Source organism: Nocardioides xinjiangensis (assembly GCF_017916385.1).
Classification (GTDB): domain Bacteria; phylum Actinomycetota; class Actinomycetes; order Propionibacteriales; family Nocardioidaceae; genus Nocardioides; species Nocardioides xinjiangensis.
The window spans coordinates 171143-401828 of record NZ_JAFMSW010000002.1; the positions used below are offsets into that span (position 1 = coordinate 171143).

Below are 230686 nucleotides of genomic sequence, written 5' to 3' on the forward strand. Positions count from 1 at the left end.
GCGCACGGTCAGGCCCGGTCGGCCGACGAGGCGGCGGCCAGCGCCGCCCAGTCCTGCAGCGACCGCACCCCGATCTCCCCGCGACGCATCGCCTCGAGCCCCTGCACCGCGGCGCCGAGGCCCTGGATGGTGGTGATGCACGGGATGTCGGTGATCACCGCCGCCGTGCGGATGTCGTAGCCGTCGGCACGCGGCGAGCCGCCGCTGGTGGCGCCGTGGGGCGTGTTGATCACCAGGTCGACCTCGCGGTTGCGGATGCGCCCCACGATCGTCGGCTCGCCGTCGGGGCCCTCCCCCTCCGACTGCTTGCGCACCACCGTGGCCTCCACGCCGTTGCGGCGCAGCACCTCGGCCGTGCCGGCGGTGGCGAGGATCTCGAAGCCCATGTCGGCGATCTGCTTGACCGGGAAGATCATGTGGCGCTTGTCGCGGTTGGCGACCGAGACGAACACCTTCCCCGCCAGCGGCAGCGAGCCGTAGGCGGCGGCCTGCGCCTTGGCGAACGCGGTGCCGAAGAAGGCGTCGAATCCCATGACCTCGCCCGTCGAGCGCATCTCGGGGCCGAGCAGCGCGTCGACGGTGCGGCCGTCGGCGGTCTTGAAGCGGTCGAACGGCATGACCGCCTCCTTGACCGCGATCGGCGAGCCGTCGCGCAGGTGCCCGCCGTCGCCCTCGGCGGGGAGCACCCCGGCGGCCCGGAGGTCCGCGATGGACTCGCCGAGCATCACCCGGGCGGCGGCCTTGGCGAGCGGCGTGGCGGTGGCCTTGGACACGAACGGCACGGTCCGCGACGCGCGCGGGTTGGCCTCGAGCACGTAGAGCACGTCGGAGGCGAGGGCGTACTGGATGTTGAGCAGCCCGCGCACGCCGAGCCCCCGGGCGATGGCCTCCGTCGAGCGGCGGATCCGGTCGATCTCCTCGCGGCCGAGGGTGATCGGCGGCAGCGCGCAGGACGAGTCGCCGGAGTGGATGCCGGCCTCCTCGATGTGCTCCATCACGCCGCCGAGGAACAGCTCCTCGCCGTCGAAGAGCCCGTCGACGTCGATCTCCACCGCGTCGTCGAGGAACCGGTCGACCAGCACCGGCTGCCTCTCGCTGATCAGGCCGTTGGCGACGTACTTCTCGAGGTAGGCCTCCAGGGCGGTGTCGTCGTAGACGATCTCCATGCCGCGCCCGCCGAGCACGTAGGACGGCCGCACCAGCACCGGGTAGCCGATCTCGTGGGCGATGCGCTGCGCCTGGGGGTACGACGTCGCGGTGCCGTGCTTGGGCGCCGGGAGTCCGGCGTCGGCCAGCACGCGGCCGAAGGCGCCGCGCTCCTCGGCGAGGTGGATCGCCTCGGGGGTGGTGCCGACGATCGGCACGCCCGCGTCGGCGAGGCCCTGGGCGAGGCCGAGCGGCGTCTGGCCGCCGAGCTGGCACACGACCCCGGCGACCGGACCCGCCTGCTGCTCGGCGTGGACGATCTCGAGGACGTCCTCGAGGGTCAGCGGCTCGAAGTAGAGCCGGTCGGAGGTGTCGTAGTCGGTGCTGACCGTCTCCGGGTTGCAGTTGACCATGATGGTCTCGTAGCCGGCCTCGGCCAGCGCGAGCGAGGCGTGCACGCAGCTGTAGTCGAACTCGATGCCCTGACCGATGCGGTTGGGCCCGGAGCCCAGGATGATCACGGCCTCCTTGCCGTCGGCCCGCGGCTGCACCTCGGTCTCCTCGTCGTAGGAGGAGTAGTGGTACGGCGTGCGCGCGGCGAACTCGGCGGCGCAGGTGTCGACGGTCTTGAAGACCGGCCGGATGCCCAGGGCGTGCCGGACCCCGCGGACGACGTCGGCGCTCAGGCCGCGGATCTTGCCGATCTGCTCGTCGGAGAACCCGTGGCGCTTGGCCAGCCGCAGCAGCTCGGGGGTGAGCTCGGTGGCCGCGATGAGCCGGCCGGCGACCTCGTTGATGAGCGCGAGCTGGTCGACGAACCACGGGTCGATGCTCGTGGCCTCGAAGACCTCTTCCGGCGTGGCGCCGGCGCGGATGGCGTCCATGACCTTGCGCAGCCGCCCGTCGTGCGGCACCCGCACCTCGTCGAGCAGCGCGGCCTTGTCGAGCTCGACGTGCTCCTTGTGCCAGTCGAAGGGCGCGTGCTTGCTCTCCAGCGAGCGCAGCGCCTTCTGCAGCGCCTCGGTGAAGTTGCGGCCGATCGCCATCGCCTCGCCCACGGACTTCATGTGGGTGGTCAGCGTGGGGTCGGCCTCGGGGAACTTCTCGAAGGCGAACCGCGGCACCTTGACCACGACGTAGTCGAGCGTCGGCTCGAAGGACGCCGGCGTCTCCTGGGTGATGTCGTTGCGGATCTCGTCGAGGGTGTAGCCGATCGCGACCTTGGCGGCGATCTTCGCGATCGGGAAGCCCGTGGCCTTCGAGGCCAGGGCCGAGGACCGGGAGACGCGCGGGTTCATCTCGATGACGATCAGGCGCCCGTCGGCCGGGTTCACGGCGTACTGGATGTTGCAGCCGCCCGTGTCGACGCCGACGGCGCGGATGATGCCGATCGCGAGGTCGCGCATCTTCTGGTACTCGCGGTCGGTGAGCGTCATCGCCGGCGCGACCGTGATCGAGTCGCCGGTGTGCACCCCCATCGGGTCGAGGTTCTCGATCGAGCAGACGATCACGCTGTTGTCGGCGCGGTCGCGCATGACCTCGAGCTCGTACTCCTTCCAGCCGAGGATCGACTCCTCGAGGAGCACCTCGGTGGTCGGGCTGGCGGCGAGGCCGGCGCCGCCGATGCGGCGCAGGTCGGCCTCGTCGTAGGCCATGCCGGAGCCGGTGCCGCCCATGGTGAACGACGGGCGGACCACCATGGGGTAGCCGAGCTCGTCGGCGGCGGCGAGCAGGTCGTCCACCGAGTGGCAGATGACGCTGCGGGCGGACTCGCCACCGAGCTGCTCGACGATCTTCTTGAACTGCTGGCGGTTCTCGCCGCGCTCGATCGCTTCGATGGAGGCGCCGATGAGCTCCACGCCGTACTTCTCGAGCACCCCGGCGCGGTCGAGCGCCATCGCGCAGTTCAGCGCGGTCTGCCCGCCGAGCGTGGCGAGCAGGGCGTCGGGGCGCTCCTTGGCGATGACCTTCTCGACGTAGTCGGGAGTGATGGGCTCGACGTAGGTGGCGTCGGCGAACTCCGGGTCGGTCATGATCGTGGCCGGGTTGGAGTTGACGAGGACGACGCGCAGGCCCTCCTGGCGCAGCACCCGGCACGCCTGGGTGCCGGAGTAGTCGAACTCCGCGGCCTGGCCGATGATGATCGGCCCCGAGCCGATGACGAGCACGCTCTGGATGTCGGTGCGCTTGGGCATCTCAGGCCTCCGTCCCTGCGCCGGTGCGGGCCCGGTCGGACATCAGGTCCCCGAACCGGTCGAAGAGGTACGCCGCGTCGTGCGGGCCGGCGGCGGCCTCCGGGTGGTACTGCACGGAGAACGACCGCAGCCGCCCGTCGCCGTCGCGCAGCTCGAGCCCCTCGACGACGTCGTCGTTGAGGCAGACGTGGCTGACCGACGCGTCACCGAACTCGGTGGCAGTGGCGCCCTCGAGGGGCGCGTCGACGGCGAAGCCGTGGTTGTGCGCGGTGACCTCGACCTTGCCGGTCGTGCGGTCCATCACCGGCTGGTTGATGCCGCGGTGGCCGTACTTGAGCTTGTAGGTGCCGAACCCCAGGGCGCGCCCGAACAGCTGGTTGCCGAAGCAGATGCCGAAGTACGGGATGCCGGCGCGCAGCGCGTCCTGCAGCAGCTCGACCTGGCGGGTGGTGGCGGCGGGGTCGCCCGGGCCGTTGGAGAAGAACAGCCCGTCGGCGCCCGTGGCCCGGACCTCGTCGAGCGTGGCGGTGGCGGGCAGCACGTGCACCTCCATCCCCCGCTCGCTCATCATCCGCGGGGTGTTGGCCTTGATGCCGAGGTCGACGGCGGCCACGGTGAAGCGCTTCTCGCCCTGCGCCGGGACGACGTACGCCTCGGCGGTGGTGACGGCCTCGCTGAGGTTCGCGCCGCTCATCGCGGCGGCGTCCCGGACGCGCTCGAGCAGGCGCTCGGGGTCAGTCTCGACCGTCGAGATGCCGACGCGCATCGCGCCGCGCTCGCGCAGGTGGCGGGTCAGCGCGCGGGTGTCGACGCCGCTGATGCCCACGACGCCCTGCTCGCGCAGGTCGTCGGCCAGCGTGCGGGCGCTGCGCCAGTTCGACGGCACGCGCGCGGGGTCGCGGACGACGTAGCCGGCGACCCAGATGCGCGAGGACTCGCGGTCCTCGTCGTTCATGCCGGTGTTGCCGACGTGCGGGGCGGTCATCACGACGACCTGGCGGTGGTAGCTGGGGTCGGTCAGGGTCTCCTGGTAGCCGGACATGCCGGTGGAGAAGACCGCTTCGCCGAAGGTCTCGCCCTCAGCGCCGAAGGACTCACCGCGGAAGGTGCGACCGTCCTCCAGGACGAGCAGCGCGGGAGCGGGCAGATCGTGGGCAGGCGGTGCCACGCCGTACCTCCTTCTCCGCCTCACGGGACGGATCGTTAAAGGATGTTCGAGCGGCCCCGACCCTACCAGCGGGCGGCCCCCACGACGCCATCGCGTCCACCGGGTGTCCCGGCCGGACCGGCCGCGCGTCACCACGGCCGCAGCGCGAGCTCCGGCCCGTCCCACCGGCGGCGCAGCCACCGGTCGTGGGAGGCCAGCACGACACCGCCCGGCGACGTGGCCAGCGCCTCCTCGAGCTCGCCGGCGAGGGCGAGCGAGACGTGGTTCGTGGGCTCGTCGAGGAGCAGCAGGTCCGGCCCGGCGGCGATGGCCACGGCGAGCCCGAGGCGGCGCCGCTGGCCGACGGAGAGGCCGCCGACGGGCGTGCGGTGGTCACGGGGGTGCAGCAGGCCCAGCTCGCGGAGCGCCGGGGCGTCGGGCAGTCCTCGGACCGCGTCGTCGTACGTCGCCGCCGCCGAGCGCGCCGGGTCCACGACGTCCGGGTCCTGGGTGAGCTCGCGGACGGTGCGCGCCGAGACCTCGACCGCGCCGGCGGTGGCCGTCAGCCGCCCCGACAGGACGCCGAGCAGCGTGGACTTCCCGGCGCCGTTGGGGCCGGTCACCAGGAGGTGCTCCCCCGCTGCCACGTCGAGCCGGTCCAGGCGGAGCCGGCCGGCCACCTCGAGGTCGCGCGCCCGGACCAGCGGCCCGACGGACGCGGACGCGGGGCCGGCCGTCAGGCGGGCGCGGAAGGTCAGTAGCGCCGGCGGCTTGGGCACCTGCTCGCGCTCGGCCGCCTCCAGCCGGCGCTGGGCGTCGCGCTTGCGCCGCGCCAAGGTCTGCTCGACCCGCGCGCCCTTGAACGCGTGGACGAACTTGTCCCCGTCGGTCGGGCCGCGGCCGTGCGCGACCGCGCCCGTCCCGATCCGGGTGGCCGCGCGGAGCCGGGCGATCTCGTCCTGCTGCTCGGCGTACGTCTCCTCCCACCGGCGGCGGGCGTCCGCCCTGGCGGCCTCGTACGCGCTCCACCCTCCGCCGAAGCGCCGGCCGCCGCTGCCGTCGGTCCCCAGCGCCCCGGCGTCGAGGTCCACGAGGTCGGTGCAGACGTCGTCCAGCAGGACGCGGTCGTGGCTGGCCAGGACGACCACCCCGGGCAGGTCCTGCAGGAAGCCGGTGAGGACCTCGATCGCGTCGTCGTCGAGGTGGTTGGTCGGCTCGTCGAGGAGCAGGCAGGTCGGCCGGGTCGTCATGATGGTGGCCAGGGCGAGCCGCGTGCGCTGGCCGCCGGAGAGGGTGCCGACGACGCGGTCGGCGTCGAGACCGTCGAGCCCCAGGCGCGCGGCGGCCAGGGCGGCGCGACGGTCCGCGTCCCAGGCGTCGTGCGCGAGCGCCAGCTCCAGCGCCCGCCCGTACGCCGCGTCCCCGTCCTCCCTGCCGACGTGGCCGGCGAGCCGCTCGACGTCGGCGACGGCGGCGCGCAGGGGCGCCAGCGCCATCGAGAGCACGTCGGCGACGCTGGCGGTGTCGGCGAAGGGGGGCTCCTGCCCGAGCAGCACCAGGTCGTCGGGGGCGCTGACGGTGCCCGAGGTGCGGGCCCGTGCCGGCAGCCGGCCGGCCACGGCGCGCAGCAGGGTCGACTTGCCGGCACCGTTCTCGCCGACGAGGCCGATGCGGCGCCCGGGCCGGGCGAGCAGGTCGACGCCGGTCAGGACGGTCCGGTCGGGATAGCCGACCGACAGCCCGCTGACGACGAGCGGGGCGAGCGTCCCGGACGAGCGGGTGCCGGACGAGCGGGTGCCGGACGAGCGGGTGCCGGACGGGCGGGAACCGGAGGGTGTGGTGCGTGCAGCCATGGGAGGTCCTCGAAGGAGCTCGGAGGAGCTGGAGGCTCGCCGGGCATGTCGGGCGCGATGATGCGCCGCCGCGGACGCGAGTCGGGTCAGTCCTGGATCCACATGGTGCGACGAGCCTAGGACGTGCGGGCGGCGTCGCCAACCGGTTTTCCGACCGGGCGGCCCCAGCCGCGGCGTCCCGGCAGGGAGCTCAGGCCACGAAGACGCAGAACACGTGCCCCTCCGGGCTGGCGTAGGCGCGCAGCGGCTCGTCGGGGTCGTCGGTGCGGTCGAGCCGCTCCTCGCCGCCCAGTGACAGGACGCGCTCGTGCACCGCGTCGAGCGCCGACCGGGAGGGCACGGTCGTGTCGAGGTGCGACACCGACGGATGGCCCGGCTCGGGCCACCGGCTCTCCGGCAGCCGCTCCACGCGCTGGAGCGCCAGGCAGTGGCGTCCGTCGGGGTGGGTCAGCACCAGCCAGTCCGCGTCGTCCGCGCCGTCCGGGACCTCGTCGCCCGACCGGTAGGCCAGCCCCAGCAGCTCGCGCCAGAACTCGGCCTCGCGGCGTACGTCGACCGCGTCGAGCACGGTGTGCAGCAGCTGCGGGACGGCCGGCGGGAAGTCGAGGTGCTCCGCGGAGGGGTCGGCGGGCGGAGGGGAGCTCGGGTCGGCGGCCATGGCCCGACCCTACGGCCACGACCACAGCCGGCACCTCGGCGCGTGTGACGTGGGACACGGCGCGGCCCACGGATCCTGCGTACTGTCGGTATGTGACTCTTCGCCGCTCCCTCTCCAGCGCCCTGATCGCCCTCTGTGCCGCCGTCGGCACGAGCGCCGTGCCGGCGCAGGCCGCCGGCTTCGCCGTCCCCGTGCAGTGCGAGGTCGGCACCGAGACGGTCCTGTCCTGGGACGACGTGGCCTACGACCTGCGCGGCACGTGCGGGGTCGTGCGCGTCACGGCCGACCGGGCGCGCGTGACGCTGCCGGCTGCCACGCGGCTGGTCGTCGAGGGGGCCGACAACACCGTCACCGCGAAGCCGGTCTACGACGTCGAAGTGACGGGGGCCGGGAACACGCTCACCGTCCCCAGCGTGCGCTCGCTGGTCCTGACCGGGCCGGGGTCGAGCGTCACGGTGGCCGGGCTCGTCGAGCGCGCCGAGCTGGCCGGCGGCTCCGCCATGCTGGGCGCCGACACGATCAACGCGCTGCGGATGCGCGGCACGGACACGGTGACGGCACGCGAGGCCGTCCGCACCCGCGTCACCGGGTCGGGCAACACCCTCCGCCTGCGACGCGCCGACCGGCTGGTGCTCACCGGCGACCGCAACGCGGTGGTCGTGGAGCGCGGCCGCACCACGCTTCGCGACCGCGGCGAGGACAACCTGCTCGACCTCCGCCCCCGCAGGCGCTGACGGCCGGCAGCGCCGGTCAGGCCAGGGCGCCGTCGCGGACGGTGACCCGGCCGCCGTAGACGGTGTGGACGACCCGCGAGGCGAGGCTGCGGCCGTGCCAGGGGTTGTTGCGCGAGAGCGACGCCGACGCGTCGCGGTCAACGGTCACCGACGCGTCCGGGTCGACCAAGACGACGTGCGCGGGCGAGCCGACCGCGAGCGGCCGGCCCTGGTCCGCCAGGCCGGCGATGCGGGCCGGCGCGACGGACATGATCCGCGCGACGTCGGCCCACGACAGCTCGGGCAGCGCGGTCCGCACGACACCCAGCGCCGTCTCGATGCCGAGCATCCCGAACGCCGCGTCGACGAACGCGTGCTCCTTGTCGTGGCGCGCGTGCGGCGCGTGGTCGGTGGCGACCGCGTCGATCGTGCCGTCGACCAGCGCCTCGCGGAGGGCGTCGACGTCCTCCTGGGGCCGCAGGGGCGGGTTGACCTTGTACGTCGGGTCGTAGCCGGTGAGCAGGTCGGTGGTCAGCAGGAGGTGGTGCGGGGTCACCTCGGCGGTGACGTCCCAGTGCCCGTCCCGCCGCGCCTGCGCCTTCGCCCAGCGCAGCACCTCGACCGACCCGGCGGTCGACACGTGGGCGACGTGGACGCGCGAGCCGGTGTGCCGCGCCAGCATCACGTCGCGTGCCACCACGACCTCCTCGGCGATGCCGGGCCAGCCCGGCAGCCCCAGCCGGCCGGACAGCTCGCCCTCGTGGCAGCAGGCAGCGGGGCCCGCGAGCGTCGGGTCCTGGGAGTGCTGGGAGACGACGCCGCCGAACGCCTTGACGTACTCCAGCGCACGTCGCATCACGCGGGCGTCGTGCACGCACCGCCCGTCGTCGGAGAAGACCGTCACCCGGGCCCGCGAGCGGTGCATCAACCCGAGCTCGGCGAGCTCCTCGCCGGCGAGGCCGCGGGTCACGGCCCCGACGGGCTGGACGTGCACCAGCCCGGCCTCGCGCCCGAGCTCCCAGACGCGGGTCGCGGCCTCGGCGGTGTCGGTGACCGGTGAGGTGTTGGCCATGGCCAGCACCGCCGTGTAGCCGCCCAGCGCCGCCGCCTGCGACCCCGTGAGGATGGTCTCGGCGTCCTCGCGGCCCGGCTCGCGCAGGTGGGTGTGCAGGTCGACGAGCCCCGGCAGGGCGACCAGGCCGTCGGCGTCGAGGGTCTCCGCACCGGCGGGCGCGGCGTCGACGAACGTGCCCGTGTCGTCGACGTGGAGGTCGGCGGTCCCCTCACCGAGCAGCGAGGCTCCCTTGATCACCAGCGACATCAGGCGACTCCTCCTTGGAGCTCTCCGGCGAGCAGGTGGTAGAGCACGGCCATGCGGACGGCCAGGCCGCTGGAGACCTGCTCGAGCACCACCGACTGCGCGGCGTCCGCCGCGTCGGCGGCGATCTCCAGGCCGCGGTTCATCGGCCCGGGGTGGCAGATCGGCACGTCGGGCTTGAGCAGCGCGAGGCGGCCGCGCGTCAGCCCGTAGCCGACGGTGTACTCGCGAGCGCTCGGGAAGTAGGCGCCGGACATGCGCTCGCGCTGGACGCGCAGCATCATCACGGCGTCCGCGTCGGGCAGCACCGCGTCCACGTCGTACGACGTCTCGAAGCCCGCTGCAGCCGACCACGCCGCGATGCCGCTCGGCATCAGCGTCGGCGGCGCGACGACGGTGACGCGGGCGCCGAGGCGGGTCAGGCACTGCACGTTGGAGCGGAACACCCTGCTGTGGGTGAGGTCGCCGATGATCGCGACGTGGCGGCCCTCGAGCGAGCCGAGGTGCCGCTGGAGGGTGTACGCGTCGAGCAGCGCCTGCGTCGGGTGCTCGTGGGTGCCGTCGCCGGCGTTGACCACCGAGGCGTCGACCCACTGGCTGACCTGGACCGCGGCGCCGCTCGCGGGGTGCCGGATGACGAGGCCGTCCACGGCCATCGCGCAGACCGTCAGCACGGTGTCGCGCAGGCTCTCGCCCTTGGAGGTGCTCGATCCCTTCGCGCTGACGTTGATGACGTCGGCGGAGAGCCACTTGCCGGCGATCTCGAACGACGAGCGCGTGCGGGTGGAGTCCTCGAAGAACATGTTGACGATCGTCCGGCCGCGCAGCGCCGGGAGCTTCTTGACCTCCCGGCTCTGCACGTCGTGCATGTCCGCCGCGGTCTCGAACAGCTGGAGGATCTCGTCGGTCGACAGGTCGTCGACGGAGAGCAGGTGCTTCACGAGATCGTCACCTCGTCGGTGCCGTCGACCTCGCTGAGCCGGACGCTCACGCGCTCGGCGAGGGCGCTGGGCAGGTTCTTGCCGACGTGGTCGGCACGGATCGGCAGCTCCCGGTGGCCGCGGTCGACGAGCACCGCGAGGCGGACCGCCGACGGGCGGCCGAGGTCGGCGAGCGCGTCGAGGGCGGCCCGGATGGTGCGGCCGGAGAAGAGCACGTCGTCGACGAGGACCACGACCTTGCGGTCGATCCCGCCCGGGGGCAGCGCGGTCTTGTGGGCGCGCCGGGTGGGCTGCGACCGCAGGTCGTCGCGGTACAGCGTCACGTCGAGCTCGCCCACGGCCACGGGAGCGCCCTCGACCGTCGCGATCTTGTCCGCGATGCGCCGCGCGAGCGGCACGCCCCGGGTGTGGAGGCCGAGGAGCACCAGGTCGGTGGCGCCCTTGTTGCGCTCGAGCAGCTCGTGCGAGATCCGGGTCAGCGCCCGGGAGATGTCGCGACCGTCGAGGACGGTGCGGTCGGCCCGGTCCGGCTGCTGGCCGGTGGGGACGGTGACGGCTTCTTCGGGGGCAGGCATCTGCGCGCCGGACCTCCTTCTCCGCCTCACGGGACGGCTCGTTAAAGGATGTCGATCGGCCCCGACCCTACCGGACCGGCGGACCGCTCGGCTCGCGCGGCTCAGCGCTCGAGGATGGCGACCACGCCCTGCCCGCCCGCGGCGCAGATCGAGATCAGCGCGCGTCCACTGCCCTTCTGCGCCAGCAGCTTCGCGGCGACGGGCAGGATCCGCCCGCCGGTCGCGGCGAAGGGGTGGGCGGCGGCGAGCGAGGAGCCGGTGACGTTGAGCTTGTCCCGGTCGATCGCGCCCAGCGGTGCGTCGAGGCCCAGCCGCTCCTTGCTGAACACCGGGTCCTCCCACGCCGCGAGCGTCGCGAGCACCTGCGAGGCGAAGGCCTCGTGGATCTCGTAGAAGTCGAAGTCCTGCAGGGTCAGGCCGTTGCGCTCGAGCATCCGCGGGACGGCGTACGCCGGGGCCATCAGCAGCCCCTCGTGGCCGTTGACGTAGTCGACCGCCGCGGTCTCGGCGTCGACGAGGTGCGCCAGGACCGGCAGGCCGCGCGCCTCGGCCCACTCGTCGCTGGCGAGCAGCACCGCCGACGCACCGTCGGACAGCGGGGTGCTGTTGCCGGCGGTCATCGTGGCGGCGGCTCCCTTGCCGAAGACCGGCTTGAGCGTGGCGAGCTTCTCGACCGTGGAGTCCGGGCGCATGTGGTTGTCGCGCTCGACGCCGCGGAACGGCGTGACCAGGTCGTCCTGGAAGCCCTCGTCGTAGGACCGGGCGAGGTTGTGGTGCGAGCGCGCCGCGAGCTCGTCCTGCGCCTCGCGGGTGATCCGCCACTCGACGGCGGTCAGGGCGGCGTGCTCGCCCATCGACAGCCGGGTGCGGGGCTCGCCGTTCTGCGGGACGTCGAGGCCGATGTCGCCGGGGCGGATCGAGCCGAGCGCCTTGAGGCGGCTCGCGGTGTCCTTGGCGGCGTTGACCTTCATCAGCTTGCGACGCAGCTTGTCGCTGATCGCGACCGGGGCGTCGGAGGTGGTGTCGGTGCCGCCGGCGACGCCGACGTCGATCACGCCGAGCGCGATCTTGTTGGCCACCTGGATCGCGGCCTGGAGGCCCGTCCCACAGGCCTGCTGGATGTCGGTCGCCGGAGTCTCGGGCGCGAGCCGGGAGCCGAGCACCGACTCGCGGGTCAGGTTGAAGTCGCGCGCGTGCTTGAGCACCGCTCCGGCGACGACCTCGCCGAGGCGCTCGCCGCGGAGGTCGAACCTGTCCACGAGCCCGTCGATCGCCGCGGTCAGCATCTCCTGGTTGGAGACCCCGGCGTAGACGGTGTTGGACCGTGCGAACGGGATGCGGTTGCCGCCGACGACAGCGACGGGACGAGTGGTGGGCTGCATGTTCCTATCCTTGCCGGTGGCGCGCCCCGCGCCAACGGGGTGAGGTCCACGTCACGAAAAGTGGACGGTGAGTTGCACTCCGAGTTACATGTCCCGCACCCGGCGCCCGCACGTCCCCCTCTCCGCACGACCCGACCTCGACCCGACCTCGACCTCGACCCACGACAAGGACACCGCCACCATGAGTGACCGCTACCAGGGCTTCGCGTCCTCCCCGATCGGCCGGCTGGTCGTGAAGAACCTCGGCCTGCCGAACCCCGTCGCGCTCGAGCGCTGGGCCGGGGGCGACGCGCTCGTCGACGGCCTCGTCGTGCTCGGCGGCACCGGCCGGCTGACGGCCACCCTGCCCGCCACGCTCGACGGACTCGGCATCGCGTCTGCCACGACGCTCGAGGAGGGCGCCCGCGCGAAGGCCCTGGTCTTCGACGCGACCGGGATCACCGACACCTCCGGCCTCGTCGCGCTGCAGGAGTTCTTCACCCCGCTCCTGCGGCGGCTGGAGTCCTGCCCCCGGATCGTCGTGCTCGGCACGCCGCCGGAGCAGCGGAGCGGTTCCGAGCGCATCGCCCAGCGCGCGCTGGAGGGCTTCACGCGCAGCCTCGGCAAGGAGGTCGGCCGCGGCGGCACGGTCCAGCTCGTGTACGTCGCGCCCGCCGCCGACGGCGCCGTCGCCTCGACGCTGGGCTTCCTCCTGTCGCCGAAGTCGGCGTACGTGTCGGGCCAGGTGGTCCGCATCGGCGCCCACGGGGCGACCACGACCGACGAGGTGGCCGACTGGACCCGCCCGCTGGCCGGCAAGGTTGCGCTCGTCACCGGCGCCAGCCGCGGCATCGGCGAGGAGATCGCCCGCGTCCTGCACCGCGACGGCGCGAGCGTCGTGGGCCTCGACGTGCCCCAGGCCGCGAGCGAGCTGCAGACCCTGATGGCCGAGCTCGACGGCGACCACCTCGTGCTCGACATCACCGCCAAGGACGCGCCCCAGCGCATCGCCCACCACCTGCGCGAGCACCACGGCGGCGTGGACGTGGTCGTGCACAACGCCGGCATCACCCGCGACCGGAGGCTCGCGAACATGGCGGCGGACCGCTGGAGCAGCGTCATCGCGGTCAACCTCACCGCCCCCGAGCTCATCACCCGCGAGCTCCTCGACGCGGGCGTGGTCAACCCGGGCGGCCGGATCGTCGGCGTGGCCTCGATCGCCGGCATCGCGGGCAACGTCGGCCAGACCAACTACGCCACGTCCAAGGCGGGCGTCATCGGACTGGTGGACAGCCTGCGCGACGAGCTCGCCGACGGCATCACGGTCAACGCGGTGGCACCCGGCTTCATCATCACCCAGATGACGGCGGCGGTGCCCTTCGCCACCCGCGAGGTCGGCCAGCGCCTCAACGCCCTCGCCCAGGGCGGGCTCCCGGTCGACGTGGCCGAGACCATCGCGTGGTTCGCCAGCCCCGGCTCCGGTGCCGTCAACGGCAACGTGGTGCGGGTGTGCGGCCAGATGATGCTGGGCGCCTGATGGCGACCGCGCCGGAGGTCAGGCAGCTCACGGGCGAGCCCGGCGGCCTCACCACGCTGCTCCGCGCGGCGCTGCCCGTCGTGCCGGGCGTCAACCGGCTCCCCGGCGTGCGCAAGGGGTCCGCTCGCGACTTCTCCGGACTGGCGTACGCGCGTGAGGCCGTCGTCGCCGAGCGCGGCCGGGTCGACGCGTACGCCGCGGTGTGCGGGTTCCCGCGCCGCGACGTCGTGCCGCTGACCTACCCGCACATGCTCGCCTTCCCGCTGCACATGGCGATCATGGGCGACCCCGCGTTCCCCTACCCCGCCATCGGCATGGTGCACGTCGAGAACGCGATCACCGCGCACCGCGCCATCGGCGTCGGCGAGTCCCTCGACGTCACGACCTCGGTGGGGGCACCGCGTCCCCACGCGAAGGGCGTGCTTCTCGACTTCGTCACCGCAGTGGTGGCCGGCGGCGAGACGGTGTGGGAGTCGACGTCGACGTACCTGCGCCGCGGGCGTTCCGTCGACGGCGACCCGGCGCCGGGCATCGAGGTCCTCGACCCGCCCGTCGGGGGCGTCGAGTGGCGGCTGCCCGCCGGCCTCGGGCGCACGTACGCCGCGGTGTCGGGCGACGCCAACCCGATCCACCTCTACCCCGTCACCGCCAGGGCGCTCGGGTTCCGGCGCCAGATCGCGCACGGCATGTGGACCAAGGCCCGGTCGATCGCCGCGATCGAGAACCGGCTGCCGGCGGCCGTGACCGCGGAGGTGGCCTTCCGCAAGCCGGTGTTCCTGCCCGGCACGGTGGCCTACGCGGCCCGGCGCGACGACGCGGGGTGGACGTTCGCGGTGACGAGCCCCCGGGACGGCGCGCCGCACCTGCTCGGTCGCACGCGCCCCGCCTGAGGCTCCGCCCGAGGCGGGGCCGGACGCTCCGCCCGGGCCGCCGGGGCGTCGAGCGGCTCAGCCGCGGGGCGTGCCGAACCGCACGGTCCTGAGCGGGCGCCTGGCCGACGTCGGCGCCCGTCCCACTCCCTGGGTGAAGGTCGCCGTCGCGGGCGACCACACACCGAGGTCGGTGACGCCGTCGCCGTTCCAGTCGCCCGTCACGGGGAGGTCGCCTGCCGCGCCGAACTGCACGACCTCCAGCACGGACAGCCCGGCGGCGTCCACGCTGCGCAGCGTGAAGGTGGCCGTGGCCTGGTCGTACACGCCGAGGTCGGTCGTGCCGTTGCCGTCCCAGTCGCCGGTGACCGGCAGGTCGTCGGCGTCGCCGAGCCACACCTGGACGGCCGAGCCGTCGGGCATCCGCTGGTGGAACGTCCCCTCGGCCGCGCGCCGGACGCCGATCTCGGTGCTGCCGTCGCCGTTCCAGTCACCGCTGACCGGGATGTCGGAGGGCACGCCCCACCTCACCTTGACGATGCCGCTCGGCGTCTTGAGCTTGAACTTGCTCTTGCGCGGCGTCCGCACGCCCACGTCGAGCCGCCCGTCGCCGTTCCAGTCGCCGAGCAGCGGCTCGTCGTACGCCTTGCCGAACCTGACGGTGAGGGGTGCGGCACCGGCGACGTGGACGATGAACGAGGACTTGCGGGCCCGACGGAACACCGCGATCTCCGAGGCACGGTCGCCGGCGAAGTTGCCCGCCAGGGGGACGTCCACGCAGTTGCGGGAGGTCTGGGCGCCGCTGCGGAACTCGCTGCCGTTGAACCACGCGGGCACCACGCTGCGGCCGCTCTTCTCCTCGAAGTGCAGGTGCGATCCGGAGGAGTTGCCGCTGTCACCGAGCGTGCCGATCATCGCGCCCTGGTCGACACGCTGGCCGACGGCGACGACCACGCTGGCCAGGTGGGCGTAGAGCGTGCTCTCGCCGTTGCCGTGGTCGATGACGACCCAGCGCCCGTAGCCGCCGCGCGGCGTGGCGTACGCCGCCGTCACCACGCCCGCAGCGGCGGACACGACCGGTGCGCCGAGGTCGGGGTTGCGGTTCCAGTCGACCGCGTTGACGCTCGGGCTGTGCCCCGGCCGGGTCGAGCCCGTCCAGGTCTCCCCGCACGGGAAGGGCATCTGGAACGCCGTCACGGGCGCCGCCCGGCGCGCACCGGTCGCCGGGGCGGCGGGAGCGAGCAGCGCGAGGGCGGCCGCGGCGGCCACCAGCGTCGTCGCGCGCGGGGTCGTACGAGCAGTCGTACGGGCAGTCGTACGCGGGGCAGGACCCATCGGTGAGCGTCCTCGTCACGGGTGTCGAGCGGAGGGCGCTCGGGGCCGGCTGGATGCCATGCACCACATGAGTGCACGGCAGTCACGGCAGCCCCAATCGCCACATGAGCGATCACAGGTTACGGGCCGCGCGACACGCCCGTCACCCAAATGCGACGAATTACAACGATGTAATGCTATGTGCGGGGCTCGCGGACCCGGATCAGGCCCTCCTGCGCGACGGTCGCGACCAGGTCGCCGGACCGCGAGAAGACGCGGGCGAGCGCGAGTCCGCGGGCGCCACCGGCGAACGGGGAGAACTGGTCGTAGAGCCACCAGTCGTCGGCACGGAACGGACGGTGGAACCAGATCGTGTGGTCCAGCGACGCCGGCTGCAGGCGCGGCGATGCGATGGTCATGCCGTGCGGGACCAGCGCGGCGCCGAGCAGCGTGAGGTCGCTGGCGTAGGTGAACGCCGCCTGCTGGACGGTCGGGTCGTCGGCGAGCGTCCCGTCGACCCTGATCCAGAGCCGGGCGCGGGCCGTGTGCTCGGTGTCGTCGTCGATGCCCTGGCCGGTGATGCCGACGTGGCGCACGTCGAGAGCGGCCCACTCCCGCTCCCAGTCCTGGGCGGTCTCGGGGCCCTGAGCGCGGGCGAGCTCGATCAGCGGCAGTCCGTGCTCGGGCGCGGGCACCTCGGGCATCCGGTCCTGGTGCTCGAGCCCCGGCTCGGGGACCTGGAAGTTCGCGGTCATGTAGTAGATCGGTCGGCCGTGCTGGCGCGCCGAGACGCGGCGGGTGATGAAGGACCGGCCGTCGCGGATGCGCTCCACGTCGTAGACGATCGGCACGGTGGTGTCGCCGGGCCGCAGGAAGTACGAGTGCAGCGAGTGCAGGACGAAGTCGCCGTCGACGCTGCGGGTGGCTGCGACCACGGCCTGCGCGGCCACCTGTCCGCCGAAGACCCGCTGACGCGTCGTGCGCGCCTGCGAGCCGCGGAAGAGGTCGACCTCGAGCGGCTCGAGGTCGAGCAGGCCGGCCAGCTCGGCAGCACTCCCCGCCATCAGCGCTCCTCCCAGCCCGGGTCGGTGTCGTTGTCCTTCAAGGGGTCCCTCGACTGGTCGTCGAGGTCGGCGAGGAAGGCCTCGAAGGCGCTGCCGATCTCGTCGCCGGTCGGCAGCGGACCGTCGCCGGCCAGGAGCGAGGAGCCGCTGGCCTCGGCCTCGCGGAAGGAGTCGTACTGCTGCTCCAGCCCGCGGACGACCTCGCCGACCTCGTCGTGCGTGGAGAGGTAGCGGTCCACCTCGGTCTCGGTGATCTCGGCCGCCTCGCGCAGCTCACCGAGGTCGACGGTGAGCCGCCCCCCGATCTCGAGGTGCTCCAGCAGCACCAGGGCCGCCTGCGGGTACTCCATCTGCGCCAGGTAGTGCGGGATGTGCGCGACGAAGCCGAGCGCGTCGAGGCCCCACTCCCCCAGCCGGACCTCCAGGAGCGCCTGGGCGCTGGCGGGGACCCGCAGCTCGCCCTGCCAGGGGCTCTTGCCCGGCACCAGGTCGGGGCGGTTGGCGTGGGGGGTGATCGCGATCGGACGCGTGTGCGGCACGGCCATCGGCACCGCCCCCAGGCTCACCGTCCGGGAGACCCCGAAGTGGTCGACGACCTCGCGCACCGCACGCGCGAAGGCCTCCCAGCGGATGTCCGGCTCCGGGCCGGCGAGCAGCAGGAAGGGCGTACCACCCGTGTCGCGCAGGGCGCGGACCACCAGTCTCGGCGCCTCGTAGTCGGCGTAGTGGTCGCGCACGAAGGAGAGCGGGGGCCGGCGCGCGCGGTAGTCGTGCAGCGAGTCCACGTCGAAGGTCGCCACGACCTTGCCCCCGTCGGAGAGCCCCGCGAGGTGGGTCGCTGCGAGCTCCGCGGACTTGCCGGCGTCGAGGAACCCGGTAAGCACGACGACCAGGGTCAGGTCGCCGGCGTCGGCGAGCACCTCGGCGTCGTCGACGATGTGCACGAGTCGGTCGGCCATGCGCCCCACCCTAGTGACCCGCGCGGAGTGACCTGACACACACCCGTCTTCGTGGGCAGCCGTTGTTACCCGAAGGTAACGTGAGCGCACCCGTCCCCTCCGACCCTGGGAGCAGCCCGTGTCCCGTCCTCAGCGTGAGGTCGTCTTCGTCGACGGCGTGCGCACCCCGTTCGGCAAGGCCAAGGGCCAGTACGCCGAGACGCGCGCCGACGACCTCGTCATCAAGTGCATCCGCGAGCTGATGCGCCGCAACCCCTCCCTGCCGCCCGAGCGCGTCGACGAGGTCGCGGTCGCCGCCACCACCCAGATCGGCGACCAGGGCCTGACCATCGGGCGCACCGCCGCGCTGCTCTCCGGCCTGCCGCAGAGCGTCCCGGGCTACTCGATCGACCGCATGTGCGCCGGCGCGATGACCGCCGTCACCACCACCGCCTCCGGCATCGCCTTCGGTGCCTACGACGTGGCGATCGCCGGCGGCGTCGAGCACATGGGCCGCCACCCGATGGGCGAGGGCGTCGACCCCAACCCGCGCATCCTGTCCGAGCGGATCGTCGACCCCGACGCCCTCGTGATGGGCAAGACCGCGGAGAACCTGCACGACCGCTACCCCACCATCACGCGCGAGCGCGTGGACGCGTACGCCGTGCGCAGCCAGCAGAAGACGAAGGCCGCCTACGACGCGGGCCGGATCCAGCCCGACCTCGTCCCGGTCGCCACCCGCTCGGCCGACGCCGGCTGGGGCCTGGCCACCGTCGACGAGCCGATGCGTCCGGAGACCACGCTGGAGTCGCTCGCGGGTCTCAAGACCCCCTTCCGCTCCTCCGGCAACGTCACGGCGGGCAACGCCGCCGGCCTCAACGACGGTGCCACCGCCGCGCTGCTGGCCGACGAGGCGACCGCACGCGAGCTGGGCCTGCCCGTGAAGATGCGCCTGGTGACCTACGCCTTCGTCGGCGTCGCGCCCGAGGTGATGGGCGCCGGCCCCATCCCCGCGACCCAGAAGGCGCTCGACCTCGCCGGCCTGACCATCGACGACATCGACGCGTTCGAGGTCAACGAGGCGTTCGCCGTCCAGGTGCTGGCCTTCCTCGAGCACTTCGGCATCGCCGACGACGACGCCCGCGTGAACGCCTACGGCGGCGCGATCGCCGTAGGCCACCCGCTCGCCTCGTCCGGCGTCCGCCTGATGACCCAGCTGGCGCGCCAGTTCGAGGAGCGCCCCGAGGCCCGCTACGGGCTCACCACCATGTGCATCGGCATCGGGATGGGCGGCACCGTGATCTGGGAGAACCCGCACTGGACCGGCGCCGGCTCGGACGAGGGAGAGATCAAGTGAGCACCGACATCTTCGAGCGCGCCCGCGCGATCGTCTCCGACGCCGAGCGCGTGACGCAGGCGCACCTGCGCACGGTCGCGCTGCCCGGCGCGACCTTCGGGCTGATCACCCTCGACAACGGCGAGGACCACACCAAGCCCAACACGTTCGGCCCCGCCTCGCTGCTCGCGCTCGACACGGCGATCGACGCGGCTCTCGCCGACGACGCGATCGACGCGATCGCGGTGACCGGCAAGCCGTTCATCCTGGCGGCCGGTGCGGACCTGACCGCCATCCAGGGCGGCGGCCCCGACGCCGTACGGACCGTCGCCGAGCTCGGTCACGCGGTCTTCCGCAAGCTGCAGGACGGCGGCAAGCCGTCGTTCGGCCTGATCAACGGGCTCGCGCTCGGCGGCGGTCTGGAAGTGGCCCTGCACTGCACCTACCGCACGGTCATGGACTCCGCTCCCGCGCTGGGCCTGCCGGAGGTCATGCTCGGGCTCGTCCCGGGCTGGGGCGGCGCGTGGCTGGTGCCCAACCTCGTCGGCGCCGACACGGCGGTCACGCTGATCCTGGAGAACCCGCTCAACCAGGGCCGGACGCTCACCGGCACGGCGGCACACGAGCTCGGCCTCGCCGACGCGGTGTTCAGCGGGGCCGACTTCCTCGAGCAGTCGCTGCTGTGGGCTGCGTCGGTGGTCCGTGGCGAGGTCGTCGTCGAACGTCCCGAGGTGGACCGCGGCGAGGCGTGGGACGCCGCGATCGAGCGGGCACGAGCGATCGTCGCCGCGAAGACCGGCGGCGGCTCCCCGGCGGCGGCGAAGGCCGTCGAGCTCATCGCGGCCGCCCGCGACACCGATCGCGACGCCGGCTTCGCGGCCGAGGACGACGCGCTCGAGGCGCTCTCGCAGACCCCCGAGCTGCTCGCCTCGCTCTACGCGTTCGACCTCGTGCAGAAGCGGGCGAAGCGCCCCGCCGGCGCGCCCGACCGGTCCCTCGCCCGGCCGGTCACCAAGGTCGGCATCGTGGGTGCCGGCCTCATGGCCAGCCAGCTGGCGCTGCTCCTCGTACGTCGCCTCGAGGTGCCGGTCGTGCTCACCGACCTCGACCAGCAGCGCGCCGACAACGGCGTCGCCTACGTGCACGCCGAGATCGACAAGCTCCTCGCGAAGGGCCGGATCAACCAGGACAAGGCCAATCGCCACAAGGCGCTGGTGTCGGGCGAGACCGACAAGCAGGTCGCCTTCGGCGACGCGGACTTCGTGATCGAGGCCGTGTTCGAGGAGATGGCGGTCAAGAAGAGCGTCTACGCCGACGTCGAGAAGGTCGTCTCCGCCGAGTGCGTGCTGGCCACGAACACCTCGTCGCTGTCGATCACCGAGATGGCCGCCGACCTCGAGCACCCCGAACGGGTCGTGGGCTTCCACTTCTTCAACCCCGTCGCGGTCATGCCGCTGCTGGAGATCGTCAAGGGCGAGGCCACCGACGACGCGACGCTCGCCACGGCGTTCGCCACCGGCAAGGCGCTGAAGAAGACGACCATCCTCGTCAAGGACAGCCCGTCGTTCATCGTCAACCGGCTCCTCGGCCGGTTCATGAGCGAGGTCGCCCGGATCGTCGACGAGGGCACGCCGGTCGAGGTCGCCGACGGCGCCTTCGCCGGCATCGCCCCCATGCCGCCGTTCGTGCTGCTGTCGCTCGTCGGCCCGGCCATCGCGCTGCACAACAACGAGACGCTGGCCGCCGCCTTTCCCGACCGCTTCCACGTCTCCCCCGCGCTCGAGCGGATCGTGGCGGCGCGCAAGACCGCGTACTACGGCCCCGACGGCCGGCTCGACCCCGAGGTCGAGGCGCTGCTCGAGAAGCCGGGCTCGCCGGTGGTCCTCACCGCCGACGAGGTCCGCGAGAGGACGCTCGCCGGCCTGGCCGAGGAGGCCCGGCTGATGCTCGACGAGGGCGTCGTCGCGGCCCCGCAGGACATCGACCTGGCGATGATCACCGGCGCGGGCTTCTCGTTCTGGAACGGCGGGCTGACGTTCATGCTCGACGTCACCGGCATCGCGGAGAAGGCGACCGGGCGCCGCTTCCACTGAGGCTTGCCCGCGGGGCGGTGCGTGAGGCAGGTTCCCGAGCCGCAGAACCTGCACCACGCACCGCCCCACACCCGCACGCCCCGGCAGCGGTGCGTGAGGCAGGTTTCCGAGCCGCAGAACCTGCACCACGCACCGCCCGACGTCCGCACGCCCGCGCAGCGGTGCGTGAGACACGGTTCCCGAGCCGCAGAACCTGCACCACGCACCGCCCCACACCCGCACGCCGCAGCGGTGCGTGAGGCAGGTTTCCCAGCCGCAGAACCTGCACCACGCACCGCCCCACACCCGCACGCCCCGGCAGCGGTGCGTGAGACAGGTTCCCGAGCGGCAGAACCTGCACCACGCACCGCCCCAGCGGGGGCAGCAGCCGGGGGCCGCGGCGCGGCCAGCGTCGGCCGTACGACGATCAGGCGCCGGGGTCCGCGGGCACGTCGACGGGCCGGGTGCCGGCGAGCTCGCCGCGACCGAGGCGGCTGTGCGAGCGGCCGTAGAGGACGTACACGGCCAGGCCGATCGCCATCCAGACCAGGAACCGCACCCAGGTCTCGCCGGTCAGGTTGAGCATCAGGTAGAAGCACAGGAGCACCGAGAGCGTCGCGACGACGGACACCGCCGGGGTGCGGAACGCGCGCGGCAGCTCGGGACGGGTGCGTCGCAGCACGACGACGCCGATCGAGACGAGGACGAAGGCGAACAGCGTCCCGATCGAGACGAGGTGGCCGAGCGTCTCGAAGTCGACGAAGCCGGACAGCAGGGCGACGCCGATGCCGGTGATGGCGGTGATGCGGTAGGGCGTGCCGAAGGTGGGGTGGACCTTGGCCAGCGACGTGGGCAGCAGCCCGTCGCGGGCCATCGCGAAGGCGACCCGGGTCTGGCCCATCATCAGGATGAGGACGACCACGGTGAGACCGATGGTGGCGCCGACCGCGATGACGTTGCCGATCCACTCGACGCCGACCGCGTCGAAGGCGGTCGCCAGGGGCGCGGCGTCGGCGGGGTCGATGTCGGTGTAGTTCTGCATGCCGGTCACCACGAAGCAGACGGCGATGTAGAGCACGGTCACGATCGCGAGCGACCCGAGGACGCCGATCGGGACGTCGCGCTGCGGGTTGCGGGTCTCCTCGGCGGTGGTCGCGACGACGTCGAAGCCGATGAAGGCGAAGAACACGATGGCGGCACCGGCGATCACGCCGGCGATCCCGAAGACGGCGGGCTCGAGGCCGAAGATCGAGGTCACGAGGGGCAAGGACCAGAAGCTGCCCTCGGCGTCGCCGGTGGGCTGGCTCGGCGGGACGAACGGCGTGTAGTTGGCCGCCTTGACGTAGCCGATGCCCATCACGATGACCAGCGCCACGACGCCCAGCTTGATGGCGACGACGACCTGGTTGACCCGGCTCGAGAGCTTGATGCCGCCGATCAGGACGGCCGCGACGAGCAGCGAGATGAGCACGGCCGGCAGGTTCACGATGCCGTCGCTGGCCGAGGCGAGCGACGCCGGCACCTCGAGCGGCGTGCCCTCCAGCACGTTCTGGAGGTAGCCGGAGAACCCGGCCGCGAGCGCCGAGGCGCCGACGGTGAACTCCAGCACCAGGTCCCAGCCGATGATCCACGCGATCAGCTCGCCGAAGGTGGCGTAGGAGAACGTGTACGCGCTGCCGGCGACCGGCACGGTGGAGGCGAACTCGGCGTAGCAGAGGGCGGCGAGGGCGCACGCGAGGCCGGCGATGAGGAACGACACCGCGATCGCGGGACCGGCGTTGGTCGCCGCCACCTGGCCGGTGTAGACGAAGATGCCGGCGCCGATGATCACGCCGACGCCGAAGATGGTCAGGTCCAGCGCACCGAGGTTCTTCCTCAGGCGGTGCTCGGGGGCCTCGGTCTCGGCGATCGACTGCTCGACGGACTTGGTGCGGAAGACGCTCATCCCTGCAACCTAGGGCGCGGGCGTCCCCACCGTCGAGTCGGGTGGGGTCCGGGCGCGGTCAGGCGGTGTGGTCGACCTGGACCAGCGTCGGGCCGCCGTCGAGGGCGGTGACGTCCTCCACGACGGCGCGGGCGATCGTCTGGGCGTCGAGGCCGATGCGGGCCAGGATGGCGTCGCGCTTGGCGTGGTCGAGGAACTCCTGCGGGATGCCGTGCAGGCGGAAGGGCGTACCCACGTCGGCGTCGTTGAGCGCCTGCAGGAGCGCCGCCCCGCAGCCGCCGACGCGGCCGTTGTCCTCGACGCTCACCACGAGGCGGTGCTCGCGCGCGAGGTCGATCACGGCGGGGTCGACGGGCTTGACCCAGCGCGGGTCGACCACCGTGACGCCGATGCCCTGGTCGACCAGGCGGGACGCCACCTCGACGGCGGTGGTCGCCATCGAGCCGACCGCGACGATGAGCACGTCGCGCTCGCCCTCGCGGACCAGCACGTCGGCGCCGCCGACGCGGTCGACGGCCGGGACGTCGGCGGGCGGTGGGCCCTTCGGGAACCGCACGACCGTCGGGGCGTCGTCGACCTGCACGGCCTCCTCGAGCAGCTCGTGGAGGCGGGTCACGTCGCGTGGGGCCGCGAGCCGGAGGCCGGGCACGACCTGCAGGATCGACATGTCCCACATGCCGTTGTGGCTCGCGCCGTCGTCACCGGTGACACCCGAGCGGTCGAGGACGAAGGTGACGCCGCACCTGTGCAGGGCCACGTCCATCAGCACCTGGTCGAAGGCGCGGTTGAGGAAGGTGGCGTAGACCGCGAAGACGGGGTGCAGGCCGCCCATCGCGAGGCCCGCGGCGGAGGTGACGGCGTGCTGCTCGGCGATGCCAACGTCGAAGGTGCGCTCGGGGAACCTCTGGGCGAACACGTCGAGCCCGACCGGGTGCATCATCGCGGCGGTGATCGCGACGACGTCCTCGCGGCGACTGCCGAGGTCGACGATCGCCTCGGAGAAGTGGTCGGTCCAGATCTTGCCCTTCGGCTTCTCCGCACCGGTCTGGACGTCGAAGGGGCCGGGTGCGTGGAACTGGTCGGCCTCGTGCCGCAGCGCCGGGTCGTAGCCCTGGCCCTTGCGGGTGATGGCGTGGACGATCACGGGACCGTTGAAGCGCTTGGCGTTGGCGAGCGCCTGCTCCATGGCGGCGCGGTCGTGGCCGTCAACGGGCCCGACGTACTTCAGGCCGAGGTCCTCGAAGAGCCCCTGCGGTGCGAGCGCGTCCTTCATGCCCTTCTTGACCGCGTGCAGCGCATCGTAGGCCGCGTGCCCGACGCCCGGGACGGCGTTGAGGCGCTTCTTGACCAGGTCGAGGACCTGCTCGTAGCGCGGGTTCGTGCGCAGCGAGGTGAGCGCCGTGGCCAGCCCGCCGATCGTCGGGGTGTAGGACCGCTCGTTGTCGTTGACCACGATGACCAGGCGGCTGCTCCTGGCGATGGCGATGTTGTTGAGCGCCTCCCACGCCATGCCGCCGGTCAGGGCGCCGTCGCCGATGACCGCGACGACGTGGCGGTCCTCGCCGCGGATGGCGTACGCCTTGGCGAGCCCGTCGGCGTAGGACAGCGAGGTGGACGCGTGGGAGTTCTCGACGATGTCGTGCTCGGACTCGGCCCGGCTCGGGTAGCCGCTGACGCCGCCCTCCTTGCGCAGGGTCGCGAAGTCGGCGTGGCGCCCGGTGACGAGCTTGTGGACGTAGGACTGGTGCCCGGTGTCGAAGACCACGCGGTCGCGGGGGGAGTCGAAGACGCGGTGGATGGCCAGGGTCAGCTCCACGACGCCCAGGTTGGGGCCGAGGTGCCCGGAGTTGGTCGCGACCGTGCGGATCATGACGTCGCGGATCTCGGCGGCCAGCTCGTCCAGCTGCTCCGACGAGAGCGCCCGGAGGTCGCCCGGGGTCGCGATCGAGTCGAGGAGTGACATGTCGGCCGAGTCTATTTCATGCCTGGTCGTGGACGGCCACCGCCGGCTCGTGGAGGCTGCCCATCCAGATCCTCCCGTCGTGCTCGCGGACCCCCGTGACCATGTGGTAGCCCGGCCCCTGCTCCGGCGGGGCGAGGTCGAGGTCGTGGACCAGCCGGCCGTCGTCGGCGTACGCCTGCACGCGGATCGTCCGCGCCGGCCCGGGCTGCCACGACTCGGGGATCCGGGTGATCGCCCGGCGCAGGGCCATCGGGGCCCGCCCGAGCCGCTCCACCAGGCCGTTGACGGGACTCGCGACGCTCACCCAGATGAGGCCGTCGCTGCCGCGGCTGATGTTGTCGGGGTAGCCCGGGAGGTCGGTGACGAGGTGGTCGCGCTCCCCCGCCCGCGGACCGGTGAGCCAGAGGCGCACGACGGTGCGGCCGCGGCACTCGGCCACGCACACGTAGGACTCGTCCGCGGACAGCGCGACGCCGTTCGCGAAGGCGAGCCCGTCGAGCGCCACCGTGACGGTGCCGACGGGGTCGCGGCGCAGGAGCCGGCCGGTGCGGGTGTTCCGGACGAAGTCGGCCCTCCACTCCTCGACGCCGTGGTGGAGGGAGGAGTCGCTGAACCAGATCGTGTCGTCGGCAGCGACCGCGGCGTTGTTGCAGAAGCGCATCGCGCGCCCCTCGACCCGGTCGACCAGCACCTCCACCGAGCCCGAGGTGGGCGAGACCCGCAGCAGCCCGCGGTGCGCGTCGCACACCAGGAGGTGTCCGCTCCCGAGGAGCTCTAGGCCGAGCGGCCGACCGCCGGTGTCGGCCACACGACGGGTGCTGCCGGTGGCCGGGTCGAGGGCCCAGATCGCCCCGTCCTCGGTGCCGGTGTGGACGAGGCCGTCGGGAGTGACGAGGACGTCCTCGGCCCCCATGGCCGGGACGGGGTGGACGGTGAGCGTCGGCGCGGAGGTCATGGCGCCATGCTGGCGTAGAAGTGGTCGTCGAGGCGCACGACGACGCAGCGGTGCACCGCCCGACCGTGGCCGGCCCTCACATCCGCACCCGGTAGCGACGTCCCCGCAGCGCCTCCTCGACGAGGCCGACCTCGCGGCGTACGCCGAGCAGGCGGGCGTCCTCGAGCTGGAAGGTCTGCACCGCGGCCCGGACGACGGCCTCGTCGGCGACGTCCTTCAGGTCGCCGCGGATCTCGCTGAGCCCCCGACGCGTGGCGAGCTGCTGGGCCTCGACGTGCAGGACGGCGAACCGCGCCAGCACGACGACGTGCCGGCGCAGGCCCGTGAACCGGCGGTAGTCGGGCGGGCACAGGTCGAGCAACCAGCTGGCCGCCGTGGCCTCCCAGTCCGGTGCGTCGGGCGGACGGACCTGCCTCGGCCAGCCCGGCGGCGCCACCCCCCGGTGCCCCTCGGGCGGGGTCGGCCGCTGGCGCGGCTGCGGCGGTGGGAACACCGGCTCAGGATATCGAACACGTGTGCGATATCTCCATCAGCCACGGAGGAAGGACCAGCGCACCTCTCGCTCGGCGTTGTCGATGTTGAGGTCGACCAGGCAGATGCTCTGCCAGGTGCCGAGCGCGAGCCGACCGTCGAGCACGGGCACCGTGGCGTGCGGAGGCACGATCGCCGGCATCACGTGCGACCGCCCGTGGCCCCGGGACCCGTGCCGGTGCCGCCACCGGTCGTCGGCCGGCAGCAGGTCTGCGAGCGCCGACAGCAGGTCGTCGTCGGAGCCGGACCCCGTCTCGATGATCGCGATGCCGGCCGTCGCGTGGGGGACGAAGACGTGGAGCAGGCCGTCACCCCGGCCGGCGGCCACCTCGGCGGCGTCGTCGGTCAGGTCGAGCACGACCTCCTCGCCGCCGGTGCGGTAGGAGCGGGTCTCGCTGTGCACCTCAGCCCTCCCGCAGCGCCTGCTCGATGCGCTCCACCTTCGCGGTGAGCTGGCCCACGTATCCCGGGCGGATGTCGGCCTTGAGCACCAGGCCCACGCGGGGCGACACCGCCGCGACGACGTCGACGGCCTGCTTCACGACCGCCATCACCTCGTCCCACTCCCCCTCGATGTTGGTGAACATCGCGTTGGTCTCGTGCGGCAGGCCCGACTCGCGCACGACCCGGACGGCCGCCGCGACGGCCTCGGTGACGGACCCGCTCGGGTCGCTGGACATGGGCGAGAGGGAGAAGGCGACGATCATGCCGACCACGCTAGCGCTGCGGCGCTCCCCCGCGCGCCGGCCCTCCCCGCTCGCGCTCCACGCGCAGCCGGTCAGGCGTTGGTGCCCTGCCCGGGCAGCTCCCCCTGGGGGTCCGGCGTGCCGCCGCGGCAGCTCACGCCGAGCTCGGGGGCGGTGTGCCCGTCGCCGTACTCCTCGAGGAACAACCCGAGGCGAGCGTCGTCCGCCCCGTCGAGCCGCAGCTGGGCGCCCCAGACCGTGACGACCACCGGCGAGGGCAGTCCGTCTCGGGGCGACATGATGCCGTTGTCGGGCAGCTGCTCGGCGAGCCGCTGCAGGTCGTCGGCCGGGAGGTCCGGGTCGTGGGTGATCCAGACCGAGCCGTGCTCGAGGTCGTGGACGGCGTTCTCGTCGCGGACGGGCTCGTCGTAGACGCCGCAGGCCAGCCACACCGGGTGGTGCGCGCCGCCCGCCGGTGGGTCCTGCGGGTAGGTGACGTCCCCGGTCGTGTGTGCGCGGTCGGTCACCTCCCACGTCTGGACCAGGCGCAGGTCGAGGGCACGCCGGGCCTGCTCGTCACCGCGCAGGGCCCGGTCGACGAGCGGGGCCACGAGCGCCGCGCCCATCACGAGGGCGGCGGCCACGCCGGCGAGGAGGAGCGGCAGCCGACGGGGGCGCGCCTCGTCCACGGCGGCGGTCGCTCCCGCCGGCGGCGACTCGTCCTCGGGCAGCACCGGGTGCGCCATGTCAGGCCAGCGCCGCGCGCACGACGTCGGCGCGCGCCTCGAGCTCGTCCTGCGGGATGTCGGGGAGCATGTCCGCCCAGACCGGCAGGTTGGACCCCCGCAGCTCGAGGACGCCGAGGGGCCGCGCGAGGACGTTGACCGAGAGGTGGCCACCGCCGTTCTCCCACTTGCTCACCTGGACGTTGCCCACGCCCGGCAGGGCGCGCAGCGCGCGGTAGGTGCGGGCCACCAGCCGTCCGAGCTCGGCGTCGGCGTCGTCGTCGAGGTCGTCGAGCCGCTCGTGCGCGCGGGCGACGACGTTGGCCACGAACATCAGGCTGGTGCCGCCGGGGCGGATCACGGCGAGCCGTGAGCCGGTGTGCAGGACGAGGTCGTCACGAGCCAGCGCCCGGCAGGTGCCGCACTGGTCGGCCGGGCGCGAGCGGTCCGGCTCGGGGACGACCCGCTCGCCCAGCGGCTTCGGCGTCAGCCCGTCGCGCTCGAAGGGGAAGACCTCCCAGCCGGCCATGTCGCCGAGCGGCGGGCGGCCGGCCGCGTCCAGCTGCTGCTGGACGCGGCCGCGCCACACCTCTGCGGGGTCGCTCACCCGCGCAGGAGGCTGCGCAGGACGTACTGCATGATCCCGCCGTTGCGGTAGTAGTTCGCCTCACCGGGGGTGTCGATGCGGACGGTGGCCTCGAACTCGCTGGCCTCGCCGTGGGCCTGGTCGGTGCCCGGGGCGGGCTCGACCTTGACCGTCACCGTCTTCGGCGTGGTGCCGTCGTTGAGCTCGGTGATGCCGCTGATCGAGATGACCTCGGCGCCGGTGAGGCCGAGGTCGTCGGCCGTCTTGCCCTCGGGGAACTGCAGCGGGATGACGCCCATGCCGATGAGGTTGGAGCGGTGGATGCGCTCGTACGACTCGGCGATGACGGCCTTCACCCCGAGCAGGGCCGTGCCCTTGGCCGCCCAGTCGCGCGAGGAGCCGGAGCCGTACTCCTTGCCGGCCAGCACGACCAGCGGGGTGCCGGCCTCCTGGTAGTTCTGGCTCGCCTCGAAGACGCTGGTGACCTCGCCGTCGCGGGTGAAGTCCTTGGTCACGCCGCCCTCGGTGCCCGGCGCGATCTGGTTGCGCAGGCGGATGTTGGCGAACGTGCCGCGGATCATGACCTCGTGGTTGCCGCGGCGCGAGCCGTAGGAGTTGAAGTCCCGCTGCTCGACGCCGTGCTCGGCGAGGTACCGGCCGGCCGGGCTGTCCTTCTTGATGGCACCGGCCGGGCTGATGTGGTCGGTGGTGACCGAGTCGCCGAGCTTGAGCAGGACCCGCGCACCGACGATGTCGGTGACCGGCTCGGGCTCGTCGGGCATCCCGTCGAAGTAGGGGGGCTTGCGGACGTAGGTCGACTCCGCGTCCCACTCGAACGTGTCGCCGGTCGGGGTGGGCAGCGACTGCCAGCGCTCGTCGCCCTTGAAGACGTCGTCGTAGGAGGAGCCGAACATGTCGGCGGTGATCGCCTCGGCGATGGTCGCCTCGACCTCCTGCGGGCTGGGCCAGATGTCGCGCAGGAAGACGTCGTTGCCCTCGGAGTCCTGGCCGAGCGGGTCCTCGAACAGGTCGACGTCCATCGAGCCGGCCAGCGCGTAGGCCACCACCAGCGGCGGCGACGCGAGGTAGTTCATCTTCACGTCGGGGTTGATCCGGCCCTCGAAGTTGCGGTTGCCCGAGAGCACCGACACCACGGCGAGGTCGGCCTCGTTGACCGCCGCCGAGACCTCGGGGATGAGCGGGCCCGAGTTGCCGATGCAGGTCGTGCAGCCGTAGCCGACGAGGTTGAACCCGAGCTTGTCGAGGTACGGCGTGAGGCCGGCGCGGTCGTAGTAGTCGGAGACCACCTTGGAGCCCGGGGCGAGCGACGTCTTGACCCACGGCTTGCGCGACAGGCCCCTCTCGACGGCGTTCTTGGCCAGCAGGGCCGCACCGATCATCACCGAGGGGTTGGAGGTGTTGGTGCAGGAAGTGATCGCGGCGATCACGACCGCGCCGTGGTCGATGTCGACCTCCTGGCCGTCGAGCGAGACCGTCGTCGGCTTGCGGGGCCGGTCGTCGCCGGCAGCGACGGCGTGGTCCTGCCAGTGGTCGGGCGAGCCGTTGCCGTTGCCGCCTCCGCCGCTGCCGTTGGAGGCGGGCGAGTCGCTGGAGGGGAAGGACTCCGCCGAGGCCTCGTCGACCTTCGACGCGACGCCCGCGGGCTGCTCCTGCTGGGGCACACCGGGCTTGCGGTCCTCCCCGCCGGTCAGGTCGTCGCTGACGTAGTCGGCCAGCGCGGTGCGGAAGGCCGCCTTGGCGGTCGAGACCTCGACGCGGTCCTGCGGGCGCTTCGGGCCGGCGAGCGACGGGACGACGGTCGAGACGTCGAGCTCGAGCTGCTCGCTGTAGCGCGGCTCGGCGCTCGGGTCGTGCCAGAGGCCCTGCTCCTTGGCGTACGCCTCGACGAGCGCGAGCTGCTCGTCGGTGCGGCCGGTCATGCGCAGGTAGTCGATCGTCTGGTCGTCGATGGGGAACACGGCGATGGTGGAGCCGAACTCCGGGCTCATGTTGCCGATGGTGGCGCGGTTGGCCAGCGGCAGGGCCGAGACGCCCTCGCCGTAGAACTCGACGAACTTGCCGACCACGCCGTGCTCGCGGAGCATCTCGGTGATGGTGAGCACGAGGTCGGTGGCCGTCGAGCCCTCGGGCAGCTCGCCGGAGAGCTTGAAGCCGACCACGCGCGGGATGAGCATCGAGACCGGCTGGCCGAGCATCGCGGCCTCGGCTTCGATGCCGCCGACGCCCCAGCCGACCACGCCGATGCCGTTGACCATCGTGGTGTGGGAGTCGGTGCCGACGCAGGTGTCGGGGTAGGCGACCCCGTCGCGGACCATGACCACGCGGGCGAGGTGCTCGATGTTGACCTGGTGGACGATGCCGGTGCCCGGCGGGACCACCTTGAAGTCGTCGAAGGCGCCCTGGCCCCAGCGCAGGAACTGGTAGCGCTCGCGGTTGCGCTCGTACTCGATCTCGACGTTGCGCTCGAAGGCGTCCGCGGAGCCGAACACGTCGGCGATCACGGAGTGGTCGATGACCATCTCGGCGGGCGCGAGCGGGTTGATCTTCGTCGGGTCGCCCCCCAGGTCGGCCATGGCCTCGCGCATCGTCGCGAGGTCGACCACGCACGGCACGCCGGTGAAGTCCTGCATGATCACGCGTGCGGGCGTGAACTGGATCTCCTGGTCGGGCTGCGCGCTGGCGTCCCAGCCGGCGATGGCCTTGATGTGGTCGGCGGTGATGTCGGCGCCGTCCTCGGTGCGGAGCAGGTTCTCCAGGAGCACCTTCAGCGAGAAGGGCAGGCTGTCGACGTCGAGGCCCTCGCCCTTGACCGCGTCGAGCCGGTAGATCTCGTAGGACTGTCCGTCCACGTCCAGGGTGCCCTTGGCACCGAAGCTGTCCTGACTGGCCATCAGCCACATCTCCTCGGGAGTTCGCGGGTTCACGTCCATCTTGCCGCCGGAGGCAGAACGACGGGAAGGCAGGTGACCCTTAGTTCGAAGCGTCGCAGTATCTTGACGTCAAGATATCACACCGAGCAGCGGCGGCGGGCGGTAGCCTCGCGGCCGTGCCGAGCCTCCTCCACCTCAACGGGCCGTCGGGCGTCGGCAAGTCCACCCTGGCCCGCGGGCACGCCGCGGCGCACCCCGGCACGCTCCTGTGCGACATCGACGAGCTGCGCTCGTGGGTGTCGGGCTGGGAGGACGACTTCGTGGGCACCGGCGAGGCCGTGCGCAGCTCGGCCCTCGCGCTGCTCACCGCCTACCTGCGGACGGGGCGCGACGTGGTGCTCCCCCAGCTCATCGTGACGCCCGCGCAGGTCGAGCGGTTCGAGGCGGCCGCCGCCGAGGCCGGAGCGGCGTACGTCGGCGTGGTGCTGGACGTCGCCCCGGACGTGCTGCTCGACCGGCTCCGCTCACGCGCCGTCACGCCGGTCACCGAGGTCGTCTCGCGCATCATCGAGCAGCGCGGCGGCGACGAGCTGGTGCTGGCCGGCAGGCGGCAGCTCCTCGGCCTCGCCGACGAGCGAGGCTGGCCGGTCGTCGACGCCGCCGACCGCGCCCGGGCGCTCGCGGAGCTCGCAGGCCTCGTGCGTGCCGCGGCCCGATCGCCCCGGCAGGTCACGTGATCCCGGCCGTCCGGTCCAGGTGCTGGAGCAGGTCGTGGGCCGCGAGCTCGACGTCCTTGTGCCGCCACTCCGAGGCTCGGTAGACGCAGGCGATCAGGCCGCTGCGGTGCACTCGACGGAGGTCGCCGTAGACGAAGGCGTGGCGCGCCTTCGTCTGCTCCTTCGCGTCCTCCGTGAGCCCGAGGAACCAGCGGCCGTAGCCCTGCCACCCGTGCCGTTCGAGGTAGGCGTTCTCGGACTCTGCGCGCGGCTGCACCGCGCCCCAGTCGCTGTCCAGGACGTACTGCCGGGCGTCGATGAGCCGGCGGGCGTGCGCGACGGCCTCCGGGTTGACGGCGTAGCGAGCCATGCCGTCACCCTCGCGGACTACCTGGTGCGTGACAACAGCGCCACGCACTCGACGTGGTGCGTCATGGGGAAGAGGTCGAAGGCCCGCACGGCGGTCAGCTCGTAGCCGTGCTCGGCGAAGATGGCCACGTCGCGGCCGAGCGCGGCGGGGTCGCAGGCGACGTACGCGACGGCCCGGGGGCGGCGGTCGACGACCTGCTCCACCACGACCCGCTTGGCGCCCTCACGGGGCGGGTCGAGCACCACGAGGTCGAACGGCTCGTCGAGGGTCGAGCGCAGCACCCGGTCCGTGGGGCCGCACTCCACCGCCGCCGGCCGCAGCGGCGACAGGTTCGCGCGGGCGTGCCGGCAGGCGGTGCGATCGGCCTCGACCGCCACCACCCGGGCCCCGGTGGCCTCCCCGACGAAGCGGGCGAACAGTCCCACGCCGGCGTAGAGGTCGAGCGACCGCTCGCCGGGCTGTGGGTCGAGGAGGTCGAGCACCGCCTCCACCAGCACGCGCGGCGCCTCGGGGTGGATCTGCCAGAAGCCGTCCGCCGCGACGGAAAAGGGGTGCGTGCTGCCGGCCGCGGTGACCTCGCGCACCACCGTGTCCTCCGAGGCGCGCGGCACGCCCGCCTCGACCACCGGGTCCGGCAGCCGGGAGGGCGGGCGGGCACCCTCCGCCGCGATGGGGCAGTCGGCCAGCGGCACGAGGTCGTGGGAGCGGTGGGCGCGCATCGCCGGACGACCGTCGGGCATGGCGGCGTACCGCTGGCGGGTGCGCCAGCGCAGGCCGTCATCGTCCCGGCCGGGGACCGGGACGGCCTCGACGCGCAGGCCCGACACGAGCGGGGAGTCGGCGTCGAGCCCGCCCAGGCGCACCAGCTGCTCGCGGACGACCGCGGTCTTGAGCTCCCGCTGCGCCGGCACGGCCACGTGCTGGAGGTCGCAGCCGCCGCAGAGGCCCGGCCCCGCGACGGGGCACGGCGCGACCACGCGGTCCGGGGACGGGGTCAGGACCTCCACGGCGTCCCCGCGCCAGAAGCGGTCGCCGTCGGTGCCCTCGGTGACCTCGACGACCACCCGCTCGCCCGGCAGCGTGTGACGCACGAACACCACCCGTCGCTCCGGCTCGGGCAGTCGGGCGACGCAGTGCCCGCCGTGGGCCACCGGACCGACCTCGACCTCGAAGCGCTCCCCCACCCGCGAGCGACCGCGGGCGCGACGGGGCCGGTTGGCACGGCTCACGCGCCGTCGCCCCTTTCGGAGCCGCCCCGGGAGTCGACCCGCCCGCGCCGCAGGTCGCCGGCGTGCACGCGGACGTCGTCGCGCAGCTCGCGCTCCTGCGCCGCCTGCGAGGACCGCAGCTGGTAGGGCACGGAGATGACCATCACGCCCGGGGTGAACAGCAGCCGGCCCTTGAGCCGCAGCGCCGTCTGGTTGTGGAGCAGCTGCTCCCACCAGTGGCCGACCACGTACTCGGGGATGTAGACCGCGACGACGCCGCGCGGGCTGGCCCGTCGGATCTCCTGGGTGTACTCCACGATCGGGCGGACGACCTCCCGGTAGGGCGAGTGCAGCACCTTGAGCGGGATGTCGAGGTGCCGCTCGTCCCACTCCTCGAGCAGGCGGCTGGTGGCCTTGGGGTCGATGCTGACGTAGATCGCCTCCAGCACGTTGGGCCGGGTGGCGCGGGCGAAGGCGAGCGCGCGCAGGGTCGGCTTGTGCAGCCTGGCGGCCAGCACGATCGCGTGCACGCGGGTCGGCATCACCTTGTCCTGCTCGTCGGCGGCCAGCTCGAGCTCGACGCGCGCGTAGTGGCGGCCGATCGCCTGCATGACGAGGAAGAAGAAGCCCATCGCCAGGATCGTGATCCAGGCGCCGGCGAGGAACTTGGTGATGAGCACGATGACCAGCACGACCGCGGTCATGCCCAGTCCGAAGGTGTTGATGGCCCGCGACCGCATCATCCGGCGGCGCGCCGCCGGGTCGCGCTCGGTCCGCAGGTGCCGCGTCCAGTGGCGGATCATGCCGAGCTGGCTGAGGTTGAACGAGACGAACACCCCGACGATGTAGAGCTGGATCAGCTTGGTCGTCTCGGCGTCGAAGACCCAGATCAGCAGGATCGACATCGCGGCCAGGAACACGATGCCGTTGCTGTAGGCCAGCCGGTCGCCGCGCGACCCGAGCGAGCGCGGCGCGAGACCGTCCTGCGCGAGGATCGAGCCCAGCACGGGGAAGCCGTTGAAGGCGGTGTTGGCGGCGAGCACCAGGATCACGCCGGTCACCGTCACGACGAAGTAGAAGCCCGGCGAGAAGTGGTCGAAGACGCCCGCCGCGATCTGCGCGATCACCGGGTGCTGCTCGTAGCCGTCGGGCAGCGCGCCGCCCGCGGCGGTGCGGAGCCGATCGAGCTCGTGGGGGTCGACGTAGCGGATCGCCATCTGCTTGGCGAGCACGATGACGCTCATCATCATCGTGATGGCGATCAGGCCCAGGAGGAGCAGCGTGGTGGCCGCGTTGCGGCTCTTCGGCCTGCGGAAGGCCGGCACCCCGTTGCTGATCGCCTCGACGCCGGTCAGCGCCGCGCATCCGGACGAGAAGGCGCGGGCGAGCAGGAACATGAGGCCGACCTGCGTCAGCGGCTCCTCCCAGCCCGGCTGGGGCATGATCTCGAGGTGCGCGCTCTCCGCCTCGGGCAGGTCCCCGGCGAGCAGGCGCAGCAGGCCGTAGGCGCACATGCCGAGGATCGCGACCATGAAGAGGTAGGTCGGCACCGCGAAGAAGGCGCCGGACTCACGCACGCCGCGGAGGTTCATCGCGGTCAGCAGCGCGACGGCCACGACGCCGACGGTGGCCTCGTGCCCGATCAGCGGCGGGATCGCGCCGGCGGCGTACTGCGCGGCCGAGGAGATCGACACCGCGACGGTGAGGACGTAGTCGACGAGCAGCGCGCTGGCCACCGTGACGCCGGCGTTGCGGCCCAGGTTCACCGTGGCCACCTCGTAGTCACCGCCGCCCGACGGGTACGCGTGCACGGTCTGCCGGTAGCTGGCCACGACGGTGAGCATCACGACGGCGACGGCGAGGCCGATCTTCCACGACCAGACGTACGTCGACGCGCCGGCGACCGCCAGCATGATGAAGACCTCGTCGGGTGCGTAGGCCACCGAGGAGAGGGCGTCGCTGGCGAACACCGGCAGGGCGATGCGCTTGGGCAGCAGGGTCTCCCCGAGCTGGCTGCTCCGGAGCTTGCGGCCCAGCAGGATGCGCTTGGACACGTCGCCGACACTCACGGGCGGCAAGCCTAGACCCGGAGCGGTCGCCGTCCCCGCTGGGATACGGTTCCGGAGTGCACGTCGTGATCATGGGTTGTGGCCGCGTCGGATCGACGCTCGCCCGCAGCCTCGAGGACCGCAACCACACCGTGTCGATCATCGACAGCGAGCCCGACTCGTTCCGGCGGCTCGGTCCGGAGTTCAACGGCGACAAGATCACCGGGTACGGCTTCGACCAGCAGGTGCTGGAGAAGGCGGGCATCCGCCGCGCCGACGCCTTCGCGGCCGTGTCCAGCGGCGACAACTCCAACATCATCGCCGCGCGCGTGGCCCGCGAGACCTTCGGTCTCCAGCAGGTCGTCGCCCGCATCTACGACCCCGGCCGGGCCGAGGTCTACCAGCGCCTCGGCATCACCACCGTCGCGACCGTGAAGTGGACCGCCGACCAGGTGCTGCGGCGGATCCTGCCGGCCGGCGCCGAGCCGGACTTCCGCGACCCGTCCGGCACGATCCGCGTCGACCACGTGCCGATCCCGGAGGCCTGGATCGGCAACCGGACCGTCGAGTTCCAGATGCAGTCCCGCAGCCGGATCGCGTGGATCGACCGCCTCGGCGAGGGCATGCTCCCCACCCGGGAGACCGTGCTGCAGGAGGGCGACATGCTGCACCTCGTGATCCGCGAGGAGAACGCCGCCCACGCCTACGCCGTGCTCGAGTCCGGCCCCGACGACGACTGAACGCCCCGACGCCCCGACACCCGACAGCCCAGACCTCAGCCCAGACCTCAGCCCAGACCTCAGCCAGGAGCACTGCACACATGCGCGTCGCCATCGCCGGAGCCGGAGCCGTGGGTCGATCGATCGCCCGGGAGCTGATCGAGAACGGCCACCGGGTGCTGCTCATCGACAAGAGCCCGTCCGCGATCCGGCCCGAGCGCGTCCCCGACGCCGAGTGGCTGCTCGCCGACTCCTGCGAGCTGTCCTCGCTGGCGGAGGCGCAGCTCGGCACGTGCGACGTGGTCATCGCGGCCACCGGTGACGACAAGGTCAACCTGGTGACCTCGCTGCTGGCGAAGACCGAGTTCGGCGTGCCCCGCACGGTCGGCCGGGTGAACCACCCCAACAACGAGTGGCTCTTCACCGAGGCGTGGGGCGTCGACGTGAACGTCTCCACCCCGCGCATCATGTCCGCGCTCGTGGAGGAGGCCGTGTCCATCGGCGACCTCGTCCGGCTCTTCACGTTCCGCCAGGGCAACGCCAACCTCGTGGAGCTCACGCTCTCGGCCGACTCGCCCTACGTCGGTACGCCGGCCGGGCTGGTGCCGTTCCCGGAGAACTGCGCCCTGGTCACGATCCTGCGCGACGGGCAGGTCTACACCCCCGAGGCCGAGCAGCCCCTCGAGTCCGGTGACGAGCTGCTCTTCGTGGTCCCGGCCGAGGTCGAGGCCGAGCTCGAGCACCTGCTCTCCCCCGGCCACCACCCGGGCTGACCCCGCGGACGCCGGCGGGCGGGGCCGCGGCCTGCGTCAGGCGGGCTTCGCGTCGGGACCGACCGGCGTGCGGCGGGTCAGCAGCCAGACCATCGCGCCCAGCGCCGCCAGCTGCAGCGGCCAGCCCAGCACGATCTTCAGCACGCCAAGGACGGCGACCGCCGCGTCCGGGTCCATCGAGCCCGAGCTGCCCGCCAGCCACACCGGCGCCTGGGCTGCGACCCTGAGGACGCACGGCGCGACCAGCAGCCAGGTCAGCCGGCTGCACAGCCGGACGACCTGCCTGTCCCGGTGCCAGGCGGTGGCGTCGCCGGTGATGCTGCCCACCATGAAGCCGACCAGCGGCCAGCCGACGAGGCAGGAGAACGCGAGCACGACGGCGTACCCGCCGTTGTAGAGGATCCCCGGGAGGAAGTAGGCCAGCGCCTGCTCCTGCTCCGAGCCGCCGGACGCCGCCGAGCGGTGCACGAAGAACCACCCGATGCCGATGCCGAAGAGGGCGTTGACGACGAACTGCACCGTCGACCGCTGCACCAGCCGCACCACGAGCAGCACCAGCGCGGCGCCGATGCTGACTCGCAGGGCGAGGTCGAGCTCGCGCATCGTCAGCCAGGTGAGGGTGAACAGGATCGTCGGCACCGCGGCCTCCGCCATGCCGCGGCGGCCCCCCAGCGCCTTGGAGAGCTGCTGGCGCACCGCCGCCTCGACGGTCTCGTGGGCGGTCTGGGCGGTCACGGGCGCAGCTCGTAGCGCGGGTTGAACATGATCGGCACGCCGCCCTGCCGGCCGATGCAGCCGGACACCGTGACGGAGCGGCCCGGGTCGACCCCCGAGATGCGTCGACGTCCGAGCCACACGACGGTGATGACCCCCGACCCGTCGTCGAGCTCGGCCTCCAGCGCCGGCACGCCGCCGCGGGGACGGAGGGTCACGGTGCGCAGGACGCCGTTGACGGTCACCGGCTCGCGCTCGGGGGCGTCGGCGATGGCCACCGCCTCGTCGGAGGCGTGCGTCTGCCTCAGGTCGCGCTGGTGCGCCTCGGAGGTGTCGGCCCACCGCGCGAGCGCCTGCCGCAGCCGGCTCTTCTCGGCCACGGGGGTCACCGGACCCGGCGGGCGTCGTCCGGGAGCCGGACGGGCAGCGGCTCGCCGACGGGCATGGCCTCGGCGCCCCGGCGCACGACCACCTGGGCGAGGGCGTCCTCCCAGTCCGCGGTCGCGTCGGGCTCGATCGCGGGCCGGCCGAGGAAGGACGCGCGCAGCATCCAGCGCTCGCCGTTGATGCCGATGATCCGCGAGGGCTGCGTGGCGGTGGTGCCGTCGGGACGGCGGACCGGCATCTGGCACACGAGCTCGGTGCCCCAGCGGCCCTCGCGCTCGGTGGCGTTCCCCCCGCGGCGCACCATGTCCTGCGCGATCTGGGGTCGGACCTCGGACCAGAGGTCGCCGTTGCGCGGGGCGGCGAACGCCTGGAACTCGCACGCGCCGTCGCTGCCGGCCAGCATGACCGCGCGGACCTGTCCGCTCTTCTCGTCGACCTGGAGCCGGAGCTCACGCCCAGCGAGGGCGGGGACGAGCAGGGAGCCCAGGTCGGCCCGGTCGACCCCGTCGCCCTCGACCTGCGAGGCGTCGAACGGACCCGAGCCCCGCGCTCCCCCGCCAGCCGTCCCTGAGGACGCGTCGGCGGCGCCGGCGGTCGTCTCGGCGGTCGCCCCGGACGTCGTCTCGGGGGTCGTCTCCGAGGTCGTCTCCGCGGCGGGCTCGGTCGCCTCCTTGCGGCGGAACTTCACGTCAGGACTCCTTCGATCAGGGCTCGTTCGGCTGCAGTGACCGGCTCACGGACGCGAACCGGTACCCGTAGAACCGTAGCCCCCGGCGCCCCGGACGGACTCCGGCAGCACCCCCACCTCGACGAAGCGGGCCCGCTCGAAGCGCTGGACCACGAGCTGGGCGATCCGGTCCCCGCGGGAGAGCGCCACCGCCTCGACCGGGTCGTGGTTGATCAGCAGCACCTTGATCTCGCCCCGGTAGCCGGCGTCGACCGTGCCCGGCGTGTTCACGATGGACAGGCCGTGGCGGGCGGCGAGGCCCGAGCGCGGGTGCACCAGCGCGACGTACCCGTCGGGCAGCGCGACCGACAGCCCGGTCGGCACGAGCGCCCTCTCGCCCGGGGCGAGGACCACGTCGACCGTCGTGTGGAGGTCCGCGCCGGCGTCGCCGGGGTGCGCGTAGGACGGCAGCGGCAGGCCGGGGTCGAGCCGCACCACGGCGATCTCGAGGTCGGCCGCGGGAGGGGTCGGGTCGTGGTCGGGCACGAGGAGGGAATCTATAGGCTCTGCGCCGTGGACTACGCCGAACGCCTCACCGTCCCGTTGCGCTGGTGGGCGCAGGGCACGATGCTCGTGGCATCCCTGTGGCTGGCGGTCCTCGTCGCGGTCCCGGAGTCCCAGGTCGTCGTCTGGGCGGTGACGGCGGCCGCGTTCGCGGCCCTGGTCACGTTCCTCGTCGGCTACGGCAACGTGCGGGTCGCCGTCGAGGGCGACACGTTCCACGCCGGCCGGGCCCACGTCCCGCTGCGGCACGTCGGCGAGGTGACCGCCCTCGACGCCGAGGCGGTACGCCGCCTCGCGGGCGTCGACGCGGACGCCCGGGCCCACCTCGTGCTGCGCCCCTACCTCAAGCGGGGCGTCCGCGTGGACATCGTCGACCCCACCGACCCGACGCCGTACTGGCTCGTCAGCTGCCGGCGCCCGGACGCCCTCGTCTCAGCCCTAGAGGCGACCCGGGCGCGCTGACGCGCTGGGTAGGGTTGCGGCCATGGCAGAGGACAGCTCGAAGGTCTGGACCATCTTCTCGCTGGCGAGCGCCCTCGGCGCCGCCTCGATCGCCCGCAAGGGGATCGACAAGGCCTGGAAGATGAGCACCGGCAAGAATCCCCCGGAGAACCCGGCCGACCCCGACGTCTCCGTCGGGGAGGCGGTGGCGTGGGCCGCCGTGACCGGCGCCCTGGTGGCGCTGGCGCGGATGTTCGCCCAGCGCCGGGCGGCGGGCTACTACACCCGCTCGACCGGTCACCGCCCGCCCGGCCTCCGCGCCGGCGACAAGGCCTAGCAGCCACACGCACGAGGCCCCGGCCCGTCCCGCGAGGGGACGGCCGGGGCCTCGTTGCTCGTGGTGGTGCGTCGTGCTCCGTCGTCTGCTGCCGGCGGCTCAGATGCAGTCGCGGCAGATGAGCTTCTTCTCGTCGGCGAGCTGCGAGCGGTGGTGCACCAGGAAGCAGCTCATGCAGGTGAACTCGTCGTCCTGGCGCGGCATCACCTCGACGGCGAGCTCCTCGTGCGAGAGGTCGGCGCCCGGCAGCTCGAAGGACTCGGCAGCCTCCGTCTCGTCCTCGTCGACCTTGCCGGAGTTCTTGTCGTGGCGCCGCGCCTTCAGCTCCTCGATGCTCTCCTCGCTCTGGTCCTCCTCGGACTTGCGCGGTGCGTCGTAGTCGGTGGCCATCAGTTCCCTCTCCCCATGCAGTGGCTCGTGCCCGCCGGGTCGCGGCTCGGGCTGAGACCAGTTGTGCGCGTCGTCGGCGCCAAAGTGTGCACCATGGACCGGTTCCGTGGTGAGCCGGTCCGCGACGTGTCGCCTGAACAGTGGGCGACAGCGCGCTATTCCCGCCCGTTCAGGCGAGGAACCCGGCCGCTGCGAGCGCCTCCACGAAGTCGTCCCAGCCGTCGGCCGGGGCTCCGACCACCACGTTGCGGACGGGGTGGGACCCGAGCGTGAAGGTGCCGTCGAGCAGCTCGAACCGGCCGCCGGCCTCCTCGAGGACCAGTGCGCCGGCGGACCAGTCCCACGGCTGCGGACCGGCCTCGACGTAGCCGTCGCCGCCGCCCTCCGCCACGTGGCACAGGTCGAGCGAGCAGGAGCCCATCCGGCGGATGTCACGTACCTCGGGCAGCAGCCTGGCGACGCAGCCGGCCTGGTGCTCGCGCACCTCCCGCCGGTAGCCGAAGCCGGTGAGGACCAAGCGCTCGGCCAGCGGCGGCGAGGGGCGCACGCGGATGGGCCGACCGTCCCGGGTCGCGCCGTGCCCGCGAGCGGCGGCGTACTCGACCCCGGCCGGGATCGTGACCACCGCACCCGCCACGACGCGGCCGTCGACCTCGGCGGCGACGGAGACGGCGCAGTCGGGGAGGCCGTAGAGGTAGTTCACCGTGCCGTCGATGGGGTCCACGACCCACCGCACGCCGGACGTGCCGGGTCGGTCGTCGCCCTCCTCGCCGAGGATGGCGTCGTCGGGCCGGGCGGCGGTGATGCGCTGGCGGATGAGGGACTCGACCGCGCGGTCGGCCTCGGTGACCACGTCGACGGCGCTGGTCTTGGTGTCGGCGACCCCGATGCCCCCGACCCGCATCTCGCGCGCGAGCGCGGCACCGTCGTGCGCCAGCGTGCGCGCCAGGTCGCGCAGGTCCGCCGCGGCGGCGCTCACGAGTCGACCCCGCACAGGGCCGGACGCGGCCCACGGGGGTTGGGGCAGCAGCCGGCGCCGCACAGGTCCGGGCCCGCAGGCATCGACCCGACGGCCGCCCGCTCGGGCTCCTCGCCCCGCTCGGCCGCGGACCGCTCGAGGAGGAGGTCGCGCACCATCGCCACGAAGCGCGGGTCGACGCCGGGGGTCGCCGCACGCACCGCCTGCACGCCCAGGCGCTGGGCGGTGGCCAGCGCCTCGGTGTCGAGGTCGTAGATGACCTCCATGTGGTCGGAGACGAAGCCGATGGGCACCAGCACGACCTGGGCGACCCCGTCGCGGGCCAGCTCCTCGAGGTGGTCGTTGACGTCGGGCTCGAGCCACGGCGTCGACGGCGCGCCCGAGCGGGAGCAGTAGACGAGGTCGTGCCGGCGGTCCTGCCCGGTCGCCGCCCGGACGCGGGCGGCGACCTCGTCGGCGGCGCTCTGGTGCTGCGGGACGTACGCCGGGCGCGGCTGCCCGCGGCCGTCCTCCGAGCCGCTGGTCTCGGCCATCGCGGTCGGGATCGAGTGCGTGACGAACACGAGGCGGGCCGCGTCGCCGCCGGCGGGCAGCTGCGCCAGCGCCGCCAGGCAGGCGTCGACCACGGGCTCGATGAAGCCGGGGTGGTTGTAGTACTGCCGGAGCTTGTCGAGCCGGGGCGCGCCCGGCACCTCCTGGACCGCGTCCCAGAGGTTCTCGCGGTACTGACGGCACGAGGACCACGAGGAGTACGCCGACGTGGCGAGCACCGCGGCGCGGCCGATGCCGTCTGCGGTCATCCGGCGCAGCGTGTCGGCGAGGTAGGGGTCCCAGTTGCGGTTGCCGAAGTAGACGGGCAGGTCGATGCCCTGCTCGGCGAAGTCCTGCTCGAGAGCGGCGATGAGGGCGCGGTTCTGGTCGTTGATGGGGCTCTTGCCCCCGAAGAGGAAGTAGTGCTGGCCCACCTCCTCGAGCCGCTCGCGCGGGATGCCGCGGCCTCGGGTCACGTTCTCCAGGAACGGCACCACGTCCTCCGGCTTCTCCGGTCCCCCGAAGGAGAGCACGAGGAGCGCGTCGTACGGCTTCACGTCGGGGTGACCCGCAGGATTCATGCTGCCAGCGTAGAGCGGCCTACCATCGCGCTGATGCTCGACTCCTACCGCCGGGTGCTGGCCCGTCCGGGCGCCCTCGCCTTCAGCAGTGCCGCACTCGTCGCCCGGCTGCCGATCTCCATGGTCGGGCTCGGGATCGTGCTCCTCGTCGAGGCGCGCACCGGCTCCTACGGGCTGGCCGGCACCGTGTCGGCGGTGTTCGTCCTCGCGGAGGCGGCGTTCGCCGTGCTGCACGGACGATGGGTCGACCACTACGGCCAGGCGCGCGTGCTGCCGCTCGCGATCTCCGTCTTCGGCGCCGGCCTGGCCCTGATGATGATGGCGGTCGAGCAGGACTTGTCGGGGCCGTGGACCTACGTCTTCGCGGCCGTCGCGGGCGCCGCCCTCCCCCAGGTCGGCGCGAGCGTGCGCACCCGCTGGTCGCACCTGCTCGACGACGGGAGCGAGAAGCAGACCGCGTTCGCGCTCGAGGCGGTGCTCGACGAGGTCGTGTTCGTGGTCGGGCCGGTGCTCGTCACGCTGCTGGCCACGAGCTGGCACCCGGTCGCCGGACTCACCGCGGCCCTCGTCACGGGGGTCGTGGGCACGTTCGCCTTCGCAGCACAGCGCCGCACCGAGCCGCCGGCCGGCCGGACCGCGCCGTCGGGGGCGCGGGCCCCGATGCCGTGGCGGCTGGTCCTGCCGCTCGCGCTGGTCTGCCTCACCCTGGGCGCCCTGTTCGGCGCGGCCGAGGTCACGACCGTGGCCTTCGCCGAGGAGCGGGGCGAGCGCTGGGTCGCCGGATGGCTGCTCGCCGCGTGGTCCCTCGGCAGCCTCGTGGCGGGACTCGTCACCGGCGCCGTCGCCTGGCGCAGCGGTCCGGACGCGCGCCTGCGGTGGGGCTCCGCGGCGATGGCGCTGGCCATGGCGCCGCTGATGTTCGTCTCCTCCATCCCGCTCATGGCCGTCGTGCTGCTCGTCGGGGGCCTGGCGATCGCGCCGACGATGATCGGCGCGATGACGATGGTCGAGCAGGGCGTCCACCCGAGCCGGCTCACCGAGGGGATGGCGATCCTGCACACCGGGATCGTCGCCGGGGTCGCGCCCGGTGCGAGCATCGCCGGCTTCGTGGTCGACCACAGCGGCGCGTCCGCCGCCTACGCCGTCGCGCTCGGCGGCGGGATCCTCGGCGCCCTCGGCGCCCAGGTCGCCCGCCAGCCCGCGCCTCGCGCCGACCGCGACCCCGCGCCGGTGCGCTGACCCCCACCGGGCGATGCCCTAGCGTGCGGGCATGACCGCACGCGCGCACGACCACGTCTGGCGCAACTGGTCCGGACTGGAGCAGGCGGTGCCTCGTCAGGTGGAGACCCCCGCGTCGGTCGCCGCCGTCGTCGACGCCGTACGCCGGGCCCGCGAGGACGGCACGACGGTGAAGATGGCCGGCACCGGGCACAGCTTCACCGCCATCGCGGCCCCCGAGCACACGCTCCTGCGCCCGGACGCGCTCAGCGGCGTCCTCGCCGTCGACCGGGAGGCGATGACGGTGACGGCGCGCGCCGGCACGCCGCTGAAGGACCTCAACCTCGCCCTCGAGCGGCTGGGCCTGTCGTTGCACAACATGGGCGACATCGCCGAGCAGACCCTCGCCGGCGCCACGTCGACCGGCACGCACGGCACCGGCGGGACCGCCGCCGGGCTGGCGGCCCAGCTCGCCGGCCTCGAGCTGGTCACGGGCACCGGCGAGGTGCTGCGCGCCTCCGCGACCGAGCACCCCGACGTCTTCGACGTCGCCCGGGTGGGGCTCGGGGCGCTCGGGATCCTCACCAGCCTGACCTTCCACGTCGAGCCGCTCTTCGTCGTCGAGGCCCACGAGCAGCCGATGACCTGGGAGCGCGCCCTCGGCTCCTACGACGAGATGGTGGCCGCGGCCCACCACGTCGACATGTACTGGTTCCCCCACACCGACCGCCTCCTGGTCAAGCAGAACGTCCGCACCGACCTCGAGCCCGGCGAGCAGCGGCCGCCGTCCCGGCTGGCGTCGTGGTGGGAGGACGAGCTGGTGTCGAACAGCGTCTTCGGCGGACTGTGCCGCGTCGGCTCGCGCGTGCCTGCTCTGGTCCCCCGCCTCAACCGGCTCGCCGGCCGTGCCCTCTCCGAGCGCCGCTACAGCGATCTCGCCCACCGCGTCTTCGTGACGCCCCGACGGGTGCGATTCCGGGAGATGGAGTACGCCGTCCCGCGGGAGGTCGGCCTCGACGTGCTCCGCGAGTGCCGCCGCGTCATCGATGCCAGCGACTGGCGGATCGCGTTCCCCGTCGAGGTCCGCACGGCTCGCGCCGACGACGTGCCGCTGTCGACCGCGCACGGGCGCGACAGCCTGTACCTCGCCTTCCACGTCCCGGCCGACACCGACCACCGGCCCTTCTTCGGGGGCCTCGAGCCGCTGCTGCGCGAGGCGGGCGGACGACCGCACTGGGGCAAGGTCCACACGCGCACGGCAGCGGACCTGGCGCCGGCGTACGAGCGCTTCGACGACGTCCTCGCCATGCGCGAGCGGCTCGACCCGGACCGGGTGTTCGCCAACGCCCATCTCCGGCGCGTGCTCGGCGACTGAACGGCGCACCCGGGACGCCGGCTCAGACGTTGGCCGGGCCCCTCGGCAGCGGCGCGCGCCAGCCGCGCACGAGCGCCAGCAGGCGCCACCCGAGACAGGTCGCGAAGCCCGCGGCCGCGACGACCAGCAGGGGCAGGCCGAGGCGGTCCAGCACCACCACCACCCCCGCCCCGGCCAGCGCCGGCGTGGCGTAGAGGACGCCCTCGAAGATCACCGGGACGCTGCCCGCCAGGACGTCGCGGATCATCCCGCCGCCGATCCCGGTGACCATGCCGAGCAGCGCTGCCGGCAGCGGCTCCAGGCCGAAGTCCAGCGCCTTGAGGGCGCCCGTCACGCAGAACAGGGCCAGGCCGAACGCGTCGAGGACCGTGATCGTGCGCTCCATCCGGCCGACCGTCGGGTGGAAGACGAACGTGAGCAGGCCGGCCGCGACCGGGACCAGCAGGTAGCGCCAGTCGGCGAGCGCGGCGGGCGGCGTGGCACCGATGAGGACGTCGCGGATGAAGCCGCCGCCGAGCCCGGTGACCCCGCCGAGCACCAGGGCGGCGAAGAGGTCGAGGTTGCGGCGGACGGCCACCAGGGCGCCGGCGACCGCGAAGACGAAGATGCCGGTCAGGTCGAGCACGACCAGCGTCGCGGCGAAGTGCGTGTCGGGCACCCGGGAAGCCTAGGGCGCGCCGCGGGCGCAACGGCGCCGGGGCACCGCGCTGGCGTAGGCTCGACGCAACGGATGCAGCCGTGCACCGACCGCCCCTCATCGCCACCAACCGCTACCCGACCGCCACCCGCCACCCGTCACCGCCGCAGGCAGGAGTCCGCCGTCCATGGCCAAGCTGACGTTCACCGGACGCAGCGGGGACGGCAAGCGCCTGCTGCTGGTGGACGAGTCGGGCCAGCAGCACTCCCTGGCGATCGACGCACGGCTCCGCCGCGCCCTGGCGGGCGCACCCGACAGCAACGGCCAGTTGGAGATCCCGATGCAATCAAGCCTCCGCCCCCGCGACATCCAGACGCGCATCCGCGCCGGGGAGAGTCCCGAGGCGGTGGCACACGCCGCGGGCACGTCGGTCGAGAAGATCATGCCCTTCGCCGCCCCCGTGATGGCCGAGCGCGCCCACGTCGCCGAGCGGGCCCAGCTCGCGTCCGTGCGCCGCCGTGCCACCGAGTCGGGTGCACGCACGCTCGGCGAGGCCGTGAGCGCCCACCTGCGCTCGCACAACGTCGACCCGAGCAGCGTGGAGTGGGACGCCTGGCGCCGCGAGGACGGGCGCTGGACGCTCACCGGGGTCTTCGACGTGGCCGGGCGCTCCGGCATCGCGACCTTCTCCCACGACCCCCGCGGCAACTTCGTGACCGTCGACGACGAGGACGCCCACTGGCTGGTCGGTGACGCGGCGCCGTCCGCCGCCGAGCACGCCCCCGAGCACGACGCCCGACCCGGCCCCGAGGCCGCCGACGACGAGCTCGCGGCCCGCCGGCGCCGGCTCAGCGCGGTCGGCGACGTGCCGCTGGGCGACGACGCCATCGAGATGGTCGCCGGCGAGCAGTCCGCCACCGAGACGACCATGGAGCTCTTCGACGAGGGGCTCGATGCGCAGCCGGCCGCTGCCGACGCCGAGGAGGACGGCCGGGGCCGATCCGCCGACGACGCCGCCGGCAGGTCCGAGCCCGACGCGGCCGGACCCGCCGCCCAGGCCCCCGCGGAGCCGCGCCGGCCCGCGAGGAAGCGCGGCCGCGCGTCGGTCCCGAGCTGGGACGAGATCATGTTCGGCGGCGGCAAGAGCGAGTGAGCCGGCCGGGGGCGGCGCGGGTCCGCGGCGGGTGAGTGGCCGGTGCGCCTGCTGCAGCTCAACGTCCACCCGCTGAAGTCCGGGGCCGTCCGGCCGGTCCCCGCCGCCGACGTGCTGCCTCGCGGCCTGGCCGACGACCGCTCCTGGATGGTCGTCGACGGCGAGGGTCGTCTCGTCTCGGCCCGGGAGGCGCACGCGACGTTCACCATCGTGGCCGACACGCCCGCCACCGACCCCACGGTGACGTCCGCCCTCCGGCTCCGTGCGCCCGGGCGGGCCGACCTGCAGCTCGACGTCCCGGACGCCGACCCGGTGGCCGTGCGCCTGTTCTCCCAGGACCTGTGGGCGACGCCTGCGGGGGACGACGCGGACGAGTGGGTCCGAGCCGTCGTCGACCGCCCCGACGTACGCCTGGTGTGGTGCCACGATCCGCGGAGCCGCACCCTCCAGCCGGGGTTCTCCGTGCCCGGCGACCACACCGCGTTCGCCGACTCCTTCCCCGTGACCATCGCCTCCCGCGCCTCGCTGCGGCAGCTGCACGACTGGATCACCGAGCGCGCCCTCGAGACGGGCGAGGATCCGCCGGAGCCGCTGCCCGTCGAGCGGTTCCGCGCCAACCTCGTCGTCGACGGCGACGAGCCGTTCGCCGAGGACCGGTGGACGCACGTGGTCGTCGGGGACGTCCGGTTCCGGCTGGGCAAGCCGGTCAGCCGGTGCGTGATGACGGCGATCGACCTGCACACGCTGGCGACCGGCCGGGAGCCGATCCGGACGCTCGCGCGCCACCGCCTCGTCGGGGGCAAGACGCTGTTCGCCGTGCACCTGGTGCCCGAGACCGTCGGGCGGATCGCCGTCGGCGACGAGGTCACGGCCGACTGATCACCCGGTGGCGACCGGGCGCGACGGATCGGTGACCCAGCCGCTCCAGCTGCCCGGGTAGAGCGCCGCGCGGATGCCGGCCACCTCCATCGCGAGCAGGTCGTGCGCCGCCGTGACCCCCGACCCGCAGTAGGCCGCGACCGAGCCGGCGGTGTCGGCGCCGACGCGGGCGTACCTCGCCCGGAGCTCGGCCGGCGACCGGAAGCGCCCATGCTCGTCGAGGTTGTCGGTGGTCGGGACGTTGACCGCGCCCGGGATGTGCCCGGCCACCGGGTCGACGGGCTCGGTCTCCCCGCGGTAGCGCTCGGGCGCGCGCGCGTCGACGAGCACCTCGACGTCGAGCACGTCGTCGGCCCCGACCACGGCGGCCCCCTTGGACGCCGCCACCGTGAAGTCGCCCGGCGCGGGGTGCGTCTCCCCCACCTCGACGGGGTGCCCCTCCTCGAGCCAGGCCGTCCACCCGCCGTCCAGGACACGCACGTCACGGTGTCCGTGGTGCCGCAGCAGCCACCAGGCGCGCGCGGCGGCCCGACCCTGCCAGTCGTCGTAGACCACGACGGGCCGGTCGTCCCGCACGCCCGCGCGCCGCATGGCGGCGGCGAACCGCGCCTCGTCGGGCAGCGGGTGACGCCCGCCCTCGCCGGGCGGGTCGGCGAGGTCCTCGTCGAGGTCGACGTACGCCGCCCCCGGCACGTGCCCGGAGGCGTGCGCCTCGCGGCCGGGCGGGCCACCCAGCGCGTAGCGGACGTCGAGCACGGTGACGCGCGCCCGCTCGTCGGCGCGGTCGTCGGCGAGGTCGGCGGCGAGGTCGGCGGGGCTGATGAGCGGGCCGCTGGCGTCCATGACCGGCACGGTAGCCGCCCGGCGGCGCCGTCGCTGTGACAAGATCGCCCGGACATGGCTGAGCTGCACTTCTTCACGGGCACGATGGACTCCGGCAAGTCGACGCTGGCGCTCCAGACCAATCACAACCACGCCGCCCGCGGACGCGTCGGCCGCATCTTCACCACGCACGACCGGGCGGGCCAGGCGGTGGTCTCGAGCCGGCTCGGCCTCACCCACGACGCGCTCGAGGTCGACGGCGGCTTCGACTTCTGGGCCTACGTCGTCGCCACGCTCACCCGCGGCGGCCGCATCGACTACCTCATCTGCGACGAGGCCCAGTTCTACACCGCGGAGCAGATCGACCAGCTCGCCAAGGTCGTCGACGAGCTGCAGATCGACGTGTTCGCCTTCGGCATCCTCACCGACTTCCGCTCGGTGCTCTTCCCGGGCAGCGCCCGTCTCGTCGAGCTCGCCGACCGGATGAACGTGCTCCAGGTCGAGGCGCTGTGCTGGTGCGGCAAGCGCGCCACGCACAACGCGCGCACGGAGAACGGCGTGATGGTGGTGGAGGGCGAGGTGATCGTCGTCGGCGACGTCGACCAGGTCGACGAGCCCGCCGCCGACGTGGCCTACGAGGTGCTCTGCCGCCAGCACCACCGGCGCCGGCTCACGGCCGCTCGCGCCAAGGCCGTCTCCCTGGCCCCCGAGCCCCTGCCCTTCGGCTGAGGCCCGCGCGAGCGCGACGCGCGCCGCGGCGCGTCGAACGACCAGAAGTTTGTCAGGACGTCCCCGAACCCGCGGGGCCGGGCCGCCGGAGGCGGTTCCGGTCGTCCGACACGCCGACCTGCCTGTGCGTCTCCTGGCGACTCACGGGCGGGGATCAGCCGACGAGCACCGGGATCAGCATCTCGGCCGGGGTGAGCGAGCCGTGCAGCCCCACGAGGGTGTTCTCGTAGGGGAAGTCGCGCGTGGAGATGATCGCGGCGTCGCCGTGGCAGGCGACCATCACGTCGCCCAGCCGCGGCAGGACGCCGGGCGCGACGTCGCCGAACCAGCCGCGGCCGACCGCGTCCTCGCGGGTCAGCACGGTCGCTGCGTCACCCAGCACCTCGTGCCAGGTGTCGACGACGTCGGCGACGGCGCCCGCCGAGCAGTAGAGGTGGCGGAAGCGCGCCTCGCCGCCGAGCAGGGCCACGCCGTCGCGCATCCCCTCGACCTCGTCCACGTCGACGCGGGACGTCCGAGGGCTGTCGACCATGCCGTGGTCGGCGACGACGAGCAGCCGCGTCGACGCCGGGAGCGCCTCGCGCAGCTGCTCGGCCTCCGCGTCGACCATCGCGAGCTGCTGGAGCCACTGCGTCGACGCGACGCCGAACTTGTGCCCGGTCCAGTCGAGGTCGGAGTCGTAGACGTAGGTCAGCGAGGGCTCGTCGGCCGAGGCGGCGACGGTCGCCGCGATCCGCTCGCCCACCCGGTCCGCGCCGACGTACGTCGCTCCGCGCTGCGAGGCGACGGTCAGGCCGGTGCCGTCGAAGTCGCGCTTGTTGACCGAGGTGACGTGGACGCCGGCGCGGGCCAGCCGTCCGAGCGCCGTGGGGTGCGGCTGCCACTCGACGGGGTCGACGGTCTTGTCCCACCAGAGGTGGTTGAGCAGCCGGTCGGTGCCGGGGATGCGGGCGGTGAAGCCGACCAGCCCGTGGGCGCCCGGGGCGAGCCCGGTGCCGAGGGAGGTGAGCGACGTGGCGGTGGTGGACGGCACGCCGGCGGTACCGGTCGCGGCGCCCTCGGCGAGCGAGGACAGGTACGGCGCGGCGTGGCCGTGGCGGGCGATCAGCTCCGCCCCCATCCCGTCGACGAGGAAGACGACGTACGACGGCGCCTCGGGCAGCTCGAGCCCCACGGGGTGGCCGTCGAGCGGGACGCCGAGGGCCCGGGCGACCGACGGGACGACGTCGGCCAGCGAGCGGTCGCCGTAGGCCGGCGGCAGGAAGCCGGACGGGCCCGCACCGGGGGCGGCGGTCACGCGATGCTCATCCGCGGGTCCGCGCGGAGAGCGCGTCAGAGAAGGCCAGCAGCCCGGCGACCGCGTCGGCGCCCTCGGCCGCGGCGGACACGCGCAGGGTGTAGTCGTCGCCGGCCAGGGTGCCGGTGTAGCCGTGGTCGGCGTCGCAGTCGGGGTCGGAGCAGCCGGCAGGCTCGAGGTCGATGCGGCCCACGCCGCCCCAGCCGATCGTCAGCACCGCCTCCGCGGGCGGGGCGACGCCAGCCGTGGGGTTGGCGACCATCCGGGTGACGACCACCGTCCTGATCGAGGTCAGCGTGACCGCCTCGGTGGTCGTCGAGGTGTACGGCTCGGGCAGCAGGTCGTCGCCCGGGTGCTCGTCGGTGTGCGCGATCACCAGCCGCGTCGGCGTGAGCAGCAGCGCCGTGAGGTGGCGGCGCACCTCCTCGTGGTCGAACGTCGTCTCGTGGTGGACGAAGTAGGAGAGGACCTCCTCGCCGCCGGCGGCCGAGAAGACGCCGTCGGTGACGACCTCGGGGTAGTAGCCGGTGCGGTGGATCGCCTGGCGGAGGTCGTGGGAGACGTCCGCGTCACGGGTGGAGCGGGGCATGGTCGCAGTCTGTCACGCGGGGCTCAGTCGGGCAGCGTGTCCCCGGGCATCGTGCTGAGCCGGCGCACGAACCAGTCCGAGCGCGGGTCCTTCACCGGCTCCACGCGCACCGACGCGCCCAGCACGGTCGCGCCGTGGGCGCCGGCCAGGACGAGCGGCAGCTGCAGGGCGCGCACCTGGGGCAGGTCGTGCTGGAGCTGCGCCACCTGGCGCACCAGCCGCTCGATCTCCCCCACGTCGACGATCTCGCTGCCGCGGTAGCCGAACAGCAGCGGCGAGGCCTTGATCTCGCGGACCATGTCCTGGGCGTCGTGGTCGGCCAGCGGCGGGATGCGGAAGGACCGGTCGCCGAGGAGCTCGGTGAGCGGACCGCTGATGCCGAACGACAGCACGGGCCCGAAGAGCGGGTCCTCCATGGTCGCGATCGTGACGGGCACGCCCGGCGGTGCGTTGCGCTGCACCACGAAACCGGCCCGGTCGGGGTCGGTGATGACCTGGTTGAGCGCGCGCCACGCGCTGGCCATGGCGTCCGCGTCGTCGATGTTGCGCCACACGTGGGCGAGGTCGGGGCGGTCGCGCAGGTGGTCGGCCGTCGCCTTGAGCACGACGTCCCAGCCGAGGGCCTCCCCCGCGGTGAGCGCCTCGTCGAGCGTCGCCACGGCGTAGGTCTCCCACAGGTCGATGCCGTAGGCGCCCAGCAGGCGGCTCTGCTCCTCGAAGTCGAGGTCCCGTCCTTCGGGATGGCGCATCAGCACCTCGTTGACGAGGTGGCGGGCGGCGTCGAGGTCGTTGACGGCCGGCTCGGTGATCGTCGTCTGCGGGACCCGCAACCACACGGCGTACTCCACCACCCGCGCGAGCGCGCGGACCGCGGCCTCCACGGCGGGGTACGACGGCACGGACCCCCGGCCGGCGCTGGAGCCGGCGACGTCGGGCACGCGCAGCAGCTCGGGGACGCCCTCGGTGCCGAGGAACGTCGACACGATCGGCTTGTCGGACTGCTCGCCGACGGCGGCGAGCACGTTGGCGACGTCCTCGCGCGCCCCGGCGACGTTGAGCGGCGGGATGAAGATGGCGACCACCGCGTCGACCTCCGGGTCGTCGATCGCGGCGTCGAGGGCGTCCTCGAAGTCCTCGGCGGTCGCGTCGGCGCCGAGCGCCTCCTGCCGGTTGACCACGAGGCCGACGGAGTTGGCGGCGTCGACGGCGAGCAGGCCCAGGGCGTCGGAGTTGCCGACGATCGCGACCCGGCGCCCCCGCGGCAGCGGCTGGTGGGCGAGCAGCTGCGCGACGTCGAACATCTCCTCCAGCGACTCGACCTGGATGATCCCGGCCTGCCGGAACATCGCGTCGACGGCCTCGGCGGGCGCGCCGATCTTGCGGACCGCGTGGCCCATGGGCACGCCCTGCGAGCTGCGGCCGGACCGCACGGCCACGATCGGCTTGCGGCGGCTGACCCGCCGGGCGATGCGCGAGAACTTGCGCGGGTTGCCGATCGACTCGAGGTAGAGCAGCACCACCTCGGTGGCGTCGTCCTCCTCCCAGTACTGGAGGAGGTCGTTGCCGGACACGTCGGCGCGGTTGCCGGCGCTGACGAACGTGGTGAGGCCCAGTCCGCGGTTCTGCACCTTCTCCAGGATCGCCGAGCCGAGGGCGCCGGACTGGGAGAAGAAGCCGGCGCGGCCCCGCGGCGGCATCACCGAGGACAGGGACGCGTTGAGCTGGACGTCGGGATCGGTGTTGATGATGCCGAGCGCGTTGGGACCGATGAGGCGCAGGCCGTAGGAGCGCGAGAGCCCCACCAGGCGGCGCTGGCGCATCCGGCCCTCCTCGCCCGTCTCCGCGAAGCCGGACGAGATCACGACCAGGCCGTGGACGCCCTTGGCGGCGCAGTCGAGCACGACGTCCTGCACCGACTCCGCCGGGACCGCGACGATCGCGACGTCGACCTCGCCGGGGATCTCCCCCACCGTCTTCCACGCCGGCATGCCCGACACCGAGTCGGCGCTGGGGTTGACGACGTGGATGCGCCCGGTGAAGTTGCCGAGCACGAGGTGGCGCACGAGCGCCTGCCCGATCGTGTCCTGGCGGCGGCTGGCCCCGATGATGGCGACCGACCTGGGCGCGAAGAACCGCTCGATCGAGGCGTACTCCGCGCGGTGCTCGCGCTGCTCCATGACCCCGATCGCGGTCTCGGTCGGGTCGATGCGGAACACCAGCTCCATCACGCCGTCCTCGAAGGCGCTCCTGACCTGGTAGCCGGCGTCCTTGAAGGTGCGGATCATCGGCTGGTTGTCGGGGAGCACCTCGGCGACGAACTCCTCGATGCCGCGCTCGCGGCCGGCCTGCGCGAGGTGCTCGAGCAGCAGCTGGCCGATGCCGCGGCCCTGGTGGCGGTCCTCGACGAGGAAGGCCACCTCGGCGTAGCCGGGGCGGATCGTGTCGTAGCGACCGACGGCGATCATCTGGCCGGCGACGAGCAGGATCATCGCCACGCGGTCGCGGTGGTCGACCCGGGTAAAGCGGTCGAGGTCGCGCTCGGACAGCTCGGGCATCGGGGAGAAGAAGCGGTAGTACTTCGACTGGTCGGAGACGCGGCTGTAGAACTCGACGAGCAGCTCGCGGTCCTCCGGCTGGATGGGCCGGATGTGTGCCGTGCGCCCGTCGCGCAGCAGGACGTCCGCCTCCCAGTGCCGCGGGGGCGGCGGAACGGTCGACAGCTCGTGCGCTTCGGTCACGGCTGCAATCTATCGGCTGGGCGGCGCCAGGCGCCCGTCCCCTGACGGAACGACGCGACCCGCACCGGCGTGCCCCCGTGGGGTCGCGGAGGCGGAGCGGGGAGAATGCACGCCATGGCACGACGCGCGGCGAAGCAGCCCCTCCCGGACGACTTCGAGGAGCACATCCTCGACACCGACATCCGCGACGAGATGCAGACGTCGTTCCTGGAGTACGCCTACTCCGTCATCTACTCCCGCGCGCTGCCCGACGCCCGCGACGGCCTCAAGCCGGTGCAGCGCCGCATCCTCTACACGATGGACGACATGTCGCTGCGGCCCGACCGCGGGCACGTGAAGAGCGCGCGCGTCGTCGGCGAGGTGATGGGCCGGCTGCACCCCCACGGCGACGGCGCGATCTACGACGCGCTCGTCCGGATGGCGCAGCCGTGGTCGATGCGGCTGCGGACCGTCGACGGCCACGGCAACTTCGGCTCCCCCGACGACGCCCCCGCGGCGATGCGCTACACCGAGTGCCGGATGGCGCCGGCGGCGGTGGCGATGACCGCCTCGATCGACGAGGACACCGTCGACTTCAAGCCCAACTACGACTCCCGCGAGATGGAGCCGGTGGTCCTGCCGGCGGCGATCCCGCACCTGCTCGTCAACGGCTCCGCCGGCATCGCGGTCGGCATGGCCACCAACATCGCCCCGCACAACCTCGTCGAGGTGGTCCAGGCGCTCAAGCACCTCATCACCCACCCGGGCGCGAGCCTCGACGACCTCATGCGGTTCGTCCCCGGGCCCGACCTGCCGACCGGCGGCAAGATCGTCGGGCTCGACGGCATCCGCGACGCCTACGAGTCGGGCCGCGGCACCTTCCGCATGCGCGCCACCGCCCGCATCGAGTCGGTCACCCCGCGCCGCAAGGGGATCGTGGTCACCGAGCTCCCCTACGGCGTCGGCACCGAGCGGGTCATGGAGCAGATCAAGAAGCTCGTCCTGGGCAAGAAGCTGCAGGGCATCGCCGACATCAAGGACCTCAGCGACCGCGACAACGGCCTGCGCCTGGTCATCGAGGTCAAGAACGGCTTCGTTCCCGAGGCGATCCTCGAGCAGCTCTACCGCCAGACCGCGATGGAGGACTCCTTCGGCATCAACGCCGTCGCCCTCGTCGACGGCCAGCCGCGCACCCTGGGCCTCAAGCAGCTGCTCGAGGTCTTCCTCGGGCACCGCTTCGAGGTCGTACGCCGTCGCTCCGTGTTCCGCCGCACGAAGGCCGCCGACCGGCTGCACCTCGTCGACGGCCTGCTCGTCGCGATCCTCGACATCGACGAGGTCATCCAGGTCATCCGGTCCTCCGACAACGCCGCGGCCGCCAAGGAGCGCCTGATCTCGGTCTTCGACCTGTCCGAGGCGCAGGCCGACTACATCCTCGACATGCCGCTGCGCCGCCTCACCAGGTTCTCCAAGCTCGAGCTCGAGAAGGAGAAGAGCGAGCTCGAGCGCACCATCGAGTACCTCGACGCGATCCTCGCCGACGAGAAGCTGCTGCGGAAGGTCGTCTCCGACGAGCTGGGCGACGTCGCCAAGGAGCACGGCACGCCGCGCCGCACGGTCCTGCTCGCCTCGGCCGGCACCGCCGTCACGGCCGCCTCGACCACGCCGCTGGAGGTCGCTGACGACCCCTGCTTCGCGCTCCTGTCCTCCAGCGGCCTGCTCGCCCGTACGACGTCAGCGGCCCCGCCCGGCCACGGCGAGGGCCGCGCCAACCACGACGTCGTCACGAGCGCCGTGCGCACGACCGCGCGCAGCGAGGTCGGCGTGGTCACCAGCCGCGGCCGGCTGGTGAGGGTCGGGGTGCTCGACATGCCGGAGCTGCCCGACTCGGCCAACGACCCCAACCTGCAGGGCGGCCTGCCGCTCAGCGAGGTCCTGCCGCTCGAGGCAGGTGAGCGTCCCCTGGCGCTGACGTCGCTGGCGACCGACGGTCCCGGCCTCGCCCTCGGCACCCGCGACGGCGTGGTGAAGCGCGTCAACCCCGAGGTGCTCGGCCGCGACGAGTGGGAGGTCATCGGGCTGCGGGACGGCGACGAGGTCGTCGGCGCCGTCGAGCTGGTCACGGGCGAGGAGCAGCTCTGCTTCATCTCCACCGACGCCCAGCTGCTGCACTTCCCTGCGTCCGCGGTGCGCCCCCAGGGGCGCGCCGGCGGCGGCATGGCCGGCATCAAGCTCGGCGCCGGCCAGCAGGTCGCCTTCTTCGGCGCGTTCGACCCGGCGGGGGCCGTCGTGGTGACCGCCTCCGGCTCCTCGACCGCCCTGCCGGGCACGGAGGCCGGCGCGGTGAAGGTCACGCCGTTCAGCGAGTACCCGGCCAAGGGCCGGGCCACCGGAGGGGTCCGCAGCCATCGCTTCCTCAAGGGCGAGGACACCCTCGTGGCCGCCTGGGCCGGGCCTGGCCCGGCGCGCGCGGCGGCGTCGAGCGGGGCTCCGGTGGACCTGCCCGACCCCACCGGCAAGCGCGACGGGTCGGGCGTGCCGGCGGCCCAGCCGATCGCGGCGGTGGCGTCCCCCGTCGCCGCGCAGGTCGCCTCCCAGGTCGCCGTCCATGACTCCGGGGCCCCCGGGGCCGCCGGTCCGGCGGCGGGCGCCGCCGCCACCCCTGTGGAAGGCTGACGCCATGCCCGCTCGAGGACCTGCACGGACCCGCTCCCGGCCCGCCCGCGCCGCAGCACGACTCACGACCTGCGCGGCCGCGGTCGCGCTGGCCCTGCCCGTGCTCGCCGCCTGCTCGGGCGGCGGGAGCGGGAGCGGGCCGGGCGGGGACGACGGCCCCACGCCGGAGGAAGTGCTCACCGAGGCGTCGGCGACCCTGACCGAGACCAGCGGCGTCGAGCTCACCCTCTCCACCGAGGCGCTGCCCGACGGCGTGTCCGGCATCACCCGCGCGGTGGGCACCCTGACGAACGCGCCCGCGTTCGAGGGCTCGATCACCGTCGTCTTCGCCGGGCAGAACGTCGACGTGCCGGTCGTCGCGGTCGACGACACGGTCTACGCCCAGCTGCCGTTCACCCCGGGGTGGAACGAGGTCGACCCCCGGGAGTACGGCGCCCCCGACCCGTCCGGCCTCATCGGCGACGACGGGTTCGCGGGGCTGCTCACGCTCACCGACTCACCCGAGGCGGGCGAGAGCGTGCGCGGCGGCGCCGACAACAGCGAGATCCTCACGACGTACACCGGCACGGTGCCCGGCAACGCCATGAAGTCGGTGATCCCGTCCTCCACCGGTGAGTCCTTCGACGTGGAGTGGCAGGTCAGCGACGAGGGCGAGCTGCGCAGGGCGACGCTCACCGGCGCCTTCTACCCGCGCGCCGACGAGATGACCTACACCGTCGACTTCGCCGACTACGGCACCGACAAGGACATCACCGCGCCGTGAGCGGGGCCACGGCCGCCGAGGTCACCGGCACCTCGCGGCTGCTCCTCGCGCTGGCGGCGGTCGCCGTCGCGTTCGCCGCCGCCGACACGTACGTCGTCGTGCTGGCGCTGCCCGACATGATGACCGGCGTCGGCGTGCCCATCGACCAGCTCCAGCGCGCCGCCCCCATCGTGAGCGGCTTCCTGCTCGGCTACGTCGCGATGCTGCCGCTCATCGGTCGGATCGCCGACCTCCGCGGGCGGGTCCCGGTGCTCGTCATGGCGCTCGTGCTGTTCGCCCTCGGGTCGCTCGTGACGACCGTCGCCTACGACATGCCCAGCATCGTGGCGGGGCGGTTCCTCCAGGGCGTCGGCGGAGGCGGCCTCGTGCCCGCCACCCTCGCGCTGGTCGCCGACCTCTACCCGGCGCACCGGCGCGGCGTCCCGCTCGGGGTCGTCTCGGCGGTCCAGGAGATCGGCTCGGTGCTCGGCCCGCTCTTCGGCGCGGCGGTCCTCGCGGTCGCCGACTGGCGGGCGATCTTCGCGGTCAACCTGGCGGCGGGACTGGTCCTCGCCGCCGCGATCCGTGCCCTCGCGCCCCGGTCGGACGAGTCCCGGCGGCGCGTCGACGTGGTGGGCACCGCGCTGCTGCTCGCCGCCCTGGCCAGCGCCGCCATCGTGTTCCTGCGGCCCGCGCCGCTCATGCGCGACGTCACGTGGGGCCGGCTCTTCATCCCGTTCGCCGGTGACGGGCGCTGGCTGACCCCGATCGGCGCGACCACCGTCGTCGCCCTGGCGCTCCTGCTCGCCTGGTGCTGGTACGCCCCGCGGCCCCTGCTGGACCTGCGCGGCTGGACCCGCGTCCTCGTCGAGGCCGACCTGGCCGGCGCGCTGCTCCTCGCGGGCGCGCTCGGCGGCGTGATCCTCGCCTTCGCCACCGCCGACCCCAAGGTCGAGGTGTTCTCGCCCCGCGGACGCTGGTACCTCCTGGGCGCGGTCGTCGCCGCCGCCGCCTTCGCCTGGCACGTGCGCCGCGCCGCCGACCCGCTCGTGCCGCGCGGTGCGCTGCGTCGTACGCCCGCCTGGGGCGCACTGCTGGTCAGCTTCTTCGTGGGCGCCGCCCTGATCGCCGCGCTCATCGACATCCCGCTGTTCGCCCGCACCACGGTCTACCCCGACGACCAGCTGCCGGCGGCCCTCGTGCTGGTGCGCTTCCTGCTCGCGCTGCCGGTCGGCGCGGTCGCCGGCGGCTACCTCATCCGCTTCCTCTCCCCGGGTCTCGTCACCGCCGTCGGCATGGTGATGGCGGCGGTGGCGTTCGTGCTCATGACCCGCTGGGGCCTCACGACGATCGAGGAGCCGGTCGCGAACCTCGCACTCGTCACCGGCGGGCTCGGGTTCGGCCTGGCGCTCGCGCCGGTCAACGCGGCGCTGCTCGCGTCCACCGACGACGACGTGCACGGCGTCGCCAGCGCGTTCGTCGTCGTCGCCCGGATGGTCGGGATGCTCGTGGGCATCTCCGCTCTCACGACCATCGGGCTGCGGCGCTACTACGCCGAGCAACGGGCCGTCCCCCCGGTGCAGGAGGTCTGCGACGGCGACAGCCGGTGCAAGGAGTTCTCCGACCTGCTCCGTGTCGCCGGCATCGCGCAGGAGCACGCCGTCTTCTGGGGCGCCGCCGGGTGCGCGGCGGTCGCCGCCGTCCTGGCACTCGTGCTGTTCCGCGACGTGCGGCCGACCCGGCTCACCGTCCGGGACGCCATCGGGTCGGGCGGCTGAGGTGCCCGGATCGCGGGGCCGGGCGCCCACCGGCGCCCACGGGGACTAGCCTGCGGGGCGTGAGCGACTTCGACGACCTCCTCGACGCCAACCGCCAGTTCGCGGCGTCCTTCGACCTCGGCGGCTTCGACGGCAAGGCGCACGCCGGCATCGCGCTGGTCACCTGCATGGACTCGCGCATCGACCCGCTGCGCATGCTCGGCCTCCGGCACGGCGACGCCAAGATCTTCCGGAACCCGGGCGGGCGCGTCACGCCCCAGGCGCTCGAGGCGCTGGTGCTCGGCGTGCACCTGCTCAACGTGCAGCGCATCCTCGTCGTGCCACACACGCGGTGCGCGATGGCCTCGGCGTCCGAGCAGGAGCTGCGGGCGCGGGTCGGGGAGTCCGCCGGCGTCGACGCCAGCTGGCAGTCGTTCGGCGTCGTCACCGACCAGGTCGACCAGCTCCGCCAGGACGTCGCCAAGGTCCGGACCCACCCGCTGATCGGCGACCGCGCCAAGGTCGGGGGCTTCCTCTACGACGTCGACACGGGCCTGCTCACCCAGCACGTGTGAGCGCGCGCGTGCGCTCGGCGGTCCGGATCCCGGCAGGTCCCCGACCGAGGCAGGGCCTGTTCGAGCGCCAGCCTGCCGGACGGCCTGTCCAACAGGACGAAGGCACCGGTCAGCCCGGCACGGACGCTCCGCGCGCCGGTGGAGTCGCACTTCCTCCTGTCCGACCGGCCGTCCGTCGACTGTCGACCGACGCGTGCCGCCGTACGTTCAGCGCCGGTCGTCGTGGATCCCGTGACGGCCGTGGGACGGATGACTCAGTGCAGTGCGACCGCGCGCCGTCCGCGGCCGAGGAGCACGACGGCAAGCGCCCTCTTGTCGTCCCAGGGGCGCGGACCTTCACGCGTCCAGTGCCTCGACGTCGACCTCGTAGGCGCCCTGGACGATGAACTCCTTGCGCGGTGCGACGTCGGAGCCCATGAGGAGGTCGAACACCTTGCTCGCCTCGTCGACGTCGTCGATCGTCAGCTTGCGCAGCGTGCGGTGGCGCGGGTCCATGGTGGTCTCGGCCAGCTGGTCGGCGTCCATCTCGCCGAGGCCCTTGTAGCGCTGCACCGGGTCCTTCCAGCGCAGGTTCCTCTTCTTGAGCTCCGCCAGCTTCCGCTGCAGCTCGTCGTCGGAGTAGGTGTAGATGTACTTGTCCATCCCCTTCCGCGGGTTGGACAGCTCGATGCGGTGCAGCGGCGGCACCGCGGAGTAGAGGCGGCCGTCGCGCACGAGCTCGGGCATGTACTTGAAGAACAGCGTCGCCAGCAGGCACCGGATGTGGGCGCCGTCGGAGTCGGCGTCGGCCATCAGGATGATCCGGCCGTAGCGGGCCTGCTCGAGGTCGAACGTCCGCCCGGACCCGGCGCCGACCACCTGGATGATCGAGGCGCACTCGGCGTTCTTCAGCATGTCGCCGACGGTCGCCTTCTGCACGTTGAGGATCTTGCCGCGGATCGGCAGCAGCGCCTGGAACTCGCTACTGCGGGCGGCCTTCGCGGTGCCCATCGCGGAGTCGCCCTCGACGATGAACAGCTCGGTGCGCTCGGTGTCGGTGCTGCGGCAGTCGAACAGCTTCGCCGGCAGCGCCGACGACTCCAGCGCGTTCTTGCGGCGCTGGTTCTCCTTGTGCTGCCGGGCCGCGAGCCGCGTCTTGGACGCCCCCGCCACCTTCTCCATCAGCAGCTTCGCCTGCGCCTTCTCGGCGCGCTTCGTCGAGGTGAGGAAGGCCTTGAGCTCGTTCGCGACCACCTTGCGCACCACGCTGCGCGCGGCGGGCGTGCCGAGGATCTCCTTGGTCTGTCCCTCGAACTGCGGCTCCGCCAGCCGCACGGTGACCACGGCGGTGAGGCCCTCGAGCACGTCGTCCTTGATGACGTCGGCGTCGGCGGCCTTGAGCACCTTGGCGGCGCGCATGGCGTCGTTGAAGGTCTTGGTCAGCGCGGCCTCGAACCCGCTGACGTGGGTGCCGCCCTTCGGGGTGGCGATGACGTTGACGAAGGAGCGGACCTCGGTGTCGTACGCGGTGTCCCACCGCACCGCGACGTCGACGCTCAGCTCGCGCTCGACCTCCTGCGGCGTCATGTGCCCCCGGTCGTCGAGCAGCGGCACGGTCTCGGTGAAGGTGTCGCTGCCCTGGAGCCGGAGGATGTCGGTGACGGGCTCGCCGTGGGAGAGGAACTCGACGAACTCGGCGATGCCGCCGTCGTGGCGGAACTTCTCCTCGACCATCTCGCCCGAGCGCCGGTCGCGGATGACCAGCTCGAGCCCCGGGACGATGTACGACGTCTGGCGGGCGCGGCCGAGCAGGCCCTCCATCTCGAACCGCGCGTCCTTGGTGAAGATCTGCCGGTCCGGCCAGAAGCGGATGCGGGTGCCCGACCTGCCCTTGGCGACGCGCTTGCCCTTGCGGGTCAGCCCGGACCGCGGCGTGAACGCGGCCGAGGGCCCGTCGCCGTCGAAGACGCCCGGCACGCCGCGCTGGAACGACAGGCCCTGCTGGGTGGGCGCGCGGTCGACGTCGATGTCCATCCGGGAGGACAGCGCGTTGACGACCGAGAGGCCGACGCCGTGCAGGCCGCCGGTGGCGACGTAGGAGCCGCCGCCGAACTTGCCGCCGGCGTGCAGCTTGGTCGCCACGACCTCGACGCCCGGCAGCCCGGTCTTGGGCTCCTTGTCGGTGGGGATGCCGCGCCCGTCGTCGTAGACCTCGACGGACCCGTCGTCGTGGAGCGTCACCTCGACCAGGTGCGCGACGCCGGCCAGGGCCTCGTCCACGCCGTTGTCGATGATCTCCCACAGGCAGTGCATGAGGCCGCGGGTGTCGGTCGAGCCGATGTACATGCCCGGCCGCTTGCGCACCGCGTCGAGGCCCTCGAGGACGAGCAGGTGTGCGGCGTTGTAGGTGTTGTCTGACGGTGCTGCCACGAGGGACAAACCTACCCGCGACACGCCGGGTCCCGACGCAGGCACGCCTGCCCGACGGCGTGCATGCTCCGGTCTAGCGTGGGGCACCTGACAGGCAGGCACCGCTCCACGACGACACGTCCACGGTTGAGGACAACGCCAGCCGGGAGCGATGTGACGTGATTGACTGCAGGACCTCTCGAACCAGGTGGCCGGCGGGAATCTTTGTCCCACGGGCTACGTTGGGCCAGACACCGATGAACAGAAATGAGGCTGACGTGACCACTGCCACCGCACCCACCCAAGCCGTCCTCACGGCGGGTGACCGCTGCGACCGCTGCGGCGCCCAGGCCTACCTCCGTGTGGAGCTCCAGACCGGCGGCGAGCTGCTGTTCTGCGCCCACCACGCCCGCGAGCACGGCGAGAAGCTGCGCGAGATCGCGGCGACGGTCCACGACGAGACCCACAAGCTGGGCGCCCCGGCCACGCCGGCGGCGGACCGCGAGGCCTGAGCAGCACCCTTCCCCCGACCCCTACTTCCAGCACGGCCCCGGACACGCTCTCCGGGGCCGTGCTGCGTCTGCACCCCGTCTGGGAGGCTGTGCGGCGTGACTGCCACCGAGGTCCTCGTCGCGCTCGCGATCGCCGTCGGCATCGCGGGCATCATCGTCCCCGTGCTGCCGGGGACCGTGCTGGTCCTCGGCGCCATCCTGGTGTGGGCGGTGCAGGTCGGCACCCCGGCGGCGTGGACCGTCCTGGCCGTTGCGAGCGTGCTGCTCGCCGGGGGCACGGTGGTGAAGTACCTCGTCCCCGGCCGCCGCCTCAAGGCGTCGGGCGTCCCCACCCGCACGTTGGTGGCCGGGGCCCTGCTGGCCTTCGTCGGCTTCTTCGCGGTCCCCGTGGTGGGCATGTTCGCCGGGTTCGTCCTCGGTGTGTACGTCGCCGAGCGGGCCCGCATCGGCGGCGCGGGCGCCTGGCCCTCGACGGTGGCCGCGCTCAAGGCCGTCGGCGTCTCGATCCTCATCGAGCTGGTCGCCGCGTTCCTGGCCACGGTGACCTGGATCGTGGGGGTCGCGGTCACGTAGGCGCCCGCGAGCGCCCGGCTCAGGCCCCGAGGCCGGAGGCGATCGGCAGGCTCCAGCGGTGCCGCCTGGGCGCCCAGTCGAGCACCGGGTGCGAGCCGTCGGCCTGGTCGACCATCTTGACCGAGACCCGCACGGACGGCACCCGGTCGAAGCAGCGGCGGCTGATGACCGCGCGGAAGACCTCCTGGCCCCACTTGGGCCGCGCCGAGTAGTCGCAGCCGACGCGGTCGTCGCTGCCCCGCCACCCGTCCGCCTCGGTCAGGACGTAGTCGGTGCCGTCGCCGAGGCCGCTGCTGAGGACGTACTCGGGGCCCCTGTCGCCGCGGTCGGTGTCGAAGAAGATCGACACCCCGGCCGCGCTCGAGCGCATCAATTCGGCGAAGCGCACCTTGACGAGCACGTTCTCCTTGCCGTGGTTGGCCTCGACGGCGTGGATGTCGGTCAGCGACGCGCGCGCGTCCGCCGGGTCGTCGATGCTGTAGAACTCGGCGTGCGCCGGGGCGGCGGCCAGCACGCACAGCGCGGTCAGCGAGGCGAGCGCGGGGACGGTCACGAGCGGGTTCCGAGTCATGACCCGAGTCTGTCACCGCGGACCCCGGTCGCGTCCACCTTCTTCCGGGGGACGGACACGACCGGGTGGCACCATGGCGCCATGTCCCTCGGAGGTCGGTGGCGGTGACACCCGTCGTACGCCGGACTCCCGCGGTGGCCGCGCTGCTCCTGCCCCTGCTCGCCGCGGGGTGCACCGCCCCCGCCGACCCGCCGGCGCCCGCGGCGCCACCGGCGCAGGAGTCCTCGACCGCGTCACCGAGCGGCTCGTCGTCCGTGGAGCCGGCCCGGCCCGGGCCGCGTCCGCGGCCGGTGTCCATCGCGGTCGCCGGCGACGTCCACTTCGAGGGGCAGCTGGCTGCCCGTCTGCGCGACCCTGCGACGGCGCTCGCACCGGCGGCGCCCGCGCTGGCCGCCGCCGACGTGGCGATCGTCAACCTCGAGACCTCGGTCGGCACGGGCGGCCGGCCCCAGCCGGGCAAGCGGTTCGTGTTCTCCGCCGGGCCCGAGGCGTTCACCGCCCTGGCCGAGGCCGGCGTCGACGTGGCCGGCATGGCCAACAACCACGCGCTGGACCACGGGCGCGCCCGCCTGCCGTCCACCCTGCGCGCCGCGCGCCGGGCGGCCGCGGCTGATTCCGCCCTGGCCGTGGTCGGCATCGGCGCCGACGTGCAGGAGGCGTTCCGGCCGGCGCTCACCGACGTCGACGGCACGATCGTCGCCACGCTCGCTGCGTCGGTCGCCGACCAGGACCCGACCGCCGACCCGACCGGCGCCTGGGCGGCTGGGCCCGACCGCGGCGGGATCGCCGACGCGCTGGAGCCGTGGCGGCTGCTGCGGGCGGTGCGTCGGGCGGACGCGGCGGCCGACGTGGTGGTGGTCAACGCCCACTGGGGCATCCAGGGGCAGCGGTGCCCGACCGGTGACCAGCGCGATCTGGCCGGGCGGCTCGTGGCCGCCGGCGCGGACGTCGTCGTCGGCAGCCACGCCCACGAGCTGCAGGGCGACGGCAGGCTCGGCCCGGGCTACGTGGCCTACGGGCTGGGGAACTTCGCGTGGTACTCCCCCGGTCCCACCGGCGTCCTGACCCTCCTGGTGCGCCCGCCGCGCGAGCGCGACGGCCGGGCGAGGGTCACCGGGACCCACTGGTGGCCGGCAGTGATCGGCGCCGACGGGCTCGCCCAGCGGGTGACGGGCGACGCCGCGGCAGCTGCCCGGGTCGAGCGCGCGGCGCTGCGCGCCTGCGCCGGCCTGCGGTGACGACCCGGCGGGATCAGCGCGGCGCCAGCCAGGCGAGCACGATCCGGCCGGTCCGCTCGAGCTGCGCGGGCGACACCACCGCCGGGACGTCGCCCGGCGAGTGGTAGCCCGCGTACGGCGTCGACCCCAGGCGCGCCCCCGGCAGCCCCGCGCGGACGAAGGACCAGTGATCGCTGCTGCGCTGGCCGCCCTCGGCCACCACCGGGACGGCGGCGCGCCGGGCGGCGGCGAGCAGGGCCTGCTGGACGGGGTCGGTGTCGTCCGCAGACCCCACCGGCACGCGGTCGCCGACGCCGACCCGGTCGAGGGAGACCATGCCGCGGACCGCGGCGCGCTGCTGCGGGCCGAGGAGGGCGACGTAGCGCCGGGAGCCGTAGTGGTGGTCCTCCGGGGCGCCGCGCGGCTCCTCGGCGCCGAAGGCCACGAAGACCACCGGGAGCCGGGTCCGGCGCTCGGCCGCGGCTGTCGCGACCGCCAGCAGGGTGCCGACCCCGGATGCGTTGTCCTCCGCGCCGGGCGCCTGGGGAACGGTGTCGAGGTGCGCCCCGACCACGAGGTGCGACTCGGTGGGGTCGAAGCCCGGAGCCGTCGCCACGACGTTGACCGAGCGCCCCGCCGGCACCGGCACCCCCCACGACTCCCCCGCCGGCACGTCGACCCGCTGGCGTGCGACGTCGTAGCCGAGCCCTGCCAGCTCGTCGCCGACCCACGCGGCCGCGCGGGCGTACGCCCTGCCGGTGGCCTCGCGCGGCCCGATCCGGCCAGCGAGGTGTCGCACCGCCCGGACCGCGACGCCCGGGTCCAGGTCGTCGGGCCCGACGGGACGGTCCGCGCCGGGTGCGGAGCCGGTGGGCGACTCCGGTCCCGGGGACGGCGAGGACGGGGTGGACGACTGGTCGGGCGACGGGCTTGGCTCCGCCGCGCTCGACGTCGGGTCGGCCGGGGATCGGTCCGGGCCCGGCGCGTCGGCGTCGCGCGTGCCGCTGCAGCCCGCCAGCACGAGCAGCGCCGCACCGGCCAGCGCGGCACGACGAGGAGCGGGCATGCCGTCACCGTAGCCGTCGCGGGTCGCCGACGCGCGAGGTGAGATCGTCGACGCCGGGTGGGGCGCAGGCGCGCGACGCCGGCCCGCGCCCGGCTCAGCCGGTGCCTCAGCCGATGCCGAGCACGCTGGCCATGGTGGTCACCCCGGCCACGATGATCACGATGCCGATGACGTCGAAGACGATGCCCGAGCGCATCATCCGCGTGATCGGGACCAGTCCGGTGCCGTAGACGATCGCGTTGGGCGGCGTCGAGACCGGCAGCATGAAGCCGTAGGACGCGCCGAAGACCGCGGCGAGCGCGGGGATCGCCGGGTTGACGTCGGCCGCGAGCGCGAGCTGGATGGCGATCGGTGCCACCACCCCGACGCTGGCCGTGTTGCTCGTCGTCTCGCTGATGACCACCGCGATGACCGTGGCCAGGATGGTGATCGAGACGAGCGAGCTGACGCCCAGCAGGTCGCTCAGCCCGCTGCCCATGGTCGCGGCGAGCCCGGTCGAGCCGAGCAGGCCGCCGAGGGCGATGCCCGAGCCGAACAGCACGATCGTGCCCCAGTCGATGCGGGCGGCGTCGTTCCAGGTGATCGTGAACTGACGCCGCGGCCAGTCGATGGGCAGCAGGAACAGCAGGGCGGCGCCCAGGATCGCCACCGCCCCCTCCTGCAGGTGCGCCGCGACGGTGTCGTAGAACTCGCCCTCGCCCCCGGTGACCAGCGCGACGGCGCCGGGGAAGATCCACAGCGTCACCGTGACCGCGAAGGCGATGAGCGTGTTGCGACCGCCCGCGCCCATGGGGCCGAGCTCGCTGCGCTGCCCGCGGATGAACTCCTCGGCGCCCTCGATGCGCTTCGTCTCCGGCCTGTTGAGCCGCAGCAGCACCAGGCACAGGGCCACGAACATGAGCGCGACGACCGGGAAGGCCAGCAGCATCCAGGTGAAGAACGGGATCTCCTCGCCCGTCTCCTGTGTGATGAGCTCACGACCGATGAGGTTGGGCGGGCTGCCGACCGGCGTGAGCAGCCCGCCCACGCTGGCGCCGTACGCGACCATCAGCAGCAGCGCGGTGGAGAAGCGCAGCCGGCGGACGTCGTCGGGGTCGGCGTCCTCGTCGGACTGGGCCGACACCCGGCCGGCCAGGAAGCCGATGATGCCCATGGCGATCGGCATGAGCATCGCGGCGCTGGCGGTGTTGGACACGAAGGCGCTGATCGAGGCGCTGATCAGGCCGAACGCCACGACCACGCGCACGGTCGACGAGGCCACGCCGGGGATGCTGAGCACGCGGTAGGCGAAGCGCCGGTCGAGGCCGTGCTTGCGCATCGCCTCGGCCAGGACGAACCCGCCGATGAAGACGAAGATCGTCGAGTTGCCGAAGAGGGCGAAGACCTCCTCGGCCGGTGCCACGCCGAGCGCGACGCACAGCGCCATCGCCAGCATCGCGGTGACCGGGATCGGGATCGCCTCGGTCATCCACCAGACGATGACCAGGCTGAGGATGCCGGCCAGCTTCTGGGCCGGCTCGTCGAGCCCCGAGCACAGCAGGTAGACCACGACCGCGGCCACCGGCCCGGCGACCAGGCCTGAGGTGCGGCGCAAGCGCTCGAAGCGCTGCTCCGCCGGGCTCAGGGTCTCCTCGACCTCGTCGAAGGTGCGGTACGTGGCGGGGCGGGCCTGCTCGGACACCGTGCGTCTCCTCCGGTCGGCGAGGTGCCGACCCTAGCGAGACCGCTGTCGCCCCGGCCAGCCCCTCGAGCGATCCGCCAGGTGACGCGACAGCGGCGTGACCCCCGGAGGGACCACGCCGCTGTCGTCGGTCGGACGCTCAGTCCAGGTAGTCGCGCAGCACCTGCGAGCGGCTCGGGTGGCGCAGCTTGGACATCGTCTTGGACTCGATCTGGCGGATCCGCTCGCGGGTCACGCCGTAGACCTTGCCGATCTCGTCGAGGGTCTTGGGCTGGCCGTCGGTGAGGCCGAACCGCATCGACACCACGCCGGCCTCTCGCTCGGACAGGGTGTCGAGCACCGCGTGGAGCTGCTCCTGCAGCAGCGTGAACGACACCGCGTCCGCCGGGACGATCGCCTCGGAGTCCTCGATCAGGTCACCGAACTCGGAGTCGCCGTCCTCGCCGAGCGGGGTGTGCAGCGAGATCGGCTCGCGGCCGTACTTCTGGACCTCGATGACCTTCTCGGGGGTCATGTCGAGCTCCTTGGCGAGCTCCTCGGGCGTGGGCTCGCGGCCCAGGTCCTGCAGCATCTGGCGCTGCACGCGGGCCAGCTTGTTGATGACCTCGACCATGTGCACCGGGATGCGGATGGTGCGCGCCTGGTCGGCCATCGCACGCGTGATGGCCTGACGGATCCACCAGGTCGCGTAGGTCGAGAACTTGTAGCCCTTGGTGTAGTCGAACTTCTCGACCGCGCGGATCAGGCCGAGGTTGCCCTCCTGGATCAGGTCGAGGAACAGCATGCCGCGACCGGTGTAGCGCTTGGCCAGCGAGACGACGAGTCGCAGGTTCGCCTCGAGGAGGTGGTTCTTGGCCCGGCGGCCGTCCTCGGCGATCCACTCGTACTCCTCGAGCATCTTCGGGCTGAGCCGTCCGCCCTTGCCGAGCTTCTCCTCGGAGAAGAGCCCCGCCTCGATCCGCTTGGCGAGCTCGACCTCCATCTCGGCGTTGAGGAGCGGCACCTTGCCGATCTGCTTCAGGTAGTCCTTGACCGGGTCGGCCGTGGCGCCGGCCACCATGACCTGCTGCTCCGGCTCGTCGGTCTCGTCGGCCGCGGAGACCGTGAAGGCCTGCTTCTCGTCCTCCTTGATGGTGGGGTCGGCGGCGACGTCCTTCTCGAACTGGTCGTCGGGGATGTCCGGCAGAATCTTCTTGCCGTCCGGGCCGATCACCGGGGCCTCGACGTCGCCGAGGTCCACCACCGGCGCGTCCTCGGCCGGGCCGGCCGGCGCGTCCGCGGTCGGCGCGGCCGCGGTCTTCTTCGCGGCGGCCTTCTTCGCCGGCGCCTTCTTGGCCGGCGCCTCGGCACCGGCCGCCGCCTTCTTCGCCGGGGCCTTCTTCGCAGCCGACGACGTGGCGGCGCGCTTGCTCGTCGCCGCGACCGCACGCATGGTCGCGGCGTCGACCTGCACCGTGATGCCGAGGCCGCTGAGGTGCACCAGCAGGGCCTTCAGGTGCTTGGGCTCCACTCCGGCCTCGTCACTGGCCCGACGTACGTCCTCGGGGGACACGGTGCCGGCCGGGGTGGCCCCGGCGACCAAGGCGGCGATGGAGGGGTGCGACAGCACCTCCGCGGGGAGCAACTTGCGTGCGTGTGAGGACACGAACACCTCTCGTCAAACAGCTTCGGGGCGCGGCGAGGCCCGGTGACGTCAAGAGCCGCGCCGACATTCTGCCACGCCGATCCCCATGCCCCGACACCTGGCCCCGGAGCGGGTGCTCCGTGGGCGGTCGCGTCGACCCGGATCGCGGAGGCGTCAGCCGTCCGTCCGGGCCGCGGCCTTCTTCGCCTTCTTGAAGTCGCGCACCTTCTGCAGCGAGTCGGGGTCGACGACGTCGGCCACGGAGCGGTGGCCCTCGAGGGCGTAGTCGCCGACCACGGCCTCCCAGCCCTCGGGGCGTACGTCGAGCTGCTTGGCCAGCAGCGCCACGAAGATCTGCGCCTTCTGCTTGCCGAACCCCGGCAGCGCCATCACCCGCTTCAGCAGGTCCTTGCCGTCGGCGGCCTCGGTCCACAACCGCGCGGCGTCCCCGCCGTAGGTGTCCTCCACGATGCGGGCGAGCTCCTGCAGGCGCGCGGCCATCGACCCCGGGAACCGGTGGATCGCCGGTGGCGTCGAGGCCATCGCCGCGAACTCCGCGGGATCGGCCGCAGCGATGGCGTCGGGAGCGCACGTGCCGAAGCGGTCGAGCACCTTCGCCGGGCCCCGGAAGGCGTGCTCCATCGGGTACTGCTGGTCGAGCATCATCCCCACGAGCAGCGCGAAGGGTGAGTCGTCGAGGACCTTGTCAGCGGCGGGGTCGCCCGTGATGTGGAAGCCCATGGGCACATCCTGCCCGACCGCGGCGGCACCGGGGCGCGCGTGCGGGCGGTGCGGCCCGACTGCTGGGCCCGACTCAGGAGCCGACTGCCGAGCCCGCCTCGGGGGGGCCCGCCGCCCCCTGACCGGCTACTGGGCCTTGACCGCCAGGACCGGGCAGGGCGCGTCGAGCAGGACGCGCTGGGCGTTGCTGCCGAGGATCAGCTTGCCGACGGGCGAGCGGCGGCGCAGCCCGATGACGAGGAGCTCGGCGCCATTGGCCTCGGCGATGCTGATGAGGTCCTCGGCCGGCTCGAACCCGCGCACCAGCTGGCGGATCTCGTGCTCGACACCGGCCTCGTCGAGCCGCGCCTGGATGCCCGCGATGTCGTCCTCGGCGGCACGTGCGGCCGGCCCGTCGAACTCCTGGCCTCCCCGGTGCGAGTTCACCACCACGAGCCTGCTGCCGCGCAGCTTCGCCTCGTTGATGCCGGCGGCGAGGGCGGCTTCGCCCTCCGGCTTGGGGACGTATCCGACGACGACGGTGCCCATGGTGTCTCCTCTCGGGGCCGCGGGCGCTTCGCCGCTGGCCTGCTGGCACCGTAACGGAAAGCGACCGCCTTGGGCAGCCTGTGGAGACACGCGCGGGACCCCATGGGGTGAGGCACTCTGGGGCGGTGGCCGTCCCGCCCCCGCCGCTGCCCACGCTGCAGGCGCCCGTCGACCGGCACACCCACGTGGTGCTGCGCGCGGCCGTCGTGGAGCTGGTGGCCGCCGAGCAGCGGCGCCGGTTCCCCACCGCCGTGCACGCGGGTGCGCCCGGCCGCTGCCTGCGCCACGTCGACGACCCGCCTTCGGACGCAGGGCTGCGGGCCGACCTGGCTCTCGCCCTGCTGCGCGGCGCCGCCACGCTCACGCCTCGTCCGCTGCTGTGGCTGACCCGTCCCGGGGAGCTGAGCCCGCACGACGAGGACCTGCGCTGGGTGGGGCCGGCGGCGTGGGCCGGCCGGGCGCTCGGACTCGACGTGGGACTCGTCGTCGTCACGCGGCGGGGCTGGTTCGACCCGGTCAGCGACGTGCGCCGGGAGTGGCGGCGGCTGCGACCACCCCCGACCACGCGGTGAACGGGCGAGGCGGCCCGTCGGGGTCAGTCCCAGGCGTGCACCGGCTCGTTGCTGTGCATCCGCTCGCGGTAGTCGAGCAGGGTGGCGCGCAGCGCGGCGTAGCGGTCGGCTCCCCCGCGCTCGTGCACCTTGCGCACGAACCACGCGGCGCCGCTCGTCTCCTGCAGGCAGCGCTGCTCGATGATGCCGAGGTAGCGCGCGCTCTCCTCGGCGGGCACGCCCCACGCGTCGAGCCCCGCCTGTGCCATCGGCAGCAGCCGCCGCAGGACCAGCTCGGTGGCGCGCACCTGGCCCAGCCCCGGCCAGTAGACCTGGGCGTCGACGCCCATCTGTGCGGCCACGTGGAAGTTCTCCTCCGCGGCCGAGAACGACATCTGCGACCACAGCGGCCGCTCGCTCTCGGCGAGGTAGCGGACCAGACCGAACCACAGCGCGGCGTTGGCGATGGTGTCGGCGACCGTCGGGCCGGCGGCCAGCAGCCGGTTCTCCACGCGCAGGTGCGGCATGCCGTCGGCGATGTCGTAGACCGGACGGTTCCACCGGTAGATCGTCCCGTTGTGCAGCTTGAGCTCGTGGAGGGCAGGCGTGCCGCCGGACTCGAGCACCTCGAGCGGGTCCTCCTCCTCCGTCACCGGGAGCAGGGCCGGGAAGTAGCGGACGTTCTCCTCGAACAGGTCGAACACCGAGGTGATCCACCGCTCGCCGAACCACACCCGCGGCCGCACGCCCTGCGCCTTCAGCTCCTCGCTGCGGGTGTCGGTGGCCTGCTCGAACAGCGGGATCCGGGTCTCGCGCCACAGCTCCTTGCCCAGCAGGTAGGGCGAGTTGGCCGAGACGGCCAGCTGGACTCCGGCGATCGCCTGTGCGGCGTTCCAGTAGGCGGCGAACTGGTCGGGCGAGGTCTGCACGTGGAACTGCGTGCTGGTGCAGGCCGCCTCGGGGACGATCGAGTCCGCGGTCGTCGTGAGCCGCTCACGCCCCGAGATGCTGATGGTGATGTCCTCGCCCCGGGCGGCGAGGATCTGCTCGGAGAGCAGCTTGTAGCGGGGGTTGGCGCTCAGCGACTCGAGGGTCATGTGCCCCTCGGCGAGGGTCGGCAGGATGCCGATCATCACCTGGTGGGCGCCGACCGCGGCGGCCTTCTCCTCCGCGTCGTTGAGCGAGCGGCGCAGGCTCTCCTCGAAGATGGTCAGGCCGCCCTCGCGGAGCCTGGCCGGAGCGACGTTGATCTCGATGTTGAACTGGCCGAGCTCGGTCTGGAAGTCGGGGTCGGCGATGGCCTCGAGGACCTCGGCGTTCTTCAGGGCCGGGTCGCCCGCCTCGTCGATGAGGTTGAGCTCCATCTCGAGCCCGGTCATCGGGTCGTCGGTGTCGAACCGGGAGTCGCGGAGCATCCGGGCGAAGACGTCGAGGTTGCGCCGCACCTTCTCCCGGTGCCGCGTCCGGTCGGCCCGGTTGAACTCCTGCTGCTCGACCTCTTCTCCCATGCCCGCACCCTAGTCACGGTGCGGCGCCGCGAAAACCGTCCGGAGGGCTGGTCGCGCCCCTCACGCGGCCGGGTCGCCGCTGGCGAGCTGCGGCCGCAGCTCCTCCCACGTGTCGGGCGACGTCGCGGACTCGAGCAGCCGTGCCACGAGCTCGGCGAGCGAGTGGCGCGGCTCGGCCTCGTGGCAGCGGTCCACCGCGCACCAGGCCAGCGCGCCGTCGCCGACGAGCCAGGCGGCGAACGCGAGGACCGACGCCGGACCCGCGACGTGCGAGGTGGGGAGCCGGCGCACGGCGTCGGACCAGAGGTCGACCGCCCGTCGCGCCTGCCCGCGGTCGAGCCACACCCACGCCTCGTCGCGCCGGGCGCCGGAGGGGACGGTGGCGGCGACCGCGGCCAGCTCGGCGGCGGAGAACGTGGTGCCGAGGTCGACGTGGCGCCGCACCAGCGAGGTCAGCGCGCCGGGCGGCAGCGCCGGGGCCCGGTCGAGGTCGCGCTGCGTGCGGCGCACCGCCTCCGGATCGGGTGCGATCGTGGCGCGAAGCGCGTCGCGACTGGCGTGGGTGACCCGGCCGTCGTAGATCCCCTGCGCGGTGAAGGGGTGCTCGGCCAGGGTGAACGGCACACCCCGGTAGGCGGCGAGCGGAGCGCCCGGGAGCACGGCGTACCAGTGGTCGTCGTGGACCCGCAGCACCTCGCGCACGGCGATGCCGGCGCCGCCGAGCTCCGCGTGGACCGCCCAGGCCGCCTCCTCGGCGACCGTGGTGTCGTCGTCGTAGACCACGACCACGACGTCGCGGACGCCGTTGTGCCGCGCGGCACGCACCAGCGCCTCGACCGCGTCGTCGACGTCGTCGGGGTCGTCGGGCAGGTCGACGCGGGCGTGCATGCCGCCGGGCGAGCCGACGCTGAGCATGACGAGGGAGCGCGACGGGACGAAGCCCAGGGCCAGCGGCACGAAGGCCGCGATGTCGTCGGGGGTGCGCGCACGCAGCCTCGTGGTGGCCGGGCCGGCGGGACGCGGGGCGCGGGCGGGATCGGGGACGGAGGAGTGCTCGGTGGGTTCCATGCCGCCGACGGTCCCCGCGACCACCCACGCGCGACGCCCCGGCCGCGGCGGGGCTGTGGAGAACCCCCGTCGCTGGTCGTCTGTGGACGGTTGGTGGCGAGCCGCTGCGGCCGGTCGGCGGAGGCGGTGGGCGAGAATGGCCCCGTGACGCTGCACGCCGCCGCCGGAGTTTCCGGCTGATGCGCAGCACCGCCTCGATCCTGCACCTCGACCTGGACGCCTTCTTCGCCGCCGTCGAGCAGCGCGACAAGCCGTCGCTGCGCGGCAAGCCGGTCATCGTCGGCGGCACGGGCGGGCGCGGCGTGGTGTCCACGGCGTCGTACGAGGCACGCCGGTACGGCGTCGGGTCGGCGATGTCGACCCGCGAGGCACGGGCGCGGTGCCCGCACGCGGCGTTCCTGAGCGGCCGGTTCCACGCCTACCGCGACACCAGCAAGCGGGTCATGGAGGTGCTGCGCGACCTGTCCCCCCTCGTCGAGCCGCTGTCGCTCGACGAGGCCTTCGTCGACCTCGCCGCCGCCGGGCTGCCCGACCTCGAGGTGGCGACGGTCACCGCGGTGGGCGAGCGGCTGCGCGAGCGGGTGCACGAGGTGACGGGCGGCCTGACCGCGACGGTCGGCATCGCGTCGTCGAAGTTCCTCGCCAAGGTGGCCAGCGAGCTCGACAAGCCCGACGGGATGACGGTCGTCGCGCCCGGCACCGAGCTCGAGCTGCTCCGGCCCATGACCGTCCACGTCATCCCCGGCGTCGGCCCGGCGACGGCCGAGCGCCTACGCCGGGCCGGCATCCACACCATCGCCGACCTCGAGCGCACCAGCGAGGAAGAGCTCGTGCGGCTGCTGGGGCAGGCGCACGGCCAGGGGCTGTGGCAGCTGGCGCGCGCTCAGGACGCCCGCCCCGTCGTGGCCGAGCGGGAGGCCAAGTCGATCAGCGTGGAGGGGACCTACGACTCCGACCTCACCGACCGCCGGCTGATGGAGGGCCTGCTCACCCGGCAGGCGCGGGAGGTCGGCACCCGCATGCGCAAGAACGGCATCTCGGGACGCACGGTGACGATCAAGGTGCGGCTGCACGACTTCACGACGCTGAGCCGGTCCAGCACGCTCTCCAGCCCCACCGACGACGGCGGCACGATCGGGCGGGTCGCGCGGTCGCTGCTGGCCGACCTCGACACGACGGGCGGCGTCCGCCTGCTCGGCGTCGGCGTCTCGGGGCTGGCCGACTGGGTGCAGGAGGACCTCTTCGGCGAGGCCGAGGAGGACGAGGAGCACGAGGTCGTGCTGCCGGAGCCGCCGCGGCGCACCTGGCCCCCGGGCGCCGACGTGGTCCACGACGAGATGGGCCCGGGGTGGGTGTGGGGCTCGGGTGCCGGCGTGGTGACCGTGCGCTTCGAGACCGCGGAGACCCCGCCCGGCCCGGTGCGCAGCTTCCGGACCGACGACCCCGCACTGCACCGCTTCGAGCCGCCCGCGGACGACTGACCGCCGCGCCGACGGGACGGGTCAGCGCGTCCGCAGGGTGACCCGGTTCCCCGGCCGCAGCTGCGCGCACAGGTCGAGGTCGTCGTCCTCGACGAGTGCGACGACGGGATAGCCGCCCGTGGTGGGGTGGTCGGCGAGGAACACCACCGGCTGGCCCGACGGCGGCAGCTGCACGGCGCCCAGCACGATCCCCTCGCTGGGCAGCTCGCCGCCCCGGCGCTCCACCCGCGGGCCGCTGAGGCGCAGGCCCACCCGGTCGCTGTCGGGAGCGACGACGTACGCCGCCCCGTCGAGGGCGGCCCACGCGCCGCGGCCGAGCCAGTCCACACGGGGGCCGGGCACCAGGCGGAGCACAGGCGCGCGGGGCCGCACGACCGGCGCCGGCGGCGGCTCGGGCAGCGCACCGGGCGCACCCAGGGCCAGCAGGTCGCCCACGGACAGCCGCGGCGGGCCGACCCCCGCGAGCGTGTCCGTGGAGCGGGAGCCCAGCACGGGGTCCACGTCGAGGCCGCCCGCGAAGGCGACGTAGGACCGGACCCCCGTCGTGGCCCGACCGACGGTGAGCAGCGCTCCGGCGGGCACCGTGACGGGCATGCCGTGCGCGACGTGGCGGCGGTCGACCACCACGTCGCACGCCGCGCCGGTCACGGCGACGGTCACCGCCCGGCGTGGCCGCAGCACGATCCCGCCCAGGGTCGTCTCGACCACGGCGTCGTCAGGGGCCCCGCCGACGAGCCGGCGGGCCAGCGCGGCGGCACCGCGGTCCAGGGCGCCGGCCCGGGGCACCCCGAGGTGGGCCCACCCGTGGCGGCCGAGGTCCTGCAGGGTGGACAGGGGTCCGGGGTCGACGACCTCGACGCCGGGCCGCCCGCCACCGCTCACCCGGCGTCCTCGAACCGCACCCGGGTCCCCGGCGCCAGGAGGGCGGGCTGCTCCCGCGCGGCGTCCCACAGGACGGCGTCGGTGGTGCCGAGCAGGAGCCAGCCGCCGGGCGAGACCGTCGGGTAGACGCCGCACCACGTGTCGGCGAGGCCGACCGCTCCGGCCGGCACGCGCGAGCGCGGCGACTCCAGGCGCGGGACGGCCCGGTCCGCGGGCAGGCCGCCGAGGTAGGAGAAGCCCGGCGCGAACCCGCAGAAGAGCGCGACGAACTCCACGGACGTGTGGACGGCGACGACCTCCTCCACCGAGCAGCTCCAGTGGCCGGCGACCGCCTCGAGGTCCGGCCCGGAGTACGTCACCGGCACCCGCACGAGGGGGCCGGACCTGCCGGCGGCGGCGATGGGCCGGTCCGGCAGCGCCGCCCGGACCAGCGCGGGGTCCACGCCGTCGAAGAGGACGGTGGTCGCCGCGGGGACGATGTCGTCGGCGCGCAACCCGGAGTCCCGGGCCCACGCGGCCAGCGACGCCGCGGCGGCCGCGTCCTCGACCTCCACGAGGCACGCGCGAGGGCCGACGGGGACGACCCTCACGGGACCCACCGTCCCTCCGCTCGGGCGTCCGGGGCAGGGGCCGACCAGCAGCTCCGCACGAGCAGGCCGGCGGCCTCCAGCGCACGCCGTACGGCCCCGGCGGTGGTGACCGCGCCGGGAGAGTCGCCGTGCACGCACACCGAGTGCACCTGCGCCGCGAGCCGCACCGCGCGCCGGGCCACCTCGTCGGGGTCGGTGACCAGCGCGCCCGGCCGGTCCCGCGGCAGCAGCCCGCCCCCCGGGGTGTAGCCGCGGTCGGGAAAGCCCTCGAGCCGGACCCCGCGGCCGCGCTCGCCGGCCAGCGAGAGCAGCAGCGAGCCCGGCATGCCCAGCACCGGCAGGTCGCCCGACCCGTCGAGCACGGCGCTCGCCTGGAGCCCGTCGACCGCGACCCGGTGGTAGAGCGCGCCGTGCGGCTTAAGGTAGGCCACTCCCCCGCCCTCCGAGGCGGCGACGGCGGACAGGACGCCGACCTGCTCCGCGACCTGCTCGCGCAGCACCGCGGGCGGCACGTCGCGGGCCACGCGGCCGAAGTTCTCCCGGTCGTCGTAGGACACCTGCGCGCCGACCGTCACCCCGCTCGCCACGGCGCCCGCGCACACCGTGCGCATCGTCTCCGGGGTGCCGGCGTGGAAGCCGCACGCCACGTTGGCGCTCGTGACGACGGCGAGCAGGCCGGCGTCGTCGGTGACCTCCTCACCGAGGTCGGCGTTGAGGTCCACCGATCGGTCGCGCCCGCTCCGCATGGACCCAGTCTCCCGGGGAACCCCTGAGAAGTCCCTGAGAGTTCGGCGTTCCTGCAACTCGGCGGGGTACTGGCTCGTCATGGCAGGTGAAGGCACCAATCCGATGGGGAATCCCGCAGCGGACACAGGCGTTGGAACAGACGTGCGACAAGGGCTGGTCGCACAGGAGCAGGAGGACGACATGAGCACCGCACAGGCCAAGCGCACCACCACGACGCGTGAGATCGAGGGACGCGACAGCGTCGGTCTCTACCTGGACGAGATCGCCCGGACGCCGCTGCTCGACGCCGAGACCGAGGTGGAGCTCTCGAAGACCATCGAGGCGGGCCTGCTGGCCCAGCACCTGCTCGACACCGGACGTGTCGGGCGCCGCCAGGGCGGCGCCCCGATGAGCGCGACCGAGGCGGAGCTCGAGTGGCTCGCCGAGCAGGGACGCCTCGCCGTCGACCGCTTCATCGAGGCCAACCTGCGCCTCGTGGTCTCCATCGCCCGCAAGTACGGCCGCTCGCAGATGCCGATGCTCGACCTGATCCAGGAGGGCAACACCGGCCTGATCCGCGCGGTCGAGAAGTTCGACTACACCAAGGGCTACAAGTTCTCGACCTACGCGACCTGGTGGGTCCGGCAGGCGATCACCCGCGGCATCGCCCAGCAGGCGCGCGTCGTGCGCCTCCCGGTGCACGTCGTCGAGGAGCTCAACCAGGTGGGCAGCGCCCGGCGCACGCTCGAGCGCCAGCTCGGCCGCGACCCGGAGCCCGAGGAGATCGCCGCCGAGCTCGGCATGGAGCTCGACCGCGTGCTCGACCTCATGAGCTGGGGTCGCGACCACGTGTCGCTGGACACCCCCGTCGACGAGGACGGCGACACCTCGCTCGGTGACCTGATGGCGCAGGAGACCGCGCCGGGTCCCGACCTCAACGTCCTCGACGCCGAGGCCAGGCAGCGTCTCGACGACCTGGTCGGCATCCTCGACGAGCGCTCCGCCGACATCGTCCGGGCCCGGTACGGCCTCGCCGACGGCCGGCAGCACAAGCTCGCCGACATCGGCGCCCGGCACGGCATCTCCGCCGAGCGGGTCCGCCAGCTCGAGCGCGAGGCGCTGCAGAAGCTGCGCCGGGCCGGCGACCCGGACCTGGCTGCCTGACCCCTCAGTACGCCGCGGACTCCAGGTTCGCGCTCGCGGCCTGTGCCCGCTCGACGACGTCGGCGGGCACAGGCCGTCGTGCTGCCACCCGGGCCTGCCACTCCTGGACGGCCACGACCCGTGCGGCGGCCTCCTCGACGCGCTCGCGCGAGATGTCGCCGGACTCCAGCGCCTCGACGACGATCCGGTGGGTGGTCGCGGTGTCGACGGGCATGAGCAGCAGGTCGGCTCCCGCCTCGAGCGCCTGCAGCGCCGGCGTGGGGCGCCCGCCGACGGCGCCCATGCCGAGGGAGTCGGTGATGGTGACGCCCTCGAAGCCGAGGTCGTCGCGCAGGAGGTCGTAGACCTCGGGCGCCATGCTGGCCGGGACGCCCGGAGCGATGGCGGTGAGGTCGAGGTGGCTCAGCATCACCGCGGGAGCGGCGTGCCGGACGGCGGCCGCGAAGGGCGGCAGGTCGTGCGCCTCGATCTCCGCGAGCGAGGAGTCGACGACGGGGAGCGTGTCGTGGCTGTCGGCCGTCGCGGTGCCGTGGCCGGGGAAGTGCTTGACGGTGGAGACGATGCCGGCGTCGTCGTACCCCTTGACGGCCGCACCGACGGCCTGGGCCGCGACCGACGGGTCGGTGGAGGGCGACCGCGCGCCGATGGTGGGGTCGGCGGCGCCGATGGTGACGTCGGCGACGGGCGCGAACACCCACGTGAAGCCGAGGCTGCGCAGCTCGAGGCCCGTGGTCTCCGCGGCGGCCCGGGTGACCCGTCGGCCGAGCCGCGCGTCGGCCTGGACCGCGAGGCCGGCGGACTGGAAGTGGGGGAACTCCGTGGCGATGCCTCGCAGGTGCGAGACGTAGCCGCCCTCCTGGTCGACGCCCACGACGGGCGGGAAGTCGCGACCGTCGGCGGCGGCAGCGCGCGCCACCGCGCCGGTCATCGCGAGCACCTGGGCCCGGTCCACCACGTTGTCGCCGGTGACCGAGACGCCGGCGAGGTGCAGCTCGCGCACCATCCGCGCCGGCTCCTGCGGGTCCGTGCCGTGGAACCGGCCCACGATCACGCCCCCGGCCAGCTGCTCGGGGGTCCACGTGCTCACCAGCTCGCGGGCGTCCTCCAGCTCGCCCACGGTCGGCCCCCAGGAGGTCGGCGTGTCCGGGTCGACCTCCTCGGTCGGGTCGGACGCCCCGGGGTCGGCCGGTGACGACGAGGTCGCCGGCGACGAGGACCCCGACCCGGCGGACGGGTCGGTGGACGACGGCCGGTCGTCGGAGGCGCCGAGGCCGGCGCAGCCGCTCACGAGCAGGACTCCTGCGGCGACCGCGGCGAGACGGGGTCGGATCTGGAGCACGCCCGGAGGCTACCGGCCAGACCCCCGGGACCGGGAAACGTCAGGCGGCCCCGGCGCGCGCGGAGAGCTCGGCGTAGACCTCCTCGACGCGCCGACGCAGGTCGTCGAGCGTCCCGGTGTTGACGACGACGTGCGTCGCGATCGACAGCCGGTCCTCCCGGGAGGCCTGGGCGGCGATCCGCGCCTCGGCCTCCTCGCGCGTCCAGCCGCGGTCCTCGACCATCCGCGACACCTGCACCTCCGTCGGCGCGTCCACCACGACGACGGCGTCGAACTGCCCCGCCCGGCCCACCTCGGCCAGCAGCGGGATGTCGTGCACCACCACCGCTCCCGGGTCGGCCGCCGCCTCCAGCTCGGCGCTGCGCCGCTGGACGAGCGGATGGACGATGGCCTCCAGGCGCCTGCGCGCCGCCGGGTCGGCGAAGACCAGGGCGCCCATGGCGGGCCGGTCGAGCTCGCCGTCGGGCGTCAGGAGGTCGGGACCGAACTCCTCGACCACGGCTGCGAGGCCCGGCGTGCCGCGCGCGACGACCTCCCGGGCGATCACGTCGGCGTCGACGACGACGGCACCCAGGCCCGCGAGGATCGCGGACACCGTGCTCTTGCCCGAGGCGATGCCTCCGGTGAGTCCGACCCGGACGGTCACTGGTCCTCCTGCGCGACGACGGTCACGACGGTCGAGCGTACGACGCCGCGGGCGTTCAGGCCTGCCGGCCGGGCGCCTGTGCGACGGCCTTCTCGGCGGCGGCCAGCAGCACGCAGGTCGCCACGGCCTCCATGGCGGCGGTGACCTCGGCGACCGGCGGCATCGTGGGGGCCAGTCGGATGTTGGTGTCCTCGGGGTCGCGCTTGTAGGGGAACGACGACCCGGCCGGGGTCAGCGCGACACCGGCCGCCTTCGCGAGCTCCACGACCCGGCTCGCGGTGCCGGGGACGACGTCGAGGTTGACGAAGTAGCCGCCCGTCGGCGTGTTCCACGTCGCGACGCCCCGCCCGCCGAGCCGCTCGGTCAGCACCCGGTCGACCTCGGTGAACTTCGGCGCGATGATCTCGCGGTGCTTGACCATGTGGTCGCGCACGCCCTGGGGTGAGCCGAAGAACTCGACGTGGCGCAGGTGGTTGACCTTGTCGGGGCCGATCGACCCGTTGCCGAGGTGCCCGAGGTACCAGCCGACGTTCGCCGTCGAGGCGGCCAGGAACGCGACGCCGGCGCCGGCGTAGGTGATCTTCGACGTCGAGGCGAACATCACGGGGCGGTCCGGGTGACCCGCGGCCGAGGCCAGCGTGAGGATGTCGGCGCTCTTGGCCTCGTCCTCGGTGAGGTGGTGCAGCGCGTAGGCGTTGTCCCAGAAGATCTTGAAGTCCGGTGCGGCCGTCGGCATCGCGGCGAGCCGCGCGGCGACGTCCTGGCTGCAGACCGCCCCCGTCGGGTTGGCGTACGTCGGCACGACCCACATCCCCTTGACCGACGGGTCGTCGGCGACGAGCGCGGCCACGGCGTCGGCGTCGGGGCCGTCGTCGTTCATCGGCACGGTCACCATCTCGATGCCGAGGCTCTCCAGCAGCGTGAAGTGCCGGTCGTAGCCCGGGACCGGGCACACGAACCGGACCTTCTCCTCCTGGCCCCACGGCCGCTCGGAGTCGACGGCGCCGAACAGCACCATCCAGACCAGGCACTCGCGCATGATCGACAGGCTGGAGTTGCCGCCGGCCACCAGCTGGTCGGGCTCCACCCACAGCAGCTCTGCGAACATCTCGCGGAGGTCGGCCAGCCCCTCCAGTCCGCCGTAGTTGCGGACGTCCACGCCGCGGGAGTCCTTCGTGGTCGTCGGCAGGCGCAGCAGCGCGTCGGCGAGGTCCAGCTGCTGCGCGGACGGCTTGCCGCGCGTGAGGTCGAGCTTCAGCCTGGCCGACGTGAGGTCCTCGTAGGCCGCGCGCTGCTCCTGCAGCAGGGCGGCGAGGTCGTCGGCGGACAGGTCGGCCAGCGCAGTCGCGTTCACGCCCTGAAGGCTACCGAGGACCGGCGCCCCGGCCGCCGCCCGTCCGGTCCTCAGGCAGGGGTGCGGAAGGTGCGGCGGTACTCCTGCGGGCTGACCCCGCGCGAGCGGCCGAAGTGGTGGCGCAGCGTGGCCGCGTTGCCGAAGCCGACCTCGGCGGCCACCCAGTCGATGGAGTGGTCGGTCTGCTCCAGCAGCTCCTGGGCCGCGCGCACCCGCTCACCGAGGATCCAGCTGTAGGGCGTGGTGCCGGTCTCCTCCTTGAAGCGGCGGGCGAAGGTGCGCGCCGACATGTGCACCTGCTTCGCGAGCGTCCCGACGTCGAGCTCCTCGCCGAGGTTCGCGCTGATCCAGGCCAGCAGCGGCGCCAGCGCCTCCGACTCGCACACCGGGACGGCCCGGGCGATGAACTGCGCCTGGCCGCCGTCGCGATGCGGCGGCACGACCATCCTGCGGGCGGTGGTCGCGGCGACCTTGGCGCCGAACTGCTGGCGCATCACGTGGAGGGCCGCGTCGAGGGCGGCCGCCGATCCGGCGCCCGTGACGATCGAGCCGTCCTGGACGTAGAGCACGTCGGGGTCCACGACCGCCTCCGGGTAGCGCGCGGCGAGCTCGGCGGCGTACCTCCAGTGGGTGGTGCAACGGCGTCCGTCCAGCAGCCCGGCCTCCCCGAGCATGAACGTCGCGGAGCAGTGCGCGAAGAGCATCGCGCCGCGCGCGTGGGCGGTGCGCAGCAGCTCCGAGACCTCCGGGGAGGTGCCGCGGTGGTCGCTCTTCGGCGCCAGGCAGATGAGGTCGGCGTCGACCGCCGCGTCGAGCCCGTGCTCGACGTGGAGGTCGAAGCCCGCGCGCGTGCGCAGCCGGCCCGGTCGCGGCGTCACGACGGTGAAGTCGAAGACGGGATTGTCGTCCTCGGGGTGGTAGGGCTCGGCCCACACCTCGCAGAGGGCGCCGAGGCCGAAGGGCTCGGGACGTTCCTGGACGACGACCGCGACCTTCTTCTTCATGGACGACAGCGTGCACGACGCGTGGCAGTAGATCAACTCACTGTGTCATTCCTGCCACTGGTGGCAGGAAGTCCGTGAGCGAATGATTGCTGCCATGACCACCATCCTGCTCCTCCTCGTCCTCGCCGCGGGCATCGCGGTGCTGGTCGGGTACGCCCGTCACGACCGGTTCGCCGGCCCCTCCTCCGTCATCCACCTCCGTGACGACCTCGGTCCCGTCGAGGACCGGCTGCACCTGGTCCCGCGCACGTGACCCGACGGCAGGGCGGCGCGGCCCACTGCTCGCGGGCGCCGTTCTGGCGTGCACCCGACGACTTTTGCTTGACCTGAGGCAAAAGTCGGGCCTAGCGTGATCGCCGTCACAGGACCGCACGCCTGTGGTGCCCCACTCGAACTCGGCTTGTGGAAGGCCCTCTCCATGCACCAGCGGTCACGCCTGCTCCCCGTCTCCCTGCTCTCCGCGCTCACCGGCCTCGCGCTGGCGCTCGGCCTCACCGTGCCGGTCGCGGCCGCGGTGCCCGACCCGGTGCCACGACCCGCCTCCGGCTCCGCCGCCGGTGCTGCCAACGACCCCGCCGGCACGACCACCGGCACGACCACGACCACGGGCACGAGCACGACCACGGGCGAGTCCACGGGCAGGACCACGGGCACGACTGCTGGCACGTCCGCCAGGGACTCGGCCGGCAGCGCCGCCGCGGACGCGCCCGACCTCTCGAAGTTCCAGAAGGTCGTCCTGGGGCAGGGCACCGGGCTCGGCGAGGTGATGGAGCTGACCGTCGCCCCGGACGGCCGGGTCTTCTTCATCACCCGCGCCGGCGACATCTCGATGTACGACCCCACCGACGGGAGCATCGAGATCATCATGAACAACCCGAGCCTCGGCGTGTGGAGCGGCCTCGAGGACGGCGGGCTGGGCATCACGCTGGACCCGGAGTTCGCGACCAACAACTGGATCTACGTCTACTACGCACCGCTTCCCGCCTCGCACAACGCCAACCGGCTCTCCCGCCTGACCGTCGAGACCAGCGCCAACGGCGAGACGTCCATCGACAAGTCCTCGGAGAAGGTCGTCCTCGAGGTCGGCACCCAGCGCAACGTCTGCTGCCACTCCGCCGGGTCGCTGCAGTTCGGCGACGGCGGAGTCCTGCACCTCGCCACGGGCGACAACACCTCCTCCTCCGACAACGACGGCTACTCCCCCCACGACGAGCGCCCCGGGCGCTCCGACTACGACGCCCAGAAGTCCTCGGCCAACACCAACGACCTGCGCGGCAAGATCCTGCGCGTCATCCCGCGCAACGACGACGCCGGCGACGTCGACCCCACCCCCGGCGACGGCATCTCCTACGACATCCCCGAGGGCAACCTGTTCGGCGAGGGCGGCGCCTACCCGACCGCCCTCCACCCCGACGCCGACCCCGCCAGGACCCGGCCCGAGATCTTCGCGATGGGACTGCGCAACCCCTACCGCCTCGGCGTCGACGCCGACACCGACGTCGTCTACTGGGGTGAGGTCGGCCCGGACTCGCGCGTCAACAGCCCCAACCGCGGCCCCCGCCACTTCGAGGAGTTCAACCGCACCGACGTCGCCATGAACGGCGGCTGGCCCTACTGCGGCGGCGAGGTCGGCGACGACCTGACCAACATGGACTTCGGCGGTGCCTACGTCGACTGGGACTTCGTCGCCAACCGCTACCGCACCAACCCCGACGGCTCGCCGAAGCGCTTCCCGTGCAACGACCCCGACGAGATGGCCGACGTCAACGACTCGCCCAACAGCACCGGCCTGCGGACGCTGCCGCCGATGACCGACGCGTGGATCCCGTACTCCGACGTGGGCCCGTACAAGTACCCCGCCGTCCAGGGCTCGACCCCGACCGGCGGCCAGGTCTACCGGCAGTCGCAGAACACCGCCGCCAAGGAGACCGCGTTCCCGGCGCACTACGAGGGCTCCTACTTCATGTCGGAGATGAGCCGCGGCTGGATCAAGGAAGTCCGCATGGACGCCGCCGGCAACATCGTGGCGGTCAACGACTTCATGAGCGGCTTCGTCGCGCCCGGCGACCTCGAGTTCGGTCCCGACGGCTCGATGTACGTCCTCGAGTACGGCACCGGGTTCTTCTCCGGCTCGCCGCAGACCAAGCTCGTCCGCATCGACTACGCCATCAACGGCTCCGCCCCGGTCGCCCGGGCCGGCGCCGACGTGACGGAGGGCGACGCCCCGCTGTCGGTGGAGTTCACCAGCGCCGGCACGAGCGACCCCGACGGCGACGCCGTGACCTACGCCTGGGACCTCGACGGTGACGGCGACACCGACTCCACCGCGGCCAACCCGTCGTACACCTACGAGACCGCCGGCGACTACACCGTGCTGCTCACGGTGACCGACTCGACCGGCAAGACCGCGACCGCGCAGGTCGTGGTCAACGTCGGCAACACCGCGCCCCGGGTGCGGATCGAGCTGCCCGCCGACGGCGGCTTCTACGCCTCGGGCGACGACATCCCGTTCGTCGTCGACGTCCAGGACGCCGAGGAGACCGTCGACTGCTCCGAGGTCGTCGTCCAGGAGGGTCTGGGCCACGACATCCACGTGCACCCCAACCTGTCGGTCAACGGCTGCACGGGCACGATCCGCACCGCCGCCTCCGCCGACCACGGACCGGACGCCAACACCTACGGCGTGCTGATCGCCACCTACCGCGACGGCGGCGCGAACGACGGCGCCAACGCGCCCCTCTCGGGCAGCGACACCGTCATCCTCCAGCCCAAGCTCCGCCAGGCCGAGCACGCGACCAACCGCCAGGGCGTGGGCTACACCGGCTACGACGACAAGTCCGGCACCCGCCCCGGCGGCGGCGGCCTGATCACGGGCATGGGCAACGGCGACTGGGTCATGTTCGACCCGATGAGCCTGGTCAACATGACCGACGTCTCCGTCCGCTACTCGGGCGGACCCCAGGCCGGCGCAGCCGTGCAGCTGCGGGCAGGCGCCGCCGACGGACCGGTCGTGGCGACCGTGCCGCTCGACGGCGGCACGCAGGGCCAGTACTTCTACAAGACGGTCAGCGCCCCCATCACCGCACGGGACGCCGACGCCGGCGGCCGCCCGCTCTTCTTCGTCTACTCGGGCGGCGGGGAGATCAACTTCGACGAGCTCAGCGTCGAGGGACAGGGCGTGGCGGGCAACACCTCCCCCGTCATCACGTCCGCCACCGCGACCCCGGGCGACGGCCTGGCGCCGCTCGACGTCGACTTCGCCGTGGAGGCGAGCGACCCCGACGGCGACGACATCACCTATGCGTGGGACTTCGGGGTCGAAGGCACCGAGGACGACACGGCCACGACTGCCACGGCGTCGTGGACCTACCCCGAGCCCGGGACGTACACCGCGACCGTCACGGTCGAGGACGAGACGGGCAAGACCACGAGCAAGGCGGTCGAGGTGATCGTCCGCCAGCCCTGCGCCGCCCCGCCGACGCCCGACGAGGGCTACGAGCTGCTCTTCGACGGCACCGACCTGTCCGCCTGGAAGCAGGCGGGCCCCGGCGGCTTCACCGTCGAGAACTGTGCCCTGACCAGCTCCGGCGGTCTCGGCCTGCTCTGGTACTCCGAGCGCACCTTCGACGACTACGTGGTCAAGCTGCAGTTCAAGCTGTCGGACGACGGCGACAACTCCGGCGTGTTCACGCGGTTCCCCGACCCGGGTGACGACCCCTGGGTGGCGGTCGACCACGGCCACGAGATCCAGATCAAGGAGGGTCAGCCGGGCGACGAGCCGCAGAAGACGGGCTCGGTCTACAACTTCGACCGGGAGGACAGGCGCAACGCCCGGCCGCTCGGGGAGTGGAACGACTACGAGATCCGGGTGAGCGGTCAGACCTACACGATGACCCTCAACGGGCAGGTCGTGAACCAGTACACCTCCGACGGCTCGCGCGGCACCGGCGGCTACATCGGCCTGCAGAACCACGGCGACGCCGACGAGGTGAGCTTCCGCAACATCCAGGTCAAGGAGCTCGAGGTCCAGGAGCCGTTCGTCAACACCCTCACGGCCGACCCCCTGCGCGGCGGGGCGCCGCTCACCGTGGACTTCACCGCAACGGGCATCGACCGGCAGGACGACGCCATCACCTACGAGTGGGACTTCGGCGACGGGTCCGACCCGGTGACGGGCGGCGCGGAGGTCTCGCACACCTACAGCGACGGCGGCACCTTCACCGCCCGCGTGACCCCCGTGGACGCCGAGGGCAACCGAGGTGCGACCCGGGAGACCGAGGAGATCACCGTCCTGGTCGATCCGGTGGCCACCGCGACGGCGACCCCGCGCTGCGGCGTGCTGCCGCTCGAGGTCGAGTTCGACGCCTCCGCGACCGACCCGCAGGACCAGGCCGTCACCTGGAGGTGGGACTTCGGCGTCGAGGGCACGGACGACGACACCTCGACCGAGAAGTCGCCGACGTGGACCTACACCGAGGCCGGCGAGTACACCGCGACCGTCACCGCGACCGACCCCGACGGCAACACGGGCACCAGCCCGGTGCGCATCGAGGTGCTCGCCGACGGCGAGTGCCGGCCGGTGGCCGACCTGTCGGAGCTGTTCAACAACGATGGCATCTCGACCGACGCCAACCCCGGTGACGGCAACTTCGACGGCGGTGGCTGGTCCTTCGCCGCCGAGCTCCTCCCGCCGGCGGTGCACCCGGACGGTGGGCCGGTGCGCCTCAACGGCGTGGACTACGACTTCGGCAGCCCGGCCGACGGCCAGCTGAACAACGTCGAGGCCGACGGCCAGGTCATCTCGCTGCCCACCGGCACCTACGACGAGCTCAGCATCCTCGCCACCGCCCACAACGGCGACGTGCAGGAGCAGGGCACGCTGACCTACAACGACGGGACGACCGCGCAGGTGCCCCTGCGCTTCACCGACTGGGCCGTCACGCCGAAGTTCGGCGAGGAGATCGCGATCGACATGCCGTACCGCCACAACGGCGGCGGCGACACCTCGCCACGGGTCATGATCTTCACCCAGCGGGTCGCCCTGGAGGCGGGCAAGCAGCCCGACACCCTGACCCTCCCGGTCAACCCGAAGCTGCACGTCTTCGCGGTCTCCGGTGTCCGCGCCGAGGGCCCGCCCCCGCCGTGCGAGCAGCCGCAGCGCTCCGACGAGTTCGACGACACCGAGCTCCTCGACAACTGCCACTGGACGGTGCGCCGTCCCGACGAGACGGCGTACGACGTCTCCGGCGGCGCGCTGCACCTGACGGCCCGCCCGGGTGAGTACAACGACACCAGCAACGTCATCACCCAGGACGCCCCGGACGGCGCGTGGACGGCGACGGCGAAGCTCACGTGGGACCCGACGGAGGCGGGCCAGCAGGCCGGTCTCGTGGTCGCCGGCAGCGGCGGCTCCGGGTTCGCCAAGCTCACGTTCGTCGACAAGGGCGACGACAACGAGTGGATCGAGTTCCTCAAGTCCTCCAGCCCGAGCAACAACGACTTCCAGTTCTCCGGCAACTGGAACACCGGCGGCGGCAGCTTCGACGGGCCCTTCCTGCCCGACGACTTCCCCACCACGTTCTGGCTGCGGTTCACCTCGGACGGCACCGAGCTGCGTGGCTCGTACTCCACCGACGGCCAGCAGTTCGTGCAGGTGGGCGACCCCCGCACGCTCGCCGGCATCACCAACCCCCGCGTGGGCGTGATGGCGCTGAAGGGCGGGGCCCCGGGCAACCCGGTCGCGCACTTCGACTTCTTCCGCTGGTCCGGCCAGCAGCAGGGCGAGGCCCCGACCGTCTCCGCGTCCGCGGAGCCGACCTCGGGCACCGCCCCGCTCACGGTCGCCTTCAGCAGCGAGGGCACCGACCCCGAGGGCGGCGAGCTGGAGCACGCCTGGGACTTCGGGGTGGACGGCACGCAGGACGACACCGCCGCCACCGCGGACGCGTCCTGGACCTACACCGAGCCGGGCACCTACACCGCGACCGTGACGGTCACCGACCCCGACGGCCAGACCGCCGAGGACACCGTCGAGATCGTGGTCGAGGAGCCGGCCGAGACCCGCACCTGGGTCGTCGACGCGGTGGACGAGGCGCGAGGCAACTACTGGCGCTCCGCCGACACGGGCACGTCGACCGTCACCGTCGAGGTCGGCGACACCGTGGAGTGGCAGTTCGACCAGGCCACGATGGGCCACGACCTGACCTCGCTCAACTCCGGCACCGCGTGGCAGCCCGAGCTGCAGGAGTACCGCAACCCGGGCGGCGAGCCGGTGCGCTACACCTTCACCAAGCCGGGGACCTACGAGTACTGGTGCAGCATCCACGGCGCCACCATGCGCGGCACCGTCATCGTCGAGGAGCCGGCGGCGGACAACCAGCCGCCCACGGCCGACCCGTTCGTCGACCCGCGCCAGGGCTCCGCGCCGCTGTACGTCCACTTCGAGGCGAACGCCACCGACCCGGACGGCGACGACCTGACCTACCTGTGGGACTTCGGGCAGGGTGACGGTCCGTCCGACCAGTCGACGGCCGCCCACGCGCACGTCACGTACGCCGACCCCGGCTCGTACACCGCGACCGTGACCGTCAGCGACGGCGAGGGCGGGACGTACGAGGAGGAGTTCGAGATCACCGTCACCGGTGAGGCGCCACGTGTCAGGGCCACGGCGACCCCGACCAGCGGCCGGGCCCCGCTCGTGGTGGGCTTCAGCGGGACGGCGGAGGACGACCAGGGCGGAGCCATCACCTACCAGTGGGACTTCGGTGACGGCACGTCCTCGCAGGCCGGGCCGAAGCCGCTCGCGTCGCACACCTACACCGAGCCGGGCACCTACCAGGCGAAGCTGACCGCGACGGACGAGGACGGCAACACCGGCTCGGCCACGGTGCAGATCGACGTGGAGTCCCTGCCGGAGATCGAGGCCACGGCCACGCCGGCCACCGGCGAGGCCCCGCTCGAGGTGCAGCTCGACACCACGGTCGTGACCGAGGGCACGTTCTCGGCGTTCGCCCACGGCCTCCACGCCTACCCCGACGCCGCCGGCACGGCCTCCATGGTCCGGTCCCGAGGGACCACGGTGACCACGATCGACGTCACGGGCGTCAAGCCGAACGCCGCGCACATGGTGCACGTGCACGAGCGGGCCTGCGGCGACGCGAACGGCGGGCCGCACTTCCGCTTCGACGAGACCCTGCCCTACTCGGAGGAGAACGAGATCTGGCCGATGTTCACCGCGGACGCCGACGGTGCCAGCGGAGAGGTCGTGGTGACCAGCACGCAGCGTGCCGGCGCCAAGGCGAGGTCGATCGTGGTCCACGACCCCGACGACGGCTCGCAGCGGATCGCGTGCGTCGACCTGGCGCCCAGCACCGCCGGGCTGACGTACGCCTGGGACCTCGGCGACGGCACGACCGCCGAGGGCCCCAGCCCGACCCACACCTACACCGAGCCCGGGACCTACCGGGCAACGGTGACCGTGGGCAGCCAGGACGGCACCGACGAGGTCACCTCCTCGGTCGAGATCGTCGTCACCGGCGACGACCCGACCGACCCGACCACCCCGCCGACGCCGGGAACGGGTGACACCACTCCCCCGGACACGACCGTCACCGGCGGTCCGACGGGCGCGGCGCGCGGACCGGCGGCGACGTTCACCTTCGCCTCGTCCGAGCCGGGCAGCACGTTCGAGTGCAGCCTGGACGGGAAGGCCTGGACGGCCTGCGCCTCGCCGGCGACCTTCACCAAGCTGGCGCAGGGCGAGCACGAGCTGAGGGTCCGCGCGACGGACAGGGCCGGCAACACCGACGCCAGCCCGGCCGTGCGCACGTGGACCGTCGACCGCGGCAAGCCGAAGGCACGCCTGGTGTCGGGCACGGAGCCGACGCGGGACCGTACGCCCACGGTGCGCGTGCGCATCAGCGACCGCTACGACAGCCTGCGGTCCGGCGACGTGAAGGTGCGCTTCGACGGCCGGGCCGCCGCCAGAGTGCGGGTGAGCCGGAGGGGCATGCTGGTCGCGACGTCGAAGGCGCTCGCCCCCGGCAGGCACCGCGTCCTGGTGACGGTGCGTGACGAGGCGGGCAACTCCCGCACCGTCCGCTGGTGGGTCCGCGTCCTGCGCTGATCCGAGCGCGGCCCCGCACCCGCCGGAGGTCCGGCGGGTGCGGGGCGTCGCGGCCCTACGCCTCCCAGACGCCTCGCACCTGGTCGACCAGGTCGGCCGACTGGCGCAGGCCCGCCTCGGCTGCGACCGCGCGCTTGGACGGGTCCAGGAGGTTGCGCCCGAACGCCGCCAGCGCCTCGGCGTCCGGGGTCACCACCGACCAGGCGCGCGGGGCCACCCGTTCGAGCTGCGCGCGGATCGAGGCCTTCTTGCTGATCGCGCGCGGCAGCGGGGCCAGCACCACCACTCGCTCTGCCCCGCGCGCGACGTCGACGTTGGCCGTCGAGCGCATCCCGCCGTCCATGTAGGTCCGGCCGGCGATCTCGACGGGCGGCCACACGGTCGGCACCGCGCAGCTCGCGGCCACTGCCGCGACGAGGTCGACGCCGGACGCGGGGGTGAACACGGTGAACTCGCCGCTGGCGGTGTCCACCGCGGTCACCCGGAGGTCGCGATCGGGCCAGTCGCGCACCGGCAGGCGCGAGCGGATGACGCCCTCGCGGTCGGCGCTGCCGGGGGCGTGCGACGCCACGGCCACGCGCCCCACCCGGGCGAGCTTCGCCCGCCCGCTCCCGGGCAGGGCGTAAGGCGGCACCAGCTTGAGCGCCGCGATCCGGGACATCCGGCCACCGAGCTCGGCGTCCGCGGGCTCGAGCTGGGTGGCGTACAGCTCCTCGAGCGGTTGGCCGTTGGTGACCTGGGCGCCGACGACCGATCCGGCCGAGGTGCCGACCACGATGTCGGCCCCGGTCAGGTCGACGCCTGCCTGTGCGAGGCCGTGGAGGATGCCCAGCTCCCACGCGATGCCGGTGATCCCACCGCCGCCGAGGACGAGGGCCGAGGTGCCGCTTGCTGTCATGCGCCAGTTCTAGCGGACGCACCCTGACACGACGAAGGCCCGCCGGGGATCCCGGCGGGCCTTCGTGCGAGGTGGTTCAGCGGATCAGTTGGAGCCGCCGGTCAGCTTCTCGCGGAGCGCCTGCAGCGCCTCGTCGGACGCCAGCGAGCCGCCGGTGTCGCCACCGGTCTCGGCCGCGGTGTCGCCGCCGGAGGAGTAGGACGTGGCCTCGCCGGCCTCGACCTCGGCCTGCTTGGCCTCCTCCTGCTGCTTGACGTGCGCCTCCCAGCGGGCGTGCGCCTTGGCGTACTGCTCCTCCCAGGTGGCGCGCTGCTCGTCGTAGCCCTCGAGCCACTCGCCCGTCTCGGGGTCGAAGCCCTCGGGGTAGACGTAGTTGCCCTGCTCGTCGTAGGTCGCGGTCATGCCGTAGAGGGTCGGGTCGAACTCCTCCACGTCGGCGGCCGTGGCGGTCTCGTTGGCCTGCTTGAGCGACAGCGAGATCCGGCGACGCTCGAGGTCGATGTCGATGATCTTGACCATGACGTCGTCGTTGACCTGGACGACCTGCTCGGGGATCTCGACGTGGCGCTCGGCGAGCTCGGAGATGTGCACCAGGCCCTCGATGCCCTCCTCGACGCGGACGAACGAACCGAAGGGCACCAGCTTGGTGACCTTGCCCGGGACGATCTGACCGATCTGGTGGGTGCGGGCGAAGTGCTGCCACGGGTCCTCCTGGGTCGCCTTCAGCGACAGGGAGACACGCTCGCGGTCCATGTCGACGTCGAGGACCTCGACGGTGACCTCGTCGCCCACGGCGACGACCTCGGACGGGTGGTCGATGTGCTTCCAGGAGAGCTCCGAGACGTGAACGAGGCCGTCGACGCCACCGAGGTCCACGAACGCACCGAAGTTGACGATCGAGGACACGACACCCTTGCGGATCTGGCCCTTCTGCAGCTGGGTGAGGAAGCCGTGGCGGACCTCGGACTGCGTCTGCTCGAGCCAGGCGCGGCGCGACAGGACCACGTTGTTGCGGTTCTTGTCGAGCTCGATGATCTTGGCCTCGAGGGTCTGGCCGACGTAGGGCTGCAGGTCGCGGACGCGACGCATCTCCACCAGCGATGCCGGGAGGAAGCCGCGCAGGCCGATGTCGAGGATCAGGCCGCCCTTGACGACCTCGATGACGGTGCCCTCGACGACGCCGTCCTCCTCCTTGACCTGCTCGATGGTGCCCCAGGCACGCTCGTACTGAGCACGCTTCTTGGACAGGATCAGACGGCCTTCCTTGTCCTCCTTCTGGAGGACCAGGGCCTCGACCTTGTCGCCCACGGTGACGACCTCGTTGGGGTCGACGTCGTGCTTGATCGACAGCTCGCGCGAGGGGATGACGCCCTCGGTCTTGTAGCCGATGTCGAGGAGGACCTCGTCGCGGTCCACCTTGACGATGGTGCCGTCGACGATGTCGCCGTCGTTGAAGTACTTGATGGTCTCGTCGATAGCGGCGAGGAAGTCCTCTTCGGACCCGATGTCGTTGACGGCCACCTGCGGGGCGTCGCCAGCCACGTCGTAGTGGGCCGGAAGAGAGGAGAGCGTGCTCGTCATGTGGAAGTGAATTCCTTGGATGGGTGGAGTCGTGCGGACGCACGCAGCCGTCCGTTTCACTGGCCCTCCCCGTGACCGGTCGTGGACTGGTCACTGACGGGGGCCCGGCGAGCCCGGGTCCGCTCGGTATGGGAGCCGGGCAGACGACTGGCGCAGCTCGCTAGCCTACGCGTCCCCGGACGCCCGCGTCCAACCGGCGGCGCACGCTCGGGGCACGCTCGCCGCGCCGTCGTCCCACGCTCAGCCGCCGACCGGCCAGGCGTGGAGGTCGCCGGTCCGGGCGACGGCCCGGAGGAGTCGCGCGGCGCGGTCGGCGACCGGGTTCTCGCCGGCGCGAGCCGCGAGGTCCACCAGGGCCCACAGGTCGGCGGCGCGTGCGCCGTCCAGCAGCGCGGCGGGCTCACCACCGCGGAGGCCGCTCCAGGCGCCCAGCACCGCCTCGACGTACGCCTCGTGGCGCTCGAAGCGCAGCAGGTTGCCGACATCGGTCCACGGGTGCCCGGCGTGGGCGAACTCCCAGTCGAGGACCGCCGTCACCGCGAGCGACGCCGGGTCGACGAGCAGGTTCTTGGGGTTGAGGTCGCTGTGCACGAGGCAGGCTCGGTCGACCGCATCCAGGCGCTCCTGGGCCACACGCGCCACCTCGACGAGCCCGCGACGCTCCGCCTCGGGCCAGGTCGGCAGCCGCTCCCGCACCCAGTCCACGAGACCGCCGTCGGGGAACCGGCCCACGGAGAGCTCGGCGTCCGCGAACGGGCCGCGCCGGAGCATCGGCATCCCCGCCAGGGTGGCGGCGAGCGTGCCGGTCGCCCGGCCGAGTCGGCGGAGTCCGTCCGCGTCGCCGGCGGCGGTGAGCCGGGCGACGGCGAGGTCGCCGCGCTCCCCCGGCAGCCACGACGTGACGAGGAGCCCCGGCTGCCCGGTGCCGGGGTGCGCGCGGCGCACCTCGACCACCTCCGGCACCGGCACCAGCCCCCGGACCAGGCGCAGCACCGCGGCGTCCACCTCGGGCGCCTCCGGACCGCGCCGGTCGTCGGGCGGGTAGAGCCGTACGACGACCCGGTCGCCGGCCGCCTCGCCGAGGAACGTGCGACCGGAGTGGCCGCCGGGCAGCACGGTCAGGGAGGCGTCCGGGGAGGTCACGAGTCGATCGTGGCATGTCCGCCGGCGCAACCTTCGACGAACGTTTTCACCCCAACGGGTAGCGATTTGTGTCACTTGTGCGTGGCCGTGTCGTTGTTCGGGTTAGATCAGCCGTAACGGTTGCGTGGGATTCTCGTGGGTCACGCAGCATCCACATCACCAGGGGGTAGAGATGCATCCACGAACACACCGGTCAGCTGGCCGGCCGAGGAAGGCAGCGGCGGTGGCGATGGCCGTCGCGCTGCCGGCGTCGGTCCTGGCCCTGACCCAGGCGCCCGCCTCGGCGGCGCCACTTCCGGCGCCGTACTCGGCGACCGCCCACGGCGACATCGTCGACCTCGACGTCGACCTGCTCGGACTCGACCTGGCGGGGGTCCAGGTCGGGCACAGCCTGAGCACCGTCGCCAGCACCGCCACCGGCGGCAGCAGCACCGCCACCTCGGCCAACGTCGGCGGGTCGCTCGCCGACACCGGCCTCACCCTGGACGAGCAGACCGCCACGGCCCCGCCGAGCCAGGACCCGGCCGCAGAGACGCTGCTGGCGGTCCCCCTGGCACCGGCGGTCACCGTCGGCGCGGTCCAGGGCGACACGCAGGCGGCCTGGGAGGGTCCGAACGCCTGTGTCCCGGCGAACGCCGACGGGCACCGCGTGCTGTCCGACGCGCGCACCCAGCTCGCCGGCCTCACGCTCGCGTCCCTGCCGGGGATCGGAACGCTCGCCGACGTGGAGGCGTCGGAGACGCGCACCCGGACCTTCCTCGACGACGCGGGCGCGGGTGGGTCCGACGTGGTCTCCCGCGCGACCACCACCGTCGGCGACATCAGCCTGCTCGGCGACGCGGTGACCGTCGACGTCACCAGCCCGGTCGTCCTCCAGGCGGAGTCCGACGGCACGAACGGCAGCGCCGGCTACCTGAACCCGCCGACGGTCGTCGCGACGGTCGGCGACCAGCGGATCCCGATCCCGACCAACGGCCAGCCGCAGCCGATCGACCTGCCCGTGCTGCTCGACCCGCTGGTCAACCTCTCCATCACGGCGTACCCGGCCGAGGACCTGTCCGCGGGCGCGACAGGCGCGGCGCGGGCGAGCGCCCTGCTGTCCATCGACCTGCAGGTGCTCGACGTCGGGCTCCTCGACGCCGCCGACGTCAGCCTCGACATCGCGCCGATGGCCGTCGAGGCCGTCGCTCCCGAGGGCGGTGTCGAGTGCGGCGCCGTCGACGACCAGGCACCGGCCGCCCCGGTGATCGTGACGCCGGCCGACGGCTCCACCACGAACGACTCGACGCCGGAGTTCTCCGGCACCGCTGAGCCCGGGTCCACGGTGGTCGTCACCGGCCCCGGCGGCGCCGAGGTCTGCTCCGACGTCGCCGACGCCACCGGCGCCTGGAGCTGCACGCCCGGCCAGCCGCTCCCCGACGGCACCAACCCGTACACCGCGACCGCCGAGGACGAAGCCGGGAACGAGTCCCCGGCGACCACCACGACGTTCACGGTGGACACCTCGACCTCCGTCGACGTGCTGCTGCCGGCCGACGGATCCACGACGACGGACCCGACTCCCACCATCAGCGGGAGCGGCGAGCCCGGCGCCTCGATCGAGGTCACGCAGGGCGGTGCCACGGTCTGCACCACCACGGTCGCGCAGGACGGCACCTGGTCGTGCACGCCGGCACTGCCGCTGCTGCCGGGGGCGAACACCCTGACGGCCACCGCCGAGGACGCGGCCGGCAACACCGCGACCGACACCACGACCGTCACGATCGTGCCGAGCACCGGCGACACCTCGCCGCCGGCGGCCCCCGACATCACCTCGCCGACCCAGGGCGCGACGGTCCAGGACCCGACGCCGCTGATCACCGGCACCGGTGAGTCCGGCGCCACGGTCACGGTCAGCGAGGGCACGACCGTGCTGTGCACCGCCGTGGTGCGCGCCGACGGCACCTGGTCGTGCTCCTCGACGGTCACGCTCCCGCTCGGTCCGCACACCGTCACGGCCACGCAGACCGACCCCAGCGGCAACACCGGTCCGGCCGACTCGGTGACGTTCACCGTCGTGGCCGGCCCCGGTGACACCGACGGCGACGGGCTGCCGGACCAGCAGGAGGTCACGATCGGCACCGACCCGAACGACCCCGACACCGACAACGACGGGCTCAGTGACGGCCAGGAGGTCAACACGACCCACACCGACCCGCTCGACGCCGACTCCGACGACGACGGGCTCACCGACGGGGCGGAGGTCAACGTCCACGGCACCGACCCGAACGACCGGGACACCGACGGTGACGGGATCACCGACGGTCGCGAGGTCGCCGGGGTCCGGATCCGCGAGCGCTTCGAGGTGTGCGGGACGAAGGCCCGCAACTCGATCGTCGTGCGGACGAACCCGCTGCGCAAGGACACCGACAAGGACGGCCTGTCCGACGGCAAGGAGGTGCGGGGCTACAAGATCAAGCAGAAGGTGAAGACCAGGAAGAAGACCTTCGTGATCGGCATGACCCGTTCCAACCCCGCCAGGAAGGACACCGACCGCGACGGCCTGCAGGACAAGATCGAGATGACCGGCAAGGCCAACAAGCGGTGGGGCAAGGACAAGACCGACCCCACCAAGTGCGACACCGACCGTGGCGGCGTCCGCGACGGCGCGGAGGTTCGGGCGAGGTCCAACCCGGCCGACTGGCGCTCGGGACCGCGTGACCCGCGGATCCGCAGCGGCCGGCTGGCCAACGGCGCCGAGACCTACGGCATCGGCTGAGCGACACGACCGGGACCGGGGTCCCGGGCAGGTGACTGCCCGGGACCCCGGTCCTTCGCCGTCCGGGCACTACGCTCCGGGACGTGGACGATCACCAGCCGCAGTCGGTCCGCGTCGAGCGCAGGGCCGTCTCGGAGCAGGAGTCACGACGGGCCAACGGCCCGGACTGGGACCGGTACGCCGACGAGTACCAGGCCACGCACGGCGCCTTCCTCGGCGACGCGGGGTTCGTCTGGGGGCCGGAGGGGCACACCGAGGACGAGCTGGGCGTGCTCGGCGACGTCGCCGGTCGTGACGTCCTCGAGGTCGGCAGCGGCGCCGGCCAGTGTTCGCGCTGGGTGCGCACCCGCGGCGGACGAGGGTTCGGCCTCGACCTCTCCCACCGCCAGCTCCAGCACTCCCGGCGGCTCGACCAGGAGACGGGCGTGCGTGTCCCGTCGGTGCGGGGCACCGCCACGGACCTCCCGTTCTCCGACGCCAGCTTCGACATCGTCTTCTGCTCCTTCGGCGCACTGCAGTTCGTCAGCGACATCGATGCCGCCCTCACCGAGGTGGCCAGGGTCCTGCGCCCGGGCGGGCGCTTCGCGTTCTCGGTCACCCACCCGACGCGGTGGATGTTCCCCGACGACCCCGGCGAGGCCGGCCTGACCGCGACCCAGTCCTACTGGGACCGCACCCCCTACGTGGAGGTCGACGACGCGACCGGAGTGGTCTCCTACGTCGAGCACCACCGCACGCTGGGTGACTGGGTGCGGCTGTTGGCCGGGCACCGGTTCACCCTCGTCGACCTCGTGGAGCCGGAGTGGCCCGAGGACAACCAGCGGGTGTGGGGCGGCTGGTCACGGGCGCGTGGGCTGCTGACACCGGGCACCGCGATCTTCGTGGCGCACTTGGCGGGCTGACTGCGCACGAGCGGACGCAGAGGACGGCGCCGCCCCGTAGGGCGACGCCGTCCTCCGGTGGCTCGTCGGTCAAGCGAGCCGTCGACGCAGCCCCAACGCTCCGAGCGCAGCGCCGAGCAGCCCGAGCGCGGCGACGCCGCGCATGAGGTTGCGCCCGCTCTCGCCGTCGTCCCCGACGAGCTCGTAGGAGTACGCGGTCAGGCCCTGTGCACCCTCGGGGGCGCCATACGCCATGTTCTGGACGTCCGCGCGGGTCGCGCCTGCCTCCATGATCGCGTAGAGCTTGCCGTAGTCCTGAGCCGTGTCCCTGCCCGCTCCCACCAGCATCGACATGCCCTCGTCCGAGAGCCGCTGGGCGCCGTCGACGAGCTGAGGTGCGCCCTCGGCAGCCTCGTCCAAGCCTTCGGCGAGCCTGCCTGAGCCGTCGGCGGCGTCCCCCAGGCCTTCGGCGAGGTCCGAGGCGCCATCTGCGATCTGCGAGGAGCCCTCGCTCGCGCGCACAGCGCCGTCCTCGAGCTCCACCGTTCCGGCCGCGAGCTTCTTGGCGCCGGCACCCAGCTCGCCGGTACCCGCCGAGAGCTTCCCGGCGCCGCCTGCCAGCTCGTCCGTGCCCGCGGCCAGCGTGTCCGCCCCTGCCGACAGCTTCCCGGTGCCGCTGGCCAGGTCGCCTGCGCCGTCGGACAGGGCGTCGGCGCCCGTGTCGATCCGCAGCAAGCCGTCGGCGAGGTCGCTCGATCCCTCGTAGGCGGTGCCAGCACCCGAGTAGAGCTGGGTCACGCCGGCGACGGCCGAGGTCAGGCCGACCTGCAGCGTCGCCAGGCCGCCCTGCACCTGCAGGAGCCCCGCACGAAGCCGCCCGGCACCGTCCTTCAAGGTGGTGGCGCCCGTCTTGGCGTCCGTGATGCCCTGGTTGAGCTGCTGCATGCCTGGGATCAGCTGCGAGTCCAGCCCTCCGATGGCCGCGCCGAGCCCGCCCGAGACCAGCTTCAGACCCTCGTTCGCCTCGGTCAGCTTCGTCTTGCTGCTCTGGACGCCGGGAAGGATCTGGCCGTCGATGATGCTCCTGCAGATGGGACCGCAATCGGTCGCCTTCACCGCGTTCAGCCCTGCGATGAGGGTGTCCAGGCTGCCGCCGGGCTTGACCGCGTCCTCGAGCCCGGACTGCACCTGATCCACGCCTCCCTTGGCGCCGACGAGACCGGGATTGGCCTGGGACCCGTCACCACGGAGCTGCCGCAGGCCCCCGACGAGCTGCACGGACCCTTCCTGCGCGCGCCCGAGTCCGGCCTCGAGCTGCTGGAGGCCACCGAGGAGGGTGGCGGGTTGATCGGTCGTGCCGACGTTCACCAGGATCTCGTCGACACCGGCCTTGAGGGCCTTGGCGCCTTCGAGCGCCTTCGGCAAGCCCTCCACCCCGGCCAGCTGTCCCAGCCCTCCGCTGATGAGCTTGAGTCCCTGCTCGAGGGACTCGCTGCCGGTGAGTGCGGTGCCGGTCCCCTCGGCGAGGGTCGCGGCTCCCTCGGACAGCTTGCCCGCACCCTTGTCGAGCTTGCCGGCACCGGCGGCCAGCTTGTCCGCGCCCCCGTCGACCTTCTTCGCGCCTCTGGACAGCTCACCGGCGCCCGCGTCGAGCTTCGACGCCCCCGCCGCGAGGTCACCAGCACCGGCGCGCAGGCGCCCAGCCCCGTCCCCGAGGCTGCCGAGCCCGCTCCTGAGTTCAGCACTTCCGTCCGCCAGGAGCTGCGCACCCGGCGCGGCCTCCCCAGCGAGCCCAGCGTTCAGCTCGTCGGCGCCGGCGCTGAGCTGCATGAGTCCTCCGAGCAGCCGCGACGCACCGTCCCGGAGCTTCAACAGGTTCTCGTCGATCGTGCCGGCGCCCATGGCGAGCTGCAAACCCGTCGCCGACCCCGACTTGTAGCTCTCGCCCGCGGTCTTGAAGGACGGGCTCTGCAGGGGGTTCACCGGCAGGGCAGAGACCGATGCGCCGGGCACGACCCCGTCGCTGATGGTCGCGGTGTAGCCGAACTCCACCGTGTCCGAGCCGATGGGCGGGAACAGGGTCATGGTGAAGCTGAGCTTGGTCCCGCCCTTGCCGTCGCCGGCGATATTGGCCTGCTGGGACTGGACGTTGGTGAAGCTCGGGGGGGCCACGGTGCTCAGCGAGCCCACGATCGGGATGGGGACGTCCACGGTCTCCGTCACGAAACCGCCGGCCCCATCGGGGAACGACACCGTCTGCTCGGCTCCGGTCACGTTCTGGACGGTGTAAAGGACCTCGAGCTCGCCGCTGGCGCCGACGATGTCGCCGGGCTCCACTGGCTCCCCGTCGAGGAGGTAGTCGACCGTGACCTCCAACGGCAGCTGGCCGGTGTAGTCACTGACGGTCCGCAACCGCTCGACGCCGTCAACCTCTGCGGACACGCTCTGGGAGCCGTTCGTGACGTCGAAGCCGGTGAAGCCGTCGAGATTGCGCAGGCCGGACTCCTCGATCGGGTTGTCCAGCTCCACGGAGCCGTCGCCGGTGAGGGTGAGCTGCTCGTACACCCTGCTCGAGTCTACGTTGCCCTGGGCGTCCATGTAGACCTGCACAGTCTCGGTGTTGACGACGTCGACACCCTCGGAGCCGGCCGCATGCACCGGGGAGGGGAGGGCAAGCGCGACCAGCCCGAGGCCGGTGAGGGCTGTGCCCGCGATGCGTACGGGACGAACGAGCGCCGAGCGCTGGTGGGTTCTGTTCACTTGCTGGTCTCCATCATGTCGTCGAGCGTCGCGGCACGCTTGCCATCGGTACTGGGCGGCGCCTCGTCCCCCGGCCCGGCGCCGTGTGCCACCCGGTGTCGAGGTTCCGGCGCGGCCGTCGTTGCCACGAGGAAGCCGACAGCGACGCACAGCAGGAGCGCCGTGGCGCTCGAGACGGACGTGTCCAGGACCCTCGTCGCCGCTTGGGTGTAGGTGAACTCGTAGGCGCCGGCAAGGCTCGCGCTGCCCAGCAGTGCCGCCCAGAAAGGCAGTCGTCCGGCGCTGATGGCGAAGACACCCACACACAGGAGGACGATGAGCGCGGCGGCAACGGCTCGACCCACCGAGGTGTCCGGCGTGACTGCCGCCCGGACCAGGTACCCGGCGTACGCGGCGATGAATCCGAGGGCGAACGCGGCGAGGCGTCGGCTCGCGCTCTGGTCCGGCACCAGGCTGACGATGGCGCCGGTGGTCACGCCGAGCAATGCCACCGCCTCGACTTCGAGGTCGAGGGCTTCACCGATGACAACTGTCAACGCCGTGGCGATGACCAGCACCAGTCCGGCGAGAAGGGTTCTACGCATGACGAGCATTCCTCCCATGAGCTTGGTCCTGCGAACCGCCCGACCGAGCGATCGCCGGATACTACCCCTCGGTAGCCTGTGGGCGGCGGGTTTTGCGTACTCCCATGTGAGCGACGGCGCGATCCGAACGCCACTCCCCCGCGCTGGGGATGCGCCAGCATGAAGGCGTTGCCCGCTGGCGGATGGCAGCGCAGGACCGCGACCGCGTCGCCCGCTTCCCGGCCTTGGCGCCAGCGAGTGACATGCCTGAGCGTCTGGTGACTGGCCTACCGTTGCCGCCGCGATCACTGAAGGAATGAGGGCGGCGTACGCCTTGACACGCTCCCGCGGCGCGCGTCAGTTGAGGGCACATACGGTGCAATGGCGGCCCGCTCCGACCATGTCGTAAATCAGCACGTAGCCTCGACCGAGCGCCGGACCCAGCATCAGCACGGCCAGCGCCATGGACCACACCGCGGGTGCCGCACGAACCACAGCGTCGCTCCGTCGCCCCACGCTGAGACACCATAGGGTGTGCCGCATGGCCACCCGAGCGCGCGACCGATCGCGCCACGTCGCCGACCGGGGGGACGGCGGAGACCGCACGAGCCCGCGCGAGGGCCGGGGACCACGAGCCGCTGTCGCGGCGCTGCTGGGCAGCAGCGGCCAGATCGCGGTCGCGATGATGCTGATGAACCTGGCGACCTACGGGTTCACCATGTCGGCGGCCCGCATCATCGGCCCCGTCCCCTACGGGGCGTTCTTCGCGCTGATGAACCTTGTCATGATCGTCAGCGTCGTCCAGCTGGGCCTCCAGGCCACGGCGGCCCGCCGGATCAGCGCCGACCCGACGCACGTGGGACAGATCGAGCGGGAGGTCCTGCGCGTCTCGATGCGCGCCTCGCTGCTGCTCGGCGGGCTGCTGCTGGTCGGCGCCCCCCTCGTCAACCACCTCCTCGGCCTCGACAGCCTGCCGACCGCGCTGCTCGCCGCGGTCGCGGCCGTGCCGATGACGATGACGGGCGCACAGGCCGGGATCCTCCAGGGCGAGCGGCGCTGGCGCCAGCTGGCCATCCTCTACGTGCTCTCCGGGGTGCCGCGCCTGGTCGTCGGCCTGGCGCTGATCCTGTGGCAGCCGACCGAGTTCATGGCGTTCCTCGGCGTCACGCTCGGCTACTACGCACCCTTCCTCTACGGCCTCGCGGTGCTCCGCCACGGCCGGGAGTCCGGCGACACGCACGACCGGCACGGCTTCCTGCCCGTCATCAAGGAGGCGGTCGTCAACTCGCAGGCGCTCTTCGCGTACTTCGCCCTCACCAACATCGACATGCTCGTCGGACGCTCCGTGCTCGACTCCCACGACTCCGGCCTCTACGCCGCCGGCCTCATCGTGTCGAGGGCGGTGATGTTCCTGCCCCAGTTCGTCGTCGTCGCCTTCCCGTCGATGTCCACGAGCCTCAACCCCGCCCGTGCGCTGGTCAGCAGCATGGCGCTGGTCGGGGGCCTCGGTGGTGCGTGCGTGCTCGCCACCGCCGTGCTGCCGGACCTCGTGCTGGTCTTCGCCGGCGGCCGGGAGTACGACGAGGTCAGCGGACTGCTGTGGGTCTTCGCGCTCCTCGGCACGTGCATGGCGCTGCTGCAGCTGCTGGTCTACTTCGTGCTGGCCCGCCAGGGGACGCTGTCGATCGTCCTGGTGTGGGTGGCGCTGGTCGTGCTCGTCGGCGTCGCCTCGACGATGGTCTCGAGCGTCTCCGGACTGCTCGGTGTGGTGCTCGCCGTCGAGCTGGTGCTCCTGCTCGTGCTGTCCGCGATCAGCTTCGTCAAGCTGCGGGAGCGTCCGACCGCTCAGTGAGCCGCGTCGTGCCAGCTGCGGCCCACGCCGATGGAGACGTCGAGCGGGACCGCGAGCTCGGCGGCGCCCCCCATCTCCGCGCGCACCAGCTCGGTCAGGGCGTCGGCCTCCCCGGGCGCGACCTCGAACATGAGCTCGTCGTGCACCTGCAGCAGCATCCGCGAGCGCAGGCCCCGCTCGGCCAGGGCACGCTCCACCCCGAGCATCGCCACCTTGACGAGGTCGGCCGCCGAGCCCTGGATCGGGGCGTTCAGCGCCATCCGCTCGGCGGTCTCGCGGCGCTGGCGGTTGTCGCTCGTGAGGTCGGGGAGGTAGCGGCGTCGCCCCAGGATCGTCTCGGTGAAGCCGGAGCGCCGCGCCTCGTCGACGATGCCGCCGAGGTAGTCGCGCACGCCACCGAAGGTCTCGAAGTACTCGTCCATCAGCGCCCGCGCCTCGGACGTGTCGATGCGCAGCTGCTGCGACAGCCCGAACGCGGACAGGCCGTAGGCGAGGCCGTAGTTCATCGCCTTGATCTTGGCGCGCTGCTCGGGGTTCACGGCGGACGCCTCGACGTCGAACACCCGGGCGGCGGTGGTCGAGTGGAAGTCCTGGCCGGAGCGGAACGCCTCGATCAGCAGGGCGTCCTCGGAGAGGTGCGCCATGATCCGCATCTCCACCTGGCTGTAGTCGGCGGTCATCAGGGACTCACCGCCCTCCCCGACGACGAAGGCCTCACGGATCCGGCGTCCGGCCTCGGTGCGGATCGGGATGTTCTGGAGGTTGGGGTCGGTGCTGGAGAGCCGCCCCGTCGCGGCGATGATCTGGTTGTAGGTCGTGTGGATGCGACCGTCGGAGGCGACGGTCTTGAGCAGCCCCTCGACCGTCTGCCGCAGCCGGATCACGTCGCGGTGGCGCAGCAGGTGCTGCAGGAAGGGGTGCTCGGTCTTCTCGTAGAGCGCCTGCAGCGCGTCGGCGTCGGTGGTGTAGCCGGTCTTCGTGCGCTTGGTCTTCGGCATGTCGAGCTCGTCGAAGAGCACCGTCTGGAGCTGCTTGGGCGAGCCGAGGTTGATCTCCTTGCCGATGACGTCGTAGGCGTCGTTGGCCGCGGCCCGCACCTGGTCGCCGAACTCGGACTCGAGGCCCTCGAGGTAGTCGACGTCGACGGCGATGCCCACCTGCTCCATGCGCACGAGGGTGCCGATGAGCGGCAGCTCCACCTCGCGCAGCAGACGCGTGCCGCCGTGCTCCTCGACGGCGTCGTCCAGGGCGTCGGCGAGGTCGAGGACGGCCCGGGCGGTGAGCATCGCGGTGTCGCTCGCGGCCGTGTCGTCCATCGCGTCGAAGCTGAGCTGCTCGGTGTCGGGGGTGTCCTGCCGCAGCTCGCGCTTGAGGTAGCGCAGGGTCAGGTCGGCCAGGTCGTAGGAGCGCTGGTCGGGCTGGACGAGGTACGCCGCGAGTGCGGTGTCGACCTCGAGCCCGCCCAGCTCCCACCCGCGGGCCGCCAGGGCGAGGCTGGGGCCGTTGGCGTCGTGGACCGCCTTGGGACGGGTGGGGTCGGCCAGCCACGCCGCGACGGCCGCGTCGTCCTCCGGCCGGATCCCCGCGACGTCGATCCAGGCGGCCTGCCCGTCGCGGGTCGCCACCGCGACGGAGTGCACGTCTCCGGTGCCGGCACGCCACGTGCCCTGCACGGCGACGCCGACGCGCCGGCCGGCCGGCGCGTGCTCCGCGAGCCACGCCTCGGCCTCGCCCGCCGCCAGCCGACGGCCGTCGAGCTCGAAGCCGGACTCGGCCTCCGCGGCGTCGGCCGGGTCGGGGTCGATGGTGTCGAGCAGACGGGTGCGCAGCTCCCCGCGGAACTCCAGCTCGTCGAGCAGCTCCAGGCCGGCGGTGCGGTCCCACGGCTGCCGGACCAGCCCGGCGGGCCGCACCGGGAGGGTCAGGTCGCGCACGAGCGCGTTGAGCCGCCGGTTGCGGATGACGTCGCCGAGGTGCGCACGCAGCGCCTCGCCCTTCTTGCCGGTGATCTCGTCGGCGCGGGCGATGACGTTGTCGAGTCCGTCGAACTGGTTGATCCACTTCGCGGCGTAGCCCTGGCCGACGCCCGGCACGCCGGGCAGGTTGTCGGAGGTCTCCCCCACGATCGCCGCGAGCTCGGGGTAGCGGTGCGGGGGGACGCCGTACTTCTCCTGCACCGCGGCCGGCGTCAGCCGGGCGAGCTCGCTGACGCCGCGCATCGTATAGAGCACGGTGGAGTCGTCGGTGACCAGCTGGATGGAGTCGCGGTCGCCGGTCATGATGAGGACCTCCATGCCCTCGGCGAGCGCCTGCGTGGCCAGCGTGGCGATGATGTCGTCGGCCTCGTAGCCCTCCATCGACAGGTGCTGGATGCGCAGCGCGTCGAGCACGCGCCGGATGAGGGGCAGCTGGCTGCCGAACTCGTCGGGCGTCTTGTTGCGCTTGGCCTTGTAGTCGCCGTACTCCTCGAGGCGGAAGGTCTGGCGCGACTTGTCGAACGCGACCGCCACGTGGGTGGGCGTCTCGTCGCGCAGCACGTTGACCAGCATGGAGGTGAAGCCGTAGACGGCATTGGTGTGCTGCCCGGAGGCCGTCGCGAAGTTCTCCACCGGGAGGGCGAAGAACGCCCGGTAGGCCAGGGAGTGGCCGTCCAGCAGCAGGAGGCGGGGGCGCGTCGTCTCGCTCGTCTCGGGCACCCGCCGACTCTAGCCGCCGACGCCGACAGCGAGGACCGCCAGGCCCGGCCCTGCCGACCGGCGCGGCTGGGAGAGGATGGGGCCCATGAGCCAGACACCTGCGACCACCCCCGACCCGGCCCCGGACCGTGCCCCGCAGCCGGCGTCGCTCGCCGACCTGACCGTGGAGGAGCTCCTCGCCTTCCTCCCCGAGGGAAACGGACGCCTCAACGACAAGATGGGCGTCGAGCTGGTCGAGGTGTCCGCCGAGCGGGTGGTGGCGACCATGCCGGTCGAGGGCAACACCCAGCCGTTCGGCCTCCTGCACGGCGGCGCCTCGGTCGTGCTGGCCGAGACCCTCGGCTCGATCGGATCGGCCGTCCACGCCTACCCCGCGAGGATCGCCGTGGGCGTGGACATCAACGCCACCCACCACCGCTCGGCCACGTCCGGCCTGGTCACCGGCGTGGCCACGGCCATCCACCTGGGACGCTCGTCGACGTCCTACGACATCGCCATCAGCGACGAGCGCGGCCGGCGCGTGTGCACCGCCCGCATCACCTGCGCGCTGCTCGAGGCTCCCACCGGCTGACCCGCGTCGGACGGTGCCGGACGCCGGGGGCGTCAGCCCGGGACGCGCTCGCGCCGGATCCGCCTGGCGGCCAGCACCCGGTCGATGCGCTGGCGGCTCGAGGCGGCCGGGGTGGCCTGGCGCGACTGCGGCAGGCGGGCGCGGACGGCGCTCGTCGTGGCGGCCCGCAGCGTCGCCTGCGGCGCGAACGACAGGCGTGCCATGAAGCGGTTGGCGTCGCGGGCCTCAGCGGCCGCGGCGGTCTGGACGTGGGTGATCCCGTGCTGCTCGGCGAAGCGGCAGGCCGCCTCCATCAGCGCGCTGCCGACGCCCTTGCGGCGGAAGCGCGAGAAGACGTGGGGGGAGACGGCGAGCACCGCGGGCTCGAGGTTGAGCGGGGTGAACGTCGTCGCCTCGAGGTAGACCGCGCCGGCGACCTCGCCGTCGACCTCGGCCACCGCCACGCACTGGTCCGGGCGCTCGGCCGCCGTCTCGACGATGCGGGCCACGTCGGCCAGCTGCTCGTCGTGCGGTCCGCGCCGCAGGATGTCGCCCCACAGCTCGCGCAGCGACGCGACGTCAGCAGGCTCTGCCTTGCGCACGGTCACCGGCGTCCGGCTCATCGCCACCCATCTCCTCAAGCGAATCCCCGTGGCCCCCCTGCCGTGCCTTCCCGGCACCACGTGCGAGCGAGGGTACGCCCACCAGCCGCTGCGGGCCACGCCGAGGTGCCCCCGGGCGGTCGGACACCGAATCGAGACCAAACTTTGCCCGACCGCACCCGCCTCGCACCCGCGCGGGTGCACTACCCTCGCGGCCATGGCATCTCGCACTCTTCCGCGCCCGGCACGCGGCATCGTCCGGAGCTCCGTCGCTCTCGTCTCCACCCTGGCCCTTGCCACGGTCCTCACCGCGTGCGGCTCCGACGACGGCGGCGGCTCGGGCGCTGACGACGGCGGATCGAGCGGCGACTCCGGCGTCACGACCATCGCCAGCGGCACCCTGACGGTGTGCTCCGACGTCCCCTACCCGCCCTTCGAGGACTTCGACGAGAGCTCGGAGTCCGGCTTCAAGGGCTTCGACATCGACATCGTGCAGGCCATCGCCGACGGGCTCGAGCTCGAGCTCGCCGTGAAGGACTCCTCCTTCGACGCCCTCCAGAGCGGGCAGGCCCTCAACGCCAACCAGTGCGACCTGGCTGCCAGCGCGATGACGATCACCGACGAGCGCAAGGCCGCCCTCGACTTCTCCGACGGCTACTACGACTCCGAGCAGTCGCTGCTCGTGCCCGAGGGGTCCGACATCACCTCGATCGAGGACCTCGACGGCGTCAAGGTCGGTGTCCAGCAGGGGACGACCGGGAAGGCCTACGCGGAGGAGAACGCCTCCGGCGCCGACATCGTCTCGTTCCCGAGCGACGCGGAGATGTTCCAGGCGATCAAGGCCGGACAGGTCGACGCGCTGCTCCAGGACCTCCCGGTCAACCTGGACCACCAGAAGGCCGGCGGCTTCACCGTGGTGGAGACCTACTCCACCGACGAGCAGTACGGACTGGCCATGAAGAAGGGCAACACCGCCCTGGTCGAGGCCGTCAACGAGCAGCTCGCCGAGATGCGCGAGGACGGCACCTACGACGAGATCTACAACACCTACTTCTCGACCGAGTGAGCGCAGCACACACTTCATGGCTATGAAGCGCACCACGAAGCGCCGCCTCGTCCAGGGGGTCCTGTACGCAGTCCTCCTGGGCGTCGCGGTCGCTCTGGCCCTCGTCGCCGACTGGCCGGCGATCAAGGCGAACTTCTTCAAGTCCGAGGGCTTCGTCCCGCCGGGCGCCTGGGGCGAGCTGATCACGGTCGGCGTCAAGAACACCCTGATCTACACGGTGATCGCGTTCGCCGGCGGCCTGCTCCTCGCGCTGCTGCTGGCGCTGATGAAGCTCTCCCCCGTCGGGCCGTACCGGTGGCTCGCCACGGCGTACATCGAGTTCTTCCGTGGGCTCCCCGCCCTGCTGGTCATGCTGTTCATGGCGTTCGGCATCACCATCGCCTTCCAGTGGACGCCGCCCGGCGGCTCGGTCGGCGCCGGCATCGTGGCCCTCATCCTGGTCGGGTCCGCCTACATGGCCGAGACGCTGCGCGCCGGCATCCAGGCGGTCCCGAAGGGCCAGACCGAGGCCGCGCGCTCGCTCGGCATGAGCGGTGGCCGCACGACGGTGACCGTGGTCCTCCCGCAGGCGTTCCGCATCGTCATCCCGCCGCTGACCAACGAGTTCGTGCTGCTCATCAAGGACACGTCGCTGCTCTTCGTGATCGGTTTCGCCGCCGACCAGCGTGAGCTCACGACGCTCGCCAGGGACTTCCTCGCCAGCGGTCCCACGGCCGGCACGTCGACGAGCCTGGTGCAGGCTGCGATCCTCTACCTCGTCATCACGCTCCCGCTCACCCAGCTGGTCGGCTGGCTGGAGAAGCGGCAAAGGAGGTCACGATGACCGCCACCACCCGTCCCGACGCCGCGACCGCCGCGATCGAGGTCCGGGGGCTGCACAAGTCCTTCGGCTCCAACGAGGTGCTCAAGGGCATCGACTTCCACGTCGACAACGGCGAGGTCGTCTGCGTGATCGGCCCCTCGGGCTCGGGCAAGTCCACGCTGCTGCGCTGCGTGAACCGCCTCGAGGAGCCCGACAGCGGACAGATCCTGGTCGAGGGCGTCGACATCATCGACCCGGAGACCGACCTCGACGCCGTGCGCTCGCGCATCGGCATCGTCTTCCAGCAGTTCAACCTGTTCCCCCACATGAACGTCCTGCGCAACCTGACGGTCGCGCAGGAGAAGGTGAGGAAGCGGTCCCGGAAGGAAGCCGTCGAGGTCGCCCGGGCGAACCTCGAGAAGGTCGGGCTCGCCGGACGCGAGAACGCCTACCCCGCCCACCTCTCCGGCGGCCAGCAGCAGCGCGTGGCCATCGCCCGCGCCCTGTCGATGGACCCCGACATGATGCTCTTCGACGAGCCGACGTCGGCGCTCGACCCCGAGCTCGTCGGCGACGTGCTCGAGGTCATGAAGACGCTCGCCTCCGAGGGCATGACCATGATGGTCGTGACCCACGAGATGGGCTTCGCCCGCGAGGTCGGCGACAAGCTGGTCTTCATGGACGGCGGCGTCATCGTCGAGGAGGGCGACCCGCGCGAGGTCCTCGCCGCGCCCCAGCACGAGCGCACCCGGGCCTTCCTGTCGAAGGTCCTGTAGCAGCCCGACGCTGCACCCCGACGCAGCACCGGACGCAGCACGACGAAGGGCCCAGCCGGAGATCGGCTGGGCCCTTCGTCACGTCCGCGCTGCGGCGTCGGTCTCAGACGTCGCCGCCGAGGTAGGCGGCCTTGACGGAGTCGTCGCCCGCGAGCTCGCTGCCCCTGCCCGAGCGGACGATCTCCCCGGTCTCGAGGATGTGCGCGTTGTCCGCCGCCTTGAGCGCCTGTGCGGCGTTCTGCTCCACGAGCAGCACGGTGGTGCCCTGCTCGTTGATCTCCTTGATGATCGAGAAGATCTGGGCGATGAGCTTGGGCGCGAGGCCCATCGACGGCTCGTCGAGCAGGATCAGCCGCGGGCGCGCCATGAGGGCGCGGCCGATGGCCAGCATCTGCTGCTCGCCGCCCGACATGGTGCCGGCCGACTGGTTGATCCGCTCGGCCAGGCGCGGGAACAGGGCCAGGACGCGGTCCATGTCGTCCTTGTACGCCTTGCTCTTGCGGTCGTTGCGCACGAAGGCGCCCATGTCGAGGTTCTCCCGCACGGTCATGCCCACGAAGCAGCGGCGTCCCTCCGGCGACTGGCTGATGCCCAGCTTGACCCGGTCGTAGGGCGCGGCGTTGGTGATGTCCTTGCCCTCGAACCTCACCGCGCCGGCCCGCACCTTGCGCAGGCCCGAGATGGTCTTCATCGTCGTCGTCTTGCCGGCGCCGTTGGCGCCGATCAGCGTCGTGACGCTGCCCTCCGGCACGTCGAAGCTGATGTCACGGATGGCCTCGATGTGCCCGTAGTTGACACACAGGCCCTCGACCTCAAGAAGCATCTTCTTCCTCCACTCCGAGGTAGGCCGCGATCACGGCGGGGTTGTCGCGGATCTCCGCCGGGCTGCCCTCGGCGATGAGCTTGCCGAACTCCAGCACGACGATACGGTCCGTCACGCCCATCACGAGGCGCATGTCGTGCTCGATGAGGAGCACCGTGTAGCCCTGGTCGCGCACCTTGCGGATGAGGTCCATCAGGACCCGCTTCTCCTCCGGGTTGAACCCCGCCGCCGGCTCGTCGAGGCAGATCAGCTTCGGGTTCGTCGCCATGGCACGGGCGATCTCGAGCCGGCGCTGGTCACCGTAGGAGAGGTTGGCCGCCAGCTCGTCGGCGTGGCGCTGGATGCCCATGAAGCGCAGCAGCTCCATGGCCCGGTCGTGGCCCTCGGCCTCCTCGCGGCGGTGCTTCGGGAGCCGGAAGAGGGCGCTGAAGATGCCCGTGCTGTGCCGCGCGTCGGCGCCGACCAGCACGTTCTCCAGGGCCGTCATGGTCGGGAACAGGCGGATGTTCTGGAACGTCCGCGCGATGCCCGCCTGGGTGATCTGGAACCTCTTCTTGCCGACGAGCGACTCCCCGCGGAAGCGGATCGAGCCCGACGTCGGCCGGTAGACGCCCGTGATGGCGTTGAAGCACGTCGTCTTCCCGGCGCCGTTCGGGCCGATCAGGCCGAGGATCTCGCCCTCGGCGATGTGGAAGCTCACGTCGTCCAGGGCCGTGAGGCCCCCGAACTTCAGGGTGAGGTTCTCGACCTCGAGCACCTTCGTGTGGTCAGGCACGGGCTGCCGCCTCTCCGTCGTGTCCGTCGTGGGCGCCCTCGAGCTCGTCGAGCTCCTGCTCGAGCTGCTTGGCCCGCACGGTGCGTCGTGGGGGGAACAGTCCCTCGGGACGCAGGATCGCCAGCGCGACGAGCGCGAGGCCGAAGACCAGGACGCGGAAGTCGTCGAACTCGCGGAAGCGCTGGGGCAGGTAGGCGACCAGCACGGCGCCGACCAGCACGCCCCAGCGGTTGCCCTGGCCACCGATGACGACCGCGGCGAGGAACAGGATCGAGAAGAGCAGCAGGAACGACTGCGGGTTGATGAAGCTCTGGCGGCTCGCGTAGAGCCCGCCGGCCAGGCCGCCGACGAAGGCGCCGGTCGCGAACGCGAGGAGCTTGAAGCGGAAGGTCGGCACGCCCATGAGCTCGGCGGCGTCCTCGTCCTCCCGGGTGGCCTCCCACGCGCGACCGACCCGGCTGTCCTTGATGAGCTTGTCGGCGATCAGCACGAGGATGACGACCGTGAGCCCCATCCAGTAGTAGGGGATCTGGTCGAGCACGCCGAACTCGATGAACGTCGTGGAGTCGTTGAAGTCGACCAGCGGCACGCCCGTGTCCCAGTTGAGGTGCGGGATCTCGAACAGCTCCAGGCTCGGCGGCCGGGCGATGTTGGAGATGCCCTTCGACGTGCCCAGCCACTCGGTGTTCACGGCCACGAGCCGGATGATCTCGCCGAAGCCGAGCGTCACGATGGCGAGGTAGTCGCCACGCACGCGCAGGGTGGGCGTTCCGAGGATGATGCCGCCCAGCAGGGTGGCGAGCATGCCGACCGGCAGCGCGAGGAGCAGCGGCCAGTTGGCGTGGAACGACGTCAGGATCGCCACGGTGTAGGCGCCGATGGCGTAGAAGCCGACGTAGCCCAGGTCGAGAAGGCCGGCGTAGCCGACCACGATGTTGAGGCCCAGGGCCACCAGGCCGTACATCGTGACCACGAACAGGACGCCGCCGAAGTCGACGCCGGGCGTGGAGATGAAGGGAGGCTCCAGCAGCGGGAGGGCGTACGCCAGCAGCGCCAGGACGATCCAGCCGAGGATCTTCACCGGCTTGGGCAGCCCGGTGACACGAGCCCGGAAGCCGCCGGCCTTGCTTGTCTTGTTGCTCATGCGCGTGCCTTTCCGAGCGACTCACCCAGCAGTCCGGTGGGCCTGAAGAGCAGGATGACGACCAGCAGCACGAAGGCCACGACGTGGCGCCACTCCGTGCCGATCAGCGCCGCACCCCAGTTCTCGGCGACCCCGAGCAGCAGGCCACCCAGCAGGGCGCCGCGCAGGTTGCCGATGCCGCCGAGCACGGCGGCGGCGAACGCCTTGACGCCCAGCAGGAAGCCGACGTCGAACTTGGTGACCTCGATCTTGAGCATGTAGAGGAACGCCGCGACGCCGGCCATCAGGCCGCCGATGAGGAACGTCATCTGGATGGTGCGGGTGGGGTTGACGCCCATGAGGGCGGCCGTCTCCTGGTCCTGGGCGGTCGCGCGGATGCCGCGACCCAGCTTCGAACGACGGACGAACTGGTCCACGACGACCATCATCAGCAGGGCGGCGCCGATGACCAGGAGGTCCACGGTCTTGACCGGGATGCCGAAGATGTCGACGTTGGGCATGTTGACGACCCCGGACATGCTCGCGTTGATGCGAGCGCCGCTCACGTAGCGGTCGAGGGTGTCGTCGAGGCCGAACCAGCCGGTGACGCGGTCGCGCAGACCCATCAGCTCGGCCAGCACGAACGACGCGCCGATCGCCGAGATCAGCGCGATGAGCCGCGGGGCGTTCCGCTTGATCAGGGGCCGGTAGGCGACGCGCTCGAGGAGCAGCGCCACGAGCGCCGAGGTCAGCATCGACATGACCAGCGCGAGGAGCAGGATGCCCACCAGCTGCATGCCGCTGGCGCCGCCGGAGCCGGTGAGGGCCCACACCGTCCACAGGGTGGCGAAGGTGCCGTACATGAACACCTCGGAGTGGGCGAAGTTGATGAGCTGCAGCACGCCGTAGACCATCGTGTAGCCCAGCGCGATCAGGGCGTAGATCGCACCGAAGGCGAGTCCGGTGATGGTCAGCTGCGGCAGGTTGTTGAAGAAGAAGTCGAAGTCCACCAGGCCTCCTGGCCCTCATCGTGGCACCGCTGCGGTCGGGAAGTCCCCCGACCGCAGCGGTGCGTCACTGCGTGAATGGTGCCTGAAGGTCAGCTGATCTCGCCCTCGGGAACGATCTCGCCGCCCTCGACCTTGTACGAGTAGACGTGGACCTCGCTGGGCTCGCCCTTCTCGTCGAAGGAGACCTGCTTGGTCACACCGGCCTCGTCGTAGTTGTTGACGAACTCGAGCATCTCCTCGCGGTTGTCGATGCCCTCGGCGATGCCGTCCAGGAAGACGTTGGCAGCGTCGTAGGCCTCGGCCGCGTAGGTGCCGGCCGCCTCGCCGAACGCCTCCTCGTAGGCCGAAGCGAACTCGGCCACCGCGGGGTCGGTGTTCGGGATGCAGGGGCAGGTCAGGACCGAGCCCTCGGCGTCCTTGCCGGCGTCGAGGAAGGCGGGGTCCTTCACGCCGTCGGCGGCGACGAAGGTGCCGTCGAAGCCGGCGTCCTTGAGCTGGCTGACGAGGATGGTGGCCTCGGCGTAGTAGCCACCGAAGAACACGGTGTCGGCCTTGGAGGCGGTGACGCGCTGCGCGGTGGCGGAGAAGTCGGTGTCGCCGGCCTGGATCGTGTCGGTGCCGACGACCACGTCGCCGAGGCCGCCCTCGACCTCCTGCGCCAGCCCGGCGCCGTACTCGGACGCGTCGTCGATGACGAACGTGGCCTTGGACGACAGCGTGTCGGAGATGTAGGTCGCGGCGGCCGGACCCTGCGTGGCGTCGTTGCCCAGGACACGGTGGAAGGTGTCCCAGCCGTTGTCGGCCAGCGTCGGGTTGGTCGCCGACGGCGAGATGGTCGGCAGGCCGGCCTCCGCGAAGATCGGGCCGGCCGCGGCGGACTCACCGGAGAACGCGGGACCCACGATGCCGATGAGGGCCTCGTCGCCGGCGGCCTCGGTGGCCAGGGCGGGCGCCTCGTCGGGGCTGCCCTGCGAGTCGAACTTCAGCATCTCGATCTGGCACTCCGCGTCGGCGTTGTACTCGTCGAGGGCCAGCTGGGCACCCTGGATGATGGGGGCACCGAGGCCTGCCGCGGGGCCCGTCTCGGGGCCGAAGAACGCGATCGTGACGTCGCAGGCCGCGCCGTCGCCGCCACCGCTGCCGGACGCGTCGCCGCCGCCGTCCTCGGTCGTGCCACACGCGGTCAGCACCAAACCGGCGACCGCCGCGACGGCGACGGCCTGCCAGGACTTGGATGAGCGGATCATGGATCCCTCCGTAGTTCTAAGTGGGCTGTCCACCTCGGCAGCCTCGTGGCGGGAACCTAACATCCACGGTGTGGCCCAGAACACGATTGCGAGCACGCGGGCCCGTCCCGTTGCCGTTTCGTGACCAACTGGTCTGCACCGCGGGCCACAGCCGCCGGTGACGCGCCCGCGGCGCGGCCCCGCGGGGGGACCAGCCGGCCGTCGAGCCGGCCGCGGGCCCGGATCTCAGGCGCCCGGCCGACCCTCGCCGCCCAGCCCGGCGACGCCGTGCTCGACGACCCCGTCGGCGACCTGCTTCATCGACAGCCGGAGGTCCATGGCGGTCTTCTGGATCCACCGGAACGCCTCGCCCTCGCTGAGCCCGAGCTGCTCCTGCAGCACGCCCTTGGCGCGGTCGACTGACTTGCGGGTGGCCAGCGACTCCTGGAGGTCGTCCACTTCGCGCTCGAGCACCCTGATCTCGGCGAACCGGCTGACCGCCATCTCGATGGCGGGCACGAGGTCGCCGCGCTGGAACGGCTTGACGAGGTAGGCCATCGCGCCGGCATCGCGGGCCCGGGCGACGAGGTCGCGCTGGGAGAAGGCGGTGAGGATCACGACCGGTGCGATGCGCTCGCCCGCGATCGTCTCCGCGGCGGCGATGCCGTCGAGCACCGGCATCTTCACGTCGAGGATCACCAAGTCGGGCCGCAGCTCGCGCGCGAGCTCGATCGCCCGCCGGCCGTCGCCGGCCTGGCCGACCACCTCGTAGCCCTCCTCGCCGAGCATCTCGGCGAGGTCCATCCGGATGAGGGCCTCGTCCTCGGCGATCACCACGCGGCGTACGCCGTCCGCGGCGGGACCGGTCCCACCGGGTGCGGCGTCGGGGTGTGCGACATCGGGGTGTGCGGCGTCGGGCTGCGTCACGACGGAAAGGCTAGTTCCGATACGGTGTGCCCACCTAGCCGGGTTGGCGGAATGGCAGACGCGGTGGTCTCAAACACCACTGCCCGCGAGGGCGTGTGGGTTCGACTCCCACACCCGGCACCGTGCTGTGCGCCGGGCGTGCCGGAGCACCGCGCCATCGGCTGCCGTCCGGTGCTCAGCGCGAGCGGCGGTAGGCGGGGGCGACCCCGTTGATGGCGTCGCCCATCCGGTGGATCCGCAGCGCGTTGGTGGAGCCGGGGATGCCGGGCGGGCTGCCGGCGATGATGACGACGACGTCGCCCTCCGTGACCCGGCCGATCGCCAGCAGGGACTCGTCGACCTGGCGCACCATCTCGTCGGTGTGCTCGACCTCGGCACCCTGGAAGGTCTCCACGCCCCAGGTGAGGGCCAGCTGGGAGCGGGTGCGGGCCTCCGGGGTGAAGGCCAGGACCGGGATCGGGCCGCGGTAGCGCGAGAGCCGCTTGGCGGAGTCGCCGCTGGTCGTGAAGGCGACGACGTACTTGGCGTGCACGCGCTCGGCGACCTCGGCCGCCGCCTTGGCGATGATGCCGCCGCGGGTGTGCGGCTGCCACTCGACCGCGGCCATGTGGCCGAGCCCGTGCTCCTCGGTCGACTCGACGATGCGCGCCATGGTCTCCACGGCGACGACGGGGTACTCCCCCACGCTGGTCTCGCCCGAGAGCATCACCGCGTCGGCGCCGTCGAGGACGGCGTTGGCCACGTCGCTCGCCTCCGCGCGCGTGGGCGCCGGCGAGCTGATCATGGACTCCAGCATCTGGGTCGCCACGATGACCGGCTTGGCGTTGCGGCGCGCCTTGTCGATGATGCGCTTCTGGTGGATCGGCACGTCCTCGAGCGGGCACTCCACGCCGAGGTCGCCGCGGGCGACCATGATGCCGTCGAAGGCGTCGACGATCTCGTCGATGTTGTCGAGGGCCTGCGGCTTCTCGATCTTGGCGATGACCGGGACGTGGATGCCCTCCTGCCGCATCACCGCGCGCACGTCCTCGGCGTCGCGGGCGTTGCGGACGAAGCTGAGCGCGATGAAGTCCACGCCGAGGCGCAGCGCCCAGCGGAGGTCCTCGGTGTCCTTCTCCGACAGCGCGGGCACCGACACCGCGACGCCGGGCAGGTTGATGCCCTTGTTGTTCGAGACCTTGCCGGCGACGACGACCTCGGTCACCACGTCGGTGTCGTCGACCGACGTCACCCGCAGGCGGACCTTGCCGTCGTCGATCAGCAGCGGGTCACCCGGCTGCACGTCGCCCGGCAGGCCCTTGTAGGTCGTGCCGCACACCTCGGCGTTGCCGACGACGTCGCGGGTGGTGATCGTGAAGGTCGCTCCGCGCTTGAGCTTCACCGGACCGTCGGCGAAGGTCTCCAGGCGGATCTTGGGACCCTGCAGGTCGGCGAAGATGCCGATGGCGTGGCCCGACTCGTCGGAGGCCTGCCGCACGAGGCGGTAGACGGCCTCGTGGTCGGCGTACGCGCCGTGGCTCATGTTGAGCCGGGCGACGTCCATGCCCGCCTCGACGAGTGAGCGGATCCCCTCGGGAGTGTTCACCGCGGGGCCCATGGTGCAGACGATCTTGGCTCTACGCACGGCTCCACCCTAGCGGATATTGGATCGTTCCAACGACCTCCTCCCCCGCCGAGCGGTGCGTGAGGCAGGTTCTGCCGAGCGAGAACCTGCCTCACGCACCGACCCGGCCCGGACGAGGTGGCCGCGCCGCCCTCGGTGCGCCCTCAGACCGTGAGCGGGCGCTCGTGCGGCTTGATCGGCGCCGGCAGCGTGGAGGAGCCGGTGAGGTACGCGTCGACCGAGGCGGCCGCGCTGCGGCCCTCGGCGATCGCCCACACGATGAGCGACTGCCCGCGACCGACGTCGCCGGCGACGAAGACACCCGGCACGGACGAGGCGTACGACTCGTCGCGCCGGACGTTGCCGCGCTCGTCGAGCTCCACCTCGAGCTGCTCGAGCAGTCCGGCCTTCTCCGGGCCCACGAAGCCCATGGCCAGGAGCACCAGCTGGGCCGGGATCTCGCGCTCGGTGCCCTCGACGGGCTGGAACCTCGAGTCGACCTCGACGAGCCGCAGGGCGGCGACGTTGCCGTCGTCGTCGCCGAGGAATTCCTGGGTCGAGACGGCGTACACGCGGTCCCCGCCCTCCTCGTGCGCGGAGGAGACCCGGAAGAGCATGGGGTACGTCGGCCACGGCTGTCCCGACGGGCGGTCGCCGCCGGGCTGCGGCATGATCTCCAGCTGCGTGACCGAGCGTGCGCCCTGGCGGATCGACGTGCCGAGGCAGTCCGCGCCGGTGTCGCCGCCACCGATGATGACGACGTCCTTGCCCGTCGCGACCAGCTGGTCGGCGACCTCCTCGCCGACGGCGACCCGGTTGGCCTGCGGCAGGAACTCCATCGCCTGGTGGATGCCGCCGAGCTCGCGGCCCGGCACCGGCAGGTCCCGCGCCTGCGTGGCGCCCATCGCCAGGACGACGGCGTCGTAGCGGGCGAGCAACTGCGGGCCGGTGAGGTCCCCGCCGACGTCGACGCCGGCCCGGAAGACGGTGCCCTCGCGACGCATCTGGTCCAGCCGACGGTCGAGGTGCTTCTTCTCCATCTTGAACTCGGGGATGCCGTAGCGCAGCAGGCCGCCGATCCTGTCGGCGCGCTCGTAGACCGCGACCGTGTGGCCGGCACGGGTGAGCTGCTGGGCCGCGGCGAGACCGGCCGGACCGGAGCCGACGACCGCGACGGTCTTGCCCGAGAGCCACTCCGGCGGCTCCGGCCGGACGTAGCCCGAGCCCCAGGCCCGGTCGATGATCGAGACCTCGACGTTCTTGATGGTCACCGGGTCCTGGCTGATCCCCAGCACGCAGGCCGTCTCGCACGGCGCCGGGCACAGCCGCCCGGTGAACTCCGGGAAGTTGTTGGTCGCGTGGAGCCGGTCCATCGCGCCGTCCCAGTCGTCGCGCCACACCAGGTCGTTCCACTCCGGGATGAGGTTGCCCAGCGGGCAGCCCTGGTGGCAGAACGGGATGCCGCAGTCCATGCAGCGGCCGGCCTGGGTGTTGATGATCGGCAACAGGGCGCGCCCGATGCCGTCGGGGTAGACCTCGTTCCAGTCCCGCACGCGCTCGGCGACCTCGCGCCGCGAGGCCACCTCGCGGCCGTGCTTCAGGAATCCCTTCGGGTCAGCCACGGTGCCCACCTTCCATCTGGGTGTGACGAGTGCGGTCAGCCATGGAGCACCTCCATGATGCGAGCGGCGGCCTGGTCCTCGTCGAGGCCCTCCTCGAGGGCCTCCTCGCGCGCCTCGAGGACGCGCTTGAAGTCCCGGGGCATGACCTCGGTGAACCGGGCGAGCGAGGCGTCCCAGTCGGCGAGCAGCGCCGCGGCGACGGCCGAGCCGGTCTCCTCCGCGTGCTGCTCCACGAGCGTCCTGAGCTCGTCGGCGGCCTTGCCGGCGACGGGCGCGAGCTCGACCAGCTCGGGGTTGACCCGACGCTCGTCGAGGTCGAGCACGAACGCGTACCCGCCGGACATGCCGGCCGCGAAGTTGCGCCCCGTCGGTCCGAGGACCACGACGACGCCGCCGGTCATGTACTCGCAGCCGTGGTCGCCGACGCCCTCCACGACGGCGCTCGCGCCGGAGTTGCGCACGCAGAACCGCTCGCCCACCCGGCCGCTCAGGAAGATCTGCCCGGACGTGGCGCCGTAGCCGATCGTGTTGCCGGCGATGATCTGCTCGGAGGACTCGAAGCGCGCCGCCCGGTCGGGGCGCACCACCAGCCGGCCGCCGGAGAGGCCCTTGCCGACGTAGTCGTTGGCGTCGCCCTCCAACCGCAGCGTCATCCCGCGCGGCACGAAGGCGCCGAACGACTGCCCCGCGGAGCCGGTGAAGGTGATGTCGATCGTGCCGTCGGGCAGCCCGTCGCCGCGGTAGCGCTTGGTGACCTCGTGGCCGAGCATCGTGCCGACGGTGCGGTTGACGTTGCGGATGGCCACCTGGGCGCGCACCGGCTCGCCGGACTCCAGCGCCGGCGCGGCGATCGCGATGAGCTCGTTGTCGAGCGCCTTGTCGAGCCCGTGGTCCTGCGCCTTGGTGCTGCGCAGGTCCTGGTCCTCGAACTGGCCGAACTCCCCGTGCGCGGACGCCTGGTGCAGGATCGGCGTGAGGTCGAGGCCGGCGGCCTTCCAGTGGTCGACCGCCCCGGCGACGTCGAGCGTGCCGACCTGGCCGATGGCCTCGTCGAGGCTGCGGAAGCCGAGCTGGGCGAGCAGCTCGCGGACCTCCTGGGCGATGAACTCGAAGAAGTTCACGACGTAGTCGGCCTTGCCGCTGTATCGCTGGCGCAGCACCGGGTTCTGCGTCGCGACGCCCACCGGGCAGGTGTCGAGGTGGCAGACCCGCATCATGATGCAGCCGCTCACGACCAGCGGGGCGGTGGCGAAGCCGTACTCCTCGGCGCCGAGCAGCGCGGCGACGACGACGTCGCGGCCGGTCTTGAGCTGGCCGTCGGCCTGCACCACAATCCGGTCGCGCAGCCCGTTGAGCAGCAGCGTCTGCTGCGTCTCGGCGAGGCCGAGCTCCCACGGACCACCGGCGTGCTTGAGCGAGGTCAGCGGCGAGGCGCCGGTGCCCCCGTCGTGGCCGGAGACCAGCACGACGTCGGCGTGCGCCTTGGACACGCCCGCCGCGACCGTGCCGATGCCGACCTCGGAGACGAGCTTGACGTGCACGCGCGCGGCCGGGTTGGCGTTCTTGAGGTCGTGGATCAGCTGCGCCAGGTCCTCGATCGAGTAGATGTCGTGGTGCGGCGGCGGACTGATGAGGCCGACGCCCGGCGTGGAGTGCCGGGTCTTGGCCACCCACGGGTAGACCTTGTGGCCGGGCAGCTGGCCGCCCTCGCCGGGCTTGGCGCCCTGCGCCATCTTGATCTGGATGTCGTCGGCGTTGGTGAGGTACTCCGACGTCACGCCGAAGCGCCCGGACGCGACCTGCTTGATCGCCGAGCGTCGCTCGGGGTCGTACAGCCGGTCGGGGTCCTCACCGCCCTCGCCGGTGTTGGACTTGCCGCCCAGCCGGTTCATCGCGACGGCCAGGGTCTCGTGCGCCTCCTGGCTGATCGAGCCGTAGGACATCGCCCCGGTGGAGAAGCGCTTCACGATCGCCGAGACCGGCTCCACCTCCTCGATGTCGACGGGCTCGCGGACGCCCTCCTTGAACCGGAACAGCCCGCGCAGCGTCATCAGCCGCTCGGACTGCTCGTCCACCCGGTTCGTGTACTGCTTGAAGATGTCGTAGCTGCCGCTGCGCGTCGAGTGCTGGAGGCGGAACACCGTCTCGGGGTCGAACAGGTGCGGCTCCGCATCGCCCTTCACGCTGCGGCGCCACTGGTACTCGCCGCCGGTGGCGAGCTCGCGGTGCGCCGGCGAGATGCCGCCGCGGGGGTACGCCGTCGCGTGCCGCCGGGCGACCTCCTCGGCGATCGTGGCCAGCTCGATGCCGCCGAGCTTGGAGGTCGTGCCGGTGAAGTAGCGGTCGATGACGGCCTGCGAGAGCCCGACGGACTCGAAGATCTTCGCGCCGGTGTAGGAGGCGACGGTGGAGACGCCCATCTTGGACATCACCTTCAGCACGCCCTTGCCGAGCGCCTTGATGAGGTTGGCGACGGCCTGCTCGGGGTCGACCTTGACGTAGTACGCCTCGCGGGCGAGGTCCTCGACCGACTCCATGGCCAGGTAGGGGTTCACCGCGGCCGCGCCGTAGCCGACGAGGAGCGCCACGTGGTGCACCTCGCGGACGTCGCCCGCCTCGACGAGGAGCCCGACCTGCGTGCGGGTCTTCTCGCGGACCAGGTGGTGGTGGACCGCGCCGGTGAGCAGCAGCGACGGGATCGGCGCCAGCTCCGCGGTCGAGTGCCGGTCGGAGAGCACGATGATGCGGGCGCCGTCGGCGATCGCCGCGGACACCTCCGCGCACAGCTCGTCGAGCCGCGCCTCCAGCGCCGCTCCCCCGCCCTCGACGTCGTACAGCCCGCGGACGACGTGCACCTGGAAACCGGGCATGTCGCCGTTGCGGTTGATGTGGCGGATCTTGGCCAGGTCGTCGTTGGAGAACACCGGGAACGGCAGCACGATCTGCCGGCACGAGGCGGGGCTGGGCTCGAGCAGGTTGGCCTCGGGTCCGATCGAGCCGCTGAGCGAGGTCACCAGCTCCTCGCGGATCGCGTCGAGCGGCGGGTTCGTCACCTGGGCGAACAGCTGGGCGAAGTAGTCGAACAGCAGCCGCGGCTTGTCGCTCAGCGCCGCGATCGGCGTGTCGGTGCCCATGGAGCCGAGCGCCTCGCCGCCGGTGTTGGCCATCGGGCTCAGCAGGACGCGCAGCTCCTCCTGGGTGTAGCCGAAGACCTGCTGGCGCCGCGTCACCGACGCGTGCGTGTGGACGACGTGCTCGACCTCGTCGAGGTCGTCGAGGTGGATCAGCCCGGCGTGCAGCCACTCGTCGTAGGGCTGCTCGGACGCGAGCTGGCTCTTGATCTCCTCGTCCTCGATGATCCGGTGCTCCTCGGTGTCGACGAGGAACATGCGGCCCGGCTGCAGCCGGCCCTTGCGGACCACCGTGGCGGGATCGAGGTCGAGGACGCCGACCTCGGAGGCCAGCACGACCAGGCCGTCGTCGGTGACCCAGTAGCGCGAGGGGCGCAGGCCGTTGCGGTCCAGGACGGCGCCCACCTGCGTGCCGTCGGTGAAGACCACGCACGCCGGGCCGTCCCACGGCTCCATCAGCATGGAGTGGAACTCGTAGAACGCACGGCGCTGCGCGTCCATCTCGCGGTGGTTCTCCCAGGCCTCCGGGATCATCATCAGCACGGCGTGCGGCAGCGAGCGGCCGGCGAGGTGCAGCAGCTCGAGCACCTCGTCGAAGGACGCCGAGTCCGACGCCCCCGGGGTGCAGATCGGGAACAGGCGCTCGAGGTCGCCGGGGATGAGATCGCTCTCGAGCAGCGCCTCGCGGGCCCGCATCCAGTTGCGGTTGCCCATCACCGTGTTGATCTCGCCGTTGTGGGCGATGAAGCGGAACGGGTGTGCCAGCGGCCAGCTCGGGAACGTGTTGGTCGAGAACCGCGAGTGCACCACCGCCATGGCGGACGCGACGCGCTCGTCGGTGAGGTCGGGGAAGACCCGGTCGAGCTGGTCGGTGGTGAGCATGCCCTTGTAGGCGAGGGTCCGCGAGGACAGCGAGGGGAAGTAGACGTCGGTCTCCGACTCCGCCCTCTTGCGCAGGCAGAACGCCAGGCGCTCCAGCCCCATGCCGCTGATCCGCGACCCCTTGCCGGCGACGAACACCTGCGCGAAGGTCGGCATCACGCTCCGGGCGGTCGCGCCGAGGGTCGAGTCGTCGACCGGGAGGTCGCGCCAGCCCAGGACGCTCAGCCCCTCCTCGTCGGCGATCTCCTCGATGCGCTGCCGGGTCTTGGCGACCGCGTCGGCGTCACCGGGCAGGAACGCGGTGCCGACGGCGTACGCACGTGACGGGGGCAGCTCGAACCCCAGGTCGCGGGTGACCTCGCGCAGGAACGCGTCCGGCACCTGGAGCAGGATCCCGGCGCCGTCGCCGGAGTTGACCTCGGCGCCGGCGGCGCCGCGGTGGTCGAGGTTGCGAAGCGCGGTGAGCGCCTTGACCACGATGTCGTGGCTGGCCTCACCGGTGAGGGTCGCGACCATGGCGACGCCACAGGCGTCCTTCTCGTGCCGGGGGTCGTAGAGACCCTGGCTCGGCGGGAATGCGTGCATGGAGGCATTCTCCCGTCGTCGTCCTGCCTCTCCCGGGGCGTGCGCGGGTCGGGCTGGGGGTGGGCGTTTCCGCTGGGGACGACGTTGGCCCGAGCGAGGGAGAATCTATCACCGGCGATCGACGCCGGTGCGCGACGTTTCAGGCCGTGGGATCGGCGGTGCTGCGCGGCGCGGGCTCGTCGCCGGACCCGGCCTGCTCGTCGGGCTCCGGCTCGCGGGTGCGCACCGCCTCCTCGCGGCCGGGGTGCTGCCTGGCCGACCACACGAAGTACGCCGCGGCGAGCGTGAAGAGGACCAGGGAGGTCCACACGTTGAGCCGCAGCCCCAGCACGTCGTCCATCTGCACGTCGTCGATGCGCAGGTTCTCGATCCACGCCCGGCCCGAGGTGTAGAGCATGACGTAGAGGGCGACCACCCGGCCGTGGCCGAGGCGGAAGCGCCGGTCGAGCCAGACGAGCAGGCCGAAGGCCGCGAGGTTCCAGAGGCACTCGTAGAGGAAGGCCGGGTGGTACGTCGCGACGTCGAGGTACTGCGCGGGCCGGTGCGCGACGTCGATCTCCAGCGCCCACGGCAGATCGGTCGGACGACCGTAGAGCTCCTGGTTGAACCAGTTGCCCCAGCGGCCGACCGCCTGGGCGACCAGCACGCCCGGCGCCATCGCGTCGAGGAGCGGGAGCAGCTTGATGTCGCTGGAGCGGGCGCCGAGCCACACGCCCACGGCGCCGAGCGCGATCGCGCCCCAGATGCCGAGGCCGCCGCGCCAGACGTACAGCGCGGTGATGGGGTTCTCGCCGTCACCGAAGTAGAGCTCCCAGTCGGTGATCACGTGGTAGAGGCGTCCGCCGACGAGGCCGAACGGCACCGCCCAGATCGCCAGGTCGCTGACCTCCCCGGGCCGGCCGCCGCGGGCGACCCAGCGGCGCTCGCCGATCCAGATCGCGAGCACGATGCCGAGGATGATGGACAGCGCGTAGCCGCGGATCGGCACCGGCCCGAGGTGCCACACGCCCTCGGCGGGGCTGGGGATGGACATCAGCGTCACCATCGGCGACTGGAGGCTCGGCATGGGCAGCATCATCCCTCGTCGAGCAGCATCGTGACGTCGCGGGCGAGCTGCGCCTGCGAGACGTCGGAGCCCCAGTAGGTCTCGACGTCGTCGTCGGCGCTGATGCCGAAGACCTGGGTGCCGTGGTCGACCTCGTAGGTGTCGGGGAGGTCCTGCGGGTCGAGCTCGCGGCCCGCCGCGTCGAAGTAGCCGATCGCGACCTTCATGCTCGCCGCGACCTCCACGATGTCGGCGCGGTCGCCGGTGACGCCCGTGATCGCGGGGTCGAACGCCGCGACGTAGTCGGCGACCACCTGCTGGGTGTCGCGGGCGGGGTCGGTGGTCACGAAGACCACCTCGAGCCGCTCGCGCTGCTCGTCGTCGAGGCGCGCGAGCATGCCGGCGAGGGTGGCCATCACCTGCCCGCAGATGTCGGGGCAGTGGGTGTAGCCGAAGAACACGAGCGTGAGGTCCTCGTCGGTGTCCTCGGTGAGGCTGTAGGCCTCGCCGTCGGTGTCGACGAGCGGGGTCGAGGCGACCTCGAAGGGTGGGTCGAGGCGGGTGCCGGCGAGCTCCGCCGAGGCCGTCTGCGCGCCTCCGCCGCACGCGGCGAGCAGACCGAGCAGCGCCACCAGGACGGCGGCCCGCGCCCTACGCCCGCGCACGGCGCACACCCTCTGCAAGATCGGTCGTCAGCTCGCGCAGGGCCGCGAGGCCGGCCGCCCGGTCGCCGGCGTGGTCGAGCAGGCAGCGCACGAACGCCGACCCCACGATCACGCCGTCGGCGTACGCCGCCACGTCGGCCGCCTGGTCGCCGTTGCTCACCCCGATGCCCACGGCCACCGGCACGTCGCCGCACGCACGCACCCGGCCCACCAGGGGGCCGGCGAGGTCGGACGTCGCGTCGCGCGCGCCCGTGACGCCCATGACGGCGGCCGCGTAGACGAAGCCCCTGCTGGCCGCGGCCGTCATCGCGATCCGCTCGTCGGTCGAGCTCGGCGCGACGAGGAAGACCTTGTCGAGGTCGTGGGCGTCGGCCGCGGCGATCCACTCCGACCCGTGGTCGGGGGTGATGTCAGGGGTGATGAGGCCCGCTCCCCCGGCCGCGGCCAGGTCGGTGGCCCAGCGCTCGACGCCGTAGCGCTCGATCGGGTTCCAGTAGGTCATCACGAGCGTGGGGACGCCCGTGGCGGCCACCGCCTCCACGACGCGGAGCACGTCGGCGGTGCGGACGCCGCCGTCGAGGGCGGCCTGCGCCGCGGCCTGGATGGTGGGTCCGTCCATCACCGGGTCGCTGTAGGGCAGGCCGATCTCGATGGCGTCGCAACCGGCCTCGACCATCGTCGCGAACGCCTCGATCGAGCCCTCGACGCTGGGGTAGCCGGCGGGAAGGTAGCCGATGAGGGCCGCCCGGTCCTCGGCGCGCGCCTTCTCGAAGGCGGTGGAGGTCGAGGTCGTCGACGTCACTGCGGAGCCTCCATCTCGACCCGCTCCTCGATCTGCTCGAGGTCGGCCTCGGGCCCGCGCTCGGCGTCGCCGAGACCGAACCACTCGATGGCCGTGCCCATGTCCTTGTCGCCCCGGCCGCTGAGGTTGACGATGATTGTCGCGTCCGGGCCCTTCTCCTCGCCGAGCCTCCTGGCGAGCTCGACGGCGCCGGCCACGGCGTGCGCGGACTCGATGGCGGGGATGATCCCCTCGGTGCGGCTCAGCAGCGCCATGGCCTCCATCGCCTGGGCGTCGGTGACCGGCGTGTACGTCGCCCGACCGGCCGCCGACAGCCACGAGTGCTGCGGGCCCACACCGGGGTAGTCGAGCCCCGCCGAGATCGAGTGCGACTCGACGGTCTGGCCGTCCTCGTCCTGCAGCACGTAGGTGCGGGCGCCGTGGAGGACGCCGGCCTCGCCGGCGTGGATCGTCGCCGCGTGGCGGCCGGTGTGCACGCCGTCGCCGCCGGGCTCGAAGCCGTGGATCTCCACGCCCTCGTCCTCGAGGAACGCCGTGAACAGGCCGATGGCGTTGGAGCCGCCCCCGACGCAGGCCGCGACCGCGTCGGGCAGCACGCCGTACTGCTCGAGGCACTGTGCGCGCGCCTCGTCGCCGATGCCGCGGCAGAAGTCGCGGACCATGCTCGGGAATGGGTGCGGGCCGGCGGCGGTGCCGAAGAGGTAGGCGGTGTGGTCGACGCTGGCGACCCAGTCGCGCAGTGCCTCGTTGATGGCGTCCTTGAGCGTCGCGCTGCCCGACTCGACCGGCACGACGGTCGCGCCGAGCAGCTGCATCCGGGCGACGTTGAGGGCCTGGCGCCGCGTGTCGACGGCACCCATGTAGACGGTGCAGTCGAGGTCGAACCACGCGGCGGCGGTGGCGCTCGCGACGCCGTGCTGGCCCGCGCCCGTCTCGGCGATGACCCGCGTCTTGCCCATGCGCCGCGTGAGCAGGGCCTGGCCGAGCACGTTGCGGATCTTGTGGGCGCCGGTGTGGTTGAGGTCCTCGCGCTTGAGCAGCACGCGTGCGCCGACGGTCTCGGAGAGCCGCTCGGCGTGGTAGAGCCGGCTCGGCGTGCCGGCGTAGTCGCGCAGCACCCGCTCGAAGTCGGCGACGAACGCCTCGTCGGCCATGGCGTCGTGCCACGCCTCGGTCAGCTCGTCGAGGGCGGCGACGAGGGCCTCGGGCATGAAGCGCCCGCCCCACGTCTCGCCGAAGTAGCCGCGCTCGTCGGCCTCGTAGCGCATCGGCCCGGTGGGCACGCTCAGGCGCTCACTCATCGCGCTGTCACTCCTGTCATCGCTCGTACGGCGGCCTCGGGGTCGCCGTCCTTGACCAGCGCCTCACCGACCAGCACGACGCCCGCTCCCTCGGAGACGAAGCGCTCGACGTCGGCGACGCCGGTGATGCCGCTCTCGGCGACCCGGACGACGTCGTCCGGGATCTGCGGGGCGAGGCGGCCGAAGACGTCGGGATCGACGTCGAGGGTCTTGAGGTTGCGGCTGTTGACGCCGACCAGTGCGGGGCCCAGCGCCAGCGCGCGCTCGGTCTCGGCCTCGTCGTGGACCTCGACGAGCACGGTGAGTCCGAGCTCGCGCGCCTCGTCGTGGAGGCGACGCAGGGTGTCGTCGTCGAGCGCCGCGACGATCAGCAGCGCGAGGTCGGCGCCGGCGGCGCGGGCCTCGACGAGCTGGTAGGTCTCGACGATGAAGTCCTTGCGGAGGACCGGCGCGTCGACGGCGGCGCGGACCGCGCGGAGGTCGTCGAGGCTGCCGCCGAACCGCCGCTGCTCGGTCAGGACCGAGATCGCCGCCGCGCCACCTCGGGCGTACGCCGTCGCGAGCACCGCAGGGTCGGGGATGTCCGCGAGGTCGCCCTTGCTCGGGCTGCGCCGCTTGACCTCGGCGATGACGCTCGAGCCGGCCGCGCGGAAGTGCGGCATCGGGTCGCGTGGCGCGGGCGCGTCGGCGAGCCGGGCGCGGAGGTCGCCGATCGGGACCGCCGCCTCCCGGCGCGCGAGGTCTTCGCGCACCCCGGCGACGATGTCGTCGAGCACGGAAGCGGTCGCAGGCATGGGCTCAGCCTCTCATCCGGGGCCCAGCAGGCCGGGGGCCGGTGCCCAGTGGCCGGACGGCAGACCGCGCTGGCCGGCCCGCCGGTCGGCCGCTGGCCGGCCGGGGCTCGGACGTGGTGCGGACGCGCTGCGGATCAGTGGTCGGAGGAGTTGAACCCGAGCTTGTTGAGCACCAGGAACAACGGGAGCGCGGCGACGGCGATGATGATGCCGATCCACAGCAGGGTCTCCTGCGCCGGCACCTGCAGCAGGGCGACGCTGCCCACGACGAATCCGAGCATCGCGACCGCCACGGCGGTCCAAGCAGCGGGGGTGTTGCCGTGGCCTGCAGCCATCGTCGGTGCTCCTTCGTCGGATCAGCGGGTGCCGAGTGAAGTCTAGGCGGTCGGCTATGCGGTCGGGTCGCGGCCCTCGTCGAGGGCCTTCCAGATGTCGATGTTCTCCGTCGGCTGCCGGGGGACGGCCGCGTCGTCCCGGGCGCCGGTGGGCGCGTCGTAGCGCGTTCCCATCTCCGGCCACGACCGGACCAGGCGCACGGCCAGCGCCGTGGAGACCAGCAGCAGGACAGCCGCGGCCGCGGCCAGCCAGAACCACCCGGTGAGCGAGGTGCTCTCCAGCTCGGCGCCGGTGCGGGTGCGCACCTGCTCGCGGAGGTGGTCCGGCAGGCTGGACGGCGCCCAGACGACGGTGGCGGCGTAGCCGAGCGCCACCACCACGGCCAGCCAGGTGACGGCGCGCCGGAAGCGGCCCCGGGTCACGAGCACGACGCCGACGCAGGCCAGCGCGACCAGGCCGAGGGCGGTGCCCAGCGGGGACGAGGCGACCTCGCCCCACGTCATCGTCGCCATGCCGGGCGCGGAGTCCGCGCCCTCGCCGGTGACCCATGGCTTGCCGGCGGCGTAGGCGGCCAGCCCGCCGGCCACCAGCTCGAGCGCGACGACCGGCCCGAAGGTCCGGCGCGGGTGACGGGCCGGCTCAGCCATCGACCCGGTGGAGCAGGTCGGCGTCGAAGCAGGTGTGGTCACCGGTGTGGCAGGCGGCGCCCACCTGGTCGACGACGAAGAGCAGGGTGTCGCCGTCACAGTCCAGCCGGACCTCCTTCACCCACTGCGCGTGCCCGGACGTGTCGCCCTTGACCCAGTACTCCCCGCGCGAGCGCGACCAGTAGGTCGCCCGGCCGGTGTCGATGGTCCGCGCGAGCGCCTCGTCGTCGACCCACGCCAGCATGAGGACCTCGCGGGAGTCGTGCTGCTGCACGACGACGGGGACCAGCCCGTCCGCGGTGTGCCGCAGCCGCGCGGCGACCGCCGGGTCCAGGGAGGAGGACGAGGAGGAAGGGGTGCTCACGGGTCCATCGTCTCAGCCTCGCGGGCGGCCCACGTCTCCGCGCACCGCCGGGTGAGGGGTCCCGGCGCCGGGAGCTCGCGGTCGTCCCACCGCGAGACGGCCTGGACGTCGCGCGTCGTGGAGACCAGGAACACCTCGCTGGCGCCGGCACGGACCTCGACGAGCGGCGCGTCGACCTCCCGCGCGCCGCACCACTCGATCACCAGGTCGCGGGTGATCCCGGCGAGGCAGCCCGCCGCCAGGGTGGGTGTGCGCAGCTCGCCGTCGACGACGTAGAAGACGTTGGAGCCGGTGCCCTCGCACAGGTCGCCCGCGGTGTTGGCGAAGACGGCCTCGGTGGCGCCGCGCTCCTTGGCGTGCGCCAGGGCGATCACGTTCTCGGCGTACGACGTCGTCTTCAGCCCGGCGGTCGCGCCGTGCTCGTTGCGGGTCCACGGGACGGTGGCGACGGTCGTGCTCGGCGCGGCGGCGTCGATCGCGCTGTAGGCCACGACCAGCGTCGCCGGCCCCCCACCGCGACCCGAGCCCATCGGGGCCGGACCGGCGGTCCACGTGATCCGGAGCCGCCCCACCGGGTCGTCGGGCGCCTCGCCCCCGAGCACCGCCTCGACCCCCCGGCGCACGACGTCGAGGTCGGGCGCGGGCAGCCCGAGGCCCGCCGCGCTCCGCTCGAGCCGGGCCAGGTGGCGGGTGAGCGCGAAGGGGCGCCCGTGCAGCGTCTTCACCGCCTCGAACACCCCGTCGCCCACGGTGAACCCGTGGTCGGTGACGGCGATGGCCCCGTCGGTCGGATCGGTCAGCAGGTCACCGTTGAGCCACGCGCGCATGCCGTGCACCCTATGCGTCCCCGCTGCCTGGAGGCGGGCAGCCCGGACACGCTGGAGGGGGGCCGATTTGGGCGCCGGTCGAGCCATGTACTACTGTTCCACTCGCGCTCAGGCCGGGGAACCGGAACGGGTCGCAAGCGGACGTAGCTCAGTTGGTAGAGCGCAACCTTGCCAAGGTTGAGGTCGCGAGTTCGAGCCTCGTCGTCCGCTCGGAGAGGTCTCCCCCGACACGTGGGCCTCCACGGTGGGTTGGCCGAGAGGCGAGGCAACGGACTGCAAATCCGTCTACACGGGTTCAAATCCCGTACCCACCTCGCAGGAACAACTCAACACGGGCGATTGGCGCAGCGGTAGCGCGCTTCCTTGACACGGAAGAGGTCACTGGTTCAAACCCAGTATCGCCCACCACGCAGTCAGACCCCGTCCTCCTCGAGGGCGGGGTCTTCTGCTGCTCCCGCACGACGGCGCGGCCGTAGTAGCCCCGGACGCGCGGGAGATCGCAGACCGGTCCCGGAGCCGGGTCCCCCACGACCCCGGGCGGCTCAGAACTCGTAGCCGAACTCGCTGATCGTCCGGCGGAACCGCTGGGCCACGATCTCGACGTCGCCCGGTCCGTAGAGCTCGCGGTAGTGCGGGCCGCTCCCCTGCTTCGCGTGGGGCAGGTCGAGGTCGACGCCGAGCCGTGCGGAGATGTCGGCGACGGCGTCGGGGAGCTCCTCGTAGCGGTAGACGCGGTCGACCGCGACGCGGCCGCCGACCCGGTAGAGCCGCTCGTTGAGGGCGAGCCGGTCCAGGCGCCGCGGCGTGCGCACGAACTCGCCGAAGGTCTTGGTGAAGGTCGGCTTGCGGGCGCTGTAGCGGTAGGACGAGGCCACGACGTCGAAGGGGTTCCGCTCCACCGCGAAGGTGAAGTACGCGTCCCACGTCGGGCGTCCGATGACCTGGATGATGCGCCGCGCCCCCATGTGGGCGTACGAGCTGGGGTCGGTGTCGTCGTTCTGCGGTCCCACTCCCCCGGCGGCTGCGCGCAGCTCCTCGTCCTCGGGGCTGATGCGGGTGACGATGTCGTCGGGACCGCAGTGGCGCGACAGCGCGATCTCGAGGCTGGTGCCGGCCGTCTTGCGGGTCTTGACGAAGACGAACCGGTGGCGGTGGGAGGCGATCACCGGCTCAGACGTCCTCGTCGGCCGAGTCCTCGCCGTGGGTGCCGGGGCGGGGCGCCCACGGCAGCTCCTTCGCCGGGCGTACGACGATGAGGCGGTCGCCGCGGGCGAGGAGCGAGACGACCGGGTCGAAGTAGCGGTAGACCTTCTCGTCGCGCACGACCGCGATGACCTGGTCGGGGAGCCGCTGCGGCTGCTTGCCCACCTCGTTGACGAGCAGGTCACGCTCCGCGACCTCGAGGCCCTCGCCGTAGGTCATCAGGTCCTCCATGACCGACCCGAGCATCGGCGACATCGACGACAGGCCCAGGAGGCGGCCGACGGCGTCGGAGGAGGTGATGACCGAGTTGGCGCCCGACTGGCGCATCAGGGGGACGTTCTCCTGCTCGCGCACCGAGGCCACGATCCAGGCGTCCGGGTTGAGCTGGCGCACCGTGAGCGTCACCAGCACGTTGGAGTCGTCGCGGTCGGTGGTGATGATGACGTGGGTCGCCTTCTCCACGCCCGCCTGCCGCAGCACCCCACGTCGGGTGGCGTCGCCGGCGATGCCGACGAGCTGGTCGCGGTTGGCCTCCTCCATCGCCACCGGGCCGGGGTCGACCACGACGATCGACTCGCGGTCGTAGCCGTTGTTGACGAGCGTCTCGATGGCGCTGCGGCCCTTGGTGCCGTAGCCGACGACGACGACGTGCTGGTCCATCTTCTTCCTCCACCGGGCGACCCGGAACATCTCACGTCCCTGCGAGGCGAGGACCTCCAGGGTGGTGCCGATCAGCAGGACGAGGAAGGCGATGCGGGCCGGCGTGATCACGAACGCGTTCACCAGGCGGGCCTGGTCCGACACCGGGGCGATGTCGCCGTAGCCGGTCGTGCTGAGCGTGACGGTCGTGTAGTAGATCGCGTCGATCCAGCTGATCGTGTTGGTGGGGTCGTTGCCGTCGCGGTAGCCGTCGCGGTCGAGGTAGACCAGCAGGACGGTGCCGACGAGGATCGACATCGCCGCCAGCAGGCGCCGACCCAGCTCCCACCACGGCGAGCGGCGCACCTCCGGCAGGGAGACCCGCCCCACGCTGGGATGAGAGGTGTCGGCGCGCACGGTCAGGAGTCTCGCACGCTGATCCGCTCGCGCAGCCGCTGCACCAGCTCCAGCCGGGCGCGCGTCGTGCTCTTCTGCGGGAAGACGGTGTCGAAGGCGGCGTTGACCGCGGCGCCGATGAGCACGGCGAGGGCGAGCAGGTAGAGCCAGAGCAGGACGGCGATCGGGGCGGCCAGCGGCCCGTAGATCGAGCGCGACTCGGCCGCGGTGACCGTCAGCACCCAGCGCAGGACGTACGACCCGGCGATCCAGCAGAACAGCGCGAAGCAGGCGCCGGGCAGGTTGAAGCGCCAGCTCGTCCGCACCGGCACCGACACGTGGTAGAGCGTGGCGAGGAAGCAGATGCAGACCGCCAGGACCACCGGCCAGTAGAGGCTGTTGACGAAGTCGAGCCGGTGCGGCACGACCCGGTCGACCAGGGTCGGCCCGGCCACCACGAGGGGGATGCTCACCGCGCCGGTCACCATCGCGAGCGCGTACAGCACGAACGAGAGCGCGCGGGTGGCGACGATCCCCCGGTGTCCGCCGAGGCCGTGCATGATCGTGATGGTGTCGACGAAGACGTTGAGGGCGCGCGAGCCCGACCAGAGCGCGAGGACGAAGCCGATGGAGATGACGTCGTAGCGACCGCCGTCGAGGACGGTGTCGATCGTCGGCCGGATGATGCCGTTGACGGCCCTCTCGGTCAGCGCCTGGCGCGAGATGTCGAGGACGGCGTTGCGGACGTCCTCCACCTGCGTGTCGGTGAAGCGCTCGCTGACGAAGCCCACCGCCCCGGCCAGGGCGAAGATGAGCGGCGGCACGGAGAGCACGGCGAAGAACGCCGCCTCGGCCGCCAGCCCGGTCACCCGGTGCCGCAGGCACGACCCGACCGTGGTGACCACGATCCTCCACAGCTGCTCACGGCGGCGGCGGAGCAGCGCCTCGACCGGGCGCCGCGCAGGGGTGTCCTCGCGCGCCTCGACCATGCGGCCACGCTATCGAGCCGGAGCGTCGATCAGCCGGACCCGTGCCAGGGTTTCGCCGGGCACGACGTGGGTAGCGTCACGCCATGAGCCGACACCCGCTCCGCGCCTCCCGCACCCCCGTCGTGGCCGCCGTGGCGATGCTCAGCACGAGCGTGCTGACCGTCTCCCTGCTCGCCGCGCCGGCCCAGGCCGCGCCCCGCAAGACGCGCGTGTCGGCGGCGCTCAGCGCCACCGTCGCGCCGGGCGGGGCGCCCGTGGCCATCTCGGGCCAGGTCAGGGACAAGGGCCGCACCAAGCGCACCGTCGTGCTCGAGCAGAGGGTCGCCTCGGGCTGGCGCACGGTCGCGAGGACGCGGTCCGACAGGTCCGGCGCGTACGCGATGACCGTGCCGACGCACTGGTTCTACTCCTCGAAGCTCCGCACCCGCGTGGTGAGGACCCGCAAGCACCCCGGCGACACCTCGCGCGCGCACCGGCTCACCGTGCTCCCGGCCTACGTGCCGCTCGGCTCCCCCACCTCCTGGACCAGGCTGCGCAGGGAGGGCGACCGCTGGGACCCCTGCCGGACCGTGACCTACGGCATCAACTCCTCGCGCGCGACCCCCGACGCCGCCACGGTCGCGGCGGGCATCCACAACACCATCGCCCTCGTGTCGCAGGCCACCGGCGTCACCTTCCGGTTCACCGGCGCGACCTCCGCCGCGCCGTTCGACAGGAGGTTCCGCCGCAAGGACCCGATGCTGGTCTTCGCCTTCACCACCGACGCGGAGACCCCGCTCGACCTCGGCCCGGCGTACGCCGCGCGCGGCGGCTCCGACCGCACCGTCTGGGCCCGCGACGCCCGCGGCAGGCGGATGCTGCGCATCCGCGACGGCGGCGTGCTCTACGACCTCGACGACACGGCGACGATGACGGCCGCCCAGTTCCAGCAGCTCACCCTGCACGAGATGGGCCACGCGATGGGGCTCGGCCACGTGCCAGCCACCGACCAGTACATGACCCCGGGCCCCGAGTTCTACGACCTGCCGATGTCCTACCAGGCCGGCGACCTGCAGGGCTTCGCCGAGGTCGGTCTCCAGGCGGGCTGCGTCCGCCCGCTCCGCGCCGGCCGCAAGACGGCGCTCGAGCGCGTCGCGGTCCCGGACGGCGTCACCGAGCACTGAGCCCGGCCGTCCGCGACGGCCGAGCTCCTACGGTGGGGCCATGACCGAGGCCCGCCCCGACCCCGTGCCGCCACCCACCAGTCGTTGCGCACGACCGTCGAGCGCGCCACCCCGGTCGGCTGAGGGCGCACTGGTCCAGACGGGCCATCCGATCTCGGATGTTCGGTCAAGGATCCCCCAACACCGGGGGCGACGGGCAGGGGCGCGCGTAGGGTCGGCCGGAGCCTGAGGGGGTCCGCCATGTCGAGCCAGTCGAGCACGTTGTTCACCGTCGGCACGCTGCTGCGCCACGCCAAGGACGCCGGCTCGCCGGTGCGGGTCCTGGTGTCCGGCACCTGGCTCGAGGGGGTCGTCGTCGGCTCCGACGGGCTCGGCGTCATCCTCGACGACGGGGCCGGGAACCAGGTGCTGGTGCGCCTGGACGCCGTGCTCGCGGTCAGCGTCTCGAGGGACGCGATCGACGGCGGGCGCGACGAGCCGCCGGCGGACGCCGCCCGGCCGCACTGGCACGCGCCGCGCCAGCCGATCGAGGCGGGCCCGGTCGGCTCCTCACGCTAGGGCCGCCGAGACCACCTCCCGGGCCTCCTCCTGCACCTCGGCGAGGTGCTCCGGGCCGCGGAACGACTCCGCGTAGATCTTGTAGACGTCCTCCGTGCCGCTGGGACGCGCGGCGAACCACGCCGACTCGGTGACGACCTTCAGGCCGCCGATCTTCGCGCCGTTGCCCGGCGCCTCGGTGAGCTTGCCGGTGATCTGCTCGCCGGCCAGCGACGTCGCACCGACGTCGTCGGGCGACAGCGCCGCGAGCTTGGCCTTCTGCTCGCGGTCCGCGGGCGCGTCGATGCGGGCGTAGGCCGGGTCCCCGTGCTGCGCGACCAGGGCGGCGTAGTGCTCGCTCGGCGTCCTCCCGGTCGCGCCCAGGATCTCGCTGGCGAGCAGCGCCAGCAGGATCCCGTCCTTGTCGGTGGTCCACGTCGAGCCGTCGCGGCGCAGGAACGACGCACCGGCCGACTCCTCCCCGCCGAACCCGAACGAGCCGTCCATGAGACCGGGGACGAACCACTTGAAGCCCACCGGCACCTCGACCAGCGGCCTGCCGATCGCCTCGGCCACCCGGTCGATCATCGAGCTCGACACCAGGGTCTTGCCGATCCGGGTCGCCTCCGGCCAGTGGGGGCGCGCGCCCCCGAACAGGTGCGCGATGGCGACGGCGAGGAAGTGGTTCGGGTTCATCAGGCCGGCGTCGGGCGTCACGATGCCGTGCCGGTCGGCGTCGGCGTCGTTGCCCGTCGCGACGGCGTACTCGTCCTTGCGCCCGACCAGCGACGCCATGGCGTGCGGCGAGGAGCAGTCCATGCGGATCCTGCCGTCCCAGTCGAGCGTCATGAAGCGCCACGTCGGGTCGACCAGCGGGTTGACCACCGACAGGTCGAGCCGGTGCCGCTCGGCGATCTCGCCCCAGTAGGCCACGCTGGCACCGCCCAGCGGATCGGCGCCGATGCGCAGTCCGGCGTCGCGGATCGCGTCGAGGTCGAGCACGGACGGCAGGTCGTCGACGTAGGTGCCGAGGAAGTCGTAGCTGTCCGCCGCGGCGCGTGCCCGCGCGAACGCCGCCCGCCGCACCCCCTCGATGTTGCCGCGGATCAGCTCGTTGGCGCGGGCCGCGATGACGCTCGTGGCGTCGGAGTCGGCCGGCCCGCCGTGCGGTGGGTTGTACTTGAAGCCGCCGTCCTGCGGCGGGTTGTGCGACGGGGTGACCACGATGCCGTCGGCGAGCCCGCCGCCCGTGGTGCGTCCCTGGTTGGCGCGCAGGATCGCGTGGCTCACCGCCGGGGTCGGGGTGAAGCCGTCACGGTCGTCGACGAGGACCGTCACGTCGTTGGCGACGAGCACCTCCAGCGCCGTCGCCCACGCGGGCTCCGACAGCGCGTGGGTGTCGCGACCCATGAAGAGCGGGCCGTCGTAGCCCTGCTCCCGCCGGTAGTCGCAGATCGCCTGCGTCGTCGCCGCGATGTGCACCTCGTTGAAGGACGTGGTGAGCGAGGAGCCACGGTGGCCGCTGGTGCCGAACGCCACCTGCTGGGCGACGTCCTCCGGGTCCGGCTCGAGGTCGAAGTAGGCCGTCACGAGGTGGGACACGTCCACCAGGTCCTCGGGGCGGGCGGGCTGTCCGGCTCTCTCGTGGGTGGCCATGGCCCCATCTTGGTGGGTCGGGAGGCCGGCGGTCGAGGGACCTGCCGCCGTGCTGTCGATTCCGGCAGGGTGGGCCCGTCAAAGGGGTGAGGCCGCAGCCCTGCGGCCCGCGACAGGAGGCATGGGATGACCGAGTACGTCGTACTGCTGCTGGGCGACGCGGAGAGGTGGTGGGACCTCCCCGAGGAGGAGCGCGCCGCCGGCTACGAGGCCCACGAGACGTTCACCGCACGGCTCGTCGAGCGTGGCCACCGCGTCACCGGCGGCGCCGAGCTGCACCGCGCGTCGCAGGCGCGCAGCATCGCGCCGAACGCCACCACCGTCACCGACGGCCCGTGGGCCGAGACCCGCGAGCAGGTGGGCGGCTTCTACCTCGTGGAGACCGACGACCTCGACGACCTCCTGGACTGCTGCCTGGTCCTGGCCGCCACGGGCGACGCCGTCGAGGTGCGCCGGTGCGTGACCGCCGAGGAGCGCGCGTCGTGAGGTACCTGGTGCTGCTCGTCGGCGACGGCGAGGTGAAGCCCTGGTCGGAGCACACCGAGGAGGAGCAGGAGGCGGCGATGGGCCGGTTCGTGACGTTCGACGCCGCCTGCAGCGAGCGGGACGGCGTCGAGCTGCTCGCGGGCGAGGCGCTCGGCGACCCGCGCGACGCGACGGTGATGCGGACGAGGGCGGGCACCGTGGAGCTCTCCGACGGGCCCTACGCCGAGGCCATCGAGGGCATGGGCGGGTTCTACCTGGTCGAGGCCCCCGACCTCGACGTCCTCGTGGAGCTGCTGCGGGTGCTCCCGCCCTACGACATCCAGATCCACCCCACCGTCGAGGTCACGTGACCGCCGCCGAGCCCCCGGAGGACGCCCTCGCCCGGGTCGTGCACCAGGAGTGGGGGCGCCTCGTGGCGCTGCTCCTGGCGCGGTTCCGGCGGCTCGACCTCGTCGAGGACGCCCTCGCCGACGCCGTCGAGGCGGCCAGCCGCACCTGGCCCGCCGACGGCGTTCCGGACAACCCGGCGGGGTGGCTGATGATCGCCGCCCGGCGGCGGGTCGTCGACCGGCTCCGCACCGAGGAGGTAGCCCGGCGCAGGCTGCCGCTGCTGGCCACCGACGTCGAGCGCACCCAGGAGGGCGCCCGCACGATGGCCGACGGCGGCACCCTCGTCGAGGACGACGTCCTCCGGCTGGTGCTCATGTGCGCCCACCCCGCCCTCGCCCGCGAGGCCGCGAGCGCGCTCTCGCTGCGGCTCGTCCTCGGTGTGCCGACAGCCGACATCGCGCGGCTGTTCCTGGTGCCCGAGCCGACGATGGCCGCACGCATCACCCGGGCCAAGAAGCGGATCGTCGGTGCCGGCATCCCGTTCGCCGTCCCCGACTCCTCCGCGCTGCCCGAGCGGCTCGACGTGGTGGCGCAGACCGCCTACCTGGCCTTCACCGCCGGCTACTCCCCCGGCGCCGGTCCCGACCTGCTGCGCGCCGAGCTCTCGGGCGAGGCGATCCGCCTGGTGCGCGTCGTGCTGGCCCTGCGTCCCGACGAGCCGGCGCTGGTCGCGCTGCTGGCGCTGGTGCTGCTGCAGCACTCCCGACGCGACGCCCGCGCGCACGACGGCCGGCTGGTGCTGCTCGCCGACCAGGACCGCACCCGGTGGCGCCACGACGAGATCGCCGAGGCGATGCGGCTGCTGGCCACACCGAGCCTGACCGGCCCGCTGACGCCGCTCGCCGCGTCGTACCTGCTGCAGGCGCGGATCGCCGCCGAGCACGCCACCGCCCCGACGGCGGAGGCCACCCGCTGGGACCGTGTCGTCGAGCTGTACGACCTGCTGCTGCGGGTGGCGCCCTCCCCGGCGGCGCGCCTGGCCCGAGCCGTCGCCGTCGCCGAGCACCGCGGAGCGGCCGCCGGCCTCGCCGCGCTCGAGGGGCTGGAGATGGCCGACAGCCACCGGCCCGCGGCGGTGCGTGCCGAGCTGCTGTCGCGCGCCGGCGACACCGACGCGGCGCGCGCGGCGTACGACCAGGCCATCGCCGCGTGCCGCAACGAGGTCGAGCGCGAGTTCCTGGTGAGCCGGCGCGAGGAGCTGTGAGCTCAGTCCTCCGGGACGGCCTGCTGCTTGGCGAGCACGGTGAGCCCCTCGTCGACGACGAAGCCGCGAGCGCGGTCGGCCTCCTGGTCCACGCCGATGCGGGCGCCCGGCGGGACCTTGACGCCCTTGTCGATGATGGCGTTGCGGACGATCGCCCCCTCGCCGACGTGGACGCCGTCCATGAGGACCGAGTCCGACACCTCGGCGCCGTCCTTGACCCACACCGCGGGCGAGAGCACGGAGCGGTTCACCGCGCCGCCGCTGACGACGACGCCCGGGGACAGGATCGAGTTGAACGTCGAGACGCCGGCGCCGCTCGCGCCCTCCACGAGCTTGGCCGGCGGATGCGGTCCGTAGCTGGTGTAGATCGGCCAGGCGGTGTTGTAGAGGTTGAACACGGGCAGCGGTGAGACCAGGTCCATGTGGGCGGCGTAGTAGGACCGCATCGTCCCGACGTCGCGCCAGTAGCCCCGGTCGCGGTCGGTGGCACCCGGGACCTCGTTGTCCTTGTAGTCGTAGACGGCCGACTCGGACTTGTCCACGAACCACGGCACGATGTCGCCCCCCATGTCGTGCTTGGACTGCTCCGCCTCCGCGTCGCGGGTGACGGCGTCGCGGAGCGCGTCGGCGTCGAAGACGTAGTTGCCCATGCTCGCCAGCACCTCCTCCGGCGCGTCCGGCAGGCCCACCGGGTCGGTCGGCTTCTCGAGGAAGGCACGGATCCGGCGCGGGCTGGCCGGGTCGACGTCGATCACGCCGAACTGGTCGGCGAGGCTGATCGGCTGCCGGATCGCGGCCACCGTGCACCCGGCGCCGGACTCCACGTGGGCGGCGACCATCTGGGCGAAGTCCATCCGGTAGACGTGGTCGGCGCCGACCACCACCACGATGTCCGGCTGCTCGTCGGTGAGCAGGTTGAGGGACTGGTAGATCGCGTCCGCGCTACCGAGGTACCACCGCTTGCCCACGCGCTGCTGGGCCGGCACGGGCGTGACGTAGTTGCCCAGCAGGTTCGACATCCGCCACGTCGTGGTGACGTGCCGGTCAAGGCTGTGCGACTTGTACTGCGTCAGCACGACGACCTTGAGGTAGCCGGAGTTGACGACGTTGGACAGCGCGAAGTCGATGAGCCGGTAGATGCCCCCGAAGGGCACGGCGGGCTTGGCGCGGTCGGCGGTGAGCGGCATCAGGCGCTTGCCCTCACCGCCGGCCAGGACGACGGCGAGGACCTTCTTGCGACGCGGCGTGACTGCCATGCGATGAAACTAGCCGTCCGCGGAGGCGCGGTCGACCTTCCATCAGGTGGGGAGAGGACTAGGTTCGGGTCATGCGCATCGACGTCCTCAGCAAGGAGTACCCCCCGGAGATCTACGGCGGTGCCGGCGTGCACGTGGCCGAGCTGGTCCGCGCGCTGCGCGTCCTGCCCGACGTGGACGCCCGCGTGCGCTGCTTCGGTGCCCCGCGCTCCGAGCCCGGCACCACGGCGTACGCCGAGCCGGAGTCGCTGGCCGGGGCCAACCCGGCCATCCGCACGCTCGGCGTGGACCTGGCGATGGTCGACGACTGCGCCGGCGCCGACGTGGTGCACTCGCACACCTGGTACGCCAACACGGCCGGCCACCTCGCCGGGCTGATGCACGGCGTCCCGCACGTCGTCAGCGCCCACTCGCTGGAGCCGATGCGGCCGTGGAAGGCCGAGCAGCTCGGCGGCGGCTACGCGGTGTCGAGCTGGGCGGAGCGCACGGCGTACGAGGGCGCCGCCGCTATCATCGCGGTCAGCGCCGCGATGCGCGACGACGTGCTGCGCAGCTATCCGTCCGTCGACCCCGCGAGGGTGCACGTCGTGCACAACGGCATCGACACCGCGGAGTGGTCGCCGGTGGAGGACCCCGACCGGCTGCGCGAGCTCGGCGTGGACCCCGACCGGCCGAGCGTGGTCTTCGTCGGCCGGATCACCCGCCAGAAGGGGCTGCCGCTCTTCCTCCGTGCCGCGGCCGCCCTGCCGCCGGAGGTCCAGCTGGTGCTGTGCGCGGGCGCACCCGACACCCCCGAGATCGAGGCCGAGGTGCGCGGCCTCGTCGACGACCTCGCCACCACGCGTTCCGGCGTCGTCTGGATCCCCGAGATGCTTCCCCGGGCCGACGTGATGACGCTGCTGACCGGCGCGACCGTCTTCGCCTGCCCGTCGATCTACGAGCCGCTGGGCATCGTGAACCTCGAGGCGATGGCCTGCGAGACCGCGGTGGTCGCCACCGCGACCGGTGGCATCCCCGAGGTCGTCGTCCACGGTGAGACCGGCTGGCTGGTCCCGATCGAGCAGGCCTCCGACGGCACCGGCACCCCCCTCGACCCCGACCGCTACGTCGCCGACCTCGCCGGCGCGCTGATCGAGGCCGTCAGCGACCCCGACCGGGCGCGGGCCTTCGGCGCGGCCGGCCGCCGCCGGGCCGAGGAGTCCTTCAGCTGGGGCTCGATCGCCGCGCGGACCCTGGACCTGTACCGGTCGCTGGCGTAGGGCGGACGGGGCCGGGGCCCGCGCCGGAGCGCCGGCCCGCTTTCTCGCGCGGCCCGGGCCCCACGTCATACGAACCAGCACCTATACGTCCGCCTTCGCATGACGCACCGGACGCCGCCCGAGCCGCCCGGCCTCAGCGTCATACGAACCAGCACCCATACGTCCGCCTTCGTATGACGCACCGGGCGCCGCCCGAGCCGCCCGAGCCGCCCGGCCCCAGCGTCATACGAACGAGCACCCATACGTCCGCTTTCGTATGACGCAGCGGGCGCCGCCCGCGTGGCCGGAGCTCAGCGTCATACGAACCAGCACCCATACGTCCGCCTTCGTATGACGCAGCGGGCGCCAGCCGGGCGCGGCCCGAGCCGCCCGCGCCGCCCGAGTGCCGCCGGCCCCGCGGTCAGCCCAGGACGAGGCCCGGGTAGAGCGGGTGCTTGTCGAGCAGCTCCGCGGACCGCTTGACGACGCGGTCGGCGACGCCGTCGCCCAGGACGTACGACGCCTTGCTGGGGCCGCCGGCCTTGGTGGTGCCGGCCTCGGTGTTGCTGAGCACGTCGACAATGAGCTCGGCGACGGTGTCGAACTCGTCGTGGCCGAACCCGCGGGTGGTCAGGGCCGGGGTGCCGAGGCGGACGCCGGAGGTGTACCAGGCGCCGTTGGGGTCGGCCGGGACCGAGTTGCGGTTGGTGACCACACCGGCCTCGAGCAGTGCCGACTCCGCCTGGCGGCCGGTGAGGCCGAACGAGGAGACGTCGAGCAGCACGATGTGGTTGTCGGTGCCGCCGGTGACCAGCGTGGCGCCGCGGGTCAGGAAGCCCTCCGCGAGCGAGTGGGCGTTGTCGGCGATGCGCTGCGCGTAGTCCTGGAACTCGGTGGTGCGCGCCTCCGCGAAGGCAACGGCCTTGGCGGCCATCACGTGCGACAGCGGGCCGCCGAGGACCATCGGGCAGCCGCGGTCGACGTCGGCGGCGAACTCCTCCTGGGCCAGCACCATGCCGCCGCGCGGACCACGGAGGGACTTGTGCGTGGTGGTGGTGGTGATGTGGGCGTGGGGCACCGGGTCCTCGTCGCCGGTGAAGACCTTGCCCGCCACCAGGCCGGCGAAGTGCGCCATGTCGACCATCAGCACGGCGCCCACCTCGTCGGCGATCTCGCGCATCTTCGCGAAGTTCACCCGCCGGGGGTAGGCGGAGTAGCCGGCGACCAGCACGAGCGGCTTGAACTCGCGCGCCTTGGCGGCCACCGCGTCGTAGTCGAGAAGGCCGGTCTCCGGGTCGGTGCCGTACTGCTGCTGGTGGAACATCTTGCCGCTGATGTTGGGACGGAAGCCGTGGGTGAGGTGCCCGCCGGCGTCGAGCGACATCCCGAGCAGCCGCTGGTTGCCGAACTCGTGACGCAAGGTCTCCCAGTCGGCCTCGGTGAGCTCGTTGACGTTCTTGGCCTGCAGCTTCTCCAGGTAGGGCGTCTCGACCCGGTTGGCCAGGATCGACCAGAAGGCGACGAGGTTGGCGTCGATGCCCGAGTGCGGCTGCACGTAGGCGTACGGCGCTCCGAACAGCTCGCGCGCGTGCTCGGCCGCCAGCGACTCGACGGTGTCGACGTTCTGGCAGCCGGCGTAGAAGCGGTGACCGACGGTGCCCTCGGCGTACTTGTCGCTGAACCAGGTGCCCATCGTCATCAGGACCGCCGGCGAGGCGTAGTTCTCCGAGGCGATCAGCTTGAGCGACGCGCGCTGGTCGGCGAGCTCCTGCCGGGTCGCCTCGGCGATGCGGGGCTCGACCGAGGCGATGACCTCGAGGGCCTGCGAGTACGCACTGCTGATGAGGGAGTCCGTCATGGGTGACAGCCTAGAGGCCGTCGGCGCGGACGAGGAGAACCCCGGCCCGAGCGTGAAGAGTGTGACCTGGACCGCATTCCGGCCGTCCGCGGGGCGACACAGCCACCCGCCATCTCAGCATGTGGCGCGTCATCTCGCATCGCGGGATTTCGGCTTGTGGAACCGGTGTCCACGCCCTGAGACTTCTTGACATGGTCAACGCCTCCACCCATGCGCACCTCGTGGTCCGACGTCACGTCGACCTCATGCGCGTGGGCAGCGCGACCTGTTGGCATCGCTGACGCCGCCCCCAAGAACGTCCCTCCCGCGCTCAACGTCGCGCGCGGCACTTCATCAGCGAACAGGACTCTCCTGACCATGCCCGACCTCCGGTTCAAGCCCCAGGCCGCCCAGCACACCGAGATCCCGCGCCCGAAGCGCGCCGAGGGCCAGTGGGCGCTCGGCTACACCGAGCCGCTCAACAAGAACGAGCAGTCCAAGAAGGACGACGACCCGCTCAACGTCCGGGACCGCATCCTCTACACCTACTCGCGCCGCGGCTTCGACTCCATCGATCCGGCCGACCTGCGTGGCCGCTTCCGCTGGATGGGGCTCTACACGCAGCGGGCTCCCGGCTTCGACGGCGGCAAGACCGCGCAGCTCGAGGAGGAGGAGCTCGACGACCGGTTCTTCATGATGCGCGTGCGCACCGACGGCGCGATCCTGGACGGCGCGGCCCTGCGTGCCCTGGGTGAGCTGTCGACCGCGTACGCCCGCAACACCGCGGACATCACCGACCGCAACAACATCCAGTACCACTGGATCGAGATCGAGAGCGTCCCGGCGATCTGGGAGCGGCTGGAGTCCGTCGGCCTCACCACGCTGGAGGCGTGCGGCGACAGCCCGCGGCCCTTCCTCGGCTCCCCCGTCGCCGGCATCGCCAAGGACGAGATCATCGACGGCTCCGAGGCGCTCGCCGAGATCAAGCGGCGCATCCTCGGCAACCCCGAGTACTCCAACCTGCCGCGGAAGTTCAAGACCGCGCTGACCGGCCACCCCAGCCACGACGTCGCGCCCGAGGTCAACGACGTGGCGTTCGTCGGCACCGTCCACCCCGAGCACGGCCCGGGCTTCGACCTCTGGGTCGGCGGCGGCCTCTCGACCAACCCGATGCTCGCGCACAAGCTGGGCGTCTGGATCCCGGCCGACGAGGTGCCCGACGCCTGGGAGGGCGTGGCCGGGATCTTCCGCGACTACGGCTACCGGCGGCTGCGCTCCAAGGCCCGCCTCAAGTTCCTCCTCGCCGACTGGGGCAAGGAGAAGTTCCGCGAGGTGCTCGAGAACGAGTACCTCCACCGCGCGCTCGTCGACAACCCCTCCCCCGAGTCGCCGGTCGTGCCCGGTGACCACATCGGGATCCACGAGCAGAAGGACGGCCGCTTCTACGTCGGCGCCGCCCCCGTCGTGGGTCGCATCGACGGCACCACGCTGTCCGCGCTCGGTGACCTCGTCGAGCGCTACGGCGCCCGCGGCGCCCGGCTGACGGCGTACCAGAAGCTCGTCGTCATCGGCGTCGCCGCGGAGGACGCCGAGGCGTTCGCCGACGACCTCGAGACGATCGGGCTCACGGCGCGCCCCAGCAACTGGCGCCGCTCGACCATGGCGTGCACCGGCATCGAGTTCTGCAAGCTCGCCATCGTCGACACCAAGGAGCGGGCGCGCCGCCTGGTGACGGAGCTGGAGAAGCGGTTCCCCGACCTCGACACCGACATCACGGTCAACGTCAACGGCTGCCCCAACGCCTGCGCCCGCACCCAGGTCGCCGACATCGGCCTCAAGGGCCAGCTGGTCATGGACGCCGACGGCCGGCAGGTCGAGGGCTTCCAGGTCCACCTCGGCGGGTCCCTGGGCCTGAACCCGGCCATGGGCCGCAAGCTGCGCGCCCACAAGGTGACCAGCGCGGGCCTCGACGACTACGTCACCCGCGTGGTGGCCGCCTACCTCGAGGACCGCACCGACGGCGAGCGCTTCGCCGCCTGGGTGGCGCGGGCCGACGAGGTGCTGTTGCGCGGCGAGCCGCAGCCGGTGGGCGTCTGATGTCCGAGCGCGCCCATGTCTGAGAGAGCACAGCCCTTCCACTGCCCCTACTGCGGGGACGAGAACCTGTTCCCCCGTGAGGGCGCAGGCGCGTGGGAGTGCCGCTCGTGCCTGCGGGCGTTCACCGTGCAGATGACCGGCATGATCCGGCCGGGCGGAGGCGCGGCATGAGCCTGTCCACCGCCGCCGCCCGCGACTTCAAGGGCACGCACACCGAGGGACGTACGCCGGAGGAGCTGCGCGAGCTGGTCTCCCACGTCGGCGCCGAGCTCGAGCTCGCACCGGCCGAGGTGATCATCGAGTGGGCCGTGGCCACGTTCGGCGACCGGTTCGCGGTGACGTCGTCGATGGGCGACGCGGTCCTCGCGCACCTGGCCTCGACGGTGGCGCCCGGCATCGACGTCGTGTTCCTCGACACCGGCTACCACTTCGTCGAGACCATCGGCACCCGCGACGCCGTCGAGGCGACGCTGCCGGTCAACCTGCGCACGGTGCGACCTGCGCAGAGCGTGGCGGAGCAGGACGCCGAGCACGGCGCGGAGCTGTTCCGCACCGACCCCGACCTGTGCTGCGCCCTGCGCAAGGTCAAGCCGCTCAACGACGCCCTGGCCGACTACGACGCCTGGGCGACCGGGCTGCGCCGGGCGGAGACGCACAACCGGGTCATCGCGCCGGTCATCGGCTGGGACGCCCGGAAGGGCAAGGTCAAGGTCTCGCCGCTGGCCCGGTGGAGCGACGAGCAGGTCGAGCAGTACATCGCCGAGAACGGCGTCCTCGTGAACCCCCTCGTCCACGACGGCTACCCGAGCATCGGGTGCTGGCCGTGCACCCGCCGGGTGGCCCCGGGCGACGACCCGCGCAGCGGGCGCTGGGCCGGCACGAGCAAGACCGAGTGCGGGATCCACGCATGACGCCCCGAACCTCACCGCAGATCGCACGACAGACCAGCGACAGCGTCGTCGCACCCACCCAGCACCACCGCACCACACACGATCGGAGGCACCCCTGATGGCTGCTCCTGCTCTGGTTGCCCTGGCCCACGGAAGCCGGGACCCGCGTTCGGCCGCGACGATCAAGGCGCTCGTCGCCGAGGTCAAGGCGATGCGCCCCGACCTCCGCGTCGAGACGGCGTTCCTCGACCTCTCCAAGCCGACCTTCGACACGGTCGTCGACCGGCTCGTGAAGGCCGGCTTCGACGAGATCGTCGTCGTGCCCCTCCTGCTCACCGAGGCCTACCACGCCAAGGTCGACGTCCCGGAGGCCATCGCCGCGGCCATGGCCCGCCACGAGGGCGTCCGCATCCAGGCGAGCCGGATCCTCGGCATGGAGTCCGCGTTCCTCGAGGTGCTCGACGTCCGCCTGCGCGACGCGCTCCGGGCGGCGCGCGTGCGCGAGCTCGACGCCCTCGTGCTCGCTGCAGCCGGCTCCTCCGACCCGCTCGCCAACCAGGCCGTCGCCCGCATCGCCCGCACCTGGGGCGCTCGTCACCGGTTGCCGGTCACCGCGGCCTTCGCCTCCGCGGCCCCGCCGGCCGCGGGCGAGGCGGTCCGGGCGTTCCGCGCCGAGGGCAAGCGCCACATCGCCGTGGCGTCGTTCTTCCTCGCCCCGGGACGGCTCCCCGACCGGGCCGCCGAGCTCGCTGTCGAGGCCGGAGCCGTCGCGGTCTCCGACCCGCTGGGTGCCCACCCGGCCGTCGCCCGCGCGATCCTGGCCCGTTATGCCGTCGGCGCCGTCGAGCTGGTGCCCGTCTGAGCCGAGCCGCGTCCGCCGGGGTGGGTGCTCGCCCGGGCGGCTCCGCCTCGGACGTCAGTCGAGGTGCTTGAGGGCCTCACGGCGGGAGAGACCGCTGAGGCGGTCCGCGTGGGTGCGCACGAACGTGCGGACCCACGACGGGTCGGTGCGGGCGTGCTGGCGCAGGGCCCAGCCGAGCGCCTTGCGGATGAAGAAGTCCGTGCCGTACGCCGTGTCGTCGAGGTTCGCGACCAGCACCCTCGCGAGCAGGGCCGTGTCGGTCCGCTCGCCGTGCCGCAGCTGCGCGAGCACGGCCGTACGCCGGACCCACAGGCTGTCGCGGTCGACCGACCACGCATCGACGACCCGCGTCGCCTCCTCGCGGTGGTCGAGCAGCACCTGCCCCACGGGGTGGACCGCGATCTCGTCGACGACGTCCCACCACGCCCCGGAGCGGACGAGCCGCTCGAGCAGCGGCAGCACGTCGGGGTCCAGCCACTGCCGGTGGGCACGGTGACGCACCAGCGCGATCGCGGCGTACCACTCCTCGCGAGAGGTGGCGTCCTCCCACAGCTCGAGGACGGCGGCCTCCCACTGTGCCCGGTCGACGAAGCGGTGCTCGACGAGCAGCGGCCCCAGCAGCGCCTCGAGGGCGGGCGAGCCGAGGCCGACGAACGGCAGCGCGGACTTCATGTACGCCTGCTGCCGCGCGGCCCGCTCCGGGTCGCCCGACCGCGCCAGGGCCGCGCGGACCGCGGAGACGTACGTCATCGAGCGTGCTCCGCCCGGCTCAGCGGACGTTCATCCGACGAGGCGCTCGCGCAGGTGCTCGAGCTGCCGCGCCGGGTCGCCGGTGACGCCGCCGTGGACGGGGCCCGGCTGCAGGACCGTGCTCCGCGGCGCCTTGAGGAAGCCGAACCGCTGGCCCAGGGGCTGTCGGGCCGCCTCCCCACCGCGGTCGTCGCCCCGGCACACCCAGTCGACGAACGTGAGCGCGTCGCAGACCTGGTCGACGTCGATGCCGGCGTCGAGCGCCCGGAGCCGGTGGCCGTCGACGCTCCACGACGCGTCGAGGAAGTCCGCGGCCTGGCAGTGCAGCACCACGCCGACGTTGAGGAACTCCTCGCGGTCCGGCCGCGGGACGCAGCGGAGGACGACGTACTGGTAGGCCAGCCGCGGCGCGCTCATGGCGCCACCTCCGGAAGCCACTGGCGGGTGCCGAGCCGGGCGGTGAGGAACTCGACGTAGGCGGCCCGCAGCGCCTGCGGCGTCTCCGCGCCCGGCACCGGCTCCAGCCAGACGTCGGGCACCTGCGCGAGGACCTCGGTGAAGACGTCGCGGTCGAGGCGCGACGAGATCTCCTCGTCGAGCTCGCGTGCGCGGCTCGCGCAGGTCTCGAAGACGTGGCCTCCGGCGTCCCACGGCTGCGCGGCGAACCGGGCGGGGTCCGTGACGCCGGAGCGCCAGCCGTGGTGGAAGTAGAGCGAGGCTCCGTGGTCGATGACCCAGAGCTCGCCGTGCCACAGCAGCAGGTTGGGGTTGCGCCACGAGCGGTCGACGTTGGCGGTGAAGGCGTCGAGCCACAGCACCGTGGCGCCCTCGTCGTCGGCCGCGCTGACCTGGCCGTCGACACCGAACGAGCCGGGCAGGAAGTCGATCCCCAGGTTGAGTCCGACGCTGGCGTTGAGCAGGTCCTGCACCTCCTCGTCGGCCTCGTAGCGCGCGAGCTCGGGGTCGAGGTCGAGCACCACCAGGCGCGGCGTGCGCAGGCCGAGGCGGGTCGCGAGCCCGCTGGCCACCACCTCGGCGACGAGCACCTTCGCGCCCTGGCCGGCGCCGCGGAACTTGCAGACGTAGGTGCCCAGGTCGTCGCCCTCGACGACGCCCGGCAGGCTGCCGCCCTCGCGCAGCGGAGTGACGTACCTCGTGACGTGGACGGTCGGGAGTGGGTCCGGAGGACCGGCGACGGTCACTGGACCGAGTCCTCCTCGGCGAGCCGCTGCTGCTCGGCCGCCACGTCGAAGTCAGCCGTGGGCCACTGCAGGTCGAGGCCGCGCAGCGTGTCGAGCAGGAGCTGGCCGACCGCGAGGTTGCGGTACCACTTCTTGTCCGACGGCACGACGTACCACGGGGCGGCGTCGGTGTGCGTGCGGTGCAGCGCGACCTCGTAGGCCTCGCGATAGGCAGGCCAGCGCGCGCGCTCGTCGAGGTCTCCCGGGTTGTACTTCCAGTGCTTCTCGGGGTTGGCCAACCGTTCGGCGAGCCGCTCCTTCTGCTCGTCGGGGCTGATGTGGAGCATGCACTTGATGATCGAGACCCCCTGGTCGACCAGGCGGGCCTCGAAGTCGTTGATCGCGCCGTAGCGGCGCTCGACCTCGCCGGGGTCGGCGAAGCCGCGGACGCGGGCGATGAGGACGTCCTCGTAGTGCGAGCGGTCGAAGACACCGACGTAGCCGGCGTCCGGCAGGCCCCTCTCGATCCGCCAGAGGAAGTCGTGGGCCCGCTCCTCCTCGGTCGGCGCCTTGAAGCTCGTGATCCGAACGCCCTGCGGGTCGACCAGGCCGATGGTGTGCCGCAGCACGCCGCCCTTGCCGCTGGTGTCCATGCCCTGGAGCACGAGCAGGACCCGACGCTGCGACCCGGCGGTGCGCTCGGCCCACAGGCGTTCCTGGAGGTCCGACAGCTCGGGCTGCATGGCGGCCAGCGCGGCCTTGCCGTCGGCCTTCTTCCCGTCGAAGCCGGGCGCTGCGTCGGTGTCGATGGCGGTCAGGTCGACCGTTCCGCCCGGCAGGCGCAGGGCGTCGGCGATCGCGGAGGTCGTCATGGGGTCATCATGGCCCACCGGCTGGGTGGGCCGTCGGGTGCCGGTCCGCTCAGTGCGCCAGCGCCTCGGGATCCACAACGGGCGGGAGCACGGACCAGGGGAAGTCGATCCAGCGCTCGGTCAGCCGCCAGGCGTAGGTCGGCTTGATGACCGACTGCGGCTTCTCGTAGATCACGACCGTGCGCGCCTCGGCGACGTGGCCGCCGCAGAACTGGTGCACCAGCTCGAGGGTCCGCCCGGTGTCCGCGACGTCGTCGGTGATGAGCACCTTGAGCCCGGACAGGTCGACCGCAGCCGGGGTCGGCGGCAGCATGATCGGCACGTCGAGCCGCTCGTCGACGCCGGTGTAGAACTCGACGTTGACCACGGAGATGTTCTTGACCGCCAGGGCGTAGCCCAGGCCCATGCCGAGGGCCAGTCCGCCGCGGGCGATCGCCAGGATGATGTCGGGACGGTAGCCGGAGTCCGCGACCTGCTGCGCCAGCTCGCGCGTGGCCGTGCCGAACAGCTCGTAGGACAGGACCTCGCGCTCGTCGCTCACGGGACCATCACACCACTGGTGGCGCGGCGCGTCGATGTCGACCGTCACGTGGTGGTGTCGGGTCGCGGGCCCGCCCCCGCCCCCGGCCCGGTCCCGTCCCCGGCCCCGGCCTCAGCCCCAGCCCGGCCAGCGTCATACGAACGAGCACCGATAGGTCCGCCTTCGTATGACGCACGCGGCGCCGCCCGACCCGCGCCCGACCCGCCACGCGCGCCAGCCCCAGCGTCATACGAACCGGCACCCATACGTCTGCCTTCGTATGACGTACCGGACAGCGTCATACGAACCAGCACCTATAGCTCCGCCTTCGTATGACGCACGCGGCGCCGCCCGCCCCGCGCCCGACCTGCCCGGCCCTAGCGTCATACGAACCAGCACCTATAGGTCCGCCTTCGTATGACGCACCGGGCGCCCGCCCGAAGAGGGCCCAGGGAGGGCCACGGCGCGGGTGGAGGGGGCTCAGTCGTCCAGGGGGCCGAGGTCGTCGACCTCGTCGCCGCTGTCGCGCAGCGCCTCGCGCACGACCGAGTACACCAGCCCGGCGGGGTAGCCCTTGCGGGCGAGCAGCCCGGCGAGGCGTCGCGTCGCGACCTGGGGATCGAGCCCCCGCATCGACCGGAACTTCTTGTCGACCAGGGCCCGAGCGGCCGCGCGCTGGTCGGCGTCGCCGATCTGCTCGAGTGCGGCCGAGGTGGCGTCGTCGTCGACGCCCTTGCGACGCAGCTCCTGGGCCAGCGCCCGGGGCGCAAGCCCTCGGCTGCGGTGCCGGCTCTCCACCCACTGCCGGGCGAACGCGGCGTCGTCGATCAGGCCGACCTCGGTGAACCGGTCGAGGAGGTCTTTGGCCAGCCGGTCGGGCACGTTCTTCCTGGCCAGCTTGTCGGCGAGCTCCTTGCGCGAGCGCGCCTGCCCGGTGAGCGCATCGAGCAGGATCCTGCGTGCCACGGCTTCGGGGTCGGCTTCGACCTCGGCGGCGGCCGCCTCCGCCCGGGCGGTCCTGGCCGCCTCACGCTCCTCCCAGGTCCGGGTGCGACGTCGACCGCCACGCCCTTCGCGGCCCTCGTTGCGACCGGTGCGCTCCTCGGAGCCGCGTGCAGCGGTCGACCGCCCGGCAGGGCGGCGCGGCGCGGCCGGCGTGGATGGGGTCTCCCCCACCCACGCCTGCACGCCGAGCCCGACGTCACCGGCCCACTCAGGGGCGGGGCGGCGCTCAGAAGTCATTGACCCCGATGGGCTCGTCGCTCAGCTCGTCGGCCGGCTTGTCGACGGCAGGGATCACGCCGAGCTTCTCCAGGATGAGCTTCTCGATCTCGTTGGCGAGGTCGGGGTTGTCCCGCAGGAAGTTGCGGGAGTTCTCCTTGCCCTGGCCGAGCTGGTCGCCCTCGTAGGTGTACCAGGCGCCGGCCTTGCGGATGATGCCCGCCTCCACACCGACGTCGATCAGGCCACCCTCGCGGCTGATGCCCTTGCCGTACATGATGTCGAACTCGGCCTGCTTGAACGGCGGGGCCACCTTGTTCTTGACGACCTTCACGCGGGTGCGGTTGCCGACCATGTCGGTGCCGTCCTTGAGCGTCTCGATGCGGCGCACGTCGAGGCGCACCGAGGAGTAGAACTTCAGCGCCCGACCACCGGTCGTGGTCTCCGGCGAGCCGAACATCACGCCGATCTTCTCGCGCAGCTGGTTGATGAAGATCGCGGTCGTGCCGGAGTTGTTGAGGGCACCGGTCATCTTGCGCAGCGCCTGGCTCATCAGGCGGGCCTGGAGACCGACGTGGCTGTCGCCCATCTCGCCCTCGATCTCGGCGCGGGGCACCAGGGCCGCCACGGAGTCGATGACGATCAGCGAGAGCGCGCCGGAGCGGATCAGCATGTCGGCGATCTCGAGCGCCTGCTCACCCGAGTCGGGCTGGGAGACCAGGAGGGCGTCGGTGTCGACGCCGAGGGCCTTGGCGTAGTCGGGGTCGAGCGCGTGCTCGGCGTCGATGAAGGCGACGATGCCGCCGGCCGCCTGGGCGTTGGCCACCGCGTGGAGGGCGACCGTGGTCTTTCCGGAGGACTCCGGACCGTAGACCTCCACGACGCGACCGCGCGGGAGACCGCCGAGGCCGAGGGCCACGTCGAGGGCGATCGACCCGGTGGGGATCACCTCGAGCGGGGCACGCGTCTCGTCGCCCAGTCGCATGACCGAGCCCTTGCCGAACTGCTTCTCCACCTGTGCGAGCGCGGCGTCGAGGGCCTTCTCGCGGTCTGCACCAGCCATTGCTGTGTCCCGTCTTGTCGTCGTGTGATGTGAGGTACGTCTGCGACGCTAGGGCGAGCCACCGACAGTCCCTGATCAGGACGGTCGACCGCTGTGGACAACCTCGCCCCTCGTCGTACCTGTGGACGAACAGTATCCCGAACAGGTGTTCGACACACGGTCCGCGTGCGGCGTGTCGCCGACGATCAGGCGCGGTCGCGGGTCAGCCGCCCGGCGACCACGACGGTCGCGGCGAGCAGTGCGGCGAACAGGGCGAGCGCCGGGTAGCCGAGCCACCCGACGACGACGCCGGCGAGGGCGCCTCCGCCGGCGGCGGTGAGGGACATCGCCATGTCGGAGGTGCCCTGCACGTCGGTGCGCGCCTCGACGGGCGTGAGGTCCGCGACCACCGTGGATGCCGCCACGGTGGCGCAGGACCACCCGACGCCGAGCAGGAAGAGCCCGGCGGTGATCTGCCAGGACGAGCCCTCCGGCGACAGCCCGCACAGCGCGAGGGACACCAGCAGCACTCCTCCCCCCGTGACCAGGACGACCGGACGGCCGAACCGGTCGGCCGCCCACCCCACCAGCGGCGAGAACGCGAACATGCCGAGCACGTGGACGGAGATCACGAAGCCGATGACCTCGAGGTGCGCACCGCCGTGCTCCATGTGCAGCGGCGTCATGATCATCACGGTCACCATGGCGGCGTGCGCGCACGCCATGGCCGCCACGGCCGCACCGACGGCGGGCACGTCCCGCACGACCGCGACGAACCGCACCCACGACCGGCCGTCGCGGTCCGGCGCCGCGGCCGTCTCGACCCCGGCCGTGCGCTGCGCGAGCAGCAGCGGGTCGGGGCGCAGCCGCACGCCCACCCAGCCGGCCGCCAGCACGAGCACGACGGCACCGATCGCGAAGCCGCCGGTGAGCTCGGGGACGGCGAGGGCCCCGGCCACCGCGCCGCCGACGCCCGTGAGGTTCGGTCCGGCGACAGCTCCGATGGTCGTCGCCCAGACCACGACCGACAGCGCCCGCGCCCGGTGCTCCTCCGTGGCGAGGTCGGTCGCGGCGTAGCGCGACCCGTTGTTGACCGCGGTGGTCGCGCCCAGCAGCACGGCGCCCACGAGCAGCACGAGCATCGAGTCGACGACGCCCGCCACCACCGCCAGCGCGGCGCCTGCCGCACCGGCGAGGTAGCCGGCGACCAGCCCGACGCGACGGCCGTGCCGACGCATCACCCGGGCGAGCGCGTACGCCGCGCCGGCGGTGCCCAGCACCTGGGAGGTCTGCGCGAGCCCGGCCATCGTCTCGCTGCCGGAGATGTCGCGCGCCAGCAGTGACGCGGTGGCGACGCCGATGGTGACGCCGACCGCCCCGACGGCCTGCGACACGACGAGCGTGCGGACCGTGTGCCGCTGGACGGCCGCGAGGTCGAGCTCCGGCTCGAGGCGGCTGCTCACCGCTCGCTGTCCGGCAGCTCGAGCTGCCGGCGCACGGCTGCCCAGACCTGCTTCGGCGGGACGCCGGCGTCGAGTGCCTCCTGGGTGGTGCGACCGTCGAGGTCGCGCACCACGGTCAGCTCGGCCCAGGTGCGGGAGTAGTCCCGGCCCAGGACCTCGTCGAGCCGCGCCCAGAACTCGGTGTGCCTCATGCTCCTACCGAACCACGCGCCGCCGACAGCTCCAACCGCGCCCTCGGCGCCGTCCCGGTCACCGCGCGCCCACGTCGTGCAGGTGGTGGACGACGTCGTGCAGGTGGTAGCTGCCCAGGCTCTCGATGGTGAACTCGTCGCCGTTCGAGCGCGTGCCGCGGCGCTGCGCGGTGACCTCGGTGAGGCCGGCGTAGAGGTCGGCCGCGGTGCCCGCGGCGGCGACCAGCCCGGCAGCGACCCGGTCCGGGTCCTGGTGGGCGTAGTCGCTCTCGACGGCGGTGGCGTCCTGGTCCCAGTTGGCGAAGGTCGGACCGTCCTCCTCGAGCATCAGCCGCACCCGCTGCGCGAACAGCTCGTGCACGTCGCGCACGTGGGCGCCGTACTCGAGCGGCGACCACACGTCGGCGGCCGGTCGCCGCGCGACGTCGCTGCGGGCGAGCACCTTCGCCCACGCCTCGGCTGTGGAGCGGAGGAGTCCCGGCAGGTCGCCCCGCCCCTGCGCGGCAGGGTCGAAGCCGCAGTCGGCGCACGGTCGGTCGAGGACCCAGGTCCAGTCCTTGGTGTCGGGGGTGATGCCCATGCCGGCCATCCAACCAGCGGCGCCGACGGGGACAATGCGGGGAATGGACATCCGCCGTGCACTTCCCGCCGACCTCGACACGGTGGCGGACATCTACGGCCGGGAGGCCCGCGAGGGGCACGCCACCTTCGACGTCGAGCCCCGCCCGACGACGTGGTGGGAGGAGAAGTTGGCCGCGACGGACGACCACTTCCTCGTCGCCGAGCACCAGGGCCGCGTGGTCGGCTACGCCACCTCCGGCGCCTTCCGGCCCAAGCCGGCCTACCGCCACACCCGCGAGAGCACGGTGTACGTCGCCCCCGGGCACCAGGGACTCGGCACCGGGCGGGCGCTGTACGACGCGCTGCTGGCGGGGCTCGCCGACGACGGCGTGCACCTGGTCGTCGCTGCCGTGGCGCTGCCCAACCCCGCGAGCCTCGCGCTGCACCGCGCCTGCGGCTTCGAGGAGGTGGGCGTCATGCGGGAGGTGGGCCGCAAGCTCGGCCGGTGGGTCGACCTGGCCTGGCTCCAGAAGGTCCTGGGCTGACGCCGTCCGCATAGGGTGCGCCCATGACCACGGCCCGCACCGTCCCGGTGACCACCGAGATGGACGGTGACGAGCTCGACGTCGAGGACGCCTGGCACCTCGCGCGCCGCCACGGCCTGCGGCGGATCATGGTGGAGTCGGCCGTGCGCTTCCGCTACGGCGACGGGTTCACCAACAGCCGCGCGCTCGCCCTCCAGACCTGCCTGGCGGTCGTGCCGTTCCTGCTGGCGGTGATGGGGCTGGCCGCGGACATCGACGACGAGCGCCCCGCGCGGGTGGTCGCAGCCACGGTGAACGCCGTCTCGCCCGCCAGCGGCGGCGACGACGCGGTGGCCCAGGCGCTGGCCTCCGGCTCCGAGGAGGCCGGGGAGCTCGCCCTCGCTCTCGGCCTGCTGCTGGCGGTCGCCTCGATGACGACCGCCATGGCCCAGGTCGAGCGCGGCAGCAACCGCATCTACGGCATCCGCCGCGACCGTCCCGCCCTGCACAAGTACGGTCGCGCGGCCGTCTTCACCGCCCTCCTCGCAGGTCCAGTGGGGCTGGGCTTCCTGTCGCTGGTGGCCGGCGGCGCCTTCGGGGACGCCATGGTCGCGGAGTACGGCTGGTCCGACGGGACACGCCTGGCCTGGGAGGTCGGTCGGTGGCCGCTGGGGCTCGTGGCGCTCGTCGTGGCCATCGCGGCGCTCTTCGACCACGCCCCCCGACGCCGCCAGCCGGCGCTGTCGTGGCTCGCCCTGGGCTCGGCGATCACCGTGGTCGGCAGCATGGCGGCGGCGGCCGGGCTCGCGGCGTACGTCAACGTCAGCGGCTCCTTCAGCAGCACGTACGGCCCGCTGGCGGGCGTGTTCGCCCTGCTGGTGTGGAGCCTGCTCTCCTCGATCTCGCTGTTCTTCGGCGTGGCGGTGTGCGCGCAGCTCGAGGCGCTGCGGGCCGGTGAGCCCGAGCCGGCGTACGACGACCCGGGCCGACCGCACAGCCGCGTCGTCGACGACTGACTCGGTGCCGCGTCCGGGTCCGGTCGTCAGGTGAGGAGCAGCGCGTCCAGCCGGCGGCGCACCACGGCCAGGCCGGCGATGCCCATCGCCACGAGGTAGACCACCGAGATCGCCGACTCCCAGGTCACCACGCCGGTGGTGAGCTCGCGGCACAGCACGACGCCGCGGTAGAGCGGGGTGGCCTCGACGATCCAGCGCAGCGCGCCGTCGCCGAACGCCTCGATCGGGAAGAAGGTGGCCGAGAAGAGGAAGAGCGGCATCTGCGCGAGCTGGATCTTGTCGAAGTCCTGCCAGCTCTTCATCCAGGTCGTCACCGCCATGCAGACGGCGGAGAAGGCGAACGCAATCAGCACCGTGGCCGGCAGCGCCAGGACCGCCCACCACGAGTGCGTGAGCCCCATGAGCGCCATCACCACGAGGAACGCGGCGGAGTAGACCGACCCGCGCATGAGGCCCCACGCGATCTCGCCCCGGGCGATGTCGCCGGTGGACAGGGGCGTGGCGAGCATCTGGTCGTAGAGCTTCTCGTACTTGAGCTTGAAGAAGACGTTGTAGGTCGAGTCGAGCAGCGCGCCGTTGAACGCCGAGGTCGCCAGCATGGCGGGCGCCACGAACTCCGCGTAGGGGATCGCCTCACCGTGGAACTCGAAGGTGTCGATGAGCCGGCCGACCCCGATGCCGATGGAGAACAGGTAGAACACGGGCTCGAGGAAGCCGGTGACGAACAGCTTCCACGCGCCCCGGTAGACGACGTAGTTGCGCAGCACCAGCACCCTGGTGGCCGCGGCCGGCGTCAGCGGGGCCGGGATCCCCTGCACGAGCGCCACCTCAGACCTCCAGCCGCTTGTCGAGGTTGCGGACGGCGAGCACCCAGCCGACGACGGTCAGCCCGGCCAGCACGGCGACGTGCAGCAGCGCCAGCGACCAGTCGACCCGGTCCACGCAGAGCATCCGCGACAGGGAGACGCCGTGCCACAACGGGGTGAGCCGCGCCAGCCACTCGAGCACCGGGCCGAGGTTCGCGACGGGGAAGAACGCCCCGGAGAAGAGGGTCAGCGGGATGACGCCGAGCCGGAACAGCAGCCCGAAGCCCTCCTCGGACCGCAGGCGGGCGCTGTAGGCGAAGGTGAGGGAGGCGAATGCGGAGCCCACCAGCACCTGGCCGACCCACGCGAGCACCGGCCCCCACCACGTCTCGAAGACGCCGAACGGCGCGAGCACGAGCATGAAGACGGCGCACGCCACCGCCACGCGGAACACCACGAACGCCACGAACGCATTCACCAGGTCGCGGACGGCGAGCGGCGTGGCGAGCTGGGCGTAGAACGTCTTGTGCCACTTGATGGCGCCCATCACGGGGTACGTCGACTCGCTGACCGCGATGGTCATCGCGTGGGAGGCGACGAGGCCGGGCACCACGAAGGCGAGGTAGGAGGTGGCGCCCTCCAGCGTGTCGGGGTCGCCCTCGATGAAGCCGCCGAGCAGCACGCCCATCGCGACGACGTACAGCAGCGGGGTCAGGAAGCTGCTGACCACTCCCCCGCGCCAGGTGCGCTTGAGGACGGTGAGCCAGTAGTCGTACTGCCGGGCCATGCCCTCCCGCGCCGACAGCGTGCCGGTGGGTCGGGTCGTCCGGGCAGGGCGCGTCGTGGTGGCCATCAGTCCGCCAGGCTCCGGCCGGTGAGGCGCAGGAACACGTCCTCGAGGGTGGAGCGGCGCACGAGCGTGGCCAGCGGGTGCAGCCCACGCTCGAGCACGGCGGTGACGACGTCCTCGCCGTGGTCGCTGTAGACGAGCAGCCGGTCGGGCAGCACCTCGACCCGCTCCCCGAGGTCCTCGACCTTTCCGGCCAGCGCCTCGTGCTCACCGACGCCGAAGCGGAGCTCGGCGACCTCGCGCGTGGAGTGGGCGTCGATGAGCTCGCGCGGTGAGCCCTCGGCGGCGATCAGGCCCTTGTCCATGACGACCAGCCGGTCGCAGAGCTGCTCGGCCTCGTCCATGTAGTGGGTGGTGATGACGAGCGTGACCCCGGCCTGCTTGAGCCGGAAGAGCTGGTCCCACAGCACGTGGCGCGCCTGCGGGTCGAGCCCGGTCGTGGGCTCGTCGAGGAGCAGCACCTCGGGTCGGTTGATGAGGCTGCGGGCGATGGTGAGTCGCCGCTTCATGCCGCCGGAGAGGTCCTCGACCTTGGCCTTGGCCTTGTCGGTGATCTGCGCGAACTCGAGCAGCTCCTGGGCGCGCTCGCGGCAGGTGGCACGGTCGATGCCGAAGTAGCGGCCGTAGATGTAGAGGTTGTCGAAGACGTTGAGCTCGTTGTCGAGGGTGTCCTCCTGGGGGCAGACGCCGAGACGACCGCGGATGGCCGGCCCGTCGGTGGCCGGGTCCATCCCGAGGATCCGCAGCTCGCCGCCGCTGACCGGGCTCACCGAGGCGATCATGCGCATCGTGCTGGACTTCCCCGCGCCGTTGGGTCCGAGGAAGCCGAATGCCTCGCCCCGGCGCACCTCGACGTCGATGCCCTTCACGGCCTCGAAGTCACCGAACGACTTGCGCAGCCCCCGCGCCGAGATCATGGCTTCGCTCACGAGCGCCGACACTAGATCAGTGCGACGGCCTCGGGGAACCGAGTTGGGCGGCCGACAACAATGGAGTCCCCGGCTGCGTCCCAGCCTCGAACGCCCCGGTCGGGGTGCTCGTCCACACCCCGACGGATCAGGTCACCCATGTCAGCTCGACGCTCCGCGATCGCCACCGCCCTGGCGCTGCTCGTCCCGGCGGCGGCCCTCGCCGTTCCCCCATCCGGCTCCGCCACCGAGCCGTCCGACCCCGTCGGGGACGTCGCCGTGCTCGTCACGCCGCACCAGCGCATCCGGCTGGAGGCGCTGCCGCAGATCGTCCAGCAGGGGCGGCTGGTCGCCGGTGCGGACGCCGCCCGGTCGGCGGTCGTCGCGACCCTGCGACCCGCGACGCCCGGACGACGGGTGCAGCTCCAGGTTCGCCGGGGCGACTCGTGGCAGGTCGTGGCGACCAGGCGCCAGGACGGCCGCGGCCGCGTGCAGTTCGCAGCCGCCGCGACCACGGACGGGCACCCGTCGACGTACCGCGTGCGCGCCATGGCCTCCGGCAGCCTCCGCCCGCTCAGCAGCCACGCCGTGAGCACGGCACGCTGGCAGGACCCCACCTGGACCGAGGAGTTCCCCGGCGAGCACCTCGACCCGGTCTGGAACCACCGCGGCCACGACTACGTGCCGACGGCGCGGCGCTCCTGCTCCCGCGGGCACCCCAGCGCCGTCAGCGTGGACGGTGGCGCCGCCCGGCTCAGCGTCGTGATCGACCCCGACGCCACGCGCCGGTGCCGCATCCGCGGCCGCGACCGCGCGCCGGGCACGTACGCCTACCGCCTCAACGGCCACATCGGCACGCAGGGCGCCTTCGCGTTCCGCTACGGGGTCGCCGCGGCGCGCGTGAAGTTCCACGCCCGGCGCGGGCAGCACGGCGCGTTCTGGCTCCAGCCCGTGGAGGGCATGTACCCCGGCGGCGCCGGCAGCGAGATCGACGTCGTCGAGTACTTCGGCGACCACCACCCGCAGGGCGGGCTGGCGACCTTCATGCACCGGTACGACGGACGTCGCCGGGTCTCGTCGGGCGGCTGGATCCCCCGCTCGGCGTCGTACCTCAAGAACCGCCGGGACGGCTGGTCGAAGAACTACCACGTCTTCTCCGTGGAGTGGTCGCCGAGGCTGCTGGTCTTCCGCATCGACGGCGTGGAGACCGGGCGCATGCGCGGCGGCGTCTCCGCCGTCCGGCAGTTCCCGATCCTCAGCCTGCTCGCGGCGGACTACGAGGTGCCGAAGATCCGCGAGCGCCACCTGCCGCAGCACATGTACGTCGACTGGGTGCGCGTGTGGGAGACCGGCGGCTGACGCCGACGACCCCGGCGTCTGCGAGCATCACGGCATGGACGTCGAGGTGCTGGCAGCCAGTCGGCTGAGGTTCGACGACGGCACGCCCGTACGGGCGGCGTCGGCGGTCGTGGCCCTCGGAGACGGCCACCTGGTGGTGTCGGACGACGCCACCCACGCGGCATGGTGCCGCGACGGGTCCGTGACCGCCGTACGGCTCCTGCCGCCGGTCGAGGGGCACGAGGTCTTCGACGAGGCGTCGGGGACCAAGGCCCTCAAGCCCGACCTCGAGACCGCGTGCCGCGTCGAGGTCGACGGCGAGCCGGCGGTCCTGGTCATGGGGTCGGGCTCGTCGCCCGCCCGGATGCGGTGGTGCCTGCTCCGCCTCGACGGTGGCCGTCCGACCACCGTGGTGGCCGACGCGAGCGCGGTCTACACCCGCGTGGCGGACGTCCTCGGCGTCGACCTCGACGTGCTCAACCTCGAGGGCGCCTGCGTCGTCGACGGCGCGCTGCGGTGGTTCCACCGCGGCCTGCCGTCCGCGGGACTGCCGTCGGGCAGCGTCGACGTCGACCTCGCCGACGCCGTGGCGCTGGCCGTCGGGCGGGGCGCAGCGGCCGGGGTGCGGGTCGCGCGGCCGCGGCACTACGACCTCGGCTCCGTGCACGGGGTCGGCCTCGCGATCACCGACGTCGTCGCGCTGCCGGACGGCCGGCTGCTCGCCAGCGCCGCCGCCGAGGACAGTCCCGACCCGCGCGACGACGGACCGGTCGTGGCGTCGGCCCTCGCGCGCATCCGCGGCGACCGGGTGCTCGAGGTCGCCGCGATCCCCGAGCTCGACGGCGCCGTGGTGAAGGTCGAGGGCCTGATGCTCCTCGGCGCCGACGACGCGGGCGCCACCCTGCTCGCGGTCACCGACGTGGACGACCCGGACGCCGCCTCGTGGGAGGTGCGGATCCGCGTCTCCCGCTGACCCGGGTGCCCCAGGGGCTGCGCCGTGCGCCGCCCCCGGTGGGTGGCGGCCCGGGCGCGCGGTACCGTCGCAGCGTGGTCGAGAAGGGTCCGGTGCTGGTCGACCACCGCGAGCGCAGCAGCGGCATCCCGGACGCGCTCGTCGCCGCAGGTCTCGACGTGCAGCTCACGGACCTGCCGGTGGGCGACTACGTGCTGGGGCACGGGCTGGCGGTGGAGCGCAAGGGCCCCGGCGACCTGAGCGCCTCCATCCGTGACGGCCGCCTGTTCGACCAGGCGGTGCGCCTGCAGTCGACGTTCCCCCAGGCCGTGCTGCTGGTCGAGGGCGAGCCGCGGATGGCCGAGGACGCGTGGCGGGGCGCGGTGTGCCGCCTGCTGGAGGACGGCTTCACCGTGCTGCACAGCCTGGACGTGGAGGACAGCGCGGCCTGGATCGCCCGGCTCGCCAAACGCGCCCGGCGCGCCGCGCCGACGTCGCGGACGGACGGACCGCGCCGGTCCCCGCGCCACCCCTCCGCACAGGCCGAGGTCATGCTCTCCGCCGTCCCGGGCATCAGCGCGACGATGGCCCGCAGCCTGCTCGCCGCCCACGGCAGCGTCGCCGCCGTCGCCGCGGCCGCTCCCGACGGGCTGCGCCGCCACCCCGGCATCGGGCGGGTGCGGGCGGCGCGCCTCGCCGAGGCGCTGCACGGCGCCTACGTGGCGCCCGCCGACCGCGAGCCGGAGCCCGAGCGTCCCGCTCCCGGGACGCGACCGGCGCGCCGCTGGATCCTCAGCAGCCCCGACCGTGACGAGGAGACCCGGTCGTTCGACCGACGCGCGATCGCGCTGCGCGCCCTGCGGTCCTCCGCCGAGGGGACCCAGCTGGTCGACGGGCTCACCGGCGAGGTGCTCGACGCCGAGGGCGCCGCCGAGCACCTCGCGGAGTGAGGGGGCCGGCGAGCCGCGGCTGCGGTGCCGGCCCGACGACCGGCGTGCCTCCCTCGGGGCGGGGTCGTTGTCGGACCCCGGTGTCAGACTGCGGAGCATGACTGCCCTCGACCGCTTCAGCGCGCCGACCCGCGCGTGGTTCGAGGCGTCCTTCGCCAGCCCCACTCCGGCGCAGGAGGGGGCCTGGGACGCCATCGCGGCCGGCAGGAACGCGCTCGTCGTCGCGCCCACCGGCAGCGGCAAGACACTGAGCGCCTTCCTCCACGCCATCGACCGGCTGCTCACCACCGAGCGACCCGACGACAGGTCCCGGCGCACCCGTGTCCTCTACATCTCCCCGCTCAAGGCACTCGGCGTCGACGTCGAGCGCAACCTCCGCGCGCCGCTGACCGGCATCCGCAACACCGCGGAGCGGCTCGAGACCTCCGTCCCCGACGTCACGGTCGGCCTGCGGTCGGGCGACACCAGTCCGGCCGACCGTCGCAGGCTCGGCACGGCGCCGCCCGACATCCTCATCACCACCCCCGAGTCGCTCTTCCTGATGCTCACCAGCCAGGCCCGCGAGACCTTGCGCGGCGTCGACACGGTCATCGTCGACGAGGTGCACGCCGTGGCGGGCACCAAGCGCGGCGCCCACCTCGGCCTCAGCCTCGAGCGCCTCGACCACCTGCTCGAGCGGCCCGCGCAGCGCATCGGCCTCAGCGCGACCGTCCGCCCCCTGGAGGAGGTGGCACGCTTCCTCGGCGGCACCCAGCCGGTCGAGATCGTCTCCCCGCCCAGCACGAAGGAGTGGGACCTGCGGGTGGTCGTGCCCGTCGAGGACATGACGATGCCCGAGGAGTACGACGAGGGCTCCGGCGACCCGGGCCGTTCCAGCAGCATCTGGCCGCACGTCGAGGAGCACGTCGTCGACCTCGTCGAGCAGCACCGCTCCACGATCGTGTTCGCCAACTCCCGCCGGCTGGCCGAGCGGCTCACCGCCCGCCTCAACGAGATCGCGGCAGAGCGCGCCGAGCGGGCGGCGTCCGAGCCGCCCGTCGGCGACGCGCAGGTCGGGGAGCGTGCCGGCAGTCCGCCCGCCCAGGTCATGGCCCAGTCCGGGCAGAGCTCGGGCGCCGAGGCGGTCATCGCCAAGGCGCACCACGGCTCGGTCTCCAAGGAGCAGCGGGCGGTCATCGAGGACGACCTCAAGCGGGGCCGGCTGCCGTGCGTGGTGGCCACGAGCAGCCTCGAGCTCGGCATCGACATGGGCTCGGTCGACCTCGTCGTCCAGATCGAGTCGCCGCCCAGCGTGGCGAGTGCCCTGCAGCGGGTCGGCCGCGCCGGGCACCAGGTCGGCGAGACGAGCCGAGGGGTGCTCTTCCCCAAGCACCGCGGCGACCTCGCCCAGACCGCCGTGGCCGTGGACCGCATGCGGTCCGGGGCGATCGAGAAGATGGCCGTCCCGGCGAACCCGCTCGACGTCCTGGCCCAGCAGGTCGTCGCCGCGCTCGCGATGGACGAGTGGCACGTCGACGAGCTGTTCGCGCTGGTCACCCGCGCCGCGTCGTACACCCAGCTCCCCCGCTCCGCCTTCGACGCCACCCTCGACCTGCTGAGCGGGCGCTATCCCAGCGAGGAGTTCGCCGAGCTGCGCCCGCGCATCGTGTGGGACCGGGTGACCGGCCAGCTCACGGGCCGGCCGGGGGCCCAGCGGCTCGCCGTGACCAGCGGCGGCACGATCCCCGACCGCGGTCTCTTCGGCGTCTTCCTCGTCGGCGAGAAGGCCAGCCGGGTCGGCGAGCTCGACGAGGAGATGGTCTACGAGTCGCGCGTCGGCGACGTCTTCGCCCTCGGCGCCACCAGCTGGCGCATCGAGGACATCACGCACGACCGGGTCCTCGTCACGCCCGCGCCCGGCATCCCCGGCCGGCTGCCCTTCTGGAAGGGCGACGCCCTCGGCCGCCCGGCCGAGCTCGGCGCCGCCGTCGGCGCCTTCACCCGCGAGCTGGCCGGCAAGCCGGCAGCGAAGGCGATCGACAGCGTCCGCGAGCAGGGCCTCGACGTCAACGCCGCCACCAACCTGGTGACCTACCTCGGCGAGCAGCGCGAGGCCACGCAGGTCGTCCCCAACGACACGCAGATCGTCGTCGAGCGGTTCCGCGACGAGCTCGGCGACTGGCGCCTGGTCGTCCACTCGCCCTACGGCACGCCCGTGCACGCCCCGTGGGCCCTGGCGATCAACGCCCGGCTGCGCGAGCGCTTCGACGTCGACGGGCAGGCGGTCGCCTCCGACGACGGCATCGTCATCCGGATCCCCGACACCGACGCCGAGCCGCCCACCGGCGAGGTCATCGTCTTCGAGCCGGAGGAGATCGAGCAGCTCGTCACCCAGGAGGTCGGCGGCTCGGCCCTGTTCGCCAGCCGCTTCCGCGAGTGCGCGGCCCGCGCCCTGCTGCTCCCTCGCCGCGACCCCGGCCGGCGCAGCCCGTTGTGGCAGCAGCGCCAGCGCAGCGCGCAGCTGCTCGAGGTCGCGGCGCAGTACCCCGCCTTCCCCATCGTGCTCGAGGCGGTTCGCGAGTGCCTCCAGGACGTCTACGACCTCCCGGCCCTCGTCGCCCTGCTCGGCCGGGTCCAGCGCCGCGAGGTGAGCGTCCTCGACGTCGCGACGACCCAGCCCAGCCCCTTCGCGCGGAGCCTGCTCTTCGGCTACGTCGCCCAGTTCGTCTACGAGGGCGACTCCCCCATCGCCGAGCGCCGCGCCGCCGCGCTGTCGCTCGACCAGGGCCTGCTTGCCGAGCTGCTCGGCCGCGCGGAGCTGCGCGAGCTGCTCGACCCCGAGGTGCTCGCCGAGGTCGAGGCCGAGCTGCAGTGGCTCGCCGACGACCGGCGCGCCCGCGACGCCGAGGCGGTCGCCGACCTGCTGCGGCTGGTGGGTCCGCTGTCGACCGACGAGGTCCGCGCCCGCGCGGTCGCCGGCGCCGACGTGGAGGCGTGGCTGGCCTCCCTGTTCGACGTACGCCGCGTCCTGCAGGTGCGCATGGCCGGCGAGGACCGCTGGACCGCCATCGAGGACATCGGGCGCCTGCGCGACGGGCTCGGCGTCCCCGTCCCGGTCGGCACCCCCGACGCCTTCCTCGAGCTGCCGGAGGACCCGCTCGGAGACCTGGTCTCCCGCTACGCGCGCAGCCACGGACCCTTCACCACCGCGGAGGTCGCGGCGCGGCTCGGGCTCGGCGAGGCCGTCGCCCGCCAGACCCTGCAGCGCCTCGCCCACCGCGGCCGGGTGCTCGACGGCGAGTTCCGGCCGTCCGGCTCGGGCACGGAGTGGTGCGACGCCGAGGTCCTGCGCAAGCTGCGCCGGCGCTCCCTCGCCCGGCTGCGCCAGGAGATCGATCCGGTCAGCCAGGACGCGGTGGCCCGGTTCCTGCCCGCCTGGCAGCGGGTCGGCGGCTCGCTGCGGGGGCTCGACGGCGTCGTCGCGGCGATCGACCAGCTCGCGGGCTGCCCGGTGCCCGCCAGCGCGCTGGAGCCCCTGGTCCTCGCCGCCCGCGTGCGCGACTACGAGCCCTCGATGCTCGACGAGCTCACCGCCTCCGGGGAGGTGATCTGGGCCGGCCACGCGCCCCTCCCGGGAAGCGACGGCTGGGTGAGCCTCCACCTCGCCGACCAGGCCCACCTGACGCTCCCGGAGGTCGAGGCGGCGGAGCCGACCGGCCTCCAGCGAGCCGTCCTCGACGCCCTCGACCCCGGCGGGGCCTGGTTCTTCCGTCAGCTCGCCGACCGGGTCGGGTCGTCCAGCGACGCCGAGCTCACCACGGCGCTCTGGGAGCTGGTCTGGGCCGGCCACGTCACCAACGACACCCTCAGCCCCCTCCGCGCGCTGGTCCGCAGCGGCACGCCCTCCCACCGCAGCCGTCGTACGCCGCCGCGGATGGGCCGCACCACCCGGGGCCGGATGCCCGCGCGCTCGGGGCCGCCCGAGACCGCGGGGCGCTGGGCACTGCTGCCCGAGCGCGACGGCGACCCGACGAGACGCGCTCACGCGCGGGCCGAGCACCTCCTCGAGCGTCACGGCGTGGTCACCCGCGGCGCCGTCGTGAGCGAGCGCGTGGCCGGCGGCTTCGCCGGGGTCTACAAGGTGCTGAGCGCGTTCGAGGACACCGGGCGCTGCCGCCGCGGCTACTTCATCGAGGGGCTCGGCGCCGCCCAGTTCGGCAGCGCGGGCGCGATCGACCGGCTCCGCACGTTCGCCGAGCCCGAGAGCGCGCGGGGCGGTGCCAAGCCGTCCGTCCTGGCCCTCGCCGCGACCGACCCGGCCAACGTCTTCGGCGCCGCCCTCCCGTGGCCCGACGCCGGCGACGACGAGCGCAGCGGGCACCGGCCCGGACGCAAGGCCGGCGCCCTCGTCGTCCTCGTCGACGGTGCCCTCACGGTCTACGTCGAGCGCGGCGGCCGCACCCTGCTCACGTGGAGCGACGACCAGGAGGTCCTGACCCCCGCCATGGCGGCGCTGGCCGACGCGGCCCGCCGCGGCGCCCTCGGGCGGCTCACCGTCGAGAAGGCGGACGGCCAGGCGCTGATCGGCAGCGGCGGCGAGACCCCCATCCGGCTGGCGCTGACGGCGGCCGGGTTCGTGGCGACGCCCAAGGGACTGAGGCTGCGTGCCTGAGGGCGACACCGTGTACCGCGCGGCGGTCAGGCTCGACCTTGCCCTCAGCGGCCGGGAGCTGACGACCACCGACTTCCGGGTGCCGGCGTTCGCCACCCACGACCTCACCGGCGGCACCGTCGTCGGCACCGTCTCGCGCGGCAAGCACCTGCTCACCCGGATCGACCACGAGCGGCCGTGGAGCCTGCACACCCACCTGAAGATGGAGGGGTCCTGGCACGTCTATCCCGCCGGAGGGCGGTGGCGCCGGCCCGAGGTGCAGGTGCGGGTGGTCCTCGGCGTCGAGGGCGTGACGGCCGTCGGCTTCCAGCTCGGCATCGTCGAGGTGGTCCCGCGCGAGGCCGAGCACGACCTCGTCGGCCACCTCGGCCCGGACCTCCTCGGACCGGACTGGGACGAGGAGCGGGCGCTGGCCAACCTGCGGGCGGAGCCCGCGCGGCCCATCGGCCAGGCCCTGCTCGACCAGCGCAACCTCGCCGGCATCGGCAACATGTACATGGCCGAGCTCTGCTTCACGATGAGCGTCCACCCGGCCACACCGGTCTCCGAGGTCGGCGACCTGACGCGCCTCGTCAGGCGGGGACGCCAGATGCTCGAGGTCAACAAGGAGCGCGCGGTCCAGTCGACGACGGGCAGCCTGCGCGAGCGGGAGCGCATGTGGGTCTACCGCCGCGACCGGTCCCCGTGCCGCCGGTGCGGCACCCCGGTCGCGGTGACGATGCTCGGCGAGCCCGGGCGCGAGCGCGCGGCGTACTGGTGCCCGAGCTGCCAACCCGGGCGCTGACCCGCGTCGGCGAGCGGTCCGCCTCGAGCGGACGACCGCAGCGGTCAGGCGGCCGAGGCGACCACGTCGCCGGCGCGGCGCGCGGCTGCGAGCGGCGTGCGGGCCACGGCCACCTGCTCCAGCGCCGTCTCCTCGAGGGCGACGGCGTCGGCGACGTCACGCAGGACGTCGGACAGCGGCAGGTCCATCGCCTGGCACAGCGACGCCAGCAGCTCCGACGACGCCTCCTTCTGGCCCCGCTCGATCTCGGAGATGTAGCCCAGGCTGACCCGGGCCTCCGCGGAGAGCTCGCGCAGTGTCATCCCGCGCTGCATCCGCGCACCGCGCAGCACGTCGCCGAGCAGTCGCCGGAAGAGCACCATGCGCGAGGTCCTGTCTCTCGAGAAGCGGTTCGAGGAGGTCGTCTGCCCCAACGCTACCGGAGTGCCCCTTCTTCCCGGTCGGATACCTCCACTTCACCCGAGGAGGTGGTGGAGCGCCGCGAGCACCGACCGGCACGTGGCCTGCCGGACGGCGAGGCGGTCCCCGTCGAGGGCGAGGAGCTCGGCGTCGACGCGGGTGGGGCCCGCGACCGCGATCCACACGGTGCCCGGCGGTCGGCCCTCCTGCTCGTCCGGACCGGCGACGCCCGTCGTCGCCAGGCCCCACGTGGCCTCGAGGCGGGTGCGCACGCCCTGTGCCATCGCGACCGCGCACTCGCGCGAGATCACGCCGTGCTCCGCCACGAGCTGCTCCGGGACGTCGAGCACGGACACCTTGACGCGGGTCGCGTAGGACACGACGCCGCCGACGAAGCTGCGCGAGGCACCCGGCACGTCGGTCAGCCGGGACGCCAGGAGCCCGCCGGTCAGCGACTCCGCCGTGGCGAGCGTCTCGCCGCGGCGTGCGAGCGCGTCGAGCACGCGCGCCTCGAGATCCTCCGACCACACGTCGGCGAGACTAGCCGCATGGCACTCCCCATCGAGGACTACGCCCTGATCGGCGACAGCGGGACGGCGGCGCTGGTCGGCCGCGACGGGTCCATCGACTGGCTCTGCCTGCCGAGGTTCGACTCGCCGGCGTGCTTCGCCGCCCTCCTCGGCACGGAGGAGCACGGCCGCTGGCTGCTCGCACCCGCCGACGAGGTGGTGGCCACCAGCCGCCGCTACGTCGACGGCACCGCGCTGCTGGAGACGACGTTCACCACCCGGGACGGCGAGGTCGTGCTGCTGGACCTGATGCCGACGGGCGACGGCCGGGCCGACGTCGTACGCCGCCTCACCTGCACGCGGGGGACGGTACGGATCCGTCACGACTGGGTGGTGCGCACCGACTACGGCGAGGTGCGGCCGTGGGTCAGCCGCGAGCGCGTCCACGGCAACGACGTCGTGGTCGCCGTCGCCGGACCCGACAAGCTCATCCTGCGCGGGCCGCGCCTGCCGCGCGGGCACCGCGGGCACCACAGCGACGAGTTCGAGCTCGCCGCCGGCGACGAGGTGACGTTCTCCACCACGTGGGTGCGGTCGTGGCGGGAGGTGCCCGAGCCGCTGAGCTTCGACGAGCGGATCGAGGCCACGGCGGCGGAGCAGCAGGGCTGGACCTCCCGCGCGCCGAGCACCCTGCCCTACGCCGACATGGTGCGGCGCAGCTTGATGACCCTGCTCCTGATGACCCACGCCGAGACGGGCGGGATCGTGGCGGCGCCGACGACGTCGCTGCCCGAGGACTTCGGCGGTGCCCGCAACTGGGACTACCGGTTCTGCTGGCTGCGCGACGCGGCCCTCACCCTCGAGTCGCTGCTCGGTGCGGGATACGTCGACGAGGCGCAGCGGTGGCGCGAGTGGCTGCTGCGGGCCGTGGCCGGTGACCCGGCCGACCTGCAGATCATGTACACCGTCGACGGCGGTCGGCACCTCCCCGAGCACGAGCTGGCGCACCTCCCGGGCTACGCGGGGAGCACGCCGGTGCGCATCGGCAACGGTGCGGTCTCGCAGCGCCAGAACGACGTCCTCGGCGAGGTGATGCTGGCGCTCGAGCTGGCCCGGCGCGCGGGACTCGAGGAGACCCGCAACTCGTGGGCCCTGCAGCGGGCGCTCGTGGACGAGCTCGGCGACCACTGGGACGAGCCGGACAACGGCCTGTGGGAGATCCGCGGCCCCCAGCGCCACTTCACCCACTCGCGCGTGATGGTGTGGGTGGCCTTCGACCGCGCGGTCCGCGCGATCGAGGAGCACGGCCTGGACGGCCCGCTCGAGCGCTGGCGCGACCTGCGCGACCGGGTGCGCGAGGAGGTCCTCGACAAGGGCTTCGACGACGAGCGCGGCACCTTCACGCAGCACTACGACACCCGCGAGGTGGACGCGTCGCTGCTGACCATCCCGCTGGTCGGCTTCCTGCCGGGCGACGACCCGCGGGTGCTGGGCACGATCGACGCCGTCGTCGCGGACCTCATGCGCGACGGCCTGCTGCTGCGCTACCGCACGCAGAGCGGGGTCGACGGGCTCCCCGGCGACGAGCACCCGTTCCTGGCGTGCTCCTTCTGGCTCGTCTCGGCGCTGGCCGCGGCCGGGCGACGCGACGAGGCGGCCGCGCTCATGGACCGGCTGTGCGGCCTGGCGAACGACGTCGGGCTGCTCTCGGAGGAGTACGACGCCGCGCACGGGCGGATGGCCGGGAACTTCCCCCAGGCCTTCAGCCACCTCACGCTCGTGCAGGCGGCCCTCGCCCTGCGGTGAGCAGGTGGAGGGCCGCCGCGGGCTCGCTGGCATGCGACACGGCGGAGGCCCGGCCATCGCGGACGATGACCGGGCCTCCGGGTGCTGCTGGCCGAGCAGGTGGTGCTGCCCGGGGTGGTGCCGGCGGTGGTGCCGGCCGAGCTCAGGTCACCTGCGGCGGCGCACCTTGATCTCGACGACCTTGCGCACCCGCTCGAGCGCGTTGGTGCCGTTGAAGGTGACCTTGGCGTTGTAGGTGCGGGCCTTCTTGAACGCCCGCAGCTTCACCTTGGCGACGCCGTCCTCGACCTTCGTGCGGTAGGTCTTGCCCGCCACGCGGACCTTGACCCATCCGTCCACGTCGGCCACGTGGGCCGCCTTGACCTTGATGCGCAGCCGCACCTGGGTCTTGCCGACCTTGGCCTTGCCGGCCCTCGGGAACGCACGCACGCTCATCCGCGGCTCGCCCTTGACCACGGCCCGGGCGATGGTGGTGCCGCTCGGCTGGGCGATGATCCGCAGCTCCTTGCCCGCACGGACGGTGAACGACACGGTGCTCTCGCCGCCCACCACGGCGGTGGTGCCGAAGACCTTGCTCGACCCGTCCCGACGCACCTTGACCAGCTCGAGCTTGGTGTTGGCCGGGATCCCGAGGGAGGTGATGTCGAGCTTCTCGAAGCTGATCTTGGTTTTCTCGCCGGCCACGTAGCTGTTCTTCAGGCCGCTGGCGTAGATCTGGCGCTTCACGGGCGAGGGCGACTTGACCTGGCCGTTGCGGAAGAACGAGTCGATCCAGAGGTCGCGGTCCACGGCGCCGGTGTCGATGGCCTTGCCCTCCTTGAAGGCGCCGAAGTTGTCGCCGCCCTGGGCGAGGAAGCTGAACGTCGACACGGTGTAGGTCTTGGCCGGGTCGACCAGCTGTCCGTCGACGGTGATCGACACGACCCTGTCGCCGACCGGGCGGGAGGCGTCGAGGATCGTCTGCACGTTCCTGGACACGCCGAGGTGCAGGAACGGGTTGCTCGCGGTCGAGGGTTGCCACTGCTGCTCGAAGATCTTCTTGAGCGTCGCGCCGGTCACGTCGACGTAGCTGACGTTGTTGACGAACGGGAGGACCGCGTTGGCCTCCTCGAACGTCACCACGCCGTCGGTGTTCTCGGGGCTGGTGGAGAGGTCGCCCTTGTAGAGCAGGTCCGCCCGCAGCCCACCGGGGTTGGTGATGCCGATGGTCGGCGTCTTCGCCACCGCGGGGATCTTGACGTCACGAAGCGCGTCGGCCACGAGGTTGCCGATGGTCGACTCCGCCTTGCGGTCCTCCTGCACGCCGGGTGCCACCGGGTCGGAGTCGGCCCGGGTGATGTCCGCCGAGATCCTGCCCACGGCGCGGTCGCCCACCACGTTCGCGGCGGCGAGGGCGGCCTTGACGATCGCGTCGACGGCAGCGACGCGAGGCCGCGTGAGGTCGGCCGCGGTGGCCCGCGGGACCAGGGCCGCGGTCACCGCGCTGACCGTGTTGGTGTCGGTGTCGATGGTCATCGACACCTTGCCGAGGCTGGCGCCGTACGCCTCGGTCTGCACGACCGGGCGCGAGCCGTTGTAGGCGTAGGGCTGGTGGCTGTGACCGTTGTAGATCACGTCGACGGCGGCGACGGTGTCCTGCGTCAGGTGGCGGAACACCGCGGACGCCGCCTCCTGCTGCGCCTGGGTCGCAGCCGCCTGCGACTGCGGGCCGCCCTCGTGGTAGTTGGCGACGGTGGCGTCGCAGTCGACGCCGGCCGACTGCAGGCGCGCGACCTCCTGGTTGACGGCGGCGACCGGGTCGGTGAACCGCAGTCCGGCGATGCCTCCGGGCGACACCAGCGACGGCGTCTCCTGGGTCACGGCGCCGATGACGCACACGTTGGCACCGCCGAGGGTGATCTGCGTCGAGGCGGGCAGGACCGGGTTGCCGGCAGCGTCCAGCACGTTCGCGCCGAGGTAGGGGAAGGACGCCTGCGGGTACGCCGTCCCGTCGGGGGCCGTGCCCCCACCGTCGACGACGTGCGACTTGAACCAGGGCCAGCCCTTGTCGAACTCGTGGTTGCCCACCACGCTCACGTCGAGGTCGAGCGCGTTGAGGACGTCGATGGTCGGCTTGTCGTCGTTGAACGCTGACGCGAAGAGCGAGGCTCCGATGTTGTCACCGGCCGAGAGCACCATCGTGCTGGCGTCCCGGTTCTGCTCGATGGTCGTCGCCCACCTGGTGGTGTTGTTGTCGATGCGACCGTGGAAGTCGTTGAAGTTGAGGATCGTGACGGGGACGGCGGCGGCGGTCGCCGGAGCGGCGGTCGCCACGACCGCGAGGGGTGCTGCGAGCAGCCCCGTCAGCGTGGTCGCGAGAGCGAGCTTGCGACCGGTTCGTGATGCTGGCACGAGTGGGCCTTTCCTTGAATGGCGGGGTGAATCGGGTCACCTTAACCCGACCCGGAGGGGTCGTTCGGGGCCTCGTCCCGGTACGTCGGGGAGGCGGAGACGGCCCGGCCAGCCGGTCGGAGGGCCGGGCCGTCTCGTTCGATCCAGGGGATGCGAGGGCGCTCGTTCAGCGCCGCCGCACCGTGATGGTCACGCGGGCCTTGTCGCCCGCCGTCCTTCGGTTCCCGGCGTAGGAGACCGTCGCCTTGTAGGTGCCCGGCCTCGTGAACGCCTGCACCCTGACCGCGGCCTTGCCCGCGCGGAGCGCGGCCCGGTAGGTCTTCTGGCCGATCGTCACGGTGACCTTGCCGCGCGGGGTCACGCCCCTCGCGGACACGGCCACCTTGACCGTGGTTCGCACGCCCGCCACGACCGGCGTGCGCTTCACCTTCGCCCGGACCTTCGACACCGCCTTCTTGACCTTGACGCGGACCGTGCCGGTCGCCGCCTTGTGGGTGGCGTCGCCCGAGTAGGTGAGCGTCAGCGAGTGGGTGCCGACGGGCAGCGACTTGGCGGGCAGGGTCACGGTGCCCCGGCCCGACGCGAGGGAGGCCGTGCCCAGGACAGTCGAGCCCCGCGACACCTTGACGGTGCCGGACGCCGTCGCCGGGGCCACCTCGACCGAGACGGAACCCTTGGAGCCGTACGCGATCCTGCGCGCCGTGCCCGTCACGGAGGTTGCGACTTGCGCGACCGGGGCCGTGAGCCGCAGCCCGAGGATCACCGGGTCGTGGTCGGAGGACCGGTACGGACCGTCGGCGTGGAAGTCGGTCGCGTGGTAGTTCCAGCGGCTGTACTCCAGCGCCAGCGACTCACCGGCGTTGATGTTCCAGATGTCCGTGCCGGTGGACCGCTCGAGCGCGGGACCGTTCACCAGGATGTGGTCGAGGGAGCCGGACAGCCCGGAGAACGAGTACGAGAACTCGCCGTTGTCGAAGTGGCGCTCGACGTTGGTGAACCCGGCGCCGTAGAGGATCCGCAGCGGGTCCTCCATGGTGTAGGAGTTGAAGTCGCCGCCGAGGACGACGGACTGCACACCGGTCTCGGCCTGCAGGCCGGCGACCCAGTCGCGCAGGGCGGTCGCCTGCAGCACGCGCGAGCCGTTGGACGCGCTCTGGCCGTCACCGGTGTCGGCGTCGCCCGGGTTCGGCCCGGCCGAGCCCTTGGACTTGAAGTGGTTGACGACGAACAGGAACGGCTCGCCGCCCGCGTCGGCCTTGAAGACCTGGCCCAGGGGCTCACGGGCGTTGTCGAAGGCCTCGCCGGCGTCGCTCAGGGTGCCGAGCGCGCGGGACTGGCCCACGCGGTCGACGCTGGCGGGCTTGTAGATGATGGCGCTGGTGATGACGTCCATCCCGCCGTCGGGCAGCTCGGTCGAGGACGGGTTGGCCGCCCAGGTGCCGGCACCCGCGTCGGCGTTCAGCGCCGCCACGAGGCTGTTGGTGGCCTCGTCGGGCGTCTCCCCGAGCGTCCGGGAGTTCTCGATCTCCATGAGGCCCACGACGTCCGCGTCGAGCTTGTTGATCGCGGACACGATCTTGGACTGCTGGCGCTCGAAGTCCTCGGGGTCCCACGCGCCGCGCTGCTCGCAGCCGCCGTTCACCGTGGCGCCGTCACCGGCCCGGTCCCGGAACGGGGTGCAGCCGCCGTCGCCCACGTTGTCGTCGTCCGCGTCACCCAGGGTCGTGAAGTAGTTGAGCACGTTGAACGAGGCGATCTTGAGGTCGGCGGTGCCGGTCTCGTTGATGAGGGCCTCGTCGGGAGCAGCGGTCCGGGTGTCCTCGAAGGTGGCCGGGCTCTCGGCGTTGTCGGGGCCCGTCACCGTGACCAGCGGCTGGAACCGGTAGGTCGGCGCGCTCGGCGAACCGCCCTGGGTGAAGATCACGTCGTCGACGAACGTCGCCCGGGCGCCGACGCGCACGGGCTCGATGGTCGAGACGTAGGGCGGCGTCAGGTGGCCGTTCAGCAGGCAGCCGGACGGCCGCGGGCTGCACTCGGTCGCGTTGCCGGTGAGGAGGAAGTTGGTCGACGCGCCGTCGTCCAGCACGACCGACCGGGCGGCGTTGTCGGCCTCCACGGCGCTCGCCGCGGCCGGACCGGGCAGCTCGACCTCGGTGCGCTGGATCAGCGGCCTGTCGCCGGCCGCGAGGCCGACCTCTCCGAAGTTGTTGGTCGAGAACGTGTTGGTGACGGTGAAGGCGCCCGTGGGGCGGTAGCGCATCCCCTCGAGGGACTCCTTCTCCGCGGCGGAACGCGGCCACGTCGCCGTGGTCGTCGTGACGACCGGCGGGACGTCCTGGTCCACGACGGTGATGTCGCCGGGCTGCACCTGCACCTGCGTGGCGCCGGCGAACTCGGTCACCCGCCCGCGCACCTCGACGTACGAGCCGGGGGTCGCGGTGACGGTGCCGCTGGCCTGGCGGACGAACAGGCCGTCGGAGGCGGTGTGCGCCGTGAGGTCGATGTCGGCCGCACCGGAGCCGGGAGTCTGGATGTTGAACCCGAAGAACCCGCCCCGGGGGTAGACGGCCGTGACGATGCCGCGGGTGGTCACCGTGGTGCCCACGAGCGGTGAGGTGGCGCCCGTGCCCTGGACCTGGTCGATGGCGACGACGCCTGCCGGGTTCACCGTGATGTCGAAGGTGGTGCTGCCCTGCGCGGCCTCCGCGTCGGTGGCGGTCACCGTCACCTCGAAGACGCCCGGCGTGGTCGGCGTACCGGTGACCTGCCCGGCCTCCGTGCCGGTGCTCGTGATCGAGAGCCCGGCGGGAAGGCCCGTGGCCGTCCACGTGTACGGGGCCTTGCCCGTGGCGGTCACCGTGAAGGGCGTGATCGGCTCGTTGACGGTGACGGACTTGTCCGACACGGTTGCGACGGTGGGGCCGGCGGTGCCGGCCGCGGACTTCGTCGGGGTCGGAGTCGCCGGTGCGGCGAAGTCGGTCCGGTTGTTGTCACCATCGACCGACGTGGTGCGCGAGGTCGACGTGGTCGTCGACAGCGCGGTGCCGGTGTTGTCGGTCTCGGAGGAAGTGGCGGTGCCGTAGCCGACGAAGTCCACCACGTTGGTGACGGTGTGCATGCTCGTCCCGAGGGCAGTCACGGCCGTCGTGCCGTCGGCCAGGATCACCTGGCCGCTGCTGCCCGACATGTTGAGGAACGTCGTGGTGGCCTCGAAGTCGGGCGTCGGCAGCTCGGATCCGCCACACACGGCGCCGCCGGTGCAGCTGGTGCGGCTCGAGGTCTGCACGAGGAAGGTGCTCTTGGGGGGCACCGAGGCGTCGGGAAGCGCGAGGACGCTGACGCTTCCGCCGGCGGCGAAGGTACCGCTCCGGTACTGGAGGCTCAGCCCGTTGGTCGGCAGCGCCGACGACGTGGGGTTGTAGAGCTCGACGAAGTCGACCTTGTAGGAGGCCGACGTCGAGGTCGACCCACCGCCGCCGTAGACCTCGTTGATGATCAAGCCGCTGCTGGCGGCGTCTGCAGGAGCCATCGCTCCGAGGATGGCCAGGGGCGCCGCAAGAACCCCGGCAGCGGTCGCCGCAGCCGTGAAGCGACGCCCGAATCGTGAAGCTGACACAGGAAGACCTTTCGAAGGGCGGGTGAGCCGGGTCACTGTAACCCCGGGACCGCCCTTCAGGACCCTTCGCAGGGAGGCATTGCCTGAACGCTGCGTGACGACTCCGCGTCAGTGCTGCGCGGCCCGCTGGCGGCGCACCTCGCGGACGAACTCCCATCCCGACCACAGCGTCATCGCGACGGCGCCCGCGAGCAGCAGCTGGCTGGCGTAGAAGAGGACCTCGCCGAGCGGGCCGGGCCAGAAGTCGAAGGCGCCCCCGTGGGCGTCGCCGTGGGGCAGCGGCCAGGTCAGGCCCGACAGCGCGATGGCCTGCAGGACGGTCTTGATCTTGCCGCTCCGGGCCGCCGGGATCACGATCTGCTTGAGCACCGACAGGCGCAGCAGGGTGACGCTCCACTCGCGCAGCAGCACCACGACCGTCACCCACCACCAGATGTCGCCCACGACCGACAGGCCGATGAAGGCCATGCCGGTGATCGCCTTGTCGGCGATGGGGTCGGCGATCTTGCCGAAGTCGGTGACCAGCCCGTGCTTGCGGGCGAGGTCGCCGTCGATCTTGTCGGTGATCATCGCGACGGCGAAGAGCGCGAACGCCACCCAGCGCCAGAGCGGGTCGTTGCCACCGTCGTGCAGCAGGGCCCAGCCGAAGAAGGGCACCATCACGATGCGGAGGGTGGTGAGCAGGTTGGGCACGTTGAAGTTGGACACCGTGCGCGGCTCGGTGCCGGCCTGGTCGTGGGTCATGCGCGCGCTCCGTCCGCTCGGGCGATCAGGTCCACCCCGTCTGTACCCGTGACCACGGCGGTCAACAGGTCGCCCACCCGGGCGTCCTCGGCGCCGGTCACCAGCGTCGTCCCGTCGACCTCCGGACCCTGGTGGGCGGCGCGGCCCTCGACGGCGCCGTCCTCGACGGACTCGACGAGGACGACGACCGCCTCGCCGATGCGCTCCTCGGCCCGCTGGGCGTTCAGCTCCTCGACGAGGCCGGTGACGTGCTCGGTGCGGGCGCGGATCTCGTCGTCGTCGAGCTTGAGGTCCTCGGCGAAGCCGGCCGCCTCGGTGCCGTCCTCGTCGGAGTAGCCGAACACGCCGGTCACGTCCATGCGCGCCGCCTCGAGGAAGTCGCACAGCACCTCGAGGTCGTCCTCGGTCTCGCCGGGGAAGCCGACGATCACGTTGGACCGCACGCCGGCCAGCGGCGCGAGCGACCGGATCCGCTCGAGCAGGTCGAGGAAGCTGTCGGGGTCGCCGAAGCGGCGCATCCGGCGCAGCACCGGGGCGCTGGCGTGCTGGAAGGACAGGTCGAAGTAGGGCACGACGCCGGGCGTGGCCGCGAGCGCCTCGATGAGCCCGGGCCGGGTCTCGGCCGGCTGCAGGTAGGAGACGCGGACGCGCTCGATGCCGTCGATGCCGGCGAGCTCGGGCAGCATCGTCTCGAGCAGCCGGAGGTCGCCGAGGTCCTTGCCGTAGGACGTGGAGTTCTCGCTGACGAGGAACAGCTCGCGCACGCCCTGCGTGGCCAGCCACTGCGCCTCCTGGAGCACGTCGCTGGGACGGCGGCTCACGAAGGAGCCGCGGAAGCTCGGGATGGCGCAGAACGAGCAGCGGCGGTCGCAGCCGCTGGCCAGCTTGAGCGGCGCCATCGGTCCGGCGTCGAGGCGGCGGCGCACGGCGCGGGGCCCGGTGGCCGGGGCGCCCGCACCGATGTCGCTCACGTCGACGGCGACCGCCTGGTGACCCGGCACCGAGATCGCGGCGGCGCTGCGCTCGACCGGCGAGATCGGCAGCAGGCGGCGCCGGTCGGAGGGCGTGTGCGGGTGGTGGACCTCCCCCGCCACGATCGCGCGCAGCCGGGACGCGATGTCGGGGTAGTCGTCGAAGCCGAGCACCGCGTCGGCCTCGGGCAGCGACTCCGCGAGGTCCTTGCCGTACCGCTCGGCGAGGCACCCGACGGCCACCACGGCCTGCGCCCGGCCACCGTGGCCCGCGGACTCCTTGAGGTCGGCGGCCTCGAGCAGGGTGTCGACCGAGTCCTTCTTGGCGGCCTCGACGAAGCCGCACGTGTTCACCACGACCGTGTCGGCGTCCTCCGGGTCCTGGACGAGGACGAAGCCGCCCGCCTCGAGGCGTCCGGCGAGCTCCTCGGAGTCCACCTCGTTGCGCGCGCAGCCGAGGGTCACGACCGCCACCTGCAGCGGTTCGGCGGGTGCGGCGGGCGGGGTCTCGAGGTCGGTCGTGGTCATCGCACCGTGAGTATGCCGCGTCCGGGCGACCCGACGCGCACCGCCGAGGCGGTGAGGCGGCTCACGTGGACGCCCCGGCGTCCCCGGTCGACGGCTCCATGGAGCTCCTGACGGCCCGCCAGACGTCGTCGCCGCGGTCGTGCCCGCCCAGGCCACGCGTGACGAACGCCGCCCCGTACCCGGCGGCGGGCTCGGTCCAGGCCGAGCACCCGCCCGCGCCGCCCATGCCGATCTCGAGCCGACCGTCCTCCTCGTCGCGCTGGAAGCCGAGCGTCCACACGACGTCGCGGTCGAGGACCAGGTCGTGGCCGGTCGCCGCGGGGCCGAGGTACGCCCGCCACAGCTCGGGCCCCAGGCGCTGGGCCACGAGCCCGTCGGGGCGGGCGACGTCGTCGTAGCAGCGGGCCAGGCCCAGGGCCGAGGCGTGCAGGGCGATCGCGGGGAACGACGTGCGCCGGAAGCGGGACGAGTTGAGGACCTGCGGGTCGAGCAGCCCACGCGGGCGCCCCAGGGCCGGCCCCCAGCGCGGGTCGCGCACGTAGTCGGAGCGCCAGGTCGGCAACACCTCCTCGACCGTGGCCACGCGGTCGAGGTCGTCGTCGGCCACCCGCAGGTGGAGGTCCCAGCCGGCGGCCGCGGCGATGCGGCCGAAGCGCTCGGCCAGCTCCTCACCCGTCGCGCGTCGCAGCACCTCGTCGAGGAGGTGGCCGTAGGTGAGCGCGTGCTCGGCGACACCCGTGCCGGGCTCGTGGACCGGCGTGGCGCGGGCGAGGAGGCCGACCAGCGCCTCGCGGTCGTCGTACGCGACCTCGTCCGCCTCCGGGCCGAAGGCCGGCAGCCCCGCCTGGTGCAACAGCAGGTGCCGGATCGTCGTGCCGGCCTTCCCCGCCGCGCCGTACTCCGGCCACCACGCCACGACCGGGTCGTCGAGCGCGAACGCCCCCTCCGACACGGCGTCGAGCACCGTGAGGGCGGCGAACGGCTTCGCCACCGAGTAGGTCATCACCAGGGTGTCGGACGACCACGCGCGGCTGCCGTCGGAGGTGCCCGCCGCATGGTCCACCTCCACGATCCCGTCACGCACGACCGCCACGGCGCAGCCGGGGTCGCGACCCGACGCCACGAGCGCGTCGAGCGCCGCTGCGGGATCGAGTTCCATGGGCGCAACGATGCCACGCGCTCCCGGACCACGGCGGCGGGGAGTCGGGTGCGCACCTGTGCAGCGGACAGGGCGCGGAGGGTCCGCGACCGCGTCCGTCAGTCGGCGACGAAGGTGCCCTGGCCGGGCACACCCCGCTCCCCCACCGGGCGTGCCTCGCCGCCGGCAAGCGAGACCGTGACGGCGCCGTCGGTGGACTGCACGCGCACCGGTGGCGACGCCTCGAGCTCGCGGGTCTGCCCGGCGGCCAGGTTGCCCTTGAAGACGATCTCCCCCGCCCCGTCGCGCACGACCACCTGCGCGCCGCCGGAGGCCGCGTCGACGACGACCGGCACCGGCTCGGCCGGCGGAGCGTTCCCGCCGCCCTGCGGGCCGCCGGAGCCGTTGAGGACCGGGGTGGCCCCGCGCAGCTCGGGCGGGGTGTCCATCACGAGGCGCGCGATCGACCAGGCCAGCACCAGGGCCATCACGACCGCCACCAGCACCGACCAGTTCGGTCCGCCCCGGGTGCCGCGGATGGAGCCGTGCGCGCCGGTGGCCAGCTCGGCCTCGAAGACCCGACGCGGGTTGATCGGGGCGTGGGCATAGCGCTCGTCGTAGGAGGCCAGCAGCGGCGCCACGTCGATGCCCAGCACGCGGGCCAGCGTCCGCAGGTGGCCGCGCGCGTAGAAGTCGCCGCCACAGGGCTCGAAGTCGTCGACCTCGACGGCCTCGATGACGTGGGGGCGGATCCGGGTGCGCTCGGCGAGCTGGTCGACGCTGAGGCCGAGACGGGTGCGGGCGGCAGCGAGCTCGGGGCCGACGACCGGGTCCTCGGCGGGCTCGACCTCGAAGTCGTCGAGCACCAGCGGCTCGACGGGCTCACCGGGCCGGGCGATGGCGCGGACGCGGTCGCCCCACGACTGGGTCTCCTCGACCAGGCTCACCCGGCCGGGACGGCGCAGCTCGCGACCCTCGAGCTCGTCCTGCTCGGCCTCGACCTCGCGGCGGACCTCCGAGCGTCGCGCGGCGCCGGCCTCCCGGAGCGCGGCCGGAGTCGGGCTCGCGACGACCGGCGGGTCGACGTGCGTGACCGCTGCGGCGCCCGCGGCCTCCCCGGCAGCCGTGGCGTCCCCGGCCGTCGCGGCCTCCGGGACCTCGGCGACCTCCGCTGCTGCGTCGGACTCCTCCTCGCTCGACCGCTCGAGCACCACGATCCGGGTGGCGTCGCGCGCGACCCGGCCGAGCGCCTCGGTGAGGTCGCCGTCGGCACCGGTGACGCGCGTGGTCAGGCCGAGCGGGACGGCGAACGGGGCGCCGTGCAGCAGGCGGGAGACACGCGCGTGCCGCCTCCCGGCGCCCGTCAGCTCCGACTCCACCAGCTCGGGGTTGTGCGGCACGACGGCGAGCCTGCCGTCGCGCAGCAGGCCCTGCCGGGGCGTGTGCTCGACGTGGTGGACGGCCGTCCACGGCAGGCCGCGCCACGTCCGGCCCAGGCGGATCCTGACGCCCTGGGCGTCGGCGACGAGCAGGGGCGTCCGGGCGTCGACGAGGCCGGCGAGCCAGTAGGCGCCGAGCAGCCCCATCGCGACCACGAACGCCCAGTCGAGCGCGGAGCCGGACTGGGCGGCCCGGCCGAGGTAGGCGATGGCGACGGCCGAGGCGGTCAGGCCGACTCCCGCCGCGACGCCGGCGTGACGGCGTACCTCCACCGCGTCGGGGGTGAGGGCCAGGCCCTCGTGCCCGTCGGTCCCGGACCGTGCGTCCGGCTCGACCTGCTCGTGCTCGGCGTGCTGGTCGGTCTCGTGCACTGCTGCGGCGCCCATCAGGCTCCCCCCTCCAACGTGGCGATCACGGAATCGAGCTCGTCCGGCTTGACCAGGACGTCGCGGGCCTTGGAGCCCTCGCTGGGCCCGACGACCCCGCGGCTCTCCAGGATGTCCATCAGCCGGCCGGCCTTCGCGAAGCCGACGCGCAGCTTGCGCTGCAGCATCGACGTCGAGCCGAACTGCGTGGAGACGACGAGCTCGATGGCCTGCACCACGAGCTCCATGTCGTCGCCGATGTCGTCGTCGAGCTCGCGCTTGGACTGCTGCGGCGCGGTGACGTCCTCGACGTAGGTCGGCTCGAGCTGGTCCTTGCAGTGCCTGACGACCCTGGCGATCTCCGCCTCGCTGACCCACGACCCCTGGATGCGGGCGGGCTTCGACGAGCCCATCGGAAGGAACAGCCCGTCACCTTGGCCGACGAGCTTCTCGGCGCCGGGCTGGTCGAGGATGACGCGGCTGTCGGCGAGCGAGGAGGTCGCGAAGGCGAGGCGCGACGGCACGTTGGCCTTGATGAGGCCCGTCACGACGTCGACCGACGGGCGCTGGGTCGCGAGCACCAGGTGGATGCCGGCGGCACGGGCGAGCTGGGTGATGCGCACCACGGCGTCCTCGACGTCGCGCGGCGCGACCATCATCAGGTCGGCGAGCTCGTCGACGATGACCAGGAGGTAGGGGTACGGCGACAGCACGCGCTCGCTGCCGGCCGGCACCTCCACCTTCCCGGCGCGCACCGCCTTGTTGAAGTCGTCGACGTGGCGGAAGCCGAAGTTCGCGAGGTCGTCGTAGCGCATGTCCATCTCGCGCACGACCCACGCGAGAGCCTCGGCCGCCTTCTTGGGGTTGGTGATGATTGGCGTGATCAGGTGCGGGACGCCCTCGTAGGCGTTCAGCTCCACGCGCTTGGGGTCGACCATGATCATCCGCACCTCGTCGGGCGTGGCCCGCATGAGGATCGAGGTGATCATCGAGTTGATGAAGCTCGACTTTCCGGAGCCGGTGGCGCCCGCGACGAGCAGGTGCGGCATCTTCGCGAGGTTGGCGACGACGAAGCCGCCCTCGACGTCCTTGCCGAGCCCCGCCACCATCGGGTGGTGGTCGGACCGGGCGGTGCTCGAGCGGAGCACGTCGCCGAGGGAGACGATCTCCTTGTCGATGTTGGGGATCTCGATGCCGATCGCGGACTTGCCGGGGATCGGGCTGAGGATGCGGACGTCGGCCGAGGCCACGGCGTAGGCGATGTTCTTCGACAGCGCGGTGACCTTCTCGACCTTCACCGCCGGGCCGAGCTCGACCTCGTAGCGGGTGACAGTCGGGCCGCGGGTGTAGCCGGTGACGGCGGCGTCGATCCCGAACTCCTCCATGACCTGCATCAGCCGCTCGACGACCGCGTCGCTGGCCTTGGACCGCGCCTTGTGCGGTGAGCCCGGCTTGAGCGAGGAGTTGTCGGGCAGGGAGTAAGTGATGTCCCCGGACAGCGCGAGCTGCTCCACCCGGGCGGGCAGCGGCGTGTGCGGCGGCGGCTCGAGCGGGCCGGTGTCGTCCTTGCCGGCGCCGGCGGCACCACCCGCAACGGCGCCCGCGGCGACCGCGGGCGTGACCTCGGTCGGTGCCTCGTCGGGGTCGGCGAAGAGGTCGATGCCGTAGTCCTCCGGCTCGCCGTCGACCTCGGCGACGGCCTTCCTCCTCCGTCGCTTCGTGAGCTCGCGGTCCGCGAGGACGGGGCTGTCGTAGGCGGGGTCGCCCATGTCGGGGTCCAGGCCGTCGGGGTCCTGGTCAAGCATGGAGCGACGGCGGGTGCGGACCGGCTTGGTCGCCTCGTCCTCCGGTGCCGTCCCGGCCGGCGTGCGACCCAGGGCCCTGTCGCGCAGCGCCGCGAGGCGTGCGGGGACCTGGTAGACGGGCGTGGCGGTGATGATGAGGATCCCGAAGACCGCCAGCAGGGCCAGCAGCGGCACGACGACGTACGGCGTCTGCATGAGGTCGAGCAGCAAGCTCGCGGTCACGTAGCCGACGGCGCCGCCGGCGCCCTGGAGGTTCGTGGCGTCGCCGAGCACCGGCTGCGGGTTGCCGTTGGCGATGTGGACGATGCCGAGCAGGCCGAGGGCGAAGGCGCTCCAGCCGATGACCTGGCGCCCGGCAGGGCCGTTGCGCTCGGGGTCGCGCAGCGTGCGCCAGCCGGCCCAGACGAGGAACAGCGGGACGAACCAGCCCACCTTGCCGACGGCGCCGGCCGTCACCGAGCGCGCGAAGTCCATGGTGCCGCCGGGCAGCTGCCACCACACGGCTGCCGCGACGACCGTGGCGAGCCCGAAGAGGAACAGGCCCACCCCGTCACGGCGGTGCTCGGGGTCGAGGTCGCGGGCCGACTGGCCGATCGACCGGGCGACCGCGCCCAGCGCGTGCGCGATGCCGAGCCACACGGCGGCCACCCCGCGGCCCAGCGTGCCGAAGCCGCGCGAGACCGGACCGGGGCCGTTGCGCACGGCCCGCGGCGCGGGGCGGCGGGCGGGCGCGCCGGAGCGGCTCCGGCCCTTCGCTGCACCGGAACGTGGGGCGGGGCGCTTGCTGGTACTCCGTGATCGGGTGCTCGAACCCTTGGTCCTGCTGGTGGATCCTGACGTGCTCGAGCTCCGCGACCCCGGCGGGGAAGACGTACGGGTCGCCATGCTGCGACCCTACGGCCACGCCCCACCAGTCACACGGATCACAGGACTGCGTGTCGCCGGAAGAGGCGCAGACGGCCCCGCCCACCCTTGGGGGGTCGATTGGGACGATCCGCCGCTTTCCCCTTCCCAACGCTAGGACGTCCTCCTTATTGTGACCCGGGTCACCCGGGCGTCTCTGGTCCCGGGTGCGTCTCGGATTCGGAGGAAAGAGCGTGAAGCTCCTCAACAGGGGACTTGCACTCGCGGTCGTGGGAGCGGGCCTTGCCGCGCTGCCCACGGTCGGCGTGCAGGCAGCACCGGCCGCACGGGCCGACACGAACGGCGTCGCAGCCATGGCCGACCGGGCCAAGGGTCAGGTCGCCGTCACGCGCGAAGAGTCGAACAAGAAGGTCGGCTTCATCCGCGTCAAGGGCGAGGGCGACCTCTTGCCGAGCGTCGAGGGCGACTCCCTCGGCGCGGCGAGGGACAAGGCCGACGCCTACCTCGACCAGTACGCCGCCAACTTCGGCGCGCGTCCCGGTGAGCTCGTCCGCAGCGGTGTCGCGAAGACCGCGGCCGGCTGGACCATCACCTACACCCAGTCCTACAAGGGCGTCGGCGTGTTCGGCTCGATGCTTCGCGTGCAGGTTGACCACGAGGGCGACCTCACCGCCGTCAACGGGTACGCCGCACCCGACCTGTCGCTGTCGGTCGACCCCCGGATCTCCGCGGCCGACGCCGGCAAGCGAGCCGTCGGCCTGGTCCGCGAGGACCCGCCGGCTCACGACGGGGAGACCGCCGACCTCACCGGCATCGCGCCCAAGACGACCGAGCTGGTCGTCTACCGCATGGGTGCCACCCGCGGCGAGACCGGCGAGGCCGTGCTCGCCTACCAGGTCGAGGTCACGAACGAGAACAACATCCGCGACGCCGTCTTCATCGACGCCCAGACCGGCAAGGCGCTGAACCGCTGGTCCATGGCCGCGCACGCGCTCGACCGTGAGCTCTACGAGGCCACCGGCACCGCGCAGAACCCGGTGCTGACCCGCGTGTGGAAGGAGGGCGACCCGGTCGACGGGCTCAACGTCGACCAGCGGAACCTGGTCTACTCCGCCGGCGAGTCCTACTGGCTCTACCGCAACGCCTTCGGTCGCGACTCCTACGACGGCAACGGCGCGGTCATGCGCACGGTCAACAACGACCCACGCATCAGCTGCCCCAACGCCAACTGGAACGGCGTGACGACCAACTACTGCGACGGCGTCACGTCCGACGACATCGTCTCCCACGAGTGGGGCCACGCCTACACCGAGTACACCTCCGGCCTGATCTACCAGTACCAGTCGGGCGCGCTCAACGAGTCGTACTCCGACGTGTGGGGCGAGACGCTCGACCTGGTCAACGGTCGCGAGGACGAGGACGAGGAGTTCACCACCCGGCGCACGGTCGGTGACTGCGACGCGACGGCCCCGCCGGGCCTCGAGATGGCGATCACCGCCCCGGCCAACCTCGCCGGACCGTGCGTGGCCGTGGCGGCCACGGGCGCCAAGCCCTTCACCACCACCGCGATGACGGCGCAGGTCGTCGTGGCGACCGACGCCGCGAACACGACCGGCCCCACGACCACCGACGGCTGCACCGCGTTCACCAACGCCGCCGCGGTCGCCGGCCGGTGGGCCTACGTCGACCGCGGCACGTGCACGTTCGCGACGAAGGTCGCCAACGCGGAGACCGCCGGCGCGACCGGCATCGTGATCGGCAACAACAACGTCGACCCGCCGGCCGGCTTCACCGGCGACCCCGACCTGTACGGCGTGATGGTCTCGCAGGCCGACGGTGCCCGCTTCAAGAGCACCACCAGCCCGGTGACCGTCTCGGTCCGCGCCGAGGACGTCTCCAGTCGTCCCGACACCACCCGGTGGCTCATGGGCGAGAAGTCCGAGGCCTTCGGCGGCGCGATCCGCGACATGTGGAACCCCACGTGCTACGGCGACCCCGGCAAGGTGACGGACGCCGAGTACAAGTGCGACCCCAACGGCTCTGACGCCGGCGGCGTGCACAGCAACTCGGGTGTGCCCAACCACGCCTACGCCCTGGTCGTCGACGGCGGCACCTACAACGGGCAGGCCGTGACCGGCCTCGGCCTCGACAGGGCCGCCGCCATCTGGTGGCGCGCGCAGACGGCGTACCTCACGCCGCAGTCCAACTTCATCGATGCGGCGAACGCCTTCGAGCAGTCGTGCGTCGACCTGGTCGGACAGCCGATCAACAGGCTCACCACGCAGCCCAACGCCATCCCGGTGGCGGCGACGCCCATCACGGCGGACGACTGCGCCTCGGTCCGGGCCGCGACGGCCGCGACGGAGATGCGGACCGAGCCCGTGAAGTGCAACTTCAAGCCGCTGCTCGGCAAGGACGCCCCCGCCACCTGTGGTGCAGGCTTCACCGAGGACGTGCTGTGGAGCGAAGACTTCGAGGACGGCCTGGCCGGCTGGACCCCGAGCCACGAGGTGGTCTTCACCGGCGGGTTCCACGAGCCGTGGCAGGCCCGCGCGTCGGCCCCGGCCGGCACGGGAGCGTCCCACCCGAGCAAGGTGGCGTACGGACCGGCTCCCGACGCGGGCCAGTGCGTCAACGGCCCGGGTGACTTCTCCAGCCGTGACTCGATCACGGGTCCGGTCGTGGAGCTGCCCGACAGCCTCCGCTCGGCGAAGCTCACCTTCGAGCACTACGTCGCCACGGAGATCGGCTACGACGGTGGCAACGTGAAGATGAGCCTCAACGGCGGCCCGTTCACGGTGGTCCCAGCGTCGGCGTTCATCTACAACGCGCCGAAGACGATCACCGGCCCGTCCACCAACACCAACCCGCTCGCCGGCCAGCCCGGCTTCACGGGCACCGACGGTGGGCAGACCAAGGGCAGCTGGGGCGAGTCGCAGGTCGACCTCGCCGCGGCCGGCGCCGACCCGGGTGACACCGTCCAGCTCCGCTTCGACATCGGTCGCGACGGCTGTGGCGGCAACGAGGGCTGGTACGTCGACAACGTGCGAATCGTCGACTGCAAGCTGGTCACCAGGACGACTGCGGTGCACCGGCCCGAGCCCTCCACGTACGGCACCGCCTCGACCGCCGAGGTCACGGTCGAGCGCGACGGCTCCGCCGGCGACGTGCCCGAGGGCACGGTGACCGTCACCGACGCCAGCGGCACGAAGCTGGGCTCTGCCACCCTCGCGGCCGGCAAGGCCTCGGTCACGCTCCCGGCGAACCTCCCTGTGGGCGCGAACAAGCTGACGGCGACGTACTCCGGCAGCGACAGCCTCGCGACCTCTACGGGGACGTTCACCGCCACCGTGGTCGGGAAGGCCGTGAACCGCTCCCGGACCATCGCGAAGGTCTCACCCGTGCGCCCGCGCTTCGGGAACGACTTCACGGTGATCGGCAAGGTCCGGGCCAAGGGCCTGACCCCGCGCAGCAAGGTCGTCTTCCGCATCGACGGCAAGCGGGTCGGCACGCGGAAGCTCGACGACGGCCGGGCCGTCATGACGGTCCGTCGCAACTACGCGGTCGGCAAGCACACCCTGGTCGTCATCTACCGCGGCTCCGCCACGGTGACGGCGAGCAAGGACAAGTTGACGTTCCGCATCCGTCGGCGCTGACCGGCAGCGACCAGCACCACCACGAGGGCCCCGGCGGAGCGATCCGCCGGGGCCCTCTGGCGTCCCGGGGGCGCTCGCTGTGCCGGGCCGAGGAGCGAGTCGGCGTCAGCCGACCTGATCGCGCACCGAGCGCAGCGGCAGGGTGAACGCGAACGTGCTCCCCCGGCCCAGCTCCGACGTCACCGACAGGGTGCCGCCGTGCGATTCCGCGATCCGCTGCGCGATCGGCAGGCCGAGGCCGGTGCCGGGCACGGAGAGCGCGTTGGGGTTGGTGGAGCGGTGGAACGCCGAGAACACGTGCTGCTGGTCCGCCGCGGAGATCCCCAGCCCGGTGTCGGCGACCTGGACGCAGACCTCGTCGTCCGTCGCCGTCATGGTCACCGACACGCTGCCGTCCTCGGGGGTGTACTTCACCGCGTTGTCGACCATGTTGTCGATGACGCGCGCCAGCTCCTCGGGGTCACCGAACACCACGACGGGGCTCCGTCCGGGCGGGTCGAAGTGCAGGCGCACGCCCGCCTGCTTGGCCCGGATGCTCAGCAGGTCCACGCTCGCCTCGCACAGCTCGGCGAGGTCCACGGCGCGGCGTACGGTCTCGCGCCGGCCCTGGACGCGTGAGTAGTGCAGCAGGTTGGCGACCAGGTTGCTGAGCCGCTGCGCGTTGCGGATGATCGCGTCGATCGAGGTCAGGTCGGGGTGCCGGTCGGCGATGAGCTCGGCGTGGCCGAGGATCGCGGTGAGGGGCGTCTTCAGCTCGTGGGAGATCGTGGCGATCAGCTCGCTGCGGTAGCGGGCCAGCTCGCGCAGCTCCTGCACGAGTCGCTGCTCGGTCTCCAGCACCCGCGAGGCCCGCACGGTCTGCGCGAGCAGGCGACCGACCTCCAGGATCGCGTCCGCCTCGGCCGGGGTGACCGGGCGGACGTGGCGGGCGAAGCCCAGCACCAGGTAGCCGACGAGCTCCTCCTGCGAGACGAGCGGGCACACGACGGCGCGGTCGACGCGCATCGCGCGCATGAGCTCCTGCATGCGCGCCGCGCTGCGCGGCAGGTGCGCGGAGTCGCCGTCGTCCACGCCGAGCTCGACGAGGGTGGGGCGCCCCTCCATCTCGAGGAGGTCGTCGCGGATCGCCGGGACGTCGTAGTCCGGGGAGTACGGCCGCGGCGTCGCGATCCCGATCTGGCTGCCCTGCGCGTCGGTGGGGAACGTGCGCACGACCGTCTGGACCGTGCCCATCGCCTCCCTCACCGCGGCCACCGCGGTCTCGAGCGCGTCGGTCAGCGCGTGCCCGGTGGCGGCCCCCGCCACGGTCGTCAGCATCCGGTCCAGCCGCAGCCGGTCGGTCAGCCGCTCGCGCTCGCGGGCGTTCGACAGCGCGACGCCCGCCTGCACCGCGAACATCTCCAGCAGCTCGCGGTCGGCCTCGTCGGGCACCCGGCCGTCGGCGGGCAGGTCGACGGCCATGTTGCCCAGCAGCTCGCCCGACGCGGAGTAGAGCGGTGCGTAGAGCGCGTGCTCGGGGTGCCAGGCGTCGGGGTCCGCGCTCGCCTCCACGTCGGGGATCCAGGCGGCGCGCAGCCGCTCCTCCGACATCCGCCCGGCCGGCACGAAGCGGAGGATGCCCCACTTGTCGGCCTCACGGAACTCGTCGAGGATCTGATCGGCCGGCGTGCGGCGGTGCAGGATCTCCGCGACGACCTCCGGCGGCCCGGCGACGTTGGTCATCACCAGCACGTCGCCGTCGAGGCGCGCGATCGCCGCGACGCCGTAGCCCAGCACGTCGACGACGCCGTGGGCGATCTCCTCCAGGATGTCCTGGGTGTCGGTCGAGGAGTTGACGCGTCGCATCAGCTCGGCCAGGCGGCTCAGCGCGCCGTGGTTGCGCGGCATGCCGACCTCCCCACCGAGCTCTCGGGACCCTGGACTGACCACGGGCGACTGTAGGGCGCTCAGGCCTCGATCACCACGGGGATGATCATCGGGCGGCGCCGGTGCGCACGGTTGACCCAGCGGCCCACCACGCGGCGCACCGTCTGCTGCAGCTGGTGGGAGTCGGTGACCCCGTCCTGCACCGCGGCCGTGATCGCGTCGACGATCGGCTGGCGGATCTCGGCGAACGTCGTCTCGTCCTCGGCGAACCCGCGGGCGTGGATCTCCGGACCCGACACGACCTTCCCGGTCACCGAGTCGACCACCACGATCACCGAGAGGAAGCCCTCCTCGCCGAGGATGCGCCGGTCCTTCATCGAGGACTCGGAGATGTCGCCGATGGTCGAGCCGTCGACGAAGACGTACCCGACCTCCACCTTGCCGGCCACCTTCGCCACGCCGTCGACGAGGTCGACGACCACGCCGTCCTCGGCGAGCACGACGTTCTGCACCCCGGTGGCGCGCGCGAGGTCGGCGTTGGCGCGCATGTGCCGGTACTCGCCGTGGACCGGCATCACGTTGCGCGGCTTGACGATGTTGTAGCAGTAGAGCAGCTCGCCGGCGCTGGCGTGGCCGGAGACGTGGACGAGCGCGTTGCCCTTGTGCACGACGTTCGCGCCCAGGCGCGACAGCCCGTTGATGACCCGGTAGACGGCGTTCTCGTTGCCGGGGATCAGCGAGCTCGCGAGCACGACGGTGTCGCCCTCCTCGAGGTGGACGAAGCTGTGGCTGCGCTGGGCGATGCGGCTCAGCGCCGAGAGCGGCTCGCCCTGCGACCCGGTGGAGATCAGCACCTGCTTCTCGGGGGGCAGGTCGGCGAGGTCCTTGGCGTCGACCATCACGCCCGGCGGCACGGTGAGGTAGCCCAGCTCCTGCGCGATCGCCATGTTGCGGACCATCGAGCGACCGACGTAGCCGACCCTGCGCCCGTGCGCGACCGCGGCGTCGAGCACCTGCTGGACGCGGTGCACGTGGGAGGCGAAGCACGCGACGATGATGCGCTGGTCGCTCTTGGCGAAGACCCGCTCGAGCACCGGGGAGATGTCCTTCTCCGAGGTGGTGAAGCCGGGGACCTCCGCGTTGGTGGAGTCGGTGAGGAACAGGTCCACGCCCTCGTCGCCGAGGCGGGCGAACTCGTTGAGGTCGGTGATGCGCCCGTCGAGCGGGAGCTGGTCCATCTTGAAGTCGCCGGTGTGCAGCACCACCCCGGCACCGGTGCGGATCACGACCGCGAGCGCGTCGGGGATCGAGTGGTTCACCGCGACGAACTCGAGGACGAACGGGCCGAAGGTGATCGTCTGCCCCTCCGCGACCTCGAAGTGCACGGTCTCCTTGAGCCGGTGCTCGCGCAGCTTGGAGCCGAGCAGCGCCAGGGTGAGCTTGGAGCCGACCAGCGGGATGTCGCCGCGCTCGCGCAGCAGGTACGGCGTCGCGCCGATGTGGTCCTCGTGGCCGTGGGTGAGCACCAGCGCCTCGACGGCGTCGAGGCGGTCGCGGATCGGCTCGAAGTCGGGGAGGATCAGGTCCACGCCGGGGTGGTGGTCCTCGGGGAACAGCACGCCGCAGTCGACGAGGAGCAACCGGCCGTCGTACTCGAAGGCGGTCATGTTGCGACCGACCTCGCCGAGCCCGCCGAGCGGGATGACCCGGAGGCCTCCGGCCGGGAGGGGGGCGGGCGCGCTCAGGTCGAGGTGCGGGTGGCTCAAGGGAATCCTCTTCGGGTCGTCGTTCAGATCAGGCCGGCGGCAGCCAGGCCGGTGCGCAGCGCTGCCACCTCGTCGTCGTCGAGCGCGACGAGGGGTCCGCGGACGCGGCGGTTGTCGAGCACCCCGAGCAGCTCGAGGGCTGCCTTGGCGGTGGTCGCTCCGTAGTTGGGGACGCCCATCACGGCGTCGAAGGCCGGCAGCAGCGCGGTGTGGAGCCGCAGCGCCTCGGCGTGGTCGCCGCGCACCCAGGCGTCGATCATCGACGCCAGCTGGTTGCCGGCCGCGTGGGCCACGACGGACACCAGGCCGACGCCGCCGTAGGCGAGGTAGCCCAGCGTGGCGACGTCGTCGCCGGAGTACACGGCGTAGCCGAGGTCGACGAGCTGCGCCGTGCGCGGCAGCAGGCCGCTGGCCTCCTTCACCGACACGACGTGGTCGTAGCGGCGCATCGCCTCGTAGGTCTCGAGCTCGATGAGGGTCGCGGTGCGCCCCGGCACGTCGTAGAGCATCACCGGCAGGTCGGTCGCCTCGACCACCGCGGAGAAGTGGTGGCGCAGGCCGACCTGGCCCGGCTTGTTGTAGTACGGGCTCACCAGCAGGATCCCGTCGACGCCGACCTTCTCCGCCTGGCGGGCCAGCTCGACGGAGTGCGCGGTCGCGTTGGTACCCACGCCGGCGATGACGGTGGCGCGATCGCCGATCGCGTCGTGCACCGCGCGGAGCAGCTCGCCGTCCTCGGCCACCGACGTGGTGGGGCTCTCCCCCGTCGTGCCGCTGACCACGACGCCGTCGTTGCCGTTGTCGACGAGGTGAGCGGCGATGCGCGCGGTGCCGTCGAGGTCGACGCTGCCGTCCTCGTGGAACGCGGTGGCCATCGCCGTGAGGAGACGACCGAACGGGACGCTGGAGCTCATGCCGGAAGGTTATCGCTCCCTCCGGCGCGAGGTGTCGTCGGCGAGCCTGGCGTCGGCGCGCCTACTGTGGAGCATGGCGTACGACGAGGCGCTCGCGCAGCGCATCCACCACCTGCTCGAGGGCGAGCCGGGCCTCACCTCGCGGAAGATGTTCGGCGGCCTCGGCTTCATGCTGGACGGCCGCATGGCGGTCGCGGCCGGCGGCTCCGGCTCGCTCATGGTCCGCGTGGACCCCGCCGACGGCGCGACGTGGGTCGACGGCGCGGCCGTCGCCCCGATGGAGATGCGCGGCCGGGCCCTCGACGGGTGGCTCCTCGTGTCGCGCGACGCCCTGGAGTCCGACGAGGAGCTGCGCCTGTGGGTCGACCGCGGCGTGGCGTTCGTCCGGGCGCTTCCGCCGCGCTGACCCGAGCTGTCGGACCGTCAGGCGGAGCTGCCGGCGCACCGCTTCGTCACCCGTCGGCGAGGGTGGCGCGGATCACCGGCAGCACGTGGTGCTCCAGCATCGGCGCGAGGTCGTCGGGGTGGTCGCGCAGCGGCGTCCACCGGACCTCGGCGATCTCGGCGGAGGCCACCGGGTCGGCGTCGGACTCCACCCAGAAGACCGTCGAGTGCAGGCTGTGGCCCGGCTCGTTGGCCGCCTCGGAGAGGAACTCCCCGAGCAGCGTCGCGGAGCCGATCTCGAGACCGACCTCCTCGCGGGTCTCCCGCAGGGCGGCGTCCAGCGCGGACTCGCCCGGCTCGAGCTTGCCGCCGACGAGCATGAAGCGCGCCGTGCCCTGCTTGCGCACGGTCAGCACGTGCTCGTCGCGGACGAGCGCCACCGCGGCGACGACGATGTGCTTGTCGGCGGCAGCGTCCACGGACCCGAGCATCTCAGGCCGGCCCCGGACAGCACGCAGCCACCCTGACCGGGGCTTACCCGGCGGGTGGCTGCGTGATGCTGCTCGCTGGCCCGTCAGCCGCCTCTCGGCGAACGGCCGCTCGTAGCGGCTAGGGGTGAGGCCCGGGGGCATGATGCGGACCAGCTGACGGGGTCAACGGGAGGGACCGGCGGTTCATTCCCCGGTGGGCCGCATGATCCGGATCACGTCGTGGGCCTTCCCCCGGCGGGCCACCGCTGCGTCATGCGGAGCCGCACCTATACGTACGCGTCCGCATGACGCAGGCGGCGGACGTCATGCGGAGCCGCACCTATACATACGCGTCCGCATGACGCAGGCGGCGGACGTCATGCGGAGCCGCACCTATACGTACGCGTCCGCATGACGCAGGCGGCGGACGTCATGCGGAGCCGCACCTATGCATACGGATCCGTATGACGCAGGCGGCAGACGGCGTTCCTCGCGCGCGTCGCGCCGGACGTCACGCAGCTCAGGAGCGCTACGACCCGAGCGCGCGTCGTACGGCCGCGAGCGCCTCGTCGTCGGCCACCCCGAGGGCGCGCACGGCGGTGACGTACGACGTCGCGGCCTCCCGCAGCGAGCGGCCGACCCCGCGCCCGGCGACGAACGTGCCGGCTCGTCCGCGGGTCTCGACGACGCCGGTCGCCTCGAGCTCCTTGTAGGCGCGCGCGACGGTGTTGGCGGCCAGGCCCAGCGAGGAGGCGAGCGCCCGCACGGGCGGCAGCCGGTGGCCAGGGGCGAGGGCACCGGTGTCGACCTGCGCGCGGATCCCGTCCCGCACCTGCTCGAAGGGCGGCACGTCCGAGCCGGGGTCGACGGTGAGGTTCACGCCGCGGGGTCCCTGCGCTGCCACCACACCCGGTCGTACCCGTCGTGGTGCTCGCGCCGCGACTCCTCCCACTCGGCGTGGTCGAACACCGGGTAGAAGGCGTCGCCGTCGGGACGCAGCGGCACCTCGGTGATCACCTGCTCGTCGGCGAACGGCAGGGCAGCGGCGTACACCTCGCCCCCACCGGCGACGGCGACGTCCCCGTCGAGCAGGTCGGCCTGCGCCAAGGCGGCCTCGATGCCGTGCGCGACCAGCACGCCGTCGGCCGACCAGTCCGGGTCGCGGGTCAGCACGACCGTGGTCCGCCCGGGCAGCGGCCGGCCGATCGACTCGTAGGTCGTGCGGCCCATCAGCAGGACGCGGCCCATCGTCAGCGCCTTGAACCCCGCCTGCTCGCCCGGGATCGACCAGGGGATGTCGGGGCCGCTGCCGATGACCCCGTTCTCGGCCACCGCCGCGACCATCACGACACGCTTGCCACCGGGCGTCATACGGCGATCGGCGCCTTGATGCCCGGGTGCGGGTCGTAGCCCTCGACCGAGATGTCCTCGAGGTCGAAGGCGTCGATCTCGGTGACGTCGCGGTTGAGCACGAGGCGGGGCAGCGGCCGCGGCTCGCGGGCGAGCTGCAGCCGCGCCTGCTCGACATGGTTGAGGTAGAGGTGCGCGTCGCCGATCGAGTGCACGAAGTCGCCGACCTCGAGCCCGGTCACCTGGGCGACCATGTGGGTGAGCAGGGCGTAGGAGGCGATGTTGAACGGCACGCCGAGGAAGGTGTCGGCCGAGCGCTGGTAGAGCTGGCAGGACAGGCGGCCGCGACCGGTGTCCGAGGGGGCGACGTAGAACTGGAACAGCGTGTGGCACGGCGGCAGCGCCATGTCGTCGACGTCGGCGACGTTCCACGCCGAGACGATGTGACGGCGCGAGTCGGGATTGGTGCGGATGCCCTCGACCAGCCGCGCGACCTGGTCGATGTGCCGGCCGTCCGGCGTCGGCCAGGAGCGCCACTGGTGGCCGTAGACGGGGCCGAGGTCGCCGTTGTCGTCCGCCCACTCGTCCCAGATCGTGATGCCGCGGTCCTGCAGCCACTTCACGTTGGTGTCGCCGCGCAGGAACCACAGCAGCTCGCCGAACACCGACCGGGTGTGCACCTTCTTCGTCGTCACGAGCGGGAAGCCCGCGGACAGGTCGAAGCGCATCTGGTGGCCGAACACGCTCAGGGTCCCGGTGCCGGTGCGGTCGGTCTTCTCGACTCCCTCGTCGAGGATCCGCTGGAGCAGGTCGAGGTAGGCGCGCACAGGGCGACTCTACGACCTCCGGACCCGGGCCAGCGCGACGACGCACGAGACGTCGAAGGCGAAGTCCGGGCCGTCGCGCCAGCGTCCGTCCAGGGCGTCGTACGCCTCCCGCAGGCGGCCCTGCACGGACGCCGACTGCGCCCGCCAGACGACGCCGAAGCTGCCGACCGTCGTCAGTCCCGCCCACAGGTCGGCAGGGGCGACGCGCCAGCACCAAGACGCGGTCGCCGCGTCGGTCACCGCCAGGCCCGCCTCGCTGAGGAGCCCGGCCAGCCCGGCGGCGGAGCGCGCGAAGTCGCGGTCCGCCGGGAGGCGCGGCACCGGGGCCGGCACGGCACCGGCGGCGTCGAGGAGCTCGTTCCACAGCACCGCCTGCGGCGGCGGCGCGCTCCCCCAGATCGTCGCCCGCACGTGGCCGCCGGGCGCGGCCACCCGGGCGAGCTCGCGGGCACCGGCCCGCGGGTCGTCGACGTGGTTGAGCACGAAGCCGGCGGTGACCGCGTCGAAGCCGTCGTCGGCGTACGGCAGGTCGGGCAGCGCTCCGACGGCGACCTCGCAATCGGGGCCGGTCCGGGCCCGGGCCATGGCCGCCATCTCGGGGTCGGGCTCCACGCCGAGGGCGTCGTGGCCCGCCGCGCGCGCCGACTGCACGAGCGTGCCCGTGCCGCAGCCCACGTCGAGCAGGCGGCTCCCGGGCGGGAGGTCGTCGAGCAGCGTCGGGACCGCGCCCGCGCACAGGCCGGCGAAGCCCCGCGCGTAGGCCTGCGCCACGCCTGTCCACACTGCTTCCGCCACGGCTCGCGACCCTACGGCCTCCCGACGGCCTCCCTACGGCCTCCCGACGGCCCCGCGCGTCGTGTCACCGCAGACGGATCGAGCCGTCGACCTGCGTGATGGTCACCGGCTCCCCACAGGTGAGCTCGGCCGTGCACAGCACCAGTGCCCGGCGCCCCGACTCCGACTGACGCACGGCATCCTCGGCGGCGGGGCGTCGCGAGGAGTCGAGCAGGTGCGCCCACCCGCCGCCCGGCACCGGCACGCTCTGCACGAGCAGGTCGTCCCGCCCGAGCTCCAGCAGCTCCGGCGGCGCGACCGGGTCGTCCAGCGCCTCGGGGACGGCGTCGACGGCGTGCACGCCGCCGTCGGCGTCGACCCGGACCACCTCCCCCGACCCGAGCCGCACCGCCGCTCCGGTGCCCCACGGCACGAACGCGTCGACGTCCGGCAGCCGCACGATCACCTCGGCGAGGTGCAGCTCGCCCTCGGCGTACCAGGTCACGGGCAGCGGGTTGGTCTCCCGTCGCACCTCGGGCGGCGCGGGCCGTGCGGCCCACCAGGCCCACCCGACGGCGAGCACCGACGCGGCCACCAGGCAGGCCAGCGCGCGGCCGGCGGCGCGCCGACGCCGCGCCGAGCGCAGCCGCGAGGCCCGGTCCAGCCAGTCCTCCGGTCCGTCGCCCGGGCGGCGTGGACGTACGCCGTGCGGCACCGGCTCGCCGGGCCGGGCGTCGAGGCCGGCACGCCTCCGCGCCTCGGCCCAGATGGTGACGTCCACCTGCTCCTCGCGCACGCGCCGCTCCCACGAGCGGTGGCTGGCCAGCAGCGTCTCCGCGACCGCGAGCCGGGCGTCCTGGGCCGGGACGCCGTCGTCCTCCAGCCCGCCGACGAGGTCGGCCCAGCGCGCGTCGACGTACCGGGTGAAGTCCGAGTCCTCCGCCATGACCACCTCCCGGGGATGCTTCGGAGCCGGGCGGGTGCCGGATGGTCAGGCGGACAGCGACATCGGCCCGTAGACCTGGCGGTCGTGCTCGAAGAGCGTCACCGCTGCGACGCCCTGCTCGGCGAGCTCGGCCCACGTCTCCCCGACCCACGACTCGGCGTCGCCCTGGGTGCCGAAGCGCTGGTCGGAGTGACCCGGGACCTCGACCGGCTGGCCGGCCGCGTCCTCGAGGCGCCACCACCACGGCCGCTCGGCCGCCGACGGCTGGCGGAAGGTGGGGGGCTGGCCGGGGAGCACGTCAGGACTCCTTCACCGACGTCTCGACGAACGGCGGCTTGACCAGCTGGAAGATCTCGCGCCGGCCGCGGATGTCGACGCCGACCTGCGCGTCCTCGGCGATCGTCGCCGGGATGAGCGCCAGTCCGATGCCCTTCCGCAGCGTCGGGGAGAAGGTGCCCGAGGTGATGTCGGCCAGGGGCACGTCCTGGGTGAGGGTCACGCTCATGCCGGGACGCGGGATGCCGCGCCCGAGGGCGAGCAGTCCCCGCAGGCGTCGCCTCGGCCCCTCCTCCTTGACCCGCAGCACCGCGTCGCGGCCGAAGAAGGCGTCCTTCCGCCACCCGACGGCCCACGACAGCCCCGCCTCGACCGGGTTCGTGTCGAGGCTGATGTCCTGTCCGTGCAGCGGGTAGCCCATCTCGGTGCGGAGGGTGTCGCGGGCGCCGAGGCCGCAGGGGACGATCCCCCACTCCTCGCCGGCCGCCAGCAGGTCGTCCCAGAGCCGACCCGCTGCCTCGTTGGCGACGACGAGCTCGTAGCCGCGCTCGCCGGTGTAGCCCGTGCGGCACACGACGACGCCGGGGCCGTCGCCGCCTCCCGCCGATGCGAGCGGGGCCTCGACGAACGACATGTACTCGTGCCCGGTCGGCAGGCCCACCCTCGCCAGCACCTCGTCGGACCGGGGCCCCTGCACGGCGAGGACCGCGTAGTCGTCGTGGTGGTCGACGACCTCCACACCCGCCGGCGCGGCCGCCCGGAGGCGGCGCACGACCTCGCCGGCGTTGGCGGCGTTGGGGACCAGCAGCACGTGCTCGTCGTCGTGCCAGTAGGCGATGAGGTCGTCGACGATGCCGCCCGACTCGTCGAGGCAGAGGGTGTACTGCGCCTTGCCCGGGCGGATCTTGGCGAGGTCGTTGGACAGCGTGGCGTTGACGAAGTCGGCCGCGCCGGGACCCGACACCATCGCCTTCCCGAGGTGGCTGACGTCGAAGACCCCGACGCCCTCACGGACCGCGGTGTGCTCCTTGACCACGCCGGTCCGGTACTCCAGCGGCATCGACCAGCCGCCGAACTCCGCGAGCTTCGCCCCGAGGGCCTCGTGTCGGTCGTGGAGGGGCGACTGCTTGAGCGATCCGGCCATGCCGCGAAACCTACCTCAGCGTGCGGCGCGTCAGGGCTCGCCTAACATGCCCGGGTGACCTCGTACTCCCTCCGCAGCGCCAGCCCCGCCAAGACCCGAGCCGACGCCGTCGTCGTCGGGGTCGTCGCCGGCCCGGAGGGGCCGCGGCTGTGCGACGCGGCCGCGGACGTCACGGCCGCCTACGGCCGCAGGCTGCGGCCGTTCCTCTCCACGATGGGCGTGACCGGCAAGGCCGGCGAGGCCGTCAAGGCGCCGACCCGCGACGAGGTCAACGCCCCGCTGCTCGTCTTCGTCGGGCTCGGCGAGGACCCGTCCGACCCGGTCGCCGTACGCCGGGCCGCGGGCGTGGCCGCGCGCGGCGTCGCCAACGCCGCCTCCGTCGCCCTCGCGCTCCCGAGCGACACCCCCGCGCTGGTCGCCGCGGTCGTCGAGGGCCACCGCCTCGGTGGCTACAGCTTCACCGCCTACAAGTCGACCAAGCCCGAGGCCGGTGAGCCCAACGACGTCGTCGTGCTGACGCCCCTCGCCCGCCGCGCCGAGGCCGTCGAGGCGCTCGAGCGGGCCCAGGTCCTCGCCGACGCGGTCACCCTCGCCCGCGACTGGGTCAACACCCCTCCCCGGGACTGCACTCCCCCGCTGCTGGCCGAGCTCGTGAGCGCCGCCCACAAGGAGGTGACCAAGGGACGCGGGGCACCCAAGGTCCAGCTCGAGGTCTTCGACCACGAGCAGCTCGCCGACATGGGGTGCGGCGGCATCCTCAGCGTCGGCAACTCCTCCGCTTCGCCGTCGCGGCTCGTCAAGCTGACCTGGGCGCCGAAGGATGCGGTGACGCACCTCGCACTGGTCGGCAAGGGCGTCACCTTCGACTCCGGCGGGCTCACCATCAAGCCGTCCTCGAGCATGCTGAACATGAAGGGCGACATGGCCGGGGCTGCGAGCGTCGTCGCGGCGACCCTGGCGATCGCCCGCCTCGGGCTGCCGGTGAAGGTCACGGCGTACGCGCCGATGGCCGAGAACATGGTCTCGGGCACGGCGACGCGTCCCGGCGACGTCATCACGATGCGCAACGGCACCACCGTGGAGATCGCCAACACCGACGCCGAGGGGCGGATGCTGCTCGGCGACGCGCTCGCGCTGGCGGTCGAGGAGGGACCCGACGTCGTCGTCGACATCGCCACCCTCACCGGTCACATGCAGCTCGCGCTGGGCGACAAGGTGGGTGCCGTGATGGGCACCGACGACCAGGTCCCGGCCGTCCTGGCGGCGGGCGTCGCCGCCGGTGAGCAGCACTGGCACATGCCGATCCCGGAGGAGATGGCGGAGCGGATCAGCACCTCCAAGGTCGCCGACCTGCTCCAGCACGACTGGGTGCGGTGGGGCGGCGGACTGTACGCCTCGGCGTTCCTGCGCGAGTTCACCGGCGGGCTGCCGTGGGCGCACCTCGACATCGCCGGCAAGGAGATCAACACCGGCAGCCCCTACGGCCACGTCCCCGCGGGCGCGACCGGGTTCGGGGTCACCACGCTCGTCGAGTACGCGCGCTCGCTCGCCACCTCAGCCGGCTGATCACCTGCGCAGCACCCAGGCGACCACCTCGGCGCGGCTGGTGAGCCCGAGCTTGGCCAGCACGTGCCGCACATGGGTCTCCACCGTGCGCTCGGAGAGGTAGAGCCGCTGCGCGATGGCGCGGTTGCTCAGGCCCTCGGCCACCAGACCGGCCACCTCGCGCTCGCGCGGGGTCAGCGGGCCCGCCGTGGGGGGCAGCGCGCCGAGCAGCCGCTCGGCGGTCGCGAGCGGGCCGGGCATGTCGAGCCGCCGGAGCTCGCCCACCGCGGCGGCCAGCAGCTGCCGCACCTCCTCCCGGCTGTCGTCCCCCGGCGAGCCGTCGGGCTCCAGCAGCGCCTGCGCCAGCCCGAGACGGCTCAGCGCCGTGAACGGCCGCGCCCCGATGCGGGCGTTGAGCGCCACGGCGTCGCGGTAGTGCCGCACGGCGAGGTCGGGCCGCCCGGCGACCCGCGCGTAGTCGCCGAGCGACCGCGCGACGGCGCCGTCGCTGAAGACCCCGCCCGAGCCGTCGCCGCTGTACTCGTGGGCGAACGGCAGGAACAGGTCGTAGGCCTCGGCGCACACCTCGGCGTCCTCGAGGATCACCGCGACCGCAGCCACCTGGCCGATGGTGCCGGCCCAGCGGACCCCCACCGGGTACGTCGACGGCAGGTGGCGGAACTGCTCGAACTCGGCGCGCGCGCTGTCGAGGTCCCCCGCGAGCGCGTGGAGCATCGGCCTGGCCACCTGCACCACCGGGAACGGCGGCGCGTGCGCGAGCATCCACTCCCACGCCTGCGGCTCGTCGTCGTACACGCCGCGCACCCGCATCAGCTCGATGCGGAAGGCATGGTCCATCCCCGCCATGCCGAGGTCGCCGATCTGCTCGGCGACGACGCGGGCGGCGTCGTTCGTCGCCCGGGCGGTCGCGAAGTCCCCGACCAGCGCCTCCCGCACCGCGCGGTAGCGGAGGTGGTGCCAGCGGGCGAGGACGGACCCGTGCCGACGTGCGACCGCCTCGACCTGGGCCAGCTCCTCGTCGACCGCCGCCATGTTGCCCAGCTGGAAGGCGGCGTCCAGTCGCCACAGGTGGCCCCACAGCGCCGCCACCGGCCGCCGGGCGGCAGCGCCGAGCTCCACGGCCCGACGGCCCAGGTCGAGCCGTTCGCGCACCGTGTGCGGGACGCTGATGGTGAGGTGACGGGCCGCGATGCTGTCCAGGATCGCGTCCTGGTCACCGGACCGCTCCGCCTCGGCGAGCGCCTCTTCCGCCAGCGCGCCTGCGCGGGCTCCCTGGTCGGTCTCGGCCGCGCCCACGGCCAGCTGCGCCAGCAGGCGCGCCCGCACGGCGCGGTCGCCGGCGTCCACGCACGCCAGCGCGCGGGTGCCGAGCTCGGTCACCACGCGGTTGGCGCCGGGATCGCCCAGACCCTGCACCACCAGCGCCGCGCTCGCGAGCAGGTCCGAGCGACCCGCCGCCTCAGCCAGCGCGGCCGCCTCCTGGCAGGTCCGCAGGGCCTCCGGCACACGGTCACCGAGGAACTGCGCCTCGGCGAGGCGCACCAGCGCGCCGGCGAGGGCCTCGCCGGACGCGCCCGAGCGCCGTGCCGCCTCGACGGCGAGCGCGGCGAAGCCCACCGCGTCGTCGAAGGCCAGGCACGCGCGTGCCTCGTCGTCGGCCACCTCGGCCCAGCGCGCGCACCGCCGGGCGTCCTCCTGACCGCCGGCCCGGTGCCAGTGGTGGGCGATCGAGCCGGCCGCGGTGCGCGGCGCGGTGATCCCGGTCGTGCTGCCGGAGCCGGGCCCCGTCCCTGTCGTCGCCTCCAGGGCCGCCGCGGCAGCGCGGTGCAGCGTGCGCCGACGCTCCGTCGGCACGCCGGCGTACACCGCGTCGCGCACCAGGGCGTGCTGGAAGCGCAGCTCCCCGGGCGCCGAGTCCTGCAGCAACCCCACGGCGACCAGCTCGTCGAGCAGCGCCCGCACCCGGTCGTCCCGCTCCCCCACCACCTCGGCGAGCACGTCGGGAGCCACCCGCTCCCCCAGGACCGCAGCGGCCTCGGCCACCTCGCGGGCCTCCACGTCGAGCGGGTCGAGCCGGGCGGCGACCACCCGCCGCAGGCGCGGGCGCTGCCCCACCAGCCGGCCGACCTCGTCGTCCTCCACCGGCAGGTCCCGGCGCCCGAGCTCCTCGGCGAGCAGCCGCACCAGCAGCGGGTTCCCCGAGGTGGCCCGCCACAGCGTCGCAGCGCGACGGCCCGGCTCGAGGTGGCCGCCGGGCAGGTGCGGCACCCAGGCCGCCACGTCGGCAGCGGTGAGCCCGGCCAGCGCCACCGACACCGCGGCGTCGCTGCGCAGAAGGTCGGGCTCGGCGTCGGCCAGGGGGCCGTGCGCGCCCTCGCGGCTGGTGAGCAACATCGCGACGCGACTGTGGCGCAGCTCGGCGACCAGGTGACGCACCAGGAGGACCGACGTGTGGTCCGCCCAGTGCATGTCCTCGAGCACCAGCAGCAGGCCGTCCGGGCCGGACCTGTCGCGGATGACGTCGGCGACGGCGACGAACAGCTCGAACCGGGCGGCGGGATTCTGGTCGGCGCTGCGCGCCGGCAACAGGCGCGTCGCCTCGGGCCAGTCCCGCATGGCGCGCAGCCACGGCCACAGCGGCGGCGCGCCCGGGTCGTCGACCGCGTACCCGAGCGCGACGCCCATGCGCTCGCCCCGGGCCGCGGCACAGGCCGCCTCGGCCACGACCGTCTTGCCGATGCCCGCCGGTCCGGTCACCAGCAGGAGCCGCCCCTGCCCCGCCCGGGCTTCGGTCAGCGCGCGCCGGACCTGCGCGAGCTCCTCCGACCGCCCGACCACGACGCCCATCGGCCCAGTATCGCGCTGGAACCCGGTCCCGGTCAGTCCCGCGGCCGCGCCGGATCAGTGGCGGGATGCGTGCTGGCACTGACGCGACCTGCGGCGCACGGCACGAGGCTCTGGCGAAGGAGTTCCCACACCAGCCCCGACCCACAGGAGGAGTCATGCACGCCGAGATCGTCTACTTCGACGGGCCACGCAGCCCGGACATCGTGGCCGCCAGCACCCGCGCCGGTCGCGACCGCATCGAGCCGGCACTGGCGGCCGACGAGCGCTTCCGCGAGGAGCACGTCGCCACCCTCGTGCTGCGCCAGCCCCACGGCGCCGAGGCGGTCGTCGTGTGCACCCGCACCGAGGCGGGCCTCGACCTCGTGCGCGAGATCGTGATGAACACCGAGCTGATGCCCGGCGAGGACCCCGCCCTGCTCACCGACCCCGACCGGGTCGAGCGCTACGTCGTGGAGCACATGACCACGACGTCGGCGCCGTTCGAGGCGGTGTCGTCATGACCGCCACCGCCGACACGCTCGCCCTCGCGACCGGGCGGTGGGCCTGCCTGCTGCCGCTGACCGAGGCGCGCTTCGCGGTGCACAACTTCGGGGTCGGCACCGTGCGCGGCCGGATCCCGGTCCGCGAGGCGTCGTTCGAGGTGGACGCCGCTGGCGAGCCGGTGCGGCTGCACGCGGCGCTCGACCTGACCGGCATCGACACCGGCAACAGCCGGCGCGACCGCGACCTCCGTTCGCCCCGCCTGCTGGACACGGAGCGGTACCCCGCTCTCGCCTTCGACGGGGGACCGGCGCGCCGCTCCGGTGCGCACACGTGGCAGGTGCCGGGCCGGCTCACCGGCCACGGGGCCCCGGTCGAGCTGGTCCTGGAGGTGACCGCGACCGAGCAGACGCGGGACCGGTGCACCTTCCGCGCCGGCGCCGAGCTCGACCGGCGCCGGCTCGGGGTGACCGCTCCCGCGTTCCTCATCGGGCACCGGGTCCGGGTGGAGATCGACGCCGCGTTCGCCCCACCCGCGCAGACCTCCTCGGGACCAGACCGAGGAGCGTGACGACCCGCGCGCTCGCGGGTCCGTGGACCGGCGGCCCTACAGGCCGCCGGTCTCCTTCTTGCGCCGGTTGTAGTCGCGCATCCGCTGCGGCACGCCGACCACCGCGGCGTCGTACGACGGCACGCGGTGGCGATTGGCGAACTCGTGCGCCCACTTCACGCTCGGCACCCGCCGGCGGGTCCACTCACCGTCGTGCGCGACCAGCAGGATCGTCACGTCGCTGACCGCGGTGCGCGGCTCGACGAAGCCCTCCACGCCCTGCCTGGTGGCGACGAAGCTCTCCAGGTGCCGCAGGTCCTCGCTGTCGGCGGCACGCACCCGGGTGGAGCCGGTCCGGGCGGCGTCGCGCGCCGGAGCACTCGTGCGCCCCTTGCGGCGGAATCGGTCGAACAGGCCCATGGCGCACATTGTGCCGGGCGCCCGTGCGCGACGCCTGAGTTCGGTCCGACCCGGTGTGGACAGGCTCACGAAGAGTGCAAAGATGGTCGCGCCCAACCAGGGCGTGAGCAGACAGCATGCGGAGGGAAATCTGTGGCGGACGGTGAGTTCGACGTCCTCGTCCTCGGGGCTGGTTCGGGCGGCTACGCCTGCGCCCTGCGAGCGGCCCAGCTGGGGCTGAGCGTCGGTCTGGTCGAGAAGGGCAACCTCGGCGGCACGTGCCTGCACGTGGGGTGCATCCCGACCAAGGCCCTCCTCCACGCCGCCGAGGTCGCCGACTCGGCCCGCGACGCCGCACGGTTCGGCGTGACCGCCACCCTCGACGGCATCGACATGGCCGGCGTGAACTCCTACAAGGACAAGGTCGTCGACCGGCTCTTCAAGGGCCTGACCGGCCTGGTCAAGTCGCGCGGCATCACGGTCATCCAGGGCACGGGCACGCTGACCGGCCCGCGGGAGGTGAGCGTCGACGGCACGGCGTACACCGGGCGATCGGTGGTCCTGGCCTCCGGCTCCTACAGCAAGTCGCTGCCCGGCCTCGACGTCGACGGCGAGAAGGTCATCACCTCCGAGCACGCGCTGCGCCTCGACCGCGTCCCGGCGTCGGTGATCGTGCTGGGCGGCGGCGTCATCGGCTGCGAGTTCGCCAGCGTGTGGCGGTCCTTCGGCGCCGAGGTGACCATCGTCGAGGCCCTCCCCCGGCTCGTCGCCGCCGAGGACGAGGCGTCCTCGAAGGCCCTCGAGCGCGCGTTCCGCAAGCGCGGGATCGCCTTCCACACCGGCACCCCGTTCCAGAGCGTGAAGACCACCGACACCGGCGTCGCGGTGACCGTCGAGGGCGGTGACGTGCTCGAGGCCGAGGTGCTGCTCGTGGCGGTCGGCCGCGGCCCGTCCACCGACGGGCTGGGGTACGCCGAGCAGGGCATCGCGATGGAGCGCGGCTTCGTCCTCACCGACGAGCGCTGCCGCACCAACGTCGACGACGTGTACGCCGTGGGCGACATCGTCCCGGGCCTGCAGCTCGCCCACCGCGGGTTCCAGCAGGGGATCTTCGTCGCGGAGGAGATCGCCGGGCTCGACCCGCGGCCCGTGGACGAGTCGGGCATCCCGCGCGTCACCTACTCCCACCCCGAGATCGCCTCCGTCGGTCTCGACGAGGCCCGGGCGCGGGAGCTGCACGGCGACGCGGTGACGACGGTGACCTACGACCTCGGCGGCAACGGCAAGAGCCAGATCCTGCAGACCCAGGGCTTCGTCAAGCTCGTCGGCCTCGCCGACGGCCCGGTCCTCGGCGTCCACATGGTGGGCGATCGGGTCGGCGAGCTCATCGGCGAGGCGCAGCTGATCTACAACTGGGAGGCGCACGCCGAGGACGTCGCACCGCTCGTGCACGCCCATCCCACCCAGAACGAGGCCCTCGGCGAGGCCCACCTGGCGCTGGCGGGCAAGCCGCTCCACGCGCACTCCTGACCCCTCCGCACCACCGAATCCCCACCCACACGCGAGCGAAGGAACCACATTGGCCTCCGAAGTCACCCTCCCCGCACTCGGCGAGTCCGTCACCGAGGGCACCGTCACCCGCTGGCTCAAGCAGGTCGGTGACACGGTTGCCGTCGACGAGCCGCTGCTGGAGGTCTCCACCGACAAGGTCGACACCGAGATCCCGTCCCCGGTCGCCGGCACGCTGCTGGAGATCAAGGCCAACGAGGACGACACCGTCGAGGTGGGGGCCGTCCTGGCCGTCGTCGGCGAGGAGGGCGAGTCGGCCGGGGACGTCTCCGGCTCCGCCGAGCCCGAGGCGCAGCCCCAGGACGAGCAGGAGTCGGAGAAGAAGGCCGAGCAGGAGGAGCAGGTCGCCGAGGAGACCGGTGACCTGCCCCCGGGCGACGAGACGCCGGAGTCGGAGAAGGCCGACGCCCCGGCACAGTCCGAGCCGGCCGCCGAGCAGGCCTCCTCCGGTGGCTCCGGTGGGTCCGGCGGCGGCGGTGGCGGCACCCCCGTCACGCTGCCGGCCCTCGGCGAGTCCGTCACCGAGGGCACCGTCACCCGCTGGCTCAAGCAGGTCGGTGACGAGGTCGCCGTCGACGAGCCGCTCCTCGAGGTCTCCACCGACAAGGTCGACACCGAGATCCCCTCTCCGGTCGCCGGCACCCTGCTGGAGATCAAGGCCAACGAGGACGAGACCGTCGAGGTCGGCGCCGAGCTCGCCGTCATCGGCTCCGGCGACGCGGGCGGCCAGCCGCAGTCGGCCGAGGCCCAGCCGAAGGACGAGGAGAACGCCCAGAAGAAAGCCGAGCAGGAGCAGCAGATCGCCGAGGAGAAGGGCGAGCTGCCCGCCGGCGACGAGACGCCGGAGTCGGACAAGCAGGACTCCACCGCCCCCCAGCAGCAGGACCAGCAGCAGGACCAGCAGCAGGGCCAGCAGCAGGAGGTGGAGCCGGAGGCGAAGGGCGAGGCGCCCTACGCGCCCGCCCCGCAGGGCGAGCCCGAGCCGCAGCGCACCGACGCCGCCGCCCAGCCGACGGCGCCCTCCGCGCCCCCGGCCGGTGGCTCGTCCGAGGGTGGCCGGGACCAGTCGGCGTACGTCACCCCGCTGGTGCGGAAGATGGCCGACCAGCACGGCGTGGACCTCGCCTCGGTGCAGGGCACCGGGGTGGGCGGGCGCATCCGCAAGCAGGACGTCCTCGACGCGGCCGCCGCCCAGCAGCAGTCCCAGCAGCAGTCCCAGCAGCAGTCCCAGCAGGCCCCGGCTGCCGCTCCGGCCGCCGCTGCTGCCGGTGCCCCGCCGGCGGCCGCCGCGCCGTCGTCGGCGTCCCCGTCGCCGCTGCGCGGCACCACCGAGCCGCTGTCGCGGCTGCGCAAGGTCATCGCCACGCGGATGACCGAGTCGCTCCACGAGGCCGCCCAGCTGACCCAGGTGACCGAGGTCGACGTCACCGCCATCGCTCGCATGCGGGAGGCCGTCAAGGCCGACTTCCTGGCGCGCGAGGGCGTGAAGCTGACCTACCTGCCGTTCTTCGCCAAGGCGGCGATCGACGCGCTCAAGCTGCACCCGAAGCTCAACGCCGCGATCGACGCGGAGAAGGGCGAGGTGACCTACTACGACCGCGAGAACATCGCGTTCGCCGTGGACACCGAGAAGGGCCTGCTGACGCCGGTCGTCAAGGAGGCGGGCGACCTCTCGATCGCCGGCCTGGCCAAGAAGATCGCGGACGTCGCCGAGCGCACCCGCACCAACAAGATCACGCCCGACGAGCTGTCCGGCGGCACGTTCACGATCACCAACCTGGGCAGCTTCGGGGCGCTCTTCGACACCCCGATCATCAACAAGCCGCAGGTCGCGATCCTGGGCCCGGGCGCGGTGGTGAAGCGTCCCGTCGTGATCGACGACCCGAACCTCGGCGAGACGATCGCGGTGCGCCACATGGTCTACCTGTCGCTGACCTACGACCACCGCCTGGTGGACGGCGCCGACGCCGGCCGCTTCCTGCAGGAGGTCAAGAAGCGCCTGCAGGCGGGTCAGTTCGAGGTCTGAGCCCCGTTCCTCCACAGGACCCCGGTCGCCACTGGCGACCGGGGTCCTGTGGCGTCCGCTGCACCACCCGAAAACCCGGAGCGCAACGTCGGTGCCGACGTCTACCGTGGGACCCACCGTGACTGCGACCGAACTCGCCGCGCACCCCTCTGCGGCTCCTGCTGACCCCGCACCCGTCCCTCCCCCGGGGCGGGTCCCCGTCGACTGGCGACGCGTACGCCGTCCGCTGGCCGTGGCGTGCCTGGCCCTGGCGCTCGTCGGTGCGATCGCCTCGTCGCTCGGCAGCGTGGTCGCCGGGCGGCTGGCCGAGACCCCCTCGTCGACCCTCGTGGGCCTGCTCGCGCTGTGCGTGGTGGGCGGCTCCTTCGTCGACACCGCCGCCCGCACGATGTGGGCGGCCGTGATCGACCGTGCCGAGGGCAGGTTGCGCGCCGACCTCATCGACGCCGCCATGGCCCGGCCGCTGTCGGAGCTCTCCGAGCAGGCCGTCGGCGAGGTCCTCGACCGCATCGACGACGACACGTGGGAGGTCGGGCAGCTGATGCGCTGGGGCGTCTGGATGGCGCTGCGGACGCTGCTCTCGGCCGGACCGCTGTGGGTCGTCGCCAGCGTCACCTGGTGGCCGTCGGTGTTCCTGTTCCCGCTGTGCGCGGTGCTCGTGTGGTGGTTCATCCGCCGCCTGCTCCCCCAGATCGCGGAGCGCAAGGTCCTGGAGGAGGCGGCGTGGACCGACCACGCGGCCTCGACCGAGGAGGGCGTCGCGGCGCGCGACGACGTCCGCACCTCGCTCGGCCGGCCCCACGTGCTGCGACGCAACGCCGAGCTGGCCGCGGAGATCCACCGGCGGCTGCGTGCGGTGCTCGCGGTCGAGGTGAGCGTCACCCGCCGCAGCGGCGCCCTGCTGCACGGCGTGCTGGCCGCGACCGGCCTCCTGGGCGTCGCGCTGGTCCTGCACGGCGACCTGTCGACCGCGCGGCTGGTCACGCTCTTCCTCGTCACCACGATGTTCGTGGGCCAGGTCGACATGCTCGCCCGCCACCTCCCCGACCTCCAGGAGGGCATGGGCGCCGTCCTGCGCCTGCGGGGCATGCTGGCCGTCCCGGCCGAGCCGGTGGGCGGCGCCGCGCTCCCGCCGGGATCGCTCGCCGTGGAGCTGCGCGGCCTCGACTTCTCCTACGGCACCGGCACGTTCGCGCTGCGTGACGTCGACCTGACCGTCCCCGCCGGCCACACGTGCGCGCTGGTCGGCCGCACCGGCTCGGGCAAGTCCACCCTCGCCTCGCTCCTCTCGCGCGCCGTGGAGCCGCCGCGCGGCTCGGTGTTCCTCGGCGGCACCGACGTCCGCGACCTCGACCTGCAGCTGCTCCGCGGCGCGGTGGGGGTCGTCACCCAGCGCACCGAGGTCCTCGCCGGCAGCCTCGCCGACAACATCACGCTCTTCGGCGACGCACCGCGCGAGCAGGTGGTCGCCGCCGTGGAGGAGCTCGGGCTCACCGACTGGATCGCCGGGCTGCCCGACGGGCTCGACACCCTCCTCGGCCCCGGCGGCACGAGCCTGTCCGCCGGCGAGGAGCAGCTCGTCGCCTTCGCGCGGCTGCTCGTGCGCGACGTGCGCGTCGTCGTGCTCGACGAGGCGACCGCCCGCATGGACCCCGTCACCGAGGCGCGGGTGGTCCGCGCCGCCGACCGACTGATCTCCGGACGCACCGGCATCCTCGTCGCGCACCGCCTCTCCACGACCGAGCGCGCCGAGCAGGTGGCCGTGCTGGAGTCGGGCCGGGTCGTGCAGCAGGGCCCGCGCAGCCGGCTCGCCGCCGTCGACGGTCCCTTCCGCGACCTCCTCGAGGCCGCCGCGCACGAGGTCGTCGTCGAGGAGCACCACCACGACGACGCGGCGATCGGCTCGGTGCGCCGGAGCACCACCCCGCCCCCACCGCCGCACGTCGAGCCCCCGCTCGGGCTGCTGCGCCAGGTGTGGCACTGCATCAGGCTCAAGCCGGAGTGGGGGATCCTCGGGGCCGCGCTGTTCCTCGCCGCGTCCGTCACCGGCGCCTACGGCGCGGTCACCGGCTTCGTGTGGGGCCACGTGGTCACCTCGCTGCAGGACGGCGAGGTCTCGCGCCTCCTGCTCGTCGCGCTGGTGGCGTCGCTGATGGTCGGCCCCCTCCTGCTGTCCCAGGCCTTCTGGACCTATCCGCACTGGTGGGTGGAGGTCCGCATGCGGGTGCGTGCCGCCGTCCTGGGAGGCCAGACCGCCCAGCACCGGCTCGTCCGCACCCCGCCCGGTGAGGTCGTCGCCCGGGCGATGGACGCCGACCGCATCGCCCGCTACACCGACCGCTGGGTCGACTTCGTCAACGGCCTCCTGGTCGCGGGCCTGACCGCCCTCATCGCCGGCACGTGGCTGGCCGGCGCGATCCTGCTGGCCGTGATGACGGCCTCCGCGCTGGCCTCGTCGCTCGGCCGGCGCGTCGCCGGCCGGTCGGCGGCCGCGGCGTCCACGGCCCGCGCGGGCTTCGGGCAGGCGCTCGTGTCCACCCTCGAGTCCATCCGCACCGTGAAGCTCGCGGCCGCGACGCCGCACCTGCACCGGCACCTGCGCGAGGTCGACGGCGGGCGGGTCGACGCTGCGGTGCGCGAGCACCGCGTGCAGACCCTGCTCGACGGCGTACCGGTCGTCATGGTCCAGTGCGGCGTCGTCGCGGCCTGGGCCGGCCTACTGTCGGGCCGCTGGGGGCTGGCCACCGCGCTCCTCGTGGCCAACGCCGTGAGCGGCTTCGACTGGTTCGGGCGCGTGGCCGGCTCCGTGGTCACCGAGGCGCCCGGCACCCGGGCGTGGATGCACGCCACGAGCGCGCTCGCCGGCGGCGGCGACCTCATGGTGCTCCCCGGCGGGATGGACCTCTCCGCGGGCACCGCCGACGCGCCGCCCGCCGAGGAGCGCGAGCCGCTGCGCACGCTCACCCTCCGCGACGTGTCGGCCGTCCACGACGACGGGACCCTCGGGGTCCAGGACGTCGACCTCGAGGTGCGAGCCGGCGAGCTCGTGCTGCTGCTCGGCCAGGTCGGCTCGGGCAAGTCCAGTCTGCTCGGGGCGCTGGCCGGGCTGGTGAGCAGCACCGGCGACATCCTCTGGAACGGTCGCGTGGTGGACGACCCGCAGGCCACCCTGCGACCGGGCCGTGTCGCCCACGTGGCGCAGGTCCCCCGCGTCCTCTCCGGCACGTTCCGCGACAACGTCGCCCTGGACCACCCGGAGCGCTCGGTCGTGCCCGCGCTCGAGGCGGCCCGGATGGGGCGCGACGTCGCCGAGGCCGGAGGACCCGACTCGCTCGTCGGGCACCGGGGCGTGCGCCTCTCCGGCGGTCAGGTGCAGCGTCTCGCCCTCGCCCGGGCCCTGGCGACCGAGGCCGACGTGCTGCTCGCCGACGACGTGTCCTCCGCGCTCGACGCCGCCACGGAGGTCGAGCTGTGGCGCGCGCTGCGCGAGCGCGGCGCCGCAGTCGTCGGGGCGACCAGCAAGGCGGCCGCCCTCGCCCAGGCCGACCGCGTCGTGGTCCTCGACTCCGGCCGCGTCGTCGACGACGGTCCGTGGCGCGACCTCTCCGCGCGGTGGGGCCACCTGGCCGGCTGACCCCGCGCCCGCTGCCGCCCGGCCCGACGCTGGCCCGACGCTGGCCCGGGTCTCGCCCGGGTCGCCCTCCACAGGCCGCGCGCCGCCCCGCGCCCGGGTTGTGCCCGCATGGTTGGGTGGGGCCATGCGTGTCGTCGTCGCCGGTGCCTCGGGTTTCCTCGGCACCCACCTGTCCGAGCACCTGCGGGTGCACGGGCACGAGGTGACCGCGCTCGTGCGCAGCGAGCCCGCGTCGGCCCACGAGTCGCGGTGGGACCCGGCCACCGGCCGCATCGACGAGGCCGTGATCGCGCGCGCCGACGCGGTCGTCAACCTCGCCGGCGCCACCATCGCCCGCAACCCGCACTCGAAGGCCTGGGCGACGGAGGTCATGGACTCGCGGGTCTCGACCACGCGGCTCCTCGCCACGGCCATCGCCGCCACGGACCGGCCCGCGGCGTTCCTGGCCGGTAACGGCATCGCCTGGTACGGCGACCACGGCCGCGCCCCGGTGACCGAGGACTCGGAGAGTCGCGGCGACGCGTTCCTCACCCGGGTGGCCCGCGAGTGGTCGGCCGCCGCCGACCCGGCCCGCGAGGCCGGGGCCCGGGTCTGCGTGCTCCGCACCGCGCCCGTGATGGACCGGACCTCGCCGCCGCTCAAGCAGCTGCGGCTGCTCTTCCGTGCCGGTGGCGGTGCGCGTCTCGGCTCGGGCGAGCAGCACATGCCGATGATCTCCCTGCGCGACTGGGTCGGCGCGGTGAGCTACCTCATCGAGTCGCGCGACGTGGCGGGGGCCTTCAACCTCTGCTGCCCACGCACCCCCACCAACGCCGAGTTCACCCGGGCCCTCGCCGACGCCCTGCACCGCAAGGCGTTCCTCGCCGTACCGGCGGCCGTCATGAAGGTAGCGGCGGGCGAGCTCGCTCCGGAGGTGCTCGGGTCGGTCAACGCCCGCCCGGCCGCGCTGGAGCGCGCCGGCTATGACTTCGAGGACGAGGACGTCCGCGAGGTGCTGGCCGCCGCGCTGTCCTGATCCCGCGCCTCGACCACCACCCACTCCCCCGCCGCCTCGCGCCGCAGCACCACCCGGCGCGTGGACGCCCGGTCGGTGGGCAGCACCACGGGCACGGCTCCGCCCACGGCGGTGCCGCCCACGATGCGATCGGTGACCACCAGCACCAGCCGCCCCGGCGTACGCGCCGCGACCCGGAGGGCGAGCACCTGCGCCGCGAGCCCCTCGACCCGCAGCCCGCGCTCCCGGTAGCGGCGCAGCAGCCGGACGTCCGCCGCCCCCGCGCTCGAGCCCGAGACGTACAGCCGCCTCAACGCCGCCTCGTCCCCCGCGGCCCACGCCTCGGAGCGGCGCGCGTCCCAGGCGGCAAGCACGGCGGCCGGTCCGCGCCGGGCGGTCGACGTACCGGGCTGCGTGTCGTGCCCGCGACCCTCGGTGCGCTCCGGCGGCGCCGCGGCGCGCTCCGGCAGCGCCGGTCGGACCAGCGTCACCACGAGGGCCGCCACCACGAGCGCGCACGCGGCCGCGCCCAGCACGGGGAGAAGTCGACGCGGGTCCACCACGCCAGCGTCGCCGATCCGCCGCCGCCTCGCAGGCGTCGTCCACAGCCCCCTCCTCCCGGGGACCCGGCGGGCGTCATACGAAGCCGCACGTATAGGTGCCGGTTTGCATGACGTACGCGCCGTCCCGCGCCGAGCGTCAGACGAAGCCGTACGTATAGGTGCCGGTCCGCATGACGCAGGCGCCGCCCTCGGCCAGCGTCAGACGAAGCCATACGTATAGGCGCCGGTCCGCATGACGTACGCCGCAGCCGCCCGGCCAGCGTCATACGAAGCCGCACGTATAGGCGCCGGTCCGCATGACGTACGCCGCCGCCCCCCGCCCAGCGTCAGACGAAGCCGCACGTATAGGCGCCGGTCCGCATGACGCACGCCGCCGCCCCCGCCAGCGTCATACGAAGCCGCACGTATAGGCGCCGGCCCGCATGACGTACGCCGCCGCCCCCGCCGAGCGTCATACGAAGCCGCACGTATAGGCGCCGGTCCGCATGACGCACGCCGCCGCCCCCGCCGAGCGTCATACGAACTCGTAGGTATGGGTGCGGGTCCGCATGACGCACGCAGCCCCGCCCCCGCCTGCGTCATACGAAGCCCCAGGTATAGGTGCGGGTCCGCATGACGTACGCCGCGCCGCCCTGCCCACGTCATACGAACCCGCACCTATACGTGCCGGTTCGTATGACGCAGGCAGCCCCCAGTACGCGAGCGCCCAGCACGCAAGCGCCCCAGCGGGCACCCGCCGCCCGCCGCGAGAGCCGTCCGACCCACCTCGACGACCCGCGGCGTAGGCTCGCGCCATGACGCTGGACTACCAGGTCGCCGGACTCGGCGACGCCGCCGTCGACTACCTCGCCGCCTGGGACCTCCAGCGGCGCGTGCACGAGGAGGTCGTTGCCGGCGACCGCGGCGACACGGTGCTGCTCCTCGAGCACCCGCCGGTGTTCACGGCCGGCAAGCGCACCGACCCGCACGAGCGGCCCCTCGACCCCGGCGGCGCGGCCGTCATCGACGTCGACCGCGGCGGCAAGATCACCTTTCACGGACCCGGCCAGCTCGTCGGCTACCCGATCGTGGCGCTGCCCGACCACGTGAAGGTCGTCGACTACGTCCGTCGCGTCGAGGAGGCGCTGATCGCCGTGTGCGCCGACCTCGGCGTGACCACCGCCCGCGTGCCGGGCCGCAGCGGCGTGTGGCTGCGCGCCGACGACCGCGGGCCCGAGCGCAAGATCGCCGCCATCGGGATCCGGGTCAGCAGGGGGGTCACGATGCACGGCTTCGCCCTCAACTGCGACGTCGACCTCGGCTGGTACGACCGCTTCGTGCCGTGCGGGATCGCCGACGCGGGGGTCACCTCGCTGTCCGCCGAGCTGGGACGCGACGTCACCGTCGCCGACGTGCTGCCGAGCGTGCGGCGGCACCTGTCGGCGTACCTCTCGTGGCTGCCCTACGACGCCACCCCGGACTACGAGCCGCGCCCCGAACCCGCTCGCGGACCGCGCATCGAGCTCGTCCGACCATGAGTTGGGGGCGCCGACACGCCGTCGTAGAGTGAGCGGTGTGACGACCGCTCCCGCACCTGAAGGACGCAAGCTCCTCCGACTGGAGATCCGCAACGCGGAGACCCCGATCGAGCGCAAGCCGGAGTGGATCAAGACCCGCGCCAAGATGGGTCCGGAGTACACCTCCCTGCAGAACCTGGTGAAGTCCGAGGGCCTGCACACGGTGTGCCAGGAGGCGGGGTGCCCCAACATCTTCGAGTGCTGGGAGGACCGCGAGGCGACGTTCCTCATCGGCGGCGACCAGTGCACCCGCCGGTGCGACTTCTGTCAGATCGACACCGGCAAGCCGCAGCCGCTCGACCGCGACGAGCCGCGCCGCGTGGCGGAGTCGGTGCAGAAGATGCAGCTCAAGTACGCCACCATCACCGGTGTCGCGCGCGACGACCTGCCCGACGGCGGCGCGTGGCTCTACGCCGAGACGGTGCGCGCCATCCACGAGCTCAACCCGGACACCGGCGTCGAGAACCTGATCCCCGACTTCAACGGCAAGCCGGACCTCCTCCAGGTGGTCTTCGAGTCGCGTCCCGAGGTGCTGGCCCACAACGTCGAGACCGTGCCGCGCATCTTCAAGCGGATCCGCCCGGCGTTCCGCTACGACCGCTCGCTCGACGTCATCACCCAGGCCCGCGACTTCGGGCTGGTGACCAAGTCGAACCTGATCCTCGGCATGGGCGAGACCCGCGAGGAGGTCAGCCAGGCGCTGCGTGACCTGCACGCGGCGGGCTGCGAGCTGATCACCATCACGCAGTACCTCCGCCCCTCGCCGCGGCACCACCCCGTCGAGCGCTGGGTGAAGCCCGAGGAGTTCGTCGAGCTCAAGGCAGAGGCCGACGAGATCGGCTTCGCCGGCGCCCTGTCGGGCCCGCTGGTCCGCTCGTCCTACCGCGCCGGCCGGCTGTACGGTCAGGCCATGGACGCGCGCGCCGCCGCCGCCGCCGTCTGATCCCCACCACCGCCACCTCTAGCCGGACAAGGCCTCACGATGTCGACCCCCGCCTCCACGCCCAGCTCCCGCCGCGGGCAGATCACGCAGACCTACCAGATGGCCAAGCGGAGCGATCCGCGCATCGGCCTGATCGTCCTGGGCGTCTTCGTGGTGGGCGCAGCGCTCGGCTTCGGCCTGATGTGGGTGCTGCCGGGCGACGGTGTCCTCAGCTGGGTCATCTCGGTCGTCGGCGCGCTCCTCATCGGCGCCCTGTGCGCCCTGCTCGTCTTCGGTCGCCGCGCCCAGCGGGCGGCGTACACGCAGATGGAGGGCCAGCCCGCGGCGGCCGCCGGCGCCCTGCAGATGCTGCGCCGCGGGTGGAAGGTCGACCCGGTCGTCGGGTTCACCAAGCAGCAGGACGTCGTGCACCGCGTCGTCGGCCCGCCCGGCATCGTCCTCGTCGGCGAGGGCTCCAGCCCGAACCGCGTCAAGCAGCTGCTCTCCACCGAGCGCCGCAAGCACGAGCGCGTCGCCTACGAGGTGCCGATCCACGAGGTCGTCTGCGGCCGCGGTGAGGGCGAGGTGCCGCTGCCCAAGCTCGTGCGTCACGTCCAGAAGCTCGGCCGCAACGTGAAGCCGGCAGAGATGACCGACATCCTCCAGCGGCTCAAGGCCCTCGACGCGCAGCGCGGCAAGCTGCCGCTGCCGAAGGGGCCGATCCCGACGTCGATGAAGGGCATGCGCTCCCAGCAGCGCGGCCGCTGACCGCTCCCCCGGCCTCCGTCGGCCCGCGCGGCTACAGCGTCACGGTCCGCGTGCCTGCGGCCAGGTCGTGCATGCCCCGGCCGTCGAAGGTCAGCAGGGGCGGGACGAGCAGCCCGACGAGCGTGGAGCGTACGAGCGCGCGCAACAGCGTCACCGGCTCCGCCGAGCCGTCGTGGCGCACGACCCGCAGCCGTGTGGCGAGCTTGCCGAAGGAGCCGCCCGCCAGCGCGGTGAACAGCGCCGACTCGAGCACGAACAGCACGAGCGTGCCGAGGCCGTTCGGGTTGCCGGCGAGCACGCCGACCGCGACGAGACCCTCGACGACGGCGAGGCACGTGATCCAGTCGACGCCCAGCGCCAGGATGCGCCGTCCCCAGGTCGCGGTCCGCTCCGGTGTTACAGCCCCTGTCACGACTCCACCCTAGGAGGCGGGTCCCCGGTGCCCGGCGGCCGGTCACCCGTAACACGGTCGAAACAAACGGGATACGGTGCAGAAACTGCTTCCCTCTAGCGTGGCGGCACGGTGCAACGAGGCTCCGCTCCCGAACGCTGCAACTCGACGTGCGCTGCGCGCCGTCAAGGAGGAACCCGAATGTTCAACAACTCCGATGAGCTCCTGAGGTTCATCAAGGACGAGGGCGTCGAGATGGTCGACGTCCGCTTCTGCGACCTGCCCGGCGTGATGCAGCACTTCACCGTTCCGGCGAGCGCGTTCGACCAGAGCGTCTTCGACGACGGCCTCGGCTTCGACGGCTCCTCGATCCGCGGCTTCCAGGCCATCAACGAGTCCGACATGTCGCTGTTCCCCGACCCGACGACGGCGTACCTCGACCCCTTCCGCCGGTCCAAGACGCTCAACGTCAACTTCTTCATCCACGACCCGATCACCGGCGAGGCCTACAGCCGCGACCCGCGCAACATCGCGCGCAAGGCGCTGGCCTACCTCGACTCGACCGGCATCGCGGACACCGCGTACTTCGCCCCCGAGGCCGAGTTCTACATCTTCGACAACGTCCGCTACAGCACCGGCGTCAACGAGGGCTACTACCACATCGACTCCGTCGAGGGCTGGTGGAACTCCGGCAAGGACGACGGCGACAACAAGGGCTACAAGACCCGGCTCAAGGGCGGCTACTTCCCCGTCGAGCCCTACGACCACTACAGCGACCTGCGCGCCGACATGGTGAAGAACCTCGAGGCCTGCGGTCTCAAGGTCGAGCGCGCGCACCACGAGGTGGGCACCGCCGGCCAGGCAGAGATCAACTACCGGTTCGACACGCTGCTCAAGGCCGCGGACGACGTGATGAAGTTCAAGTACCTCATCAAGAACACCGCGTGGGAGCAGGGCAAGTCGGTCACCTTCATGCCCAAGCCGATCTTCGGCGACAACGGCTCGGGCATGCACGTGCACCAGTCGCTGTGGAAGGACGGCGAGCCGCTGTTCTTCGACGAGACCGGGTACGCCGGCCTGTCGGACGTCGCGCGCTGGTACATCGGCGGCATCCTGGCGCACGCCCCGTCGCTGCTGGCCTTCACCAACCCGACGGTGAACTCCTACCACCGACTGGTGCCGGGCTTCGAGGCCCCGATCTCGCTGGTCTACTCCTCGCGCAACCGCTCGGCCTCGGTCCGCATCCCGATCACGGGCGCGAACCCGAAGGCCAAGCGTGTCGAGACCCGCTTCCCCGACCCGTCGGCCAACCCCTACCTCGCCTTCTCGGCGCTGATGCTCGCCGGCCTCGACGGCGTCCAGAACAAGACCGAGCCGGCCGCGCCCGTCGACAAGGACATCTACGAGCTGCCGCCGGACGAGATGGCAGACATCGAGCAGGTGCCGACCAGCCTCGGAGCGGTCCTCGACGCGCTCGAGGCGGACCACGAGTACCTCACCGCCGGCGGCGTCTTCACCGACGACCTGATCGAGACCTGGATCCACTTCAAGCGGACGCAGGAGATCGCGCCGGTCCAGCTGCGGCCGCACCCGCACGAGTTCGAGCTGTACTACGACATCTGATCCCGCGTGGCCTGACGGTCGCGTGAAAGCGCTTGGAACGGCCCCTGACCTGCGAAGACACCTCTCAACGTCTTCCAGCGTCAGGGGTCGTTCTTCGTTGGTGTGTGGCCCGGTGCGGTCCACGGGGGCGCCGCTCCCAGACGGTGCGAGGTACGCGATACCACAGACAACGGCGCAGCTTTTCGCCCACTATGACGCGACCCGGTGCCCGCCAAGACTGCTGCCGGCGCTCGCCTTTACCCAACTAGCGCACCCAGGCACTCGCACGCACCTGCGCCGCCTTGCGTTCTCGTCGCCTGTCCGGCTTGGGGCTAGCCATCACCCAGTTGTTGGCGACGATCACCACCTCGGAGACCGCAGTTGATACGGGAGGAGTTCCAAAGGTCACGTCCGTTTTCCTAGCGGCGCCCCACACCGCGAGGAGGTGGTCCACTCGTTGCTGAAGTTCAACTGCCACCGATGGCCATTTCCCCGTGAGTTTCGACATGAGATCAATACTGCGAGCCAGGACTTCCTGCACCGCCTCAGAATCGCCGGTAGTGCCGTTCCTGACCTTGGCAGGCAGCAGGACAGACGACACGATTAGCGCGGAGGCTGAGTCCCGGACGTTCGCGCGGACCTGCGACAGGCGCTCATGGCGGATAGTTAGCACAACAGCGAAGGCCGTGAACAAGCCCCCAATGATTCCACCCAGTATTCCGTCGAGCGCTGTTCCCCACCACCAAGCGCCGTCGTTGAGATGTCCACCTGTCCACTCCTCTGTCATGCACCGCACGGTAGCGCTCGTCCCGTCCGCGGCTGCGCCACGGCCGTCCCCTTCCTCGCCGTCAACGCCGCATCGCCGAGCGCTACGCCCCGTGCCCGCGGACCCTCGACCGCCACGGACGCAGACGCTCGCGCGGGGCGCACGCAGAAATCCCAGGACGGGCGCGTCACCGAAACGTCTAACAACGCAAGGGCGCCCGACCAAGTTCACCGGGCACTCAGCGAGTAATGGCTTGCACCTGTGCAACTACTCCAAGCGGAGCGCTGGACTGAACAACTCCATCGACCAGTCGGCGTCGCCACCGCTACGACGAGCCCGTACTTGCCCGACCAGGCCGTGAGGTTCGCGGACATTCTGAGCGACACCGGACAAGGTTGACCTGGCGCGCTGGACGGCGCGAGAAGGCGTTGGCCACCTTGATGAAGCTGCCGCATACACCGCGCTGGAGTTGGCCACGAGTCGACTCACATCATCGTCGGTCGGCAGCTGGACAGATCCATTCCGAAACGGCGCCAACACTGAGATTGGGGAAGCGGAGAGTAACTGGCTCCAGACTGCAGGAAGGTCCGCCTCGCCCGATCCATGGTGCGGCACTTTGAACAGGCTTGCCGATGCGCTGGGACGATGCGACGCGATCACTGCCTGCCAGCCGCAGCCAGCTGGCCCCGTTTCCAGGTCAGCGCCCAGCAACGCGGATTCGCGACCAAACTCAACCCAGAGGGCCACTGAGAAATCATTAGGGTCAGCTGCTGCAAGGCGGCGACGATCTCCGGCCTTTGCGAGCCCCGATGCCAAGTATGACCGGGACCTGGCGATGGCCACATCGGAAGGAGACAGAGCGACGACACGAGCGGGCGCCAAGGTCGCGGTGCTTGGGCGCTCCCAGAGAACACGTTGCTCTATGGCGTGCAGCCACGAACCACGTCCGCTCGCGTCTAAACCACGGCCGAGCACTTGGCTAACAAGCGACCGATATTCTTCCCGCACTGTCTTCCGCATTTGCGACTCTATGTCCTCGTCCGCCTCGACGGAAGCAAGGAACTCTTCAGAGGTCAGTGCAGGGGAGGAAACAAACTTGGCGGAGCTTGACGCTTCGAACAACGAACTGATGCCGGCGACGTGGTCGTCGTGGGCGTGAGTGCCTACAACCAAGCGCACTTGTTGCGCCGCGTCCACGCCGATGTCTTCGAAGTAGCGAAGAACGGGATGAATCTTCGTCTTCTGCTCGACACACGAGTCGACGGTGATCCAGTCGCCCCCACCAAGGTGCACCGCGAGGGCTTCCCCCTTGCCTGGACCAAAGATCGACACCTCAAAGGTGTCGGCCCCCGGCGGCGCGTTGCGCGCGACCTTGCGCCGAGTCATCAGTGCGTGAAGCGACCGAGGATGTCGGCCATCTCTTGTGCGCGGGCGCGCTGATCGTCAACTTCCTCTTTCATCCAAGCGCCCAGCCGCCGGAGGCGTATCCCTGAGGTTCGAGAGGGGTAACCGTGAGCTCCACGCACTTCACGCACAGTCACGTAGACGACGTCGCCGGCGATCGCTGGTGCGTCCGCACCTAGCTGCGACTGCTGAAAGTCCGCAACCAGACTCAAGTCTGATGTGTCTTCGTCGAGAGGTACCAGTTCAGCCGTGAACATGTCTGCGTCGGATGACAGGACGCGGCCCTCCCACTTCTGCATGCCCGAAACACGGATGGCATCTGGCACTGCCGGGCGATCCGAACTTAGGATTCGGCCAACCCGCTCAACGCGTTGCGCCGCCACGTCAGCTTGCTGCTTGACCGACGAAAGAAAACGAAGAGCCTCGTTCTGATCCGCCGCCGAGCTAGCAGGCATTTGTCCCGCCGCATCAGTGTCTCGTCTGACCTGTTTGAGCAGCTCGGAACGCCAGCGGACCGCGTCCTGCCACCCAGTGAAGTTCTTCGTGTCATTTTCACGCGACGCTGTTCTAGTGCTCACGGGATGCGCCCTAGAGATTCGATGGCGCCCGCCATCTCGTCGGCGGCAGTCATCGACTGGGACCAAGACTCGCTTAGGACCTGCAAAGCCACCTCCAATTTTCCGCTGGTTGCAGTCACGTCGGTATCTTCATCGTAGGCGGTTACCCGGTCGACAGGGGGGCTGTCGTGGACCGACAGATCGTAGTGGTCGTTGTGTGACACGTAGACCGCGTTGGGGACGCGAAGCGAGGGCTCGACGGTCACCTGAATGTGTCCGCCGTATTGGTTTTGACGACTCCCCCACATGGTGACTCCTCGAAGTCCCGCTAAGGGAAGCGTTGGGTTCCAAATGTCTTTAGGGGTGATCCTGTCACCTATACGGTCAAGGGCTTCTCGGTCAGGAACCCGGATGTGAATGTCTCGATTCAAGCCCAGAACGGCCACAGGGGTGTGACGCAAGGTCCGTAGAACGCCAGCTACGAGGTCACGCAACCGCTCGAACTCGTCTTGGTCGCGGGTGTTCACCTGGAAGGTGTCGCTGGACGAATGCACATTGGCCCAGCCCATGCGGAACACAGTGAGGTTCGGACTGATGATTTCGATAGCAGAGTCCTCGAACTCGGCCGATCCAATGAGTTCCTCGTCGAGGAACCATCGCGGAGAGAAAATCGCAGGGTTGAAGTTGCCTCGTACGACTACAGAAGCACCGTCGATCGCGACGTCACGAGCAGCCATCACACGTCCTTCGTAGCGGACCGGTCGATAGCACCCTAGTGCGCCCAGGGCCGACACGTGTCGCTCTGGTGCTTCTCCACGGGAAGATGTTCGCAGTCGACCGCAGGACCGTCCAAGCGCCCGGCGCAACCGGTAGACATCAAACTGCCAGCCACGGCCAACACATCCGAATCCGAGGTTGATGCCCCCGGTCGGCAGTGGACATGGGTGGCGCGCGGGGGCCCTCGACACCGCCGATGGCGCCCCGTCTGGCCGCACAGTGCTGGTCTTATCGCCGCATCGTCGCGTCAGGCGAGTCCGAGTTCACTTCGTGTCCTCCAACCGAGTGCAGACCGCACGCGAGGAACCTTCCTCTGGAGGCATGGGTGCGCAGAGAAGCCCCCGCGGGACTCCGAGGATGAGTCCAGATCGACGGCTCCCCAAAGAAGGTCAACAACTCGCCGTGCGCGGACGCCGCTCATCTGTACGACACGTATGACTCCTGAGTCTTTGCGCTCGAGCACGCTCGGGCGGCGGAAGTCGTCTAACGCAACCGACAGGAAACCTGCGAATTGAGCCATGATGACGGGGGACCCACAGAGGCTCAGCACCGGACCGTACTTTCCGCGAGCGAGCCCGACCGTGCCGTCACCATCGATCATGCCTCGCCAGAAATCGGGGCTGGCGACGAGAACATCACTGGCAGGTACGCCAGCAAGCGTCTTCCGCGGCACCACGCCGTGCCGAACAAGATCGTCGACAATGCGGCGGCTACTCACCTGTCCTCGCACCGCGGGGTGCGTCCGGCTGGCGCTAACGGGTTGTGACTGCAATGGCTTGTTGGAGCTCCCCAAAAAGTTCAACCATGCTTCGACGTGTCCACGATCTCGCTCCTGTAGTGCGAGGGTGACGCGGCCGGTGTCGTAGACACATCCGTCCGCCATCAAGAACCCAGCCCAATAGGCCGCGGCCGAGCTCAAGGGGTCGCTGAAGGCGTCGTGCCGTACTGCAAACGCGCGTGCAGCCCATCCTGGCTCGCGGCGGGCAACCGTCTTGAGCCTGGACAGGACTGCGGTGTCGGTTACACCTATTGCAGCGGCAATCTGACCAGACGACTCACCGTTCCGGTAACGCTCAGACAACTCCTCAGTTCGCGCGGCAAGTTTCCCGCTGGGTCGAAGCGCGACGCCGGCAGCATGAAGTTTGCCCTGGACCCAAGAATCGGAGGCGCCGATGGCTCGGGCGATCTGACCTGTGGACTCACCGGATATATAGCGTCGAACAACCTGGTCGCCAAGTTCCGCCGGATACGTCGGCCGGGCTCGATTCCGGCTCACCTCGACCCCCAACTTTCGACGCGCGTGCTGCACCGTCTTGTAAGACACGTCGAGGCGTGAGGCGATCGCCGTCATAGGTTGTCCTGCGGCCAATGAGGACGCGATCTCCTCGAGGTCAGCTTCAGACAGTGCGCGACGATTCGCCATGTCTGCAATCTAGGAGCCAGCACCGACATCGGGGTCCGCTGCAACATCAAGGCCCCGGCGGGCTCGGCGCTACACGTGCGACATTGCGCCGCGTACCGTCCGGGGCGCGACATTGCGCCGCTTACCGTCCGGGGCGCGACATTGCGCCGCTTGGTGGCGTCCGCTCGAGCATTGCTCACGCCGAGATGCGGAGGACAGTTAATCGGGGCGCTCCTGGTGCTCGTTTTCATGCCGCAATAGACGCAGTTGTCAGGTGTCGGGATGAGCTAAGCGTCCGACCCGGAGGTCTCGGCGGGCTTGGACACCACTCCTTCAGCGCTCATCGATACAGTCCCCAAGACCCCCTGCAGGGTCGCCTCGACGGCCGCATCCTGCTCGGAGCGATCGAAGTGCCACATCGCGACGTCGTGCACGATGTTCACGCCGATTCCAAGCACGCCTCCGAGCAACAGGCTGGCCCAGGTTGACTCGAGTTCGAACGAACCGATCGCGGCCACAGCCGCGATCGCGGCCCCTGCGAACCCACCTCCCCAAAGCCGCCGCGAGCGCTTGTTCCTAATGGCGTCTGCGTCGGGTTCGTACTGCTGCAATAGCACTGTCACTCGCGCGCGGATCCGCTGCCGTGCGTCCTCATGCTCGGGCGCATCGAGCAACTTGATGAGCTCGAGGTCTTCCCGGATAGCGCGCCGCTTTGCTCCTCGCCTGCCACCGTCCTTGAACGCGAAGACCGCCCACGACACGAGTAGTGCGCCGGCCGACCCCAGCGCGACCTTGAAGACCTCAGCCCACATGACGCCGGACCATAGTCGTGCCAAGCGACATTCGCTGAAGCACGACGACTAAATGGGCCTGGTGCACGCATCGGCGCAGCCCGACCTAGCCCATTGCGCCGCGTACCGTCCGGGGCGCGACATTGCGCCGCGTACCGTCCGGGGCGCGACATTGCGCCGCCTGTCGGGGACGCTCGCGACATCCGGATCTGGCGATGTCCAGATCATGGAGCTGCTGTGCGTACCTCTTTGCTTCGGCGGTCAGGGAACAGGGGACATCCGCACGATGGTGATGCGCTTGTGGTTGCGCGCTGACCAGCCGACGGCGGCGTGCCCGGCGGGTCCGATGGCAGCTCGGGCCTCGGCGTAGCGGCGGGTGGCGCCGGCGGGCAGCTTGATGGGTTCGGTCCACGGCTGCCCTACGGGCTTGTAGGACGCCCACAGGTGGGTTCCGCGTGCGCGGTTCCAGGTTCGGTACATGACGACGGCGTCGCCGCGGGAGTTGACGGCGAAGTGGTCGTCCGCTTCGGACGTGTGGCGCCTTCCTCGCAGTCCTTGGGCTAGGACGCATGGCTTGCGCCACTGGCGGTTGCGGTCGCTCGTGCGGGCGACGAGCTGCTCCTTGTCCCACCGCATGCTGGTCGCGCGCCCGGCACCGTCGAGGGCGGTCACGGTTCGGAGGCTGTCGGTGCTCGGTTGCGGGACGCCGCGGCTCCACCGGCCGGTGGGGGACATGGTGTAGGTCCGTCGATCGTCGAAGTTCGAGTGGACGGAGCCGTGGAGGAGGGTCACGCGGGCGTGGCCTCCTGCGCCGACGGCGAAGTCCTCGACTATGCCGTCGGGGAACCGATGGGGCCGGCTCCAGCCGGCAGTGGGAGTGCCGGTGACGAAGCGGATGTCTGCGGGGTGGGTGGCGTAGCCGACCACGACGCGGCCGCTGTCGTCGATGCCGGAGACCCAGGAGAAGGAGGCGGCGGGTGCCAGGCGTTGTGCGGGCGTCCATGCTGCGTCGGCGGCCGGCCGGTAGGACACGTAGAGACGCAGGCGGCCTTGGTAGCGGTTCCAGAGTGCTACTGCTGCACCGGATGCGTTGACGTGCAGTCGGGCGCGGTCTATCTGGCCGACGTCTGCCACGTGGGGCGTTGGTAGCCAGGTTCCTCCCGCCGGTCGGTCGGAGAGCGCGAGGTTGTAGCCCAGGGGGGCGAGCTGTCCGTTTTGCAGGAGCCGGTCTTGGAGGAACAAGGTAGTCAGGGCACCGGAGTCGTCGACACCCAAGTGGTCGTCGTAGTCGGGGAACAACGTCGACACGTGCTCGTCCGGGTCAGGCTCGCCTTGGGGTGGGCCGGGCACTGTCTGCGGGTCGCCCGGCGCCGCGGGAAGGCTCGAGGTGCGAACGATCCGGGCGTCGTCAGCCCAGTCGCGGCGTGCGAGTGTCGCGGTCCCGTTGCGGTCCACGACGAGGTCTCCCAAGGTGCCGGCCACGGGATCGACCAGTGTCCTGCGCTCGTCGATCGTCCACGCGCTCGATGGTTGGGTGCGGCATGCGCGAGGCACCGCAGGGGTCGACGCGTGTGTTGCACCCACAACCCCGGTCGCAGCCACGCGCGGCTTGGCCCCCGAGGAGGCCTTCGCCGCGTCGCCGGCCGACCACACGACGAGGGCCGCGACGACCAGGAGCGTGCCCCCGGTTCGTTGGCGGCCGCGTCGCTGTCTCGCACGCATGAATCAAGTGTGCGCGTGACGTCGGCTCGTGCCTAGACACGCGGACCCGGCGGGCTAGACACCTCCCATCGCCGCAACAAGAGTCCGGGATTGCTGCACGAATCGGTGTCATGCCGACCTAGCCCATTCCGCCGGGAACTGGGCAGGCAGTGCGATCGACAACCAGGCGACGCCCTTCACGGGCCTATCGCCTGAGCACCTCAGGGGACACAGTGAGCGGGGCACCGCACGCCGGTCTAGACGGGATGTTGGTCTCGCCGAAGGCGGGGCGAGAATGGTCCGATGCGCCGATTGGCCGCATTCACCTGTGTTCTCGCACTCTCGCTGGGAGGCTGCTCAGAGGGCAGCCCAGTCACAGCCGATCCGACGCCCTCGGTGGGACCGGAATCCAGTCGGACAGCGGCTACCGAGGGGCCGAACGCTGACGAAACGGCGGATGAGATCGAGTATCTCCTCGAGGCGTACCGGGGTACGTACCCGGGAGCGGTCGTGCTGGTGCGGGTAGGGGACGAGACACGTGTCGTCTCGGGCGGGCATGCCGTCGTCGGCGAGCCAGGCGCGGTCACCGCCCGACATCGATTCCCGGTCGGCAGCGTCACCAAGACGATGGTCGCTACCGCCGTCATCCAGCTGGTGCAGGAAGGAAAGCTCAGCCTGAGTGACTCGGTGCGGAGCTGGCTCCCAGGAATGGTTCCGCGCGGCGACCGCATCTCGGTGGAACAGCTTCTCGCCCACCGCAGTGGCCTGTACAACTTCACGGATTCACCTCGCTTCGAGTGGACGCCCGGCTGGGATCCACCCGAGCTCTTGCGCCTGGCGACGACAGAAGCACCGGTGCACGCGCCCGGCACGCAAAGCAGCTACTCCAACACCAACTACATAGTTCTCGGCCTCATCGTGGAACGCGTGACCGGCAACCGCCTTGAGGAGGTGTTGCAGGAGCGAATCTTTGCGCCGTCTGACATGCGCGACACGTCGCTGGCGAAAGCTCGCGTGACGGATCCTCCCCGCGCACATGGCTACGAGGGACGGCGGGACGTCACGCACGACGATCTGAGCTTCGCCTGGGCGGCGGGCGGCGTGGTGTCCAGCGCGCGTGACCTGGACGCATTCCTCAGCGGCCTGACGTCGGGAGAGCTCTTAGACGCGGAGGCATTCGAGGACATGGCGCGCCCTCGAGGGGAACTGCGCAACGGCGGGAACGTCGAGTACGGGCTCGGCCTAGGTCGCAGACATGTTCGCTGCGCCACGGTGATTGGTCATGGCGGCGCTGTGCCGGGCTTCCTCACCGAGGCTTGGACGAGCGAGAACGGCGAGCGCGCGGTCGTCGCGATGGTGAGCGATGCAGGGTCCTACACGGTTCTCGACGGGCTGCTGACCACTGCCTTGTGCGGCTGACTCCAAAACGGCGCGCTCTTAAGGCCGCCAACCTGTCCTGCCTCTTGTACGTACCTGTCGACGTCCGCTCGGCCGCCCCCGGCGCGAGCTCGCCCCGCGAATCGAAATCCCACATCGCGGTCAGTAGTCGACGAGCCGTGTCCTTTCGCCGCATGCCTGTCACGCCTTGTTCTCGGGTCAGCGGCGCGGCCCTAGCCTCAGGCAAGTGCCTCGTCCTCATTCGGCGGACCAGGTCGGGGCTTCCCGACTCCGCCAGGTGACACCGATGAACACTCTCCTGCCGTTCCAGCCCGATGCGATGACGCCCGCCCAGCTCGCTGCCGTCTCCTACCTCGCCCGATACTCCGGGCACACCCACACGCTGTACGCCTCCCAACTGCGGCGCTGGTTCGCCTGGTGCGAGACCAACGCCCTCGATCCGCTCGTCGGGATCCAGCGCGCCCACATCGAGCTCTACATCCGACACCTTGGACAAGCCGGGCTGATCGCATCCTCGGTCGTCACCTCGATGCACGCCGTCCGCGGCTACTTCAAGTACGCCCACATCGACGGACTTATCGTGTCGGACCCGGCCGTCTACGCGCGTCTGCCACGGGTGCACCGCGACGAATCCCGCACCCAAGGACTGGATCGCCTCGAGCTCATCCGCTTCCTCCAAGTCGCCCAGACGCTCACCGTCCACCACGGAGCGCTGGCCTTCCTCCTCGGCATCAACGCCCTACGAGCATCCGAGGCAGCCGCAGTGCGGATCGAGGACTATTCGGAAACCCTTCGCGGACATCGAGTGCTGCACCTCGTCGGGAAGGGCGACAAGCCAGCCACCATGCCGATCACCGTGCCCGTGCTGCGCGTCCTCGAGGCCTGCCGCGGCGACCGTACCGAGGGACGGCTCATCCTGCGCCCCGTCTCAGGCAACCCCATCGACCGCCGAGACGCCTACCGAATGGTCGCCCGCATCGCGAAAGCCGCGGCCATCCCACGACACATCAGCCCACACTCGCTCCGCCACGCCGCCATCACCAACGCCCTCGACGCGGGCGTCCCGCTCCGCGACGCCCAGATCCTCGCCAGGCACGCCGACCCACGAACCACCGAGCACTACGACCGCGCCCGCGGAAATCTCGACCGTCACGGCGTCCACTTCATCACCGCCTACGTCGCCGGCGTGTAAGTGAACGCAGAGCGGCTCGCGTGGGACGCCCACCCCCCGTTTCGGGATATCCCAGGCGCTGCACGTGCTGACATCAACCCGGGTCGCAATCGAGTCGAACTTCCCGAACCAGTCGGGACTGTAGCCCCAAGCCACCCGCGGCACGGCACGGTCATAGTCGCGGCATGGTCGCCCGAAGGTGGATCGATCGACGCCAAACTCACGACGCCAATGTCCGCCGATCGCGCCGGAACGTGATGTCGCCGCTCGACGGCATCCGCTGCCACACCGACCGGTCCGCTACTCCCAGGGTGACGTCTCACAAACAACGAATGGAGCTGAGATGACTACACCATCCGCACTAGGACAGCCGAACTTGCCGCTGACGCGCTGGATATCGGTGTTGGCCGCGTTAACGACGCTCATGTTTTCCCACCTGGCTGTCGTTGCCGAGGCGGCGACGGCACAGGCAGGTTGGTCGCGAACTGGCGACATGGCCACCGGCGGCATGTCCTTCCCCGCGATCGAACTGCCCAGCGGCCAGGTTCTCATGGCACCTGGCCGCACAACGGAAGTCTTCGACCCGACGACCGCCACGTTCAGCCGCGCTGGCAGCCTGACCGTGGATCGGGGCTGGGCATTCAGCGGAACCCTCCTCCACAACGGGAAGATCCTGTTCGCCGGCGGCCAAGCCGGCGACACGTCCCTCGCGAGTGCCGAGCTCTACGATCCCGTAACCGGCACATCCACGCCCACCGGGGACATGTCTGCTGCGCGGTCCTTCCATACTGCGACGCTCCTGGCCGACGGCCGCGTCCTGATCACGGGCGGACACAGATTCAACTTCCGCAACTCGGCGCTCGCGAGCGCTGAAATCTACGATCCCGCGACGAGAAGCTTCGCACCCACAGGCGACATGAACATCAGTCGGCAGGATCACACAGCGACGTTGCTCGTCGATGGACGGGTGCTGGTGGCTGGCGGCTACAACGACCTAGACGACCCGCCAGCACAGGCAACAGCAGAGCTGTTCGACCCCGACAGCGGCACATTCGCCCCCACAGCAAGCATGACCGCCGGACGCGGAAACCACACAGCGACCAAGTTGCGGAATGGCATGGTGCTGATTGCGGGAGGCCACTCCGGTCACCCCGGTGCGTCTGTGGCGAGCGCCGAGCTCTACGACCCCGCCACCGGCTTGTTTGCACCGACGGGCGACATGTCCGACTCGCGAGGCTCGCACACCGCAACGGTGCTCAGCAACGGGACCGTCCTCTTGGCAGGCGGCTTCACCGCCTTCCCGTACACGGGGTCGACACTGGCCAGTGCCGAGATTTATGAGCCGAGCACCGGGACGTTCACCTCCACCGCGAACATGCACACGGCACGAGGCAGGCACGCCGCGGCGTCCCTGCCCGGCGGTGACGTGCTGGTCGCAGGAGGCGAATCAGGCGAACGCGCCGAGGTCTACTCATCCGCCGTTTCCGACACACGAGCCCCGACCATCACCACCCCAGGTGACATGACAATTACCGCCACCGACGCGGAGGGCGCACTCGTCTCCTACGCCGCCTCAGCGACGGACAACATCGACCCCGATCCAGACCTAAGCTGCGAACCGCTATCCCAGAGCACGTTCCCGCTCGGTGTCACCACAGTCACATGCACGGCCATCGACAACTCCGGCAACCAAGCGACGGCCAGCTTCACGATCACAGTCCTGAGGCCGCTCGACATCGGAATGGAAATCAATCCCTGGAGCCTCCTGACTCCGAAAACGGGCGGCGCAATTCTCAGCGGCTCCATCACGTGCGA

194 protein-coding genes and 4 tRNA genes (2 of these 198 cut by a window edge) are annotated in these 230686 nt (G+C 72.6%); 72 read left to right on the plus strand and 126 right to left on the minus strand.

Going from position 1 to position 230686, the window contains the following annotated elements; genetic code table 11:
* From J3P32_RS15675 to J3P32_RS15695, 5 genes are all read right to left on the minus strand, one after another.
* Positions 1-6 carry the beginning of a quinone-dependent dihydroorotate dehydrogenase gene (locus J3P32_RS15675; protein ID WP_210440979.1) on the minus strand. The gene continues 1095 nt to the left of window position 1, outside the view, so 6 of the gene's 1101 nt are visible here — the first part of the coding sequence; it begins with the start codon at positions 4-6; the stop codon falls past the left edge of the window.
* A 2-nt stretch (positions 7-8) separates the two neighbouring features.
* Positions 9-3341 carry a carbamoyl-phosphate synthase large subunit gene (gene carB / locus J3P32_RS15680; protein ID WP_210440980.1) on the minus strand — a complete coding sequence of 1111 codons (3333 nt, stop codon included), beginning with the start codon at positions 3339-3341 and terminating at the stop codon, positions 9-11.
* 1 nt (position 3342) lies between these two features.
* Positions 3343-4509 carry a glutamine-hydrolyzing carbamoyl-phosphate synthase small subunit gene (gene carA, locus J3P32_RS15685; protein ID WP_307861729.1) on the minus strand — a complete coding sequence of 389 codons (1167 nt, stop codon included), beginning with the start codon at positions 4507-4509 and terminating at the stop codon, positions 3343-3345.
* Positions 4510-4637: 128 nt separating this feature from the next.
* Positions 4638-6341 (minus strand): ABC-F family ATP-binding cassette domain-containing protein, encoded by a 1704-nt coding sequence (locus J3P32_RS15690; protein WP_210440981.1) that lies wholly within the window; start codon positions 6339-6341, stop codon positions 4638-4640.
* A 190-nt stretch (positions 6342-6531) separates the two neighbouring features.
* On the minus strand, positions 6532-6999 hold the full coding sequence (locus J3P32_RS15695; RefSeq protein ID WP_210440982.1) for a VOC family protein: 468 nt from the start codon (positions 6997-6999) through the stop codon (positions 6532-6534).
* 92 nt (positions 7000-7091) lie between these two features.
* Here J3P32_RS15695 and J3P32_RS15700 point away from each other — a divergent pair, with 92 nt between their 5' ends.
* Entirely contained in the window at positions 7092-7733 is a 642-nt protein-coding gene (locus J3P32_RS15700) for a DUF3060 domain-containing protein (RefSeq protein ID WP_210440983.1), read from the plus strand.
* A 16-nt stretch (positions 7734-7749) separates the two neighbouring features.
* Here J3P32_RS15700 and J3P32_RS15705 read toward each other — a convergent pair whose 3' ends face one another.
* The 4 genes from J3P32_RS15705 to J3P32_RS15720 form a co-directional block, all read right to left on the minus strand.
* Positions 7750-9033 carry a dihydroorotase gene (locus tag J3P32_RS15705; protein ID WP_246851232.1) on the minus strand — a complete coding sequence of 428 codons (1284 nt, stop codon included), beginning with the start codon at positions 9031-9033 and terminating at the stop codon, positions 7750-7752.
* Positions 9033-9971, minus strand: coding sequence for an aspartate carbamoyltransferase catalytic subunit (locus tag J3P32_RS15710; protein ID WP_210440985.1), 939 nt, complete (start codon positions 9969-9971; stop codon positions 9033-9035). The genes J3P32_RS15705 and J3P32_RS15710 overlap by 1 nt, the downstream gene beginning before the upstream one ends.
* A complete protein-coding gene (gene pyrR, locus J3P32_RS15715) occupies positions 9968-10546 on the minus strand; it encodes a bifunctional pyr operon transcriptional regulator/uracil phosphoribosyltransferase PyrR (RefSeq protein WP_210440986.1) in 579 nt (192 codons plus the stop codon). Before pyrR ends, J3P32_RS15710 begins: the two co-directional genes overlap by 4 nt.
* Positions 10547-10647: 101 nt before the next feature.
* On the minus strand, positions 10648-11928 hold the full coding sequence (locus J3P32_RS15720) for an acetyl-CoA C-acetyltransferase (RefSeq protein WP_210440988.1): 1281 nt from the start codon (positions 11926-11928) through the stop codon (positions 10648-10650).
* 88 nt (positions 11929-12016) lie between these two features.
* Here J3P32_RS15720 and J3P32_RS15725 point away from each other — a divergent pair, with 88 nt between their 5' ends.
* Together J3P32_RS15725 and J3P32_RS15730 are read left to right on the plus strand one after the other, a co-directional pair.
* The gene (locus J3P32_RS15725; protein WP_307861730.1) at positions 12017-13444 is read left to right on the plus strand and encodes a 3-oxoacyl-ACP reductase; all 1428 of its coding nucleotides are present in this window, start codon (positions 12017-12019) and stop codon (positions 13442-13444) included.
* Positions 13444-14334, plus strand: coding sequence for a MaoC/PaaZ C-terminal domain-containing protein (locus J3P32_RS15730; protein ID WP_210440990.1), 891 nt, complete (start codon positions 13444-13446; stop codon positions 14332-14334). Before J3P32_RS15725 ends, J3P32_RS15730 begins: the two co-directional genes overlap by 1 nt.
* Positions 14335-14391: 57 nt before the next feature.
* On the opposite strand, the gene J3P32_RS15735 is transcribed toward J3P32_RS15730, so the two are convergent.
* The 3 genes from J3P32_RS15735 to J3P32_RS15745 all read right to left on the minus strand — a co-directional run bounded on the left by J3P32_RS15735 (position 14392) and on the right by J3P32_RS15745 (position 17650).
* Positions 14392-15648, minus strand: coding sequence for a M23 family metallopeptidase (locus J3P32_RS15735; protein WP_210440992.1), 1257 nt, complete (start codon positions 15646-15648; stop codon positions 14392-14394).
* 176 nt (positions 15649-15824) lie between these two features.
* Complete coding sequence (locus tag J3P32_RS15740) at positions 15825-16691, minus strand: acyl-CoA thioesterase (RefSeq protein ID WP_210440994.1); 867 nt, start codon at positions 16689-16691, stop codon at positions 15825-15827.
* Positions 16691-17650: a PAC2 family protein gene (locus tag J3P32_RS15745; RefSeq protein WP_210440996.1), complete on the minus strand. Its 960-nt coding sequence runs from the start codon at positions 17648-17650 to the stop codon at positions 16691-16693. Before J3P32_RS15745 ends, J3P32_RS15740 begins: the two co-directional genes overlap by 1 nt.
* A gap of 118 nt (positions 17651-17768) precedes the next feature.
* On the opposite strand from J3P32_RS15745, the gene J3P32_RS15750 reads away from it, so the two are divergent.
* Together J3P32_RS15750 and J3P32_RS15755 are read left to right on the plus strand one after the other, a co-directional pair.
* Positions 17769-18986, plus strand: a complete 1218-nt coding sequence (locus tag J3P32_RS15750; protein ID WP_210440998.1) for a thiolase family protein — start codon at positions 17769-17771, stop codon at positions 18984-18986.
* On the plus strand, positions 18983-21058 hold the full coding sequence (locus J3P32_RS15755) for a 3-hydroxyacyl-CoA dehydrogenase NAD-binding domain-containing protein (protein WP_210441000.1): 2076 nt from the start codon (positions 18983-18985) through the stop codon (positions 21056-21058). Before J3P32_RS15750 ends, J3P32_RS15755 begins: the two co-directional genes overlap by 4 nt.
* 406 nt (positions 21059-21464) lie before the next feature.
* Here J3P32_RS15755 and J3P32_RS15760 read toward each other — a convergent pair whose 3' ends face one another.
* From J3P32_RS15760 to J3P32_RS15800, 9 genes are all read right to left on the minus strand, one after another.
* Positions 21465-22982, minus strand: coding sequence for an amino acid permease (locus J3P32_RS15760; RefSeq protein WP_210441002.1), 1518 nt, complete (start codon positions 22980-22982; stop codon positions 21465-21467).
* Between the two features lie 58 nt (positions 22983-23040).
* On the minus strand, positions 23041-24945 hold the full coding sequence (gene dxs, locus J3P32_RS15765; RefSeq protein WP_210441004.1) for a 1-deoxy-D-xylulose-5-phosphate synthase: 1905 nt from the start codon (positions 24943-24945) through the stop codon (positions 23041-23043).
* A 16-nt stretch (positions 24946-24961) separates the two neighbouring features.
* Positions 24962-25900: an SMP-30/gluconolactonase/LRE family protein gene (locus J3P32_RS15770; protein ID WP_210441006.1), complete on the minus strand. Its 939-nt coding sequence runs from the start codon at positions 25898-25900 to the stop codon at positions 24962-24964.
* Between the two features lie 76 nt (positions 25901-25976).
* Positions 25977-26393, minus strand: coding sequence for a hypothetical protein (locus J3P32_RS15775; protein WP_210441008.1), 417 nt, complete (start codon positions 26391-26393; stop codon positions 25977-25979).
* 36 nt (positions 26394-26429) lie between these two features.
* A complete protein-coding gene (locus J3P32_RS15780; protein ID WP_210441010.1) occupies positions 26430-26834 on the minus strand; it encodes a secondary thiamine-phosphate synthase enzyme YjbQ in 405 nt (134 codons plus the stop codon).
* A 1-nt stretch (position 26835) separates the two neighbouring features.
* Positions 26836-27138, minus strand: a complete 303-nt coding sequence (locus J3P32_RS15785) for a thiamine-binding protein (protein ID WP_210441012.1) — start codon at positions 27136-27138, stop codon at positions 26836-26838.
* A gap of 71 nt (positions 27139-27209) precedes the next feature.
* Positions 27210-27863 carry a DUF3105 domain-containing protein gene (locus J3P32_RS15790; RefSeq protein ID WP_210441014.1) on the minus strand — a complete coding sequence of 218 codons (654 nt, stop codon included), beginning with the start codon at positions 27861-27863 and terminating at the stop codon, positions 27210-27212.
* Between the two features lies 1 nt (position 27864).
* Complete coding sequence (locus J3P32_RS15795) at positions 27865-28449, minus strand: hypothetical protein (protein ID WP_210441017.1); 585 nt, start codon at positions 28447-28449, stop codon at positions 27865-27867.
* Positions 28446-31340: an aconitate hydratase gene (locus J3P32_RS15800; protein WP_210441019.1), complete on the minus strand. Its 2895-nt coding sequence runs from the start codon at positions 31338-31340 to the stop codon at positions 28446-28448. The genes J3P32_RS15795 and J3P32_RS15800 overlap by 4 nt, the downstream gene beginning before the upstream one ends.
* A gap of 155 nt (positions 31341-31495) precedes the next feature.
* Between J3P32_RS15800 and J3P32_RS15805 the strand changes: the two genes are divergently transcribed.
* Positions 31496-32056, plus strand: a complete 561-nt coding sequence (locus tag J3P32_RS15805) for an AAA family ATPase (protein ID WP_210441021.1) — start codon at positions 31496-31498, stop codon at positions 32054-32056.
* Here the strand turns inward: J3P32_RS15805 and J3P32_RS15810 are convergent.
* Genes J3P32_RS15810 through J3P32_RS15820 form a run of 3 tightly spaced genes read right to left on the minus strand, consistent with a single transcriptional unit; the run spans position 32049 to position 35682 of the window.
* Positions 32049-32405, minus strand: a complete 357-nt coding sequence (locus tag J3P32_RS15810; protein WP_210441023.1) for a hypothetical protein — start codon at positions 32403-32405, stop codon at positions 32049-32051. The two genes, J3P32_RS15805 and J3P32_RS15810, sit on opposite strands and share 8 nt — an antisense overlap.
* Before the next feature lie 17 nt (positions 32406-32422).
* A complete protein-coding gene (locus J3P32_RS15815; protein ID WP_210441025.1) occupies positions 32423-33634 on the minus strand; it encodes a class I SAM-dependent RNA methyltransferase in 1212 nt (403 codons plus the stop codon).
* Positions 33631-35682 carry an APC family permease gene (locus tag J3P32_RS15820; RefSeq protein WP_307807878.1) on the minus strand — a complete coding sequence of 684 codons (2052 nt, stop codon included), beginning with the start codon at positions 35680-35682 and terminating at the stop codon, positions 33631-33633. The genes J3P32_RS15815 and J3P32_RS15820 overlap by 4 nt, the downstream gene beginning before the upstream one ends.
* Positions 35683-35738: 56 nt before the next feature.
* Here J3P32_RS15820 and J3P32_RS15825 point away from each other — a divergent pair, with 56 nt between their 5' ends.
* Together J3P32_RS15825 and J3P32_RS15830 are read left to right on the plus strand one after the other, a co-directional pair.
* A complete protein-coding gene (locus J3P32_RS15825) occupies positions 35739-36401 on the plus strand; it encodes a potassium channel family protein (RefSeq protein WP_210441030.1) in 663 nt (220 codons plus the stop codon).
* An 80-nt stretch (positions 36402-36481) separates the two neighbouring features.
* Positions 36482-37153 (plus strand): potassium channel family protein, encoded by a 672-nt coding sequence (locus J3P32_RS15830; RefSeq protein ID WP_210441032.1) that lies wholly within the window; start codon positions 36482-36484, stop codon positions 37151-37153.
* A gap of 36 nt (positions 37154-37189) precedes the next feature.
* Here J3P32_RS15830 and J3P32_RS15835 read toward each other — a convergent pair whose 3' ends face one another.
* The 4 genes from J3P32_RS15835 to dut are packed head-to-tail and all read right to left on the minus strand — an operon-like array spanning position 37190 to position 39467.
* Positions 37190-37888, minus strand: coding sequence for a DUF3159 domain-containing protein (locus J3P32_RS15835; RefSeq protein ID WP_307861731.1), 699 nt, complete (start codon positions 37886-37888; stop codon positions 37190-37192).
* The gene (locus J3P32_RS15840; RefSeq protein WP_210441034.1) at positions 37885-38247 is read right to left on the minus strand and encodes an OB-fold nucleic acid binding domain-containing protein; all 363 of its coding nucleotides are present in this window, start codon (positions 38245-38247) and stop codon (positions 37885-37887) included. The genes J3P32_RS15835 and J3P32_RS15840 overlap by 4 nt, the downstream gene beginning before the upstream one ends.
* Positions 38248-38252: 5 nt before the next feature.
* The gene (locus J3P32_RS15845; RefSeq protein ID WP_210441036.1) at positions 38253-38942 is read right to left on the minus strand and encodes a DUF3710 domain-containing protein; all 690 of its coding nucleotides are present in this window, start codon (positions 38940-38942) and stop codon (positions 38253-38255) included.
* A gap of 45 nt (positions 38943-38987) precedes the next feature.
* On the minus strand, positions 38988-39467 hold the full coding sequence (gene dut / locus J3P32_RS15850) for a dUTP diphosphatase (protein ID WP_210441038.1): 480 nt from the start codon (positions 39465-39467) through the stop codon (positions 38988-38990).
* 27 nt (positions 39468-39494) lie between these two features.
* On the opposite strand from dut, the gene J3P32_RS15855 reads away from it, so the two are divergent.
* Together J3P32_RS15855 and J3P32_RS15860 are read left to right on the plus strand one after the other, a co-directional pair.
* Positions 39495-39947, plus strand: a complete 453-nt coding sequence (locus J3P32_RS15855) for a DUF3093 domain-containing protein (RefSeq protein WP_210441039.1) — start codon at positions 39495-39497, stop codon at positions 39945-39947.
* 22 nt (positions 39948-39969) lie between these two features.
* Positions 39970-40263 (plus strand): DUF4235 domain-containing protein, encoded by a 294-nt coding sequence (locus tag J3P32_RS15860; RefSeq protein ID WP_210441040.1) that lies wholly within the window; start codon positions 39970-39972, stop codon positions 40261-40263.
* A 99-nt stretch (positions 40264-40362) separates the two neighbouring features.
* Here J3P32_RS15860 and J3P32_RS15865 read toward each other — a convergent pair whose 3' ends face one another.
* From J3P32_RS15865 to J3P32_RS15875, 3 genes are all read right to left on the minus strand, one after another.
* Positions 40363-40653 carry a DUF4193 domain-containing protein gene (locus tag J3P32_RS15865; protein WP_056600397.1) on the minus strand — a complete coding sequence of 97 codons (291 nt, stop codon included), beginning with the start codon at positions 40651-40653 and terminating at the stop codon, positions 40363-40365.
* A gap of 169 nt (positions 40654-40822) precedes the next feature.
* Complete coding sequence (locus tag J3P32_RS15870) at positions 40823-41632, minus strand: inositol monophosphatase family protein (protein ID WP_307861732.1); 810 nt, start codon at positions 41630-41632, stop codon at positions 40823-40825.
* Complete coding sequence (locus J3P32_RS15875; RefSeq protein WP_210441041.1) at positions 41629-42744, minus strand: ferrochelatase; 1116 nt, start codon at positions 42742-42744, stop codon at positions 41629-41631. Before J3P32_RS15875 ends, J3P32_RS15870 begins: the two co-directional genes overlap by 4 nt.
* Positions 42745-42777: 33 nt before the next feature.
* Here J3P32_RS15875 and J3P32_RS15880 point away from each other — a divergent pair, with 33 nt between their 5' ends.
* Together J3P32_RS15880 and J3P32_RS15885 are read left to right on the plus strand one after the other, a co-directional pair.
* Entirely contained in the window at positions 42778-43983 is a 1206-nt protein-coding gene (locus J3P32_RS15880; RefSeq protein ID WP_210441042.1) for an MFS transporter, read from the plus strand.
* Positions 43984-44014: 31 nt separating this feature from the next.
* On the plus strand, positions 44015-45337 hold the full coding sequence (locus tag J3P32_RS15885) for a D-arabinono-1,4-lactone oxidase (protein ID WP_210441043.1): 1323 nt from the start codon (positions 44015-44017) through the stop codon (positions 45335-45337).
* A 22-nt stretch (positions 45338-45359) separates the two neighbouring features.
* Here the strand turns inward: J3P32_RS15885 and J3P32_RS15890 are convergent, their stop codons facing one another.
* On the minus strand, positions 45360-45995 hold the full coding sequence (locus tag J3P32_RS15890) for a trimeric intracellular cation channel family protein (RefSeq protein WP_307807881.1): 636 nt from the start codon (positions 45993-45995) through the stop codon (positions 45360-45362).
* Between the two features lie 166 nt (positions 45996-46161).
* On the opposite strand from J3P32_RS15890, the gene sepH reads away from it, so the two are divergent.
* A complete protein-coding gene (gene sepH / locus J3P32_RS18290; protein WP_210441044.1) occupies positions 46162-47127 on the plus strand; it encodes a septation protein SepH in 966 nt (321 codons plus the stop codon).
* A gap of 42 nt (positions 47128-47169) precedes the next feature.
* Complete coding sequence (locus J3P32_RS15900) at positions 47170-48006, plus strand: MOSC domain-containing protein (RefSeq protein ID WP_210441046.1); 837 nt, start codon at positions 47170-47172, stop codon at positions 48004-48006.
* Here the strand turns inward: J3P32_RS15900 and J3P32_RS15905 are convergent, their stop codons facing one another.
* Positions 48007-48849: a sulfurtransferase gene (locus tag J3P32_RS15905; RefSeq protein ID WP_210441048.1), complete on the minus strand. Its 843-nt coding sequence runs from the start codon at positions 48847-48849 to the stop codon at positions 48007-48009. It abuts the gene before it with no gap.
* 54 nt (positions 48850-48903) lie between these two features.
* Here J3P32_RS15905 and J3P32_RS15910 point away from each other — a divergent pair, with 54 nt between their 5' ends.
* Positions 48904-49557 (plus strand): thymidine kinase, encoded by a 654-nt coding sequence (locus J3P32_RS15910; protein WP_210441049.1) that lies wholly within the window; start codon positions 48904-48906, stop codon positions 49555-49557.
* Between the two features lie 154 nt (positions 49558-49711).
* On the opposite strand, the gene J3P32_RS15915 is transcribed toward J3P32_RS15910, so the two are convergent.
* Genes J3P32_RS15915 through J3P32_RS15925 form a run of 3 tightly spaced genes read right to left on the minus strand, consistent with a single transcriptional unit; the run spans position 49712 to position 54181 of the window.
* Complete coding sequence (locus J3P32_RS15915) at positions 49712-50854, minus strand: alkaline phosphatase family protein (RefSeq protein ID WP_210441051.1); 1143 nt, start codon at positions 50852-50854, stop codon at positions 49712-49714.
* Positions 50855-50861: 7 nt separating this feature from the next.
* Positions 50862-51443, minus strand: coding sequence for a DUF5998 family protein (locus tag J3P32_RS15920; RefSeq protein ID WP_210441053.1), 582 nt, complete (start codon positions 51441-51443; stop codon positions 50862-50864).
* A 23-nt stretch (positions 51444-51466) separates the two neighbouring features.
* The gene (locus J3P32_RS15925) at positions 51467-54181 is read right to left on the minus strand and encodes a bifunctional acetate--CoA ligase family protein/GNAT family N-acetyltransferase (RefSeq protein ID WP_307861733.1); all 2715 of its coding nucleotides are present in this window, start codon (positions 54179-54181) and stop codon (positions 51467-51469) included.
* Positions 54182-54295: 114 nt separating this feature from the next.
* Here J3P32_RS15925 and J3P32_RS15930 point away from each other — a divergent pair, with 114 nt between their 5' ends.
* From J3P32_RS15930 to J3P32_RS15945, 4 genes are read left to right on the plus strand one after another with little or no spacing between them, the layout of a single operon-like run.
* Complete coding sequence (locus J3P32_RS15930; protein WP_210441055.1) at positions 54296-56836, plus strand: DNA gyrase/topoisomerase IV subunit A; 2541 nt, start codon at positions 54296-54298, stop codon at positions 56834-56836.
* Between the two features lie 4 nt (positions 56837-56840).
* Positions 56841-57599, plus strand: coding sequence for an LppX_LprAFG lipoprotein (locus J3P32_RS15935; protein ID WP_210441057.1), 759 nt, complete (start codon positions 56841-56843; stop codon positions 57597-57599).
* Positions 57596-59356, plus strand: a complete 1761-nt coding sequence (locus J3P32_RS15940; RefSeq protein ID WP_210441060.1) for an MFS transporter — start codon at positions 57596-57598, stop codon at positions 59354-59356. The genes J3P32_RS15935 and J3P32_RS15940 overlap by 4 nt, the downstream gene beginning before the upstream one ends.
* A gap of 59 nt (positions 59357-59415) precedes the next feature.
* Positions 59416-59910 (plus strand): beta-class carbonic anhydrase, encoded by a 495-nt coding sequence (locus J3P32_RS15945; protein WP_210441062.1) that lies wholly within the window; start codon positions 59416-59418, stop codon positions 59908-59910.
* Positions 59911-60246: 336 nt separating this feature from the next.
* Here J3P32_RS15945 and J3P32_RS15950 read toward each other — a convergent pair whose 3' ends face one another.
* Positions 60247-62319: a DNA gyrase/topoisomerase IV subunit B gene (locus J3P32_RS15950; RefSeq protein ID WP_307861734.1), complete on the minus strand. Its 2073-nt coding sequence runs from the start codon at positions 62317-62319 to the stop codon at positions 60247-60249.
* 236 nt (positions 62320-62555) lie between these two features.
* On the opposite strand from J3P32_RS15950, the gene J3P32_RS15955 reads away from it, so the two are divergent.
* Together J3P32_RS15955 and J3P32_RS15960 are read left to right on the plus strand one after the other, a co-directional pair.
* Positions 62556-62810, plus strand: coding sequence for a DUF7455 domain-containing protein (locus J3P32_RS15955; protein ID WP_210441066.1), 255 nt, complete (start codon positions 62556-62558; stop codon positions 62808-62810).
* Between the two features lie 96 nt (positions 62811-62906).
* On the plus strand, positions 62907-63383 hold the full coding sequence (locus J3P32_RS15960; protein WP_210441068.1) for a DUF456 domain-containing protein: 477 nt from the start codon (positions 62907-62909) through the stop codon (positions 63381-63383).
* A gap of 19 nt (positions 63384-63402) precedes the next feature.
* Here the strand turns inward: J3P32_RS15960 and J3P32_RS15965 are convergent, their stop codons facing one another.
* Positions 63403-63954: a hypothetical protein gene (locus J3P32_RS15965; RefSeq protein ID WP_210441070.1), complete on the minus strand. Its 552-nt coding sequence runs from the start codon at positions 63952-63954 to the stop codon at positions 63403-63405.
* Positions 63955-64088: 134 nt separating this feature from the next.
* Here J3P32_RS15965 and J3P32_RS15970 point away from each other — a divergent pair, with 134 nt between their 5' ends.
* Positions 64089-65192, plus strand: coding sequence for a CapA family protein (locus J3P32_RS15970; protein ID WP_210441072.1), 1104 nt, complete (start codon positions 64089-64091; stop codon positions 65190-65192).
* 13 nt (positions 65193-65205) lie between these two features.
* Here the strand turns inward: J3P32_RS15970 and J3P32_RS15975 are convergent, their stop codons facing one another.
* The 5 genes from J3P32_RS15975 to J3P32_RS15995 all read right to left on the minus strand — a co-directional run bounded on the left by J3P32_RS15975 (position 65206) and on the right by J3P32_RS15995 (position 70811).
* Positions 65206-66237, minus strand: coding sequence for a M28 family metallopeptidase (locus J3P32_RS15975; RefSeq protein ID WP_210441075.1), 1032 nt, complete (start codon positions 66235-66237; stop codon positions 65206-65208).
* A 106-nt stretch (positions 66238-66343) separates the two neighbouring features.
* Positions 66344-67918 (minus strand): SLC13 family permease, encoded by a 1575-nt coding sequence (locus tag J3P32_RS15980; RefSeq protein WP_210441077.1) that lies wholly within the window; start codon positions 67916-67918, stop codon positions 66344-66346.
* A gap of 139 nt (positions 67919-68057) precedes the next feature.
* On the minus strand, positions 68058-69569 hold the full coding sequence (locus J3P32_RS15985; protein ID WP_307861735.1) for an RNA polymerase sigma factor: 1512 nt from the start codon (positions 69567-69569) through the stop codon (positions 68058-68060).
* 147 nt (positions 69570-69716) lie between these two features.
* Positions 69717-70283, minus strand: coding sequence for an HhH-GPD-type base excision DNA repair protein (locus J3P32_RS15990; RefSeq protein ID WP_210441079.1), 567 nt, complete (start codon positions 70281-70283; stop codon positions 69717-69719).
* Between the two features lie 126 nt (positions 70284-70409).
* Positions 70410-70811: a universal stress protein gene (locus J3P32_RS15995; protein WP_210441081.1), complete on the minus strand. Its 402-nt coding sequence runs from the start codon at positions 70809-70811 to the stop codon at positions 70410-70412.
* 125 nt (positions 70812-70936) lie between these two features.
* Here J3P32_RS15995 and J3P32_RS16000 point away from each other — a divergent pair, with 125 nt between their 5' ends.
* Positions 70937-71383 carry a hypothetical protein gene (locus J3P32_RS16000; RefSeq protein ID WP_307861736.1) on the plus strand — a complete coding sequence of 149 codons (447 nt, stop codon included), beginning with the start codon at positions 70937-70939 and terminating at the stop codon, positions 71381-71383.
* Between the two features lie 23 nt (positions 71384-71406).
* Here J3P32_RS16000 and J3P32_RS16005 read toward each other — a convergent pair whose 3' ends face one another.
* Together J3P32_RS16005 and J3P32_RS16010 are read right to left on the minus strand one after the other, a co-directional pair.
* Complete coding sequence (locus J3P32_RS16005) at positions 71407-72870, minus strand: glutamate-cysteine ligase family protein (protein ID WP_210441083.1); 1464 nt, start codon at positions 72868-72870, stop codon at positions 71407-71409.
* Between the two features lie 60 nt (positions 72871-72930).
* A complete protein-coding gene (locus J3P32_RS16010) occupies positions 72931-73938 on the minus strand; it encodes a DUF4192 domain-containing protein (RefSeq protein WP_210441085.1) in 1008 nt (335 codons plus the stop codon).
* A gap of 179 nt (positions 73939-74117) precedes the next feature.
* Between J3P32_RS16010 and J3P32_RS16015 the strand changes: the two genes are divergently transcribed.
* Positions 74118-75419, plus strand: a complete 1302-nt coding sequence (locus J3P32_RS16015; protein WP_210441087.1) for a DNA polymerase IV — start codon at positions 74118-74120, stop codon at positions 75417-75419.
* Between the two features lie 21 nt (positions 75420-75440).
* Here the strand turns inward: J3P32_RS16015 and J3P32_RS16020 are convergent, their stop codons facing one another.
* The 3 genes from J3P32_RS16020 to J3P32_RS16030 are packed head-to-tail and all read right to left on the minus strand — an operon-like array spanning position 75441 to position 77637.
* Positions 75441-76301, minus strand: coding sequence for a 5-oxoprolinase subunit C family protein (locus J3P32_RS16020; protein ID WP_210441089.1), 861 nt, complete (start codon positions 76299-76301; stop codon positions 75441-75443).
* A complete protein-coding gene (locus J3P32_RS16025) occupies positions 76298-76891 on the minus strand; it encodes a 5-oxoprolinase subunit B family protein (protein WP_307861737.1) in 594 nt (197 codons plus the stop codon). Before J3P32_RS16025 ends, J3P32_RS16020 begins: the two co-directional genes overlap by 4 nt.
* The gene (locus J3P32_RS16030) at positions 76888-77637 is read right to left on the minus strand and encodes a 5-oxoprolinase subunit PxpA (RefSeq protein WP_210441093.1); all 750 of its coding nucleotides are present in this window, start codon (positions 77635-77637) and stop codon (positions 76888-76890) included. The genes J3P32_RS16025 and J3P32_RS16030 overlap by 4 nt, the downstream gene beginning before the upstream one ends.
* Positions 77638-77818: 181 nt before the next feature.
* On the opposite strand from J3P32_RS16030, the gene J3P32_RS16035 reads away from it, so the two are divergent.
* Positions 77819-78781, plus strand: a complete 963-nt coding sequence (locus tag J3P32_RS16035) for a sigma-70 family RNA polymerase sigma factor (RefSeq protein ID WP_210441096.1) — start codon at positions 77819-77821, stop codon at positions 78779-78781.
* Between the two features lie 4 nt (positions 78782-78785).
* On the opposite strand, the gene J3P32_RS16040 is transcribed toward J3P32_RS16035, so the two are convergent.
* Genes J3P32_RS16040 through J3P32_RS16055 form a run of 4 tightly spaced genes read right to left on the minus strand, consistent with a single transcriptional unit; the run spans position 78786 to position 83124 of the window.
* A complete protein-coding gene (locus tag J3P32_RS16040; protein WP_210441098.1) occupies positions 78786-80120 on the minus strand; it encodes a glycoside hydrolase family 3 N-terminal domain-containing protein in 1335 nt (444 codons plus the stop codon).
* 40 nt (positions 80121-80160) lie between these two features.
* Positions 80161-80766: a dephospho-CoA kinase gene (gene coaE / locus J3P32_RS16045; RefSeq protein ID WP_210441100.1), complete on the minus strand. Its 606-nt coding sequence runs from the start codon at positions 80764-80766 to the stop codon at positions 80161-80163.
* Positions 80767-80821: 55 nt separating this feature from the next.
* The gene (locus tag J3P32_RS16050; RefSeq protein WP_210441102.1) at positions 80822-82120 is read right to left on the minus strand and encodes an aminotransferase class I/II-fold pyridoxal phosphate-dependent enzyme; all 1299 of its coding nucleotides are present in this window, start codon (positions 82118-82120) and stop codon (positions 80822-80824) included.
* A 50-nt stretch (positions 82121-82170) separates the two neighbouring features.
* Positions 82171-83124 (minus strand): GlxA family transcriptional regulator, encoded by a 954-nt coding sequence (locus J3P32_RS16055; RefSeq protein WP_210441105.1) that lies wholly within the window; start codon positions 83122-83124, stop codon positions 82171-82173.
* 94 nt (positions 83125-83218) lie between these two features.
* On the opposite strand from J3P32_RS16055, the gene J3P32_RS16060 reads away from it, so the two are divergent.
* Positions 83219-83377, plus strand: coding sequence for a hypothetical protein (locus J3P32_RS16060; protein WP_210441107.1), 159 nt, complete (start codon positions 83219-83221; stop codon positions 83375-83377).
* A gap of 165 nt (positions 83378-83542) precedes the next feature.
* Positions 83543-91249 (plus strand): PKD domain-containing protein, encoded by a 7707-nt coding sequence (locus J3P32_RS17990; RefSeq protein WP_246851234.1) that lies wholly within the window; start codon positions 83543-83545, stop codon positions 91247-91249.
* A gap of 55 nt (positions 91250-91304) precedes the next feature.
* Here J3P32_RS17990 and J3P32_RS16105 read toward each other — a convergent pair whose 3' ends face one another.
* The 3 genes from J3P32_RS16105 to J3P32_RS16115 all read right to left on the minus strand — a co-directional run bounded on the left by J3P32_RS16105 (position 91305) and on the right by J3P32_RS16115 (position 94871).
* The gene (locus J3P32_RS16105) at positions 91305-92147 is read right to left on the minus strand and encodes a patatin-like phospholipase family protein (protein WP_210441109.1); all 843 of its coding nucleotides are present in this window, start codon (positions 92145-92147) and stop codon (positions 91305-91307) included.
* Between the two features lie 84 nt (positions 92148-92231).
* Positions 92232-93728 (minus strand): 30S ribosomal protein S1, encoded by a 1497-nt coding sequence (gene rpsA / locus J3P32_RS16110; RefSeq protein WP_210441112.1) that lies wholly within the window; start codon positions 93726-93728, stop codon positions 92232-92234.
* A gap of 240 nt (positions 93729-93968) precedes the next feature.
* Positions 93969-94871: a phosphotransferase family protein gene (locus J3P32_RS16115; protein ID WP_210441114.1), complete on the minus strand. Its 903-nt coding sequence runs from the start codon at positions 94869-94871 to the stop codon at positions 93969-93971.
* A gap of 229 nt (positions 94872-95100) precedes the next feature.
* Here J3P32_RS16115 and J3P32_RS16120 point away from each other — a divergent pair, with 229 nt between their 5' ends.
* Both J3P32_RS16120 and J3P32_RS16125 read left to right on the plus strand, forming a co-directional pair.
* Complete coding sequence (locus J3P32_RS16120) at positions 95101-97629, plus strand: Ig-like domain-containing protein (protein WP_246851312.1); 2529 nt, start codon at positions 95101-95103, stop codon at positions 97627-97629.
* Between the two features lie 83 nt (positions 97630-97712).
* Complete coding sequence (locus tag J3P32_RS16125) at positions 97713-98531, plus strand: class I SAM-dependent methyltransferase (RefSeq protein ID WP_210441118.1); 819 nt, start codon at positions 97713-97715, stop codon at positions 98529-98531.
* A 69-nt stretch (positions 98532-98600) separates the two neighbouring features.
* Here the strand turns inward: J3P32_RS16125 and J3P32_RS18595 are convergent, their stop codons facing one another.
* Together J3P32_RS18595 and J3P32_RS16135 are read right to left on the minus strand one after the other, a co-directional pair.
* Complete coding sequence (locus J3P32_RS18595; RefSeq protein WP_210441120.1) at positions 98601-101270, minus strand: hypothetical protein; 2670 nt, start codon at positions 101268-101270, stop codon at positions 98601-98603.
* Positions 101267-101872: a hypothetical protein gene (locus J3P32_RS16135; protein ID WP_210441122.1), complete on the minus strand. Its 606-nt coding sequence runs from the start codon at positions 101870-101872 to the stop codon at positions 101267-101269. Before J3P32_RS16135 ends, J3P32_RS18595 begins: the two co-directional genes overlap by 4 nt.
* A gap of 502 nt (positions 101873-102374) precedes the next feature.
* On the opposite strand from J3P32_RS16135, the gene J3P32_RS16140 reads away from it, so the two are divergent.
* Entirely contained in the window at positions 102375-103685 is a 1311-nt protein-coding gene (locus J3P32_RS16140) for a lipopolysaccharide biosynthesis protein (protein WP_210441124.1), read from the plus strand.
* Here J3P32_RS16140 and polA read toward each other — a convergent pair.
* Positions 103679-106381, minus strand: a complete 2703-nt coding sequence (polA, locus tag J3P32_RS16145) for a DNA polymerase I (RefSeq protein ID WP_210441126.1) — start codon at positions 106379-106381, stop codon at positions 103679-103681. The two genes, J3P32_RS16140 and polA, sit on opposite strands and share 7 nt — an antisense overlap.
* An 85-nt stretch (positions 106382-106466) precedes the next feature.
* On the opposite strand from polA, the gene J3P32_RS16150 reads away from it, so the two are divergent.
* On the plus strand, positions 106467-106952 hold the full coding sequence (locus J3P32_RS16150; protein WP_210441128.1) for a hotdog fold thioesterase: 486 nt from the start codon (positions 106467-106469) through the stop codon (positions 106950-106952).
* Between the two features lie 32 nt (positions 106953-106984).
* Here the strand turns inward: J3P32_RS16150 and J3P32_RS16155 are convergent, their stop codons facing one another.
* Positions 106985-107554: a GNAT family N-acetyltransferase gene (locus J3P32_RS16155; RefSeq protein WP_210441130.1), complete on the minus strand. Its 570-nt coding sequence runs from the start codon at positions 107552-107554 to the stop codon at positions 106985-106987.
* 196 nt (positions 107555-107750) lie between these two features.
* Here J3P32_RS16155 and J3P32_RS16160 point away from each other — a divergent pair, with 196 nt between their 5' ends.
* Genes J3P32_RS16160 through J3P32_RS16170 form a run of 3 tightly spaced genes read left to right on the plus strand, consistent with a single transcriptional unit; the run spans position 107751 to position 110177 of the window.
* Complete coding sequence (locus tag J3P32_RS16160) at positions 107751-108599, plus strand: basic amino acid ABC transporter substrate-binding protein (RefSeq protein WP_210441132.1); 849 nt, start codon at positions 107751-107753, stop codon at positions 108597-108599.
* A 22-nt stretch (positions 108600-108621) separates the two neighbouring features.
* Positions 108622-109422, plus strand: a complete 801-nt coding sequence (locus J3P32_RS16165; protein ID WP_246851235.1) for an amino acid ABC transporter permease — start codon at positions 108622-108624, stop codon at positions 109420-109422.
* Positions 109419-110177, plus strand: coding sequence for an amino acid ABC transporter ATP-binding protein (locus tag J3P32_RS16170; protein WP_210441137.1), 759 nt, complete (start codon positions 109419-109421; stop codon positions 110175-110177). The genes J3P32_RS16165 and J3P32_RS16170 overlap by 4 nt, the downstream gene beginning before the upstream one ends.
* 103 nt (positions 110178-110280) lie before the next feature.
* Here J3P32_RS16170 and J3P32_RS16175 read toward each other — a convergent pair whose 3' ends face one another.
* From J3P32_RS16175 to J3P32_RS16200, 6 genes are all read right to left on the minus strand, one after another.
* Complete coding sequence (locus J3P32_RS16175; RefSeq protein ID WP_210441139.1) at positions 110281-111000, minus strand: ABC transporter ATP-binding protein; 720 nt, start codon at positions 110998-111000, stop codon at positions 110281-110283.
* Entirely contained in the window at positions 110990-111775 is a 786-nt protein-coding gene (locus J3P32_RS16180) for an ABC transporter ATP-binding protein (RefSeq protein WP_307807889.1), read from the minus strand. Before J3P32_RS16180 ends, J3P32_RS16175 begins: the two co-directional genes overlap by 11 nt.
* On the minus strand, positions 111768-112919 hold the full coding sequence (locus J3P32_RS16185) for a branched-chain amino acid ABC transporter permease (RefSeq protein WP_210441141.1): 1152 nt from the start codon (positions 112917-112919) through the stop codon (positions 111768-111770). Before J3P32_RS16185 ends, J3P32_RS16180 begins: the two co-directional genes overlap by 8 nt.
* A complete protein-coding gene (locus J3P32_RS16190) occupies positions 112916-113908 on the minus strand; it encodes a branched-chain amino acid ABC transporter permease (protein ID WP_307807890.1) in 993 nt (330 codons plus the stop codon). Before J3P32_RS16190 ends, J3P32_RS16185 begins: the two co-directional genes overlap by 4 nt.
* 89 nt (positions 113909-113997) lie before the next feature.
* Complete coding sequence (locus J3P32_RS16195; RefSeq protein WP_210441143.1) at positions 113998-115155, minus strand: branched-chain amino acid ABC transporter substrate-binding protein; 1158 nt, start codon at positions 115153-115155, stop codon at positions 113998-114000.
* A 225-nt stretch (positions 115156-115380) separates the two neighbouring features.
* Entirely contained in the window at positions 115381-115971 is a 591-nt protein-coding gene (locus J3P32_RS16200) for an ANTAR domain-containing response regulator (RefSeq protein ID WP_307807908.1), read from the minus strand.
* Positions 115972-116098: 127 nt separating this feature from the next.
* Here J3P32_RS16200 and J3P32_RS16205 point away from each other — a divergent pair.
* Positions 116099-116181: transfer RNA gene (locus J3P32_RS16205), tRNA-Leu, on the plus strand.
* Positions 116182-116236: 55 nt separating this feature from the next.
* Here J3P32_RS16205 and pyk read toward each other — a convergent pair.
* The 12 genes from pyk to J3P32_RS16265 form a co-directional block, all read right to left on the minus strand.
* A complete protein-coding gene (gene pyk, locus J3P32_RS16210) occupies positions 116237-117685 on the minus strand; it encodes a pyruvate kinase (protein ID WP_210441145.1) in 1449 nt (482 codons plus the stop codon).
* Positions 117686-117828: 143 nt separating this feature from the next.
* Positions 117829-119286, minus strand: coding sequence for a glutamate synthase subunit beta (locus J3P32_RS16215; protein WP_210441147.1), 1458 nt, complete (start codon positions 119284-119286; stop codon positions 117829-117831).
* A gap of 35 nt (positions 119287-119321) precedes the next feature.
* The gene (gene gltB, locus J3P32_RS16220) at positions 119322-123884 is read right to left on the minus strand and encodes a glutamate synthase large subunit (protein ID WP_210441149.1); all 4563 of its coding nucleotides are present in this window, start codon (positions 123882-123884) and stop codon (positions 119322-119324) included.
* Between the two features lie 139 nt (positions 123885-124023).
* A complete protein-coding gene (gene lgt, locus J3P32_RS16225; protein ID WP_246851236.1) occupies positions 124024-124950 on the minus strand; it encodes a prolipoprotein diacylglyceryl transferase in 927 nt (308 codons plus the stop codon).
* An 8-nt stretch (positions 124951-124958) separates the two neighbouring features.
* A complete protein-coding gene (locus J3P32_RS16230) occupies positions 124959-125594 on the minus strand; it encodes an SCO family protein (RefSeq protein ID WP_210441151.1) in 636 nt (211 codons plus the stop codon).
* Positions 125581-126396 (minus strand): tryptophan synthase subunit alpha, encoded by an 816-nt coding sequence (trpA, locus tag J3P32_RS16235; protein ID WP_210441157.1) that lies wholly within the window; start codon positions 126394-126396, stop codon positions 125581-125583. The genes J3P32_RS16230 and trpA overlap by 14 nt, the downstream gene beginning before the upstream one ends.
* On the minus strand, positions 126393-127697 hold the full coding sequence (gene trpB, locus J3P32_RS16240) for a tryptophan synthase subunit beta (RefSeq protein WP_307861738.1): 1305 nt from the start codon (positions 127695-127697) through the stop codon (positions 126393-126395). The genes trpA and trpB overlap by 4 nt, the downstream gene beginning before the upstream one ends.
* Positions 127694-128491, minus strand: coding sequence for an indole-3-glycerol phosphate synthase TrpC (gene trpC / locus J3P32_RS16245; RefSeq protein WP_210441159.1), 798 nt, complete (start codon positions 128489-128491; stop codon positions 127694-127696). Before trpC ends, trpB begins: the two co-directional genes overlap by 4 nt.
* Positions 128492-128625: 134 nt before the next feature.
* Positions 128626-128826 (minus strand): HGxxPAAW family protein, encoded by a 201-nt coding sequence (locus J3P32_RS16250; RefSeq protein WP_210441161.1) that lies wholly within the window; start codon positions 128824-128826, stop codon positions 128626-128628.
* A gap of 54 nt (positions 128827-128880) precedes the next feature.
* Positions 128881-129474, minus strand: a complete 594-nt coding sequence (locus J3P32_RS16255) for a Trp biosynthesis-associated membrane protein (protein WP_210441163.1) — start codon at positions 129472-129474, stop codon at positions 128881-128883.
* Positions 129467-129838 (minus strand): phosphoribosyl-AMP cyclohydrolase, encoded by a 372-nt coding sequence (gene hisI / locus J3P32_RS16260; protein WP_210441165.1) that lies wholly within the window; start codon positions 129836-129838, stop codon positions 129467-129469. The genes J3P32_RS16255 and hisI overlap by 8 nt, the downstream gene beginning before the upstream one ends.
* Positions 129835-130665, minus strand: a complete 831-nt coding sequence (locus J3P32_RS16265) for an aminotransferase class IV (protein ID WP_210441167.1) — start codon at positions 130663-130665, stop codon at positions 129835-129837. The genes hisI and J3P32_RS16265 overlap by 4 nt, the downstream gene beginning before the upstream one ends.
* 137 nt (positions 130666-130802) lie before the next feature.
* Between J3P32_RS16265 and J3P32_RS16270 the strand changes: the two genes are divergently transcribed.
* From J3P32_RS16270 to J3P32_RS16280, 3 genes are all read left to right on the plus strand, one after another.
* Positions 130803-130875 (plus strand) — tRNA-Gly (locus J3P32_RS16270).
* Between the two features lie 33 nt (positions 130876-130908).
* Positions 130909-130979 (plus strand) — tRNA-Cys (locus J3P32_RS16275).
* Between the two features lie 19 nt (positions 130980-130998).
* Positions 130999-131073, plus strand: a tRNA-Val gene (locus tag J3P32_RS16280).
* A 134-nt stretch (positions 131074-131207) separates the two neighbouring features.
* Here the strand turns inward: J3P32_RS16280 and J3P32_RS16285 are convergent.
* From J3P32_RS16285 to J3P32_RS16295, 3 genes are read right to left on the minus strand one after another with little or no spacing between them, the layout of a single operon-like run.
* On the minus strand, positions 131208-131831 hold the full coding sequence (locus tag J3P32_RS16285) for a hypothetical protein (protein ID WP_210441169.1): 624 nt from the start codon (positions 131829-131831) through the stop codon (positions 131208-131210).
* A gap of 4 nt (positions 131832-131835) precedes the next feature.
* Positions 131836-132924, minus strand: coding sequence for a potassium channel family protein (locus tag J3P32_RS16290; RefSeq protein ID WP_307807893.1), 1089 nt, complete (start codon positions 132922-132924; stop codon positions 131836-131838).
* A gap of 2 nt (positions 132925-132926) precedes the next feature.
* The gene (locus J3P32_RS16295) at positions 132927-133892 is read right to left on the minus strand and encodes a YihY/virulence factor BrkB family protein (RefSeq protein ID WP_210441171.1); all 966 of its coding nucleotides are present in this window, start codon (positions 133890-133892) and stop codon (positions 132927-132929) included.
* Between the two features lie 83 nt (positions 133893-133975).
* On the opposite strand from J3P32_RS16295, the gene J3P32_RS16300 reads away from it, so the two are divergent.
* Together J3P32_RS16300 and J3P32_RS16305 are read left to right on the plus strand one after the other, a co-directional pair.
* On the plus strand, positions 133976-135055 hold the full coding sequence (locus J3P32_RS16300; RefSeq protein WP_210441173.1) for a matrixin family metalloprotease: 1080 nt from the start codon (positions 133976-133978) through the stop codon (positions 135053-135055).
* 240 nt (positions 135056-135295) lie between these two features.
* Positions 135296-135613: a hypothetical protein gene (locus J3P32_RS16305; protein WP_210441175.1), complete on the plus strand. Its 318-nt coding sequence runs from the start codon at positions 135296-135298 to the stop codon at positions 135611-135613.
* On the opposite strand, the gene pgm is transcribed toward J3P32_RS16305, so the two are convergent.
* The gene (gene pgm / locus J3P32_RS16310; RefSeq protein WP_210441177.1) at positions 135605-137248 is read right to left on the minus strand and encodes a phosphoglucomutase (alpha-D-glucose-1,6-bisphosphate-dependent); all 1644 of its coding nucleotides are present in this window, start codon (positions 137246-137248) and stop codon (positions 135605-135607) included. The two genes, J3P32_RS16305 and pgm, sit on opposite strands and share 9 nt — an antisense overlap.
* 126 nt (positions 137249-137374) lie before the next feature.
* On the opposite strand from pgm, the gene J3P32_RS16315 reads away from it, so the two are divergent.
* The 3 genes from J3P32_RS16315 to J3P32_RS16325 are packed head-to-tail and all read left to right on the plus strand — an operon-like array spanning position 137375 to position 139328.
* Positions 137375-137734 (plus strand): YciI family protein, encoded by a 360-nt coding sequence (locus J3P32_RS16315; protein ID WP_210441179.1) that lies wholly within the window; start codon positions 137375-137377, stop codon positions 137732-137734.
* Positions 137731-138084 (plus strand): YciI family protein, encoded by a 354-nt coding sequence (locus J3P32_RS16320; protein WP_210441181.1) that lies wholly within the window; start codon positions 137731-137733, stop codon positions 138082-138084. Before J3P32_RS16315 ends, J3P32_RS16320 begins: the two co-directional genes overlap by 4 nt.
* Positions 138081-139328, plus strand: a complete 1248-nt coding sequence (locus J3P32_RS16325; RefSeq protein ID WP_210441183.1) for an RNA polymerase sigma factor — start codon at positions 138081-138083, stop codon at positions 139326-139328. Before J3P32_RS16320 ends, J3P32_RS16325 begins: the two co-directional genes overlap by 4 nt.
* A 2-nt stretch (positions 139329-139330) precedes the next feature.
* Here the strand turns inward: J3P32_RS16325 and glgC are convergent, their stop codons facing one another.
* Complete coding sequence (gene glgC / locus J3P32_RS16330) at positions 139331-140584, minus strand: glucose-1-phosphate adenylyltransferase (RefSeq protein WP_210441185.1); 1254 nt, start codon at positions 140582-140584, stop codon at positions 139331-139333.
* 71 nt (positions 140585-140655) lie between these two features.
* Between glgC and glgA the strand changes: the two genes are divergently transcribed.
* Entirely contained in the window at positions 140656-141843 is a 1188-nt protein-coding gene (glgA, locus tag J3P32_RS16335) for a glycogen synthase (protein ID WP_210441187.1), read from the plus strand.
* Positions 141844-142243: 400 nt separating this feature from the next.
* Here the strand turns inward: glgA and J3P32_RS16340 are convergent, their stop codons facing one another.
* Positions 142244-143680, minus strand: a complete 1437-nt coding sequence (locus J3P32_RS16340) for a glycine hydroxymethyltransferase (protein WP_210441189.1) — start codon at positions 143678-143680, stop codon at positions 142244-142246.
* Between the two features lie 357 nt (positions 143681-144037).
* Here J3P32_RS16340 and J3P32_RS16345 point away from each other — a divergent pair, with 357 nt between their 5' ends.
* The 4 genes from J3P32_RS16345 (at position 144038) to J3P32_RS16360 (ending at position 147508) form a co-directional block, all read left to right on the plus strand.
* On the plus strand, positions 144038-145756 hold the full coding sequence (locus J3P32_RS16345) for a nitrite/sulfite reductase (protein ID WP_210441191.1): 1719 nt from the start codon (positions 144038-144040) through the stop codon (positions 145754-145756).
* 15 nt (positions 145757-145771) lie between these two features.
* Complete coding sequence (locus J3P32_RS16350; protein ID WP_056600593.1) at positions 145772-145927, plus strand: eL43 family ribosomal protein; 156 nt, start codon at positions 145772-145774, stop codon at positions 145925-145927.
* Positions 145924-146667 carry a phosphoadenylyl-sulfate reductase gene (locus tag J3P32_RS16355; protein WP_210441193.1) on the plus strand — a complete coding sequence of 248 codons (744 nt, stop codon included), beginning with the start codon at positions 145924-145926 and terminating at the stop codon, positions 146665-146667. The genes J3P32_RS16350 and J3P32_RS16355 overlap by 4 nt, the downstream gene beginning before the upstream one ends.
* Positions 146668-146764: 97 nt before the next feature.
* Positions 146765-147508, plus strand: coding sequence for a sirohydrochlorin chelatase (locus tag J3P32_RS16360; RefSeq protein ID WP_210441195.1), 744 nt, complete (start codon positions 146765-146767; stop codon positions 147506-147508).
* A 54-nt stretch (positions 147509-147562) separates the two neighbouring features.
* On the opposite strand, the gene J3P32_RS16365 is transcribed toward J3P32_RS16360, so the two are convergent.
* From J3P32_RS16365 to J3P32_RS16410, 10 genes are all read right to left on the minus strand, one after another.
* Positions 147563-148258, minus strand: a complete 696-nt coding sequence (locus tag J3P32_RS16365) for a DNA alkylation repair protein (protein WP_210441197.1) — start codon at positions 148256-148258, stop codon at positions 147563-147565.
* 30 nt (positions 148259-148288) lie between these two features.
* A complete protein-coding gene (locus J3P32_RS16370) occupies positions 148289-148675 on the minus strand; it encodes a DUF3037 domain-containing protein (protein ID WP_210441199.1) in 387 nt (128 codons plus the stop codon).
* The gene (locus J3P32_RS16375; RefSeq protein WP_210441201.1) at positions 148672-149460 is read right to left on the minus strand and encodes a HipA family kinase; all 789 of its coding nucleotides are present in this window, start codon (positions 149458-149460) and stop codon (positions 148672-148674) included. The genes J3P32_RS16370 and J3P32_RS16375 overlap by 4 nt, the downstream gene beginning before the upstream one ends.
* The gene (locus J3P32_RS16380) at positions 149457-150311 is read right to left on the minus strand and encodes a polyphosphate kinase 2 family protein (protein ID WP_210441203.1); all 855 of its coding nucleotides are present in this window, start codon (positions 150309-150311) and stop codon (positions 149457-149459) included. Before J3P32_RS16380 ends, J3P32_RS16375 begins: the two co-directional genes overlap by 4 nt.
* Positions 150312-150360: 49 nt before the next feature.
* A complete protein-coding gene (locus J3P32_RS16385; protein ID WP_210441205.1) occupies positions 150361-150852 on the minus strand; it encodes a phosphoribosyltransferase in 492 nt (163 codons plus the stop codon).
* Positions 150853-151311: 459 nt separating this feature from the next.
* Complete coding sequence (locus J3P32_RS16390) at positions 151312-152073, minus strand: regulatory protein RecX (protein WP_210441207.1); 762 nt, start codon at positions 152071-152073, stop codon at positions 151312-151314.
* Positions 152063-153115, minus strand: a complete 1053-nt coding sequence (gene recA / locus J3P32_RS16395; RefSeq protein WP_210441209.1) for a recombinase RecA — start codon at positions 153113-153115, stop codon at positions 152063-152065. The genes J3P32_RS16390 and recA overlap by 11 nt, the downstream gene beginning before the upstream one ends.
* A gap of 185 nt (positions 153116-153300) precedes the next feature.
* The gene (locus J3P32_RS16400) at positions 153301-154557 is read right to left on the minus strand and encodes an MFS transporter (RefSeq protein WP_210441211.1); all 1257 of its coding nucleotides are present in this window, start codon (positions 154555-154557) and stop codon (positions 153301-153303) included.
* Positions 154554-154748, minus strand: a complete 195-nt coding sequence (locus tag J3P32_RS16405) for a DUF3046 domain-containing protein (protein ID WP_210441213.1) — start codon at positions 154746-154748, stop codon at positions 154554-154556. The genes J3P32_RS16400 and J3P32_RS16405 overlap by 4 nt, the downstream gene beginning before the upstream one ends.
* A gap of 58 nt (positions 154749-154806) precedes the next feature.
* Complete coding sequence (locus J3P32_RS16410) at positions 154807-155328, minus strand: DinB family protein (protein WP_210441214.1); 522 nt, start codon at positions 155326-155328, stop codon at positions 154807-154809.
* A gap of 43 nt (positions 155329-155371) precedes the next feature.
* Between J3P32_RS16410 and J3P32_RS16415 the strand changes: the two genes are divergently transcribed.
* Together J3P32_RS16415 and J3P32_RS16420 are read left to right on the plus strand one after the other, a co-directional pair.
* Entirely contained in the window at positions 155372-155854 is a 483-nt protein-coding gene (locus J3P32_RS16415; RefSeq protein WP_210441217.1) for a GNAT family N-acetyltransferase, read from the plus strand.
* A gap of 23 nt (positions 155855-155877) precedes the next feature.
* Positions 155878-156849 (plus strand): YihY/virulence factor BrkB family protein, encoded by a 972-nt coding sequence (locus J3P32_RS16420; protein WP_210441218.1) that lies wholly within the window; start codon positions 155878-155880, stop codon positions 156847-156849.
* 26 nt (positions 156850-156875) lie between these two features.
* On the opposite strand, the gene J3P32_RS16425 is transcribed toward J3P32_RS16420, so the two are convergent.
* The 3 genes from J3P32_RS16425 to J3P32_RS16435 are packed head-to-tail and all read right to left on the minus strand — an operon-like array spanning position 156876 to position 159434.
* Complete coding sequence (locus J3P32_RS16425; protein ID WP_210441219.1) at positions 156876-157667, minus strand: ABC transporter permease; 792 nt, start codon at positions 157665-157667, stop codon at positions 156876-156878.
* A gap of 10 nt (positions 157668-157677) precedes the next feature.
* Entirely contained in the window at positions 157678-158508 is an 831-nt protein-coding gene (locus tag J3P32_RS16430) for an ABC transporter permease (RefSeq protein ID WP_246851238.1), read from the minus strand.
* Positions 158508-159434 carry an ABC transporter ATP-binding protein gene (locus J3P32_RS16435; RefSeq protein WP_455430097.1) on the minus strand — a complete coding sequence of 309 codons (927 nt, stop codon included), beginning with the start codon at positions 159432-159434 and terminating at the stop codon, positions 158508-158510. Before J3P32_RS16435 ends, J3P32_RS16430 begins: the two co-directional genes overlap by 1 nt.
* A 138-nt stretch (positions 159435-159572) precedes the next feature.
* On the opposite strand from J3P32_RS16435, the gene J3P32_RS16440 reads away from it, so the two are divergent.
* From J3P32_RS16440 to J3P32_RS16460, 5 genes are all read left to right on the plus strand, one after another.
* The gene (locus tag J3P32_RS16440; RefSeq protein WP_210441220.1) at positions 159573-160772 is read left to right on the plus strand and encodes a glycoside hydrolase family 16 protein; all 1200 of its coding nucleotides are present in this window, start codon (positions 159573-159575) and stop codon (positions 160770-160772) included.
* A gap of 34 nt (positions 160773-160806) precedes the next feature.
* Positions 160807-161724, plus strand: a complete 918-nt coding sequence (locus tag J3P32_RS16445) for a DUF6910 family protein (protein ID WP_210441221.1) — start codon at positions 160807-160809, stop codon at positions 161722-161724.
* 74 nt (positions 161725-161798) lie between these two features.
* Positions 161799-162653, plus strand: coding sequence for an ERCC4 domain-containing protein (locus tag J3P32_RS16450; protein WP_210441222.1), 855 nt, complete (start codon positions 161799-161801; stop codon positions 162651-162653).
* Between the two features lie 97 nt (positions 162654-162750).
* Positions 162751-167304 carry an ATP-dependent helicase gene (locus tag J3P32_RS16455; RefSeq protein ID WP_210441223.1) on the plus strand — a complete coding sequence of 1518 codons (4554 nt, stop codon included), beginning with the start codon at positions 162751-162753 and terminating at the stop codon, positions 167302-167304.
* Positions 167297-168088: an Fpg/Nei family DNA glycosylase gene (locus tag J3P32_RS16460; RefSeq protein WP_210441225.1), complete on the plus strand. Its 792-nt coding sequence runs from the start codon at positions 167297-167299 to the stop codon at positions 168086-168088. Before J3P32_RS16455 ends, J3P32_RS16460 begins: the two co-directional genes overlap by 8 nt.
* 44 nt (positions 168089-168132) lie before the next feature.
* Here J3P32_RS16460 and J3P32_RS16465 read toward each other — a convergent pair whose 3' ends face one another.
* Both J3P32_RS16465 and J3P32_RS16470 read right to left on the minus strand, forming a co-directional pair.
* Positions 168133-168450: a helix-turn-helix domain-containing protein gene (locus J3P32_RS16465; RefSeq protein ID WP_210441227.1), complete on the minus strand. Its 318-nt coding sequence runs from the start codon at positions 168448-168450 to the stop codon at positions 168133-168135.
* Positions 168451-168543: 93 nt separating this feature from the next.
* Positions 168544-169017, minus strand: a complete 474-nt coding sequence (locus tag J3P32_RS16470; RefSeq protein ID WP_210441228.1) for a CinA family protein — start codon at positions 169015-169017, stop codon at positions 168544-168546.
* A gap of 18 nt (positions 169018-169035) precedes the next feature.
* Here J3P32_RS16470 and J3P32_RS16475 point away from each other — a divergent pair, with 18 nt between their 5' ends.
* Positions 169036-170802: a glycoside hydrolase family 15 protein gene (locus tag J3P32_RS16475; RefSeq protein ID WP_210441229.1), complete on the plus strand. Its 1767-nt coding sequence runs from the start codon at positions 169036-169038 to the stop codon at positions 170800-170802.
* A gap of 147 nt (positions 170803-170949) precedes the next feature.
* On the opposite strand, the gene J3P32_RS18600 is transcribed toward J3P32_RS16475, so the two are convergent.
* The 7 genes from J3P32_RS18600 to J3P32_RS16510 form a co-directional block, all read right to left on the minus strand.
* Positions 170950-173193, minus strand: a complete 2244-nt coding sequence (locus J3P32_RS18600; RefSeq protein WP_210441230.1) for a bifunctional metallophosphatase/5'-nucleotidase — start codon at positions 173191-173193, stop codon at positions 170950-170952.
* A 166-nt stretch (positions 173194-173359) separates the two neighbouring features.
* Complete coding sequence (locus J3P32_RS16485) at positions 173360-176722, minus strand: ExeM/NucH family extracellular endonuclease (RefSeq protein ID WP_210441231.1); 3363 nt, start codon at positions 176720-176722, stop codon at positions 173360-173362.
* Between the two features lie 195 nt (positions 176723-176917).
* Positions 176918-177553, minus strand: a complete 636-nt coding sequence (pgsA, locus tag J3P32_RS16490) for a CDP-diacylglycerol--glycerol-3-phosphate 3-phosphatidyltransferase (RefSeq protein WP_210441232.1) — start codon at positions 177551-177553, stop codon at positions 176918-176920.
* Positions 177550-179004, minus strand: a complete 1455-nt coding sequence (rimO, locus tag J3P32_RS16495) for a 30S ribosomal protein S12 methylthiotransferase RimO (RefSeq protein ID WP_210441640.1) — start codon at positions 179002-179004, stop codon at positions 177550-177552. Before rimO ends, pgsA begins: the two co-directional genes overlap by 4 nt.
* Before the next feature lie 109 nt (positions 179005-179113).
* Positions 179114-180211 carry a serine hydrolase domain-containing protein gene (locus tag J3P32_RS16500; protein ID WP_210441233.1) on the minus strand — a complete coding sequence of 366 codons (1098 nt, stop codon included), beginning with the start codon at positions 180209-180211 and terminating at the stop codon, positions 179114-179116.
* Between the two features lie 98 nt (positions 180212-180309).
* Positions 180310-182016: a helix-turn-helix domain-containing protein gene (locus J3P32_RS16505; protein ID WP_210441235.1), complete on the minus strand. Its 1707-nt coding sequence runs from the start codon at positions 182014-182016 to the stop codon at positions 180310-180312.
* Positions 182016-184685 (minus strand): FtsK/SpoIIIE family DNA translocase, encoded by a 2670-nt coding sequence (locus J3P32_RS16510; protein ID WP_210441237.1) that lies wholly within the window; start codon positions 184683-184685, stop codon positions 182016-182018. Before J3P32_RS16510 ends, J3P32_RS16505 begins: the two co-directional genes overlap by 1 nt.
* Before the next feature lie 212 nt (positions 184686-184897).
* Here J3P32_RS16510 and J3P32_RS18005 point away from each other — a divergent pair, with 212 nt between their 5' ends.
* A complete protein-coding gene (locus J3P32_RS18005; protein WP_307807896.1) occupies positions 184898-188320 on the plus strand; it encodes a M4 family metallopeptidase in 3423 nt (1140 codons plus the stop codon).
* A 105-nt stretch (positions 188321-188425) separates the two neighbouring features.
* Here J3P32_RS18005 and J3P32_RS18295 read toward each other — a convergent pair whose 3' ends face one another.
* Genes J3P32_RS18295 through dapA form a run of 3 tightly spaced genes read right to left on the minus strand, consistent with a single transcriptional unit; the run spans position 188426 to position 192866 of the window.
* Entirely contained in the window at positions 188426-190207 is a 1782-nt protein-coding gene (locus tag J3P32_RS18295; RefSeq protein ID WP_210441239.1) for a sensor histidine kinase, read from the minus strand.
* Between the two features lie 59 nt (positions 190208-190266).
* Positions 190267-191952 (minus strand): ribonuclease J, encoded by a 1686-nt coding sequence (locus J3P32_RS16540; RefSeq protein WP_210441242.1) that lies wholly within the window; start codon positions 191950-191952, stop codon positions 190267-190269.
* A gap of 23 nt (positions 191953-191975) precedes the next feature.
* A complete protein-coding gene (gene dapA / locus J3P32_RS16545) occupies positions 191976-192866 on the minus strand; it encodes a 4-hydroxy-tetrahydrodipicolinate synthase (protein ID WP_210441244.1) in 891 nt (296 codons plus the stop codon).
* On the opposite strand from dapA, the gene J3P32_RS16550 reads away from it, so the two are divergent.
* Positions 192865-193272 (plus strand): TfoX/Sxy family protein, encoded by a 408-nt coding sequence (locus J3P32_RS16550; RefSeq protein WP_210441246.1) that lies wholly within the window; start codon positions 192865-192867, stop codon positions 193270-193272. The two genes, dapA and J3P32_RS16550, sit on opposite strands and share 2 nt — an antisense overlap.
* Positions 193273-193318: 46 nt before the next feature.
* Here J3P32_RS16550 and J3P32_RS16555 read toward each other — a convergent pair whose 3' ends face one another.
* From J3P32_RS16555 to gcvT, 8 genes are all read right to left on the minus strand, one after another.
* The gene (locus J3P32_RS16555; protein ID WP_307861739.1) at positions 193319-193729 is read right to left on the minus strand and encodes an NUDIX hydrolase; all 411 of its coding nucleotides are present in this window, start codon (positions 193727-193729) and stop codon (positions 193319-193321) included.
* Between the two features lie 520 nt (positions 193730-194249).
* Complete coding sequence (locus tag J3P32_RS18605; RefSeq protein ID WP_210441249.1) at positions 194250-194600, minus strand: GntR family transcriptional regulator; 351 nt, start codon at positions 194598-194600, stop codon at positions 194250-194252.
* Entirely contained in the window at positions 194597-195091 is a 495-nt protein-coding gene (locus J3P32_RS16565; protein ID WP_210441251.1) for a dihydrofolate reductase, read from the minus strand. Before J3P32_RS16565 ends, J3P32_RS18605 begins: the two co-directional genes overlap by 4 nt.
* On the minus strand, positions 195088-195897 hold the full coding sequence (locus tag J3P32_RS16570) for a thymidylate synthase (protein ID WP_210441253.1): 810 nt from the start codon (positions 195895-195897) through the stop codon (positions 195088-195090). The genes J3P32_RS16565 and J3P32_RS16570 overlap by 4 nt, the downstream gene beginning before the upstream one ends.
* 9 nt (positions 195898-195906) lie before the next feature.
* Positions 195907-196692, minus strand: coding sequence for a class I SAM-dependent methyltransferase (locus J3P32_RS16575; RefSeq protein WP_210441254.1), 786 nt, complete (start codon positions 196690-196692; stop codon positions 195907-195909).
* Positions 196693-196756: 64 nt separating this feature from the next.
* Positions 196757-197617, minus strand: a complete 861-nt coding sequence (locus J3P32_RS16580) for a hypothetical protein (protein WP_210441255.1) — start codon at positions 197615-197617, stop codon at positions 196757-196759.
* A gap of 45 nt (positions 197618-197662) precedes the next feature.
* A complete protein-coding gene (locus tag J3P32_RS16585) occupies positions 197663-197914 on the minus strand; it encodes a hypothetical protein (RefSeq protein WP_210441256.1) in 252 nt (83 codons plus the stop codon).
* A gap of 1 nt (position 197915) precedes the next feature.
* Positions 197916-199037 carry a glycine cleavage system aminomethyltransferase GcvT gene (gene gcvT / locus J3P32_RS16590; RefSeq protein WP_210441257.1) on the minus strand — a complete coding sequence of 374 codons (1122 nt, stop codon included), beginning with the start codon at positions 199035-199037 and terminating at the stop codon, positions 197916-197918.
* A 54-nt stretch (positions 199038-199091) separates the two neighbouring features.
* Here gcvT and J3P32_RS16595 point away from each other — a divergent pair, with 54 nt between their 5' ends.
* Positions 199092-200603 carry a leucyl aminopeptidase gene (locus J3P32_RS16595; RefSeq protein WP_210441258.1) on the plus strand — a complete coding sequence of 504 codons (1512 nt, stop codon included), beginning with the start codon at positions 199092-199094 and terminating at the stop codon, positions 200601-200603.
* Here the strand turns inward: J3P32_RS16595 and J3P32_RS18300 are convergent, their stop codons facing one another.
* Positions 200604-203450, minus strand: a complete 2847-nt coding sequence (locus J3P32_RS18300) for an ATP-binding protein (protein WP_210441259.1) — start codon at positions 203448-203450, stop codon at positions 200604-200606. It abuts the gene before it with no gap.
* A gap of 155 nt (positions 203451-203605) precedes the next feature.
* On the opposite strand from J3P32_RS18300, the gene J3P32_RS16605 reads away from it, so the two are divergent.
* A complete protein-coding gene (locus J3P32_RS16605) occupies positions 203606-203950 on the plus strand; it encodes a hypothetical protein (protein ID WP_210441261.1) in 345 nt (114 codons plus the stop codon).
* Positions 203947-204501, plus strand: a complete 555-nt coding sequence (locus tag J3P32_RS16610; protein WP_210441263.1) for a YceI family protein — start codon at positions 203947-203949, stop codon at positions 204499-204501. The genes J3P32_RS16605 and J3P32_RS16610 overlap by 4 nt, the downstream gene beginning before the upstream one ends.
* 36 nt (positions 204502-204537) lie before the next feature.
* On the opposite strand, the gene J3P32_RS16615 is transcribed toward J3P32_RS16610, so the two are convergent.
* Positions 204538-204900 (minus strand): hypothetical protein, encoded by a 363-nt coding sequence (locus J3P32_RS16615; RefSeq protein ID WP_246851239.1) that lies wholly within the window; start codon positions 204898-204900, stop codon positions 204538-204540.
* 132 nt (positions 204901-205032) lie between these two features.
* Between J3P32_RS16615 and lpdA the strand changes: the two genes are divergently transcribed.
* The 4 genes from lpdA (at position 205033) to J3P32_RS16635 (ending at position 213123) form a co-directional block, all read left to right on the plus strand.
* Positions 205033-206409: a dihydrolipoyl dehydrogenase gene (lpdA, locus tag J3P32_RS16620; protein ID WP_210441265.1), complete on the plus strand. Its 1377-nt coding sequence runs from the start codon at positions 205033-205035 to the stop codon at positions 206407-206409.
* A 49-nt stretch (positions 206410-206458) separates the two neighbouring features.
* On the plus strand, positions 206459-208474 hold the full coding sequence (gene sucB, locus J3P32_RS16625; RefSeq protein ID WP_210441267.1) for a 2-oxoglutarate dehydrogenase, E2 component, dihydrolipoamide succinyltransferase: 2016 nt from the start codon (positions 206459-206461) through the stop codon (positions 208472-208474).
* Between the two features lie 118 nt (positions 208475-208592).
* Positions 208593-212108, plus strand: coding sequence for an ATP-binding cassette domain-containing protein (locus tag J3P32_RS16630; RefSeq protein ID WP_210441269.1), 3516 nt, complete (start codon positions 208593-208595; stop codon positions 212106-212108).
* 124 nt (positions 212109-212232) lie between these two features.
* Positions 212233-213123 (plus strand): TIGR01777 family oxidoreductase, encoded by an 891-nt coding sequence (locus J3P32_RS16635; protein WP_210441271.1) that lies wholly within the window; start codon positions 212233-212235, stop codon positions 213121-213123.
* On the opposite strand, the gene J3P32_RS16640 is transcribed toward J3P32_RS16635, so the two are convergent.
* The gene (locus tag J3P32_RS16640; RefSeq protein ID WP_210441274.1) at positions 213069-213662 is read right to left on the minus strand and encodes a hypothetical protein; all 594 of its coding nucleotides are present in this window, start codon (positions 213660-213662) and stop codon (positions 213069-213071) included. The genes J3P32_RS16635 and J3P32_RS16640 overlap by 55 nt on opposite strands.
* Before the next feature lie 797 nt (positions 213663-214459).
* Between J3P32_RS16640 and lipB the strand changes: the two genes are divergently transcribed.
* The 3 genes from lipB to J3P32_RS16655 are packed head-to-tail and all read left to right on the plus strand — an operon-like array spanning position 214460 to position 216911.
* Positions 214460-215182: a lipoyl(octanoyl) transferase LipB gene (gene lipB, locus J3P32_RS16645; RefSeq protein WP_210441276.1), complete on the plus strand. Its 723-nt coding sequence runs from the start codon at positions 214460-214462 to the stop codon at positions 215180-215182.
* A 37-nt stretch (positions 215183-215219) separates the two neighbouring features.
* A complete protein-coding gene (lipA, locus tag J3P32_RS16650; RefSeq protein WP_210441279.1) occupies positions 215220-216164 on the plus strand; it encodes a lipoyl synthase in 945 nt (314 codons plus the stop codon).
* Between the two features lie 39 nt (positions 216165-216203).
* Entirely contained in the window at positions 216204-216911 is a 708-nt protein-coding gene (locus J3P32_RS16655) for a DUF4191 domain-containing protein (protein WP_210441281.1), read from the plus strand.
* A gap of 31 nt (positions 216912-216942) precedes the next feature.
* Here the strand turns inward: J3P32_RS16655 and J3P32_RS16660 are convergent, their stop codons facing one another.
* The gene (locus J3P32_RS16660) at positions 216943-217323 is read right to left on the minus strand and encodes an RDD family protein (RefSeq protein WP_210441283.1); all 381 of its coding nucleotides are present in this window, start codon (positions 217321-217323) and stop codon (positions 216943-216945) included.
* A 180-nt stretch (positions 217324-217503) separates the two neighbouring features.
* Here J3P32_RS16660 and glnA point away from each other — a divergent pair, with 180 nt between their 5' ends.
* Positions 217504-218925: a type I glutamate--ammonia ligase gene (gene glnA, locus J3P32_RS16665; RefSeq protein WP_210441285.1), complete on the plus strand. Its 1422-nt coding sequence runs from the start codon at positions 217504-217506 to the stop codon at positions 218923-218925.
* Between the two features lie 244 nt (positions 218926-219169).
* On the opposite strand, the gene J3P32_RS16670 is transcribed toward glnA, so the two are convergent.
* The 6 genes from J3P32_RS16670 to J3P32_RS16695 form a co-directional block, all read right to left on the minus strand.
* Positions 219170-219691 carry a hypothetical protein gene (locus tag J3P32_RS16670; protein WP_210441287.1) on the minus strand — a complete coding sequence of 174 codons (522 nt, stop codon included), beginning with the start codon at positions 219689-219691 and terminating at the stop codon, positions 219170-219172.
* Between the two features lie 246 nt (positions 219692-219937).
* Positions 219938-221056 carry a ComEC/Rec2 family competence protein gene (locus tag J3P32_RS16675; protein ID WP_210441289.1) on the minus strand — a complete coding sequence of 373 codons (1119 nt, stop codon included), beginning with the start codon at positions 221054-221056 and terminating at the stop codon, positions 219938-219940.
* Positions 221056-221652, minus strand: coding sequence for a hypothetical protein (locus J3P32_RS16680; protein WP_210441291.1), 597 nt, complete (start codon positions 221650-221652; stop codon positions 221056-221058). The genes J3P32_RS16675 and J3P32_RS16680 overlap by 1 nt, the downstream gene beginning before the upstream one ends.
* Positions 221649-222368, minus strand: coding sequence for a hypothetical protein (locus J3P32_RS16685; RefSeq protein WP_210441294.1), 720 nt, complete (start codon positions 222366-222368; stop codon positions 221649-221651). Before J3P32_RS16685 ends, J3P32_RS16680 begins: the two co-directional genes overlap by 4 nt.
* Positions 222369-224097: 1729 nt before the next feature.
* Positions 224098-224622, minus strand: a complete 525-nt coding sequence (locus J3P32_RS16690; protein ID WP_210441296.1) for a hypothetical protein — start codon at positions 224620-224622, stop codon at positions 224098-224100.
* Between the two features lie 240 nt (positions 224623-224862).
* Positions 224863-226203 (minus strand): hypothetical protein, encoded by a 1341-nt coding sequence (locus J3P32_RS16695; RefSeq protein WP_210441298.1) that lies wholly within the window; start codon positions 226201-226203, stop codon positions 224863-224865.
* Between the two features lie 402 nt (positions 226204-226605).
* On the opposite strand from J3P32_RS16695, the gene J3P32_RS16700 reads away from it, so the two are divergent.
* From J3P32_RS16700 to J3P32_RS16710, 3 genes are all read left to right on the plus strand, one after another.
* Complete coding sequence (locus J3P32_RS16700) at positions 226606-227721, plus strand: serine hydrolase domain-containing protein (protein WP_210441300.1); 1116 nt, start codon at positions 226606-226608, stop codon at positions 227719-227721.
* A gap of 298 nt (positions 227722-228019) precedes the next feature.
* Positions 228020-228892 carry a tyrosine-type recombinase/integrase gene (locus J3P32_RS16705; protein ID WP_210441302.1) on the plus strand — a complete coding sequence of 291 codons (873 nt, stop codon included), beginning with the start codon at positions 228020-228022 and terminating at the stop codon, positions 228890-228892.
* Positions 228893-229247: 355 nt separating this feature from the next.
* A protein-coding gene (locus J3P32_RS16710; protein WP_210441304.1) for a kelch repeat-containing protein crosses the window boundary here: on the plus strand, positions 229248-230686 show its 5' portion. Its footprint extends 250 nt past the window's final position; 1439 of the gene's 1689 nt are visible here — the first part of the coding sequence; it begins with the start codon at positions 229248-229250; its stop codon lies off the right edge, out of view.

Excerpts from the sequence above, each read along its gene's own strand:
- carB (WP_210440980.1), bottom strand. The coding sequence starts at position 3,341 with ATGCCCAAGCGCACCGACATCCAGAGCGTGCTCGTCATCGGCTCGGGG.
- J3P32_RS15690 (WP_210440981.1), bottom strand. The coding sequence starts at position 6,341 with ATGGCTGCACGCACCACACCCTCCGGTTCCCGCCCGTCCGGCACCCGC.
- J3P32_RS15695 (WP_210440982.1), bottom strand. The coding sequence starts at position 6,999 with ATGGCCGCCGACCCGAGCTCCCCTCCGCCCGCCGACCCCTCCGCGGAG.
- J3P32_RS15705 (WP_246851232.1), bottom strand. The coding sequence starts at position 9,033 with ATGTCGCTGGTGATCAAGGGAGCCTCGCTGCTCGGTGAGGGGACCGCC.
- pyrR (WP_210440986.1), bottom strand. The coding sequence starts at position 10,546 with ATGCCTGCCCCCGAAGAAGCCGTCACCGTCCCCACCGGCCAGCAGCCG.
- J3P32_RS15720 (WP_210440988.1), bottom strand. The coding sequence starts at position 11,928 with ATGCAGCCCACCACTCGTCCCGTCGCTGTCGTCGGCGGCAACCGCATC.
- J3P32_RS15725 (WP_307861730.1), top strand. The coding sequence starts at position 12,017 with ATGTCCCGCACCCGGCGCCCGCACGTCCCCCTCTCCGCACGACCCGAC.
- J3P32_RS15730 (WP_210440990.1), top strand. The coding sequence starts at position 13,444 with ATGGCGACCGCGCCGGAGGTCAGGCAGCTCACGGGCGAGCCCGGCGGC.
- J3P32_RS15735 (WP_210440992.1), bottom strand. The coding sequence starts at position 15,648 with ATGGGTCCTGCCCCGCGTACGACTGCCCGTACGACTGCTCGTACGACC.
- J3P32_RS15740 (WP_210440994.1), bottom strand. The coding sequence starts at position 16,691 with ATGGCGGGGAGTGCTGCCGAGCTGGCCGGCCTGCTCGACCTCGAGCCG.
- J3P32_RS15745 (WP_210440996.1), bottom strand. The coding sequence starts at position 17,650 with ATGGCCGACCGACTCGTGCACATCGTCGACGACGCCGAGGTGCTCGCC.
- J3P32_RS15760 (WP_210441002.1), bottom strand. The coding sequence starts at position 22,982 with ATGAGCGTCTTCCGCACCAAGTCCGTCGAGCAGTCGATCGCCGAGACC.
- dxs (WP_210441004.1), bottom strand. The coding sequence starts at position 24,945 with ATGTCACTCCTCGACTCGATCGCGACCCCGGGCGACCTCCGGGCGCTC.
- J3P32_RS15770 (WP_210441006.1), bottom strand. The coding sequence starts at position 25,900 with ATGACCTCCGCGCCGACGCTCACCGTCCACCCCGTCCCGGCCATGGGG.
- J3P32_RS15785 (WP_210441012.1), bottom strand. The coding sequence starts at position 27,138 with ATGATCGTCGCCTTCTCCCTCTCGCCCATGTCCAGCGACCCGAGCGGG.
- J3P32_RS15790 (WP_210441014.1), bottom strand. The coding sequence starts at position 27,863 with ATGGCGCACCCGGTGCTGCCCGAGGACGAGTCGCCGCCGGCGGGAGCG.
- J3P32_RS15800 (WP_210441019.1), bottom strand. The coding sequence starts at position 31,340 with ATGGCCAGTCAGGACAGCTTCGGTGCCAAGGGCACCCTGGACGTGGAC.
- J3P32_RS15810 (WP_210441023.1), bottom strand. The coding sequence starts at position 32,405 with ATGGCTCGCTACGCCGTCAACCCGGAGGCCGTCGCGCACGCCCGCCGG.
- J3P32_RS15830 (WP_210441032.1), top strand. The coding sequence starts at position 36,482 with ATGCGCGTCGCCATCGCCGGAGCCGGAGCCGTGGGTCGATCGATCGCC.
- J3P32_RS15860 (WP_210441040.1), top strand. The coding sequence starts at position 39,970 with ATGGCAGAGGACAGCTCGAAGGTCTGGACCATCTTCTCGCTGGCGAGC.
- J3P32_RS15865 (WP_056600397.1), bottom strand. The coding sequence starts at position 40,653 with ATGGCCACCGACTACGACGCACCGCGCAAGTCCGAGGAGGACCAGAGC.
- J3P32_RS15875 (WP_210441041.1), bottom strand. The coding sequence starts at position 42,744 with ATGAATCCTGCGGGTCACCCCGACGTGAAGCCGTACGACGCGCTCCTC.
- J3P32_RS15880 (WP_210441042.1), top strand. The coding sequence starts at position 42,778 with ATGCTCGACTCCTACCGCCGGGTGCTGGCCCGTCCGGGCGCCCTCGCC.
- J3P32_RS15885 (WP_210441043.1), top strand. The coding sequence starts at position 44,015 with ATGACCGCACGCGCGCACGACCACGTCTGGCGCAACTGGTCCGGACTG.
- sepH (WP_210441044.1), top strand. The coding sequence starts at position 46,162 with ATGGCCAAGCTGACGTTCACCGGACGCAGCGGGGACGGCAAGCGCCTG.
- J3P32_RS15905 (WP_210441048.1), bottom strand. The coding sequence starts at position 48,849 with ATGGACGCCAGCGGCCCGCTCATCAGCCCCGCCGACCTCGCCGCCGAC.
- J3P32_RS15910 (WP_210441049.1), top strand. The coding sequence starts at position 48,904 with ATGGCTGAGCTGCACTTCTTCACGGGCACGATGGACTCCGGCAAGTCG.
- J3P32_RS15920 (WP_210441053.1), bottom strand. The coding sequence starts at position 51,443 with ATGCCCCGCTCCACCCGTGACGCGGACGTCTCCCACGACCTCCGCCAG.
- J3P32_RS15930 (WP_210441055.1), top strand. The coding sequence starts at position 54,296 with ATGGCACGACGCGCGGCGAAGCAGCCCCTCCCGGACGACTTCGAGGAG.
- J3P32_RS15935 (WP_210441057.1), top strand. The coding sequence starts at position 56,841 with ATGCCCGCTCGAGGACCTGCACGGACCCGCTCCCGGCCCGCCCGCGCC.
- J3P32_RS15955 (WP_210441066.1), top strand. The coding sequence starts at position 62,556 with ATGAACAGAAATGAGGCTGACGTGACCACTGCCACCGCACCCACCCAA.
- J3P32_RS15965 (WP_210441070.1), bottom strand. The coding sequence starts at position 63,954 with ATGACTCGGAACCCGCTCGTGACCGTCCCCGCGCTCGCCTCGCTGACC.
- J3P32_RS15975 (WP_210441075.1), bottom strand. The coding sequence starts at position 66,237 with ATGCCCGCTCCTCGTCGTGCCGCGCTGGCCGGTGCGGCGCTGCTCGTG.
- J3P32_RS15990 (WP_210441079.1), bottom strand. The coding sequence starts at position 70,283 with ATGGGCTTCCACATCACGGGCGACCCCGCCGCTGACAAGGTCCTCGAC.
- J3P32_RS15995 (WP_210441081.1), bottom strand. The coding sequence starts at position 70,811 with ATGGGCACCGTCGTCGTCGGATACGTCCCCAAGCCGGAGGGCGAAGCC.
- J3P32_RS16005 (WP_210441083.1), bottom strand. The coding sequence starts at position 72,870 with ATGGGAGAAGAGGTCGAGCAGCAGGAGTTCAACCGGGCCGACCGGACG.
- J3P32_RS16010 (WP_210441085.1), bottom strand. The coding sequence starts at position 73,938 with ATGGAACCCACCGAGCACTCCTCCGTCCCCGATCCCGCCCGCGCCCCG.
- J3P32_RS16015 (WP_210441087.1), top strand. The coding sequence starts at position 74,118 with ATGCGCAGCACCGCCTCGATCCTGCACCTCGACCTGGACGCCTTCTTC.
- J3P32_RS16030 (WP_210441093.1), bottom strand. The coding sequence starts at position 77,637 with ATGCGGAGCGGGCGCGACCGATCGGTGGACCTCAACGCCGACCTCGGT.
- J3P32_RS16035 (WP_210441096.1), top strand. The coding sequence starts at position 77,819 with ATGAGCACCGCACAGGCCAAGCGCACCACCACGACGCGTGAGATCGAG.
- J3P32_RS16055 (WP_210441105.1), bottom strand. The coding sequence starts at position 83,124 with ATGAAGAAGAAGGTCGCGGTCGTCGTCCAGGAACGTCCCGAGCCCTTC.
- J3P32_RS16060 (WP_210441107.1), top strand. The coding sequence starts at position 83,219 with ATGACCACCATCCTGCTCCTCCTCGTCCTCGCCGCGGGCATCGCGGTG.
- J3P32_RS17990 (WP_246851234.1), top strand. The coding sequence starts at position 83,543 with ATGCACCAGCGGTCACGCCTGCTCCCCGTCTCCCTGCTCTCCGCGCTC.
- J3P32_RS16105 (WP_210441109.1), bottom strand. The coding sequence starts at position 92,147 with ATGACAGCAAGCGGCACCTCGGCCCTCGTCCTCGGCGGCGGTGGGATC.
- rpsA (WP_210441112.1), bottom strand. The coding sequence starts at position 93,728 with ATGACGAGCACGCTCTCCTCTCTTCCGGCCCACTACGACGTGGCTGGC.
- J3P32_RS16120 (WP_246851312.1), top strand. The coding sequence starts at position 95,101 with ATGGCCGTCGCGCTGCCGGCGTCGGTCCTGGCCCTGACCCAGGCGCCC.
- J3P32_RS16135 (WP_210441122.1), bottom strand. The coding sequence starts at position 101,872 with ATGGGAGGAATGCTCGTCATGCGTAGAACCCTTCTCGCCGGACTGGTG.
- J3P32_RS16140 (WP_210441124.1), top strand. The coding sequence starts at position 102,375 with ATGGCCACCCGAGCGCGCGACCGATCGCGCCACGTCGCCGACCGGGGG.
- J3P32_RS16150 (WP_210441128.1), top strand. The coding sequence starts at position 106,467 with ATGAGCCAGACACCTGCGACCACCCCCGACCCGGCCCCGGACCGTGCC.
- J3P32_RS16155 (WP_210441130.1), bottom strand. The coding sequence starts at position 107,554 with ATGAGCCGGACGCCGGTGACCGTGCGCAAGGCAGAGCCTGCTGACGTC.
- J3P32_RS16160 (WP_210441132.1), top strand. The coding sequence starts at position 107,751 with ATGGCATCTCGCACTCTTCCGCGCCCGGCACGCGGCATCGTCCGGAGC.
- J3P32_RS16165 (WP_246851235.1), top strand. The coding sequence starts at position 108,622 with ATGAAGCGCACCACGAAGCGCCGCCTCGTCCAGGGGGTCCTGTACGCA.
- J3P32_RS16170 (WP_210441137.1), top strand. The coding sequence starts at position 109,419 with ATGACCGCCACCACCCGTCCCGACGCCGCGACCGCCGCGATCGAGGTC.
- J3P32_RS16175 (WP_210441139.1), bottom strand. The coding sequence starts at position 111,000 with ATGCTTCTTGAGGTCGAGGGCCTGTGTGTCAACTACGGGCACATCGAG.
- J3P32_RS16185 (WP_210441141.1), bottom strand. The coding sequence starts at position 112,919 with ATGAGCAACAAGACAAGCAAGGCCGGCGGCTTCCGGGCTCGTGTCACC.
- J3P32_RS16195 (WP_210441143.1), bottom strand. The coding sequence starts at position 115,155 with ATGATCCGCTCATCCAAGTCCTGGCAGGCCGTCGCCGTCGCGGCGGTC.
- gltB (WP_210441149.1), bottom strand. The coding sequence starts at position 123,884 with ATGCACGCATTCCCGCCGAGCCAGGGTCTCTACGACCCCCGGCACGAG.
- lgt (WP_246851236.1), bottom strand. The coding sequence starts at position 124,950 with ATGCCGAGCCTCCAGTCGCCGATGGTGACGCTGATGTCCATCCCCAGC.
- trpB (WP_307861738.1), bottom strand. The coding sequence starts at position 127,697 with ATGAGTGAGCGCCTGAGCGTGCCCACCGGGCCGATGCGCTACGAGGCC.
- trpC (WP_210441159.1), bottom strand. The coding sequence starts at position 128,491 with ATGCCTGCGACCGCTTCCGTGCTCGACGACATCGTCGCCGGGGTGCGC.
- J3P32_RS16250 (WP_210441161.1), bottom strand. The coding sequence starts at position 128,826 with ATGGCTGCAGGCCACGGCAACACCCCCGCTGCTTGGACCGCCGTGGCG.
- J3P32_RS16255 (WP_210441163.1), bottom strand. The coding sequence starts at position 129,474 with ATGGCTGAGCCGGCCCGTCACCCGCGCCGGACCTTCGGGCCGGTCGTC.
- J3P32_RS16265 (WP_210441167.1), bottom strand. The coding sequence starts at position 130,665 with ATGCGCGCGTGGCTCAACGGTGACCTGCTGACCGATCCGACCGACGGG.
- J3P32_RS16295 (WP_210441171.1), bottom strand. The coding sequence starts at position 133,892 with ATGGTCGAGGCGCGCGAGGACACCCCTGCGCGGCGCCCGGTCGAGGCG.
- J3P32_RS16300 (WP_210441173.1), top strand. The coding sequence starts at position 133,976 with ATGAGCCGACACCCGCTCCGCGCCTCCCGCACCCCCGTCGTGGCCGCC.
- J3P32_RS16305 (WP_210441175.1), top strand. The coding sequence starts at position 135,296 with ATGTCGAGCCAGTCGAGCACGTTGTTCACCGTCGGCACGCTGCTGCGC.
- pgm (WP_210441177.1), bottom strand. The coding sequence starts at position 137,248 with ATGGCCACCCACGAGAGAGCCGGACAGCCCGCCCGCCCCGAGGACCTG.
- J3P32_RS16315 (WP_210441179.1), top strand. The coding sequence starts at position 137,375 with ATGACCGAGTACGTCGTACTGCTGCTGGGCGACGCGGAGAGGTGGTGG.
- glgC (WP_210441185.1), bottom strand. The coding sequence starts at position 140,584 with ATGGCAGTCACGCCGCGTCGCAAGAAGGTCCTCGCCGTCGTCCTGGCC.
- glgA (WP_210441187.1), top strand. The coding sequence starts at position 140,656 with ATGCGCATCGACGTCCTCAGCAAGGAGTACCCCCCGGAGATCTACGGC.
- J3P32_RS16340 (WP_210441189.1), bottom strand. The coding sequence starts at position 143,680 with ATGACGGACTCCCTCATCAGCAGTGCGTACTCGCAGGCCCTCGAGGTC.
- J3P32_RS16345 (WP_210441191.1), top strand. The coding sequence starts at position 144,038 with ATGCCCGACCTCCGGTTCAAGCCCCAGGCCGCCCAGCACACCGAGATC.
- J3P32_RS16350 (WP_056600593.1), top strand. The coding sequence starts at position 145,772 with ATGTCTGAGAGAGCACAGCCCTTCCACTGCCCCTACTGCGGGGACGAG.
- J3P32_RS16355 (WP_210441193.1), top strand. The coding sequence starts at position 145,924 with ATGAGCCTGTCCACCGCCGCCGCCCGCGACTTCAAGGGCACGCACACC.
- J3P32_RS16360 (WP_210441195.1), top strand. The coding sequence starts at position 146,765 with ATGGCTGCTCCTGCTCTGGTTGCCCTGGCCCACGGAAGCCGGGACCCG.
- J3P32_RS16365 (WP_210441197.1), bottom strand. The coding sequence starts at position 148,258 with ATGACGTACGTCTCCGCGGTCCGCGCGGCCCTGGCGCGGTCGGGCGAC.
- J3P32_RS16370 (WP_210441199.1), bottom strand. The coding sequence starts at position 148,675 with ATGAGCGCGCCGCGGCTGGCCTACCAGTACGTCGTCCTCCGCTGCGTC.
- J3P32_RS16380 (WP_210441203.1), bottom strand. The coding sequence starts at position 150,311 with ATGACGACCTCCGCGATCGCCGACGCCCTGCGCCTGCCGGGCGGAACG.
- J3P32_RS16390 (WP_210441207.1), bottom strand. The coding sequence starts at position 152,073 with ATGACTTCTGAGCGCCGCCCCGCCCCTGAGTGGGCCGGTGACGTCGGG.
- recA (WP_210441209.1), bottom strand. The coding sequence starts at position 153,115 with ATGGCTGGTGCAGACCGCGAGAAGGCCCTCGACGCCGCGCTCGCACAG.
- J3P32_RS16405 (WP_210441213.1), bottom strand. The coding sequence starts at position 154,748 with ATGAGGCACACCGAGTTCTGGGCGCGGCTCGACGAGGTCCTGGGCCGG.
- J3P32_RS16410 (WP_210441214.1), bottom strand. The coding sequence starts at position 155,328 with ATGGGCATCACCCCCGACACCAAGGACTGGACCTGGGTCCTCGACCGA.
- J3P32_RS16415 (WP_210441217.1), top strand. The coding sequence starts at position 155,372 with ATGGACATCCGCCGTGCACTTCCCGCCGACCTCGACACGGTGGCGGAC.
- J3P32_RS16420 (WP_210441218.1), top strand. The coding sequence starts at position 155,878 with ATGACCACGGCCCGCACCGTCCCGGTGACCACCGAGATGGACGGTGAC.
- J3P32_RS16430 (WP_246851238.1), bottom strand. The coding sequence starts at position 158,508 with ATGGCCACCACGACGCGCCCTGCCCGGACGACCCGACCCACCGGCACG.
- J3P32_RS16440 (WP_210441220.1), top strand. The coding sequence starts at position 159,573 with ATGTCAGCTCGACGCTCCGCGATCGCCACCGCCCTGGCGCTGCTCGTC.
- J3P32_RS16445 (WP_210441221.1), top strand. The coding sequence starts at position 160,807 with ATGGACGTCGAGGTGCTGGCAGCCAGTCGGCTGAGGTTCGACGACGGC.
- J3P32_RS16455 (WP_210441223.1), top strand. The coding sequence starts at position 162,751 with ATGACTGCCCTCGACCGCTTCAGCGCGCCGACCCGCGCGTGGTTCGAG.
- J3P32_RS16465 (WP_210441227.1), bottom strand. The coding sequence starts at position 168,450 with ATGGTGCTCTTCCGGCGACTGCTCGGCGACGTGCTGCGCGGTGCGCGG.
- J3P32_RS16475 (WP_210441229.1), top strand. The coding sequence starts at position 169,036 with ATGGCACTCCCCATCGAGGACTACGCCCTGATCGGCGACAGCGGGACG.
- J3P32_RS16485 (WP_210441231.1), bottom strand. The coding sequence starts at position 176,722 with ATGGCTCCTGCAGACGCCGCCAGCAGCGGCTTGATCATCAACGAGGTC.
- pgsA (WP_210441232.1), bottom strand. The coding sequence starts at position 177,553 with ATGACCCACGACCAGGCCGGCACCGAGCCGCGCACGGTGTCCAACTTC.
- J3P32_RS16500 (WP_210441233.1), bottom strand. The coding sequence starts at position 180,211 with ATGGAACTCGATCCCGCAGCGGCGCTCGACGCGCTCGTGGCGTCGGGT.
- J3P32_RS16505 (WP_210441235.1), bottom strand. The coding sequence starts at position 182,016 with ATGGGCGCCGCAGCAGTGCACGAGACCGACCAGCACGCCGAGCACGAG.
- J3P32_RS16510 (WP_210441237.1), bottom strand. The coding sequence starts at position 184,685 with ATGGCGACCCGTACGTCTTCCCCGCCGGGGTCGCGGAGCTCGAGCACG.
- J3P32_RS18295 (WP_210441239.1), bottom strand. The coding sequence starts at position 190,207 with ATGCCGCGCAACCACGGCGCGCTGAGCCGCCTGGCCGAGCTGATGCGA.
- J3P32_RS16550 (WP_210441246.1), top strand. The coding sequence starts at position 192,865 with ATGCCGGAAGGTTATCGCTCCCTCCGGCGCGAGGTGTCGTCGGCGAGC.
- dapA (WP_210441244.1), bottom strand. The coding sequence starts at position 192,866 with ATGAGCTCCAGCGTCCCGTTCGGTCGTCTCCTCACGGCGATGGCCACC.
- J3P32_RS16565 (WP_210441251.1), bottom strand. The coding sequence starts at position 195,091 with ATGACGCCCGGTGGCAAGCGTGTCGTGATGGTCGCGGCGGTGGCCGAG.
- J3P32_RS16580 (WP_210441255.1), bottom strand. The coding sequence starts at position 197,617 with ATGGCGGAGGACTCGGACTTCACCCGGTACGTCGACGCGCGCTGGGCC.
- gcvT (WP_210441257.1), bottom strand. The coding sequence starts at position 199,037 with ATGGCCGGATCGCTCAAGCAGTCGCCCCTCCACGACCGACACGAGGCC.
- J3P32_RS18300 (WP_210441259.1), bottom strand. The coding sequence starts at position 203,450 with ATGGGCGTCGTGGTCGGGCGGTCGGAGGAGCTCGCGCAGGTCCGGCGC.
- J3P32_RS16605 (WP_210441261.1), top strand. The coding sequence starts at position 203,606 with ATGCACGCCGAGATCGTCTACTTCGACGGGCCACGCAGCCCGGACATC.
- J3P32_RS16610 (WP_210441263.1), top strand. The coding sequence starts at position 203,947 with ATGACCGCCACCGCCGACACGCTCGCCCTCGCGACCGGGCGGTGGGCC.
- J3P32_RS16615 (WP_246851239.1), bottom strand. The coding sequence starts at position 204,900 with ATGGGCCTGTTCGACCGATTCCGCCGCAAGGGGCGCACGAGTGCTCCG.
- J3P32_RS16635 (WP_210441271.1), top strand. The coding sequence starts at position 212,233 with ATGCGTGTCGTCGTCGCCGGTGCCTCGGGTTTCCTCGGCACCCACCTG.
- lipB (WP_210441276.1), top strand. The coding sequence starts at position 214,460 with ATGACGCTGGACTACCAGGTCGCCGGACTCGGCGACGCCGCCGTCGAC.
- J3P32_RS16655 (WP_210441281.1), top strand. The coding sequence starts at position 216,204 with ATGTCGACCCCCGCCTCCACGCCCAGCTCCCGCCGCGGGCAGATCACG.
- glnA (WP_210441285.1), top strand. The coding sequence starts at position 217,504 with ATGTTCAACAACTCCGATGAGCTCCTGAGGTTCATCAAGGACGAGGGC.
- J3P32_RS16670 (WP_210441287.1), bottom strand. The coding sequence starts at position 219,691 with ATGACAGAGGAGTGGACAGGTGGACATCTCAACGACGGCGCTTGGTGG.
- J3P32_RS16675 (WP_210441289.1), bottom strand. The coding sequence starts at position 221,056 with ATGACTCGGCGCAAGGTCGCGCGCAACGCGCCGCCGGGGGCCGACACC.
- J3P32_RS16685 (WP_210441294.1), bottom strand. The coding sequence starts at position 222,368 with ATGGCTGCTCGTGACGTCGCGATCGACGGTGCTTCTGTAGTCGTACGA.
- J3P32_RS16690 (WP_210441296.1), bottom strand. The coding sequence starts at position 224,622 with ATGTGGGCTGAGGTCTTCAAGGTCGCGCTGGGGTCGGCCGGCGCACTA.
- J3P32_RS16700 (WP_210441300.1), top strand. The coding sequence starts at position 226,606 with ATGCGCCGATTGGCCGCATTCACCTGTGTTCTCGCACTCTCGCTGGGA.
- J3P32_RS16705 (WP_210441302.1), top strand. The coding sequence starts at position 228,020 with ATGACGCCCGCCCAGCTCGCTGCCGTCTCCTACCTCGCCCGATACTCC.